The sequence below is a fragment of the Pseudomonas sp. NMS19W genome (assembly GCF_051554255.1).
GTDB lineage: Bacteria > Pseudomonadota > Gammaproteobacteria > Pseudomonadales > Pseudomonadaceae > Aquipseudomonas > Aquipseudomonas kribbensis.
This window is the reverse complement of record NZ_CP136718.1, coordinates 6,217,648-6,445,258: the sequence shown is the minus strand read 5'-3', so window position 1 is coordinate 6,445,258 and position 227,611 is coordinate 6,217,648. Positions and strand designations below refer to the sequence as shown.

Sequence of the window (227,611 nt, the reverse complement as noted above, 5' to 3'; positions counted from 1 at the left end):
AATGGCCAGCGGCTATGCCGGTCTGGACAACGAACTGTTCTACCTGGACAAGACCATGATGGTGTTCGGCGACGCGAAGAAAGTCATCGAAGACATGGTCAAAGCAGTCGAGTAAATCGCTCGCCGCTGCACCAAACGCCCCGACTTGTCGGGGCGTTTTTGTTTGCAAAAACCGTCGGACAATTTGCCGCGTTGTTGCAGATCCGGTAACGGTGTTTTACTTGAAACCCGCTAAATAGACGCCTCGTTTGCGACCTTGGTAGCGGGACAGGCGCCCGCGAAATTCACTAGACTGCGCATCCTGCTACTCGCTGCCCGAGAAAATAATCCATGTACCGTGACCGTATTCGCCTGCCTTCGTTGTTGGATAAAGTGATGAGCGCCGCCGACGCCGCTGCGCTGATTGAGGACGGCATGACCGTCGGCATGAGCGGCTTCACCCGCGCCGGCGAAGCCAAGGCCGTTCCCCATGCGCTGGCCGAGCGAGCCAAGGTCACGCCGCTGAAGATCAGCCTGATGACCGGTGCCAGCCTGGGCAACGACCTCGACAAGCAACTGACCGAGGCCGGCGTCCTGTCCCGGCGCATGCCGTTCCAGGTCGACAGCACCTTGCGCAAGGCGATCAACGCCGGCGAAGTGATGTTCATCGACCAGCACCTGTCGGAAACCGTCGAACAACTGCGCAACCAGCAACTGAAGCTGCCGGACATCGCAGTGATCGAAGCCGTGGCCATCACCGAACAGGGTCACATTGTGCCGACCACCTCGGTGGGCAACTCGGCGAGCTTCGCGATCTTCGCCAAACACGTAATCGTCGAGATCAACCTGGCGCACAACGCCAACCTCGAAGGTCTGCATGACATCTATATCCCGACCTATCGCCCGACCCGCACGCCAATTCCGCTGGTAAAGGTCGATGATCGCATCGGCAGCACCGCGATCCCGATTCCGCCGGAGAAGATCGTCGCCATCGTCATCACCCAGCAGTCGGATTCGCCGTCTACCGTGTCGTCGCCGGATGTCGACACCAAAGCCATCGCCGATCACCTGATCACCTTCCTCAAGCAGGAAGTCGATGCCGGACGCATGACCAACAAGCTCGGCCCGCTGCAGGCCGGGATCGGCAACATTGCCAACGCGGTGATGTGCGGACTGATCGATTCGCCCTTCGAAGACCTGACCATGTACTCCGAAGTGCTGCAGGACTCGACCTTCGACCTGATCGACGCCGGCAAGCTGAGCTTCGCCTCGGGCAGTTCGATCACCCTGTCGGAGCGGCGCAACAGCGACGTGTTCGGCAACCTGGAGAAGTACAAGGACAAACTGGTGCTGCGCCCGCAGGAGATCTCGAACCATCCGGAAGTGGTTCGGCGTCTGGGCATCATCGGCATCAACACGGCGCTCGAGTTCGACATCTACGGCAACGTCAACTCCACCCACGTCTGCGGCACGCGGATGATGAACGGCATTGGCGGTTCGGGCGACTTCGCGCGCAACGCGCACCTGGCGGTGTTCGTGACCAAGTCGATTGCCAAGGGTGGCGCGATTTCCAGCGTGGTGCCGATGGTCAGCCATGTCGACCACACCGAGCATGACGTCGACATCCTGGTAACCGAAGTGGGCCTGGCCGACCTGCGTGGCCTGGCGCCACGGGAACGCGCCCGGGTCATCATCGACAACTGTGTGCACCCGGACTACCGCCAGGCGCTGAATGATTACTTCGACAAAGCCTGCGCCATCGGCGGCCACACCCCGCACATCCTGCGCGATGCCCTGAGCTGGCACATCAATCTGGAAGAAACCGGACGCATGCTGAAGGCGTGATCCGCACAGATATTCCGCTGGCGCAAACACAGTTTCGCCAGCGGGATTTTGAAAACTCCCCACATCGTCAAAAACTGTACTGCTGTACCGGTCTTTTCCTACAGCTTTTACCTACTCGAATCATCGAATCGAGCAAAAATGCACCAAATAAGCGCAGACAGGTACAGTTTGCGCGATTTTGACCCGTACACCCCCTATAAACAGTTAACTGGTCACTCACAATACAAGTGAACTGTATCTAGAGAGTCTGGCCAAACGAGAGGATCATGGGCACCAGTTAAACCACTACCTGATCCCGCCACAAGCGGAAGGATGTCAACCATGGAACGTACACTCAGTTCCGAACTGTTCTTCGAAGACAAAGCTGCAAAAACCCAGGCTTCCCTGCCTCTGCGCGTTATCGCCAACCTGATGTTGTGGCAGCGCCGCATCTCCAGCCGCCACCAACTGGCTCGTCTGGATTCGCGTCTGCTGGCTGACGCCGGTATCAGCGAAGCACAACGCTACGAAGAGCTCAGCAAGCCGTTCTGGCGCTAAGTAGCGTCGCTGGCTCTGGTCACCAGACCCACCGCCAGCAACCCGAATTGAACACACAAGACCCGTTGCGGGAAACCGCGACGGGTCTTGTCGTTTTGGGGTCGGAAAACATGCGATACAGGTGCCTGTATCGCAGACAGGTACAGTTTCTAAAAATCTAAAACTGAACCAGTACAATTTTGCCACGGTGTATCTGCCGTGCTCACTGCATTGAGATCAACATGACCTTCCGCCTCCACAGGAAGACGTCATGAATCACTTACAGGATGTTTCAGCAGTTACGGTCGATCGCTCTCCCCGCTGCGGTCTTCTACGGCGGCTATTCAAAGGCTTCTGGCAAGGCCTGGAACGCGCCAGGACAAGGCGCCTGCTGGCTCAACTCGATGGGCGGGATCTCGCCGATATCGGTCTCAGCCACGCGGATCGACTGAACGAGCTGGAGAAACCCTTCTGGCGCTAGCATTTTGCCCTCTGTGCGAAACCTCCCACACAGGCCTAATATCCGGGCAGAACGTGGCGAATGCCGTGCGACTGGCGTCTGACTCCCCAGACACCAAGCCACCTCTCAATACGAAATTTCCAGAGGAGTTACACCATGTCCCGTCTTCGCCTGCTCAGCGCTGCCGCCCTGCTGGCCGTGGCTGCCAATGCCAGCGCCACCAGCTTCATCGTGACCACCGACGCCGTTGTTGGCGCGCTGAAGTCCTCTTCGGACGCGACTTCCGACGTCAGCTCTTCGCTGCGTGACAACAAAGTCGTGATCGCTGCCCGTGACGATGCTGCCAGCTTCGTTGCCAGCGAAGGCCAGATTCGCGGCGTGAAACTGGAAAGTGCCCTGGATCTCATCCGCCATCAGGCACCGCAACTGAATGCGACCGACGCACAACTGGCACAAGCCATCCTGGCGATCTGATTCGACGTTGCTGTAAGGGACACGCCAGCCGTGTCCCGATGTTTCGCCGCTGGCTCTGGGCCGGGCATTGCGCTAGCCTTGGGACTCGCTAACAGCTCCTGAGACCCATGCGTTTTTATCAAAATCTGCTTATCCCTTCTGTTCTGCTCACTGCCTGCTGGGCGACCTCGGTCGATGCCTTTGATGTCTCGACGCAAAACACCGTTGTCAGCGGTTACGCCACCAGCATGGTGTCTTCCGCGCCTTTCGACCGTAAACTAGTGCTCGCCGCCCACGATGATGCTGCGGCATTCGTTGCCAGTGACGGCCAATTACGAGGCGCCCAGCTGGAATCCGCGCTGCATTACCTGCGTAAATCCCGGCCAAAAATTCATGTAAGCGACCTTGAACTGGCACAGGCAATTCTCGTCCAATAGTTATTCTTGTCCCCTTCGGAGTCGTTCCATGCGTAGCCCGCTGATTGCTGCCGCCCTTGGCCTGCTGTTGTTGGCCGATATGGCCCAGGCGCACACCCTGGTAGCCACCAGTAACATCATCGTTCGTGCCTCCCAGCGCACCATCGATTTCACTTCCGACACCACCACGTCGATCCGCGATTCGAAAATCATCCGCGAAGCCCACGACGACGCCGCCAGCTTCGTTGCCAGCAACGGAGATATCCGTGGCGCGCACCTGGAAGCCGCCCTCAATACCTTGCGTACCCGCGTGCCGGAAGCCCGCGACGCCAGTGACCAGGTACTCGCCGAAGCCATCCTCGCATTGTGAAATCTCTCAGCGCCTGGCTGCTGGCCGGGGCGCTGCTGCTGATCGGCAGCAACGCCCACGCCAGCCTGCAACTGCGGCTCAAGACCGAGGGTCTGAGCCCCGCCCAACAACAGGCCAGCCAGGCGCTGCTCGATGAAGCGATGCAGAAACTGCCGCCCAGCTTCATCGAACGCCTGGATCGACGCATCGATGTCGGCTGGACCGACGAGATGCCCGACAATGCCTACGGTGAGGCGGCTCTTGTTTCCGAGCTGGACCTGAACCGCAAACTGCTCGCCAGTCTCACCGACGGCAGCGCAGCCAAACAAAAGACCAGTCGCCCCCACGGCACTGTCCGGCAGGAATTGCTGGCCACGGTACTGCACGAAATCACCCACATTTACGACCGCGCACGCCTGTGGCCAGCCGCCGAACGCACGCTGATCCAGCGCTGCACCCGCCGCAACAACAGTGCCGGACTGATCGGCCTGCCGGACGAGTGCCGTGGCCAGAACGACCGGCGCTTCACCCTCAGCGATGACCCGCGCCTGCTCGACCTCGCCGGCTGGCAGCAATACGTCGGTCGCCGTGGCGAGCGTGAACAGCACAACCGGCAGATCGCCCGCAGCCCGGACCTGTACGAAATCTCCAGTCCGAAGGAGTTCGTCGCGGTCAACATGGAGTACTTCCTCCTCGACCCGAGCTACGCCTGCCGCCGTCCGGCGCTGTATCGCTATTACAAGGAACACTTCGGCTGGGCGCCGTCGGAAAAGGACACCTGCGCCAAATCCTTCGCGTTCCTGAATGCCGGCAACGACTTTGCCAAGCAGCCGTTGGGGCAGGTCGATCCGGAACGGGTCTACGCCATCGATTACCTGCTGGCCGAAGCGAATCAGAACTGGGTCAGCCGCTGGGGACACAGCATGTTGCGCCTGGTGATCTGCGCCCCGGGCCGGCCACGTGGGCCGGACTGCCGACTGGACCTGGACCAGCATCTGGTGCTGTCCTACCGCGCATTCGTCGGCGATGTGCAGCTGTCGAGCTGGGACGGACTGGTTGGCAAATACCCGTCGCGCCTGTTTGTCCTGCCGTTGGCGCAAGTGATCGACGAATACACCAAGACCGAACTGCGCAGCCTCGCCTCGGTGCCGCTGAACCTGTCGCGCAGCGAGATCGAAGACGTGGTCGAACACGCCGCCGAAATGCACTGGAGCTACGACGGCAACTACTTCTTCCTGTCCAACAACTGCGCGGTAGAAAGCCTGAAACTGCTGCGCAGTGGCAGCAACAACTCGCAGCTTGTCGGCCTCGACAGCATCATGCCCAACGGCCTGCTGGAAGTGCTCAAGGGCCGGGGCCTGGCGGATACCAGCGTGCTGGACAACCCCAAAGAGGCATTGCGTCTCGGTTACCGCTTCGACTCGTTCCGCGATCGCTATCAGGCGATGTTCGAGGTGCTGAAGAAGCAATTGCCGATCAAGCAGACCAGCGTCGAGGAATGGCTGTCGCTGTCTGCCGAAGAGCGGCGGCCATGGTTCGAACGCGCCGACCTGCGTACCAGTGCTGCGTTGCTGTTGTTGGAGCAGGCAAGCTTCCGTCGCCAGTTGCTGCTGGCCCAGGATGAGGTCAAGCAACGCTACCTCGGCGCCCGGGAGCTGGAAAACGGCGGCATGGATAAAGCCAACGCGACGTTGCAGCAAATCCTCGCCAACAGCGGCTTCCTCAGCCGCCCGGCGGAACTGCTCGATTCTCGTGGTTACGGCCTGCCGCAACCCAGCGAGTTCAGCCGACTGGAAGCTGAAAGCAGTCAGCGCCAGAAACAGCTTTTGGTGCTGAGCGGTGATCTGGACAAGGAAGTGCGTGCACTGCTGGAGCCCAAGCGAGCAGCAGAAATTGCCGCCAACGAGGCCAACGTTAAGCAAATCGGCGAACACTTGCGCAAACTGCACAAAGCCTCGGGTGGCCTGGAACTGCCCTGAAAACAACGGCCCTGAAAAACAAAAGACCGCAGCCTAAGCATGGCTGCGGTCTTTTTTATTGCCTGCAAATCAGTACAGAACGCCATCCAGAATTTCGTAGACAATCCCGGTACCGACTGCGATCAACACGATATCGCCACCGGCCCGACGCCATTCATAGCCCGGATACACCGGCAAACGCCCCAACGCCCGAGCATCCAGCCGCTCGCCGTAATAACCGTGGGGCAACGGCCGACCGCGTTCCAGACGAATGCCTGGAGGCGGCGGTGCACCGCGAACGAAATACCCGTGGTTGTCACGGATCACCTGGCGCACCGGCCCGAAGTCACGCGGTGGCGGGCCGCCACGGTGGCTGCTTTGCCAATCATGATGGTCGCCACCGCGATCGTCGTAGTGGCCCTGTTGCGGGCCGCCGTGGTCGTGATCGTCGCGTGGGTCGGCGCTGGCCAGCAGCGGCGTGGCGCTGATCATCAGCACGCCCAGACTGGCAATCAGACGTTTCGGCATTTTCATGGGTTTTCCTCACTGCACTGACAGCAAAAAGGGATTCAGAACGTGGTCCTGAATCCCTCGGTCTTGCTCATTTAGTCTGTGCGGCGAAGCGCTAATTCCTCTGTATCAGGAACTTTACCTTCAGCTGACGCGGGCCTTACGCACGCCTTCGGACAGCGCCGAGCACAGGCTCAGTACGCCGTCGATGGCCTGAGCCGGCGTGGTTGCGTTGGCAATGTGATCGATCAGCGCCGAACCCACCACCACACCATCGGCCAGACGCGCGATGGACGCGGCTTGCTCCGGCGTACGGATACCGAAACCGATGCTGATCGGCAGGTCGGTATGACGACGCAGGCGCGCCACCGCTTCCTCGACGTGTTCCAGAGTCGCCGCACCGGCACCGGTCACACCGGCGACCGACACGTAGTAAACGAAGCCGGAGCTGCCGTTCAGCACTTTCGGCAGACGCACATCATCGGTGGTCGGCGTGGTCAGGCGGATAAAGTCGATGCCTGCAGCCTGGGCCGGGTCGCACAGCTCCGAGTTGTGCTCCGGCGGCATGTCGACCACGATCAGGCCATCAACGCCGGCCTCTTTGGCTTCGGCGATGAAACGCTCGACGCCGAACTTGTGGATCGGGTTGAAGTAGCCCATCAGCACCAGCGGCGTGTCGCTGTTGTCCTTGCGGAACTCGCGGACCATTTGCAGGGTTTTGATCAGGTTCTGCTTGGCGCCCAAGGCACGGATGTTCGCCAGTTGAATCGCCGGGCCGTCGGCCATCGGGTCGGTGAACGGCATGCCCAGTTCGATCACGTCGGCGCCGGCTTTCGGCAAGCCTTTGAGAATTGCCAGCGAAGTGTCGTAGTCCGGGTCACCGGCAGTGACGAAGGTCACCAGGGCGGCGCGGTTCTGTTGCTTGAGTTCGGCAAAGCGGGTTTGCAGGCGGCTCATCAGTGTTTCTCCTGCTTGGAAGTTTCCATGTGGTGCATGACGGTCTGCATGTCTTTGTCACCGCGGCCGGACAGGTTGACCACCATCAGGTGATCCTTCGGCAGCTTCGGTGCGCGTTTGAATACTTCGGCCAGGGCATGGGCGCTTTCCAGTGCCGGGATGATGCCTTCGAGGCGGCAGCACTGGTGGAACGCAGCCAGGGCTTCGTCGTCGGTCACCGAGGTGTACTGGACGCGGCCGATGTCATGCAACCAGGCGTGTTCAGGGCCGATGCCCGGATAGTCGAGGCCGGCGGAAATCGAGTGGGCGTCGATGATCTGGCCATCGTCGTCCTGCAGCAGGAAAGTACGGTTACCGTGCAACACGCCCGGTACGCCGCCGTTGAGGCTGGCCGCGTGTTTGCCGGTCTCGATGCCGTAACCGGCGGCTTCGACGCCGATGATTTCCACGCTCTTGTCGTCAAGGAACGGGTGGAACAGGCCCATGGCGTTGGAACCGCCGCCGATGCACGCCACCAGGCTGTCCGGCAGGCGACCTTCCTGGGCTTGCAGTTGCTCGCGGGTTTCCTTGCCGATCACGGCCTGGAAGTCGCGGACCATTGCAGGGTAAGGGTGCGGGCCGGCCACGGTGCCGATCAGGTAGAAGGTGCTGTCGACGTTGGTCACCCAGTCACGCAGCGCTTCGTTCATCGCGTCTTTCAGGGTGCCGGTGCCGGCGACCACCGGGATCACCTCGGCGCCCAGCAGCTTCATGCGGAACACGTTGGCCTGCTGGCGCTCGATGTCGGTGGTGCCCATGTAGATCACGCAGTCCAGACCGAAACGCGCAGCCACGGTGGCGGTGGCCACACCGTGCATGCCGGCGCCGGTCTCGGCGATGATGCGTTTCTTGCCCATGCGCCGCGCCAGCAGGATCTGGCCGATGCAGTTGTTGATCTTGTGCGCGCCGGTGTGGTTCAGCTCTTCACGCTTGAGGTAGATCTTGGCACCACCGCAGAACTCGGTCAGGCGCTCGGCGAAATACAGCGGGCTCGGACGTCCGACGTAGTCGCGCTGGAAGTAGGCCAGTTCCTCTTTGAACGCCGGATCTTCCTTGGCCGCTTCGTATTCGCGGGCCAGATCGAGGATCAACGGCATCAGGGTTTCGGCAACGTAACGGCCGCCGAACGAGCCAAACAGGCCGTTGGCGTCAGGGCCGTTACGCAGATCGGAGGTGTTCGAAGTCTGGGTCATGGTTCGCTCCAGCGGATTTCACGAGAAGACAATGGCGTTCACTCTACCCCTGACCTTCCAGACTGAAAACCGATAAGATCGCCACAACCTGTCAGGAAAACTCACAGATATCATGAGCCATGACCTTCCCCCGCTGAACGCCCTGCGCGCCTTCGAAGCCACTGCCCGGCTGAACAGCGTCAGCCAGGCTGCCGAGCAGCTGCACGTCACTCACGGTGCGGTCAGCCGCCAGCTCAAGGTGCTGGAAGAGCACCTTGGCGTCAGCCTGTTCGTCAAGGACGGTCGCGGCTTGAAACTCACAGATGCCGGCATCCGTCTGCGCGACGCCAGCGGCGAGGCGTTCGACCGCTTGCGCAGCGTCTGCGCCGAGCTGACCCAAAGCACCGCCGACGCGCCGTTCGTGCTCGGCTGCTCCGGCAGTCTACTGGCGCGCTGGTTCATTCCACGACTGGGAAGGCTGAATGCCGATCTGCCGGACTTGCGTCTGCACCTGTCGGCCGGTGAAGGTGATCTCGATCCGCGCCGCCCGGGGCTGGATGCACTGCTGCTGTTCGCCGAACCGCCGTGGCCGGCCGACATGCAGGTCTATGAGCTGGCCAGCGAACGCATCGGGCCGGTCATGAGCCCGCTGTTCAGCGGCTATCAACAACTGCAATCCGCACCGCCCGCGGCCTTGCTCGGCGAGCCCTTGTTGCACACGACCTCTCGCCCGCAAGCCTGGCCGAGCTGGGCGCAGCAAAGCGGCCTCGACGCCAAGGCGTTGAAGCTGGGGCAAGGTTTCGAGCATTTGTATTACTTGCTGGAAGCGGCCGTCGCCGGGTTGGGCGTGGCAATCGCACCGGAACCGCTGGTGACCGAAGACTTGAAGGCCGGTCGCCTGGTCGCGCCGTGGGGTTTCAGTGAAACCCCGGCGCAACTGGCGTTGTGGCTACCCAAGCGCGCCGCCGACGGGCGCGCCCGGCAATTGGCGCAGTGGCTCAGGAACGAGCTGCGCCAGGCGGATCACTCGCCGCGCTTGAACAGCAAGTAAGCGGCCAGCAGACCCAGCGCACCGACCGCCACACCGGCGGTCGTCCACGGATGTTCCTGTGCGTAATCGCGGGTGGCGATCCCGGTTTCGCGGGTTTTGACTTTGACTTCTTCGTAGGCATCGCTGAGCAGGCTGCGCGAATGCTTCAGCGCACTTTCAGCGTTGCCCTTGAGCGCCTTGAGGGTCTTGCGCGACTCGTCCGAAGCGTCGTCTTTCAGGCTTTCCAACGACTTGAGCAGACTCTCGATCTCCGCTTCCATGCTTTGCAACGAGGCTTTGCGTAACGAGGTGTTGGCCATGGTGGCTCTCCTGCATTGGTGATGAGTGGCGTGTGTTGTTTGGGACTTCACCGGTTCTGGAAAGTGCAGAAAATCTGAACTCGGCTTTCCCGAAACGACCGAAATCAACAGCGCAAATCGCTGCTAGGCTCAAATCCACACGTCAAGGAGATCGCCATGAGTGACCATCACACCTACAAGAAAGTCGAGCTGGTCGGTTCGTCCACCAGCAGCATCGAAGACGCCATCAACAACGCGCTGGCCGAGGCCAACAAGAGCATCAAGCATCTGGAATGGTTTGAAGTGGTCGATACCCGTGGCCACATCAAGGACGGCAAGGCTGCCCACTTTCAAGTGACCCTGAAAGTCGGGTTCCGGATTGCCAGTAGCTGAGTTTGGGCTACGCTTCTGAACTTGCGCGCTGGCCGAATGCCATAGGAATGGCAAAGCGCTACAGGGTGGACGCATCGAGTGAACTCGATGCCCGCCTCTTTTAATCCGACCAGGGAGTGCGACCGATGAAGAAGTTCATATTGGCAGTAGGTTTGTTGAGCCTTGCGGGTGGTGCGTTTGCTGCCGGCAAGCCTTGCGAAGAAGTGAAAGCCGAGATCGCGGCAAAACTGGATGCGAAACACGTCTCCGGTTATTCGCTGGAAATCGTCGATAAAAGTGCAGCAGCGGGCGGCAAAGTCGTCGGCAAGTGCGAGGGCGGCACCAAGGAAATCGTCTACAAACGCGGTTGATCGCGCCTGAAATGCAAAAGCCGACGCAATGCGTCGGCTTTTTTGTACCCGGCTATCTTTGTGCAGAACTATAAGACCTCAGCCCTTCATCACCTGCGCCAGCAATTCGTAGGAATGCAGGCGATCGGCGTGCTCGTACAGATCGCAGGTGAAGATCAGCTCATCGGCCTGGGTCTGTTCGACCAGCACTTCCAGTTTCGCGCGAATTTTCTGCGGACTGCCAACCATCGCCAGACCAAGGAAATCACCCACCGCCTCACGCTCATGAGGCAGCCACAGGCCGTCCATGGTTTTCACCGGCGGACGCTGCACCAGACTTTGCCCACGCATCAGCGCGAGAATTCGCTGGTACACCGAGGTCGCCAGGTAGTCGGCCTGTTCGTCGGTGTCGGCCGCTACCAGCGGTACGCCGAGCATCACGTACGGCTTGTCGAGCACCGCCGACGGCTTGAAGTGATTGCGGTAGACGCGAATCGCTTCATGCATGAAGCGTGGCGCGAAATGCGAGGCGAAGGCGTAGGGCAAACCGCGCTCGCCGGCCAGTTGCGCACTGAACAGACTGGAACCGAGCAGCCAGATCGGCACATTGGTACCAGTACCCGGCATCGCGATCACCCGCTGATCCGGCGTTCGCGGACCGAGGAAGCGCACCAGCTCGGCCACGTCTTCAGGGAAATCGTCGGCGCTACCGGAGCGCTCTCGGCGCAAGGCGCGGGCGGTCATCTGATCGGAACCTGGCGCACGGCCCAGGCCAAGGTCGATCCGTCCCGGATACAGGCTTTCAAGGGTGCCGAACTGCTCGGCAATCACCAGCGGCGCGTGGTTGGGCAGCATCACGCCACCGGAGCCGACACGGATGGTCGACGTACCGCCGGCCAGATAGCCCAGCAACACCGAAGTCGCAGAACTGGCGATGCCATCCATGTTGTGGTGCTCGGCGACCCAGAACCGGGTGTAGCCGAACTTCTCGACATGCTGCGCCAGATCCAGCGAGTTGCGCAGCGACTGCGCCGGGCTGCCGTTCTCGCGCACCGGCACCAGATCGAGGGTGGAAAACTTTACGTCGGACAGTTGCTTCATGAACCTGCATCTCCGATTGAGGGCGCCGGTTTGTTCCTGACGAACGCAAACCTGCCCAATTCATAAGCGTGTTCTCTGCAATAAGGGCATATACCCGAGTTTCAATAGCCGATCCGAAATTTCCTACTAAAAAAGTCAACGATTCAGCCGGGCTGAACTTTGTTCCGGCGTCTATCCTCAGAAGCCTTGCAGGCAAAAACCACGACGGCGCGGCGTTTCGCGCCCGAATTGAAGGAGGCACACATGGCTATCGTGAAGAAGGCATCCGCGCATTGGGAAGGTGACCTGAAAACCGGCATCGGCTCGATCTCCACCGAAACCGGCGTCCTGCGGGACGCGCCGTACGGCTTCAAGGCCCGCTTCGAGGGCGGCAAGGGCACCAACCCGGAAGAACTGATCGGCGCGGCCCATGCCGGCTGTTTCTCCATGGCATTCTCGATGATCCTCGGCGACGCCGGGCTGAAGGCCGAAAGTATCGACACCCAGGCCGAAGTCACCCTCGATCAGGTTGACGGCGGTTTCGCGATCACTGCAGTGAAGCTGATTCTCAAGGCGAAGATTCCGGGCGCCACCCAGGCGCAGTTCGAAGAACTGAGTAACAAGGCCAAGGAAGGTTGCCCGGTGTCGAAGGTATTGAATGCGAAGATCAGCCTGGATGCGTCGCTGGTCAGCTGATCGACTTGAGCAGAATCAGAACCCGCCAGGCAAAAATGTGGTCGAATAAATGACAGCAGCTTTCGCGCATCGTCGTGCGCACTGCTCCCAGGAGCTTCAACCATGAAACGTTTTGCTTTGGCGGTTATCTGTGGCGTGCTGGCAACTTCGGCCTTTGCGGCACCCAAAGATTGCGAAGAACTCAGGAAAGAGATCGAAATCAAGATTCAGGCGAATGCCGTGCCCTCCTACACGCTGGAGATAGTCTCCAAAGAGGAAGCCGAAAAGCACGACGTCGCCATGATCGTCGGCACTTGCGAGAACGGCACCAAGGCAATCATCTACCAGAAGAACGACAGCTGATTCACGCTAGATGGCGCAATAGGTGTCGCGATCCTCGGCGACGATTTCCCGCTTGGCGTTATACAGCCGGGCACTGGGCGTAAACATCAGGGAGCGCCCCTCCAAGACGTAACGCTGACCCGCTTCGAAATGGTCGAAGCGGATCGTCAGGTAGCACAGACGCTCCACAGGATCGTTCAACATCCCAGCTCCTCCACCGGGCGCCTCGAAATCGAAACGCACCAGCAACTCATGGCTGCCGGGCGCTACCTGGAAAAAACGTCCGTCAGTCAGGCGCTGCTTGTCGAGACGTTCGGCCATCAGCAGTTTTCCGCCCGGGGTCGGCGTCGAGAACTCGACCCAGGCCATGTTGGGGTCGACCGGGGGCATCGGCGTCTGACAACCGGCGAGCACACCGGCAACCAGCAACAGCATTGACTTGCGCATGATGAATGTCCGTGAATTCGGACATCCAGCATAACGCCGATCAGGTGCGCTGACAGCCTGCCGGTTTGCCCTGGCCGACTACATTTTTCTGCTGGTCATAGAGCTTGGCCCACGGCCGGAAACCGATGTAGCCCGCCTGGAGCTGATAGCGCTGGCCGGCGTTGAAGTCCGTGAATTTCAGGCTCAACTGGCAATCGCGCCACAGGGGCTCGGCGTCCGGGCCGATGTTGGTCGCCTCCACCGGAAACTGATAGCGCACCTTCAGTTCATGACTGCCGGGTTGTACCTCGAAGTAACGCTTGTCGACGGCGGCCTTCCTGTCGACTTCCAGCGCTTGCAGCGCCGTGTCCTGTTGCCGGGCGTCCAGATCGATCCAGGCTTGCGAGGGGTCAGGCGAAGGCATTCCGAATCCGGCACAACCGGCCAGCGTCAGCAGGCCTCCCGTCAGTATCAAGATGCGCATGGCGAAGCTCAATGGGCGGGATAGTCTTGCGATCAGACTTTCCAGGGATGTTCTTATTGTGATCAGGCCGTTTCCAAGCCTTGGGTTACTTGATCGCGTTTTGCGGGTTTTGTTTCCGGGTGTGTTGTGTTTGTTGCTCAACGGTTGTTCCAGCGTCAGCTATTACAGCCAGCTGGCCAGCGGTCAGCTGCAATTGCTGCGGGCGCGGGAGCCGGTGGCCAAGGTGATTGCCGACCCGAACCGCGACGCAACGCTGCGCGCCCACCTGGCCCAATCGCAAAAGGCTCGGGATTTCGCCAGCCAACATCTGCACCTGCCGGATAACCAGAGCTATCGCCTGTACGCCGACATCCACCGGCCGTACGTGGTGTGGAACGTGTTCGCCACCCCGGAGTTTTCCCTGAGCCCGCAAAACCACTGCTTCCCGATTGCCGGGTGCGTGGCCTATCGCGGTTACTACAGCCAGAGTGCGGCGCGGGGTGCGGCGGCAATCCAGCGCCTGCAAGGGATGGATGTGTCGATTGGCGGCGTCGAGGCCTATTCGACCCTGGGCTGGTTCAATGACCCGATCCTCAATTCGATGATGGGCTGGGGCGACGAACGCTTGGCCACGCTGATCTTCCATGAGCTGGGCCACCAACGTTTCTATGTGAAGGACGACACCGAGTTCAACGAGTCCTATGCCACGTTTGTCGAACAGGAAGGCACCCGGCAGTGGCGGGCGTTTCGTGGCTTGCCGCCAGAAGATGACGCTCAACTCAAACGCCGCGATCAGTTCATTCAACTGATCCTCGATACCCGTGCTCGGCTCGAAAAGCTGTACACACAACAGATGCCCGTCGAGCAGATGCGCGAACGCAAGGCTGCCGAGTTCGAACGGTTTCGCCGGGACTATCGGGAGATGCGCGACAGCCAGTGGGCCGGGGACAAGCGTTATGACGCCTGGGTCAATGCGCCGCTGAACAATGCGCGATTGTTGCCGTTCGGGCTGTATGACCAGTGGGTGCCGGCGTTTGCTGCCCTGTTCAGGCAAGTGGGCGGGGATTGGCAGAAGTTCTATGCACAGGTGGAGAAACTGGGCGGATTGCCGACTGATAAGCGAAAGGCGGCGCTGCGTGAGCTGGCCGCCCTTCGCTCCGATTGACGATCAGCGCTGCAAAAACGCCTGATGCAACTCGGCCAGGGTTTCGAAGTGATAAGCCGGCGCCTCGGCGCTCAGCTCTTCATGACTACCGAAGCCATAACCCACGGCTGCCGCATCCAGACCGTTGCTGCGGGCGCCGATCAGGTCGTGTTTACGGTCACCGATCATCAGCGTATTGGCCTGGTCCAGCCCTTCCTCGGCGATCAGGTGTGCAATCAGCTCGACCTTGTTGGTGCGGGTGCCGTCCAGTTCGCTGCCGTAGATCACCTTGAAGTGCTTGGCGAAATCGAAGTGCCGGGCGATTTCCCGGGCGAACACCCACGGCTTCGACGTCGCGATGTAAAGCTGCCGGCCCTGGCCATTCAGGGTTTCCAGCAACGGCGTGACGCCCTCGAACACCCGGTTCTCGTACAACCCGGTGACCTTGAAACGCTCGCGATAGAAATTCACCGCCTCCCAGGCCTTGGCTTCATCGAAACCATAAAACTGCATGAATGCCTGCAACAGCGGCGGGCCGATGAAGTGTTCGAGTTTGGTCAGGTCCGGCTCATCGATGCCGAGTTTGGCCAAGGCGAACTGGATGGAACGGGTGATGCCCTCACGCGGGTCGGTGAGGGTGCCATCGAGGTCGAACAGAACGGTCTGGTAATGCATGAAAAATCCCGGGCAATAGAGAGAAAAGTCAGAGCTGGTCGTAGCCTTCGGCCAGATGCAGGTCCTTGAGCTTCACGTAGTTCGCCGCGCTGTAGGTGAAAAAGGCGTTTTCCTTGTCGGTCAGCGGGCGAACCTGTTTCACCGGGCTGCCCACGTACAGGAACCCGCTTTCCAGGCGCTTGCCCGGTGGCACCAGGCTGCCGGCGCCGATGATCACGTCGTCCTCGACCACCGCGCCGTCCATGACAATGCTGCCCATGCCGATCAGCACGCGGCTGCCGACGGTGCAGCCATGCAGCATGACCTTGTGGGCGATGGTCACGTCATCGCCGATCAGCAGCGGGAAGCCGTCCGGGTTGAACGGGCCGGCGTGGGTGATGTGCAACACGCAGCCATCCTGCACACTGGTGCGCGCGCCGATGCGGATGCGGTGCATGTCGCCGCGGATCACCGTCAGTGGCCAAACGGAGCTGTCTTCGCCGATTTCGACGTCGCCGATCACCACCGCGGAGCCGTCGACAAAAGCGCCCTGGCTCAAGCGTGGGGTGTGATTCTGGTACTTGCGAAGGGACACGATTAGTTCTCTCTCTGTCGCCGATAGCTGCGGTGGGTGTCGATTGTAATTAAGATGGGCGCATGTTTCTTCCAGCCAAGGTGCAACCGTGAGCGTGAACAACCCTCTTCTGCAGTCCTACGACCTGCCGCCGTTCTCCGCCATCCGTGCCGAACACGTGCAGCCGGCCATCGACACCATCCTGGCCGACAACCGCGCCGCCATCGCCGAGATCCTCAAGACCCAGGGCCAGAACCCGACGTGGGCGGGGCTGGTGCTGGCGATGGACGAACTCAATGATCGCCTGGGCGCAGCCTGGAGCCCGGTCAGCCACCTCAATGCCGTGTGCAACAGCGCCGAACTGCGCGAAGCCTACGAGTCGTGCCTGCCGGCCCTAAGCGCCTATTCCACCGAAATGGGCCAGAACCGTGAACTGTTCCAGGCCTATGAAGCCCTGGCCAACAGCCCGGAAGCCGCCGGTTTCGACGTGGCGCAGAAAACCATTCTGGAACACGCCCTGCGCGATTTCCGCCTGTCGGGTATCGACCTGCCGGAAGCCGAGCAGAAACGCTACGCCGAAGTGCAGAGCAAGCTGTCCGAGCTGGGCAGCCGCTTCTCCAACCAGTTGCTCGACGCCACTCAGGCCTGGACCAAGCACCTGACCGACGAAGCCGCCCTCGCCGGCCTGACCGATTCGGCCAAGGCGCAAATGGCTGCCGCCGCACAGGCCAAAGGCCTCGACGGCTGGCTGATCACCCTGGAATTCCCGAGCTACTACGCGGTGATGACCTACGCCCAGGACCGTGCGCTGCGTGAAGAAGTCTACGCCGCCTACTGCACCCGTGCGTCGGACCAAGGCCCTAACGCCGGCCAGAACGACAACGGCCCGGTGATGGGCGAAATCCTCGACCTGCGTCAGGAGCTAGCCAAGCTGCTCGGCTTCTCCAGCTTCTCCGAACTGAGCCTGGCGACCAAAATGGCCGAGTCCAGCGATCAGGTGCTGAGCTTCCTGCGCGACCTGGCCAAACGCAGCAAACCGTTTGCCGCCCAGGACCTGCAACAGCTCAAGGCATATGCCGCCGAACAAGGCTGCGCCGACCTGCAAAGCTGGGACAGCGGTTTCTACGGGGAAAAACTCCGTGAACAACGCTACAGCGTCGCCCAGGAAACCCTGCGCGCCTACTTCCCGATCGACAAGGTACTGGGCGGCCTGTTCGCCATCGTTCAGCGCCTGTACGGCATCGAAATCGCCGAACTGAAAGGCTTCGATACCTGGCATCCGGACGTACGCCTGTTCGAGATCAAGGAAAACGGCCAGCACGTCGGCCGCTTCTTCTTCGACCTCTACGCCCGCGCCAACAAGCGCGGCGGTGCCTGGATGGACGGCGCCCGCGACCGTCGCCGCACCATTGACGGCGTGCTGCAAAGCCCGGTGGCCAACCTGGTGTGCAACTTCACCCCGGCCGACAGCGGCAAGCCTGCGCTGCTGACCCACGATGAAGTCACCACCCTGTTCCACGAATTCGGCCACGGCCTGCATCACCTGCTGACCCGTGTCGAGCATGCCGGCGTATCCGGCATCAACGGTGTGGCATGGGACGCGGTCGAGCTGCCGAGCCAGTTCATGGAAAACTGGTGCTGGGAGCCGGAAGGCCTGGCGTTGATTTCCGGCCACTACGAAACCGGCGAGCCATTGCCGCAGGATCTGCTGGAAAAAATGCTCGCGGCGAAGAACTTCCAGTCCGGCCTGATGATGGTCCGTCAGCTGGAATTCTCGCTGTTCGACTTCGAACTGCACGCCACCCACGGCGATGGCCGTAGTGTTGCGCAGGTGCTGGAAGGCGTGCGGGATGAAGTCTCGGTGATGCGTCCTCCGGCCTACAACCGCTTCCCGAACAGCTTCGCGCACATCTTCGCCGGCGGTTACGCAGCGGGTTACTACAGCTACAAGTGGGCGGAAGTGCTGTCGGCAGACGCCTTCTCCAAGTTCGAAGAAGACGGCGTGCTGAATGCCGACACCGGTCGCGCCTTCCGCGAAGCAATCCTGGCCCGTGGCGGCTCGCAGGAGCCGATGGTGCTGTTCGTCGACTTCCGTGGCCGTGAGCCATCGATTGACGCACTCTTGCGCCACAGCGGCCTGAGTGAGGACGCGGCAGCATGAGTGAGGCACCTGTGAAAACGAAAAAACGCTTTATCGCCGGGGCGGTCTGCCCGGCGTGCAGCGAGCCGGACAAGCTGATGATGTGGAGCGAGGACGACGTCCCGCACCGCGAATGCGTGGCGTGCGGCTACAGCGATACGCTCAATGCCCAAGGGTTGTCGGTTCCGAAGGAACTGGGCACGCGGGTCAACACCAGCGCGCTCAAGCCTGCACCGGACAAGACGGTTCAGGCCGTGCAGTTCTTCCCGAACCCGAAGCTGAAGAAAAAGCCCGACGAGCAACACTGATCCGGCACCACCTTCCACCGATTTCCGGTGGAAGGTGGTATTGGCTTAACACCTGTCCCCCGCACTTGCTTCGTAGGCTGGCCGTTTCCGCCATGCCTCGAAGGAAGTCGCCGTGCCCGACACCAATCCCCTCCTGCAACACTGGACCCTGCCGCCCTGGCCGGCAATTCGCGCCGAGCATTTGCTGCCGGCGATCAACAGCATCATCGACGACCACAGACGAATCATTGCGCAAGTGCTCGCCACTCAGCTGGAGCATCCCGGCTGGGACGATCTGGTACTGAGCATCGACGAAGCCGATGCCCGCCTCAGTGAATTTCGGTCGATTCTCGAAACGCTGTCCATGGTCGGGCCCGATGATGCCGACTGGCTCGTGGAAATCGCCAAAGCCCATCTCGCACTCAACCAGTATCGCTCCGAAAGAGCCCGCAATCGCCCGCTGTACGAGGCCTACCAGCGTCTGACGCAGAGCTCGATCGCGGCCAGTTTCGATGAGTCACGCAAGATCGTGCTGGCGCGGATACTGCGTAAATTCAGGCAGTCAGGTATCGACCTTCCCACCGCGCAACAACAGGAACTGGCCCGGCTGAACCTTGAGATCGGTGGCCTGGAATCGGTGTTTTTGACCCACCTCGAACGCTGGACCGAAACCTGGAGCAAACGGGTCGACGATATTGCACAGCTTGCGGGCCTGTCCCCGTCGATGAAGGATCACCTGGCGCGCGCCGCACACGAGGCCGGACATGAAGGCTGGCTGATTCGCCTGGACCAGAACACCTGCCAGCACATCCTTAAATACGCCGAGAATCGTGCGTTACGCGAGGAATGCTGTGTGGCCTACGCGACCCGCGCTTCCGATCAGGGGCCACTGGCCGGGCGCTTCGATAACGGCCCGGTGCTGACGAAGCTGCTTGCCTTGCGCCAGCAGAAAGCCCACTTGCTTGGCCACGAAAACGCCGCGCAACTGAGTCTGGCAAAAAACATGGCCGGAACAACGGCCTGGGTCAGGATTTTCTCCAGTGCCAGGTTGCGCAATTGACCCTGTCCTGGAGCAGGACGTAAAACAACTGGCCGCATTCGCCCGGCAACACGGAATCGACCGGGTCCAGCCATGGGATGAAGAATTTCTCGCCGAGCAATGGCGGCAGCAACAGTTTCCCGGAGCCCTGGATAACCTGCGCGACTACTTCGCGTTCGATGGCACCCTGCGCCGACTCTGTCTGTTCTGCAAACGCATGTTCGGGATCCGTATCGTTGAACAGGTCGGTGGGGACCACTGGCATGACGATGTGCGACTGCTGGAAATCAGCGAGCATGAACAGGTCATCGGTTATATCTACCTCGACCCGTTTCATCGCGATAACGCTGCTGATTTCGCCGGAACGTCCACACTGCGCAATCGTCGGATCAATGCCGAAGGCCGACCGGCGCTACCGATTGCCGTACTCTCCAGCAATTTCACGCCGGCCACCGACGGCCATCCTTGCCGCCTCGAACTCAGTGAGCTGCGGGTACTTTTTCACGAGTTCGGTCACTGTCTTCAGCACGTTCTGACGCGCTCGCCCCATTACACCCTTTCCGGCATCCAGCAGTTGGGCCATGAGGCGGCGGAGTTTTCCGGGCAATTGTTCGAGCAGTGGTGTCAGTCGCGGGAGTTCGTGCTGTGGCTCGGCGCGCATTTCCAGACGGGAGAACGCTTGAGCGCAGCACGAGTCGACGCCGCACTCTCGGCCAGTCAGGCTAACTCCGGTCGGCAACAGGCCTTGATACTGATGGGAGCGATCATCGATTTCGAGCTGCACGCCACCCACGGCGACGGGCGTTCTGTCGAAGAGGTTTGCGCCGACGTGCAGCGCAAAATGGCTCACCTGCAACTGCCCGAAAGTCACCGCTTCGCCAATGGTTTCGATTACATGGTGACCCAGTACGACGCTTCGGTTTACGCCTATGTCTGGTCGGGGGTGCTGGCTCAGGAAGCGTTCAAGCGCTTCAGTCGTGACTGGGTGTTCAACGCGCAGACCGGCCGGGCGTTCCGGGAAACGTTCTTTGCGCCCGGGGCCGGTCGCCCGTTGCTGGAAGCGGTGGAGGCATTCGTTGGCCGGCCGGTCAGTGAGGAACTGTGTGTCGGCCGGCCGATCAACCGGCGGGTTACTTCAGATTGACGGTCTGGAACCAGCTCTTCATCGAGCAGGTAGCGAACGCACTGGTGCTGCAATCGCCATTGGCCAGCGCGGTACGCAGCTTGTCGACGTCAGCCTGCATCACGTAACGCACGCCGTCCTTGAAGTGGCCGCTTTCACCGAAACCGCCCTGGGTCATTTCGTTCAGGGCGTCCTCCTTGCTCCAGCCCTGCACCACGATGCGGTACATCGCGGCCATCAGGCCGGTGCGGTCGGAGCCGTGCTTGCAATGCATCAGCACCGGGCCGTTGGCTTCGGCGGTCTGGATAGCACGCAGGGTCTTGAGGACGTCGGCGTCATCGACATGATTGGTGCGATACGGCAATTGCACCTGGTTGATGCCCGGGGTTTTCAACCAGCTCGAATCCGCCTCCGGCAGGAAGTTGATGACCGTGGCCACTTTCAGATTTTGCAGCAACGGCACGGCGCCAGCGTCAGGCAGCGCACTGCGATAGAGCGTGGGCGACATCTGGAAGAAGTTGTATTTCATTTCGACCGGTTGGGCCCATTCCGGAGGGCGAGAAACCGGCGCATCTGCGGCATGGGCCGAAATCGAGCCGAGCAGGGCAAACAGCGAGAAACAGATCGCGGAGGAAAAACGCTTCAAGGACATGCTGTGCGGTGACCGTATGGGATTCGTCAGTGAGGGCGGCAGCTTGCGGGTTGTCCAGTCAAATCCCTGTGAGGCGATTGTCAAAGAAACGTGAAGCCGGGGACTTCCTTCGTCGCATTTCTGGGCTTTTTTAGGCTGAATCGGTTCACCCGGTTGGTTAGGCTGCTACCATTTGTCACATCATGTTGCAGACGCGTCCCCCTTTTCCGGGTCATTTCCGGCCACGTCGCAACCGACCACTCAAAAAGCCGTCCCCAGAAACGGCTGATAACCATCAATGCCTGATGAGGTGCACCCCCATGTCTGATCAAGATCGAGACAACCCGCGGCGTGAGTTCTTGCGCAAATCCCTGACCCTGATCCCGGTGGTCACCCTCGCCGGCACCGGCCTGGGTAGCAGCATGCTGCAAGCGGCTCCCGAAAGCTCGCCAGCCCCGGCCCCCGCCAAATCGGTTGCAGCAGAGACAAGCGCCTACCAGCCGAGCTACTTCACCGCCGAAGAGTGGGCGTTCATCAATGCCGCCGTCGCGCAGTTGATCCCCAACGATGCCCAGGGCCCCGGCGCTCTCGAGGCCGGCGTGCCGGAATACATCGACCGTCAGATGAACACCCCGTACGCCGCTGGTGCTCTGTGGTACATGCAAGGCCCGTTCAACGCCGACGCTGCACCCGAGATGGGCTGGCAAAGCAAACTGGTGCCAAAAGAGATCTATCGCCTCGGCATCGCCGCCACGGATCAGTGGACAAAATCCCTCAACGGTAAAACATTTGCCGAGCAAGACAGCGCTACCCGAGACGATCTGCTCAAGCAGCTTGAAGCCGGAAAACCGCAATTCGACAGTGTTCCGGCGAAGATTTTCTTCAACCTTTTGCTGCAAAACACCAAGGAAGGGTTCTTCTGCGACCCGATCCACGGTGGCAATAAAGGCATGGTCGGCTGGACCATGATCGGCTTCCCCGGCGCCCGCGCCGATTTCATGGATTGGGTGGAACGCAACGAGCAATACCCCTTCCCGGCAGTTTCGATTCGCGGCGAGAGGGCGTGAGCATGGCAACGGTAATAAAGAAGGTCGACGCGGTGATCGTCGGTTTCGGCTGGACAGGCGCAATCATGGCCAAAGAGCTGACCGAGGCTGGCCTCAACGTGCTGGCGCTGGAGCGCGGGCCGATGCAGGACACCTACCCTGACGGCAACTATCCCCAGGTGATTGACGAACTCACCTACAGCGTGCGGAAAAAACTCTTTCAGGACATCTCCAAAGAGACCGTCACCATCCGCCACAGCGTCAACGACATCGCCCTGCCGAACCGCCAGTTGGGCGCGTTTCTGCCGGGCAACGGCGTCGGCGGCGCCGGCCTGCACTGGTCGGGCGTGCACTTTCGTGTCGATCCGATCGAGCTGCGGATGCGCAGCCACTACGAAGAACGCTACGGCAAAAGCTTCATTCCCAAGGACATGACCATCCAGGACTTCGGCGTCAGCTATGAAGAGCTGGAACCGTTCTTCGATTTTGCCGAAAAAGTCTTCGGCACCTCCGGCCAGGCCTGGACCGTGAAAGGCCAACTGGTCGGCCAGGGCAAGGGCGGCAACCCGTACGCGCCGGATCGCTCGAACCCGTTCCCGCTGGAAGCGCAGAAGAACACGGTTTCCGCACAGCTGTTCGGCAAAGCGGCCACAGAGGTCGGTTACAAACCCTACAACCTGCCTTCCGCGAATACGTCAGGGCCGTACACCAACCCTTACGGCGCGCAAATGGGCCCGTGCAACTTCTGCGGTTTTTGCAGCGGCTACGTTTGCTACATGTATTCCAAGGCCTCGCCGAACGTGAACATTCTGCCGGCGCTGAAACCGCTGCCGAATTTCGAACTGCGGCCCAACGCCCACGTGCTGCGGGTCAACCTCGACAGCACGAAAACCAAAGCCACCGGAGTCACTTACATCGACGGCCAGGGCCGCGAGATCGAGCAACCGGCGGATCTGGTGATTCTCGGTGCGTTCCAGTTGCACAACGTGCGCCTGATGCTGCTCTCCGGCATCGGCAAGCCGTATGACCCGATCAGCGGTGAAGGCGTGGTCGGGCGTAACTTCGCCTACCAGAACATGGCGACCATCAAGGCGTTCTTCGACAAGGACACCCACACCAACAACTTCATCGGCGCCGGCGGCAACGGCGTGGCGCTGGACGATTTCAACGCCGATAACTTCGATCACGGGCCACACGGTTTCGTCGGCGGCTCGCCGATGTGGGTCAACCAGGCGGGCAGCCGACCGATTGCCGGCACCTCCAACCCGCCGGGCACCCCGGCCTGGGGCAGTGCGTGGAAACGCGCGACCGCCGATTACTACACCCACCAGGTATCGATGGACGCCCACGGTGCGCATCAGTCCTACCGTGGCAACTACCTCGATCTGGACCCGGTGTACCGCGATGCCTACGGCCTGCCGTTGCTACGGATGACATTCGACTGGCAGGAAAACGACATCAAGATGAACCGCTTCATGGTCGAAAAAATGGGCAAGGTCGCGCAAGCAATGGGCCCGAAAGCCATTGCCGTGCTTGGCAAGAAAGTCGGCGAGCACTTCAACACGGCGTCCTACCAGACCACCCACCTCAACGGTGGCGCGATCATGGGTACTGATCCGAAGACCAGCGCGCTGAACCGCTACTTGCAGAGCTGGGACGTGCACAACGTGTTCGTCCCGGGTGCCTCGGCGTTCCCCCAGGGCCTGGGTTACAACCCGACCGGGCTGGTTGCCGCACTGACCTACTGGTCGGCGAAAGCGATCCGCGAGCAATACCTGAAAAACCCCGGCCCGCTGGTTCAGGCTTAAGGAGCGATGACCATGAAGACTCTCGTTATCGCGACCCTGGCGCTGCTTGGCAGCGTTGCCGCTCACAGTGCCGAAGTTGATCAATCCTTGATCAAGAAAGGCGAATACCTCGCACGTGCCGGGGACTGCGTGGCTTGCCACACGGCCAAGGACGGCAAGCCCTTCGCCGGCGGTCTGCCGATGGAGACGCCGATCGGCACGATCTACTCGACCAACATCACCCCGGACAACACCGGGCTGGGCGGCTACAGCTTCGAGGAGTTCGACCAAGCCGTACGTCATGGCGTCGCCAAAAACGGTAGTACGTTGTACCCGGCGATGCCCTACCCGTCCTACGCCCGCGTCAGTCAGGATGACATGCAGGCGCTGTACGCCTACTTCATGCACGGCGTTGAACCGGTGGCACAGGAAAACAAGGCCAGTGATATCCCGTGGCCATTGAGCATGCGCTGGCCGCTGATGGGTTGGCGCTGGCTGTTCGCGCCGAAGGTCGAGGACTACAAACCCGCGTCGGACGATGCCGTCGTCAGCCGTGGGGCCTATCTGGTGGAAGGCCTCGGACATTGCGGCGCCTGCCATACGCCACGGGCCCTGACCATGCAGGAAAAATCCCTGAGTGCGGCCGAAGGCAGCAGTTTTCTATCGGGCAGTGCGCCGCTGGAAGGCTGGATCGCCAAAAGCCTGCGCGGCGACCACAAGGACGGCCTCGGCAGCTGGAGCGAAGAGCAACTGGTGCAGTTCCTCAAGACCGGCCGCAGCGACCGCAGTGCGGTGTTCGGCGGCATGAGCGACGTGGTCACCCACAGCATGCAGTACATGACCGATGCCGACCTGACCGCGATTGCCCGCTACCTGAAATCGCTGCCGGCCAACGATCCTGCCGACCAGCCGCACCAGTATGACGAGAAAGCTGCCAAGGCCTTGTGGAACGGTGACGACAGCCAGCGCGGCGCCTCGGTGTACATCGACAACTGCGCGGCCTGCCACCGCACTGACGGCCATGGCTACACCCGGGTGTTCCCGGCGTTGGCGGGCAATCCGGTGCTGCAATCGGAAGATCCGACCTCGCTCATCCACATCGTGCTCAAGGGCGGCACCCTGCCTGCGACGCACACGGCACCGTCCACCTTCACCATGCCGGGTTTCGCCTGGCGTCTGTCGGATCAGGAAGTGGCGGATGTGGTGAGTTTTATTCGTGGAAGTTGGGGTAACAAGGGCTCCGCCGTCACTGCAAAAGACGTTGCCAAGTTACGTACCGACGATATGACTACAACATCGGCCGGTGACCTTGGGCAAGTAACAAGTCACAACTAAACGCAATTACCCCTGCATGATCAGTCATGCAGGGGTTATTCATTCAATAGTTGTTACGGATTGGTAATACTGGCATAGGCTTTGGCCAGGGCAACCAGTTTGGCCCGATCCTGCTCACCGATTTCACCGTCACGATCCACATCGTGCTCCAGACGGCCAATGCTGAAGGTATGGCCACCATCCCTGGAGGTTGCGGTAACAAAAATCGGGTCAACCAGCCTTTCAGTCTGCTCGCCAGCCTCGGCATCCCAGCCCAGTTCCTTACGTGCAAGTTGCATGGAAACCAGTGTATTGGGTTCCGATGGGCCGGGCTGCATCAGTTGCAGAAAAATACCGCGCGAATTAAAAAACGACATCATCAATTCCTTTTGTCTTTTATATATTCAAGTGCTGTGAAGCGGGGTGAATACTACGAATTTGAATAGCAAACGAACAGCCGACTTATGTTTCTTCAATTTGCACCATTACAACTTTACATCTAAACAAACTTACAACTAACCGTGCGTATTATTGATGGACGGCCGAACGGTAGTGGATCATCCGCGACCTTGCAGATACTGTATGCATATACAGATCAAGGGAACCCGTGATGACCAGCCTCTTGCCCCCACGCGGTCGCGGCACCGCCACCAATCCGCACAACCGCTTCGCGCCGAGCCGTTCGGTGGCCGAGGACGACGGCTGGTTTCAGGAAGTGCCACTGACCCAGGGCACCGAAGTCAGTTTCGAGACGGCAAAAACCATCATCACCCGCAACACCTCCCCGGACCTGCCCTTCGACCGCTCGATCAATCCCTATCGCGGCTGCGAGCATGGCTGCATTTATTGCTACGCACGACCGAGCCACGCCTATTGGGACATGTCGCCGGGGCTGGATTTCGAAACGAAGCTGATCGCCAAGACCAACGCTGCCCAGGTGCTGGAGGAACAGCTTGGCAAGAAGGGCTATCAGTGCGCGCCAATCAATCTGGGCTCCAACACCGACCCGTATCAACCGATCGAACGCGAACACAAAATCACGCGCCAGACCCTCGAAGTGCTGCTGCGCTACCGACACCCGGTAACCATCGTCACCAAGGGCTCGCTGATCCTGCGCGACCTCGACCTGCTCACCGAACTGGCGCAGCAACGGCTGGTGGCGGTGATGATCAGCCTGACCACCCTGGACGATGAGCTCAAACGCATCCTCGAACCCCGGGCCGCCGCGCCCAAGGCCCGGTTGCGGGCGATCCGGGTGATGCGCGAGGCGGGGATTCCGGTCGGCGTGCTGTGTTCGCCGATGATTCCGATGATCAACGACAGCGAAATCGAAAGCCTGCTGACCGAAGCCCACGCTGCCGGCGCCCAGAGCGCCGCGTACATGATGCTGCGCCTGCCGCTGGAGGTGGCGCCGCTGTTCGAGGAATGGCTCGAGGCGCATTACCCGCAGCGCGCCGCCCATGTGTTGAGCCTGATCCGCCAGAGCCGTGGCGGCGAACTGTACGACAGCCGTTTTGGTGCACGCATGCGCGGTGAAGGGCCGTTTGCCGACCTGCTCGCGCAACGCTTCGCCAAGGCATTGAAACGACTGGGACTCAATCACCGCGAAGGTTTCAATCTCGACTGCACAGCTTTTTGTCCGCCGGGTCGCCAGATGGCGCTGATTTAAGGAGGGAATGACTGACCAGATTCACGCCGGTCACGTTTTTTGTGACCTGGAACACACGTTCTAGAGCCTTTGATTCAGTTTGAGTTAAGTTTCAGCGGTTACCGTGTTCATCGAGTGACTGACGGGTCGGGATGGCCCGGATGTTTTAAACAGCCACTGGCTTCATACCGGAATACACGGGAATGACTCCCCGAATCCGCCAAAGAGGATGAATCATGAGTGACAAGGATAAACAGCCGTTGGCTGCGTCGGCGCAAGCCGTCCCCGGGGCGGATTCCGCCGATGCAGCACTGCGACATATCGTTGACGGCTTTTTGCATTTTCATCATGAGGTCTTCCCGCAGCAGGAAGAACTCTTCAAGAAACTCGCCACGGCCCAGTCGCCACGGGCGATGTTCATCACTTGCGCCGACTCGCGCATCGTTCCCGAACTGATCACCCAGAGCTCCCCGGCGATCTGTTCGTGACCCGTAACGTCGGTAACGTGGTTCCCCCCTACGGCCAGATGAACGGCGGCGTTTCCACCGCCATCGAATACGCGGTACTGGCCCTTGGCGTGCAACACATCATCATTTGCGGCCATTCCGATTGCGGCGCCATGCGCGCGGTACTCAACCCGGGCAGCCTGGAAAAGATGCCGACGGTCAAAGCCTGGCTGCGCCACGCCGAAGTCGCGAAAACCATGGTGCATGACAACTGCAACTGCACCGACGAAAAAGAGAGCATGCCGATCCTCACCGAGGAAAACGTCATCGCCCAACTGCAGCACTTGCGTACCCATCCTTCGGTAGCCTCGCGCATGGCGAACGGTCATCTGTTCATCCATGGCTGGGTCTACAACATCGAAACCAGTGAAATCAAAGCTTACGACGCGGATCAGGGACGCTTCCTGCCGCTCGACGGCAGCCATCCGATTCCGGTGGCGACGCCCAAAGCGCGCTTCTGAATCCTCCTAAAAATCCGTGTGGTCCGACGCCGGTCGCTGTTCAAGCGACCCGGCTTCGCCACGCCTGAAGAAAACTTCGGGAGAGTCATCATGCGTGCGGCTCAATTGAAAGCGGTGTTGCCACGGGAGCTGCTGGCTTCGGTGGTTGTGTTTCTGGTCGCCCTGCCACTGTGCATGGGCATTGCGATTGCTTCAGGGTTGCCGCCGGCCAAAGGCCTGATTACCGGGATCATCGGTGGTCTGGTGGTGGGCTGGCTGGCAGGGTCGCCGTTGCAGGTCAGCGGGCCGGCGGCGGGGCTGGCGGTACTGGTGTTCGAGCTGGTGCGCCAGCACGGGATCGAGATGCTCGGGCCGATCCTGCTGCTCGCCGGTTTTCTGCAACTGGTGGCCGGGCGTCTGAAGCTCGGTTGCTGGTTCCGGGTCACGGCGCCAGCGGTGGTCTACGGGATGCTCGCGGGGATCGGTGTGCTGATCGTGCTCTCACAGGTGCATGTGATGCTGGATGCCGCGCCGAAACCCTCCGGGCTGGACAACCTGACGGCGTTCCCCGGCGCAGTGGCGCAGGCTTTGCCGTCCTTTGGCTGGCAGGCCGGGTTGCTCGGGCTGTCGACCATCGCCGTGATGTGGCTGTGGGAGAAATTCCGTCCGCACTCGCTGCGTTTCATTCCCGGCGCGCTGCTCGGTGTCGGCCTGGCAACCGGCGCCAGTCTGCTGCTGGCATTGCAGATAAAGCGGGTTGAAGTACCGGCGAATCTGGCCGAAGCCATCGACTGGCTGAAGCCGACGGATCTGCTGAGCCTGGCCGACCCGACGCTGCTGATCGCCGCATTCGCCGTGGCCTTCATCGCCAGCGCCGAAACCCTGCTGTCCGCTGCTGCGGTGGATCGCATGCACAGCGGTCCGCGTTCGGACTTCGACCGTGAACTGTCGGCGCAAGGGGTCGGCAACATGCTCTGCGGGCTGGTGGGCGCACTGCCCATGACCGGGGTGATCGTACGCAGCTCGGCCAACGTCCAGGCTGGCGCGACCACGCGCTACTCGACGATTTTCCATGGTCTGTGGCTGCTGGCCTTCGTGCTGTTGCTGTCGAGTCTGCTGCAAAGCATTCCGGTGGCGAGCCTGGCCGGGGTGTTGGTCTACACCGGTTTCAAACTGGTGGACCTCAAGGCCTTTCGTGGCCTGGGGCGCTATGGCCGGATGCCGATGTTCACCTACGCGGCGACAGCGCTGGCGATCATCTTCACCGACCTGTTGACCGGCGTGTTGATCGGTTTCGGTCTGACCCTGGTGAAACTGGCGTTCAAGGCTTCGCGACTGAAAATAAGCCTGATCGATCTGCCGCAGGACGGGGAGATGGAGTTGCGTCTGGTGGGCGCGGCGACATTCCTCAAGGTACCGGCACTGACGCAGGTGCTGGGCAGCATTCCGCCGGGCACGACGGTGCATGTGCCGCTCAACAACCTGAGCTACATCGACCATTCCTGTCTGGAACTGCTGGAAGAGTGGGGCCGGGCCAATGCGACCAAGGGTTCGAAGCTGTTGATCGAGTCGCGCGGACTGAAACGCAGGCTTGAGGGGAGAATCCGTACCACCACCGGCATCGGTGCGGCAGGCTGAAAAAACCTGGGGGAACAGAGCAATCTGTTCCCCCAATCGTTTGCGCCGAGATCAAGCCGCAGGCTGATCCAGTTCCAGGCCCACGCCCAGACGGCGGCTCATGCACGGCCAGCGCTTCCACGCCGCACCGGTGTCCGGGCTGCTGAGTTTCTCGCGGTAGGCTTCCACCGACTCCAGCGCAAAGCTGTCGTCGTCGAGCATGCTGTCCACCGCGTGGTGCACCACTTCATCGAGTTGATTGGCAAATTCCTCACCGAGCAACTGGTGAGCAATCAGATTGGCGACCGTCATGTCCAGGGGGATCAGTGGCTGGCCGAAATGCTTGATGTACAGGTCGTTGACCTCTTCGACAAAGCGGTGGGCCAGATAGGCCTCGTCCAGCAGACTGTCCAGGCCGACCGGCGGCTGGAGAAAGTACTGTTCGGCGATTTTCAGCACCGGTTTGATCTGTGACTCGATTCCCGCTTCCCTGGCGACTTCATTGGCTGCATCCAGCAGGTCTGGCACTTCATCGATGTAGGCGGCGACAAAACGCGTCAGCACGCCGTTGGCGTCGGTTTCCGGCAACTGGATGGCCGGGTGCAGGTGTTGCAGTTGATTTTCGAGCTGACGGGTCAGCTTTCCGGTTTCGATCTCGTGTTGTCGGGCTATGTGGATCTGCTCGCGCAATGCGGCGGTGTTCATGAAAACTCCAGGAAACAAGGCAATGAAATAGGGAAGACATAACTTAGCTGGCTTACGAAAAATGCTAAGACGCATTTGTCATAATTATTTCATCCTTGATACACCTGCGTTATATCGGTTTGCCACCACTCGTCTGCATCCTTCTCCATTCGTGCCCTGGAACGCAAGTGCCAGCTGTTTCATTCGATTTACGTCCGCACATTGCATTTTTCCGCCGCTGTCTATACTCGCCATTGAATGGAGTTAGCTGATGACGCCCGACTGCACCCGCAGCAAGGCCCGGCGATTCAAGTTCGTAGTCTGATGCAGCCGCTCCCTTGCCGCAGGCGAAAGCCGGCGGGATAACAAGAACGATAAGGGGAACCCGCAATGATGCGACATCCACACGTCTGGATGGGCCTCCTGTTGTGGTCGATTTTCAGCCCGGTGCAAGCCGCCTGGACTGTGAATATGGCGCCTGGAGCGACTGAAATCAGTCACGCAGTATTCGACCTGCACATGACCATTTTCTGGATCTGTGTGGTGATCGGGATCATCGTCTTCGGCGCCATGTTCTGGTCGATGATGGTGCACCGCCGTTCTACCGGGCAGGTCGCCGCAAAATTCCACGAAAGCACCACCGTCGAGATTCTCTGGACCGTCGTCCCGCTGCTGATCCTGGTGGCGATGGCCGTTCCGGCGACCGCCACGCTGATCCGCATGTACGACACCAGTGAGCCGGATATCGATATCCAGATCACCGGCTATCAGTGGAAGTGGCATTACAAATACCTGGGCCAGGACGTCGAGTTCTTCAGCAACCTGGCCACCCCCGCCGAACAGATCCACAACAAGGAAGCCAAGGGCGAGCATTACCTGCTCGAGGTCGACAAGCCATTGGTGCTGCCGATCGGCGCCAAGGTGCGCTTCCTCGTGACTTCCGCCGACGTGATCCACTCCTGGTGGGTGCCGGCCTTCGCGGTCAAGCGCGATGCGATCCCCGGATTCGTCAACGAAGCCTGGACACGCATCGACAAGCCCGGCATCTACCGTGGCCAGTGCGCCGAGCTGTGCGGCAAGGATCACGGCTTCATGCCGATCGTGGTCGACGTCAAGGAAAAGGCCGACTACGAAAAATGGCTGGCCGACCGCAAGGCCGAGGCGGCGCAGCTCAAGGAGCTGACCAGCAAGGAATGGACCCTCGACGAGCTCAAGGAGCGCGGCGACAAGATCTACCACACCACCTGCGTGGCCTGTCACCAGGCCGAAGGCCAGGGTCTGCCGCCGATGTTCCCGGCGCTCAAGGGCTCGCCGATTGCCACCGGGCCGAAAGCCGATCACCTGCACCGCGTGTACTTCGGCAAACCGGGCACCGCCATGGCGGCGTTCGGCAAGCAACTCTCGGAAGTCGATATCGCAGCGGTCGTGACCTACGAACGTAACGCCTGGGGCAACAACAAGGGCGACATGGTCACGCCAAAAGAAGTGCTGGAGCTGAAACAGGCGGAAAGCAAATGAGCCGGTCTATTGCGTACTTCGTGAACCGGCCGGGGCAAGGCGCCCCGGCCTGCCAAGTCCACTCACTTGAAGGAGACCGGCCATGAGCGCTGTCATCGATGACCACGGTCATGCCGACCACGCCCACGGCCCCGCCAAAGGCCTGATGCGTTGGGTGCTGACCACCAACCACAAGGACATCGGCACGTTGTACCTGTGGTTCGCGTTCTGCATGTTCCTGCTCGGCGGCTCGTTCGCCATGGTGATCCGCGCCGAGCTGTTCCAGCCCGGCCTGCAGATCGTCGAACCGGCGTTCTTCAACCAGATGACCACCATGCACGGCCTGGTGATGGTCTTCGGTGCGGTGATGCCGGCGTTCGTCGGCCTCGCCAACTGGATGATCCCGTTGATGATCGGCGCGCCGGACATGGCCCTGCCACGGATGAACAACTTCAGCTTCTGGCTGCTGCCGGCGGCGTTCCTGTTGCTGGTGTCGACCCTGTTCACCCCCGGTGGCGGGCCGAACTTCGGCTGGACGTTCTATGCGCCGCTGTCCACCACCTATGCGCCGGAAAGCGTGACCTACTTCATCTTCGCCATCCACTTGATGGGGATCAGTTCGATCATGGGCGCGATCAACGTGATCGCCACCATCCTCAACCTGCGTGCCCCCGGCATGACGTTGATGAAAATGCCGCTGTTCGTCTGGACCTGGCTGATCACCGCGTTCCTGCTGATCGCGGTAATGCCGGTGCTGGCCGGGTGCGTGACGATGATGCTGATGGACATCCACTTCGGCACCAGTTTCTTCAGTGCCGCCGGTGGCGGTGACCCGGTGCTGTTCCAGCATGTGTTCTGGTTCTTCGGCCACCCCGAGGTGTACATCATGATCCTGCCGGCCTTCGGCGCCGTCAGCCAGATCATCCCGACCTTCTCGCGCAAGCCGCTGTTCGGCTACACCTCGATGGTCTACGCCACGGCGAGCATCGCGTTCCTGTCGTTCATCGTCTGGGCGCACCACATGTTCGTGGTGGGCATTCCGCTGGTGGGCGAGTTGTTCTTCATGTACGCGACGATGCTCATCGCGGTGCCGACCGGGGTGAAGGTGTTCAACTGGGCCAGCACCATGTGGCAAGGCTCGCTGACCTTCGAGACGCCGATGCTGTTTGCCGTGGCGTTCGTGATCCTGTTCTCCATCGGCGGTTTCTCCGGGCTGATGCTGGCCATCGCCCCGGCGGACTTCCAGTACCAGGACACCTACTTCGTGGTGGCGCACTTCCACTACGTGCTGGTGCCGGGTGCGATCTTCGGGATCTTCGCCTCGGCTTATTACTGGCTGCCGAAATGGACCGGCCACATGTACGACGAAACCCTGGGCAAGCTGCATTTCTGGCTGTCCTTCGTCGGCATGAACCTGACGTTCTTCCCGATGCACTTCGTGGGACTGGCGGGGATGCCACGAAGGATTCCGGACTACAACCTGCAGTTCGCCGACTTCAACATGGTCTCGTCGATCGGCGCGTTCATGTTCGGTGCCACGCAGATCTTCTTCCTGTTCATCGTGATCAAGACCATCCGCGGCGGCGAGCCGGCACCGGCCAAACCGTGGGATGGCGCCGAAGGTCTGGAGTGGAGCGTGCCGTCGCCGGCGCCGTATCACACCTTCACCACGCCGCCGGAAGTGAAATGAACCCTGTAGCCCTTGAGGGCCGCCGCCATGGCTGACTCGATTTCGCTGAAGAAACTGGTGACCCGACTGCTGGGCGTGGTGGTGGCGATGTTTGTTTTCGGTTTTGCTTTGGTGCCGATCTACGACGTGATGTGCAAGGCGTTCGGCATCAACGGCAAGACCGCCGGGCAGTACGAGGGCGAGCAGGTTGTGGATAACTCGCGACAGGTGCGGGTGCAGTTCCTGTCGATGAACAACGCCGACATGCCCTGGGAGTTCTATCCCAAGGGTGAGGAACTGGTCGCCCATCCGGGCGGGGTGAACGAGATGATCTTCATCGCCCGCAATCCCACCGACAAGCCGATGAGCGCCCAGGCCGTGCCGAGCATCGCCCCGAGCGAAGCGGCGGCGTATTTCCACAAGACCGAATGCTTTTGCTTTACCCAGCAGGTGCTGCAGCCCGGTCAGCAGATCGAGATGCCGGTACGCTTCATCGTTGACCGCGACATGCCCAAGGACGTGAAGCACCTGACGCTGTCCTACACGCTGTTCGATATCACCGCCCGACATCCTCCGGTGGCTGCAAACACTGGCGGTTAAGCGTGCCCGATAAGGAGAACAATAAATGGCAACTCATGAGCACTATTACGTCCCGGCCCAGAGCAAGTGGCCGATCATCGCCACCTTCGGCATGGTCATCACCGTCTACGGCCTGGCTACCTGGTTCAACGATCTGAAGGCTGCACGCCCGGAATCCCACGGGCCGTACATCTTTTTCGTCGGCGGGCTGTTGCTGGCGTACATGCTGTTCGGCTGGTTCGGCGCGGTGATCAAGGAAAGCCGCGCGGGGTTGTACAGCCCGCAGCTGGACCGCTCGTTCCGCTGGGGCATGAGCTGGTTCATCTTCTCCGAGGTGATGTTCTTCATCGCCTTCTTCGGCGCGCTGTTCTACGTGCGGCACATTTCCGGTCCGGCGCTGGGCGGCGAAGGCACCAAAGGCATTGCGCACATGCTCTGGCCGAACTTCCAGTTCACCTGGCCGCTGCTGCACACACCCGACCCGAAACTGTTCCCGCCGCCCAAGGAAGTCATCAGTCCCTGGGGCCTGCCGCTGGTCAACACGATTCTGCTGGTGAGTTCCAGCGTGACCATCACCATCGCCCACCATGCCCTGAAGAAAGGCCATCGCGGTGCGCTGAAAATCTGGCTGGCGATTACCGTGCTGCTGGGTTGCGGCTTCCTCGCCTTGCAGGCCGAGGAGTACATGCACGCCTATCACGAACTGGGCCTGACCCTCGGTTCGGGGATCTACGGCGCGACGTTCTTCATGCTCACCGGGTTCCACGGCGCCCACGTGACCATCGGCACGATCATCCTATTCGTGATGCTGATGCGCATCATGAAGGGCCACTTCGACAACGAGCACCAGTTCGGCTTCGAAGCCGCGAGCTGGTACTGGCACTTCGTCGATGTGGTGTGGATCGGCTTGTTCATCTTCGTTTATGTGCTTTAACAGCAGCTGCAAGCCGCGAGCTACAAGCTTCAAGTCAAAACGGTAAGGCTTGTAGCTTGTAGCTTGGCGCTTGCAGCTACCAGGGCGCGTGCGACACCAGTTGGCCGCTGTAGAAACCCCAGGCAATCAAGCCGACGGTGCAAGCGGCCAATGCCACCCGAACACTCAAGGCGATGACCAGGCGATTTGAACTGCTGTCGTCCTTGACCAGGAAAAACAGGCCGCTGAACAGGCTGATCACCGTGGCAATCAGCATCAGGACGATAGCTGTTTTGAGCATGGGAAGACTCCGGGGATACAGGCGATGCAATCAAGTATAGCGGTCGCATTCACTGCTTTTCTGGCGCGGCCATGAAGCGCTTCCGGCCGGGCGTCGTGCCGACGCTGGTGGTCGCCTTGCTGCTGCCGCTGCTGATTTCGCTGGGCTTCTGGCAACTGGGCCGGGGCGCGGAGAAAACCGCCCTGCTCGCCAGTTACGCCGAGCGCCGCGCCGCCGAGCCGATGGCAAGCACCGAGCTGCTGCACAGCGCCGATCCGGCCTTCCGCCGGGTGCATCTGCATGGCCAGTTCGATGCGGCGCACAGCCTGCTGCTGGACAACCGGCAGCGGGACGGCAAGGTCGGCGTCGAATTGCTGCAACCGTTTCAGGATCAGCGCACCGGCCTGTGGCTGCTGGTCAATCGCGGCTGGCTGCCGTGGCCGGACCGCCGCGTTACCCCGCAATTCAAGACACCGGCCGATGCCGTGAATGTCGATGCCTGGGTGTATGTCGCCCCCGGCGCGACCTTCCAGTTGCACGCCGACCCGGTCAGCAGCACCTGGCCACAAACCGTCACCGCCGTCGAGCCGGCCAAATTGTGGAAAACCCTCGAGCGCGACGGCTTCGCTTACGAGCTGCGCGCAGAACCTGGTCCCGCCAGCTATCAGGCCGACTGGCCGGTAGTCGCCATGGGCCCGGAAAAACACCTCGGCTACGCCGTGCAGTGGTTCGCCATGGCCACCGCCCTGTTCGGTCTCTACATCTACCTCGGATTGCACAACGCGAAGGAGAAACACCATGGGAGCGGCCATGAATCCACCCAGCATGTCTGAAGCCAAAGCCCCGGCCGGTCGCCGCCGCGGGCGCATTCAACTGCTGTTGATCCTGCTCGGCGTGATCGGCCCGATGATCCTCGCCACCGGCATGTACAAGCTGCAGTTCTGGGTCCCGGAAGGACGCAGCTATCACGGCGAACTGATCGGCAACGGCCAGAGCCGCGCCGACCTCGGCGTGACGGCTGGCGAAGAACGCTGGCAGATGCTGGTGACCGCGCCCAAAGACTGTGCGGTGGACTGCCAGCAACTGGTGTACCTGGCACGGCAGATCCAGATCGGCCTCGGCCGCGATGCCGGCCGCGCCAGCCACGCCCTCGCCGCCGCACAACCGCTGCCGGCCGACTACGAAGCCAAGCTGACTCGCGAATATCCGCAGCTGCAACGCTATCCGCTGGACGCCGCCGCATTCAGCAAGGCCACCGGCGACAAGGCCACGCCGCAGCTGTGGATCATCGACCCCCACGGCAATCTCGTGCTGCGCTACGACCCGAGTGTTAAGGGCAAGGATCTGCTCAACGACCTGCGCCACCTGCTGAAACTGTCGAACATCGGATAAGGGCATCGTCATGGCCAAACCTGGATTTCGCCTCGCGCTGTTTGCCACCCTGCTGGCACTGATCGTGGTGCTGCTCGGCGCCTACACCCGCCTGACCCACGCCGGCCTCGGCTGCCCTGACTGGCCGGGCTGCTACGGCTTCATCAGCGTGCCGAAAAGCGAAGCCCAACTGGCCCATGCCGAACTGCATTACCCGGACTCGCCGGTGGAGGCGCACAAAGGCTGGAACGAGATGATCCACCGCTACTTCGCCGGCACCCTCGGCATGTTGATTTCGATTCTGGCCGGGCGGGCGTGGGTCAATCGTCGTCATCCCGGGCAACCGTTGAAACTGCCGCTGTTTCTGCTGGCGGTGGTGTTTGCCCAGGCGGCGTTCGGCATGTGGACGGTGACGCTCAAGCTCTGGCCGCAAGTGGTGACCGGGCATTTGCTCGGTGGCTTCGCGACCTTAAGTCTGCTTTTTTTGCTGACCTTGCGACTGTCCGGCGTGCTGCCGGCGCTGACCGTGCCCAAGCGTCTGCAATATTGGGCCACCGCCGGGTTGTTGCTGGTGATCGGCCAGATCGCACTGGGTGGCTGGGTCAGTTCCAACTATGCGGCGGTGGCCTGCATCGACTTCCCAACCTGCCACGGCCAATGGCTGCCACCGGCGGATTTCGCCAACGGCTTTCACCTGACCCAGCACATCGGCCCCAACTACCTCGGCGGGCAACTCGACAGCGATGCACGCACGGCGATTCATCTGACCCATCGCATCGGCGCCCTGCTGGTGACGATTGTCCTGCTCGGTCTGGCGTGGCAACTGAAAGGGGTGGGCATGACGCGACTGGCCGGGCTGGTACTGGTTGCGCTCGGCGCGCAGATCACCCTCGGTATCAGCAACGTGCTGTTTCATCTGCCGCTGCCGGTGGCCGTGGCGCACAACGCCGGCGGCGCAGCGCTGCTGCTGACCATGGTGCTGGTCAACTATCACACGCGGACCAGTCTGGTCCGGGTCAAGCAACCGATGCTCGCGCGCTGGCGCCTGAGCCCGCGTAAACCCTCGGCGGCGCCCATCACCCTAAAAGGAGAGACGCCATGGCGATTCTGATCGGCGAGCGTCACGCACAGGCGTTGTGGCGTGATTACCTGGAGCTGACCAAACCGAAAGTCGTGGTGCTGATGCTGATCACCTCGCTGGTCGGCATGTTCCTCGCGACCCGCGCCGGCGTGCCGTGGACGGTGCTGGTGTTCGGCAACCTGGGGATCGCGTTGTGTGCCGGTGGTGCGGCGGCGGTCAATCATGTGGTGGACCGGCGCATCGATGCGGTCATGGCGCGCACCCACAAACGGCCGCTGGCCGAAGGCCGGGTTTCGCCCACTGCGGCACTGACCTTTGCGCTGATATTGGCGCTGCTCGGCCAGGCCTTGCTACTGACCTTCACCAATCCGCTGACCGCGTGGCTGACCCTGGCCTCGCTGCTCGGCTACGCGGTGATCTACACCGGTTTCCTCAAACGCGCGACGCCACAGAACATCGTCATCGGCGGCCTCGCCGGCGCCGCACCGCCGCTGCTCGGCTGGACCGCCGCCACCGGCCATATCGGTGCCGAACCGTTGCTGCTGGTGCTGATCATCTTCGCCTGGACTCCGCCGCACTTCTGGGCGCTGGCGATTCACCGCAAAGAGGAATACGCCAAGGCCGACATTCCGATGCTGCCGGTCACCCACGGCGAGCACTACACCAAGGTGCACATTCTGCTGTACACCTTCGCCCTGCTGGCGGTCAGCCTGTTGCCGTACGTGATCCACATGAGCGGCGCGCTGTACCTGATCTGCGCCCTCGGGCTGGGCGCGAGGTTTCTGCAATGGGCCGTGGTGCTGTACCGTGGCACTCGGCCGCACGCGGCGATCAACACCTTCAAGTACTCTATCTGGTACCTGTTTCTGCTGTTCATCGCCCTGCTCGTAGACCACTACTTACTGTTGAACCTATGACTCGAACCCAGAAAACCGTCTTCATCCTCGTGGCCGTGATCGCGCTGATCCTCGGCCTGACCGTCAACAAAGTGCTGAGCGGCAAGGGCCAGGGCGACCCGACCGCGCTGATCGACGCCGGCATCATCCTGCTGCCGCAGAGCCGCAACCTGCCGGACGTGACGATGACCAATCAGGACGGCCAACCGGTCACGGTCAACGAGCTCAAGGGCAAGTGGAGCCTGCTGTTCTTCGGCTACACCTTCTGCCCCGACATCTGCCCGACCACCCTCGCCCAACTGCGTCAGATCAAGAGCGAACTGCCGAAGGATGCTGTGGATAAATTGCAGATCGTGCTGATCAGCGTCGACCCGAACCGCGACAACCCTGCGCAGCTGAAGCAGTACCTGGGCTACTTCGATCCGCAGTTCATTGGTCTCACGCCGAAGTCGATCGAGGAGCTGCAGAAGGTGGCCAACGCGGTGAGCATTCCGTTCATTCCGGCGGATACCAGCAAGCCGAACTACACCGTTGATCACAGTGGGAATCTGGCGGTGATCGGGCCGGACGGGACGCAGCGTGGATTTATTCGGGCGCCGTTGAACAATGCCAAGCTGGTGGCGCAGTTGCCGGTGATGCTGAACCGCAAGTAAAAACCCGGACCAAAAAAAACCGCAGCCTGAGCTGCGGTTTTTTTATGCCTGTAAGCCGGGATCAGAACGCCGGCAACACCGCACCCTTGTACTTCTCGGTAATGAATTTCTTCACTTCCGGGCTGTGCAGGGCTTCAGCCAGTTTCTTCATGGCGTCGCTGTCCTTGTTGTCCGCACGGGACACCAGGATGTTCACGTAAGGCGAGTCGTTGCCTTCGATGACCAGCGCGTCCTTGGAAGGATCCAGCTTGGCTTCCAGCGCGTAGTTGGTGTTGATCAGCGCCAGGTCGACCTGGGTCAGCACGCGCGGGATGGTCGCGGCTTCCAGTTCACGGATCTTCAGGTCTTTCGGGTTTTCGGCGATGTCCTTGACGGTGGACAGGATGTTTTTCGAATCCTTCAGCTTGATCACGCCCGCCTTGTCCAGCAGCAACAGCGCACGGCCGCCGTTGGTGGCGTCGTTCGGGATCACCACGTTTGCGCCGCCTTGCAGGTCTTCGATTTTCTTGATCTTGCTCGAGTAGGCGCCCAGCGGCTCCAGGTGCACACCGGTCACGGCCACCAGGCTGGTGCCCTTGGCCTTGTTGAACTCATCGAGGTACGGCTGGTGCTGGAAGAAGTTGGCGTCCAGTCGCTTTTCGGCTACCTGCACGTTCGGCTGGATGTAGTCGGTGAAGACCTTGACCTTCAGATCCACACCTTCTTTGGCCAGTGCCGGCTTCACGAATTCGAGGATTTCCGCGTGCGGCACCGGAGTGGCGGCAACGGTCAGGGTTTCAGCGTGGGCCGAAAAAGCGGCTACGGCAGCGAAAGCAGCGATCAGTTTTTTCATTCAGCTAACTCCTTTTGAGGTGCCCGTGTGGCACCTGCCAGCGAATGGCCGGCTCATTTTTTGATTACCAAACCGGGTTATTTGCGCGAGAAATGCACGACCAGCCGGTCGCCGACCATTTGCAGCACTTGCACCAGAATCAGCAGCAACACCACGGTGACGATCATCACGTCGGTCTGGAAACGCTGGTAACCGAAACGGATAGCCAGGTCACCCAGACCACCGGCGCCGACCACACCGGCCATCGCCGTGTAGGAAACCAGTGTAATCGCCGTCACCGTAATCGCTGCGAAGATGCCCGGACGGGCCTCCGGCAGCAAGGCGTTCATGATGATCTGGCGAGTGGTCGCGCCCATGGACTGGGTCGCTTCGATGATCCCGCGATCCACTTCACGCAGGGCGGTTTCCACCAGACGCGCGAAGAACGGCGTCGCACCTACCACCAGCGGTGGAATCGCACCGGCCACACCCAGCGAGGTGCCGGTGATCAGCACGGTGAACGGGATCATCACGATCAACAGAATGATGAACGGCAACGAACGCAGGATGTTCACCACCAGCGACAGCAGCGCATATACGCCCTTGGCTTCGAGCAACTGACGCGGGCTGCAGAGGAACAACAGCACGCCCAGCGGCAGGCCGAGCAACACGGTGAACAGCAGCGAACCGCCGAGCATCATCATGGTGTCGCCGGTGGCCAGCCAGATTTCGTACCAGTCGATATTGGTGAAGAAACTCATCAGGTCTGCCATTAGCGCAACACCTCCATGTGAACGTCAGCGGCGGTGAAGCGGGCAAAGGCCGCTTCCATGTCGCCACCGGTGACGGCGAGGGTCAATTGCCCATAAGGAATGTCTTTGATGCGGTCGATGCGACCGGCCAGTATGCTGTAGTCCACGCCGGTTTCCCGGGCGACGGTACCCAGCAGCGGCGCGTAGGTCGCTTCGCCCTGGAAGGTCAGACGCACGATGCGGCCCGGCACGTGAGCGAAGTCATCGCGCTGCTCGCTTTCGTCGATCTGCTCGTCTTCCTGCACGAAACGCTTGGTGGTCGGGTGCTTCGGATGCAGGAACACCTCAGCCACCGAACCCTGTTCGACGATCACGCCGGCGTCCATCACCGCCACCTGATCGCAGACACGGCGGATCACGTCCATCTCGTGGGTGATCAGCACGATGGTCAGTTTCAGCTCGCGGTTGATCTCGGCCAGCAGTTGCAGGACCGAAGCGGTGGTCTGCGGGTCGAGAGCGCTGGTGGCTTCGTCGCACAGCAGGATTTTCGGCTTGGTCGCCAGGGCGCGGGCGATGCCGACGCGTTGCTTCTGGCCACCGGACAACTGCGCCGGGTACTTCTTCGCGTGATCGGACAGACCGACCCGCGCCAGCAATTCGGCCACACGCTGGTCGATCTCGGCGCGGGACAGTTCACCGGCCAGGGTCAGCGGCAGCGCAACGTTATCGGCCACGGTCTTGGATGCCAGCAGGTTGAAGTGCTGGAAGATCATCCCGACCTGCTGACGGAAACGACGCAGGCCGTTGGCGTCCAGCGCGGTGACTTCTTCGCCGTCGACGATGATCTTGCCGCCGCTGGAATCTTCCAGGCGATTGATCAGACGCAGCAGGGTACTTTTTCCCGCGCCGGAATGGCCAATCAGGCCGAACACCTGACCGTTCTCGATGGAGAGACTGGTCGGATGCAGCGCGGTGATGTCCTTACCGGCGACGCGGTAAGTCTTATGGACGTTTTGAAACTCGATCACGTAGCGAACCTTGTGGGGCGCGTTGGAAAAGGATCAGCGGTTAGCCGGGCGCGCATTTTAGCCTGTCCGTATAGAGGTTCTTAGCATTTATTTCGCAATTAACCTTCGATTTGGCAATAACAGGATCAAAGGTCATAAAAAAGGAACGCCCAAAACCCTCGTCAGTCACTAGGTAAGCGACTTGAAAACCCTGGGTGCCGTGCCCGGGAACCACTCAAGCGTCCCGGCGCAACGCCGGGGCAGACAGGAGTTCACGACTGATGAGTACGAAAAAACCTGCCACAGACAAAAGCCAACTGGCCGGCACCGACACCCCGGATCGCGCCAACACCAACGCCAAACTCGACAGCCTGGAAAAATTCCGTTCCGACGCCACCGGCCAGGCCCTGCGCACCAATCAGGGCGTGAAGGTCGCGGACAATCAGAACACCTTGAAGGCCGGGCCGCGCGGGCCGTCGCTGCTGGAAGACTTCATCATGCGTGAGAAAATCACGCACTTTGACCATGAGCGGATTCCCGAGCGCATCGTCCATGCCCGCGGTACCGGCGCCCATGGTTTCTTTCAGACTTACGAGAATCATTCAGCGCTGACCAAGGCCGGTTTCCTGCGGGATCCGGGGAAGAAAACACCGGTGTTCGTGCGTTTTTCCACGGTGCAAGGGCCACGGGGCTCCGGCGATACCGTGCGTGACGTGCGCGGTTTTGCCGTGAAATTCTTCACCGACGAAGGCAACTTCGATCTGGTCGGCAACAACATGCCGGTGTTCTTCATCCAGGACGCGATCAAGTTTCCCGACTTCGTCCACGCGGTAAAACCCGAACCGCACAACGAAATGCCTACCGGTGGCTCGGCCCACGACACCTTCTGGGACTTCGTGTCGCTGGTGCCGGAATCCGCGCACATGGTCATCTGGGCCATGTCCGACCGGGCCATCCCGAAAAGCCTGCGCAGCATGCAGGGTTTCGGCGTGCACACCTTCCGGCTGATCAACGCCGAGGGCAAATCGCGCTTCGTCAAATTCCACTGGCGCCCTACCGCCGGCACTTGTTCGTTGGTGTGGGACGAAGCGCAGAAGCTGGCCGGTAAAGACACCGACTACCATCGGCGCGATCTCTGGGAGGCCATCGAGACCGGGGACTACCCGGAATGGGAACTTGGCGTACAGGTCATCGAGGAGGAAAACGAGCACGACTTCGATTTCGACATCCTCGACCCGACCAAACTGATTCCCGAGGAAATCGTTCCGATCACGCCGCTGGGCAAGATGACCCTCAACCGCAACCCGGACAATTTCTTCGCCGAAACCGAGCAGGTCGCGTTCTGCCCCGGCCATATCGTGCCGGGCATCGACTTCTCCAATGACCCGCTGCTGCAAGGTCGGCTGTTTTCCTACACCGACACGCAGATCAGCCGACTCGGCGGGCCGAACTTTCATGAGCTGCCGATCAACCGCCCGGTGGCGCCCTTCCACAACGGCCAGCGCGATGCCCAGCACCGCACGGTGATCGACAAGGGCCGTGCGTCTTACGAGCCGAATTCCATCGATGGCGGCTGGCCGAAAGAAACCCCGCCAGCCGCCCAAGACGGCGGTTTCGAGAGCTATGCGGAGCGCATCGACGCCAACAAGATCCGTCAGCGCAGCGAGTCGTTCAGCGATCACTTCTCCCAGGCGCGTCTGTTCTTCAAGAGCATGAGCAAGCACGAGCAGGAACACATCATCTCGGCCTACAGCTTCGAACTGGGCAAGGTCGAGCGGGAACACATTCGGGCCCGGGAAGTGAACGAGATTCTGGCCAATATCGACCTGGAACTGGCCAAGCGCGTGGCTCAGAACCTCGGTTTGCCGGCGCCGGCCAACGGCACGGTCGAGGTGCGCAAGACATCCCTGGATCACTCGCCGGCACTGAGTCAGGCCAACCTGTTGCCGGAGAATATCAAGACGCGAAAAGTGGCGATTCTGGCAGCCAATGGCGTCGATGCTGCCGCGATCGATGCAATGAAGAAGGCTCTGGCGGCAGAAGGCGCGCACGCCAAACTGCTCGGCCCGACCTCGGCTCCAGTGAAGACCGCCGATGGCAAGAGCCTGGCGGTGGATGCGTCGATGGAAGGCTTGCCGTCGGTGGCGTTCGACGCGGTGTTCGTGCCGGGCGGCGCGGCGTCGGTCAAGGCGTTGAGCGGAGACGGCGTGGCGCTGCATTACCTGCTGGAGGCGTACAAGCACCTGAAGGCGATTGCGCTGCACGGTGACGCCAAGCAGTTGCTGGATGTGCTGAAGCTGGAGGCGGATGCCGGATTGATCGAAGGCAAGGATGTGAAAGCGCTGACCAAGCCGTTCTTTGCGGCGATCGGGCAGCATCGGGTCTGGGATAGGGAGGCGAAAGCCAAGGCCATTCCGGCCTGAAAAAAACCGCAGCCTGCGATCAGCAGGCTGCGGTTAATTCAAGGTTTGCGCGGGCTCAGAACCATCTGCGCCGGGACTGTGCGCAAAATCTGCTTCTCGATCCGCAGATCGAAATCCGGATCGAGTTTCTTCACGCGCTTGGTAATCAGCGTCGCCAGCCATGGGTAATCATTGGTACGCGGCGCCTGAATGCTCACGGCACAGTCATAATTCACCACATCGGCGGCGATCGCATCGAGTTGACGGCGAAGTTTGCGACTATCGTTGATATTCAGCGCAACCGTGGTGCTCTCGGCGGTCGGATCAATCACCTTGGCTTTCGGCTTGGCTTCGGCGGCCAGGAGCGCTGCTTCGGCTTTTTCCAGCTCAGCCTTGCGCGCTTCGGTGATGGCGCCATTGACTCCACCGGTCAGCGCAGGGGCCTTTGGCATCAGCGCGCGGGCCCGGGCCAGAGCGGTTGCAGCAGCATTCACATCGCCCTTCTGCAGGACGATCTGGCTGCGGCGGAGATAGGCTTCGGCCAACTGGCGCTGGTACTGCTCAAGGGACTGATCGTTGGGCGTTTCGGCCTGCAAGGCTGCCAACTGGTCTTCGGCAGTGGCCAGTTCGCTGCTGGCCAGGCTTTGCTCCAGCTGTGCGATGGCCGTGGCCCGCGCATCGGGGGCTTCGGCCACCGGCGGCGTGCTTTGGCAGGCGCCCAGCAGCACTGAAAATGCGACAAGGAGCAGATAACGGGAGGCGAACGGCTTCATTCCTGCGACTCTCTATTTGCGCAAAAAACGAGCAAGTCTACACCCCTCGACGGGGCAGAACAAAACTCAGCAGAAACAGTGCGGCCGCCGTCACAACGATTGACGGGCCGGCCGGGGTGTCCTTGAACCAGGACAATGCCAGCCCGCCACACACGGCGAGCATGCCCAGCAGGCTCGCGCCCAGTGCCATCTGCTCCGGCGAGCGGGCGTGACGTTGTGCCGCAGCTGCCGGGATGATCAACAGCGACGTAATCAGCAGCACACCGACGATTTTCATCGCCACGGCGATCACCACTGCGATCAGCAGCATCAGCGCCATGCGCAAACCGGCCACCGGCAGGCCTTCGACCCGGGCCAGTTCTTCGTGCACGGTGATCGCCAGCAGTGGCCGCCACAGCGTCACTAGCAGCACCAATACCGCCGCGCTGCCGCCGAGGATCCAGGCAAGGTCAGTCGGGCTGATCGCCAGCAGATCGCCGAACAGATAGGCCATCAGGTCGATCCGCACTTCATGCATGAAGCTTAGTACCACCAGGCCGAGAGAGAGTGTGCTCGGCGCAAGAATGCCCAGCAACGTGTCGGACGCCAGCGGCTGGCGCTGTTGCAGAGTCACCAGCAGCACCGCCAGCAGCAGGCAGCCCACGGTGACTGCGACCGTCGGGCTGACATCCAGCAGAAAGCCCAGCGCCACGCCGAGCAGTGCGGCGTGGGACAGGGTGTCGCCGAAATAGGCCATGCGTCGCCAGACCACGAACGAGCCCAGCGGCCCCGCGACCACCGCCAGCGCCAGACCTGCAAGCAGGGCGTAGAACAGAAAATCAGCCATGCTTGCAGCTATCTCCGTGAACGTGAGGTTGGCCCGTCAAAGGCCCTTTGACCACCGAGCCGTGCAGGTCGTGGGCGTGGTCGTGATGGTGGTGATAGACCGCGAGGCTCGGCGCGTGGTTGCCGAACAGCTCGACAAAGGCCGGATCGCCACTGACCTGCTCGGGATGCCCGGAGCAGCAGACGTGACGGTTGAGGCACACCACCTGATCCGTGGTGCTCATCACCAGATGCAGGTCGTGAGAGACCATCAGCACGCCGCAACCGTGGCGGTCGCGCAGCCGGGTGATCAGGCTGTACAGCTCGGCTTGCCCGGCGACATCGACGCCTTGCACCGGTTCGTCGAGCACCAGCAGTTCCGGCTCGCGCAACAGCGCTCGGGCCAGCAGTACGCGCTGCATTTCACCGCCGGACACGCTTTGCACCGGGCTGTCGATGACGTGTTCGGCGCCGACTTCCTTGAGTGCCGCCAGCGCACGGGGGCGGTCAACGCCCGGCACCAGCCGCAGGAAGCGCAGGACTGACAGCGGCAGGGTCGGATCGACGTGCAACTTTTGCGGCATGTAACCGACGCGCAGTTTCGGCTTGCGCCAGACGCTGCCGCTGTCGGGTTTCAGCAGCCCGAGCACGGCGCGCACCAGCGTGGTCTTGCCGGCGCCGTTGGGGCCGATCAGAGTGACGATCTGCCCCGGCTCGACGCTCAGGTGAATGTTGTCCAGCACGTTCTGCCCCGCAAACCGGACAGCCACCTGCTCCAGACGGATCAACGCATCGCTCATCAAGCCCCCGGCAACCGGAGCAGAGGCCGACCACTTCGACGGTCTGGGCCTCGACGATGAAGCCGACGTCCTTGGCGCTGTGGACGATGGCGTCGCTGATGGTTTTTTGCTCAAGCTCGATGGCGGCGTGGCACTCGCGGCAGATCAGGAACTGGCCCTGGTGCGAATGCTTCGGGTGAACACAGCCGACAAAGGCGTTCAGCGAGGAAATGCGGTGTACCAGACCGTTTTCCAGCAGGAAATCCAGCGCCCGGTACACGGTCGGCGGCGCAGCACGGCGGCCGTCCTGCTCGCTGAGCACGGCGAGGATGTCGTAGGCACCCAGCGGCTTGTGGCTCTGCCAGACCAGTTCCAGCACCCGCCGACGCAATGCGGTCAGGCGCAGGCCTTTCTGTGCACACAAGGCATCGGCCTCGGACAGGGCGCTGTGGACGCAATGAGAGTGGTCGTGGGGACGGCTGGCAATCGGGGTAATAGGCATGAGCGGCGACGAGTTTGGTTAGAGACGTTATTATGTTACCCGTTCTCGCCTCCTTGAGTGGTCATCGTGTCCCGACTTTTTTCTGTTTTTGTGGCCTTTGTCGCCAGTTTTCTGCTGATCGGTTCGGCTCAGGCCGAAGTCAGAGTCCTCACCAGCATCAAGCCGCTGCAATTGATTGCCGCTGCGGTGCAGGACGGCGTGGCGATTCCGGAAGTGCTGCTGCCGCCGGGGGCTTCGCCGCATAACTATGCGTTGCGCCCTTCCGACGTGCGCAAGGTGCAATCGGTGGACCTGCTGTACTGGATCGGCCCGGACATGGAAGGTTTCCTGCCTCGCGTGCTGAACGGTCGTACGCTGCCGAGCGTCGCCGTGCAGGACTTGCCGGGCATGAAGCTGCGCCGCTTCGCCGAAGACAGCCACTCCCATGCCGAAGATGCCGACGAGCATGATCACGATCACCGCCCAGGCACCCTCGATGCGCATTTGTGGCTATCGCCGGTGAACGCGCGGGTTATTGCCGACAAAATGGCCGCCGACCTTAGCACTGCCGATCCGGCCAATGCCGAACGCTACCAGAGCAACGCCAAGGCGTTTGACGAGCGCCTCGATGCGCTGGATCAGCGTTTGAAGAAGCGTCTGGCCAGTGTTGAAGGCAAACCCTACTTCGTCTTCCATGAAGCCTTCGACTACTTCGAAGATGCCTACGGCCTGAAACACACTGGTGTGTTCAGCGTGGCGGCGGAAGTGCAGCCGGGCGCTCAGCATGTCGCGGCAATGCGCGCGCGCTTGCAGGAAGTCGGCAAGACCTGCGTGTTCAGCGAGCCACCGCTGCGTCCACGACTGGCCGAAACCCTGGTGGCTGGCCTGCCGGTGAAACTGGCGGAACTGGACGCGTTGGGCGGCTACACGCCGGCGACGGCTCAAGGTTATGAGCAAGTGCTGGAGAAGCTGGGGAATGATCTGGCGGGTTGCCTGGAGTCGCTCTGACACAAAAAAACCGCAGCCTGCACAGGCTGCGGTTTTTTTCTTTTACAGGGCAAATGGCAGCGGTGTGTTGACCTGCTGACGCTGCGCCAGACGCTGCTCGAACTCCTTCGGATCGTGAATCAGCACGTCCTGCCCGGCGAACGATTCCGCCGCGATCAACCGCGACAGCCAGAACCGCACGCACGCCACGCGCAGCATGGTCGGCCACAACTCGGCCTCGGCTGCCGTAAACGGACGTAGTGCCGCGTAGGCACCCAGGAAGGCCCGCGCACGTGGGCCGTCAATCAGGCCATCATCGTCCGAACACCAGTCGTTCAAGGCAATCGCCACGTCGTAGAGCATCGGTCCCGAGCAGGCGTTGTAGAAGTCGATCAGCCCGGTCAGGTGCGTGCCTTCGAACATGGCGTTGTCGCGGAACAGGTCGGCGTGGATGTTCGCCCGCGGCAGCGCGAGAATTTTTTCTTTCTGTTGGGTGATTTCGTCCAACGCGGATTGCAGCAGTGCACGCGGCTCGTCGCTCAGGTGCGAGAGAAACTCGGTCCCCTCTTCCAGCATCCAGTCCAGACCACGATCGGTCTTGCGCTTGATCATGCTGTCGCCCTGGGTCGCCAGGTGCAGGTGCGCCTGCAAGTCACCGACCTGCGCGCAATGCTGGGCGTTGGCCTGCTTGATGTGCTTGCCGGCCAGGCGCGGCTGCAACAGCGCCGGTTTGCCTTTCAGCTCGCGCAGGGCGACGCCATCGGTGGTGCGCAGTGCGTAGGGCACCGGCAGGTCGGCTTCGTGGAGGACGTCGAGCAGGTCGATGAAGAACGGCATTTCCTGCACCGGGCCGCGCTCGACCAGGGTCAGGACGAACTCGCCCTTTTCCATGCTGATGAAGAAGTTGGTGTTTTCGCTGCCGGCGGCGATCCCCTGGAAATCGAGCAGACGGCCGAGCCCGTAAGGGGCGAGAAAGGTTTCCAGCTCGGGCCGAGCCAGGGGGGTGAACACAGACATGGTTAAAAACTGCTCAGTTCTGGCGCCGCTATCGAGCCGGCGCCGGTTGAAATTAAGAAACTACTTCCACTCGAAAATCTTCCACGCCGGGATCAGCATATCCGGCTGGTCCGAGCGGATGAAGTTTGCATCAGTACCGTCCGCACGCACCAGAAAATAGGGCGGGAAACCCTTCTTGGTCACCTTGATCGCGTACAGGAAACCGTTCTGCCGGTACTCCTGTATGGTTTTGTCACCCTCGGTGCGGATGGTGACTTCCGGCTCCGCTGACGGCGCATCATCCGCCGCAATCGCAGGCAACGGTGAGACAGCAATCAAACTGACCAGCAGCAAGCGATTTAACGTACGCATGATAACCTTGTCCCTTTGTCGTCAACGGTCCCGCTATTCTAGCGCCGGACCCGCCGAAAAGGTTGATCCTGCTCATGAGCCAAGCCCCCTCGTCCTGGTGGACGGTTCGTCTTACCTGTACCGCGCCTTTCACGCGCTGCCACCGCTGACCACGTCCAAAGGCCTGCCGACCGGCGCGGTCAAGGGCGTGCTGAACATGCTCAAGAGCCTGCGCAAGCAATATCCGGACAGCCCGTTCGCCGTGGTGTTCGACGCCAAGGGCGGGACATTTCGCGATGAGATGTACGCCGAATACAAGGCCAACCGCCCGAGCATGCCCGACGACATGCGCCTGCAGATCGAGCCGTTACACCAGAGCGTGAAAGCCCTCGGCTTCCCGCTGCTGTGCGTCGAAGGCGTCGAGGCCGATGACGTGATCGGCACCCTGGCCCGCAGCAGCGCGGCCGCCAATCGTCCGGTGATCATCTCCACCGGCGACAAGGACATGGCGCAACTGGTCGACGGCCACATTACCTTGGTCAACACCATGTCCGGTAGCTCGATGGACGTGGAGGGCGTGAAGGAGAAATTCGGCGTCGCTCCGGAGCAGATCATCGATTATCTGGCCCTGATGGGCGATTCTTCCGACAACATCCCCGGTGTTCCTGGCATCGGGCCGAAAACCGCGTCCGGCCTGCTGGTGGGCGTCAACGGCGGCTTGACCGAGCTGTATGCGCAGCTCGACATCGTGCCGACCCTGCCGATCCGCGGCGCCAAGACCCTGCCGGCGAAGCTCGAAGAGCACAAGGAGATGGCGTTCCTCTCCTATCAACTGGCGACCATCAAGGTCGACGTACCGCTGGACATCGGCCTCGATGACCTGCAAATGGGCCCGGAAGATCCGGCCAAGCTGCTTGAGCTTTACACCCTGCTGGAGTTCAAGAGCTGGATCAACGATCTGGAGCGCGATGCCAAACGTCTGGAACTGAGCAGCGCCGCCGCGCCTGAGCCGGCCATCGACCTGTTCAGCGCGCCTGCGGAAGAAGCGTCCGCCGCTCCGGCTGAAGCTGCGTACGAGACCATCCTCGATCAGGCCCGTTTCGATGCCTGGCTGGAAAAACTGAAGAACGCCAAGCTGTTCGCCTTCGACACCGAAACCACCGGCGTCGACGCGCAACAGGCGCAACTGGTCGGTCTGTCCTTCGCGGTGCAGGCGAACGAAGCGGCCTACATCCCGCTGACCCACTCCTATATCGGTGTGCCGGAGCAGCTGGATCGCGACACTGTGTTGCGCGCGCTGAAACCAATCCTCGAAGACCCGAACAAGCTCAAGGTCGGCCAGCACGCCAAGTTCGACATGAACATCCTGGCCAACTGCGCCATCGGTGGCGACCAGAACGAAGGCATCACCGTGCGCGGGATCGCCTTCGACACGATGCTTGAGTCCTACGTGCTCAACTCCACCGCCACCCGTCACGACATGGACAGCCTGGCGCAGAAGTACCTGGATCACACCACCGTGAGCTTCCAGGACATCGCCGGCAAAGGTGCCAAGCAACTGACCTTCGACCAGATCGCCTTGGAACAGGCCGGCCCATACGCCGCCGAAGATGCCGACGTGACCCTGCGCCTGCACCAGACGCTGTTCGAGAAGCTGAGCGCCATCCCGAGCCTGGCCAGCGTACTGACCGACATCGAGATCCCGCTGGTGCCGGTGCTGGCCCGCATCGAGCGCCAGGGTGCATTCGTCGATGCCGCGCTGCTGGGCGTTCAGAGCATCGAGCTGGGCGACAAGATGGTCGCACTGGAACGTGAGGCGTTCGAAATCGCCGGTGAAGAATTCAATCTGGGCTCGCCGAAACAACTGGGCGTGATCCTCTACGAAAAACTTGGCCTGCCGGTGCTGAAGAAGACCGCCAAGGGCCAGCCGTCCACTGCCGAAGAAGTCCTGGCAAAACTGGCCGAAGACGACCACCGCCTGCCGAAAGTGCTGATGGAACACCGTTCCATGAGCAAGCTGAAAAGCACCTACACCGATCGCCTGCCGGAGCAGATCAACCCGCGCACCGGGCGTATCCACACCTCGTACCATCAGGCTGTCGCGTCGACCGGCCGCTTGTCGTCGAGCGATCCGAACTTGCAGAACATCCCGGTGCGCACCGCCGAAGGCCGACGCATCCGTCAGGCGTTCGTCGCGCCGAAAGGCTACAAACTGCTGGCAGCGGACTACTCGCAGATCGAATTGCGGATCATGGCGCACTTGTCCCGCGACGAAGGCCTGATGAACGCCTTCCGCAATAATCTGGACGTGCACACCGCCACGGCTGCGGAAGTGTTCAAGGTCGAGCTGAACGAAGTGACGTCCGACCAGCGCCGTGGCGCCAAGGCGATCAACTTCGGTCTGATCTACGGCATGGGCGCGCAGAAGCTGGGCAAGGACATCGGCGTCGACACCAAGACCGCCAAGGCGTACATCGACACCTACTTCGCACGTTACCCGGGCGTTCGTGAATACATGGACCGCACCCGCGCCCAGGCAGCAGATCAAGGCTACGTGGAAACGATTTTCGGTCGTCGCCTGTATCTGCCGGACATCAACTCCAACAAGCCGCAGGAACGGGCTGCCGCTGAACGCACGGCGATCAACGCGCCGATGCAGGGCACCGCAGCTGACATCATCAAGAAAGCCATGGTGGCGGTGGACAACTGGCTGAGCGCTTCGGGGCTGGATGCCAAAGTCATCCTGCAGGTGCACGACGAACTGGTACTGGAGGTTCGTGAGGATCTGGTCGATCAAGTTCGCGACGAAATTCGCGTCCACATGAGCGAAGCGGCGAAGCTGGATGTGCCGTTGCTGGTGGAAGTGGGAGTCGGCAACAACTGGGACGAGGCACACTGAGACCGTCTGGGACGGGGTTTTGCCGTGACATGACGTCGCGGCAAAGGCATCGGAAGGGGCTTAGTTCTGATCGCTCTTGAGCTTATTCCAAAGTTTTTTGAAAAGAATCTGAACTAATCTTGCGACAGGCCACTCAGAGATACTGAATGGCTGGTGAAGCCCTTCGATGCTCCTATGTTGTGTTAAGTGTTGGCAGATATCTGAACCCCGCCCTAGCGGTTCGGAACTTGAACCCCGGAACTTCTCCCTCCCCATATGAAGTCCGGGGCTTTTTTTGCCTGCGATTTACTCAGCAGGCAATTCAGCGCCTTTATCCGCCAACTCCATCCAACCCGCCAGCTTGGTGTAGGCCTCTTCCAGGCCCATGCGTTTTGGTGCGGAGAACAGCTGGATTGTCACCAGATCGCCCCATCCCTTACGGATTTCCGACTGCACCTTGAGCAGCGTGTTCTTGGCTGCGCCGTAGGTCAGCTTGTCCGCTTTGGTCAGCAGAATGTGCATCGGCATGCCGGCCGCAACGGCCCAGTCGAGCATCAGCAGGTCGAAGTCGGTCATTGGATGACGGATGTCCATCATCAGAATCAGCCCCTTCAAACTCTCGCGGCCACCGAGGTAAGCCTCGAGGTGACGCTGCCAGTGTTGCTTGAGCGGGATCGGTACTTTTGCATAACCGTAGCCCGGCAGGTCGACCAGACGCCGTTCATCGTCTAGCTTGAAGAAGTTCAACAGCTGTGTGCGACCCGGGGTTTTCGAGGTGCGCGCCAGACTGGCGTGAGTCAGGGTGTTCAGCGCGCTGGATTTACCGGCGTTGGAACGACCGGCGAACGCCACTTCGAAGCCTTCGTCGTCGGGGCACTGATCGACTTTGGCGGCACTGAGCATGAACGTGGACTGTTGGCACAGGCCGAGGATGGGATTCTTGAGTTGCATGGGATTTCCGATGTGGGCGGCGCCGGGATTGGGCGCGGAACGCGGTGTCGCTTCCGTTTCAGTGACGCCAGTATATAATGCCGCAGATTTTGTGTGTGCTTTGTCCCAGCGAAGGATGAAGTTCACGAGAGCGACAGACTTTGATTGCGCAACAGAACGCAGATCGCTCTCAACCCTGAAAAGGTCGTTTTATGACGAAATGGCTGCTGGCTGCCGGAGTTCTGATGCCGCTTTACAGCGCACAGGCTACACAGGATCCGGAAGCCGTGTACAACCGTGTTTGTGGTGCCTGTCATTCCGGCCAACTACCCATGGCGCCCAGAAGAGGCGATCAGGAAGCTTGGACGCCGAGGTTGGCGAAAGGTATGGAGACGCTGGTGCAACACGTGACCCAGGGTTTCAAGGCGATGCCGCCGCGTGGTTTGTGCATGGACTGCAGTGCCGAGGATTACCAGGCCATCATCCTCTGGATGAGCGGAAGTAAACCCGGTCCATAACTCTTAACCCTTAGCCGTAGTTGGATTAGCTGATGAACAAACTGATCGTGAGTCTGCTGTTGACCGTGGGAATTTCAGGTTTCGCCCATGCTGCAGGCGATGCCGCCGCAGGCCAGGCGAAGGCTGCCGTATGCGGGGCCTGCCATGGCCCGGATGGCAACAGCATGGCGCCAAACTTTCCAAAACTGGCCGGCCAGGGTGAACGCTACCTGACCAAGCAACTGCACGACATCAAGTCGGGCAAGCGCACCGTTCTGGAAATGACCGGACTGCTGACCAACCTGAGCGATCAGGACCTCTCTGACATCGCCGCCTATTTCGCCAGCCAGAAAGGCAGCGTCGGCGCCGCCGATCCGAAGATCGTCGCTCGCGGTGAAGCCCTGTTCCGTGGCGGCAACCTGGAAAAAGGCCTGCCAGCCTGCACCGGTTGCCACTCGCCGAACGGCGCGGGCAATGCCGCCGCCGGCTTCCCGCACCTGGGTGGCCAGCACGCTCAATACATCGCCAAACAGCTGACCGATTTCCGCAAGGAAGAAGCCGGTCGCAACAACGACGGCGATGCCATGACCATGCGCACCATCGCTCGCAAGCTGAGCGACGAGGACATCGCGGCGGTCTCCAGCTACATTCAAGGCCTGCACTAAGGCAAGGCCTGCGATGGTGATTCGAGCGTTGCGCGCGAAGGGCAACGCCTGCCACGTTAACGCTCGATTAATCCGTTGCATGAAGTATAAAAAGGGTGGCTTTGGCCGCCCTTTTTTGTGGCCGCTGCCGTTACACTACAGAACTCATGCCCGCCAGGATCTGTCTGAAAACAGCTCGCGCGAGGCGAACAAAATTGTCCAGGAGTAAAGCATGCGTAATCTGATCATCAGCGCCGCTCTCGTCGCTGCCAGCCTGTTCGGCGTAACCGCCCAGGCTGCCGAAGCACCTGCTGCCCCGTACGTCGAGCTGAGCAATCCGGTACCGGTTGCCGTGCCTGGCAAGATCGAAGTGGTGGAGCTGTTCTGGTACGGCTGCCCGCACTGCTACGCCTTCGAGCCGGTGATCAATCCTTGGGTTGAAAAGCTGCCTTCCGACGTCAACTTCGTGCGCATCCCGGCCATGTTCGGCGGCCCTTGGGACGCACACGGTCAGATGTTCCTGACCCTGGAAGCCATGGGCGTCGAGCACAGCGTTCACGCTGCCGTGTTCAACGCGATCCAGAAAGAACACAAGAAGCTGACCGACAAGAACGACATGGCCGACTTCCTCGCCACCCAAGGCGTGGACAAGGACAAGTTCCTGGCCACCTTCGACTCCTTCGCCATCAAGGGCCAGATCGTCAAGGCTCGTGAACTGGCCAAGAAATATGAAATCTCCGGCGTTCCAACCATGATCGTCAACGGCAAATACCGCTTTGACATCGGCTCTGCCGGTGGTGCCGAAGAGGCTCTGAAACTGGCTGACCAATTGGTTGCCAAAGAGCGAGCGGCCAACAAGGCAGCCGCCAACTAAGCGCGGCAATCGCCATGCGCCGCTGGGGAACCGAACGTCTCGTGGGCCTGCATGATCCGCAGGTCAACGAGCATCACCTGGAGTCCACGGGCTTGCCCGCAGACAGCCGTTTGCGCTTGCTCAGCTTCAATATCCAGGTCGGCATCAGTACCGAGCGTTATCGGCACTACCTGACCCGCAGTTGGCAGCACCTGCTGCCGCACCCCGGCCGCTCGGGCAATCTGCAGAAAATCGGCAATCTGCTCGGCGACTTCGACCTGGTCGCCCTGCAGGAAGCCGATGGCGGCAGCCTGCGCTCAGGCTACGTCAATCAGGTCGAACACCTGGCCCACCTCGGCGCCTTTCCCTACTGGTATCAACAACTCAATCGCAACCTTGGCCGACTGGCCCAGCACAGCAACGGTGTGCTCAGTCGCCTGCGCCCGTGGGCGATCGAGGACCATCCGCTGCCGGGGCCGAAAGGTCGCGGGGCGATCCTGGTGCGCTTTGGCGAAGGTCCCGAGGCGCTGGTGGTGGTGATGATGCACCTGGCGCTCGGCGCCCGGGTACGCACCATGCAACTGGCCTATATCCGCGAGCTGATCGGCGGCTACAAGCATCAGGTGCTGATGGGGGACATGAACACCCACGCCAGCGACCTGCTGCAACACTCACCCCTGCGCGACCTAGGCCTGCTGGCCCCGCAACTCGAAGCGACATTCCCCAGCTGGCGCCCGCAGCGCTGCCTGGACCATATTCTGCTCAGCCCGACCCTGACGCTGGAAAAGGTCGAAGTGCTGGCCCAACCGATTTCCGATCACCTGCCCGTCGCGGTAGAGATTCGTCTGCCGGGTTCGCTCACGGCCGATGCATTGCCCGCGCTGAGTCCTGCCCCTCGCGGAACGCCTGAATGAGCGACGAAGCCCAGCGCTGGAAAGAGAAATACCTCAAAAGCATCGAACAACAGGAAAAGCTCGAACGTCGATGGGACGCCCGGCTCGACCTGCTGCGCCGCGGCCTGGTGCGTAGCACGCTCGCGGCTGAAGGCACCGATCGCGTGGTCGATCAGTGCATGAAGGAAATGCGCGATGTGGTGCGCACCGACGACATGGATGCCGGCCTCGCCGCCCTGTTGCCGCGCCTTGAAAAAGCCGTGCTCGACTCCGAGCAACGCCGTGAAACCCGGATCGAGCAGGTCAGCACCGCGCTGAATTCACTGGTGGCTCAGCTGCAAGCGCTGCCCCTGCCCCGAGACGTCGCCCAGCCACTGAAGAAATTCGCCAAGCAGCTCGACGGGCGAGTCAGTCAGGCCCGGGAAATGCCGTTATTGCTGAGCGAACTCAGCGGTTTGCAGGGCAAGGCGTTGAGCCAACTGGAGACACCGGCGGAGCCGGGACGTCCGGGGTTGTTGCAACGCCTGTTCGGCAGCCGCGACAGCGAGGAAACGCCTGCACCTGTGGCTCAGCCTGCCGTGATCACTCCGGCCGCTCAGCCAGAGCAACCGCCCGCCGCGCTTGAAAGTGCGCCAATGCCAGAAGCGCCTGCTGCAATCGCCGAACCGGCAGCCATTGCCGCCGTCAGTGAAGCACCGGTCGCCGCACCTCTGGTCACGCCACTTCAAGCTTCAGCACCAACACCAGTATCAACACCTGAGCTTGTGGCAAAGCCGGAAGTGGCTGCCTTCGAGCCTGCCCGGATCCTCAAAGAAGTCGTTACGACTCCCAACGAGCCGGAACTCTCCGGGCCAGAACCCGAGCCGCAAGCCTTCACGCCGCCTCCGGTCTTTGCGCCATCGACACCGATCGCCATCAACCCTGACGAACTGATCCACCCCGGCGACAACCCGCCGCCGGTCTTCCTCGACAGCCTGCCCCTGCCCGAGCCCATCGCGCAGGCCCTGGCGGCCATCGACCCGGAGCAACCCGAGCAAGACATTCTCTATGCCCTGCCGGATTCGCCCGAACCCTCCTACAGCTCGGTGGCCAAGCACATCGAAGACACGCTGATCGGCCTGCTGGACGACCTGACCCTGCCTGAACGCCACCGCCCGCAAGCCGAAGCCATGCGCGACCGGCTGAAAAATGGCCTGAACTGGTACGAACTGCTACCGATCCTCGACGATCTGGCGACCTTGATGCTGGCCATCACCGACAGCGGTCAGCACGAGTTCGAAGCCTATCTGCAGCAGCTCAACGAGCGCCTCGAAGCGTTCCAGAGCAACCTGCAGGCCGCCAGCGAAGGTCACGCCGACAACAGCTCGGCGTCGCGGGCGATGGACACGCAGATCCGTGAACAGGTCGATGGCCTGCAGAACAGCGTGCAGGAAGCGGCGGACCTGGACGACCTCAAGCAGGTTCTGGAAAACCACCTGGAAGGCCTGCTTGGCACGATGGACCAGCATCAGAAACAGCGAGACGCCCGTGAGCAGGAAGTGGCTGGGCGCCTGAAAAGCCTCGCCGAACGGGTGGCGCATATGGAGCAGGAAGCACTGGGCTACCGCGAACACCTTGAAGAGCAGCGCCAGAAAGCCCTGATCGATCCGCTCACCGGCCTGCCCAACCGCGCTGCCTGGAGCGAACGGCTCGACCACGAAATCGCCCAGTGGCAGCAGCATGGCAATACTTTGAGCCTGGCCATGCTCGACCTCGATCACTTCAAGCGGATCAACGACAACTACGGCCATCTGGCCGGCGACAAAGTGCTGAAGATCATCGCCACGGTGCTGCGCAAGCGTCTGCGCGGCAGCGATTTCATTGCCCGGTTCGGCGGCGAGGAGTTCGTCCTGCTGCTGCCGGCCACTCCGCCGGCCGTCGGCGCCAAACTGCTGGAAACCCTGCGCGCGTCCATCGAGGCCTGCCCGTTCCACTTCAAGGGTGAGCGCGTCACGATCACCATTTCCATGGGGCTGGCAGCGTTCAGACCGGGAGAACACAGCGATCTGGTGCTCAAAAGAGCCGATCAGGCGTTGTACCGAGCCAAAAACGCAGGTCGCAACCGGGTGGAGCTGGGCTGAAGACAATTGTTCCATTTCATTTAAATCAGCCCTTTTGCCGTTCGCACGCAGGTCAGTACGTTACACTGTTGCATTACTGACTTGCGTGTACTGCCATGAAATTCGTTGCCCTCATCACGTCGCTGCTCGTTCTGGCCGGTTGTGCCAACGGCCCCCGCTACGACACCAGCCATCCTTCTGCCAATCACGACAGCCGTGCGCAATTCGTGATCGTGCATTACACCTCCGCCTCCCTTGAGCGTTCGCTGCAACTGCTGACCCACGGTGAAGTCAGCAGCCACTACCTGATCGGCGACGACAAGAACGGCACGATCTACAAGCTGATGGACGAAAACCTGCGCGCCTGGCATGCCGGCGAGAGCGAATGGCAAGGCCGTACCTGGCTCAACTCAAGCTCCATCGGCATCGAAATCGTCAACCCGGGCTTCAAGGACACTCCGACCGGGCGCGTGTGGTTTCCGTACAGCGAAGCCCAGGTGCAATCGCTGATCGTCCTGCTCAAGGACATCAGCAAACGCAACGGCATCAGCCCGGACCACATCATCGGTCACAGCGACATCGCACCGCTGCGCAAGCTTGATCCGGGCCCATTGTTCCCGTGGAAGCGCCTGGCTGCCGAAGGCCTTGGCTTGTGGCCGGACGAACAAGCCGTCGCCCGCCAGCAAGTGCGGTTCGACGTTGAGCTGCCGAGCATCAGCTGGTTCCAGGCGCAACTGGCGCGCCTGGGCTACGCAACGCCGCAGAACGGCGAGCTGGACGTGGCGACCCGCCATGTCCTCGCAGCCTTCCAGATGCACTTCCGCCCTGCCCGCTTCGACGGCACGCCGGATGCGCAAACGGCAGCGTTGCTGCTGGTGCTGAATCAGACAAAATAATGACGCCCGCCCGACGGTCAGGGCGAAAACGCAATCAGCAGCTATAACTCATTGGTAATTCTTCGGATATCCATATGGTTGCTACCCGAGAGACGCTGCGTAGCTGGTTTTATCGTCCGTGGTTTCTGGCGATGCTGGCGGCTGTCTTCAGCGCGGGTCTGCTGATCACCGGTGGGCTGTTCGTGGCCATGCATCAGGTCGAACAGAACGAAAGCCAGGAAATGAACGCCCAGGGCGAGCGCTTCCTGGCTCGCCTGGAGCAGTTGTTCGGCCAGCTGCGTGAAAGCCTCGACGATCTCGAAGCCCAGCCATTGCGCAGTTGCGATGACGAAATGATCGCCACGCTGCAGCAAGTAACCTTCAACTACCGCTTCGTCTATGAAGCTGCCTACATGGATGCCTCGCGCATCTGCTCCAACCGCCCGCGCCAGGAAGGCCTGTCAGTCGTCCGCCCACCGGACATCAAGGGCCCGACCTACAGCTACTGGCTGAACACCACCACCGAACCCGACGAAAACCGCGCGGCGCTGATGCTCGGCCGCGGCAACTTTCGCGTGGCCACCTCACGCGGGCACCTGACCGACATGGTCGACCTGTCTCCCGACAGCAGCCTGCTGGTGGTGCTGGATCACGGGACCCGGGCGATTCCGGTGCTCGGCGTGCCACAGGCCTGGCCGCCCACTGAGCCGTGGCCGCCGAAATCCACCGACGCGTTGCAAGTCACCCAGACGCGTCTGATCTATCGCATGCCCACCGACAACCCGGAATACCAGTTGGTGCTGATCAGTCCGCGCACGGGCATGCACATTCCGGAGCTGTGGTGGTGGATGGTGCCGTTCTGTCTGGTACTCGGGGCGCTGGTGGGCGTTCTGGTGTTCTGGATCGTCCGCCAGCGTCAGTCGCTGGACGCCGAGCTTCACGGTGCAATCCGCCGTGGCGAGTTGCAGGTGCTGTATCAACCGATCTTCGATCTCGACAGCCGCAACTGCGTCGGCGCCGAAGCCTTGCTGCGCTGGCGCCGGCCGGACGGCACGCTGACCAGCCCCGACCTGTTTATTCCGATGGCGGAAAACACCGGGCAGATCCGCCAGATGACCGACTTCGTCCTCCAGCGCCTGCTCGAACAACTGGGCCAACTGCTCCGGGCCAATCCGCAGTTGTACATCTCGGTGAACCTGGCGGCATGCGATGTGATGGTGCCGCGCATCGGCCAGGTCATGGCGCGGCTACTGAGCCTGCACCGGGTGGCAGCGCGGCAGATTGCGTTCGAAGTGACCGAGCGCGGGCTGATCGATGTGGTGGTGGCCCGGGAAAACCTGCAGGCGCTGCGCGATGTCGGCCATCAAGTGCTGATCGACGACTTCGGCACCGGCTATTGCAGCCTCGCCTACCTGCAGACCCTGCCGGTGGACTGCCTGAAGATCGACAAGGCCTTTATCGACGCCCTCGGCCATGACGCGGCCAGCAGCGGTGTGGCGCCGCACATCATTCACATGGCCCAGGCACTGGATCTGAAAGTGATCGCTGAAGGTATCGAGCATGAATCCCAGGCGGCGCTGCTCAGCAGCGAAGGCGTGAAGTTCGGTCAGGGCTGGCTGTTCGCCCATGCCTTGAGCGCCGTGCAATTCATCGAGCTGATTACCCGAGGACGGCGACTCGCCGGCCGCCGGATGGACGACGAAGCCTAGACCGCCAGCGCCATGTAGAACTGCGTGCCCTGCCCCGGCCGCGAATAGACGCCCATCCGGCCGCCATGCAACTGGACGATTTCCTTGCACAGCGCCAGCCCGAGTCCGGCCCCACCCTTCTTGCGTCCGACCTGGACGAACGGCTCGAAAATTCGCCCTTGCTGACCGTAGGCGATGCCTTCGCCATTGTCTTCGACGCTGATGATCACCCGCTCGCCATGCCGGCGTGCCTGCAAACGGATCAGGCCGTCACGGGCCGTATGGCGCAAGGCGTTGTCGATCAGGTTGTCCAGCACCCGATCCAGCTGGGCCTGATCGGCCTGCAAGCGCGGTAACGGACTCTGTACCTCGACATTCAATGCCACGCCCTTCTGCGCCGCCGTGTCGGCAAAACGCGATTGCGCCTGAGCCAGCAAATCTTCGATGGAGCACGGCGCCAGCGTGAGTTTCTGCAACCCGCTCTGATAGCGTGAGAAATTCAGCAGGTCGTTGATCAACTGCATCAGGCGCTGCATTTCTTCATTGACCGTGTCGAGCAGATCCGACTCACGGGATTCCGCCGGAAACTTCGCCCGCTCGCGGAACAGCCCGAACGCCATGTGCATGCCGGTCACTGGCGTGCGCAGTTCGTGGGAGGCACGCAATACGAATTCGCTGCGCACCCGCTCGAAGGCCCGCTGCTCGGTGACGTCATGCAGCACCATCACCGCGCCGAGGATATGCCCTTGGGTATGGCTGACCGGGGTCAGGCTGTAGGTCAGCAGTCGCGACTCGCCGTCAACCTCGATGCTCAAATCTTCCGGCGCGCGCTCAAGGGTGCCGCCGCGCAGCACCAGTTGCAGCTGCGCATCCAGCTCCGGACGCTGGAGCGCGGTGCCCAGGCCTTCGCCAAAGCGGTCGCTGTCCCAACCCAATTGCCGCTGGGCCACCGGGTTCAAGTGCTCGAGATGGCCCTGACGATCGATCATCAGCAAACCGTCATCGATGCTGTCGAGCACGGCCTGCAAACGTTGCTGGCCTGCCAGCAATTCATCGACATTGGTCGCCTGATGCTCGCGAAGGGCTTCGGCCATCAGCCCGAAACGCCGGGTCAGCAGGTTGATTTCCATGGCCGAAGACACCGGCAAGGTCACTTCGAAATTACCTTGGCCGATGTTGTCCGCCGCTTTCGCCAGCGCCTCGATCGGCGAACCGAACCGGCGGGCAATCCCCTGGGCGGTAATGAAACCGATGATCAACACCGCCAGCCCCACCAGCCCGAGCAGGCCGGCAATCAGCAACGCCCGGTCGCGGGCGGCATGTTGTACGGAGTTGATGTTATCCAGTGCGTGCTTGTGCTCGGCGATCAAGCCGTTGCGCAGAGTATTGAAGCGTTCGCGCAGATCGCCGCTGCCGCTCAGGGCCGCAGCCGGGTCGCGGGACACATCGAACGCTTGAAGGAAATTCAGATAATCCGCTTTGGCCTGACTGAACCCGTACTGGCGTCCGTCGTCCTTCTGTTCCTGGGCGATGCCCTCGTCGAGCAGTTCGAAGTAATGCTGCTTGGACGCTTCGAAGGCCACCGGATCGGGCTTCTCGGCAAGCATCATGATCAGTTGATCGCCCAGGGTCTGGCGCAGTTTGAGGCCCAGGTCGAGGGTGACGAAGTTGTTGCGGATCAGCGCCTCCTGAGTACCGGCCATTTGCATCACGCTGACCAGCCCGAGCATCAGCCCGAGCAAGGCCACGGTGATCAGCGCGGAAATGCTCAGGAACAAGCGGGTCCGCAACTTCATCGCCAGTTTCATCGGCGGGCGCTCACAGGTTGTACTGCTTGCGCTTACGATACAGGGTCGAGGCGTCGATCCCGAGAGTCTTGGCCGCCTGGTCGAGGGTTCCGGCAGTCGCCAGCACAGCGCCGATATGAGCTTTCTCCAGCTCGTCGAGACTCAAGGCCGCACCGACGCGCGGCGCATTGTTGGCGGGTTGCTCGGCCATGCCGAGGTGGCTGATTTCCACACGCTCCTGCGGGCAAATGATGCTCGCCCGCTCGACCACGTTGCGCAGCTCGCGGATGTTGCCGGGCCAGCGGTAACCCAGCAGCGCTTCCCGGGCCTCGTCGCTGAAGCCACGGGCCGGACGGGCATATTCCTTCACGAAACGGGCGAGGAAGCGGTCGGCCAGGGTCAGGATGTCTTCGGCCCGCTCGCGCAGCGGTGGCAGATGCAGAGTGATGACGTTCAGGCGATACAGCAGGTCTTCGCGGAAACGACCGTCGCGCACCATGTCCTCAAGATTGAGGTTGGTGGCCGCGAGGATGCGCACGTCGGCGCGCCGGGTGACCGGATCCCCTACCCGCTCGTATTCCTTGTCCTGGATGAAACGCAGCAACTTTGGCTGCAATGTCAGTGGAAAATCGCCGATCTCGTCGAGAAACAGCGTGCCGCCATCCGCCTGATTGACCCGACCCAAGGTGCTTTCGCTGGCCCCGGTAAACGCGCCGCGACTGTGACCGAACAGCTCGCTTTCCATCAGCTCGGCGGTCAGCGACGGGCAATTGATGGTGACGCAGGATTTCTTCTCGCGCTTGCTCCAGCCGTGAATCGCCCGGGCCAGCTCACCTTTACCGGTGCCGGACTCGCCGAGAATCAGAATGTTGGCATCGGTGCTCGCCACTTGCCGCGCGGTTTCGAGTACGACTTTCATCGCCGGGCTGTGGGAATCGAGACCGTCCTTGGGTTTGCGGATCTCGCCTTCGAGGGCTTCCAGACGCGCCGAGAGCTGGCGGACTTCGAGCTGCTTGGCGGTCGCCAGGCGCAGCTGGTCAGGGCTGCACGGTTTGACCAGATAATCGGCGGCGCCCGCCTGAATCGCGTCCACCGCCGTATCGACAGCCGAATGGGCTGTGACGATCACCACCCGCATCCACGGCGCCTGGATGCGCATCTGCGCCAGCACGTCGAGACCATTGTCTTCGCCGAGGCGCAGATCGAGGAAGCACAGATCGAACACCTGACGCTGCAACAGCGCGTCAGCCTGGGCCGCGCTGTTGGCGGTGGCAACCGTATAGCCTTCATCTTCGAGGCAATAACGGAAGGTTCGCAGGATGGCGGATTCATCGTCCACCAGCAGAATGCGGCCTTGATGCTCAGTGGCTGATTCCATTTTTCCTACGCTCCATAAGTGAATGTCTTGGGTTAGTCCCGGAAAAATCGGGCAAGTTGCATGGTTGATTCTGATCGATTCCAGTCATAGCAGGGTAGCTCTCTCCTGCCCTCAAGGCTAATTCACTGATTTTGTTGATTTTTTAAACAACCGGCGTTTTTCAGGCATTTGCCTGCTTCCTTTTCTGACATCCGCACCCTGCTCTCAATTCAAAAAGAATGATTTCTCCTACGAAGCATTCGTGCATTTCGCACGACCTTGGATGACCCATCGTGCAGGATGCGTCGTCCTGATTTCTCATTACGTTTGTAACTATCTGATTTTATTGGTTTTTTTAAAACAAAAAAGCTGGCATGCAGGCTGCAATACCTCTCTCAGCCCGGGCAGATATGCACTGCCCTAACCGAATAAGAGTGAGGAACCCAGGATGACTCGCCAACGTGCCGCCCAAATGCGTATCTCGCCACTGCACCTGCAGCAGGCCCTGTTTGGCGCACTTGCGCTGCTGATTACTCTGATCGCCTGCCAGCAATACCTGCGCTGGGAACAGAGTCAGCAACCCGAGCCCCTGATTTCGATGCAGCACGCAACGCAGACGCACTTCAGCGCTGTCAGCAGCAGCCAGGCCGACAACGGTGCAATGCGCATGATGGATGTCGACCAGCCACAGCCGCTGGGCGACATGCCACGCGAAGAACGCTGGGTTTTCTGATCCACGAATCTGGGCGCCGCTGCGCCGAGACCGGCAACACCCCTAAATAGAAACAAGGAGAATCACCATGTTGAGCTGGGCAATCACATTCCTGATCATTGCCATCATCGCTGCAGTACTGGGCTTCGGTGGTATCGCGGGCACCGCCACGGGTATCGCCAAGATTCTCTTTGTCGTGTTCCTGGTGATGTTCATCGCCTCGTTCTTCTTTGGCCGTCGCGGCCGAGGTTGAACATGAGTGTTTTAAAGACACTGGCAGCCGCCCTGCTTCTGGGCGGTAGTGCCATGGCGATGGCGGCCAATGATGGCCAGACGCGGGTCAACGAGCTGCTGAGTTCCGACCCGCACTACAGGGAAACCTGGGAAGGCGTGGTGAAGAAGGAAGAACGCCTGCCGGAATGGGTGATGAACCTCTCCGGTACGCCGGACCAACAGATGAATGCCGTCACTGAAGACGGCGACAAGTATCTGGTCGGGCCGCTCTGCGAATCGCAGGACAAATGCCTCAACCACCGCTTGATCGTCGCGTTCAGCTTCGACAAGAAACACGCTTACGCCATGCTGGTCGATGTGCCCGAAGGACTGCCGGCCGACAAGTCGCCCACGCGACATGCCACCTACCGCTTCCTCGGCAAACCCGATCAGGGCATGCAGGATCTGTTGATGGAAACGTTGAAGAAAGATCCGAACTGGTATTGAACATGAAGGCAGCCGACAGCTGCCTTCCATTGCGCCCGCCCGAGGAAGGCCGGCGCATGACCAAGGGGCCGGGACGTTCTGACTGTTGCAGGGTCGGAGTGACCTACGGGTACAGGGAGTGCCTGCGATGAGGGCCGGGTCAGGGTAAAAGCTGCGACGCAAGTTCGCCAACCCGGAGCGGTTCGACGGACTTGCGCTGGGCTTTCAAAGTGACAAAACATTGATCCAGAGCGTTCTGCTCATCTTTTTATCGATCACACTGCGCGCGAAAAGCATTTCGCGGTGTTTCCTCGCGACCGTATATCGAGAAAGAGTCGATAAAGCCAGTCGGCGTTTTAGATTCCAAACGTAGGCTTTTTCGGAAAATTTTCGTCGAAATCACTCGTTCAAAAAATAACCAATCTACGCTGTAATGGCCGGTTCACGGCACTTATGCCTGCCGAAATGTCGTATTCGAACCGGTTGGGACGCCAGTTTCATTTAAAAAAGCTCATGCCGATTCGGCATAGGGTAGGCGTTTACGGCATTAGACGGCGCAACCCCGCATCGGAATAGTTGCGCCTTTTTTCGCCTGCCGGAGAGCCGTAAACACGCGCTTCGGGGCACCTTATACGGAGGCAGATGCACAGACTTTTCCGCCAAGAGCGTTCCAGTTCCTGCATGTGCCTTGAGTCAAACGCAAGTAAGGGTAAAGAATATGAAGAAGGCAAAGCTTAGCCTCGCCTGGCAGATCCTCATCGGTCTGGTATTGGGGATTGCAATCGGTGCGTTGCTCAACCATTTCAGTGCCGAAAAAGGCCTGGTGGATCAGCAACGTCCTGCAACCGGCAGGCGATATCTTTATCCGTCTGATCAAGATGATCGTGATCCCGATCGTCATTTCTTCCCTTATCGTCGGCATCGCCGGCGTGGGCGACGCCAAGAAGCTCGGGCGTATCGGCCTGAAGACCATCATCTACTTCGAAATCGTCACCACCATCGCCATCGTCGTCGGCCTGCTGCTGGCCAACCTGTTCCATCCGGGTGCCGGCATCGACATGAGCACCCTGGGCACCGTGGACATCTCCAAGTACCAGGCGACCGCCGCCGAAGTACAGCATGAACACGCGTTCATCGAGACCATCCTCAACCTGATCCCGTCGAACATCTTCGCGGCCATGGCCCGCGGCGAGATGCTGCCGATCATCTTCTTCTCCGTGCTGTTCGGCCTCGGTCTGTCGAGCCTGCAGTCGGACCTGCGCGAGCCGCTGGTGAAGATGTTCCAGGGCGTCTCGGAAAGCATGTTCAAAGTCACCCACATGATCATGAACTACGCCCCGATCGGCGTGTTCGCCCTGATCGCGGTGACCGTGGCCAACTTCGGTTTCGCATCGCTGCTGCCGCTGGCCAAACTGGTGATCCTGGTTTACGTCGCCATCGCCTTCTTCGCCTTCGTGGTGCTGGGCCTGATCGCCAAGATGTTCGGTTTTTCGGTGATCAAGCTGATGCGCATCTTCAAGGATGAGCTGGTGCTGGCTTATTCCACCGCCTCCTCGGAAACCGTGCTGCCGCGCGTGATCGAGAAGATGGAAGCCTACGGCGCACCGAAAGCCATCTGCAGCTTCGTGGTGCCGACCGGCTACTCGTTCAACCTCGACGGTTCGACCCTGTACCAGTCCATCGCGGCGATCTTCATTGCCCAGCTGTACGGCATCGACCTGTCGATCAGCCAGCAACTGCTGCTGGTCCTGACCCTGATGGTGACCTCCAAAGGTATCGCCGGCGTGCCGGGCGTGTCGTTCGTGGTACTGCTGGCCACACTGGGCAGCGTCGGCATTCCGCTGGAAGGTCTGGCGTTCATCGCCGGTGTCGACCGTGTGATGGACATGGCGCGTACCGCCCTGAACGTGATCGGCAACGCCCTCGCCGTACTGGTCATCGCCCGCTGGGAAGGCATGTACGACGACGCCAAGGGCCAGCGCTACTGGAACTCGCTGCCACACTGGCGCAGCAAGGAAAAACTGCCGGCCGGTGAGGTTTCGAAAAACTGATCCCCGCCTGCAAGGCACCCTGACAAACCCCGGAGAAATCCGGGGTTTGTCGTTTCTGGCGACCCCGCTATCATTCGCCGCATCTTCCGGGGGATTTGACTGATGCTTAATGGCCTGTGGCTTGGCTTCTTCATCGTGGCAGCCGTGTCGGCGCTGGTGCAGTGGCTGGTCGGCGGTAACGCCGGAATCTTTGCGGCGATGGTGGAAAGCATTTTTGCCATGGCCAAGCTATCGGTCGAGGTCATGGTGTTGCTGTTCGGCACCCTGACCCTGTGGCTGGGATTCCTGCGCATTGCCGAGAAAGCCGGGATTGTCGAATGGCTGGCCAAGGTACTCGGACCGCTGTTCCTGCGACTGATGCCGGAAGTGCCGGCCGGGCATCCGGCGCTGGGCCTGATCACCCTGAACTTCGCTGCCAACGGCCTGGGCCTGGACAACGCCGCCACACCGATCGGCCTCAAGGCCATGAAAGCGCTGCAGGAGCTCAACCCCAGCTCGACCATCGCCAGCAACGCGCAAATCCTGTTCCTGGTGCTCAACGCGTCGTCCCTGACCCTGCTGCCGGTGACGATCTTCATGTACCGCGCCCAGCAAGGCGCGCCGGACCCGACGCTGGTATTCCTGCCGATCCTGCTGGCCACCAGTTGCTCGACCATCGTCGGCTTCCTGTCGGTGGCGTTCATGCAGCGCCTGCGGGTCTGGGACCCGGTGGTGCTGGCCTACCTGATTCCCGGCGCGCTGATCCTCGGCGGCTTCATGGCGCTGCTGGCGACGATGTCGGCCACGGCGCTGGCGGGGCTGTCGTCGATCCTCGGCAACCTGACGCTGTTCGGCCTGATCATGTTGTTCCTGGTGATCGGTGCCTTGCGCAAGGTGAAGGTCTACGAAGCGTTCGTCGAAGGTGCGAAGGAAGGTTTCGACGTTGCCAAGAATCTGCTGCCGTATCTGGTGGCGATGCTTTGCGCCATCGGCGTATTGCGCGCATCGGGCGCACTGGATTTCGGCCTCGACGGTATTCGTCATCTGGTGCAGTGGGCAGGGTGGGACACCCGGTTCGTCGATGCGCTGCCGACCGCGATGGTCAAACCGTTCTCCGGCAGCGCCGCCCGGGCGATGCTGATCGAAACCATGAAGACCTCCGGCGTCGACAGCTTCCCGGCGCTGGTGGCGGCGACGATCCAGGGCAGCACCGAAACCACGTTCTACGTGCTGGCGGTGTATTTCGGCGCAGTGGGCATCCAGCGTGCGCGGCATGCCGTCGGTTGCGCGCTGCTGGCCGAATTTGCGGGCGTGCTTGGCGCTATCGGCGTCTGCTACTGGTTCTTCGGCTGATACTCAAGGCCGGGCGGTTGGCGCAACTTTCTGGCCTTGCTCCACCGCCCATGCCACGACTTTCGCGGAGAGCCGATCACTGGCCTGACCAAACCCGGCCACCACCGCCGGAACCTTCACATCACTCAACGGCTGGCGCTCTTCAAAGCGGCGGCTGGCGAGAATCTTCTGGTCATAGCCGCGCACCAGCAACGCATCCATCCGCACCACGACGCTGGCCTGATTGCCCTGATATTCCGTCTGGAACGCCTGCAAGCTGCCGCCCAGTTCCAGATCCGCAGCAAAATTGCTGTCATCGGTACTGAGCAACGTCACCCGGCCATCACGCGCAAAGCCATCGAGCAGCCGGTTACGCATCAGCACCGGCGCCGGATCGCTCCAGCGCGAAGCCTTGTAGGTGCTGATCACATCGCCCTGGGGAATCACGGCGATGCCCGGCCGGTTCAGCGCTTCGCTGGCTTGCAGTTTGTTCAAGCGCAGCGACCAGTGTTGAGCCGCCGAACTGGCCGCAGCGGGCGCCTGTGCGGCTGGCAAGCGGTAGACATCCAGCGGCTCGGACTTGGGCAGAATCGAGCAGGCACCGAGCAGCGTGAAGCCGGCGAGGAGGGCGAGGCGAGTCAGCTTCATGGCGTGAACTCCTTGTTCTTTTCACTGCCCAGCAGGTAACCGCTGGGGTTGGCCTCCAGACGTTGGGAAATGGCCCGCAGCGAGGTCAGGGTTTCACGCAGTTCGCGCACTGCCGGCGCGAGGCCGTTGAGGCCCTGCATGCCGCTGTCGAGGGAATTCTGATTCTTGCTCAGCAAGCCGTTGATGGTGGCGCTGCTCTGTTCCAGCGACTTCATCGCCTGCTCGGCACTGCCAAGCGCCTGCTTGCCCTGATCGTTGAGCAAACCGTTGGCGTTGCGCATCAGCGCCGAAGTCTGCTCGAGCATGCTGCCAGCCTGTTTGCCGACAGTTGCCAGTTGTTGCATGGCTTGGCGCAGATCGCCGCGCTGATCGTTGATCGAACCGGTGGTCTGTTCCAGGTGCTCGAGGGTTTTGCTCACGCGCTCGATGTTGTCGGCGGAGAACATCTGATTGGCGTTGTTCAGTAGCGTGCTGACCCCGCTCATCAGATCGTTGCTGTCGTTAAGCAACCGAGAGATAGGCGAGGGCGAGGCGACGATGGTCGGCAGTTCGCCGTCCTTGCCACGCAGTTTCGGACTCTCTGGCGTGCCGCCGCTGAGCTGGATGATCGAGGTGCCGGTGATCCCGGCCAGGGCCAGTTTGGCCAGGGTGTCTTCCTTGACCGGTGTATCGCCGCCGAGGCGAATCCGCGCCAGCACCCGGCGCGGGTCCTTCGGATCGAGCCGCAGGCTGACCACGTCGCCGACCTTGATCCCGCTGTACTGCACCGGGCTGCCCCGGGACAGGCCGCTGACCGCCTCGTTGAAGACGATTTCGTAATCCTTGAACTCGGTGTCGACGCTGGACTTGGCCAGCCACAGACCGAAGAGCAGGGCGCCGGCCACCACAATCACCGTGAACAGGCCGATCAACACATGATGGGCTCGGGTTTCCATGTCAGACCTCGTTGAGCAGTTTGGCGGCGTCCAGCGCCGAGCGGCCGCGAGGGCCGTGGAAATATTCGTGAATCCACGCGTCGTCGGTTTCCGAGACCACGTCGATGGGCCCGGCCACCAGCACTTTTTTCTGCGCCAGCACCGCCACCCGGTCGGTGATGGTGTAGAGCGTGTCGAGGTCGTGGGTCACCAGAAACACGCTCAGGCCCAAGGCATCGCGCAAGGTCAGGATCAACTGGTCGAACTGCGCCGCACCAATCGGATCGAGGCCGGCGGTAGGTTCGTCGAGAAACAGGATGTCCGGATCCAGCGCCAGCGCCCGGGCCAGCGCCGCCCGCTTGATCATGCCGCCGGACAGCGACGCCGGGTATTTGTCCGCCGCAGACAGCGGCAGCCCGGCCAGCGCCAGCTTCACCGCCGCCAGGTGCTCGGCGTCGTCACGGCTCAGGCCGGCGTGCTCGATGAGGGGCAGGGCGACGTTCTCGGTGACGGTCAGCGAGGAGAACAGTGCACCTTTCTGGAACAGCACGCCAAAGCGCCGCTCGATCAGCGAACGCTCATGCTCTGGCAGGCTCGGCAGATTCTGGCCGAACACCTTGACCATACCTTCGCTGGGCCGGCGCAAGCCGACGATGCTGCGCAGCAACACCGACTTACCGCTGCCGGAGCCGCCGACCACGGCGAGGATTTCGCCTTTGTACAAGTCCAGGTCGAGGTTCTCGTGCACGCTCTGGCTGCCGAAGCGATTGCACAGGCCACGGACTTCGATCACCGCCTCGGACGGCACGCGGGGTAGACGACTCACCAGCCCATCTCCATGAAGAACAGCGCGGCGACCGCATCGAGCACGATCACCACGAAGATCGATTGCACCACGCTCGAGGTGGTGTGGGCGCCGACCGATTCGGCGCTGCCACTGACCTTGAAGCCTTCCAGACAGCCGATGGCGGCAATCAGGAACGCGAAGATCGGGGCTTTGACCAGACCCACCAGGAAATGTTGAATCCCGATGTCGCTTTGCAGCAGCGACAGGAACATCGCCGGCGAAATATCCAGCGACACGGCGCAGACCACAGCGCCACCGATGATCCCGCAGATCATCGCGAGAAAGGTCAGCATCGGCAGGGCCACCAACAACGCCAGCACGCGGGGCACCACCAGCAATTCCATGGGGTCGAGGCCGAGGGTGCGGATGGCGTCGATTTCCTCGTTGGCCTTCATCGAGCCGATCTGCGCGGTAAAGGCACTGGCGGTGCGGCCGGCCATCAGGATCGCCGTGAGCAGCACACCGAACTCGCGCAGGAAGGCGAAGCCCACCAGATCCACGGTGAACACGCTGGCGCCGAAACTGGCCAGCACCGTCGCCCCGAGAAACGCCACCACGGCACCCACCAGAAAGGTCAACAACGCCACGATGGGCGCGGCGTCGAGGCCGGTCTGTTCGATGTGCGCGATCATCGGCGTGATCCGCCAGCGCTTGGGCCGGAACAGGCTGCGGGCGATGGTTTCGAGGATCAGGCCGACGAAGCCGAGCAGTTGCAGGGTGTCCTGCCAGACCGTATCGACGGCCCGGCCGATGCGGGTCAGCAGTTGCACGCTGACGCTGATTTCCGGTTCCTTGATCGGCACGCAGAAGTCGGTCAGCGAGCGATACACGGTTTGCAGCAACGCGCGGTCGGCCGTGGAAATCGTGCAGTCGGGGTGTTCGGCGGATTTGCCCAGGCGCTCGGAGCCAAGCAGTTCCACCAGCAGCGAGGCGCCGGCGGTATCGAGGGCGCCGAGGCCGTTGAGATCGATGGTGGTGCTGGCGTCGTACTGACCGCGGAGCGTTTCGCTCAGGTGCTTGAGTTCGGCGTAATGGGCGAGCGTCCAGTCCCCGGTGACCCGCAGACGGGCAGGGCTGATCGTGGTGTCCAGTCGGGCATTACCGGTCATCGAGCTGCTGGTCATAAGCTCCGTGCTTGTTCGGCTGAATTCGCGAACCTACGTAATAGCACGAACCGGATTACTTTTCTTTGGTCGGTGTGCTGTCCGTGATTTCGAAGCGCAGCACGCCGATCACCTGGTCGTCTTCGGTCAGCACCCGCACCTGCCAGTCACCGACCGGGTTGCCGGGGAAAACCTGCTTGTGGGTCCACGCCCGGTAGCCTTCCTTGCGCCCGCCATGGATGTCGAGGGCAATGCGGTCGACCTCTTTGCCGTTGAACTGCCACACGTGATAGATCCGCTCATCGAGCCCGCGCGGGGCGTTGATCGCGGTGTAGGCGTAGAGCCCGCCGTTGCGGATCTGCTCGGCGCTGACTTGCTCGAGGCTGGCGCCGGGGGTGCGATCCTGCAACTGAGTGCTGATCGCAACGTCAGTCATCCACAGCGTCGCCGGCGGCACCCACGAACGCAGGACCCAACCGACGCCGCCGATTCCGATGGTGATGCTGAGGATCGCCAGCGCGTTGCGCACGGTGCGGATCGGGAAGATCGACGCCAGACTCGGGAACGACAGCACCACGGCAGTCCCCAGCGCCCATTTGAAACTCTGCGACGTGGTCAGGTGCATGATCACCGGCAACGCGGTGAGCAGGGCGGCGAACAGCGTCAGGGTGTGCAACGCAAGGAACGCCCAGCGCCGCGGCGCCAGCCATTTGTAGTAGAGCGGATCGACAATCGAGATCAGCGCGGCGATGCACAGCAGACCGGTGAACACCAGTTGGCCGCTGTTCCAGGTGGTGGTGATAAAGAAGAACGGCAGGACGAAAAACAGGCTTTCCTGGTGAATCATCTGCGTCGCATAACGCAGCAGCGGCTGGGGGATTTCCCGTTTGAAGACCCGCGTGAACAGCTCGGTCAGGCTGTTTTCCAGCATCAGCCAGATCCAGCTCAGCAGCATGATCGTGGTGATCCAGCTCGCCAGCCCCTGTTGCCGGTCGACCAGGATGAAACTGCCGACGCCGGAGATGAAACCACCGAGCGCAATGACCCCGGGGTAGCGCTTCATCAGTTCGAGGATGCGCTGGATCAGGAGGGTCAATTTGGGCATTTGGGCGGTTCACGACAGTCGAAGAAAAAAACCTCGACAGAGTACCGCCCGCCGGGGGCTGTGGCGAGGCTGTCGATCAGTCTGAAGGCACGGATTTGCGCCGGCGCAGATGCCAGCCGAGCAGGACAAGCCCCAGAACACCAACCGCGCCGCCAATCAGCCACAGCACCTGATCGTCACTGAACAGCGGCTTCTCGATCCGCAGATAGCCCGGCTGCAACAGCAATTCGCGCATGGCCTTGTTCGCCGCCTCCAGCGTGACCCCTTGCAGTTCCCGGGCGGGATCGGCGAAGCGGCCATCCTCATAGTCGCCCAGCGCGCTCCAGTAATAATCGGCCATGCCGCTGTTGCCCTGCACGGCCCAGGCCTGGTGGGCGATGGCTGCCTGTTTGATGCGATTGAAGGTATCGGCATCGAGGCCGTTTTTCAGCAGGCTGGCCTTGAGATCTTCCAGCACCTGTTCGGCTTCGCTGATGTCACCACGATCCAGATCGGCGTTGAGGCTCATGAAGCCGACACCGCCGAACACCTCACGCTCGGCCCAGGGCCCGTAGGACAGCCCATGGTTCAAGCGCAGCTCGCGGTACAGCGCCCACTCCAGATATTCCTTGAGCAGGTCGAAAGTCTCGTCGTACTGATCGTCGAGCATCGGCTCCGGTACCAGCCAGTGCAGCTTGGCGCTGTTACCGATGAAACCGCGAGTGATCGTGCGTTCGTGAGCAGCGCTGGTGCGGATGTCCGGCAGCGATCGGTGCTCGCTCGGATCGACCGCCTCGAGCGCGCCCCACGCCCGTTCCAGATAGGCCGGCAGCAGCTTGTCGAGGTCACCGACCACAATCAGGGTCATGTTGTTCGGCGCGTACCAGGCCTTGCGCACCTTATCCAGTTGCTCGCGGGTCAGGCCTTCGACTTCGGCCCGTTGCGGACATTTCAGGCCCAGCTCGACCGCCAGTTGATTGCTCGCACTGTGGCCCAGATCCTGACGGTCGAGAAAACGCCGCAGCCGGGTGTAATGGCCGCCATCCTCGCGCTCGACCACCCGTTTGGCGGCGTTGATCGCGTTGTCGTCGAAACGGGTCTGGGTCAGCAGATCCAGCAGCAGGTCGAGCACCTTGCGCTGGTTTTTCGCCGGGGCTTCGATAACGAACGTGGTGTCGGCGTTGCTGGTGAAGGCGTTCCAATCGCCGCCCAAAGCCTGCATACGTTCTTCGAGGCCACCTTCGCCGGTGGCGTCGATGCCGCTGAACAGCAAGTGTTCGAGCAGGTGCGGCAGCTCCTTTTCATTGCAGTCGAAGTCGTCGAGGCCGACGCCCACCACCAGCCGGATCGCCACATGCCCGCGTTCGGTGCCGGGCTTGAGCAGCAATTGCAGGCCGTTGGGCAGCGCATAGCCTTCGACCTGGAAGCGATCCAGGGCGAAGGCGGGCAGGGAACCGAGCAGCAGACAAGCGAACAACAGGCAACGCATAACGAGCTTCCATACAGCTGAATTGGAGATCCGTGTCATCAGTCCGGCCGCGAGGCCGAACCTTGAGTTACTGACTGACCACAGTCCCAGACGTTCAAGGCGAATGCGTGATGTCGGCCATTTCGTCCGCCGCCAGCGCGCCGGTATCGGAAGTTTCCAGCACCACATAGGCGCTGCTGCAGAACAGCGAGTTCAAACGTTTCATGTCGGCAATCAACTCCAGGTGCAGCGAACTGGTCTCGATACTCTGCACAATCTTGCGTTGCAAACGGCTGACATGGGCGTGGGCCAGACGGCGTTCCTGGGCGCGGAAGCGACGTTTCTCGCGCAACAACTGACGGGCGCTTTCCTTGTCGCCACTGAGAAACACCGACAGCCCGAGCCGCAGGTTGGCGATCAATTGCTGGTGCAGCCCGGCCAGCTCTTCCAGCCCGTCTTCGGAAAACGAGCGGCGTTGCGAAGTCTTCTGCTGCTGGATTTTGCGCAGCATGCGTTCGATCAGGTCGCTGGCGAGCTTGAGGTTGATCGCCAGTTCGATGATTTCCGCCCAACGCCGACTGTCCTGCTCGCCGAGATCCTCCCGGGGCATCTGCGCCAGATACAGCTTGATCGCGCTGTACAGCGCCTCGACGTCATCGGTCAGTTTGCGCATTTCCTGGGTGACGGCAGTCTGTTTGCCGCGCAGCACATCGAGGGCGGCATCGAGCATGTTGTCGATCAGATCACCCATGCGCAGGGTTTCCCGGGCGGCGTTGGCCAGCGCCAGGCTTGGCGTGACCAGTGCCGTCGCGTCGAGATGACGCGGCTTGGCAGTGCCGTTGACCTCTGGACGCTCCGGCAGCAACCAGGCACACAACCGCGCCATCGGCGCGACCGTCGGCAGCAGGATCAGGCAGCGTGCGGTGTTGTAGAGCAGGTGGAAGCCGATGACCATTTCCTGCGGGCTGTAATCGAGGTTGTCGATCCAGTGCGCCAGCGGATCGAGCACCGGAATGATCAGCAGCAGCCCGATCAGTTTGTACAACAGGCTGCCCAGCGCCACTTGCCGGCCAGCGGCGTTCTGCATGCTGGTGCTCATGAAGGCCAGCACGCCGCTGCCGATGTTGGCGCCGATCACCAGACCGATCGCCACCGGCAGGCTGATGACATTGGCGCCGGCCAGGGTCGCGGTCAGCAGCACGGCAGCGAGACTTGAGTAGGAAATCATCGCGAACAATGCACCGACCAGAGCGTCGAGCAGGATGTCGCCGGTCAGCGAGGCAAAAATCACCTTCACGCCTTTTGCGTGGGTAATCGGCCCGGCAGCCTCGACAATCAGTTGCAGCGCCAGAATGATCAGCCCCAGCCCGATGGCCACACGGCCCATTTGCCCGAGCCGCGTCTGTTTGCGCGAGAGAAAGAAAATCACCCCGAGAAAAATCAGCAGCGGCGACAGCCACGACAGGTCGAACGTCAGCACCCGCGCCATCAACGCCGTACCGACGTCGGCGCCGAGCATGGTGGTCAGGGCCGGAGTCAGCGCCATCAGGCCCTGGCCGACGAAGGAGGTGACGAGCATGGCGGTGGCGTTACTGCTCTGCACCATGGCGGTCACGAGGATGCCGGCGATGAAGGCGAGCCAGCGCCTGGACATGTTCTGGCCGATCACATGCCGCAGATTGGTGCCGTACACCCGCAGGATGCCGGTTCGAACGATGTGCGTGCCCCAGATCAGCAAGGCCACGGCAGAAAGCAGATTGAGCAGGGTTAGCATGCAGACCCCCTGTAGTTGCAGCGCCCCAAAGGGGCAAGTTGACGATACCGCGCGGTTTCTACGTGTTGTTCTTAAGCTGTAGTTGGCTAACGGTCCGGGCGCCAGCATTGCACAGCTAAAGCGGGGATTGAAACAAAAGCGTCATGAAAACAGGTTCATGCAGCCATGAAAAAAGGGCCCGAAGGCCCTTTGATCATCAGCGCAGCGCTCCGGTTACTGACCCGGAACATCCTTGCGCAGTTTCACCGGATCCTGCTGTTTCTTCTTTTTTGCCATCGCGGTGCGCAGCTTGATGTTGATGGCCTCGACCGCCAGCGAGAAGCCCATGGCGAAGTAGACGTAGCCTTTCGGCACGTGCACGTCGAACGCTTCGGCGATCAGCACGGTGCCGACCACCAGCAGGAACGACAGCGCGAGCATTTTCAGCGACGGGTGCTTGTCGATGAACTCGCTGATCTTGCCCGAGGCCGCCATCATCACCAGTACCGCGACGATGATCGCCGCGACCATCACCGGCACATGGGAGACCATGCCGACGGCGGTGATGACCGAGTCCAGCGAGAACACGATGTCGATGATCGCGATCTGGATGATGGTGTAGAGGAAGTTGCCGCCCTTGCCGCCGGGCGTCTCGTCGCTTTCGTCTTCACCTTCCAGCGCGTGGTACATCTCCTGGGAGCTTTTCCACAGCAGGAACAGGCCACCGAAAAACAGGATCAGGTCACGCCCGGAAATGCCCTGGCCGAACACCACGAAGAGGTCGGCGGTGAGGCGCATGACCCAGGTGATCGACAGCAGCAACAGGATCCGCGTGATCATGGCCAGGCCAAGACCGAAGATCCGGGTGCGCTGTTGCATGTGTTTGGGCATGCGGCTGACCAGGATCGAAATCATGATGATGTTATCGATGCCCAGGACGATTTCCAGGGCGGTCAGGGTGAAGAAGGCAACCCAGATCTCAGGGTTGGTCAGCCATTCCATGTGTATTCCTTTGAGCGTGTGTTAAACCAGGACGCCAGCAAGCAGCTGGCGTTCTGGTGAGTTGATGCCGTTACAAAGTGCTGAACAGCGGGAAAGTCCCCAACAACAGTGCGGCGGCCAGTATGCACAGGCAGACCAGCACTGCCCACTTCAGGGTGAAACGCTGGTGATCGCCGAACTCGATCCCGGCCAGAGCCACCAGCAGATACGTCGACGGCACCAGAGGGCTCAGCAGGTGAACCGGCTGGCCGACGATCGAGGCGCGAGCCATTTCCACGGCGGTGATGCCGTAATGGCTGGCCGCTTCCGACAGCACCGGCAACACACCGTAGTAGAACGCGTCGTTCGACATGAAGAACGTGAACGGCATGCTCACCAGCGCGGTAATCACCGCCAGGTACGGGCCGAGGAAATCAGGGATCACCGCCAGCAGGCTTTTCGACATGGCATCGACCATGCCGGTGCCCGACAGGATACCGGTGAAGATGCCCGCCGCGAAGATCAGACTGACCACCGACAGTACGCTGCCGGCGTGCGCCGCGACGCGATCCTTCTGCATTTGCAGGCAAGGGTAGTTGACGATCATTGCAATACTGAACGCCACCATGAACAGCACCGGCAGCGGCAGCAGGCCGGCGATCAGGGTGCACATCAGCGCCAGGGTCAGCAGGCCGTTGAACCAGATCAGCTTCGGACGACGGGCATCCGGGAATTGCGAGACGCTGATTTCGCTGTGGTCGATTTCGTCGCCGATCAGGTGCAGCTCGCCCAGACGCGCACGTTCACGTTTGCCGTAGAAGTAGGCAATGATCAGGATCGCCACCACACCGGCAGCCATCGCCGGGATCATCGGCACGAAGATGTCCGACGGGTCCACGTGCAGCGCACTGGCGGCACGGGCGGTCGGGCCACCCCACGGGGTCATGTTCATCACGCCGCCGGCGAGGATGATCAGACCGGCCATGATCCGCGGGCTCATGCCGATGCGGCTGTACAGCGGCAGCATGGCGGCCACGCAGATCATGTAAGTGGTCGCGCCGTCACCATCGAGGGAAACGACGAGCGCCAGTACGGCGGTGCCGACCGAAACTTTCAGCGGGTCGCCCTTGACCAGTTTGAGGATCTTGCGCACGGCCGGGTCGAACAGGCCGGAGTCGATCATCAGGGCGAAATACAGAATGGCGAACATCAGCATCACGCCGGTCGGCGCAAGCTTGGTAATACCTTCGAGCATCATCGGGCCGATCTTCGGCGCGAAGCCACCGAACAGAGCGAACAGGATCGGGATGATGATCAGTGCGATCAGCGCGGACAGGCGCTTGGTCATGATCAGGAACATGAACGTGATGACCATGGCGAAGCCAAGGAAAGTCAGCATGGGAATACTCCAGGCGTAGCGCGGCTAGGTAAGTGAGCGGATCGGGCGGGATCAGCGCAGAACGGGAAGCACGAGACGTACGGGCGGAGTTGGAGCGAGGAGGCGGGCTACAGAGGACATCAGAATCACCATTGTTGTTGTTAATTGGGCCTGACGCGGGAGCAATCACACGCGTTGGCCAACCGGTCTGTTGCCGGTAGTGGCGGCGATCCTAATGGGGCAACCTTTCAGCCAGCTTTCGCAGGTGAAAGCTTCGATGCGAACGGCCAACCGACCGTCGGATGCGACTGGAGTCAATGAACACGGGAACGGGAGGGCAGGGTGATGAATGAATTGCACAGCGGCGGCTGCCATTGCGGACATATCCGCTATCAGTTCAGCGGAGCGTTACCCGACATTGCCCACTGTCATTGTTCGATCAGTAAAGAAACCATCTGATCAAAAAATAGACAGGTCCAGCGGCCGCATCGCGCCCATCCAGATCGCATGCTCGGTGTGGTCGAGCAAATCATCGCCAGTGTCCGGGTGCAGGAACACCACCAACCCCTTGCGATTGAGCGCCAGCCACGGCAGCACGTCGCCGATCAGCTCCGGACCGAAGGCCAGTTGGCAGCTCCAGTCCGGATGCGGGCCGACCGGGCGTTCGTGCACACGGCCCATCTTCAACGGGAATAATTGCGCGGCCTGCTCACACAGCGCACGTGCCTGAGCAATGGTGCTGGCGTCGTAATAAACGTGGGCGTGATAACCCTTGATCGTCTGCATCGCAAACCCTCTGAATCGGTTCGAACCCTCGGCGCTGGCCGTATGTCACACGCCATACAAGGGAAAACAAAAGGGAACTCAGCCATGAAAAATGCCGAAACCCCGGTGGTGAAAGTGGTGCTCTATGGTGCCATGAGTAGCCTGGGCAGTGCGTTGATGGCTGAACTGCTGCGCCGCCAGCACGAAGTCATCGCCATCCTCGACGACCTGACCGCCCTGGCGCCACGTCCTGGCCTGCGCACCAAAAGCGGCGATCTGTTCGATGCCGAACGGGTCAACCAGAGTGTGGCCGGCAGCTCGGCGGTGATTTGCCTGCTCGATGCGCCGGGCCTGCCGTTCAGCAGCGATCATGTGGAAAAGTCCGTGGTGCTGGGACCGGTGGAACAAGTGCTGGCGGTCGATGCGCTGATCGATGGCCTGCAAGCGGCCAATGTGTCGCGACTGTTTGTCGTCGGGGATTTCGCGCTGCTCGACGAGCCGGACCTGGATGATCGCCTGCAACGCCACGCCGCCGAGGAAATCCGCGAAGCCCTGCAAGGCAGCCCGTTGCGCTGGACGCTGGTCGATGCGCCGCGTGGAGTGGCGGGGCTGACCATCGAGCATTTCAGCCAGGTCAGCAGCAGTCTTGAGCCGGGCCTGGCCGAACCGTTGGAACGCCTGAACCGGGTGGCCATCGGGATGGCCGATGAGCTGCGGTTGAATCTGCATGTGGGCGAACACGTGAGTTTTGTCGCGGCGTCGGAAGGCTGATCACACCGCGATCGAAGGCAAATCCATTCCCGTCAGCGACTGCGCGCTGCTGGCCTGTTCGGCCATCAACCAATCGACAAACAGCTGGATCAACGCCCCACGCCGTTTGCGTTGCGGCAGCACCACGTAATAGCCGAGGCGGAGAGAGAGTGGTCTCCGCAATCGGCCGGCACAACAAACCTTGAGCGAGCAAGTTATCCACAAGGTGCCGCCAGCCAATCGCCACACCCTGACCGCCAATAGCCGCCTGAATCAGCAAGGTGTAGTTGTCGAAACGCAGCTGGCCTGGCGCGGGCGGCGTGTTAATACCGAGTTCGCGGAACAGGCCGCTCCAGTCGAACCAGTTGCTGCTGTGCTCGCCGCGCAAGTGCAGCAGCGGAAACTCCAGCAACGCCTGGGGAGGCAAGGGCCGGGCGCGATCCTTGAGCAATTGCGGGCTGCACACCGGGAAGACTTCTTCGCTGAACAGCCAATGACTTTCGCCCTGTTTGAAGCGACCGTCGCCGAACAGCACGGCAACGTCGATATCCGGCCGGAGCATGTTGTGATTGCGCTCGCTGGTGACCAGGCTGACATCCACCTGTGGATTGGCTTCGTGAAAACGATGCAGACGTGGCATCAGCCAGTACGCAGCGAAGGCGAAATCGGTGGCGACCTGCAACACTTCATGTTGCTGTTGTGCGCTGATCGCGCTCAATCCTGCGTCGATATTCTGCAAACCGAGGGTGACTTGCTCGAAAAGGATCGAACCGACCTCGGTCAGTTCGATACCTCGGTAGATCCGGTCGAACAGCCGTGTTCCGAGCTGCTCCTCCAGCCTTTTGATTTGCTGACTGATGGCCGGTTGAGTGGTGCCGAGTTCCACCGCAGCGGCAGTAAAACTGCGATGACGGGCTGCCGCCTCGAAGGCGCGCACCAGGTCCAGCGACAAATCACCGAGGGCTTCATACATAAGCTGTGCTTATCCTAGTCATTGTCCGGCGCGGGCTTTACCGGAGATTGCGTGGAATCCATGCTCGATCGCAGCAATGTCGCATAAATATTCACTATGGAATGCCGCGATCACATGAAGCGCAAGAACATTCTCTTCATCATGGCCGATCAAATGGCCGCGCCAATGTTGCCGTTCTACGGCCCGTCGCCGATCAAACTGCCGAATCTCAGCCGCCTCGCCGAACAGGGCGTGGTGTTCGATGCCGCGTATTGCAACAGCCCGCTGTGCGCGCCGTCGCGTTTCACCCTGGTCAGCGGCCAGTTGCCGAGCAAGATCGGCGCCTACGACAACGCCGCGGATTTCCCCGCCGACATTCCCACCTACGCCCATTACCTGCGGCGCCTCGGCTACCGCACTGCGCTGTCGGGCAAGATGCATTTCTGCGGGCCGGATCAACTGCACGGCTATGAAGAACGCCTGACCAGCGACATCTACCCGGCCGACTACGGCTGGGCGGTGAACTGGGACGAGCCCGATGTGCGGCCGAGCTGGTACCACAACATGTCTTCGGTATTGCAGGCCGGGCCGTGCGTGCGCACCAACCAGCTCGACTTCGACGAAGAGGTGGTGTTCAAGGCGCAGCAATACCTGTTCGACCACATTCGCGAGGACGGCGACCAGCCGTTCTGCCTGACCGTGTCGATGACTCACCCACACGATCCGTACACGATTCCCAAGGCGTTCTGGGATTTGTACGACGATGCGGATATCCCGCTTCCCACAACACCGGACCAGCATTCGCTCGATCCGCATTCCCAGCGTTTGCTCAAGGTTTACGACCTGTGGGACAAGCCATTGCCTGTGGATAAGATCCGCGATGCGCGCAGGGCGTATTTCGGCGCGTGCAGCTATATCGACGCCAACGTCGGCAAACTCCTGCAAACCCTCGAAGATTGCGGGCTTACGGACGACACCATCATCGTGTTCTCCGGTGACCATGGCGACATGCTTGGGGAAAAAGGCCTCTGGTACAAAATGCACTGGTTCGAGATGGCCTCGCGGGTGCCCCTGTTGATAAGTGCACCCGGTCAGTTCAAATCCGGCCGCGTCAGTGCTGCTGTGTCTACAGCCGACCTGCTGCCGACCTTCGTCGAACTGGCCGGCGGCAGTCTGGAACCGAACCTGCCGCTGGACGGCCGCTCGCTGGTGTCGCACCTGCAAGGGCAGGGCGGTCACGACGAAGTGTTCGGCGAATACATGGCCGAAGGCACCGTCAGCCCGCTGATGATGATCCGGCGTGGCGCCTACAAATTTATCTACAGCGAAACCGACCCTTGCCTACTCTTCGATGTGGATAACGATCCACGGGAGCAGGAAGAACTCAGCCAGTCACCGCAACATCGCCAGCTGTTCGACGATTTTCTCGCCGAAGCACGGGCCAAATGGGACATTCCGGCGATTCACCGCGAGGTGCTCGAAAGCCAGCGACGCCGGCGCTTCGTTGCCGAAGCGCTGACCATCGGCAAGCTGAAGAGCTGGGATCACCAGCCGCTGGTGGACGCCAGTCAGCAGTACATGCGCAACCACATCGACCTCGATGACCTGGAGCGCAAAGCCCGTTATCCACAACCCTGCCAAAACCAATAACGTTAAGGGGAAGTCCATGGTCAAGTTATCCACAGTCGTGACGGTCAGTCTGCTGGCACTGGGCAGCGCATCCGCGTTCGCCGAGAGCTGCGACACGGTGAAGATGGCCGATCCCGGCTGGAGCGACATTGCCGCGACCAACGCCATCACCGGTTTTCTACTGGATGGCATGGGCTACAAGGCCAAGGTCGACACCCTCGCAGTGCCGATCACCTTCGGCGGCTTGAAGGATGGCCAGGTCGACGTGTTCCTTGGCAACTGGATGCCGGCGCAGCAGGGTTTCTACGACAAGTTCGTGGCCACTGGTGACGTCACGCAACTGGCGAAGAACCTCGACGGCACCGAATTCACCCTGGCCGTGCCGGACTACGTGTGGGACGCGGGTGTGCATAACTTTTCCGACCTGAACAAATTCGCCGACAAGTTCGACCGCAAGATCTACGGCATCGGCTCCGGCGCGCCGGCGAACATCTCGCTGCAAGAGATCATCAAGAAGAACGACTTCGACATGGGTCAGTGGAAGCTGATCGAGTCCAGCGAACAGGCGATGCTTGCCGAAGTCTCGCGGGCAGTGAAGAAACAGAAATTCGTCACCTTCCTCGGCTGGACCCCGCACCCGATGAACGTGCAGCTGAAAATGCATTACCTCAAGGGTGGCGAGAAATACTTCGGCGACACGGGCAGCGTCTACACCCTGACCCGCAAGGGCTACGCCGAGGCCTGTCCGAATGTGGGTAAATTGCTGACCAATCTTTCGTTCACTCAGGAGATGGAGAACAGCATCATGGCCGAGGTAGTGAACAAGAAGGTCAGCAATGCCGATGCGGTGAAGGCGTGGATCAAGGCGAATCCGGCGGTGCTGGATAAGTGGCTTGATGGGGTGAAGACCGTGGATGGGAAAGAAGCTTTGCCGGCTGTAAAAGCCAAACTGTAACTGCGCAGGCCGATCGTTCCCACGCTCTGCGTGGGAATGCCGCCATGGACGCTCTGCGTCCCGGGCTGCGTACAATGCGCAAAATTTCACCCGAGAGGACCCATGGCCTTTCCCAGCCGCCGCTCACTGTTCCCCTTCCTGACCTGGCTGCCCCGGCAGACCCGCGCCAGCGTCGGGCGGGACCTGGTCGTCGGCCTTAGCGGTGCGATTCTCGCGTTGCCGCAGTCGATAGCCTACGCCCTGATCGCCGGGCTTCCGCCCGAGTACGGCCTGTATGCCGCGATTATTCCGGTGCTGATCGCCTGTCTGTGGGGCTCGTCGTGGCATCTGATCTGCGGCCCGACCGCTGCCATTTCGATTGTGCTCTACGCCAGTGTCAGCCCACTGGCCGTGCCGGCATCGCAGGACTACATCACCCTGATTCTGCTGCTGACGTTCCTGGCGGGGATTTTCCAGTGGCTGCTCGGCCTGTTGCGGTTTGGCGCACTGGTGAATTTCGTCTCGCACTCGGTGGTGCTGGGGTTCACCCTCGGCGCGGCGGTGGTCATTGCCATCGGCCAGTTGCCGAACCTGCTGGGGCTGGATCTGCCGGCCAAGGCCACGGCACTGGCCAGCCTGATGGACTTGCTGCGCCATCTCGGGGCTGTGGATAAACCCTCGCTCGTCCTCGGCGTCGCTACGGTGCTGGTTGGCGTATTGCTCAAACAACTGCTGCCACGCTGGCCGACGCTGTTGATGACTCTGGTGCTCGGCAGCCTGGTGGTGTGGATGTGGCCGGCGATGTTTGGCCATGTTCAATTAGTGAGTGCCTTTGTCGGGCGCCTGCCGCCGTTCAGTGGGTTGCCGCTGGACATGGATCTGGTCCTGCGCCTGCTGCCGAGCGCCGTGGCGGTGGGCATGCTCGGGCTGGTCACCAGTCTGTCGATTGCCCGTTCGATTGCCGCGCGCTCCCAGCAACTGCTCGATGCCAACCAGGAAGTTCGCGCCCAGGGGCTTTCCAACATCATCGGGGCGTTCTTTTCGGGATCCTTGTCCGCCGGTTCGTTCACCCGCTCCGGACTGAGTTATGAGGCCGGGGCCTGTTCGCCGCTGGCAGGGGTGTTTTCGGCGTTGTGGGTGGCGCTGTTCGCGATTTTCGGCGCCGGGCTGATTGCCCATATTCCGATCTCGGCCATGGCCGGCAGCATTCTGTTGATCGCCTGGGGACTGGTGGATCATCGCGGCATTCGCGCGCTGTTGCGGGTCAGCCGGGCGGAATTTGTGGTGATGAGCCTGACCTGCGTCGCCACGTTGCTGCTGGAACTGCAGACGGCGATTTATGCCGGTGTGCTGGCGTCGCTGTTTTTCTACCTCAAGCGCACTTCGCAGCCGCGAGTGCAGCATTGGCGCGACGGCGAGGACGATGTGCTGCGGGTCGGCGGGTCGATCTTTTTCGGCGCCAGCCACTACCTGCAAGTGCGCCTGCAACGGATGCACGGCGCGCGGGTGGTGATCGAGGCGCAGCAGATCAACTTCATCGACTATTCCGGCGTGGAAATGCTCCATCAGGAAGCCCGGCGCCTGCTGCGCCAGGATCGCAGCCTGACCTTGCGTCAGGCGCGACCACAGGTGGTGGAGGAGTTGCGCAAACTCGAAGGGGCGGAAAAATGCCCGATCCGCTTCGAGGACTGAAGACGCCTTACAGCGCCAGTTGTCGACGCAATTCCGCCAAAACCGGCGCCGTGTCGGGACGCACACCGCGCCATAGGAAAAAGGCTTCCGCCGCCTGTTCCGCCAGCATGCCCAAGCCATCCATCACCACACCCGCGCCGTGCTCACTGGCCCAGCGGCAGAACGCGGTCGGCTCCTTGCCGTACATCATGTCGTAGCACAGGGTCTTGCCAGCCTCGATCAGGCTTGTGGCAATCGGCGGAACGTCGCCGGTAAGGCTGGCGGAAGTGGCGTTGATGATCACGTCCACCGGCTCGCGCAGCCAGTCGTAACCGCTGGCCGACACTGGCCCGAGGTCGCAGAACAGTTCGGCCAGCAGCTCGGCCTTGTCCACCGTGCGGTTGGCGATGATCACCGACGCCGGTTTCTCCGCCAGCAACGGCTCCAGCGCACCCCGTACCGCGCCACCGGCGCCAAGCAGCAGAATGCGTTTGCCGGTGAGGCTGAACCCGGCGTTGACCGTCAGATCGCGCACCAGCCCGGCGCCGTCGGTGTTATCGCCGAGCAGGCTGCCATCGGCCAGCTTGCTCAAGGTGTTCACCGCGCCGGCGCGTTGGGCACGGTCTGTCAGACTGTTGGCCAGGCGGTAGGCGTCTTCCTTGAAAGGAACGGTCACGTTGGCGCCGCGACCTGCCTGGAAAAACGCCGTGGCGCAGCCGGAAAAATCATCGAGCGGTGCCAGCAGGGTGCTGTAGTCGAGGCTTTGCCCGGTCTGCTCGGCGAACAGCTTGTGAATCATCGGCGACTTGCTGTGGCCAATCGGGTTACCGAAAACGACGTAACGATCCATCAGAAATCCTCAGGCCTGAGCCAGCCAATCGCGGTCTTGCAGGAAGTATTCGGTCAGGCGCGCTTCTTCACTGCCCGGCTCGGCTTTCCAGTCGTAGGCCCAGCGCACTTGTGGCGGCAGCGACATCAGGATCGACTCGGTGCGCCCGCCCGATTGCAGGCCGAACAGGGTGCCACGGTCGTAAACCAGGTTGAACTCGACGTAGCGGCCGCGACGGAATTCCTGGAACTCACGCTGCTTGGCGGTGAACGCGTCGTTCTTGCGCCGTTGCACGATCGGCAGGTAAGCGTCGATGTACGCATCGCCGATGGCGCGCATGAAGGCGAAACTGGTGTCGAAGTCCCACTCGTTCAGGTCATCGAAGAACAGGCCGCCGATGCCGCGTGGTTCGTGACGATGCTTGATGTGGAAATAGGTGTCGCACCAGGCCTTGTAGCGCGGATAGACATCCGGGCCGAACGGCGCGCAGGCTTGTTCGGCAACGCGGTGCCAGTGGATGCAATCTTCTTCATTGCCGTAGTACGGCGTCAGGTCGAAACCGCCGCCGAACCACCAGACTGGCTCTTCACCTTCCTTTTCGGCGATGAAAAAGCGCACGTTGGCGTGGGACGTCGGCACATGCGGGTTGTGCGGGTGGATCACCAGCGACACGCCGAGGGCTTCGAAACCACGCCCGGCCAGTTCCGGCCGATGGGCACTGGCGGACGGTGGCAGGCCGCTGCCGAAGACGTGGGAAAAGTTCACGCCGCCCTTTTCGATCACCGCGCCGTTCTCGATCACCCGGGTGCGACCGCCACCGCCGGCCGCACGGGTCCAGGCGTCTTCGACGAAGCGCGTGCCGCCGTCTTCGGATTCCAGGGCCGCGCAGATGCGGTCTTGCAGGTCGAGCAGATAGGCCTTTACGGCTTCGGTGCGGGTCGTCATGGCTTCACCTTGGATCGGGCATCGCCCCGTGGGCGAGGGGGTGGCGCAAATGGGCGCGTAGCATACCATCGCAGGCCGGCACGCCGCAGTTGACGAAGATCAAGCAGGGGAGTTCGATAGGGGCCTTCCGAATCGTCCCAAGGAGTAGGCAGATGGCCAAGCGAATCCAGTTCCGCGCCCATGGCGGCCCCGAAGTGCTCGAATACGTTGACTACCAGCCCGCCGAACCCGGCCCGCAGCAGGTTCGCGTGAGCAACAAGGCCATCGGCCTGAACTTCATCGACACCTACTACCGCAGCGGCCTCTACGCGCCACCGGCATTGCCGTCGGGTGTGGGGGCGGAAGGTGCGGGCATCGTCGAGGCAGTGGGCAGCGCCGTCACCCGGTTCAAGGTCGGTGACCGCGTGGCCTATGGCAGCGGCCCGCTGGGCGCGTACAGCGACGTGCACGTCCTGCCGGAGGCAAATCTGGTGCACCTGCCGGACGCCATCAGCTTCGAAACCGCCGCCGGCGTGATGCTCAAGGGCCTGACAGTGCAGTACCTGCTGCGCCAGACCTATGAACTCAAGGGTGGCGAAACCATTCTGTTCCACGCGGCGGCCGGCGGCGTCGGTCTGCTCGCCTGCCAATGGGCGAAAGCGCTGGGAGTGAAGCTGATCGGCACTGTCAGCTCGCCAGCGAAAGCCGAACTGGCCAAGGCCCACGGCGCCTGGGAAACCATCAATTACAGCCACGAAAACGTCGCCCAGCGGGTGCTGGAATTGACCGACGGGAAAAAAGTCCCGGTGGTCTACGACGGCGTCGGCAAGGACACCTGGCCGGCCTCGCTGGACAGTGTGGCGCCTCGCGGTCTGCTGGTGAGCTTCGGCAACGCCTCGGGCGCGGTGGACGGGGTGAACCTGGGGATTCTGGCGGCGAAAGGTTCGCTGTACGTGACCCGGCCAACGCTCGCGACCTACGCCAACAATGCCGAAAACCTGCAACGCATGGCGGATGAGCTGTTCGGGATGATCACCAGCGGCAAGCTGAAAGTGGATATCAGCCAGCGTTACGCACTGGCTGATGCGGCGAAGGCGCAGACTGAATTGTCGGCGCGACGCACCACCGGCTCCACCGTTCTGCTGCCCTGACGGCAGATCTCTCCGGCCAATCGTCATGTCTTGGTCGGAGTCTGCGGCAACTCGGCAAAAAACGGTGTCTTGCCGGTCAAGGTCGTTTCAAATGCCTGACGGGCAAGACGCTTCACCTCCAGTCCCAATACACCGGGCAGACTGAGCAATGCGCTCGCCTGCCCTTCAACCTGCAAAGCACCTTCGATGAGGGTTTGCGCGACGGTAGTCAGCCTGTCCTCGGCGATAACCAGACGCATGTGCGCACCACCGGGCCGTCGCTCGATCTGCACCTGGACATCTGCTCTGTCCAATTCAGGCAAGAGTTGCCGAAGTACATGCAACACCTGCGACTGAGTGACGATCGCCCCACCCAGTTTGATCGATGTTTCGACCCGTCCCTCAAGGGCCAGAACCGGCATGGAGCTGCCACAGGCACAATTCGTCACCGTGCGCAGGATTCGCCCACGATCCCCGATCCTGTAGCGAAACAGCGGCGCATGATCGGGCAGCAGGGGCGTCAGCAGAAACTCGCCTGTCTTCTCTTCTGCCACGGCCTGCAGGGTCAGGGGATCAACCACTTCGACCAGCATCGCGTCGGCATGCAAATGATAAAAACCGTGTTCAAGGTGTGCACACTGAAAGCCGATGGGACCCGTTTCCATCGAGCTGTAGCCCAACGAGCGAATTTTCAGCTTCGGCCAGTCTCGGGCCAGTTGATCGCGCAGCGTTTTACTGCAGGGTTCTCCAATGTAGTAAAGCCACCTCAGACTGCCCAACTGTTCTGAACCGACGTTTTCATGATTGAACAACGCAGCGGCGAAGGAGGGGGTGCACATCAGCGCATCGGCCGCGTGCGACTGAATCAGCTCGGCAATGCGCTGAACACCCATCTGAGAGCCGGCGGGCAACAAGCGTGCGCCAACGTGCTGAACAATGGCTGTCGCGTAATGAAACGCACCCTGCATTTCACCGGCCGTCAGGCAGTTGATGACCACCTCCGGATGTTCGTCCGCCACATCAAACATCCTTGCCCCCAGAGGCACGATCGCGGCGTTGAACGCCCAGGAATGAGTGATCTGTTTGCGATTGCCGGTGCTCCCTCCCGAGGTCAGGGTCAGGCCGCCACCTGGCGCTCGGTGCGACGCATCGCCGAGTGCGGAAAACAGCTCACCGCCGAACTCGTCTTCCACTGCCAGAACCGGCAGTCGATGCAGATCAGCCAATGTCTGCACCTCCAGGATCCGGGGATACAGCGCGCGGAACCACGGCAGAGCGCGCGCGTGAGCCAATTTTTGTGCAAGCGCCTCGGCCGATAAATCCATCAGAGGATCATTGCTCATTGCCCCATCCTCCCTGACGAATGCCCAACTCGTCGAATCCGCTACGGACGGCACTCGCCAGAGACTCCAACTGGTGCTGGCTGTGGCTCGCGCTGATGGCCAGACGCAAAATCGCCTCGCCCTTGGCCACTACCGGAAACAGTGCGGTAGTGACCGCCATGCCCCGCCGACGCAAATGCTGCGCCAGACAGATCGCATCTCTCTCGGCTCCGACGCGGACAAAACGAATGGGGGACTCGACCTGATGATTGCCCAGCACCGGCCCAAGCAGACCGTCGATCACGGCGATATTTCGCCACAGGGCGGCCTGCAATTGACCCAGCTCCGGCGACAGGTGGATATTCCCGGAGACAACTGCCGCGCCCACTCCAGCCATGGAAAGGGGGCCGCCAAACGTATAGGTCGAGGCGTGGCTGCGTATCAGCTCGGCATCGGCTGCCGTACGCACGGTGATCGCGCCACCGGTTGCACCGAATGCCTTGGACAGCGACGACAGAAGGATCAGCCGACCGCGCAGCCGTTCTTCCGCAGCGGCCAATGCATACCCACCCCCTGCCACTCCGTGGATCGAAGTGCCGTGGGCATCATCCGCATAGAGATAACCGTCAAAACGCTCCGCAAACTGCAACAGGCGGTTGACCGGATACAAACCGCGCATCGAGCCAATGCTGTCGGTCAAAATGATCGGCGTATTATCCGCTGCGACCGCCGCCAGACACGCCTCCTCCACTTGTTCCACATCGCTGCAATCGCAGCGCTGTACCGGACCGAATTGCCAGAGAATGCCCTGCAGCACCTGCATCGAGGCATGAGCCGCGCGGTCAATAATCCAGCAGGGACCACGACGCATGGGGTAGGAGGGCATCTCACCGGAGCCGAGCAGCGGCAGGCAGCCAAGATGCGCACTGCCTACCGAGTTGAAGGTAACCGTATGCCCCTGAAATATCCGGCTCAGTTGTTCATCCAGCTCACGCATGGGAGGCAACAGTACTCGGGTTCGCGCGGCAGCGAACTGCACGCCGAAGGCTTCGGCGGCGCTCACGGCTCCGTGAATCAAGCGTGGATCACACTCCAGCCCCAGGTAAGAACATGAGAGAAACTCCGTCAGCCGTTCGCCGCTGTCGAGTTCGATCTCCTTGCCTTCACGCTTGACCAGTTTCAGACCGTTCAGCCCGGCCTCAAATAACTGCTGTTGATCATCACGAGATTGCCGGACACGGTTTTTGACCCAATTGACGGTCGGTTGAAAGGTGTTCATCGGGATACCTGCATAGCGGCTGTCCGGCGATAGACCTGCACACGCCAGAGCTGGGTTTTTTCTCGTGCGATTTCTGCCTGGTACTGATGGGTGATATCGGAGAAGCCTGCACAATCGGGTTGAACCACATGTAAATGGCCACGCATGACTACCCGCGAGTTTTCCGCCAGCGCCGGTGCCAGACGCTGCAGAACATGGGTACCGGCCGTTTTCGGCATGAAGGAAGGCACGTCGGACAGAGATACGAAATCGATGCCCGTTTCCCCGGCAACACAGTCGAGGATGTCAGCCTGCACAATGCGTAATTCACATTGCTTAAGCCCCTCACGGGCACGCAGGAAAGTCTCCGGATCGCACTCCAGCGGGAAACCTTGCGGATAGCGCAGCTCTCCGAAAAACAGCATTTGCAGGAAAAAGCTCTCCCGGACCACCTGAGAGGTGAACAGCGTGTGGAAAATTTCCAGGTAGGCCGCGCGAGAACTGATACCGAGGTTGTTGGGGGGAAACGAGCCCTTGTACAGCAGCGAATTGAGCACTGCTGCGTTGCCCAGCAAAGCGATCACGGCCTTCCAGCGCTTGAGCGGAAAGCGCTTTCGGTAATATTTCGTTTGTTCTTCAAGGCAGCTGTACTGAAAAATGCCCCGGCCCGCCTTGCCGGTGAACAGTCCGGTGATCTTCGCCAGCCGCTTCAGAGTCTGCTCGAATGCGCCCATGTAAATCGGCGCGTCCCATTGCCTGGATTGGAATAACCCGAACAACCAGCGACGATCCGCGGGCGGCAAGATCAATTGCTGAAAAATGGATCGGCGCCGTGCCCTCGGACTTTCCATCCGATAGCCCATGAACTCCATGAACGACTCGTGATCGGTCTGTTCCAGCAACGCCAGTCGCAACCGGGTAAACGCCAGTTGCGGTGCACTGATATCGGTACAGGTCATGCGTGAAGGGGTCGCGGCCAGCAGCGGCAACAGGCGCCCGCCGCATCCGGCAATACCCAGTACGTGTCTGGCGTGCCTGGGCAGGATCGCATACTCAAGCGCGGTGTCTTCATCCCCCAGCGTGTAGTTGAGCTGGTCGAAATAGTCAGCCATGTCTGCCTCCAGCCACCTGATGTGAACATGGGCGTGAGGTCTTCATTGGCTGTCCAGGGCGTGGAGGAAGTCATAGCGGGGCGCATGCCCGTTTTGCCAAGCCTCGTATTGCTGATAAACGGCCTCAAGCATGTTGCCGGTCAGGCGCAGGCTGGTTTCCATGACGGTGGCAACGGCATCCCAATCGTCCTGACGCTTGCAGGTACGCTGCAGCATGAGTTTGATTTCGTTGAAGTGCTCGATATCGATGTCAGAATGTGCAACGAAGAACGTCAGCTGAGCCGGTTTCAGCTCCAGTGTTTCACTCAGACGGTTGATAAGTGGCGTAATGAACTGGTAGGCATTTTCTGCCCAGTAGCTATAACCCAATCGCTGTAGCGGATTACCGGTAAAGGAAATCCAGTACAAATAGGCAATCAGTACTTCAGTCTCTGGAAGTGCAGATGGAATATCGAACACTTCATGCTTCAGACCAAGGCTCATGACATCGTGTAATGCCATCTTTTCATGACCGACTTCCTGTGCCGCATGTTCAAAACAGAACTTTGCATACACCGGATTATCTGCATGCCGCACCCCCACCAATCCTTGATTTCGCGCATTGTGTGCCGTGTAGTGAAAGGTTTCGATCATGTAGATCGCATATAGCGCTCTGGAAACACCACCTTCGCGAATGGCTTTTACCAGCCGCGAATTCTCCAGAATATCGGCCCATGACTTTTCGATTCGCTCATCGAGCAGGCTCAACTGTTGGTTAAAACTGAGGGGCGCATTCATCAAGGTGCTTCTCCGATGGGTTGGCGAGCAGGTGGATGGGTTGTTGAAGTGCGGCGAAAATCTGCTGCCATTGAGCTGAAAGCAGCCAGTAATCACCACGCTTGCGGTGTTCGATGTGTAGAGCGTCGGTAGTGATCGGCGTCAGGCCGAAGCGCTGGAAGAATCGCCGTTGCGGTGATCGGCAGAGGGCGGTAACGCCTTCATGACCGTGCCTGATCGCCCATTCCGTGGCGGCCGCCAGCAAGCCGTTGACCGACATCGGGAACTGATTTTGCGAGTGGCTGATCAAGCGGCTGAACTCGACATGGCGCGACAGCGCCACGGTAGGAGAAAGCTGCTGTTGCGCCAGTGATGCCCATTCAAATGGCGCAGGCGTGACTCTCAATACAGCCATGGGTCTGTCGTGCAGATACAGCAAAAAGTGGGTACTGCGCGAGGCAATTTCCAGGCGTGTTTCAAACAATCTGGCTTTGGGCGTCAACATGTAGTGCTGCAATCGCAGTCGAAAATGACGAACAACAAACTGTTCAAACTCTCGCGTATCCGAGCCTGCCTCAAGAATAACGATACGATAGCTTTCATAACGACTTTTCAAGGTCGCCTGTAATGCCTGCAGACAGTCCGTTAATTGCAAATACGTGATATCCATTTCTTCTCCGCAGCCGTTAACTTTTCGAAGTTTTCTGAGCGCATTGAAATAATGAATGTTTTTAGAAAAACCGCCACCGTGCGGCTTCTGAGAATAACGTCGGAAAAATTACAACAAATGAATACTTACCGATTCATCTGACATAGAAAGGAAAAATTCAAACCGAAAAACCGGTCAGTATTTTCAGTTACATGAAGGAAAAATCGCAGGCATGCGTAGTACTCCTCGCTATAAAAGCTGAGGAGTACTCACAGAATTAACCAAGGGTAATATCAGGCCGGACGCACAATCTTGCCGGTCGCCAGATCGCGGATCAGGCTCGGGTTCTTGCGCCCGCCGAGCATTCCGCCCAGCACCAGATCGACCTGACCACGGAAATACTGCTCGACCCGCAAGCGAGTCTTCGCCGCTGGCCGGCCTTGCGGGTTGGCCGAGGTCGAGATCAGCGGCCCGACCAGCGAACACAGATCACGTACCTGCGGATGATCGCTGACCCGCAGCGCCACGGTGTCATGCACCCCGGTCACCCACTCCGGCAACAGGTTCTGATGCGGCACCAGCCAGGTGTTCGGGCCCGGCCAGGTGCTGGCCATGCGATCGATCCAGTCCTGGGGGAAATCCTCGAACAGGAAGTCGAACTGACGAATGTTGTCGGCGACCAGGATCAACCCCTTGTCCACCGAACGGTTCTTGATCGCCAATAGGCGATCCACCGCTTCTTCATTCCATGGATCGCACCCCAGCCCCCAGACGGCTTCGGTTGGATAGGCAATCACCGCCCCGGCGCGAATCTCTCGTGCGGCTTGTTGCACACGCCAACTGTTGACCATGAAAAACTCTCCGCAAACAGGTTTCGCGCAGTTTACCGATCTTCAATGTAAAACCTAGCTTACCCGCGCAAACCAGCGACCGTTTTCGCATACGGCACGGCCCTCCATCTCCAGTTCGGTCAGTGCTGCCAGTACTTTGGGCAACGCCCAGCCACTGCTGTCGGCCAACCCCTCGCTGGTATGGGGTGCGGCGTGCAACAGCCGCAACAACGGGTTTTCGGTATTCGGTGCGATTGCGGACACCGACAGGTGCTGCCAGCCGCGCAAGGCTTCGAGAATATGTTCGATGGTTTCCACCAGCACCGCGCCATCGCGGATCAGTTGATGGCAACCGCGCGCGCCGGGGTGGTGGATCGAGCCCGGAATCGCGTACACCTCGCGCCCCTGTTCCGCCGCCAGTCGAGCGGTGATCAACGAGCCGCTGGCCAAGCTGGCCTCGACCACCAGTACGCCAAGGGACAAACCGCTGATGATCCGATTGCGCCTGGGGAAGTTGCTCGCCGTCGGCCCGGCGTCCAGTGGAAACTCCGAAATCACCGCACTGCCCGAGGCAATCATCGTGTCCGCCAGCCGCCGGTTGCGCTGTGGATAAAATTTTTCCAGACCGGTGCCCAGCACGCCGACCGTTTGCCCGCCGACGTCGAGCGCAGCTTGATGCACAGCAGCATCGATACCCAGCGCCAGGCCACTGGTGACGACGAAACCGGCCCCGGCCAGGCTGCGGGCAAACGCCGTGGCGGTATCCATGCCCGGGCGAGAGGCACGGCGACTGCCGACCATCGCCAGCTGCGGTTTTTCCAGGATCAGCGGGTCACCGGCAACAAACAGCAGCGGTGGCGGGTCGGCAATCTGCGCCAGCAAGGCCGGGTAATCCGGCTGATCCCACATCAGCAAATGCTGGCCCGGGCGCTCTAGCCAGGCCAATGCGCGGCTCGCGCCGTCGCGTACTTCAGGACAACGGCGCGCTTCGGCGCTCGCCACCGGCAAACCCAACGAACGCCAGGCACTGGCGGGCGCGCTGATGGCCTTGGAGGCGGAGCCGAACGCTTCGAGCAATCGGGCAAAACGTTTCGGGCCGATATCCGGCAGGCGGTGCAGGCGCAAGCGCGCTTCCAGTTCCGCAGGGGAAACTGGCGTACAGGCAGGCATCATCATGGATCATCCTTGATCGTTATAAGCCCCGAACCTTTCGGAACAAGCTGTGGATAACTCTGTTGGTAACTTGTGAAGCCAGCTAAGGATTTCGCACCTTGTCCAGCACCGCCAGCGAGCGCGATGCGTTCAGCACCAGGCCGTAGCTGAGCTTGTCGTAGGTGCGGAACACCATCAGTAATCCGGCGCGTTCATCAGGGATCTTCAGTGGTTTTCCGGTGATCCGGTCGCGCACGGTTTCCCCGGTTTTCATCACCACCAGCACGTTGCCTTCGACCAGACCGTCGCGTTTGCCTTTGTTCAGGGTCACCACGTCCATTGCGCCGATCTGCGTGACACCACGCGGCACATCAATGATCAGACCGTTGATGTCGGTGGTGGGCGCACTGGGCATGAAGGTCGAGTTGATGGAACGCTCTTCGCCGCTGAACAGACGGTCGCCGAGGCGCACTTCCTGGGTCGTGCGTTGCAGGGCGAGGGTGGCGACGTCGCCCTCGGTGGCGACAATTTCACCACCGCCGATGTCATCGGCGTTGATCCCCAGAAACTCCTTGCTCTGCGGATCGGTGTAAACCTTGCCCTGACGGAAGATGCCGTAAACCGGCTGGTTCGGATCGAAATGGCCTCGGGCGAAGATCCGGTCGCCGGTGCCGCTGAGCACCCGTTCGGCATCACCGGCTACGATGTACGGCGCCTTGTCGAAGTCCTCGACCTTGTCGACGATGCGGTTGCTCAGCAGAAAGCTGTTGATGGATTTCAGCGGAATGCTCGGGATCGCCTCGGCGACCGGGCTGCTGCGGATCCGTGGCGACAGCTTGATCGTGCCGCGCGATTCCCCGCGATTGAGGGTCAGGCGTGGCTGGCCGTTGACGTAGCTGAGGGTCAGCGTGTCGCCCGGATAGATCAGGTTGGGGTTTTCGATCTGCGGATTGGCCCGCCACAACTGTGGCCACTGCCAGGGTTCGCGCAGATACTTTCCGGAGATGTCCCAGAGTGTGTCCCCCGAAACCACCGTGTATTGCTGTGGAAAACCTTCCTTGAGTTGCACTTGCCCGTGCGCGGTACCGGCCGAGGCCAGAAACAGCAGGGCGAGTAGTGATTTCCTCATGCGGTGAATCCCTTTATCATGTGCGTTCGCGTGAAACGCCAGAGCCCCCGTGGCTCGCTCCCTGCTCTATGCTGAAAAGCAAGGAGCTACGTTTCACAACGGTAGCCTGCATCTTCGGACCCGCCAGGCCATCGCCCGACTTTACCTCACACGTGCAGCAATCAAGCTTATGGCCATTTTGAACATCCTCGAATTTCCGGACCCGCGTCTGCGCACTATCGCCAAACCTGTGGCTGTAGTGGACGACGAAGTGCGTCAGCTGGTCGATGACATGTTTGAAACAATGTATGAAGCGCCGGGCATCGGCCTCGCCGCGACCCAGGTCAACGTGCACAAACGTATCGTCGTGATGGACCTTTCCGAAGACCGCACCGAACCCCGGGTGTTCATCAACCCCGAGTTCGAACCGCTGACCGACGAAATGGAGCAATACCAGGAAGGCTGCCTCTCGGTGCCGGGTTTCTACGAAAACGTCGACCGCCCGCAGAAGGTCAAGATCAAGGCTCTGGACCGTGACGGCCAGCCTTACGAACTGATCGCCGAAGGCCTGCTCGCGGTGTGCATCCAGCACGAATGCGACCACCTCAACGGCAAGTTGTTCGTCGATTACCTGTCCACGCTCAAACGCGACCGGATCAAGAAGAAACTGGAAAAGCAGCACCGCCAGAACGCTTGATGCCCCTCTCCAAAGGCTTGCTGCGGCAAGCCTTTTTCTTTTTATGAGATTCCCCCCATGACTGAGCCACTGCGCATCGTTTTTGCCGGTACCCCGGAATTCGCCGCCGAACACCTCAAGGCCCTGCTGGACAGCCCTTACGAGATCGTCGCGGTCTACACCCAACCGGATCGTCCGGCCGGTCGTGGGCAAAAACTGATGCCGAGCCCGGTCAAACAGCTCGCCCTGGAAAATAATATCCAGGTGTTGCAGCCGCCGACCCTGCGCAACGCTGACGCTCAAGCCGAGCTCGCTGCGCTCAAGCCGGACTTGATGGTGGTGGTCGCCTACGGCCTGATCCTGCCGCAAGCGGTGCTGGATATTCCGCGCCTGGGCTGCATCAACAGCCACGCCTCGCTGCTGCCACGCTGGCGCGGGGCGGCGCCGATCCAGCGCGCCGTCGAAGCGGGCGACGCCGAAAGCGGTGTGACCGTGATGCGCATGGAAGCGGGCCTGGACACCGGGCCGATGCTGCTCAAGGTCGTCACCCCGATCAGCGCCGACGACACCGGCGGCAGCCTCCACGACCGCCTCGCCGAAATGGGCCCGCCAGCCGTCGTGCAAGCGATTGCCGGTCTGGCCGCCGGCACTCTGGAAGGCGAAGTGCAGAACGACGACCTCGCCACCTATGCCCACAAACTGAACAAGGACGAGGCGCGCATCGACTGGAGCCGTCCGGCCGTCGAGCTGGAACGTCTGGTCCGCGCCTTCAACCCATGGCCGATCACCCACAGCACGCTCAACGGCGAAGCGCTGAAAGTGCTGGCGGCAACACTGGCCGAAGGCAAAGGCGCACCGGGCACGATTCTCGGCGCCAGCAAGGACGGCCTGCTTGTCGCCTGTGGCGAACAGGCGCTGTGCCTGACCCGTCTGCAATTGCCTGGCGGCAAGGCGCTGAACTTCAGCGATCTGTTCAACAGCCGTCGTGAGAAATTCGCCACCGGCACGGTGCTTGGCGCAGCGGTGGACGCGCAATGAACCCGCGTCTGGCTGCCGCCAAGGCACTTGCCGCCGTCCTCAGCGGCAAGGCTTCGCTCAACAGCTCCCTGCCGACGCAACTGGACAAGGTCGAGGATCGCGATCGCGGTTTCACCCAGGATCTGGCGTTCGGCACCGCCCGTTGGCAGCCGCGTTTGTCGGCGCTGGCGGAAAAACTGCTGCAGAAGCCGTTCAAGGCTGCCGACGCCGATGTCGAGGCGTTGCTGCTGGTCGGTCTCTATCAGTTGCTCTACACCCGCGTCCCGGCTCACGCCGCCATCGGCGAAACCGTCGGTTGCGCCGACAAGCTGAAAAAGCCGTGGGCTAAAGGTCTGCTCAACGCCGTGCTGCGCAATGCCCAACGTGAACATGAGGCGATCTTCGCCGAACTGGAACGTGACCCGGTAGTGCGCACCGCCCACCCGCGCTGGCTGCAAAAATCACTGAAGGCCTTCTGGCCTGAGCAATGGGAAGCCATCTGCGAGGCCAACAACGCGCATCCGCCGATGATTCTGCGGGTCAACCGCCGTCATCACAGTCGCGACGCCTACCTTGGTCTGCTGACTGAAGCGGGCATCGCCGCGAAGGCGTGCACCTTCAGCCGCGACGGCATCGTCCTCGACGCTGCCGCCGACGTGCGCAGCCTGCCGGGCTTCACCGAAGGCTGGATCAGCGTGCAGGACGAAGCCGCGCAACTGGCCGCCGACCTGCTCGATCTCGCGCCGGGCCAGCGAGTGCTGGATGCCTGCTGCGCCCCTGGCGGCAAGACCTGCCACATCCTCGAAGCCGAACCGGCGCTGGCCGGCGTGGTGGCGGTGGATCTGGAAGCCAAGCGCCTGGTGCGGGTGAAGGAAAACCTCGAACGCCTCGGTCTGAACGCCGAACTGATCGCCGCCGACGGTCGCGACACGGCCGCGTGGTGGGACGGCAAACCGTTCCAGCGCATCCTGCTCGACGCACCGTGCTCGGCCACCGGGGTGATCCGTCGCCATCCGGACATCAAGCTGACCCGTCAGGCCGACGACATCGCCGCCCTCGCGCAGCTGCAAGGCGAACTGCTCGACGCGATGTGGAAAACCCTCGAAGTGGGCGGCATCCTGCTGTACGCCACCTGCTCGACCTTGCCGACCGAGAACACCGAAGTCATCGCCGCGTTCCTTGAACGCACGCCGGGCGCCCGGGAACTGGATCTGGCCACACAGGCCGGGATCAAACAGCCCCACGGTCGCCAGTTGCTGGCCCAGCAGGGCGGGCACGACGGGTTCTACTACGCCAAGCTGATCAAGATCGCTGCCGCGCGCGGCTAAACGGATTCAATGGAGTGACGGGTTGAAAATCATCATCCTCGGTGCAGGGCAGGTCGGCGGTTCGCTGGCTGAACATCTGGCCAGCGAAGCCAACGACATCACCGTGGTCGACACCGATGGCGACCGTCTGCGCGACCTTGGCGACCGTCTCGATATCCGCACCGTGCAGGGCCGTGGCTCGCTGCCGACCGTGCTGCGTCAGGCCGGTGCCGACGACGCCGACATGCTGGTGGCGGTGACCAACAGCGACGAAACCAACATGGTCGCCTGCCAGGTCGCCCACACCCTGTTCCACACCCCGACCAAGATCGCCCGGGTACGCGAAGCCTCGTACCTGACCCGCGAGGAGCAACTGTTCCAGAACGAAGCGATTCCGGTCGACGTGCTGATCAGCCCCGAACAAGTGGTCACCAACTACATCAAGCGCCTGATCCAGCATCCCGGCGCCTTGCAGGTGATCGACTTCGCCGAAGGCCAGGCGCAACTGGTGGCGGTGCGTGCCTATTACGGCGGGCCGCTGGTGGGGCAGCAACTGCGTCAGTTGCGCGAACACATGCCGAATGTGGAAACCCGCGTCGCCGCCATTTTCCGCCGTGACCGTCCGATTCTTCCTCAGGGCGACACGGTGATCGAAGCGGACGACGAAGTCTTCTTCATCGCTGCCCGTGAGAACATTCGCGCCGTAATGAGCGAAATGCGCCGTCTCGACGAAACCTACAAACGCATCGTCATCGCCGGCGGCGGGCAGATCGGCGAACGCCTGGCCGAGGCCATCGAAAGCCGTTACCAGGTGAAGATCATCGAGATGAACCCGGCGCGTTGCCGCTACCTCTCCGATACCCTCGACAGCACCGTGGTATTGCAGGGCAGCGCGTCGGATCGCGACCTGCTGCTGGAAGAGAACATTGCCGACGCGGACATCTTCCTCGCCCTGACCAACGATGACGAAGCCAACATCATGTCGTCGCTGCTGGCCAAGCGTCTGGGCGCGAAGAAGGTGATGACGATCATCAACAACCCGGCCTACGTCGACCTGATCCAGGGCGGCGACATCGACATCGCCATCAGTCCGCAACTGGCGACCATCGGCACCTTGCTGGCCCACGTGCGGCGGGGCGATATCGTCAGCGTGCACTCGTTGCGCCGTGGCGCGGCGGAAGCCATCGAAGCCGTGGCCCATGGTGATTCGAAGTCGAGCAAGGTCATCGGCAAGGCCATCGAAAACATCGCCCTGCCGCCCGGCACCACCATCGGCGCGATCATCCGCGATGAAGAAGTGATCATCGCCCACGACGACACGGTGATCGCTGCCGGCGATCATGTGATCCTGTTCCTTGTGGATAAAAAGCATATTCGCGATGTGGAGAAGCTGTTCCACGTGGGCCTGAGTTTCTTCTGATCGACCAAGAGGCGAGACCGATGATCGAATCCCTGGAAAAAATGCTCGCCAAGGGTGTGGATAACTCATTGCTGCGCTTCGGTTTGGGCAAGGGCTATCTGGATTTAGGGGAGAACGCGCAGGCGGCCGAGCATTTCCAGCGTTGTGTAGGCTTCGATCCGAAGTATTCAGCGGCGTGGAAACTGTTGGGCAAGGCGCAGCTGGCGCTGGGTGATCTGGCGGCTGCACGGCAGGCGTGGGAGCAGGGGCTGGAAGCGGCCCGGGCCCAGGGCGACAAGCAGGCCGAGAAAGAAATGATGGTGTTTCTGAAGAAGCTGGACCGGCAGAAGCCGTGACGACTGTGGATAACCTTTTTCGATCAGGTTATCCACAGTTGAAATCGCGGATCAGTACCAGCGCGCCTCACCCGGCGGACGCTTCTTGAAGCGCTTCATGCTCCACATGTACTGGCTCGGATAAGCCGCCACATAACGCTCGACCACCTGACTCATCGCTGCGCAGGACGTTTCGGTGTCTGTGCTGTACATCGCTTCCGGCGCGGCTTCCAGGATCACCTTGTAGCCGGAACCGTCCGGCAGACGCAGGGCATGCAGAAAAACGCCGACAGCCTTGCCGCCAGCGAGCATGTTCGGCACGAACTTGCTGGTCAGGGCCTGGGTGGCGAAGAACGGCACGAAGATCCCGGCGGATTCGGCCGGCTCCGGGTCCGCCGGAATCCCCACCTGACCGCCCTTGCGCACTTCCTTGATGACGCTGAGGATGCCTTCCTTGGTCGACGCCGCCACGCGGTTGCCCAACTGCACCCGCTGTTTGCGCAGCAATTCATCCACAGCCTTGAGCTTCGGCGGACGGTAGAAAATGATCGGTTTGCACTGGCTGCAATAGAAGTGGTTGAGCACTTCCCAGTTGCCGAGGTGGCTGGTGATGCCGACCACGCCTTTGCCCGACGCCAGCGCATCCTTGAGGATGTCGAGGCCTTCGACTTCGCGCACCAGATCGATGGAACGCTGGGCCGGCCAGATCCAGGCGCAAGCGCTTTCGGTCAGGGACTTGCCGATGTCTTTCAGGCTCTGGCCCACCAGACGCTCACGTTCGGCCGGGTCCATCTGTGGAAAACATTTGGCGAGGTTGATCCGCACCACGTCGCGGGAACGGTTGGGGGTTTTCCACATGATCCAGCCGATCGCCGAACCCACGGCCTGCACGGCCCGCCACGGAAGCAGGGCAAACAGCCGCAGAGCGCCAACCAACATGGCGCCTTTAAACTTTTCCACAGGTCACTCCTGATCTTGTGCTGTGCGCGAGGCGGCCATTCTAACCGCCGTTGACGAGCTGCGCGTAGCGGTCGCAGTCCTGAGTGTGATCCATGACCATGCCCGAGGCCTGCATGAGCGCATAGCAAATGGTCGGACCGACGAAAGTGAAACCGGCCTTTTTCAGGCCTTTGCTCATGGCCACGGCTTGCGGGGTGATGGCCGGGACTTCGCTGCGATCCTTGAAATGATTGATCACCGGCCGGTTATCCACAAACGACCAGAGGAAGGCCACCGGATCTTCCAGCGCCAGCCACGCCTGGGCGTTGCGGCGGGCGGCGTTGAGCTTGAGGCGGTTGCGGATGATCCCCGGATCGAGCATCAAGTCGTCGATTTCCGCGTCGCTCATCTGCGCCACGCGTTGTACGTCGAAGCCGTACAACACCTCGCGATATCGCTCGCGCTTGCGCAGCACGGTGATCCACGAAAGCCCGGCCTGGAACCCTTCGAGCAAAAGCAACTCGAACAATCCCTGCGCATCGCGTAGCGGCGTGCCCCACTCCTGATCGTGGTAAGCCATGTACAGCGGATCTTCGTTGCACCAAAAGCAGCGTGGCATAAGGCTCCAGGGGGTGGAGGTGCGACTGAATCGGGTATACTCCCGCTCTTTAAATCGCAGCCCAAGAAACAGGTGAATTTCGTGAGCCAGCCTACGCCAGCCGTGCGTACCTTCCAAGACTTGATCCTCGCGCTCCAGCAATACTGGGCCGAGCAAGGTTGTGTGGTACTTCAGCCCTACGATATGGAAGTAGGCGCCGGCACTTTCCACACCGCGACATTCCTGCGTGCCATCGGCCCGGAAACCTGGAACGCCGCTTACGTACAGCCAAGCCGCCGTCCGACTGACGGCCGTTACGGCGAAAACCCGAACCGTCTGCAGCACTACTACCAGTTCCAGGTAGTCCTGAAGCCGAACCCGGACAACTTCCAGGAACTGTACCTGGGCTCCCTCAAGCATGTCGGCCTGGACCCGCTGGTCCACGACATCCGCTTCGTCGAAGACAACTGGGAATCGCCGACCCTCGGTGCCTGGGGTCTGGGCTGGGAAGTCTGGCTGAACGGTATGGAAGTGACCCAGTTCACTTACTTCCAGCAGGCGGGCGGCATCGAGTGCTACCCGGTGACCGGCGAGATCACCTACGGTCTCGAGCGTCTGGCCATGTACCTGCAGGGCGTGGACTCGGTCTACGACCTGGTCTGGGCTGACGGTCCGTTCGGCAAGGTGACCTACGGCGACGTGTTCCACCAGAACGAAGTGGAGCAGTCCACCTACAACTTCGAACACGCCAACGTCGACAAGCTGTTCGAACTGTTCGACTTCTATGAAAGCGAAGCCAAGCGCCTGATCGAACTCGACCAGCCGCTGCCGTTGCCGAGCTATGAAATGGTCCTGAAGGCGTCGCACACCTTCAACCTGCTGGATGCGCGCCGGGCGATCTCGGTGACTGCGCGTCAGCAATACATTCTGCGCGTTCGCACCCTGGCGCGTTCCGTCGCCCAAGCCTACCTGTTGGCCCGCGCCAAGCTGGGCTTCCCGATGGCAACCCCGGACCTGCGTGACGAAGTACTGGCCAAGCTGGAGGCTGCACAATGAGTGCTCAAGATTTTCTGGTTGAACTGGGCACCGAAGAACTGCCACCCAAAGCCCTGAACACCCTGGCCGAAGCGTTCCTCGCCGGTATCGACAAGGGCCTGCAGGCTGCCGGTCTGAACTACGAGACCAAAACCGTCTACGCCGCACCGCGTCGTCTGGCCGTACTGATCACCGCGCTGGCCACCCAGCAGCCGGATCGCAGCATCAACCTCGACGGCCCGCCACGTCAGGCTGCGTTCGATGCCGAAGGCAATCCGACTCAAGCGGCACTGGGCTTCGCCAAGAAGTGCGGCGTCGAGCTGAGCGAAATCGACCAGAGCGGTCCGAAACTGCGCTACAGCCAGAACATCGCCGGCAAGCCGACCGCCAGCCTGCTGCCGACCATCGTCGAAGACTCGCTGAACGACCTGCCGATCCCGAAACGCATGCGTTGGGGTGCACGCAAGGAAGAGTTCGTGCGTCCGACCCAGTGGCTGGTGATGCTGCTCGGCGACCAGGTCATCGACTGCACGATCCTCGCGCAGAAGGCCGGCCGTGATTCCCGTGGCCACCGCTTCCACCACCCGGAAAGCGTGCGCATCGGTTCGCCGTCGAGCTACCTGGCCGACCTGCGTGCCGCTTATGTACTGGCCGACGCCAACGAGCGTCGCGAGATCATCAGCAAGCGCACCGAAGAGCTGGCGACCCGTCAGGAAGGCACCGCGATCGTACCACCGGCGCTGCTCGACGAAGTGACTGCGCTGGTCGAGTGGCCGGTGCCGCTGGTGTGCTCGTTCGAGGAACGTTTCCTCGATGTGCCGCAGGAAGCGCTGATCACCACCATGCAGGACAACCAGAAATACTTCTGCCTGCTGGATGCCGACGGCAAGTTGCTGCCACGTTTCATCACCGTGGCCAACATCGAATCCAAAGACCCGCAGCAGATCATCGCCGGTAACGAGAAGGTGGTTCGCCCACGTCTGACCGACGCCGAGTTCTTCTTCAAGCAGGACAAGAAGCAGAAGCTCGAAGCCTTCAACGATCGCCTGCAGAACGTGGTGTTCCAGGAAAAACTCGGCAGCGTCTACGACAAGGCCGAGCGCGTGTCGAAACTGGCGGCTTACATCGCCGCACGCATCGGCGGCAACGCTTCATGGGCTGCCCGTGCAGGTTTGCTGTCCAAATGCGACCTGGCCACCGAAATGGTCGGCGAGTTCCCGGAGATGCAAGGTGTCGCCGGCTACTACTACGCCCTCAATGACGGCGAGCCGGAAGACGTCGCCCTGGCGCTGAACGAGCAGTACATGCCGCGCGGTGCCGGCGCTGAACTGCCGGCCACCCTGACCGGTGCGGCCGTGGCCATCGCTGACAAGCTCGACACCCTGGTCGGCATCTTCGGCATCGGCATGCTGCCGACCGGCAGCAAGGACCCGTATGCCCTACGCCGTGCGGCACTGGGCGTGCTGCGGATCCTAATCGAAAAACAACTGGATCTGGACCTGAACGACGCCGTGGCTTTTGCCGTGAACTCCTTCGGTGCCAAGGTCAAGGCTGCCGGCCTGAACGACGCGGTGCTGGAATTCATCTTCGACCGTCTGCGTGCGCGTTACGAAGACGAAGGCGTGGATGTCGCCACCTACCTGTCGGTACGTGCCCTGAAGCCGGGTTCGGCGCTGGACTTCGACCAGCGTGTGCAAGCGGTTCAAGCCTTCCGCAAACTGCCGGAAGCGGCAGCGCTGGCGGCGGTGAACAAGCGTGTATCGAACCTGCTGAGCAAAGTCGAAGGCTCCGTGCCGACCGACGTCCAGGCCAAGTACTTCGACAACGCCAACGAGTTCTCGCTGTACTCGGCGATCCAGCAAGCGGACCAGGCTGTACAGCCAATGGCCGCAGCGCGTCAGTACAACGAATCGCTGGCACGCCTGGCCGCCCTGCGCGAGCCGGTCGACGCGTTCTTCGACGCAGTTATGGTCAATGCCGAAGACGCCAATGTGCGGGCCAACCGCTACGCGCTGCTGGCGCGTCTGCGTGGCCTGTTCCTGGGCGTTGCCGACATTTCGCTGCTGGGGTGAGGGGTTGCTGTTGAAACTGCTGATTCTCGATCGGGACGGAGTGATCAATTACGACTCCGACGCTTATATCAAGTCGGTGGAGGAGTGGATTCCGCTGCCCGGCTCGATCGAAGCGATTGCGCAGTTGAGCAAGGCCGGCTGGACGGTGGCAGTCGCTACCAACCAGTCGGGCATTGCTCGCGGCTACTACGACCTCGCCACCCTCGATGCCATGCACGCGCGCCTGCGCGAACTGGTGGCGGAGCAGGGTGGTGAAGTCGGGCTGATCGTGTATTGCCCGCATGGGCCGGACGAGGGTTGCGACTGCCGCAAGCCGAAACCCGGTATGCTGAAAACCATCGCGCAGCATTACAACGTGGCGCTGACGAATGTCTGGTTCGTCGGCGACAGCCTTGGTGACCTGGAGGCCGCCAAAGCCGTCGATTCACAGCCCGTTTTGGTAAAGACCGGGAAAGGCGAAAAGACTCTGGGCAAGACCCTTCCGGTCGGCACCCTGATTTTTGACGATCTGGCGGCGATTGCCGCAGAACTTATCCACAACTAGAGTACTTCTGAAGTTCCTGACCAGGGATTGATCGGGAGTGCGCTTGAACAGTCGGGCATCGCCCGTAACGGTAAACGTCGCCATGTCGATACTGCAGGCCATCAGAATTTTCCTCTTTTACCTGCTGCTGGGCACCACCGCTCTGCTGTGGTGCAGCCTGAGCTTTTTTATCGCGCCCTTTCTGCCGTTCAAGGCGCGCTATCGCTTCATCAATGTGTACTGGTGCCGCTGCGCCTTGTGGTTGACCAAGGTGTTCCTCGGTATCCGTTACGAAGTCAAAGGCGCGGAAAACGTGCCTGACCGGCCCTGCGTGATTCAATCGAACCACCAGAGCACCTGGGAGACGTTCTTTCTCTCCGCTTATTTCTCGCCCTTGAGCCAGGTGCTCAAGCGCGAATTGCTGTACGTGCCGTTCTTCGGCTGGGCCATGGCCATGCTGCGGCCGATCGCGATTGATCGCGACAACCCGAAAGCTGCGCTCAAGCAAGTTGCGGCAAAGGGTGACGAGCTGCTCAAGGACAATGTCTGGGTGCTGATCTTCCCTGAAGGCACTCGCGTTCCCCACGGCACCATCGGCAAGTTCTCCCGCAGTGGCAGCGCATTGGCCGTGAATGCGGCGCTTCCAGTGCTGCCGATTGCGCACAATGCCGGCAAGTTCTGGCCGAAAATCGGCTGGGGCAAAAAGCAGGGTGTGATCACCGTGGTCATCGGTGAACCGATGTATGCCGAAGGATCAGGCCCTCGCGCCATCGCCGATCTGAACGACCGGGTGCAGGCATGGAACGAGCAGGCTCAACGGGAAATGGGTTCATTGCCACCGGCACCACAAGCCCCGGCAGCCAGCGATCAGCTGACTGTCTGATTTTTGTGGATAACCTGTGTACGGTTTGTTGGCAATATTCCGAAAATAGCAATTAACTTACTGATTTTTATATATATTTCTGAAGCTGATAAAACACTGTAAAAGGTGCATAAGTTTTTTTCGGAAGTAAGAAAACCGGCTGATATAGCCGGTTTTTTTATGCCTGCTCTTCAGCGATCAGCGGCAGCTCAAGGCGGAATGTGGTGCCCTCATCGATGACGCTGATGCATTCGATCCGCCCACCGTGGTGATCCACCACGGCCTTGACCATCGACAGCCCCAGCCCCACGCCATCGATGCCTTTGGCCGAAGAAAAACGCCGGTATTGAGTGAACAGATCAGGCAGTTCTTCAGCCGCAATGCCTTTGCCCTGATCGGTGAGTTCGCAGTGCAGCCAGTCATCGTGGCAGCGAACGCGCAACCGGACCGTGGAGCCGACAGGACTGTACTTGATCGCGTTTTCCAGCAGATTGAACAGCGCCCGGGTCAGCAAGCCCTGGTCTGCCAGCACCAGACGTTCCTGGGATTGTTCGTCCATATCGTTCAGCAGTTCGATGCGCTTCTGCTGGGCAATGGGCAGCGCCTGATCCAGGACGTCCATTACCAGCATCGCAAACAGACTCGGCTGGAACTGATAGGCCTTGGATTCGGCCCGGGCCAGCAATACGAAACCATCCGTCAGCTCCAGCGCTCGACGCACCTGGCGTTCAATCTGCTCGAACAAAGGCGAATCAGTCCCGGCCTGATGCCGGTGGACATCGAGCAGAGCGAGAATCGCCGAATGCGGTGCACGCAGGTCGTGGGACAAAAAGCGCAGCAACACGCCGCGCTGTTCCTCGGCGGCACGTTCGGCGCTCAGATCGGTAAGGCTCAGCAGCCAGCCAATCGGCGTGTCGCCGTCCACCGGCAACAACGCTGCGCGTTCCAGGCGCAGGCTGCGCTCCTTGTGATCACGGAACTCCACCAGAGGCAGGTCGGACAACAGTGGATGCGAGGCTGTGGATAAATCCGGATAGCCAAGACTCGCCAATCGATCGAGGACTTCATCTCCGACCAGATCACAGCCAAACAAGTCACGCGCCTTGCGGTTGCCCAACAGGATCTGACCTTTGGGATCACTGATCAGAGTCGCGACCGGCAGATACTCGAGGCCATCGGCGATGAAGCGCCGGGTGTCACGTGTGCGGCTCATGGCCTGTTCAAGCGCCATGATCTGGCCTTGCAGCCGGTCGCCACTGGCAAATTGTGTGCGGCGACGTTCGGGGAATACCTTCGGTTCATCGTCCAGCCGGGACAACTCCCAGCCGAAGTAGGTCAGCACGACACTCAGACGTCGCCAGTTCCAGATCAGATAACCGAACAGCATGCCCAGCACTGCCGGCGTCGGGGACCACCAACGCTGAACTTCCGCCAGGCCGGCGCTGGTCAGCAGCACGCCGACCATGCCGATCAGCGTGAGCCAGAGCGCCAGGCGCGGTCGCCACAGCAATAACCCCAGCACGATGGCCACCAGCACGGTAGACAGCACTGCGCCGCTGACTGGCGCCGGATCATGCAGATTGATCTGCGCACGCCAGGACAACAATGCAGTCAGCGGCAACAGCACTAGACTTATCCACACCCACTCGCGCACCAGTTGCCGAAACAGGCGTTGAACCTGACTTTGCACACGGCTTTCGTGGCGACGTCGGTTAATCATGGAAAACAGGGCGGGGCGGGTTGAATGGTTTCATAGGCAACAGGTCTGAGGACGTAGACCCGAAGAATCATAGCGGCTCGCCCCACGGCGTGCCGCTTACTTTCACTGCTTTGGTCGAACCGCCGGTGTCGACCACCCATTACCCAAGCGACAAGGAATCCCGCGTATGCGCGTTGCGATACTGGACGATGAACCCGCCGAACTGCGCCGGGTCGAGCAGACCCTGCAACAAATGGCCGAGGCCGGCGAACAGCCCTGGTCGCTGCACAGTTTCGAACGCGGGGAAGACCTGCTGCGGCAATTGCGTCGGGAAACCTTCGACCTGCTGATTCTCGACTGGCAATTGCCCGACCTTACCGGCCTGGCGCTGCTGCGCTGGACCCGCGAGCACATGGAAGCGCCGCCAGCGGCAATCATGTTGACCAGTCGCGACGGCGAGAGCGATATCGTCCAGGCCCTGAACGCCGGTGCCGACGACTATGTCAGCAAACCGTTTCGTCCCAACGAGTTGAAGGCTCGTGTCACCGCCGTATTGCGCCGGCATAGCCATCAGCGCCCGACGGTGGCCAATGTCCTGCGTTTCAATGATCTGGTATTTGATGACGCCGAGTTGACCGTCACTCGCGAAGGGAAGCCGATCATGATGACCGAGCGCGAGTATCGCCTCGCGCATTGCCTGTTCAGCAACCTCGGCCGGCCGTTGTCGCGGGACTATCTATACGAAAGGTTCTGGCCCCATGAAGAGATGGCCTCGTCACGACCGCTGGATACCCACATCTATCGGTTGCGTAACAAGCTGGGGCTGACGGCGGATCGAGGTTGGCAGTTGCTGACGATTTATGGGTATGGGTATCGGTTGGAGAGTGTGGCGGCTGGAGAGTGAATCGCAGGCAATAAAAAAGGCCAACGCTTGTGCGTTAGCCTTTTCGTTGGCGCCGACCGGGATCAGAAATCCAGGTTGGAAACCGCCAGAGCGTTGCTCTCGATGAAGTCACGGCGAGGTTCGACCGCATCACCCATCAGGGTGTTGAAGATCTGGTCTGCGCCAATGGCGTCTTCGATGGTGACCTTCAGCATGCGGCGCACGCTTGGGTCCATGGTGGTTTCCCACAGCTGATCCGGGTTCATCTCGCCCAGACCTTTGTATCGCTGAATGGTGTGGCGCTTGGTGCTTTCGGCCATCAGCCAGTCCAGGGCTTCCTTGAACTCGGTGACCGCTTTCTTGCGCTCGCCACGCTGGATGTACGCGCCTTCGTCGAGCAGGGTGCTCAGTTGAGCGCCGAGGGTAACGACGGTCTTGTAGTCGTTGCTGCCGAAGAAGTCGCGGTTGAAGGTGACGTAGTTCGACAGGCCGTGGGAGATCAGCTCGACCTCCGGCAGCCACACACCACGTTCGCGGTCTTCACGCAGGCTGGCCTTGTAGACCAGGCCCGACTTCTCGACGGTGCGCAGACGGACTTCGTACTGGGCCAGCCAGTCTTGCATCTTGGCGTGATCGCCGAGCATTTCCAGGCTGACGGCCGGCAGGTAGATGAAGTGCTCGGTCAGCTCCTGCGGGTACAGGCGCGACAGACGCTTGAGGGTCTTCATGACCATGCGGAAGTCATTCACCAGACGTTCCAGCGCTTCGCCGGAAATGCCCGGGGCGTCTTCGTTCAGGTGCAGGCTCGCATCTTCCAGAGCCGACTGCGTCATGTACTCTTCCATGGCGTCGTCGTCTTTGATGTATTGCTCTTGCTTGCCTTTCTTGACCTTGTACAGCGGCGGCTGGGCGATGTAGATGTAGCCGCGCTCGATCAGCTCCGGCAACTGACGGAAGAAGAAGGTCAGCAGCAGGGTACGGATGTGCGAACCGTCGACGTCAGCATCGGTCATGATGATGATGTTGTGATAGCGCAGCTTGTCGATGTTGTACTCTTCGCGACCGATGCCGCAGCCCAGCGCGGTGATCAGGGTGCCCACTTCCTGGGACGAGATCATCTTGTCAAAACGGGCTTTCTCGACGTTGAGGATCTTGCCCTTCAGCGGCAGGATGGCCTGGGTCTTGCGGTTACGTCCCTGCTTGGCAGAGCCGCCCGCGGAGTCACCTTCCACGAGGTACAGTTCGGACAGCGCCGGGTCTTTTTCCTGGCAGTCAGCGAGCTTGCCCGGCAGGCCGGCGATGTCCAGCGCGCCTTTGCGGCGGGTCATCTCACGGGCCTTGCGCGCCGCTTCACGGGCACGGGCGGCGTCGATCATCTTGCCGACGACCAGCTTCGCTTCATTCGGGTTTTCCAGCAGGAAGTCGGAGAAGTACTTGCCCATTTCCTGTTCGACCGCGGTCTTCACTTCGGAAGACACCAGCTTGTCTTTGGTCTGGGAGCTGAACTTCGGATCCGGCACCTTCACCGAGATGATCGCGGTCAGGCCTTCACGGGCGTCGTCACCGGTGGTGGCGACTTTGTGTTTCTTCGCCAGACCTTCCTGCTCGATGTAGTTGTTCAGGTTACGTGTCAGTGCGGAACGGAAGCCCACCAGGTGGGTACCGCCGTCGCGCTGCGGAATGTTGTTGGTGAAGCACAACAGGTTCTCGTTGAAGCTGTCGTTCCACTGCAGGGCGATTTCTACGCCGATGCCGTCTTCACGCTGGATATTGAAGTGGAACACCTGGTTGACCGCAGTCTTGTTGGTGTTCAGGTATTCAACGAACGCACGCAGGCCACCTTCGTACTTGAACAGTTCTTCCTTGCCGCTGCGCTCATCCTTGAGGACGATACCGACACCGGAGTTGAGGAAGGACAGTTCACGAATGCGCTTGGCCAGGATGTCCCAGCTGAAGTGAATGTTCTTGAAGGTTTCCTTGGAAGCCTTGAAGTGAATCTGGGTGCCGGTGGTTTCGCTGTCGCCAACGATCGCCATCGGTGCCTGAGGTACGCCGTGGACGTAGGTCTGTTCCCAGATTTTGCCGCTGCGGCGAACAGTCAGGACCAGTTCTTCGGACAGCGCGTTCACCACCGAAACACCTACACCGTGCAGACCGCCGGATACCTTGTAGGAGTTGTCGTCGAACTTACCGCCGGCGTGGAGGACGGTCATGATGACCTCGGCGGCGGAAACGCCTTCCTCTTTGTGCACGTCTACCGGGATGCCACGGCCGTTGTCTTTGACGGTGATGGACTCATCCGGGTGGATGATGATGCTGATGTCGTCGCAATGGCCGGCGAGGGCTTCGTCGATCGAGTTGTCGACCACCTCGAACACCATGTGGTGCAGACCGCTGCCATCGTCGGTGTCACCAATGTACATACCGGGACGTTTGCGCACGGCATCCAGGCCTTTCAGCACTTTAATGCTCGATGAGTCGTACGTATTTTCTTCGCTCAATGCCTTCACTCCCGATGGTCGTGGGTCTGGGTGATACGGCCCTGTTCCACGTGGAACAGAGCGACTGGCGTTTCCGTCTGCCAGCCTTCCCTCAATAATTCGTGATCTACACAGGTGATAAAGACCTGGCAGCGTAAGTCTTCCAGCAAGCGGCACAGCGCGCGACGGTGGCTCTCGTCCAGCTCGGACGGCAAGTCATCCACCAGATAAATACACTGGCCGCGTCGGGCCTGGCTCACCAGATGCCCCTGGGCAATACGCAACGCACAGACCACCAGTTTTTGCTGACCCCGGGACAAGATGTCCGCGGCATTGTGCGCGCCCAATCTAAGACGCAAGTCAGCGCGTTGCGGTCCGGCCTGGGTATGACCCATCTGCTGGTCCCGCTGCAGGGATCCGGCAAGTACGGCACTCAATTCCCGATCCTTGTCCCAGCCTCGGTAATAGCTGAGCGTCAAACCTTCGAGCTCAACCAGTTCGCTCAAGGTTTGTTCAAAGACTGGTTTCAAGGCTTTGATGTAAGCGCGGCGGTATTCATCGATTTCAGCGCTGGCTTGGCACAGTTCCCTGTCCCAAACCGCTTGCGAAACGGCGTCAAGTGTACCATGCCGCAGCCAGGAGTTTCTCTGGCGCAAGGCCTTCTGCAAACGCTGCCAAGTGGCCATGAACCGCGGTTCGACGTGAAACACGCCCCAGTCCAGGAACTGCCGGCGGATCTTCGGCGCACCTTCCAGCAGACGGAAGCTGTCGGGGTTGATCAACTGCAGCGGCAGAATTTCCGCCAGTTGCGCGGCGCTGCGGGCGTTCTGACCGTCGATGCGAATCTGGAATTCGCCCTGACGGTCGCGAGAGATCCCCAATGCGCTGTGGCCACCTTCGGCGAGCTCCACCTGACCGAATACGGTACAGGCAAGTTGTTCGTACTGAATGACCGGCAACAGCCGCGTGCTACGAAACGAACGGGCAAGCCCCAGCAGATGAATGGCTTCCAGAACACTGGTTTTGCCGCTGCCGTTGGCGCCGTAAAGAATGTTGATTCGGGAGGAGGGGGAGAAGGTCACCGGGTGCAGATTGCGCACCGCGGTGACCGAGACGCGACTTAGCGACATCCAGAGTCAGCTGATTACAGACGCATCGGCATGACAACGTAAGCCGAATCGTCGTTATCGGACTCCTGCACCAGCGCACTGCTGTTGGAGTCGGACAGGATCAGGCGAACCTGCTCGGTGGTCATCACGCCCAGCACGTCGAGCAGATAGCTCACGTTGAAGCCGATTTCCAGGGAGCCGCCGTTGTATTCCACGCCTACTTCTTCTTCCGCTTCTTCCTGCTCCGGGTTGTTGGCCTGGATTTTCAGCTGACCACTGGCCAGTTGCAGACGGATGCCGCGGTACTTCTCGTTGGACAGAATCGCGGTACGGCTGAACGCTTCGCGCAGTGCCTGACGGTCGCCCAGTACTAGCTTGTCGCCGCCCTTCGGCAGAACGCGCTCGTAGTCAGGGAACTTGCCGTCGACCAGTTTCGAGGTGAAGGTGAATTCGCCGGTGGTCGCGCGGATGTGGTGCTGACCCAGGACGATGCTGACGTTGCCGTCCGGTTCGGTGAGCAGGCGTGCCAGTTCGAGAATACCTTTGCGCGGCACGATCACCTGGTGACGCTCCTGCTGACCGATGTCGGCCTGCATCGAGCACATCGCCAGACGGTGGCCGTCGGTGGCCACGGCACGAATCACACCGGTCGACACTTCCAGCAACATGCCGTTGAGGTAGTAACGCACGTCCTGCTGGGCCATGGCGAAACTGGTGCGTTCGATCAGGCGACGCAGCTTGCTCTGATCCAGGCTGGTGGTCAGCGAACCCGGGCCTTCTTCCACAGTCGGAAAGTCATTGGCCGGCAGGGTCGACAGGGTGAAGCGGCTACGGCCGGCCTTCACCACCAGCTTCTGCTCGTCGACCTTGATGTCGATCAGCGCATCGTTCGGCAGGCTCTTGCAAATATCCATCAGCTTGCGCGCAGGCACGGTGATGGAACCTGTTTCAGCCGGTTCTTCGAGCTGCACGCGACCGACCAGCTCGACTTCCAGGTCGGTACCGGTCAGCGACAGCTGCTGGCCATCGACAACCAGCAGCACGTTGGACAGTACCGGCAAGGTCTGTCGGCGCTCGACGACGCCTGCGACCAGTTGCAGGGGTTTCAACAGGGCTTCGCGTTGAATGGTGAAATGCATGGTCTAGTCCCTTGCCTTAATAAGCTGCGCTGGTGTTCATCAAGTGGTCAGAGTACGCAGCAGGTTCTTGTAGTCCTCGCGGATGTCCGCGTCGGATTCCTTAAGTTCGTTGATCTTGCGGCAGGCGTGCAACACCGTCGTATGGTCGCGACCGCCAAACACATCGCCGATTTCCGGCAGGCTGTGGTTGGTCAGTTCCTTGGACAGAGCCATGGCGACCTGACGCGGGCGAGCGACCGAGCGCGAACGGCGCTTGGACAGCAAGTCGGAGATCTTGATCTTGTAGTACTCGGCGACGGTGCGCTGAATGTTATCCACAGAGACCAGTTTGTCCTGCAATGCCAACAGGTCTTTCAGGGATTCGCGAATCAGCTCGATGGTGATGTCGCGGCCCATGAAGTGCGAGTGGGCGATCACGCGTTTCAGCGCGCCTTCCAGCTCACGGACGTTGGAGCGAATGCGCTGGGCAATGAAGAACGCCGCATCGTGTGGCAACTCGACTTTGGCCTGGTCGGCCTTCTTCATCAAGATGGCCACGCGGGTTTCCAGCTCAGGCGGCTCGACGGCAACCGTCAGGCCCCAGCCGAAGCGGGATTTGAGGCGCTCTTCAAGGCCTTCGATTTCTTTCGGGTAGCGGTCACTGGTGAGAATGACCTGCTGGCCACCTTCAAGCAGGGCGTTGAAGGTGTGGAAAAACTCTTCCTGGGAACGTTCCTTGCGGGCGAAGAACTGAATGTCGTCGATCAGCAGGGCGTCCACCGAACGGTAGAACCGCTTGAACTCGTTGATTGCGTTCAGTTGCAGCGCCTTGACCATGTCGGCCACGAAACGCTCGGAATGCAGGTACACGACCTTGGCATTCGGATTCTTCTTTAATAGGTGGTTACCCACCGCATGCATCAAGTGCGTTTTACCCAGACCGACACCGCCATAAAGGAAGAGCGGGTTGTAGCCGTGCTTGGGGTTGTCTGCCACTTGCCAGGCCGCCGCACGGGCGAGCTGGTTGGATTTACCTTCGACGAAGTTTTCGAAGGTGAAGGTGCGGTTCAGGTAGCTGGTGTGCTTGAGCGCACCTTCGACCTGCACGGTGCGCTGCTCGGCACGCACTGGCGCTTGCTGGGAAGCAGCGCCGGCCATCGGGTCGAAGCTGTCGCGGGACGGCTCCTCGCTGACTTCCTCGGTTTTCTGCGTCGCACGCTTGGCCGGGGCTGGAGCCGGCGCGGGTGCCGGAGCGCTGACCTGGGCGGCATTGGCCTGAGCCAGGGATGCAGCAGCGGCGGCCAACGGTGCGTTCGGCGCAGCACGCGGCGCAGAACTGCGTTTGCTGCCTATCAATAAGGAGAGCGACGGCGCCAGGCCGTTGCCATGCTCATCCAGCAGTTCAAGGACGCGCCCCAGGTACTTTTCGTTGACCCAGTCCAGAACAAAACGGTTCGGTGCGTAGACACGCAACTCGTCGCCTTCGGCTTCGACCTGTAATGGACGGATCCAGGTGTTGAATTGTTGGGCTGGCAGCTCTTCGCGCAAAAGCTCCACGCACTGCTGCCAAAGTTCCACTGACACGGAAATCCCCTAAGTTGAAAGCCGGTGAGGCAAAAACAAGCGGCCATTGTAGCGGCGGGACGTTCACTTATCCACATGCAGGTTGCCCGGTGGACATGATTTATCAATGCCTTAACCGTTGAAAAAGCGACCGACGGTGTGTGAATAAGCTCTGTGGATAACCGCAGCTGAGGGCACTGGACAACTGGGGGCGAAACTCAGTGGACAAGTCGCCTGTGGATAACAGTGCTTTCCACACACAGGTTATCCGATAGCGCAGCACAGGCTGAACACGGTTTTCCACTGTAGTTGTCATTCTCTGTACACCAGACAATATAAGGCTTCAGAGTAGTTATCCACAGAAGGTGGCCGTCTTAGCTTTTACAAGCTTTACAGAAAAGCTTTAAATAATTCCCTTCTTTATTTTTATGTCTGGCAGTCAAGGTTCAGGGACTGGAAGCATCAGAGATCTATTTATAGGGAAACGTTGGTTGGAAATTGACCTATGGACTTGCTTTCTCTAGAATCCCCGGTCTCTTAAAACGGGGGCCATTCCGGCCCGTTGTGGACGAACCAGGTAACACGACATGAAACGTACTTTCCAACCAAGCACTATCAAACGCGCTCGTACCCACGGTTTCCGTGCTCGCATGGCTACCAAGAACGGTCGTGCCGTACTGTCGCGTCGTCGCGCCAAAGGCCGCGCACGTCTGGCAGTTTGATAATCCGGCACTGGAGGTGAGTCAGGACTTCAGTCGGGAAAAGCGTCTGCTTACTCCCCGACACTTCAAGGCAGTCTTTGACTCCCCTACCGGCAAGGTTCCGGGGAAAAATCTCCTGCTCCTTGCGCGCAACAACGATCTCGATCACCCCCGTCTGGGGCTGGTTATCGGGAAAAAGAGTGTAAAACTCTCCGTCGAGCGCAATCGCCTCAAACGTCTGATGCGCGAATCGTTTCGCCTGCACCAGGATTCACTGGTCGGCTGGGACATCGTTATCGTCGCGCGCAAAGGTTTGGGCGATGTAGAAAACCCCGAATTGATTCAGCATTTCGGCAAACTCTGGAAACGTCTGGCGCGCAACAAGCCGGTACCAGCAGTCAAAACCGAAACTGTAGGGGTAGACAGTCCAGATGCGTAAACTGGCACTCGTTCCGATCCAGTTTTACCGCTACGCCATTAGTCCTCTGATGGCTGATCACTGTCGTTTCTACCCCAGTTGTTCCTGCTACGCGTTGGAAGCCATCGAAAATCATGGCCTTCTGCGCGGTGGCTGGCTGACCTTTCGTCGTTTAGGTCGCTGTCATCCGTGGAATCCCGGTGGTTATGACCCGGTTCCACCTATCCCTACCTCCCGTTCTTCTTCGATGGCCGAGTAATCATGGATATCAAACGCACGATCCTGATCGTCGCCCTGGCAATCGTGTCCTACGTCATGGTTCTTAAATGGAACCAGGACTATGGCCAGGCTGCCCTGCCGACTCAGAATGTTGCTTCCAGTACGACTGCATCCGGTTTGCCGGACACCGTTCCTGGCAATAACACTTCCGCCAGTGACGATATTCCGCATGCCGCAAGCGATACCAGCGCACCTGCAGAAGCGCCGGTCGCTGCCAGCAAAGATCTGATTCAGGTCAAAACCGATGTGCTCGATCTGGCGATCGATCCACAGGGCGGTGACGTTGCGCAACTGACCTTGCCGCTGTATCCGCGTCGTCAGGACCGTCCGGATGTTCCGTTCCAGCTGTTCGACAACGGCGGTGAGCGTACTTATCTGGCCCAAAGCGGTCTGATCGGCACCAACGGTCCGGACGCCAGCCCGACCGGTCGTCCGGTTTACTCGTCGGAGAAGAAAAGTTATCAACTGGCTGACGGTCAGGACCAATTGGTCGTCGACCTGAAATTCAGCAAGGACGGCGTCAACTACATCAAGCGTTTCACTCTGAAGCGCGGACTGTATGACGTAACCGTGACCTACCTTGTGGATAACCAGAGTGCTCAGCCCTGGTCCGGTTCGATGTTTGCGCAGTTGAAGCGCGACAACAGCGCCGATCCTTCGTCGACCACTGCTACCGGTACCGCGACTTACCTGGGCGCCGCCCTGTGGACAAGTTCCGAGCCGTACAAGAAAGTGTCCATGAAGGACATGGACAAAGGTCAACTCAAGGAAACCGTTACCGGTGGTTGGGTAGCCTGGCTGCAACACTACTTCGTGACGGCATGGGTTGCTCCGAAGGGCGAAAACAATATCGTCCAGACCCGTAAAGACAGCAAAGGCAACTACATCATCGGTTACACCGGTCCTTCGCTGACCGCTGCACCGGGTGCAAAAGTTGAAACCAGCGCCATTCTGTATGCCGGCCCGAAAAGCCAGGCGGTGCTGAAAGAGTTATCCCCAGGTCTGGAACTGACCGTCGACTACGGCATTCTGTGGTTTATTGCCCAGCCAATCTTCTGGCTGCTGCAACATATCCACGCGATCGTAGGCAACTGGGGCTGGTCGATCATCTTCCTGACCATGCTGATCAAAGGGATTTTCTTCCCGCTGTCAGCTGCCAGCTACAAGTCGATGGCCCGCATGCGCGCCGTGGCTCCGAAACTGGCTGCACTGAAAGAGCAACATGGCGATGACCGGCAGAAAATGTCGCAAGCCATGATGGAGCTGTACAAGAAAGAGAAGATCAATCCGCTGGGTGGCTGCTTGCCTATCCTCGTGCAGATGCCGGTTTTCCTTTCCCTGTACTGGGTTCTGCTGGAAAGCGTGGAAATGCGCCAGGCGCCGTTCATGCTGTGGATTACCGACCTGTCGATCAAGGATCCGTTCTTCATCCTGCCGATCATCATGGGCGCGACCATGTTCATCCAGCAGCGTCTGAACCCGACTCCTCCGGATCCGATGCAGGCGAAGGTCATGAAAATGATGCCAATCATCTTCACCTTCTTCTTCCTGTGGTTCCCGGCTGGTCTGGTGCTGTACTGGGTTGTGAACAACTGCCTGTCGATTGCCCAACAGTGGTACATCACGCGTAAGATCGAAGCGGCGACGAAAAAAGCCGAGGCGTAACTTACTCTGTGGATAACACCACTCAAAACGCCCCCTAGTGGGGCGTTTTGCTATCTGCCATTTTTGTCTGGATACCGGTTTATGAGCGCACCTCGTGAAACCATCGCAGCCGTCGCTACTGCCCAGGGCCGTGGCGGTGTGGGCATCGTTCGAATTTCCGGGCCGCTGGCCAGCGTTGCGGCCAAAGCCATCAGCGGCCGTGAACTGAAACCGCGTTTTGCCCACTACGGGCCCTTCTTCAGTGACGATCAACAGGTGCTGGATGAAGGTCTGGCGCTGTATTTCCCCGGGCCGAACTCGTTCACCGGTGAAGATGTGCTGGAACTGCAGGGCCACGGTGGCCCGATCGTTCTGGACATGTTGCTCAAGCGTTGCCTGGAACTGGGTTGCCGTCTGGCCCGGCCGGGTGAGTTCAGCGAGCGCGCCTTCCTCAATGACAAACTCGACCTGGCTCAGGCCGAGGCCATTGCCGACCTGATCGAAGCCAGTTCTGCACAGGCAGCACGCAACGCTTTGCGTTCCTTGCAGGGCGCGTTTTCCCAGCGTGTGCATAACCTCACCGAACAACTGATCGGTCTGAGGATTTACGTCGAGGCAGCCATCGATTTCCCGGAAGAAGAAATCGATTTTCTCGCCGATGGCCATGTATTGAGCATGCTCGACAAAGTACGCGACGAGTTATCCACCGTACTGCGTGAAGCCGGGCAGGGTGCGCTGCTGCGTGATGGCATGACGGTGGTGATTGCTGGACGTCCAAATGCCGGCAAGTCGAGTCTGCTCAACGCATTGGCCGGTCGAGAAGCCGCCATCGTGACGGAAATCGCCGGCACGACCCGGGATATCTTGCGCGAACATATCCACATCGACGGCATGCCGCTGCATGTCGTAGACACCGCCGGATTGCGCGATACCGACGACCATGTGGAAAAAATCGGTGTCGAACGTGCGTTGAAAGCCATTGGCGAAGCCGATCGGGTGCTGTTGGTGGTCGATGCCACGGCGCCGGAAGCAGCCGACCCGTTCGCGTTATGGCCTGAATTCCTTGAAACCCGACCAGATCCGGCAAAGGTCACCCTGATTCGCAATAAAGCGGATCTCACCGGTGAAGCGATTGCCCTGGAAGTCAGCGACGATGGCCATGTAACCATCAGCTTGAGCGCCAAGGCTGCCGGCGAAGGCCTGGATCTGCTGCGCGATCACCTCAAGGCCTGCATGGGTTACGAGCAGACCTCGGAAAGCAGCTTCAGCGCACGCCGCCGTCACCTGGAAGCACTGCGTCATGCCAGCGCGGCCCTGGAACACGGTCGTGCACAACTGACTCTGGCGGGTGCCGGTGAACTGTTGGCGGAAGATCTGCGTCAGGCTCAGCAGTCCCTTGGGGAAATTACCGGTGCATTCAGCTCCGATGATCTGCTCGGGCGGATCTTTTCCAGTTTCTGCATCGGTAAATAACCCTTCCGTTGTCCACAGGCAGGTCCATTCCCGACCTGTCTGTTTCTCCTTTTCGCATTCCTTCCTTTCCAGTGCCGGGCAGATTCCTTCTCCCTGAGCGGATTTCCCCTGTCCGCTGCATGCTCATTCATCCGATTTCTGTGGATTAAGCCCTGTGAATAACTGCCGCTGAGGGCAGTTGATAACAGGGCCTGAAAACTGAACATAACTGCATCTGTGGATAACAGCCCCATTCATCCACAGGCTTACACCGGTTATCCAAGGGCCTCATGGGCACATGGGCACAGGGTTTTGAATCTCTGTACATGTTGAAAATAAAGGCCTATGGCAATCTATCCACAGAAATCACGGGCAGTAAGAATAAGCTTTAAAACAAAGGTTTTATAAATTTCTCTCTTTTTTATTCTTTTAACCGCGAGTTCTCCACAGCTGGTTAAATTTTGTGCAAAGGGTTCTTTAGGCAGGGCGAAGTCCCTATACTTGTCGACCAGGTCCAGAAACCTGATCTCAAACTATTCCTGAATTACCTACTTAAGCAGGCACGAGGTGCGTGGTGGATTTCCCTTCCCGTTTTGAAGTGATCGTCATCGGCGGCGGTCATGCCGGTACCGAGGCAGCACTGGCCTCAGCACGCATGGGCGCAAAAACCCTTCTGCTGACGCACAACGTGGAAACCCTCGGTGCCATGAGTTGCAACCCGGCCATCGGCGGCATCGGCAAAAGCCATCTGGTCAAGGAAATCGACGCCCTCGGCGGCGCGATGGCCATGGCCACCGATCTGGGCGGCATCCAGTTTCGCGTGTTGAACAGCCGTAAAGGCCCGGCCGTACGTGCAACCCGTGCACAAGCCGACCGGATTCTTTACAAAGCGGCTATCCGCGAAATCCTGGAAAACCAGCCGAACCTGTGGATATTTCAACAGGCCGCCGACGACCTGATCGTCGAGCAGGAGCAAGTACGCGGTGTTGTCACGCAAATGGGTCTGCGTTTCTTCGCCGATTCCGTTGTGTTGACCACCGGTACCTTCCTGGGCGGACTTATCCACATCGGTTTGCAGAATTTTTCCGGTGGTCGTGCCGGTGATCCACCGTCGATCGCCCTGGCGCATCGTCTGCGTGAACTGCCGCTGCGTGTCGGTCGCCTGAAAACCGGTACGCCACCGCGTATCGACGGCAAGTCTGTGGATTTCTCGGTGATGACCGAGCAGCCAGGTGATACGCCGATCCCGGTGATGTCGTTCATGGGCAACAAGGAACAACATCCACGTCAGGTCAGCTGCTGGATTACTCACACCAACGCCCGTACCCACGAAATCATCGCCGCGAACCTCGATCGTTCGCCGATGTATTCCGCTGCCGGCGAGATCGAAGGCATCGGCCCGCGTTATTGCCCGTCTATCGAAGACAAGATCCACCGCTTTGCCGACAAGGAAAGCCATCAGGTGTTCATCGAGCCGGAAGGCCTGACCACCCATGAGCTGTATCCGAACGGGATATCCACAAGCCTGCCGTTCGACGTGCAATTGCAGATCGTGCAATCGATTCGCGGCATGGAAAACGCGCACATCGTGCGTCCGGGTTATGCGATCGAGTACGACTACTTCGATCCGCGCGACCTGAAGTACAGCCTGGAAACCAAAGTGATCGGCGGTCTGTTCTTCGCTGGCCAGATCAACGGCACCACCGGTTACGAAGAAGCCGGCGCCCAGGGTCTGCTCGCCGGCGCGAACGCTGCGTTACGTGCGAAAGGCAAAGAAGCCTGGTGCCCGCGTCGCGATGAAGCGTACATCGGGGTATTGGTCGACGACCTGATCACCCTCGGCACCCAAGAGCCGTATCGCATGTTCACTTCTCGTGCCGAGTACCGTCTGATCCTGCGTGAGGACAACGCCGACCTGCGTCTGACCGAAAAAGGTCGCGAACTGGGTCTGGTCGATGATGCGCGCTGGGCGGCGTTCTGCAAGAAGCGCGAAAACATCGAGCTGGAAGAGCAGCGTCTGAAAAGCACCTGGGTTCGCCCGGGCACTCCGCAGGGCGATGCGATTGCGGAAAAATTCGGCACGCCGCTGACTCATGAATACAACCTGCTCAATCTCTTGAGCCGTCCGGAAATCGACTACGCTGGTCTGGTCGAAGTGACCGGGCAGGGCGCCGAAGACCCACAGGTCGCCGAACAGGTCGAGATCAAGACCAAATACGCCGGTTACATCGACCGTCAACAGGACGAAATCGCCCGTCTGCGTGCAAGCGAAGACACGAAACTGCCTGTGGATATCGATTACACCAACATTTCCGGTCTCTCCAAGGAGATCCAGAGCAAGCTGGGTGCCACGCGTCCCGAGACGCTGGGCCAGGCTTCGCGGATCCCGGGTGTGACCCCGGCAGCGATTTCGCTGTTGATGATTCATTTGAAAAAACGCGGCGCGGGCCGTCAGTTGGAGCAAAGCGCTTGAGTTCTAAGGTCACTTCGCAACACGCCGAAGAGTTATCCACAGGAGCCCGCGAGCTCGGTGTCAATCTCACTGAAACCCAGCACGAACTGCTGCTGGGTTATCTGGCCCTGTTGATCAAATGGAACCAGGCCTACAACCTGACCGCCGTTCGTGATCCGGACGAAATGGTTTCCCGTCACTTGCTCGATAGTCTCAGCGTGATGTCTTTCATCGAAAACGGCCGCTGGCTGGATGTCGGCAGCGGTGGCGGCATGCCGGGGATCCCTCTGGCGATCCTGTATCCGGACTCGCAAGTGACTTGCCTGGACAGCAACGGCAAGAAAACCCGCTTCCTGACCCAGGTCAAACTCGAACTCAAACTGGACAACCTGCAAGTTATCCACAGTCGCGTCGAAGCGTTCCAGCCTGCGCAGCCATTCAACGGGATCATTTCCCGGGCATTCAGCAGCATGGAGAACTTCACCAACTGGACTCGCCACCTCGGCGATGCCGATACGCGCTGGCTGGCAATGAAGGGCGTTCATCCGGCCGATGAGCTGGTAGCATTGCCGGCAGACTTCAAACTCGATAGCGAACACGCCCTGGCCGTACCCGGTTGCCAAGGCCAACGCCATCTGCTGATACTGCGCCGCACGGCATGATTGGGAACACAAGCAAGAATGGCTAAGGTATTCGCGATAGCGAACCAGAAGGGTGGTGGTGTGGGCAAGACCACCACCTGCATCAACCTCGCAGCATCCCTGGTCGCGACCAAGCGCCGGGTGCTGTTGATCGATCTCGATCCACAGGGCAACGCCACCATGGGTAGCGGTGTGGATAAACATGGCCTGGAAAATTCGGTCTACGACCTGCTGATCGGCGAATGCGATCTGGCCCAGGCCATGCACTACTCCGAACACGGCGGTTATCAACTGCTGCCGGCCAACCGCGACCTGACGGCGGCCGAAGTGGTGCTGCTGGAAATGCAGATGAAGGAAAGTCGTCTGCGCAGTGCGCTGGCGCCGATCCGGGAAAACTACGATTACATCCTGATCGACTGCCCGCCGTCGCTGTCGATGCTCACGCTGAACGCACTGGTCGCGGCTGACGGGGTCATTATCCCCATGCAGTGCGAGTACTTCGCGCTCGAAGGTCTGAGCGACCTTGTGGATAACATCAAACGCATCGCCGAACTGCTGAACCCGAACCTGAAAGTCGAAGGCCTGCTGCGGACCATGTATGACCCGCGCCTGAGCCTGATGAACGATGTATCGGCCCAGCTCAAGGAACACTTCGGCGATCAGCTGTACGACACCGTCATTCCGCGCAACATCCGTCTGGCCGAAGCCCCGAGCTACGGCATGCCGGCGCTGGCCTACGACAAGCAATCGCGTGGCGCGCTGGCCTATCTGGCCCTGGCGGGCGAGATGGTTCGCCGTCAGCGCAAAAATTCACGCATCGCCGCTGCCCAGCCAACTTAAGGAATCCCCATGGCCGTCAAGAAACGAGGTCTCGGACGAGGACTGGATGCACTGCTGAGCGGTCCGACTGTCAGCTCGCTGGAAGAACAAGCGGCGCAGGCTGACAGCCGTGAGTTGCAGCACCTGCCGCTGGACCTGCTGCAACGCGGCAAGTACCAGCCACGCCGGGACATGGATCCGCAGGCGCTGGAAGAGCTGGCGCAGTCGATCAAGACTCAAGGCGTGATGCAGCCGATCGTGGTTCGCCCGATTGGTGGCGGTCGCTTTGAAATCATCGCCGGTGAGCGCCGCTGGCGCGCAAGCCAGCAGGCCGGGCAGGAAACCATTCCGGCCATGGTCCGTGATGTGCCGGATGAAACCGCGATCGCCATTGCGCTGATCGAGAACATCCAGCGCGAAGACCTGAACCCGATCGAAGAGGCGGTGGCCCTGCAGCGCCTGCAGCAGGAATTCCAGCTTACCCAGCAGCAGGTGGCCGAGGCTGTGGGTAAGTCCCGCGTCACGGTGGCCAACCTGTTGCGCCTGATTGCATTGCCGGAAGTCATCAAGACCATGTTGTCCCACGGCGACCTGGAAATGGGCCACGCCCGTGCATTGCTCGGTCTGCCGGACAATCAGCAGGTGGAAGGGGCGCGACATGTTGTCGCACGCGGCCTCACCGTGCGCCAAACCGAGGCACTGGTTCGTCAGTGGCTGAGTGGCAAACCCGAGCCTGTGGAACCTGCCAAACCTGACCCGGATATCGCCCGCCTCGAGCAGCGTCTGGCCGAGCGCCTAGGCTCTGCGGTGCAGATCCGCCACGGCAAGAAGGGAAAGGGTCAGTTGGTGATCGGTTACAACTCCCTCGATGAGCTTCAGGGTGTGCTTGCACACATCCGCTGAAACAATTCCTCTTGTAGCGCGCAGTCGGAAATCACTACCTGACAGTTGAATAGGGGCAGAACCGCCCCTATACTCTGCGCGCATTTTGTCGGCACAAATTATGCCAAGTTATTGAATTTCGGCAGCCGACCATTGGAGAGCAATAGTGATGGAAACCCGCAAGCCAAACCGCCTGCCGTTCCATCGCCTGGCGGTTTTTCCGGTGTTGATGGCTCAATTTGTCATTTTGCTCATTGCCGCTTTGGCGCTCTGGCAATGGCACGGAGTCGTTGCCGGATACTCGGGACTTTGCGGAGGCCTGATAGCCTTGCTGCCCAATGTTTATTTCGCTCACAAGGCATTTCGGTTTTCCGGCGCCCGAGCAGCCCAGTCCATCGTCCGGTCTTTCTATGCCGGCGAGGCAGGCAAACTGATTTTGACGGCAGTGCTGTTTGCACTGGTGTTTGCAGGTGTGAAGCCACTGGCGCCGATCGCTGTATTCGGCGCCTTCGTGCTGACTCAGTCGGTCAGCTGGTTCGCTCCCCTGCTGATGAGAACAAGACTTTCGAGACCTTAGGGCGTTTGAGGCAACCATGGCAGAAACAACCGCTTCGGGCTATATCCAGCACCACTTGCAGAACCTGACCTTCGGTCAGCTACCCAACGGCGGCTGGGGCTTTGCCCACACCGCAGCAGAAGCCAAAGAAATGGGCTTCTGGGCTTTCCACGTCGATACCCTCGGCTGGTCGGTCGCACTGGGTCTGATTTTCGTCATTCTTTTCCGCATGGCGGCCAAGAAGGCGACTTCCGGTCAGCCAGGTGCACTGCAGAACTTCGTTGAAGTCCTGGTCGAATTCGTCGATGGCAGCGTGAAAGACAGCTTCCATGGTCGTAGCCCGGTGATCGCACCGCTGGCACTGACCATCTTCGTCTGGGTGTTCCTGATGAACGCCGTCGACCTGGTACCGGTCGACTGGATTCCTCAGCTGGCCATTCTGATCTCCGGCGACCACCACATCCCGTTCCGTGCCGTGTCGACCACCGACCCGAACGCGACCCTGGGCATGGCGTTCTCGGTTTTCGCACTGATCATTTTCTATAGCATCAAGGTCAAGGGCCTCGGCGGCTTCATCGGCGAGCTGACCCTGCACCCGTTCGGCAGCAAGAACATCTTCGTTCAGGCTCTGCTGATCCCGGTGAACTTCCTGCTGGAATTCGTGACCCTGATCGCCAAACCGATCTCTCTGGCTCTGCGTCTGTTCGGCAACATGTATGCCGGCGAGCTGGTGTTCATCCTGATCGCTGTGATGTTCGGCAGCGGCCTGCTCTGGCTGAGCGGCCTGGGCGTTGTCCTGCAGTGGGCGTGGGCTGTGTTCCACATCCTGATCATCACCCTGCAGGCGTTCATCTTCATGATGCTGACCATCGTCTACCTGTCGATGGCGCACGAAGAAAACCATTAAGACCGGTCTCGACCAGTCTGATGTCCTTCCCGGTAAAACGGGAAGGGGCTCCTCACGGGGCACCATGAAACGATTTGTTTTACCGCTTTAATCTAAAAAACCTAAACCATACGACGTAAAAGTCGGGAGGAAAGATGGAAACTGTAGTTGGTCTAACCGCTATCGCTGTTGCACTGTTGATCGGCCTGGGCGCACTGGGTACCGCAATTGGTTTCGGCCTGCTGGGCGGCAAGTTCCTGGAAGGCGCAGCGCGTCAGCCAGAAATGGTTCCAATGCTGCAAGTTAAAATGTTCATCGTTGCCGGTCTGCTCGACGCCGTAACCATGATCGGTGTTGGTATCGCTCTGTTCTTCACCTTTGCGAACCCGTTCGTTGGTCAAATCGCTGGCTAATCATTCGGACTTTCCGAGTGATTTGGTGTGATGGACAACGTAACTGCGAGGTGTTGGCGTGAACATTAATGCGACCCTGATTGGCCAGTCCGTTGCGTTCCTGATTTTTGTACTGTTCTGCATGAAGTTCGTATGGCCTCCGGTCATCGCCGCTCTGCACGAACGTCAAAAGAAGATCGCTGATGGTCTGGACGCTGCCAGCCGTGCAGCTCGCGACCTGGAGTTGGCCCAAGAGAAAGCGGGTCAGCAACTGCGCGAAGCGAAAGCTCAGGCAGCTGAAATCATCGAGCAAGCCAAGAAACGCGGTAACCAGATTGTCGAAGAGGCCGTTGAAAAGGCCCGTGTCGACGCTGACCGTGTGAAGGTTCAGGCTCAAGCCGAGATCGAACAGGAACTGAACAGTGTCAAAGACAAGCTGCGCGCCCAAGTGGGCTTGCTGGCTGTCGGCGGCGCCGAGAAGATCCTGGGTGCCACAATCGATCAAAACGCGCACGCAGAGCTGGTTAACCAACTGGCTGCTGAAATCTAAGCGAGGGCGATCATGGCAGAACTGACCACGTTGGCCCGACCTTACGCTAAGGCGGCCTTCGAGCACGCTCAGGCCCACCAGCAACTGGCCAATTGGTCAGCCATGCTCGGCCTGGCTGCAGCGGTGTCGCAAGACGACACCATGCAGCGCGTGCTCAAGGCCCCGCGACTGACGAGCGCAGAAAAGGCCGCCACGTTCATTGACGTGTGCGGCGACAAGTTTGATGCCAAGGCACAGAACTTCATCAATGTCGTTGCCGAAAACGACCGTCTCCCGCTTCTGCCGGAGATCGCTGCTCTTTTCGACCTGTACAAGGCTGAACAAGAGAAATCGGTAGACGTTGAAGTGACCAGTGCTTTTGCATTGAACCAAGAACAGCAAGACAAACTCGCCAAGGTTCTCAGTGCACGACTCAACCGGGAAGTGCGCCTGCAAGTTGCGGAGGATGCTGCCCTCATAGGTGGTGTCGTTATCCGCGCCGGCGACCTGGTTATCGATGGCTCGATTCGCGGCAAAATCGCGAAACTTGCCGAAGCATTGAAATCTTGAGTTTGAAGGGGCAGCAGAGCAATGCAGCAACTCAATCCTTCCGAAATAAGTGAAATTATCAAGGGCCGCATCGAAAAACTCGATGTGACCTCCCAAGCCCGTAACGAAGGCACTGTCGTCAGCGTATCTGACGGTATCGTGCGGATTCACGGTCTGGCCGACGTCATGTACGGCGAGATGATCGAGTTTCCGGGCGGCGTCTACGGTATGGCCCTCAACCTGGAGCAAGACTCCGTAGGTGCCGTTGTACTGGGCGCATACACGACTCTGGCTGAAGGCATGAGCGCCAAGTGCACCGGCCGCATCCTCGAAGTTCCGGTTGGTAAGGAACTGCTGGGTCGCGTTGTCGACGCACTGGGTAACCCTGTTGACGGCAAAGGTCCACTGGGCAACACCGAGACCGACGCGGTCGAGAAAGTTGCTCCGGGCGTGATCTGGCGTAAGTCGGTAGACCAGCCTGTACAGACTGGCTACAAGGCTGTCGATGCCATGATCCCTGTCGGCCGTGGCCAGCGTGAGCTGATCATCGGTGACCGTCAGATCGGTAAAACCGCTCTGGCGATTGACGCGATCATCAATCAGAAAGACAGCGGCATTTTCTGCGTCTACGTGGCAATCGGTCAGAAGCAATCGACCATCGCCAACGTGGTTCGCAAGCTGGAAGAAAACGGTGCACTGGCTAACACCATCATCGTTGCAGCGAGCGCTTCGGAATCTGCAGCACTGCAATTCCTGGCTCCGTACTCCGGTTGCACCATGGGTGAATTCTTCCGCGACCGCGGTGAAGACGCGCTGATCGTTTATGACGATCTGTCCAAGCAAGCAGTGGCTTACCGCCAGATTTCCCTGCTGCTGCGCCGTCCACCAGGCCGTGAAGCTTACCCAGGCGACGTGTTCTATCTCCACTCCCGTCTGCTGGAGCGCGCATCCCGCGTTTCGGAAGAGTACGTAGAGAAGTTCACCAACGGCGCAGTGACCGGCAAAACCGGTTCCCTGACCGCACTGCCGATCATCGAAACCCAGGCTGGCGACGTTTCCGCGTTCGTTCCGACCAACGTGATTTCCATCACCGACGGTCAGATCTTCCTGGAATCGGCCATGTTCAACTCGGGCATCCGCCCTGCAGTGAACGCCGGTGTTTCGGTATCCCGTGTGGGTGGTGCCGCTCAGACCAAGATCATCAAGAAGCTGTCCGGTGGTATCCGTACCGCTCTGGCTCAGTACCGTGAACTGGCGGCATTCGCCCAGTTCGCTTCTGACCTGGACGAAGCGACCCGCAAGCAACTTGAGCATGGTCAGCGCGTTACCGAGCTGATGAAGCAGAAGCAATACGCACCTATGTCGATCGCTGACATGGCGCTGTCGCTGTATGCCGCTGAGCGTGGGTTCCTGACTGACATTGAAATCGCCAAGATCGGCAGCTTCGAACAAGCGCTGATTGCTTTCTTCAACCGCGATCACGCCGACTTGATGGCGAAGATCAACGTTAAAGGTGACTTCAATGACGAAATCGACGCTGGCCTGAAAGCCGGTATCGAGAAGTTCAAGGCCACCCAAACCTGGTAAGCCGCAGCGGGAGCCGCAAGGCTCCCGCTTGCTAACCTGATAGGTGTTACATGGCAGGCGCAAAAGAGATTCGCAGTAAGATTGCGAGCATCAAAAGCACGCAAAAAATTACCAGCGCCATGGAAAAAGTGGCGGTCAGCAAAATGCGCAAGGCACAAATGCGCATGGCTGCTAGCCGTCCTTATGCGGAGCGTATCCGCCAGGTAATTGGGCATCTGGCCAACGCCAACCCGGAATACCGCCATCCGTTCATGATCGACCGCGCCATCAAGCGCGTTGGTTATGTCGTGGTGAGCAGTGACCGTGGTCTGTGCGGCGGCTTGAACACCAACCTGTTCAAGGCCCTGGTCAAGGACATGGCGGTAAACCGCGAAAACGGCGTCGAGATTGATCTGTGTGTCGTTGGTAGCAAGGGTGCGGCCTTTTTCCGCAACTTCGGCGGTAACGTCGTTGCAGCTATCAGCCACCTGGGTGAAGAGCCGTCGATCAATGATCTGATCGGCAGCGTCAAGGTGATGCTGGATGCCTATCTGGACGGCCGTATTGACCGCCTGTCCGTGGTATCCAACAAGTTCATCAACACCATGACGCAACAGCCTACCGTGGAGCAGTTGATTCCACTGGTAGCGACCCCGGATCAGGATCTCAAGCACCACTGGGACTACCTCTACGAACCAGACGCCAAAGAGCTGCTTGACGGCTTGATGGTGCGTTACGTGGAGTCGCAGGTGTACCAGGCGGTGGTCGAGAACAACGCGGCCGAACAAGCTGCGCGGATGATCGCGATGAAGAACGCTACCGACAACGCCGGTGATTTGATCAGCGATTTGCAGCTGATCTACAACAAGGCGCGTCAGGCTGCGATCACCCAAGAGATCTCGGAAATCGTCGGCGGCGCTGCCGCGGTTTAACGGTTCAAATATTCAGAGGATCCAGCTATGAGTAGCGGACGTATCGTTCAAATCATCGGCGCCGTTATCGACGTGGAATTTCCACGCGACAGCGTACCGAGCATCTACGACGCCTTGAAGGTTCAAGGCGCCGAAACCACTCTGGAAGTTCAGCAGCAGCTGGGCGACGGCGTGGTTCGTACCATTGCGATGGGCTCCACCGAAGGCTTGAAGCGCGGTCTGGACGTCAACAACACTGGCGCAGCCATCTCCGTACCGGTCGGTAAAGCGACTCTGGGCCGGATCATGGACGTACTGGGCAACCCTATCGACGAAGCTGGCCCGATCGGCGAAGAAGAGCGCTGGGGTATCCACCGCGCCGCTCCTTCCTTCGCGGAACAAGCTGGCGGCAACGAGCTGCTGGAAACCGGCATCAAGGTTATCGACCTGGTTTGCCCGTTCGCCAAGGGCGGTAAAGTCGGTCTGTTCGGTGGTGCCGGTGTAGGCAAGACCGTAAACATGATGGAACTGATCCGTAACATCGCCATCGAGCACAGCGGTTATTCCGTGTTCGCCGGTGTGGGTGAGCGTACTCGTGAGGGTAACGACTTCTACCACGAGATGAAGGACTCCAACGTTCTCGACAAGGTAGCGCTGGTCTACGGTCAGATGAACGAGCCACCAGGAAACCGTCTGCGCGTAGCGCTGACCGGCCTGACCATGGCCGAGAAGTTCCGTGACGAAGGTAACGACGTTCTGCTGTTCGTCGACAACATCTACCGTTACACCCTGGCCGGTACCGAAGTATCCGCACTGCTGGGCCGTATGCCTTCGGCAGTAGGTTACCAGCCGACCCTGGCTGAAGAGATGGGCGTGCTGCAAGAGCGCATCACTTCGACCAAGCAAGGTTCGATTACTTCGATCCAGGCCGTATACGTACCAGCGGACGACTTGACTGACCCGTCGCCAGCGACCACGTTTGCTCACCTGGACGCCACCGTCGTTCTGTCCCGTGACATCGCTTCCCTGGGTATCTACCCGGCGGTAGACCCACTGGACTCGACTTCGCGTCAGCTGGACCCGAACGTGATCGGCAACGATCACTACGAGACCGCTCGCGGCGTTCAGTACGTGCTGCAGCGTTACAAAGAGCTGAAGGACATCATCGCGATCCTGGGTATGGACGAGCTGTCGGAAGCCGACAAGCAGTTGGTAAACCGTGCTCGTAAGATCCAGCGCTTCTTGTCGCAGCCGTTCTTCGTGGCTGAAGTCTTCACCGGTGCTTCGGGTAAATACGTTTCCCTGAAAGACACCATTGCTGGCTTCAAAGGCATCCTCAACGGTGACTACGACCACCTGCCAGAACAAGCGTTCTACATGGTCGGCGGCATCGAAGAAGCGATCGAGAAAGCCAAGAAACTGTAATCCCGGCGCCCGGCAACGGGCGCTCATTTAGGTTGAGGCAATCAGATGGCTATGACAGTCCATTGCGATATCGTCAGCGCGGAAGGAGAAATCTTTTCCGGCCTGGTCGAGATGGTGATTGCGCACGGTGCTCTGGGTGATCTTGGTATCGCTCTGGGTCACGCGCCGCTGATCACGAATCTCAAGCCGGGTCCGATCCGCCTGATCAAGCAAGGCGGGGAAGCCGAGGTGTTCTACATCTCCGGTGGTTTCCTCGAGGTTCAGCCGAACATGGTCAAGGTGCTTGCCGATACCGTGCAACGTGCCGCCGACCTGGATGAAGCTCAGGCTCAGGCAGCGCTCAAGGCTGCCGAAGCTGCTCTGCATGAGAAGAGCGCAGATTTCGACTACGGAGCTGCGTCCGCACGTCTGGCCGAGGCTGCAGCTCAGCTGCGCACCGTCCAGCAGATCCGCAAGAAGTTTGGCGGTTAATCCGTCAGCCACTTGTTGTGCGATTGATAAAAAAGGGTAGCCTCGGCTACCCTTTTTTCTTTTCAGAATTCTACAAACCCGGTCGCAGTTGCTGACCACCCAGGATTGGTAGCCAGTCATGTCTCTTGAAATCGTAATCCTCGCGGCCGGTCAAGGCACACGCATGCGTTCGGCTCTGCCGAAAGTGCTGCACCCGATTGCCGGCGATTCCATGCTCGGTCATGTTATCCACAGCGCCCGTCAGCTCGATCCGCAGCGCATCCATGTTGTCATCGGCCATGGCGCCGATGTGGTGCGCGAGCGCCTGGCTGCCGATGACCTCAATTTCGTCCTGCAGGACAAGCAATTGGGTACCGGCCACGCGACTGCCCAGGCCGTACCGTTCATCACGTCCGATACCGTTCTGATTCTCTACGGTGACGTGCCGCTGATCGAAGTTGAAACCCTGCAGCGTCTGCTCAAGCACGTCGTTCCCGGCCAGATGGGGTTGCTGACCGTCGAACTGGACGATCCGACCGGTTATGGTCGCATCGTGCGTGATGCCAGCGGCAAGGTCGCGGCCATTGTCGAGCACAAGGACGCCACTGAAGCGCAACGCGCGATCACCGAAGGCAATACCGGCATTCTTGCGGTACCTGCCAGCCATCTGGCGGACTGGATGGGGCGCCTGTCGAACAACAACGCCCAGGGCGAGTACTACCTGACCGACGTGATTGAAATGGCGGTCGGTGATGGCCTGGTGGTTGCGACCGAGCAACCCCATGATCCGATGGAAGTGCAGGGCGCCAACGATCGCAAGCAACTGTCGGAACTGGAGCGTCACTATCAGTTGCGTGCCGGCCGTCGCCTGATGGCGCAGGGCGTGACTCTGCGTGACCCGGCCCGGTTCGACGTGCGTGGTGAAGTGACCGTCGGTCGCGATGTGTTGATCGACATCAACGTCATTCTCGAAGGCAAGGTCGTCATCGAAGACGACGTGGTGATCGGCCCGAACTGCGTGATCAAGGACAGCACACTGCGCAAAGGCGTGGTGATCAAGGCCAACAGCCATATCGAAGGCGCGGTTCTGGGTGAAAACAGCGACGCCGGCCCGTTTGCCCGACTGCGTCCAGGCACCGTGCTCGAAGCCCGTGCCCATGTGGGTAACTTCGTCGAACTGAAAAACGCCCGCATGGGCGAAGGTGCCAAGGCCGGGCACCTGACTTATCTGGGTGATGCCGAGATCGGTGCCCGTACCAACATCGGCGCCGGCACCATCACTTGCAACTACGATGGCGCCAACAAGTGGAAAACCGTTTTGGGTGAAGACGTATTCATCGGTTCCAATAATTCGTTGGTGGCGCCTGTGGATATCTCTGCCGGTGCGACCACGGCGGCTGGTTCGACCATCACTCAGAATGTGGATAACGCTCAGTTGGCAGTAGGCCGTGCAAGGCAGAGGAACATCGAAGGCTGGAAACGACCGGAAAAAATCAAGAAGAGCTGAGTTATCCACAGCGCTTCAATTTGAAAGATCGCTGCCTACGGGCAGCGATTTTTTTTCATCGCCGGCTTGACGGTTTTGCTTCGATAGGTTTTGATTGCTTTCATTATCTTTCGAATCGAAACTTAGCGCGCCATGTCGAAACGCAATACACCCCAACGTCGTCACAACATCCTGGCCTTGCTCACCGAGCAGGGTGAAGTGAGTGTCGACGAACTCGCCAAGCGTTTCGAAACCTCCGAAGTTACGATTCGCAAGGATCTCGCAGCGCTGGAGAGCCATGGCTTATTGCTGCGTCGGTATGGCGGGGCGATCACCATGCCTCAGGAACTGGTGGCCGACGTCAGTCAGAACGTTTCCAAATACAAACAGGCGATTGCCCGCGCTGCGGTTACACGCATCCGCGAACACGCCCGCATCATCATCGACAGCGGCAGCACCACGGCCGCGATGATTCCCGAGCTCGGCCAGCAGCCGGGTCTGGTGGTGATGACCAATTCCCTGCACGTCGCCAACGCCCTGAGCGAACTCGAGCATGAACCGGTCCTGTTGATGACCGGCGGCACCTGGGATCCCCATTCGGAATCCTTTCAGGGCCAGGTCGCCGAGCAGGTACTACGCTCTTACGACTTCGATCAATTGTTCATCGGTGCCGACGGCATCGATCTGGTGCGTGGCACCACCACCTTCAATGAGTTGCTCGGCCTGAGCCGGGTGATGGCGGAAGTGGCGCGGGAAGTGATCGTGATGGTCGAGGCCGACAAGATCGGCCGCAAGATTCCAAACCTGGAGCTGCCGTGGAGCAGTGTCCATACCCTAATCACCGATGATCGCCTGCCGCAGGAGGCACGGGATCAGATTCAGGCTCGCGGTATCAATTTGATTTGCGCGACGGTCAGTCAGGAGAAATAAGCATGTGTGGAATTGTCGGCGCGGTAGCTGAACGTAATATCACCGCCATCCTGGTCGAAGGCCTCAAGCGCCTCGAATACCGGGGTTATGACAGTGCCGGTGTGGCGGTGTACACCAATGACGGCACGCTGGAACGCACCCGTCGTGTGGGCAAGGTCAGCGAACTCGACGCGGCCCTGGCGGAACACCCGCTGGTAGGCCGTCTCGGCATTGCCCATACCCGTTGGGCAACCCACGGTGCGCCGAGCGAACGCAATGCTCACCCGCATTTCTCCGGCAACGTTGCGGTGGTGCACAACGGCATCATCGAAAACCATGAGGCGCTGCGCGAGCAACTGAAGGCGCAGGGTTACGTGTTCTCTTCCGACACTGACACCGAAGTCATCGCCCACCTGCTGACCGAAAAACTCAAGGCGCTGCCGGACTTGACCGACGCGCTGAAGGCAACGGTCAAGGAGCTGCATGGCGCCTACGGTCTGGCGGTCATCCACGCACTGCAACCGGATCGTCTGGTCGCGGCTCGCAGCGGCAGCCCGCTGGTGATCGGTCTGGGCCTGGGCGAAAACTTCCTCGCGTCCGACCAACTGGCCCTGCGTCAGGTCACCGACCGTTTCATGTACCTGGAAGAGGGCGATATCGCCGAAATCCAGCGTGACAAGGTGCAGATCTGGGACGTGACCGGCAAAGCCGTCGAGCGCCAGACCGTGCAGTACACCGACGGTGCCGAAGCCGCCGACAAAGGCGAGTTCCGCCACTACATGCTCAAGGAAATCCACGAGCAGCCATCCGTGGTGCAACGCACGCTGGAAGGTCGTCTGAGTGCCAACCAGGTGCTGGTGCAGGCGTTCGGCCCGCAAGCCGCCGAACTGTTCGCCAAAGTGCGCAACGTGCAGATCGTCGCCTGCGGCACCAGTTACCACGCCGGCATGGTTGCCCGTTACTGGCTTGAAGAGCTGGCCGGGATTCCGTGCCAGGTCGAAGTGGCCAGTGAGTTCCGCTACCGCAAGGTGGTGGTGCAGCCGGACACGCTGTTCGTCACCATTTCCCAGTCCGGCGAAACCGCCGACACCCTGGCCGCACTGCGCAACGCCAAGGAGCTGGGTTTCCTCGGCAGCCTGGCGATCTGCAACGTCGGCATCAGTTCGCTGGTGCGCGAATCCGACCTGACTCTGCTGACCCAGGCCGGCCGCGAAATCGGCGTGGCCTCGACCAAAGCGTTCACCACGCAACTGGTCGGCCTGTTGCTGCTGACCCTGTCCCTGGGCCAGGTCCGCGGCACCCTGGAAAAAGGCGTTGAAGCCCGACTGGTCGAAGAACTGCGCCGCCTGCCAACCCGTCTGGGCGAAGCGCTGGCCATGGACAGCACCGTGGAAAAGATCGCCGAACTGTTCGCCGACAAGAACCACACCCTGTTCCTCGGTCGTGGCGCGCAATACCCGGTCGCGATGGAAGGGGCCCTGAAACTCAAGGAAATCTCGTACATCCACGCCGAAGCCTATCCTGCTGGCGAACTGAAGCATGGCCCGCTGGCGCTTGTGGATAACGACATGCCGGTGGTCACCGTTGCGCCGAACAACGAACTGCTCGAGAAGCTCAAGTCCAACCTGCAGGAAGTCCGTGCCCGTGGCGGCGAACTGATCGTGTTCGCTGACGAGAAGGCCGGGATGACCAACGGCGAGGGCACCCACGTGGTGCAGATGCCGCACATCCACGACATCCTGTCGCCGATCCTTTACACCATTCCGCTGCAACTGCTGTCGTATTACGTCGCTGTGCTCAAGGGCACTGACGTGGACCAGCCGCGCAATCTGGCGAAGTCGGTGACGGTGGAATAAGTTATCCACATGCCGCAATAGACGATCACAGCCTGGAGACTCACTCAGTCTCCAGGCTGTGGGATGTTTCCCACTTTTTGTTACCGAACACCCCAGCGCGGTGCAATGCCACGCTTCTGTAACAGCTTCTCTGCTTTCAAAAAGCGTCCCTTCGAAAAAAATTCAATCACTCGATGCCCCGTGATTTCGGTGTTCTCGCCGATGTCCGCCGGGTTTGTCGGACAGCTTTTCCATAAGTTGGCCGTTCAATTGCATATGCTTGTATGTACAAGTAAAGACGTATGCATACGAGTCGAACAAAACTCCGCATAACGTCCACTGATTCGCTTGTCGCGCATTGAAGCGCACAAGCCGCTTGCCCATCGCCAGGGTTGGTTTGAATTGATCGCTGAGGAGTCTTTTTCGTGACTGACGCAAAAACTACTAAATTCCGTGACGTTGAAATTCGTGCATCGCGCGGCAACAAGCTGACCGCCAAGAGCTGGCTGACCGAAGCGCCGCTGCGCATGCTGATGAACAACCTCGATCCGGAAGTGGCCGAAAACCCGAAAGAGCTGGTGGTCTACGGTGGCATCGGTCGCGCCGCGCGTAACTGGGAGTGCTACGACAAGATCGTCGAAAGCCTGACCAACCTGAATGACGACGAAACCCTGCTGGTGCAATCGGGCAAACCGGTCGGCGTGTTCAAGACCCACAGCAATGCGCCGCGCGTGCTGATCGCCAACTCCAACCTGGTGCCGCACTGGGCGACCTGGGAACACTTCAACGAACTCGACGCCAAAGGCCTGGCCATGTACGGCCAGATGACCGCCGGCAGCTGGATCTACATCGGCAGCCAGGGCATCGTCCAGGGCACCTACGAAACCTTCGTCGAAGCCGGTCGCCAGCATTACGATTCCAACCTGAAGGGCCGCTGGGTCCTGACCGCCGGCCTCGGTGGCATGGGCGGCGCCCAGCCGCTGGCCGCGACTCTGGCCGGTGCGTGCTCGCTGAACATCGAATGCCAGCAGGTGAGCATCGATTTCCGCCTGAAAAGCCGTTACGTCGACGAGCAGGCCAAAGACCTCGACGACGCCCTGGCGCGCATCGAGAAATACACCAAGGAAGGCAAGGCGATCTCCATCGCGCTGCTGGGCAACGCCGCCGAAATTCTCCCGGAACTGGTCCGTCGTGGTGTGCGTCCGGACATGGTCACCGACCAGACCAGCGCCCACGACCCGCTCAACGGTTACCTGCCGGCCGGCTGGACCTGGGACGAATACCGCGCCCGCGCCAAGACCGAGCCGGCCGCTGTGATCAAGGCCGCCAAGCAGTCGATGGCGGTGCACGTCAAAGCCATGCTGGATTTCCAGAAGCAAGGCATCCCGACCTTCGACTACGGCAACAACATCCGCCAGATGGCGCAGGAAGAGGGCGTGGAAAACGCCTTCGACTTCCCGGGCTTCGTACCGGCCTACATCCGTCCGCTGTTCTGCCGTGGCATCGGCCCGTTCCGCTGGGCGGCGCTGTCGGGTGATCCGCAGGACATCTACAAGACCGACGCCAAGGTCAAAGAGCTGATCCCGGACGACGCGCACCTGCACAACTGGCTGGACATGGCCCGCGAGCGCATCAGCTTCCAGGGTCTGCCGGCGCGGATCTGCTGGGTCGGACTGGGGCAACGCGCCAAGCTCGGCCTGGCGTTCAACGAAATGGTCCGTCGCGGCGAGCTGTCGGCGCCGATCGTCATTGGCCGCGACCACCTCGACTCCGGCTCGGTCTCCAGCCCGAACCGTGAAACCGAATCGATGCAGGATGGCTCGGATGCAGTCTCCGACTGGCCACTGCTCAACGCTTTGCTGAACACCGCCAGCGGCGCGACCTGGGTTTCGCTGCACCACGGTGGCGGCGTCGGCATGGGCTTCTCGCAACACTCGGGCATGGTGATCGTCTGCGACGGGACTGACGAAGCAGCCGAGCGTATTGCTCGCGTGCTGCACAACGACCCGGGCACCGGCGTCATGCGTCACGCCGATGCCGGTTACCAGATCGCCATTGACTGCGCCAAGGAGCAGGGCTTGAACCTGCCAATGATTACTTCGGTTAAAGGAGCCTGAACATGACTGCACTGAACCTGATCCCTGGCCAACTGAGCCTGTCCCAACTGCGTGCTGTCTACCAGAACCCGGTCAAACTGACCCTCGACTACAGCGCTGCTGCACAGATCGAAGCCAGCGTCGCCTGCGTCGAGCAGATCCTCGCCGAGAACCGCACCGCCTACGGCATCAACACCGGTTTCGGCCTGCTGGCCTCGACCCGCATCGCCAGCGAAGACCTGGAAAACCTGCAGCGCTCGCTGGTGCTGTCCCACGCCGCCGGCGTCGGCCAGCCGATCAGCGATGAGCTGGTGCGCCTGATCATGGTGCTCAAGGTCAACAGCCTCAGCCGTGGTTTCTCCGGTATCCGCCGCGTGGTGATCGACGCGCTGATCGCCCTGATCAACGCCGAGGTTTACCCGCACATTCCGTTGAAAGGTTCGGTCGGTGCGTCCGGTGACCTGGCACCGCTGGCGCACATGTCGCTGGTGCTGCTGGGCGAGGGCAAGGCGCGCTACAAGGGCGAGTGGATGGAAGCGACCGAGGCCCTGAAGGTCGCCGGTCTGACCCCGCTGACTTTGGCGGCGAAGGAAGGTCTGGCGCTGCTCAACGGCACTCAGGTGTCTACCGCATTCGCCCTGCGCGGTCTGTTCGAAGGCGAAGACCTGTTCGCCGGCGCACTGGCGCTGGGTGGTCTTACAGTTGAAGCGGTGCTCGGTTCGCGCTCGCCGTTCGACGCCCGTATCCACGCCGCCCGTGGCCAGAAAGGCCAGATCGACACCGCCGCCGCTTACCGCGATCTGCTCGGCGAGCGCAGTGAAGTCTCCGACTCGCACCAGAACTGCGAAAAGGTCCAGGACCCATACTCGCTGCGTTGCCAGCCGCAAGTCATGGGCGCGTGCCTGACCCAGTTCCGTCAGGCTGCCGAAGTGCTGGTGATCGAAGCCAACGCAGTCTCCGACAATCCACTGGTGTTTGCGGCCGAAGGCGACGTGATTTCCGGCGGCAACTTCCACGCCGAGCCAGTGGCCATGGCTGCTGACAACATGGCATTGGCCATCGCCGAAATCGGCTCGCTGAGTGAGCGCCGCATCTCGCTGATGATGGACAAGCACATGTCGCAACTGCCGCCGTTCCTGGTGGCCAATGGTGGTGTGAACTCCGGTTTCATGATTGCCCAAGTGACGGCAGCGGCCCTTGCCAGCGAGAACAAGGCCTTGGCCCATCCGCATTCGGTGGACAGCCTGCCGACCTCCGCCAACCAGGAAGACCACGTGTCGATGGCCCCGGCTGCCGGCAAGCGCCTGTGGGAAATGGCCGAAAACACCCGCGGGATTCTCGCGGTGGAATGGCTGGCGGCGGTGCAGGGCCTGGATCTGCGCAACGGCCTGAAGACCTCGACCAAACTGGAAAAGGCCCGGGGCATTTTGCGTCGCGAAGTGCCGTTCTACGAGAAGGACCGCTTCTTTGCGCCGGACATCGATGCGGCGACCGAACTGCTGGCTTCGCGCACGCTGAATGACCTGGTTCCGGCGAACCTGCTGCCGAGTCTGTAAGTGCCTCATCGCCAACAGGCTGTCTTCCACTTTGTGTGGAGGCCGGCCTGTTGGCGTTTCGATTTTTGCGTCGAATAAAAATAAATAAGGACGAAAAATGCAGCAGTCAGCAAAAGGTTTGAAACGCGGGCTCTCGGCCCGACACATTCGCTTCATGGCCCTGGGATCGGCGATCGGTACCGGGCTGTTCTACGGTTCTGCGTCAGCCATTCAGATGGCCGGTCCTGCGGTTCTGCTCGCTTACCTGATCGGTGGCGCGGCGGTGTTCATGGTCATGCGCGCCCTCGGCGAGATGGCGGTGCACAACCCGGTCGCCGGCTCGTTCGGGCAGTACGCCAGCACCTACCTCGGCCCCATGGCGGGCTTCATTCTCGGTTGGACCTACGCGTTCGAAATGGTCATCGTCGGCATGGCCGATGTGACGGCGTTCGGCATCTACATGGGCTTCTGGTTTCCGGAAGTCTCGCGCTGGATCTGGGTGCTGGGCATCGTTTCGGTGGTTGGCGGGCTGAACCTGTGCAACGTCAAAGTCTTCGGTGAAATGGAGTTCTGGCTGTCGTTGCTCAAGGTCGCAGCCATCGTCGCGATGATCCTCGGCGGCTTCGGCATCATGCTGTTCGGCATCAGTACCGCCCCCGGTCAGGCCACCGATATCAGCAACCTTTGGACTCAGGGCGGCTTCATGCCCAACGGCGTGGGCGGTCTGATCGCCTCGTTTGCGGTGGTGATGTTTGCCTTCGGCGGCATCGAAATCATCGGCGTGACTGCCGGTGAAGCCAAGGACCCGCACCGTGTATTGCCCAAAGCGATCAACGCCGTGCCGATGCGCATCCTGCTGTTCTACGTGCTGACGATGCTGGTGTTGATGTCGATCTTCCCGTGGCAGCAGATCGGCAGCCAGGGCAGCCCGTTCGTGCAAATCTTCGACCACTTGGGCATCAGCTCGGCGGCCACCATTCTGAACATCGTGGTGATTTCGGCGGCGGTGTCTGCGATCAACAGCGACATCTTCGGTGCAGGCCGGATGATGTACGGCCTGGCCCAGCAAGGGCATGCGCCGAAAGGCTTCGCGCGCCTGTCGCGCAATGGCGTGCCATGGCTGACGGTGATCGTGATGAGCTGCGCGCTGCTGCTGGGTGTGTTGCTGAACTACCTGATTCCGGAAAACGTGTTCCTGCTGATCGCGTCCATCGCGACCTTCGCCACGGTGTGGGTGTGGCTGATGATTCTGTTCACCCAGGTGGCCATGCGTCGTTCCATGACAGCCGAGCAGGTGGCGCAATTGAAATTCCCGGTACCGTTCTGGCCGTATGCACCGATGGCGGCGATTGCTTTCATGTTGTTCGTCTTCGGTGTGCTGGGTTACTTTCCGGATACTCAGGCAGCACTGATTGTCGGCGTGGTCTGGATCGGATTGCTGGTGCTGGCGTATCTGACATGGGTCAAACCGGCGGCCGGACAGGCTGCGCGGGTGACTGGCGATCAGCCGGTTTCTCAGTCCTGACCTGATCGGGAAACATTCCGGGTCTGCATCGCGTTGTCGGGATGCAGGCACCCGGAATCGAATCACAGATGAATCGCAGCAGTTGCTGCGATTTTTTTATCCACTCCGAGGACACCATGGATCGCTTCCAGGAAATGCAGGTTTTCGCGACCGTTGCTCAGGAGCAGGGTTTTTCCGCGGCGGCGCGGCGCTTGGGGCTGTCGGCGGCCAGCATCACCCGGGCGGTGGCGGCGCTGGAGCAGCGGATCGGTACGCAGTTGCTGATTCGCACCACCCGCAGCGTGCATCTGAGCGAGGCGGGCCAGCGTTACCTGGAAGACTGTCGGAGGATTCTTGCCGAGGTGCAGGAAGCGGAAGACTCCGCCGCCGGCAGCCACACTCAGCCCCGTGGGCAATTGACGGTGACGGCGCCGGTGCTGTTCGGCGAGCTGTTTGTCACACCGGTGATGGCGGGTTATCTGACGCAATACCCGGACGTTTCCATCAACGCGTTGCTGCTGGACCGCGTGGTGAGCATGGTCGAGGAGGGCGTCGATGTGGCGATCCGCATCGGTGAGTTGCCGGACAGCAATCAGCATGCGATCCGGGTTGGTGAGGTGCGGCGGGTGATCTGCGGCTCGCCGGGGTATTTTGCCGTTCACGGTCGGCCAACCCATCCCCAGGCACTGGCCGGCGCGCCTGTGGTGGCGACCTCGTCCATCGGTCAACTGCGCAACTGGCCGTTTCTGGAGGACGGTGAGCCCTTGGCCGTGCGCCCCGAGCCGCGACTGGTGGTCACCGGCAATCAGGCGGCAATCACCGCCGCTTGTCTGGGGCTCGGGTTGACCCGGGTGCTGTCTTATCAGGTCGCCGGCAAGATCGCTTCCGGGGAGCTGGAAATCGTCCTCGCCGAGTACGAGTTGCCGCCGTTACCAATCCATGTCGTGTATCAGGGCGGGCGCAAGGCACCGACCCGGGTGCGCAGTTTTGTCGACTACGCCGTGAACGCCTTGCGCGGGCATCCGGCCCTGAAAAACGCGGCGTTATTTCATCCAGAGAAATAATGGATTGCATTTGCTGGTGATTCTGTTGTTTTCGCGATAGGCGGAAGATGGCTGCCACGGTTGTCGTCCATTCCGGGCGACGCAAAAGTCCAGCGGAGTCGACCATGCAAGCGATCAAACTCTACAACTTCCCGCGTTCCGGCCACGCCCACCGGGTCGAGCTGATGCTGTCACTGCTGCAATTGCCGACCGAACTGATCTTCGTCGATCTGGCCAAGGGCGAGCACAAACAGCCCGAGTACCTGGCGATCAACAGCTTCGGGCAAGTACCGGCCATTGATGACAACGGCGTGGTGCTGGCCGATTCCAACGCGATTCTGGTGTATCTGGCGCAGAAGTACGGCAACGGTCGCTGGCTGCCAAGCGATCCGGTCGGCGCGGCGCGCGTCCAGCGCTGGCTGTCGGCGGCGGCCGGGCCGATTGCCTTTGGTCCGGCGGCGGCGCGGCTGGTCACTGTGTTCGGGGCAAAACTCAATGCCGATGAAGCGATCACCCGTGCGCACAACCTGCTCAAGGTGATGGACCTGGAACTGGGCAAGACTCCGTTCCTGGTCGGCAGCGAGCCGACCATCGCCGACGTCTCGGCCTACAGCTACATCGCCCATGCCCCGGAAGGCAATGTGTCGCTGGACGACTACGCCAATGTGCGCGCCTGGCTGGCGCGGATTGAAGCATTGCCCGGTTTCGTCGCGATGCCACGTACCGTTGCCGGTCTGCAAGCCACGGCTTGAGTCTCGTCATCCAGACTGCGCCGCTGGCGTGGGGGAGAGGTCGTCATGGAACGTTCACCCTGGCACGCCGGCGAGCGGCAACTGCAAGCGCAGGTCGGTGTTGCCGAGCGCATGGAGGAATTCGGTCGCAAGGTGATTCGCACCTGGATGCCGGATCAGCACCGTCAGTTCTATCAGCAATTGCCCTTCATGCTGTTCGGCGCGGTGGATGCCGATGGCCATCCGTGGGCCAGCGTATTGGAGGGCGAGCCGGGTTTCGCTCACTCTCCCGAGCCGACGCAGTTGCACTTCGACAGCCTGCCTGCTGCCGATGACCCGGCGCAGTTGCAGGCCGGTGCGGCGATCGGTCTGCTCGGCATCGAGTTGCACACTCGTCGGCGCAATCGCCTCAATGGCCACATCGGCAATCTTGGCGCTGGCGGTTTCGATTTGACGGTGGATCAGTCCTTCGGCAACTGCCCGCAGTACATTCAGTTGCGCCAGTTCCAGCGGGTGCCGTTGACGGATCCGCAGACCCGGCGCGCAGAGCACTTCGACGGGCTTGATGACGCGGCGGTCGCGCTGATCGAAACGGCCGACACCTTCTTCGTCGCCAGTTATGTCGATGTCGATGGCGAGCGCTCGGTGGATGTTTCCCACCGTGGCGGCCAGGCCGGTTTCGTGCGGGTGGAGGGCAATCGCCTGACCATCCCGGACTTTGCCGGCAACCTGCACTTCAACACTCTCGGCAACCTGCTGCTCAATCCCCGGGCCGGCTTGCTGTTCATCGACTTTTCCACAGGTGACGTGCTGCAGCTCAGCGGCCGCACCGAGGTCATTCTTGAAGGACCGCAAATCGCAGCCTTCCAGGGCGCCGAGCGGTTGTGGACGTTCGAGGTGGAAAAAGCGGTGCGGCGTCCGGGGGCGTTAGCCCTGCGTTGGCGCTTCGACGGCATGTCGCCGACCAGCCTGCTGACCGGCACCTGGGCCCAGGCCGATGCACGTTTGCAGGCGCAGGCGCTGGGTAACAGCTGGCGGCCGCTGCGGGTGGCGCGGATTGAAGCGCAAAGCCGGCACATCCGTTCGTTCTACCTCGAACCCGTGGACGGTGCCGGTCTGCCGGTGTTTCAGGCCGGGCAGCATCTGCCGCTGCGTTTCACCCTCGATGGCGAAGTGTTCATTCGCACTTACAGCCTGTCGGGTGCGCCGTCGGACGACTTCTTCAGGATCAGCGTGAAGCGTGAAGGGCGGATATCGACGCACCTGCACGATCAGGTGCGCGTCGGCGATGTACTGGAGGCGCGTTCGCCCCAAGGGCATTTCACCGTGGCGCCGCTGGAGCGCAGGCCATTGGTGTTGCTGGCGGCCGGGGTCGGGATCACGCCGTTGCTGTCGATGCTCCGCGAGGTGGTGTATCAGGGCCTGCGCACCCGGCGGATTCGTCCGACCTGGCTGATCCAGAGTTCTCGCAGCCTTGCCGACCAACCGTTTCGCGCGGAGCTGGACCGGTTATTGGAGGATGCTGGCGAGGCGGTGCGGGTGTTGCGCCTGCTCAGTCAGCCGGAGCCCGATCTGGTGGAAGGCGAGGATTACGACCTGCACGGGCGCATCGACGGTGCCCTGTTGAGGAACCTTATCGACGAATTTGATCAGATCGACTTTGTGCTCTGCGGCCCCGGCGCTTTTACCCAGGGTCTTTACGACAGCCTGCGTGAACTGGACGTGCGTGACGACCAGATCCACGCCGAAACCTTCGGCCCTTCGACCCTCAAGCGTCAGGCCGATCCGGATGCCGTCGTGATCGAACAATTGCCGGCTGCCACCACTTCGGTGCCGGTGGTCTTCGAACGTTCGGCCAAGGAAGCGCGGTGGCAACCCGATGGCGGCAGTCTGCTGGAACTGGCGGAAAGCCGTGGCCTGCGCCCCGAGTTCAGCTGTCGCGGAGGATCATGCGGCACCTGCAAGACGCGGTTGATCAGCGGCGCAGTGAATTATCCACAGCCCCCGGCCGAAGTGCCGGAGGAAGGACAAGTGCTGATCTGCTGTGCGGTGCCGGCGCAAAGTGCCCAGCCGCTGGTGCTGGATCTTTAGCGGCCAAAGCGTACGACAGCACCGGGTCTGTGGGCCTCGGGGGGAGGGGCCAATGCCAGTGACTTCGTTGGAGTCGCAGGCGTTTGCAGTACGTGGCGTGCAGTACGTTCAGCCAATTGCAGACTCGCTTCGCGCCAGCCGATCCATTGCCAGTCGGTCACATCCCGGTCGGCGGGGAATCGGCCGCTGCACTCGAAGGCGGTCACCAGATCGGCGAGGCGTTGCGGATCCTGCAAATCGAAATAGGCCATGAACTCCCCACCGATCTCGCGGAACACTGCAATGTCGCTACCCATTGCAGGCAACCCGCGTTGCATGGCCTCAACCAAAGGCAAGCCGAAGCCTTCGACATACGAGGGGAATACCAATGCACTGGCATGAGCGTATGCGTATTCAAGACTGGTGTCGTTCAGGTCATTGAACATGAACAGTCGCCGGTTGTACTCAGGATGATTGCGCACCCGGGCGAGCAGGGCGTCGCACTTCCAGCCGATGTTTCCGGCTATGCACAGTCGTGCGTTCGAGCCAGTGGCCCATGCCCGGTCAAAAGCATCCATCAGGTATTCGTGGTTCTTGCGTGGTTCGATGGTGCTGACCATCAGAAACACCGGCTCTTGTGTTGTAAACAAGTGTTCCAGGCGAGGGTCGACGACGGCGTTGACACTCTGCAGATCCAGCTCGGATCCAAGGTGGAAATAGTCGAACCAGCACTTTTCGGCCTTTGTCGAACCGATGCGGTGTTTTATCTCTTCGCGCAACTGATCGCGCACTGTGGCGGAAATCGCCACATAGCCGTCGGCAGTACGGGTGATCCAGTCAAACCATTCACTGAAAACCTGCACCAGTCGCGTTTCGTAAAAATGCGGGTGGGTCAACGGAATCAGATCGTAGATCACCGCAATGATGCCCACGCCTTCGCGTTTGAGCTTTTCGGCATGCGGGAAAAAATCCGAATGCCAGGACGAGTCCAGCAGCACCAGTTGATCGCCCGGCCGGTGTTGCAGCGGTTCACAACGCTGGGGCAGCTGGTAGCGGTTAACCCTCTGGACGAGCCGCGGTGGAATACCGAACAGTGCGAATGCGGACAGCCTATAGGCTACGTACAGTGCGCGTCGCGTCAGTTTTGTCCGGCAGCGACGGTCAATCCGGTGATACAACTGCCCGAAACGGTGTGCCAGTCTCCCAACGCGTTCGCCAAACCTGACGATGGCGTTCGACAACGGCGAGTCCAGCGGTGCAAGGCGTGTTACGCGGTAGAGTTTGCCATTGAGCAGGATCACCGGCATGCATTCGACACCTTCAGCGCTCGGCGGTAGTTGGTTGATGACATTGCGGACTACCCGCTGAATCCCCGAATTGACTCTTGGGTTCTTGAATACATGGGTGCATTCGACCAGAAGACGGGTCATGGCGTGGGCTCCACCAGGGCGGCAGTGCCCCGGGTGATTGAAGTGCTGGCTCCCAGCCACGAGCAGCCAACGAAATCTTCCTGACGGTTGTTGGTCACGTGGAAACCCAGCCCGTAATCGCGCCATTCGAAATTGCGATCCAGATGCGAGTCCAGCCGGGAAAGGCTCAGGGCCACGGAACAAATGAAGACGCCGGGCAATTGCCGCCGGAGATCGATAAGGCTTGGTGGATACTTAAGGTCAACGGGCAAGGCTGCAGGTAGCACTTCCCGCGACGAGGCATCGAGCATCAAGCGCAATTGAATTTGTTGTCCCACGAATCCGCTGTGATCGGTGACGAACAGACTTCTTTTCAAACAGCGACCCCTTGGTCTTCAACTCTCACCTCTCCCCACAGGCTTGATGGGGATGTCTATCAGATCGAGAAAAAGTCCCGATAGAAAAGACAGGTGCAGTCGTTGTTGTAGTTGTTTGGTTACCAATCTGTGCCAATTGCGCAGCAATTTCAACTGACCAAACCGTGACCGGTCAGTTCTCGTCAGCTTAGTCCGGTTTTTTCTTGCCGGGCGGTTCACGAACCTTGAACGGATGTGTTTAGAATGCCCCTCGTAGCGGTTGGCCGAGCGTTGCCTGAGTGCTCGCGCAACACGGCGCAACCGACCCATAAAACAAGAACGAAGACGTGCTCCAGCACACGGGACGAATGCCGGCCATGCCGACCCGATCCGATGCCTGGCCGTCATAGCGTGAGGCTGCCGGGATGGTGGTCGCAGCGTGGGATGCCATGAATTTCATTCTCTACTCGGACGTCAACGACCGCTCCATCAGCCAGAGTCTCGGGCGTCCCGAATACAGCTATTACTTCGTGCTCAAGGCCTATCGCCCGGTACTCGAAAGCCTGGGACGGGTGCATGTGGTGTCCACCAGCGCCGAGGTCGACCCGCTCTATCGACAATTGCTCGCCGCCGGGGAAAGCAGCGTTTTCCTGTCCTTCACTCCGCCACAAAATACGCCGGCCGATCTGGAGTGCCCGACGATCTGCGTGATTGCCTGGGAGTTCGACTCCATCCCCGATGAGTCGTGGGACGGCGATCAGCGTCAGGACTGGACGCAGATGCTCGCACGGCAAGGACAGGTCATCACGCTGTCGAGCCACACCGCCCGGGCGATCCGCCGGGCCATGGGCGAAGATTTTCCGGTTCTGGTATTGCCGACACCGCTATGGGAAAACTTCGCGGCCATTCGTGAGCAGCATGTCAGTGCGCCGATCAATTGCGGTGCAAGCCTGGCGATCAAGGGCTGTATCTTCGATAGCCGCACGTTGGGATTGTCCGCCGATGATCTGTTGCCCAAACCGCTGACCGCCGAGCAACTGGCCGAGATCGAGGCGCACCGCCCGCCACCCCTGACCTTCAAGCGTCGCCTGGTGATTGCCCGTCACTATCTGCGTCTGTGGGTGTTGAATCCGGGCGACCAACCCGAGCCAATGCCCCGCGTTAAGTATTTGCATCACGGATACTGGGAAGGCTTTCGCGATCTGATGCCGGACCCGGTCCATGCCTGGCTCGAACGGCGCCTGCCGAACATTGCCGGGCCCCACGAAGTGGCAATAGTCGAACCACCGCCACTGGAGTTGCCGGACACGACCGCAGTGGTTGAAACCACGGTCGAGGGCGTGATCTACGTCACCGTGTTCAACCCCAGGGATGGCCGCAAGAACTGGCATCAACTGATCACGGCGTTCTGCTGGGCCTTTCGCGAAACACCTGACGCGACGCTGGTGCTGAAGATCACCCAGAACGATCTGGCGTCCTACTACAGCGAACTGATGACCCTGCTCGCGCAACTGACACCGTTCGCCTGCCGGGTGCTGGTGCTGCACGGCTATCTGGACGATCCGCAATATGCGCGGCTCTACCAGGCCGCCAGTTTTTACGTCAACGCGTCACGTTGCGAAGGCCTGTGCCTGCCGCTGATGGAGTTCATGTCCAGCGGCAAACCGGTGATCGCTCCGGATCACACGGCCATGGAGGACTACATCGACGACTCGGTGGCCTTCGTCGTCAAGTCCAGCGAAGAACTGACGATCTGGCCCCAGGACACACGCATCCTCTATCGCACCCTGCGCTATCGACCGGACTGGGGCTCGCTCAAAAGTGCCTACGAAAACAGTTACCGGATGGCCAGGACGCAACCGCAGGACTATCGCCGAATGTCGGTTGCCGCCGTCGAGCGCATGCACGACTACTGTGCCTTCGCCCCGGTGCAACAGCGCCTGGCGGACTTCTTCGGCCTGGTGCCAGCGGTTGTCGATACCGCACCCGTGACGGACAACGCCTCATGCTGATCATCATTCATTCGGAAACCAACCAGCACACCATCGCGCAGAACCTCGGCCGTTCCGAGTACAGCTATTACTTCGTGCTCAAGGAATACCGACCGGTGCTCGAGCGCCTCGGGCGGGTGGTGGAAGTGACGGACCCGGCCCGCGAAGTCGATGCGCTGTACCTGGAATGTCTGGCCCGAGGCGAACCGTGTGTGTTCCTGTCGTTCTCGCCGCCGCATCGCACGCCGATCCATCTGGCGTGCCCGACATTGCCGGTGTTCGCCTGGGAGTTCAGCACCATCCCCAACGAGCCTTTCGACGGCGAACCACGCAACGACTGGCGCACGGTGCTGAGCACCTGCGGGGCGGCAATCACTCACTCCAGCTACACGGTCCACGCTGTGCGCGAAGCCATGGGCGCCGACTACCCGATTGTCGCGGTGCCGGCACCGGTGTGGGACCGCTTCGCAGCCCGCGGTGTGCAACTGCAAGGTCAGTCCCAGACAGGGCCGGTACGCCTGAAAATCAAAGGGCTGGTGGCCGACAGTCGTGAACTCGATCTCGACGCTTTCGCCCCGAAGCCTCTGCGCCGTGGCCAGGGCATCGACTTTGAGGCGCCGGTTCGTGAGCAGGAGTTGCTGCTGGATGGCGTGGTGTACACCTCGGTGTTCAACCCCGGCGACGGGCGCAAGAACTGGGAAGACATGCTCAGTGCGTTCTGCGTGACTTTCCGTGATGTTGAAGACGCCACCCTGGTGCTCAAACTCACTTACCACGATGCCGAGGAAGCCCTCAGCGACATTCTTCATCACTTGTACAAAAACCAGTCGTATCGCTGCCGTATCGTACTGATCTACGGCTACCTCGCGGATGTGGACTACGAGCGTCTGGTTCAGGCCACTCGCTACGTGGTGAATACGTCCTACGGCGAAGGCCAATGCCTGCCGCTGATGGAGTTCATGTCCTGCGGCAAACCGGCGGTGGCACCGCGCACCACGGCGATGATCGATTACCTGAGCGAAGACAACGCGTTCCTGGTCGAGTCCACGGACGAACTCACCGCATGGCCTCACGATCCGCGCAAGGCGTTCCGCACATTGCGCTACATGACCAACTGGGCGTCGGTCTGCGTCGCCTATCGCAACAGTTATGAGGTCGCGAAACACGATCCGCAGCGATATGCGCAAATGGCCGCCGGGGCGGTCAGCAGCCTGCAGGGATTCTGCAGCCAGGCGGTGGCCGAGCAGCGTTTGCAGGTCTTTCTGGCGCAGTTGTTCGAGCACCGGGCCGCTGCAGACACAACGGTGTCCCGGGCATGAGCGGCAAACGAATCCTGGACATCGAAGTACTGCGAGCGATCGCAGTGCTGGGTGTGCTGATTCATCATATGCAGGGCAGCCTGTTCACCGACCCGGTGCCATTGCTGGAAAAAATCCACGCCTGGGCCCAGCCCTGGTGGGGCGTCGACCTGTTTTTCGCGATCTCCGGATTTGTCATCGCCCGCAGCCTGATCCCGGCGCTGCAAGGTTGTTCGACCCGTCAGGAATACTGGGAGCAGACGCGCAACTTCTGGCTGCGACGGGCCTTCCGCCTGTTGCCGTCGGCCTGGCTATGGCTGGCCCTGATGTTGCTCGCATGCGTGTTTCTCAATCGCTCCGGGGCTTTCGGCACGTTGCACGCCAACCTGCAAGCGACGCTGGCCGGCGTGTTGCAGTACGCCAACTTTCGCTTTGCCGACAGCTTTTTTCATTACGAGTACGGCAGCAGTTTCGTGTACTGGAGCCTGTCGCTGGAAGAGCAGTTCTATCTGCTGTTCCCGCTGCTGATTCTGGTGTTTCGCAAGCGTCTTGTCTGGGCGTTGCTGGCGCTGGTCGCGGTGCAATTGTTTACCCTGCGCACGCCGATACTGATGGTGATTCGTACCGATGCGCTGGCTCTCGGCGTGTTGCTGGCGATGTGGAGCCTGCAGCCGTCCTGGCGGCGGTGGGAGCCGACCTTCCTGCGCCGCCCGTGGGCCGGAGTGTCTGCACTGGTCGTGCTGGCGTTGCTGTTGAGCTACATGGCCACCGACCGCTTTACCTTCGTTTCCTGGCGCATCGGCGCAATAGCCGTGCTCGGCGCTTTGCTGGTATGGATCGCTTCGTACAACCGCGACTACCTGCTGCCGGCCGGTCGATTGCAGCGGTTGATGGCATGGATCGGCAGCCGTTCCTACGGCATGTATCTGATCCACATCCCGGCCTATCAACTGGTGCGTGAACTGATCTTCCGATTGCAGAGTGCCGGTCTGCCGAGCCCGGCGGGGCATCCGGTCGTGACGCTGCTGATTGCCGGTGGCCTGATCGTGCTGCTCAGCGAGCTGAATTATCGTTTCATCGAAATGCCGATGCGCAATCGCGGCGCCGCCCTGGTGCGGCGTCTCGGTACATCGCGCAACGCCGTCCCATCCTCTGGAGCCACCTCATGCTGAGCCTTTTGAAGAAACTCACGGCGCCGACGTCCGTCCCGGTAGCCGCGCAGCCTGCTGCCGACAAAGTCGATCCGTATATGCTCGGCCTGCACGATGCAATGCTCAGCGGCTGGTTCAACCAGGAGACCGGCGAGCTGTTCAAAGGCTTCCCGGTGACCGCCGATGACACCTTGCTCGACGTCGGTTGTGGCGACGGTGGCAACGTCCATTTCTGCGGCATGCGCGGGGCGAAAATCATCATCGCCGACATCGACGGCGCCAAGGTCGAAGCCACCCGCCAGCGCTTGAGCGATACACCGGCCCGCGGCGTCGAGTGCCACGTCACCGACTGCAACCCGCTGCCGATCGCCGATGGCACCGCCACGCGCGTGGTCTCCACCGAAGTCATCGAACACGTTGATGACCCGGCACAGTTCCTTGCCGAACTGGTACGTGTCGGCCAATCGGGTGCGCTGTACCTGCTGAGCGTGCCGCACCCCAGTTCCGAAGATCTGCAGAAAGACATCGCGGCGCCGGAGTATTTCCAGAAGCCCAACCACATTCGCATCATCAGTGAAGAGCAATTCAAGGCGATGGTCAGCGAGGCAGGGCTGGAGATCATCAGCCACAGCCAGTACGGGTTTTACTGGTCGATGTGGATGATGCTGTTCTGGGAAGCCAAGGTCGAATTCAGCAACCCGGATCATCCGCTGCTCAACCATTGGGCCGAGACCTGGCAAGCGGTGCTCGATTCGCCGCGCGGCGCGCAGATCAAGCAGGCACTGGATGCGGTGGTGGCGAAAAGTCAGGTGATCATCGCCCGCAAGCCCTGAGTGCTTTTGTGTAACCTTGCAGCCTGATGTCTCAGGGATCTGCAAGGTATGCGCTTTTTTATCGGGTGGTCAGCCGTGGTGGCGGTGTTGCTGCTGTGTGGTTGTGAACGCCAGGATGCCGCGCCACTCGATCAGCAACTCTACGTCTGGCAAAGGCAATGGACGTCGGCCCATGAACTCGCCCTGAAGGACAGTCATGGCGCCTTCTCGACGCTTCGGGTGCTGGCGCTGCAAGCCTTCCCGAATGCCGGATGGAATCGGGCACGCGTCGATTCCGCGCTGCTGAAGCAGGATGCCCGACCGTTGATTGCGGTGATTCGCCTCGACGGCCAGCTCAAGGCGCTCGACCAGCAAGCCGTCACGGCGCAGATCCTGCAGGTGCTCGCCGACTGGCAAGGGCAGGGACTGACCTTGAGCGGCGTCGAGATCGACCATGACGCCGGCAATGCCCGATTGCCGGCTTACACCGAATTCCTTACTCACTTGCGCGGCGCATTGCCGGCCAACCTGCCACTGAGCATTACTGCGTTACCCGCCTGGCTCGACAGCCCGCAATTGCCGACGCTGCTGGCGACCGTCGACAGCAGTGTGTTGCAGGTGCACGCCGTCAGCGATCCCCGTCGAGGTCTGTTCGACCCCGAGCAGGCCCGGCGCTGGGCCAACGCCTGGGGGAGGGTGACCGACAGACCGTTCTACCTGGCGCTGCCGGCCTATGGCGTGGCGCTGTTGCCGGACGCCGGTGGCGCTCCGGTGGTGGAGAGTGAAGTCACACTGGAACGCAGCGGCGAGCGACGCGAGTTGCTTGCCGATCCGCAGCAACTGAGCCGGCTGGCCAGTGAATTACGCGAGGATCGCCCGGCGCATCTGGCCGGTCTGATCTGGTTTCGCCTGCCGCTGGCCAACGACCGCCGGGCCTGGAGTCTGAGCACGCTGCGGGCGGTCGCCCGAGGCGATGCGTTGAGCAGCCAGCTCGGCCTGACGTTCACTGAACACAACGGCCTGCAAGACATCGCCCTGCGTAACGTCGGCAACCTGGACAGCGCCTGGCCCGCGCGCATCACCGTCAAGGCACGGGACTGCGACGGCGCCGATGCGCTGGCCGGTTATGCATTGCAACAGACTGCGGATCTGCTTACCTTCACCCGCTTGCGCGACGGCCGATTGCCGGCGGGCGGGCAGCGTGCGATCGGTTGGGCACGTTGCGCAAATATTGATCAAGGAGGTTCGCATGTTGACCCGTAACTGGCCCCGCCACCTGCTTTGCCTGAGCCTCAGCCTGCCGCTGGGCTCGGCGCTGGCCTGCGGCCCGGATTTCCCGATGCGTCTGCTCGACGATCGCGGACAATCCCTGACGGAACTGCCGGAGGGCAACTTCAGGTTCGAGATCAGTCGCCTCGGCAAAGCCATTCCCGGGCTGAAGAACGTCACGGCGGTCACCTACAACCCGGACGACATCTATGGCGAACCGAAGGAGCCCGCTGAGTTGCGCGAGAAGGCCGAGCAGCTTGGCCTGAGCGCGGAGCAGCAGGCGCTGGTCAAACAACTGCGCAGCCTCACCGATGCGCGTCAGGTCGAGGAGCAGGGCGCGAGCCTGCCGGCGGAACTGCGTCTGTATGTGGCGGGCGCCGTGGCGTTCGGTGCCGGTGATCATCAACTGGCGGTCGAGTATTTCCGCCAGTTGCTGGCGCTGCCGGCCGATCAACGCGCGCTGCGCAGCACCTGGGCCGCTTACTCGCTGGGCCGGGCGTTCTTCGCCATGAGCAGCGAAGCGGGTGATGCGCTCGAGGCGTTGGAAAACGCCATCGAAGCCTTCCGCCAGACGCGGCAACTGAGCATCGACGGTTTCAGCGATCCGCTGGAGCTGGGCGTGGCCAGCCTCGGCGAAGAAGCACGAGCGCTACGCACGGCGGGCAGTTGGGACAAGGCCATCGAACTCTATGCCACGCAAAACCTGCACGGTTCGAACGTTGGCTACAGCTCGTTGAAGCTGTTGATGAACGATCTGGCCGAAGAACCCGAAGATCGGCTGGAAAAGTTGCTGCGTGGCAAAGCGGTGCAGCAATTGGTGACTGCGTCGCTGATCAGCCGGATCGGCTGGTCGTTCGGCGATGAACCACCGAATCAGAAAAAGCTGATCAAGGCCTTGCAGGAAAGTACCCGTGGCAGCCTCGATAACGCGGATCGTCTGGCGGCCATGAATTATCAACAGGGTGATTACGCCAGCGCCAAGGCATTCCTCGAACACGCCGGTGACAGTGGCCTGGCGTGGTGGCTGCGGGCGAAACTGGCGGTACGCGACGGTGATAAAAACGCCGCTGCAGCGGCTTATGCCAAAGCCGCGCAAGCCTTCCCGCAGGACGAGTCCTGGGGTGAACGGCGTACCGCCGACTGGAATCTGGAATCCCTTCAGCCCAAATGCCGGGTCGAAGGTGAAAGCGCGATTCTGGCGCTGCAACGTGGCGAGTATCTGCAGGCGTTCGATCAGTTGTATCGCAGCCAGAGCATTTACTGGTTCGACGCCGCGACCGTGGCCGAGCGGGTCCTGACGCTTGATGAGCTCAAGCAGTATGTCGATGCCAAGGTTCCGGCGCCGCCCGCGCTTAGCCAGAAGGATCGCGACAATTACGTGCCGCTGCCGGTGGCCGCGAGCCTGCGTAATCTGCTGGGTCGACGCTTGTTGCGTGAGGGTCACTACGAAGAGGCGGTCGGCTATTTCGACAATCCCGATCTGCAGCACAAGGCCCGACTCTACGGCCAGCAACGCCTGAAAGCCGATTCGGCGTGGTGGCCGACCAAGCGTGCCAGTGCGCTGTTCAATGCCGCGTGGACGGCCCGCGAGTGGGGCATGGATATTCTGGGCTACGAAATGGCCCCGGATTACGCGACCTTCGGCGGCAACTACAGCCTGGAAACCCCCGAGCTGAAAGTCGGGCCGCTGGTGAGCGAAGCCGAGGTGCAACGGCAGAAGGCCAGTGAAGCGCAGCCGGATGAGCGCTATCACTACCGGTTCGTTGCCACGGCGCTGGCCAGTCGTGCGGCGGATAACCTGCCGCACACCAGCCAGGCATTCGCCGCCGTGCTGTGTTCGGCCGCCGGATGGAACAGCAGCCTGGAAGAGCAAAGTGCGTTGTACAAGCGCTATGTCGATGAAGGGCCTTACGTTCCATGGGCCGTGGATTTCGGTCATCAGTGCCCGTATCCGGACTTCGAAAATGCCGACAAGCGCTATGTCACCCAGGTGACCGACTCGGTGCGTTCGACTCTGCGGCCCTACAAGTGGCCGGTGATCGGTGCGATTGTCGCGTTCACGGCCGTTGCGTTGTTGCTGGTTACCCGCCGTCAGCGCAAGGCCCGCAAAGCCTAAGCCTGCTGCACGAACGTCAGGCGCACGGCAAAGCCGATCAACAGGCTGCCGAATAACCACTGCTGCACCCGTTGGGCCGTCGGGCTGTGTTTCAGCCAGCGGCCCAACGCCGTGCCGAGCAAGGCATAGGCGCTGTCGAACAGCAATCCTGCGGCCACCAGCATCGCGCCGAGCACCGCAAACTGCGTCAGCACCGGTGCGCCATCCGCCACGATGAATTGCGGCAGAAGCACCGAGCAAAACAGCAAGGCTTTCGGGTTGAGCAGGTTGGTCAGCAGGCCGCGACGGATCGCTGCGCGCCACTGACCCTGGCAGTCCGTTACGGTGCCGGCGTTCAGATCCGGCAGCAGCGTGGTGCGCAGGCATTGAATGCCGATCCACAGCAAGTACGCCGCCCCGGCCATCCGCACCGCATCGAACGTCCACGGCGCAGCCTTGAACAGCGCCGCCAGCCCCAACGCCGCGAGCGCAACATGACAACCTCGGGCAACCGCCAGACCCACCGCCGTGGCCAGCGCTGCGCCGCGACCCTGGCGGGCACCGGTCTGCAACAGCAGGATCATGTCCGGGCCGGGCAGTAGATAGACCACCGCCAAAGCCAGGAAAAACAGCCAGAGACTCGCCATGTCGCACCCCTTTCGTTGTCGATTCGGTGCAATCAGTCTATGACCGAGGGGCAGGGCAGGTGCTTGCGTAGTTCGCTTCTATAACCTCGTGGATTGGCATAACCTGCTTTCTTTTAGCGGTTACACCATCAGGATCTGCCAACCATGAAACTCGACGCTTTCGATCGCAAGATTCTCGCCGCGCTGCAACGGGACGGGCGCCTGAGCAACGTGCAACTGGCGGACGAAATCGGTTTGTCCGCGTCGCCGTGCCTGCGCCGGGTGCGGATGCTGGAGGAGGCCGGGGTGATTCGCGGGTATCAGGCGAACCTGGATCGCGATGAAGTGGGGCTGGGGCTGACGGTGTTCGTCGGAGTCAAAGTCGAGCGGCACAACGATGAACAGGCCGAGGCGTTTCACCGGGCGGTGACGGCGTTGCCGGAGGTTATTTCGGCGTTTCTGGTGTCCGGGGAATCGGACTTTCTGCTGCAAGTGGTGGTGCCGGATCTACGCGCCTACGACCGTTTTTTAACCGGTTGTCTGCTGAAGTTGCCAGGCGTCAGCGATATTCGCAGCAATTTTGCGATTCATACGGTGAAGACCCCAGGAGCGTTGCCCCTGGGGCATTTGCCGTCCTGATACTTGCTTACATCTGCGTCGCCAGGCCCTCGACATTCATGGCCGCCTGACGCAGCGCCTCGGAACGGGTCGGGTGAGGGTGGCAGGTCAGGGCGATGTCTTCGGCCGACGCGCTGAATTCCATGGCCACGCAATACTCGCCGATCATCTCGCTGACACTCGGGCCGACCAGATGCACGCCGAGGACTTCGTCGGTGTGCGCGTCGGCGAGGACTTTGGCAAAGCCTTCGGTTTCGTGATTGATCTTCGCCCGGCTGTTGGCGGTGAACGGGAATTTGCCGACCTTGTACGCCCGGCCTTCAGCCTTGAGCTGCTCCTCGGTCTTGCCGACGCTGGCCAGCTCCGGTCGGGTGTAGATCACGTTCGGGATCAGGTCGTAGTTGACCTCGCCCGCCTTGCCGACGATCTGCTCGATGCAGGCCATGGCTTCGTCTTCGGCCTTGTGCGCCAGCATCGGCCCTGACGTGACATCGCCGATCACCCAGACGCCCGGTGCTTCGGTGCGATGGTGTTTGTTGGCGAGCATGCCGCGCTTGTCGGTGCTGAGGCCGACGTTTTCCAGCCCCAGGCCTTGGGTGTAGGGGCGACGACCGATGGCGACCAGCACGTAATCGGCTTCAAGCAGTTCGGCGGTGCCGCCGGCTGCCGGTTCGATGCTCAGTTGCACGCCGTTGGCGGAGGACGTTGCGCTGGTGACTTTTGAACTCAGCTTAAAGCTGATGCCTTGTTTGCTCAGCGAACGTTGCAGGGTCTTGCCCGCCTCGCTATCCACGCCCGGGCAGATGCGGTCGAGGTATTCCACCACCGTCACCTGCGCCCCGAGCCGCCGCCAGACCGAGCCGAGTTCGAGGCCGATCACGCCGGCACCGATTACCACCAGATGTCTGGGCACTTCGCTCAAGGACAACGCGCCGGTGGAGTCGAGAATGCGCTGGTTGTCGATCGCCACGCCGGGCAGGGAGTGGGCTCGGAACCGGTGGCGATGATGATGTCGGTGGCGGTCAGTTCGATGCGACTGCCCTGATCGCCGGTCACGCTGACTTTTCCGGGACCGTCGATATGGCCCCAGCCCTTGATCCAGTCGACCTTGTTCTTGCGGAACAGAAACTCGATGCCTTTGGTCAGGCCAGCGACGCTTTCGTCCTTCTGCTTCATCATTTGCGCGAGGTTGAGCGTCGGTTTGACCTCGATGCCGAGGTTGGCGAATTCCGCGCCCATTGCCGCATCGTACAGTTCGGACGCGTGCAACAACGCCTTGGACGGCATGCAACCGACGTTGAGGCAGGTGCCGCCCAGCGTGGCGCGGCCTTCTACGCAAGCGGCCTTGAGGCCCAACTGGCCGGCGCGGATCGCTGCGTTATAACCGCCGGGCCCACCGCCCAGAATCACTACGTCATAGTTGCTCATGCGCTTACTCCTGGCTGAAGAATGCGGATCGCTAAAAATTACGTACGTAATATGTGCGTTTCCGGACATTTCGGTCAAGGCTTCAGGTACGCGACAGGTTGGGCATCCTTGAATGTGAAATTGAGTACAAATATTTCACTGCTTTCGTTATATCGTAACGAGTTAAGCAGTGAGCCAAGGGTTTTGGGGGGATATGCAAGTCGATCTGGACGTTGATGGCACGCAAGTGACCGGTTTGCCGCGCTTTCAGCAGGCGGCGGCCCAGGGTCGCCGATTGCGCCGGTTGGCCATGGGGCTCGGCGGGTTGGCCGTGGCCGGAGTGGTGCTGGCGTTTTTTGTTGGCCTGTTCGCCTCGCAATCGTTGTGGCCGGCGCTGTTGGTCAATCTGAGCGCGGCGTTGCTGCTGCTGGTCGCCGGGTTGCAATCGGCGTGGTGGGTGACCGATTGGCGAGCGCGGGTGATCAACCCGGTGGTCCCGGTGCCTGCTGTCGACGAGACGCCCGAGCCGGACGGCTGGTACGAGCGGCTGCTGGATCGGCTGAGCCGCCGCAGCCTGCATGTACTGGGGCAGATCGGTGCCGCGACATTATGGCTGGGCGGTCTGGCGCTGCTGGCGTTGCTTGGCATCGAGCAGGTGTGGAATCTCACGCTGCAACCGACTGCCGTGGGGTTGTCCGCTTCTGTCTGCGCGGCGATTGCGCTGCTGCTGGCGTTCGGTCTGCTGGTGCTGGAGCGGCAACTGGCTCAGGAAAACCCGGCGCAATGGCCCGAGGCCGGTGCGCTGGCGCAATTGACGCGCGTGACCATCATCAGCCTGGTGCTGGGCGCGTTGTGCTTGTTGTTCGCCAGCGAGAATTCGGTCTGGCCCGTGCGACTGGCGGTGCTGATCGGCATCCTGCCGGGGCTGGTCGCGGTGGAGTTGCTGCTGCGTGCGGTGCTGTCGTTGTTCAGTCCACGTCGCGAACAGCTCGAACCGGTGCTGCTGGCCCGCAGTTTCGTCGCCGATCTGCTGCGTTGGCCACCACAACCGCTGCTCGCGTTGCAGCACGAATTGCACAATCGCTTCGGTATCGACCTGCGGCAGATCTGGGCTTTCAGCTATATGCGTCGCGCGTTTTTGCCGGTGTTGGTGCTGGTGGCGGCAGTCGGCTGGTTGCTCACCGGCATTCATGAGATTCCACTACAAAGCCGTGGCATCTACGAGCGCTTCGGCAAACCGGTGCAGGTCTTCGGCCCCGGTTTGCATGCCGGTCTGCCGTGGCCATTGGGCCGGGTGTTGAGCGTAGAGAATGGCGTGGTGCATGAACTGGCGACCAGCGTCGGCGAGAACCCCGCGCCGGTTCAGCTGGATCCGGCAGAAGGTCCGGCCCCGATCACCGCCAATCGCTTGTGGGATGCCAGCCACGTCAACGACAAATCCCAGGTCATCGCCAGCAGTCGTGGCGAGCAACAGAGCTTCCAGATCGTCAACATGGACGTGCGTTTCGTCTACCGCATCGGCCTCAGCGATCAAGCGGCATTGGCCGCGACTTACAACAGCGCGGATGTACCGACGCTGATCCGCAGCACCGCAAGCCGGATTCTGGTCCACGATTTTGCGTCGCGCACCCTCGACGGTTTACTCGGGCAGGACAGGGTAGGGCTGGCTGACGAGATCGGCCGAGCCGTGCAAAGCGATCTGCAGAAACTCGACAGCGGTGTAGAGATTCTCGCCACCGTGGTCGAAGCAATTCATCCACCGGCCGGCGCGGCCAACGCTTATCACAGCGTGCAAGCAGCGCAGATCGGTGCCCAGGCGTTGATCTCTCGCGAGCGTGGGTCGGCGGCCGAAGCGAGCAATCAGGCACAGTTGCAGGCGAGCCTTGCTCGCGACCAAGCCACCGCCAATGCCCACGAAACCAGCTCGACCGCCCGCGCGGCGGACCTGAAATTCAGCGCCGAGCAAAAAGCCTACGCCAGCGCCGGCGAGGCCTTCGTGCTGGAGCAATACCTCAGCCAGCTCAGTCAGGGACTGGGAAAAGCCAAACTGTTGGTGCTCGACCATCGTCTGGGCGGCAGCAGCAATGCGCCGACCATTGACCTGCGTACGTTCACGCTGCCGGCTGACCCGTCGCCGGCGCGTACCACCGCTCAACCAGGAGCCACCCATTGAGCCAGTCGCATACTCACGATCACCATGACCACAGCGGTCACGACCATGCTCATGGCGGCCACCACCATCACGGGCATCATCACCACCATCATGGCGCACCGGAAGAGGCGGGGCCTTTTCCGTGGCGACGCATGGGCTGGGCGGTGTTGCTGGTGGCGTTTGCCATCGCAGCGGCCAGTCTGGTGCAGGTGCGTTCCGGCGAAGCTACGGTGATAACCCGTTTTGGCAATCCGTCTCGGGTGTTGCTGGATCCGGGTCTGAGCTGGCGCTGGCCGGCGCCGTTTGAAGCGGCGATTCCGGTGGATCTGCGCCTGCGCACCACTTCCAGCGGTTTGCAGGACGTCGGTACCCGCGACGGTTTGCGCATCATCGTGCAAGCGTATGTCGCGTGGCAGGTGCAGGGCGATGCGGAAAACGTCCAGCGTTTCATGCGTGCAGTGCAGAACCAGCCGGACGAAGCGGCGCGGCAGATTCGCACTTTTGTCGGCTCGGCACTGGAGACCACCGCCAGCAGTTTCGATCTGGCCAATCTGGTGAATACCGATGCCAGTCAGGTGCACATCGCCGATTTCGAAGCGCAGTTGCGTCAGCAGATCGATCAGCAATTGCTCGCTACTTACGGCGTGCGCGTGGTGCAAGTGGGCATCGAGCGATTGACCTTGCCGTCGGTGACGCTCACCGCAACGGTTGACCGGATGCGCGCCGAGCGTGAAACCATCGCCACTGAACGCACTGCCATCGGCAAGCGTGAAGCGGCGCAGATTCGTTCTGGCGCCGAGCGTGATGCGCGAATCGTCCAGGCTGACGCGACCGTGAAAGCGGCTGAAATCGAAGCGCAATCGCGAGTCGAAGCCGCGCAGATTTATGGCCGCGCTTATGCCGGATCGCCGCAGCTGTACAACCTGCTGCGCTCACTGGACACCCTCGGCACCATCGTGACGCCGGACACCAAGTTGATCCTGCGCACCGACGCCGCGCCATTCCGTGTGCTGGTGGACGGCCCGCCGACTCTGGAAAGCAAGAGCGGAACGCAGCCATGAGTGAAGTTCCACGTGGAACAAATTCGTTGAACAGTCCGTGGATTCAGGCGGGGCGTCTGGCATTTTTCGCCCTGTACGCGGTGACGGTGCTGGCGGCGTTGGCCTGGGCGTTTTCCAATGTGCGGCAGATCGATCCGCAGAATCGCGCGGTGGTCATGCATTTCGGCGCACTGGATCGCATCCAGAATGCCGGGTTGTTATTGGCCTGGCCGCAGCCGTTCGAACAGGTCGTTTTGTTGCCAGCGGCAGATCGGGTCATCGAGCGTCGCGTGGAAAATCTGCTGCGCAGTCCCGCTGCAATACAGGCAGATCGCGTCGCGACATTCGCCACGCCAATCAGCGATGCACTGGCCGGTTCCGGCTATTTGCTCACCGGTGATGCCGGGGTGGTGCAGCTGGATGTGCGGGCGTTCTACAAGGTCACCGATCCCTATGATTTCGTGCTGCAAGGCGACCATGTGCTGCCGGCACTGGATCGGCTGGTGACCCGCAGCGCGGTGGCCCTGACAGCGGCGCGAGATCTGGACACCATTCTGGTAGCGCGACCGGAACTGATCGGCGCTGACAATCAAGCCGCCGAACGACGTGAACGGCTGCGCGGCGATCTGGTGCAAGGCATCAATCACCGCTTGGCTGAATTGAAGGCAAGCGGGCAGGGCATCGGTGTCGAAGTGGCCCGGGTCGATGTGCAATCGAGTCTGCCCGAGCCTGCCGTCGGTGCTTTCAACGCCGTGCTGACCGCCAGCCAACAGGCTGACAAAGCGGTGGCCAATGCCCGCACCGACGCTGAAAAAATCACCCAGACCGCCAACGAACTGGCCGACCGTACCTTGCAGGTGGCCCACGCCCAGGCCGGTGAGCGTCTGGCGAAAGCCTCCGCGGATACCGCCACTGTTCTGAGTCTGGCTCAGGCCCGACAGCAGGGCACCGACCCGCAAATGCTGCTGCGTCTGTACCGCGAACGGATACCGAAAATTCTCGGCCAGGCCGGTTCGGTCACTACGGTCGATCCGAAAGACGATTCCCGCCTGATCATTCAGGGAGCCAGTAAATGACTGCCACTACCGCCGCCCCGAGCCTGTTGTCCTCGGCCGAGCAACGCCGCGCTGCACGTCAGTTGACCCTGGCGATGCTCGCCCTCGGCCTGCTCGGGCTCGGTCTGATCTGGCGCTGGTTGATGCCGGAACAAACCGGGGTCAGTCAGTTGCTGCTCGGTTTTGCTTCTTTATTGGTCGCGGTGCCGGTGATGCGTTCGGCGTGGTTCAGCCTGCGCTATCCGAGCCTGCACGGCATCACCGACCAGTTGATCGCATTGGCGATGCTTGGTGCCTGGGCCACGGGGGATCTGCTGACCGCCGCGCTGTTGCCGATCATCATGATCTTCGGCCATGTGCTGGAGGAGCGCAGTGTGATCGGCTCGCAGGAGGCGATTCATGCGCTGGGCCAACTCACTCGCAGCCATGCACGAAAAATCCAGGCGGACGGCACAGTCATCGAAGTCGATAACGGCACGCTCAAGGCTGGTGACATCGTTGAAGTCCGCGCCGGCGATCGGGTGCCAGCGGATGGTCGTGTATTGTCTGGCCAGGCGAGTCTCGACACAGCCTCGATCACCGGTGAGTCGGTGCCCGTGGAGGCGGTCGTCGGAATGACCGTGTTCGGCGGGGCGATCAACCTCGATGGCCTGCTGCGTATCGAGGTCACCCGCACCGGTGATGAGTCGACCCTCGGCAAGGTCATCGCCCTGATGCAGAACGCCGAGCGCTCCAAGCCACCGATCACCCGGCTGCTGGAACGTTATGCCGGCAGCTACATGGTGCTGGTGTTGCTGCTGGCGGCGGTGACCTGGTTTGTCACCAACGATGCGCAGGCAATGTTGGCGGTGCTGGTCGCAGCTTGTCCTTGTGCGCTGGTGTTGTCGGCACCGGCCACGGCGATTGCCGGTGTGGCGGTTGCGGCGCGGCACGGGATTCTGATCCGCAGTTCGGCGTTCCTCGAAGAACTGGCCGACCTCACATCGTTGGTGGTGGACAAGACCGGCACTCTGACTTACGGCACATTGCGTTTGCAGTCGATCAACAGCGCGCAGGTGGATCACGATTCGGTGATGGCACTGGCCGCCAGTCTTGGCGCTGCCAGCAGTCACCCGGTCAGTCGTGCGCTGGCAGGCCTGGTCCACGCGGACAACGTGCTGGTGCTGACCGACATTCACGAACGCCAAGGTATGGGTGTGGTCGCCAGAACCGAGCAGGGCGAAGCAGCGCTGGGTCGTCCGGAGCTGTTTGCGCAGCTGGGGATCCCGACCACAACGATTCCCGATCACGACGGCCCGATTGCCGGCCTGGCGTTGAACGGTGAATTCCTCGCCTGGCTGTTGCTGGCCGACAGTGTCAAACCGGAAGCGCGCTTCGCCTTGAGCGAACTGCGCGAGTTGGGCCTCGGTCGGCAACTGCTGCTGACCGGCGACCGTCAGAGTGTGGCGCAGACTCTGGCCCGTGATGTCGGCCTGCATGAAGTCGAAGCCCAGGCGTTGCCCGAAGACAAACTCAATCGCGTGTTGAAAGAAATCGACAACGGTTTCCGGCCGATGGTGGTCGGCGACGGCATCAATGATTCGCTGGCACTCAAGGCCGGTGTGGTGGGTGTTGCGATGGGGGCGGGCGGTGCGGACATTGCGCTGGCGTCCGCCGACATCGTGCTGATCGGCAGCGACCTGCGCCGGCTCGGCACCTGTGTGCGCCTCAGCCGTCAGTGTCGGCGCACGCTGCAGGTGAACGTGATCATCGGTCTGGGCTGGACGCTGGCCATCGTGGTGTTCGCCGCCTTCGGCTGGTTGGGCGCGGCCGGGGCAATGATCGCTGCGCTCCTGCACAACCTCAGCACATTGCTGGTGTTGGGCAATGCCGGTCGTTTGTTGCGATTCCAGGAACCGCTGTTGAAGTTGAACGAGCAGAACTGATCATTTTTCGAACTGTGCGCCGGACTTGAAGTCTTCTGAGAAGGCGCACTGAAGCATGGAGATCGGTGCCGTTACGGCCGTTTTGGCTGATAGGTGGCGACTATCGAAACGATAGCCTGCTAATTTTCAAGGATGGTCTACCCTCAGATCAGACGTCTGAAACCAGGGGATATTCCATGCTCGCGCAACTTCCACCGGCCTTACAGAATCTGCAGCTTCCGCTTCGCCTGCGACTCTGGGACGGCCATGAATTCAATCTGGGCCCGACGCCCAGCGTCACCATCGTGGTCAAGGACCCGTTGATGGTGTCCCAGTTGACCCATCCAAGTCTCGACGCGCTGGGGGCGGCGTTCGTCGAGGGCAAACTCGAGCTCGAGGGCTCGATCAGCGAGGTCATCCGGGTTTGCGACGAATTGAGTACGGCGCTGCTCGATGAAGATGAAGACAGTCAGCCGGTGCGAACCGTGCACGACAAGGAAACCGACGCCAAAGCCATTTCCTATCACTACGACCTGTCCAACGCGTTCTATCAGCTGTGGCTGGACAGCGACATGGCGTATTCCTGCGCCTATTTCGAAACCGGCAGTGAAACCCTGGAGCAGGCGCAACAGGCCAAGTTCCGGCACCTGTGTCGCAAGCTGCGTCTGCAGCCGGGCGACTACCTGCTGGACGTCGGCTGCGGTTGGGGCGGTCTGGCGCGTTACGCTGCCCGTGAGTTCGGTGCCAAGGTGTTCGGTATCACCCTGAGCAAGGAACAACTGGCGCTGGCTCGGGAGCGGGTCAAAGCCGAAGGTCTGGAAGACCAGGTCGAACTGCAACTGCTCGACTACCGTGATCTGCCGCAGGACGGGCGGTTCGACAAAGTGGTGAGCGTCGGTATGTTCGAGCACGTGGGTCACGCCAATCTGGCCGAGTACTGCAAGACCTTGTTCGGTGCGGTGAAAGAGGGCGGTCTGGTGATGAACCACGGCATCACCGCCAAGCACACCGATGGCCGTCCGGTGGGGCGCGGTGCCGGCGACTTCATCGAAAAATACGTGTTCCCCAATGGCGAGCTGCCGCACCTGGCGATGATCTCGGCCGAGATCAGCGAGGCCGGTCTGGAGATCGTCGATGTCGAGAGCCTGCGTCTGCATTACGCGCGCACCCTGGACCACTGGAGCGAACGACTGGAAGACAACCTCGAAGCCGCCGGCAAACTGGTGCCGGATCAAGCGCTGCGTATCTGGCGCCTGTACCTGGCCGGTTGCGCCTACGCGTTTGCCCGGGGCTGGATCAATCTGCACCAGATTCTCGCGGTGAAGGCCCACGCCGATGGCAGCCATGAACTGCCGTGGACCCGCGACGACATCTACAACCCTTGAGCTAGAGAATCGGTGAAATGAGCCGGGCGATCCGCATGCCGAGCTGTTGCAGGCGGTGGATCTCCCGGCCTTCTTCCTTGGCGATTTCGTAGGCTTGGGCAAAGTCGTCGTTGAGCATCTGTTCCACGTGGCCGGCGAATTCGCTGTCGACCGTCAGCAACATCACCTCGAAATTAAGCCGGAACGAACGGTTGTCCAGATTGGCGCTGCCGATGGCGCTGATTTCGCTATCGACCAAAACCACTTTCTGATGCAGGAAACCCGGTTCGTAGCGGAACACCCGCACCCCGGCGCGCACCGCTTCGAACGCGTAAAGGCTTGATGCTGCGTAAACGATACGGTGATCGGGGCGCGACGGCAGCAGCAGTCGTACATCCACACCGCGAAGAACGGCGAGGCGCAGTGCCGCGAAAACGGCTTCGTCTGGGATGAAGTAAGGGCTGGTGATCCATACGCGTTCGGTCGCGGCATGGATGGCTTCGACGAAGAACAGCGAACAGGTTTCGTAGGCATCTGCCGGGCCGCTGGCCAGCAATTGGCAGAGCACGCCGTCTTCCGGGTAAACCTCCGGCAGGATCAGCGGAGGCAGCGTACGGGCGGCCCAGAACCAGTCTTCGGCAAATGACTCCTGCATGCAGGCGACCACCGGGCCGCGCACCTGCACGTGGGTGTCGCGCCATGGCGCCAAGGGTGGTTTTTCGCCCATGTATTCGTCGCCGACGTTGTGTCCGCCAACAAAGCCGATCAACCCGTCGACCACGACGATTTTGCGGTGGTTGCGGAAATTCACCTGGAAGCGATTGAGCCAGCCGCTGCGGGTGGCAAATGCCTTGACCTCGACTCCGCCATCGCGAAGTGCCTGCACGTAGCTGTGGGGCAGGGCGTGGCTGCCGATGCGGTCGTACAGCAGATGAATCGCGACACCTTCGGCGGCTTTCTTCAGCAGCAGTTCGCGCAGGCGCTGGCCGAGGCGATCGTCGTGAATGATGAAAAACTGGATCAGCACGGCTTCCCGTGCTTGGCTGATTGCGTGGAAAATCGCTTCGAAGGTGGCGGTGCCGTTGATCAGCAATTGCACTTCATTGTTGGCCAAGCACGGCATGCGGCCTAATTTCGGCATCGCCCGCAATGAGTCGTAGGCATTCGAGGCGCGGGCGGTCAGGGCTTCTTCTACCCAGGGCCGCCAGTTCAGTTCGGAAACGGCCTGGCGCATTTGTTCATTGGCCTGACGTCGGGCCTTGATATAACCGTCGAAGGTGCTGCGACCGAACACCAGATAGGGGATGAGGGTGAGATAGGGAATGAAAATCAGCGACAGCGCCCAGGCGATCGCGCCTTGCGCCGTGCGGACGGTCAGCACCGCATGGATGGCGGCAATTGTGCCCAGGCTATGTATCAGCGCGATCAGATAACCGAAGATGTGCGGTCCAAAATAATCCATGGGGCAACCTTGCTCCTGAAGATTCAATGCTTAACAGACCATGTTCCTCTGCGGTTGTCGCTATTTTCTTTTTAGCCATGAAAGCAGGCCATGAACCGAAACAAGCGGCCGGCGTCTAACGGCCACTACTGATCAGGAGTTTTGCAATGAACGTTCGTCTGCTGGGTTTGGCGCTGGGTCTGGGGTTGGCCTTGCCGTTGGTGGCTCAGGCGCAAATGCTGCAGCCGGGGTTGTGGGAAATGACATCGAGCAATGTGAAGGTCGATGATCAGGCCATGGACGTGCAATCGATCCTCGGCCAGATACAGGGCCAGATCACCCCGCAACAGCGGGCGGAACTGGAGAAGCAGGGGATCAACATTGGCGGCAAGGGCATTCGTGCCTGCCTGACACCGCAGCAAGTGGCGACCAACGATATTCCGCTGGCGGACCCGCAGTCGGGCTGCAAACAGCAGATCACCGAGCGTAACGGCAACCAGTGGAAATTCCGCTTCAGCTGCCCGCGAGCCTCGGGCACCGGTGTGGCGACGTTCGTCAGCGATCGTGAATTCACCACCATCGCCAACGGTACGTTCAATGCCATCGGGATCAACCAGAAGGGCAGTCTGGAAACCCGCGCGGTGTGGCTGGGTCAGGACTGCGGCACCGTCAAACCAAGAGCCTGAAAATCGAAACCGCCCCACAACATTGTGGGGCGGTTTTTTTCTAGCGCATGAAGCGCAACGGCAATCCCTGACACCCGTCATGCAGGCGATTGCCGTGCCACGCGACCTGTCCCGACACAATCGTCGTACTCACCCGATGGCGAAAGCTGTGACGGGCAAACGGGGTCCATCCGCACTGCGACAGGATCGGTTGTCGTGATACCGCGACGCCTTCGGGCTCCGGTTGAATCAATACCAGATCCGCCCAATAACCTTCCCTCAGATAACCGCGATCCGGAATGGCAAACAGATCCGCCACCCGGTGACTGGTCTTCGCTACCAGCGTGGTGATCGGCAGCACGCCATCCGCCACCAGTTCCAGCAACGCCGGCAACGCATGTTGCACCAGCGGCAGCCCGGACGGCGCCTGGGCATACGACAGCTGTTTCTCCGCCCAGGTATGCGGGGCGTGATCGCTGCCGATTACGTCCAGTCGATTGCTCGACAAGGCCAGGCGCAGGGCACCGCGATCAGCCTGGGTTTTGATCGCCGGGTTGCATTTGATCTGGTTGCCGAAGTCCGGGTAGTCGCGGTCATCGAACAGCAGATGATGCAGGCAGACTTCCGCCGTGATGCGTTTGTGCGCCAGCGGTTTGTCCTCGAACAGTTCCAGCTCTCGAGCCGTGGTCAGGTGCAGCACGTGCAGGCGAGTGCCATGGCGTTTGGCGAGATCCACCGCCAGCGAAGAAGAGCGATAGCAGGCCTCGGCATTGCGGATCAATGCATGAGCATCGGGCGGCAGATGTTCGCCGAACTGCTCGCGCAACCTGGCGGTGTTGGCCTCGATGCTCGGCGTGTGTTCGCAATGGGCCAGCAGGATCGTTGGCACCTCGGCGAACAATCGCTCCAACGTTTTGGGGTCATCCACCAGCATGTTGCCGGTCGACGCGCCCATGAACACTTTGACCCCGGCCACCTCACTGGGATTGAGTGCCGCGACGGTGTCCAGGTTGTCGTGACTGACGCCGAAGTGAAAGCCGTAGTTGGCCACCGAGTTGATCGCCGCCCGACGCTTCTTGTCGGCCAGCGCTTCGAGGGTGAGGGTTGCCGGGTTGGTGTTGGGCATGTCCATGAAACTGGTGATGCCACCGGCCACTGCTGCGCGGGATTCGGTGTAGATGCTGCCCTTGGTTGGCGAACCCGGTTCACGGAAATGCACTTGGTCGTCAATCATTCCCGGCAGCAGCCATTGGCCGTTGGCGTCGATTTCCAGCGTGGCGTTTTCACCTTCGATGCTGAGGCCGATCTTGACGATGCGACCGTGGCTGACCAGCAGATCGGCATCGAACTCTCGCCCTTCGTTCACCAGCCGCGCATTGCGAATCAGCACACTGTTCATGGTTCAGAACTCGTTCTGCAGGGCTTTGTAGCCGCGCACCAGATCGACGTTGGTGCGCGCCACGTCTTCGGAAAACTCCGAGGCGCTGACGCTCACCGGCGGGAATTGCGACAGATCGGTGTTCGGCCCGATGCGGGTGGTGGAGGGCACGTAGAACGCGTCCGGCAGATCCCGGCCATCGACCACCGAGTTGTGCCGCACCACGCAACCGTTGCCCACTACGCAGTTGAACAACACGCTGTTGAAACCGATGAACACCCGGTCGCCGACTTTGCAGGGGCCATGCACGATCGAGCGGTGGGCGATCGAGCTGAACTCGCCGATGGTCACCGCCGCGCCGGACTTGGAGTGGATCACCACGCCATCCTGGATGTTCGAGTTGGCGCCGATGGTGATCGGCTCCATCTCGCCCGAGGCGTCCACTTCATCGGCGCGAATGACCGCATAGGGGCCGACGAACACGTTTTCACCGATCACCACTTTGCCGCAGATGATCGCGGTTTTATCGACGTAGGCAGACTCGGCAATTTGCGGCAGATCGCCGGAAGGATTTTTGCGGATCATGGTTGGCTCAGGGCGTCGTAAAGGGTGTTGAGGTTGTATTCGAACAGGCCGGTGAAGGTGCTGGCCGGACCCGAAGCGGCGAGGGCGTCGGAGTACAGCGTTCCGCCGATGTGCGCGCCGCTTTCGTCGGCGATCTGTTTGAGCAGGCGTGCGTCCTTGATGTTTTCCATGAACACCGCTTTGACCTTGGCCTGACGGATCTGGGTGATCAGTGCAGCGACTTCGGCGGCGGAAGGCTCGCGCTCGGTGGACAGACCTTGCGGAGCCATGAAGTCGATTCCGTAGGCTTGGCCGAGATAACCGAAGGCATCGTGGCTGGTAACGATCTTGCGATTGCCCGGCGGCAGGGAACCGAGCTTGGCCTTGGCTTCGGCGAGGAGGGCGTAGATCTGTTTCAGGTAGGCCTTGCTGTTGCGTTCGTAGTCGGCTTTGTTCGCCGGGTCGGCGGCGATCAGAGCCTTGGTGATGTTGGCGACATACAACTCGGTGTTGGCCAGGTTGTGCCAGGCGTGAGGGTCGGGCACGGTCTCGCCGTCTTCATCCAGAGAGCGGGGGATCACGCCATGGCTGGCACTGATCACCGTAGCTTTGGTGTCGGTGCTGATCACCAGTCGATCCAGCCATGGCTCGAAACCCAGTCCGTTTTTCACGATCAGTTTTGCTTTCAGAAGTGCCTTGGCATCGTCCGGCGTTGGTTCGTAGGTGTGGGCGTCAGCGTCGGGACCGACCATGTTGGTGATCTGGATATGCTCGCCGCCGACCTGATGCACCATGTCGGCGAGGATGCTGAAACTGGTGACCACCGGCAGTTTCTCCGCCGCCGACAATGACATCGACAGCATCAGGCTGAACAACACAAGTAGAGCGCGCATCGGGAAACACCTCATTGGGATGTGAGCAAAGGCGGGCGGCGCAGCAGGCCGTGAACCGGCCCGAACACGACGGACAACAGGTAACCGATGCCTGCGACCAGCACGATGGCCGGACCGCTGGGCAGCGAGTAGTAGAACGACAGCAACAGACCGAGCCATACCGACAGGCAACCGATAACGGCGGCGATGGCGATCAGGATTGGCAGGCGCCGGCTCCAGAAACGTGAAGCGGCGGCGGGCAGCATCATCAGTCCGACCACCATCAGTGCGCCGATGGCCTGGAATCCGATGACCAGATTCAGCACCACCAGCGTCAGGAACACGCCGTGGGCGATCGGGCCGAGTCGGCTGACGGTGCGCAGGAACAGTGGATCGAGGGTGTCCAGCAGCAGCGGGCGGTAGATCAGCGCCATGGCCATCAGACTCAACAACGAAACGCCCAACATGCCGTTGAGGGTCGGCCCGTCGACGGCCAGTGCGGACCCGAACAGCAAGTGCAGCAGGTCGAGACGTTTGCCGGCGATGCCCAGAATCAGCACGCCACTGGCCAGGGAGATCGGGTAGATCGCGGCGAGACTGGCGTCCTCGCGCAAACCGGTTCGGCGGGTGATCCATGCGGCGAGTCCGGCCATGCCCAGGCCGGCGCCGAGGCCGCCGAGGGTCAGCGCCGGAAGACTCAGGCCGGCAAACCAGAAGCCGAGTGCGGCACCGGGAAGAATGCCGTGGGCGACGGCGTCGCCGATCAGGCTCATACGCCGCAGGATCAGGAACACGCCCAATGGTGCGGTGCTGCACGCCAGCAGGAGACCGCCGAGCAGTGCCCGGCGCATGAACACGAACTCAAGGAACGGTTGCCAGAAATGCGTGGCGCTGAGCATCAGGCCACCTGCACGTTGGGTATCTGCTGGATCAGTTCGACACTGGGGCCGAACACACAGCCGCTGCTTTTGATAAGCAGTGTTTGTGGAATGTGTTGGCGGACGGCGGCGAGGTCGTGGCAAACCATCACCAAAGTCCGTCCTTGCGCATGCCAGGTGTGCAGGTGTTGCCAGAGCAATGCCTGACCCAGTTCATCGAGGGCGGCATGGGGTTCGTCGAGCAGCAACAAAGGCGTGTCCGCCAGACTCAGTCGAGCGAGCAGGGCGCGTTGCAGTTCACCGCCGGAGAGGGCCATCAATGGGCGCTGTTCCAGACCGCTCAAGTGCCAGTCTTCAAGAGCTTGAGTCAGCCGTTGTGTGCGCAGTTGGGTTGATAGTCGGCGTCCCCAGAAACCGGCGGCAACCAGTTCCTGGAGGCTGATCGGGAATTGGCGGTCCAGGTGCTGTTGTTGGGGGAGGAATGACAGACCGCTTTGGCGAGGGACGCCTAATGCGACAGCGCCGGCCAGAGGCCTCTGTAGTCCGGCGATGACTTTCAGCAGGCTGCTTTTGCCGCTGCCGTTCACGCCGATGATGGCGGTCAGGCTGCCGCGTTCCAGTTGAAGACTCAGCGGTGGCGTGAGCGGTTGGCCGGGTGCGCCCCAACTGACGGACTGGAAGCGAATCATGCGGTCTCCCGGCGCCAGCGACTTTCAGCGACTGCATCGTGGGCGTGGAGGCTTTCGGCATGGACCACGCGCATGTGGAATTCACGGATGCCGGGTGAGCGACGCAACGCCAGATTCAGACGGCGGGCGGCGTCTTCGCAGAACATCAGGTTCTGGCCATTGGCGAGGGCGAAGGCTTGTTCGTCCGCGCGTTTCACGGCGGTTTGTACGGCGGTGCCGAGGGCCGCTTCGGCGTCGTTGATGGTCGAGGTCAGTGGTAAGCCATCGACGAATTCATCCAGGTGCAGATGCAGTTGTGCAGCGCTGCGCTGGCTGTGGGGCGTTGCGATGATCCCTTGAGTCGAGCCCAGCCAGGCCAGAACCTCTGCATGCTGCAACGGCTTGTTGGCGAAATCGTCGACGAATTGCTGCTGGATCAATTGCCTCGCCAGAGCGGCAGAGCAGGGGCAAGTCGAGGAATAGGCCACCTCGATTTTGAGTTCCACGTGGAACACTGTGTTTTTCAGAGTGGCTGAAATCGTCACCGGATAGGTTTTCCATCCTGCCAATGGGCTGACCAATGCGGGTCGTCTGAGCAGCAAATCGGTATGGATATTCAGATAGGCCGAGTTAGCCAGGCCTTCGTGGCTGTCGAGAAAACGCTGCAAAACCTGCTGCAGAAGTGCGGGAGTGAGGTTTTGCTGTTCCAGCACTTCCAGCGCCAGATACAACCGTGACATGTGAATGCCACGGGCTTCGCCGTCATCCAGGCTGACACCCGCATCGGCTTTTGCAGCCAGGAGTTGGCCCTCGATAAAGACAGGAAGAGCGATGCCACGCATCCCCACCCAATCAAGCGGCAAGGCTTGGCGGGCGGCTTGCGCGGCGATATCCGGCAGCGTCAGCGCATTCATGTTCAGTACCATCGTGTTGATTGAATTTGATGTTACATTATAACAATTCAAATCACGATGCCTTTTTCATGAACGGGCTTTCATATGCACAGACGCCATTTGCTTAACCTGATGTTGGCCAGCGCTGCTTTGGCTTTTCCTTTCAGTGTCAGCGCCACACAAATTCGCAATGCACGCCTTTGGCGGTCGGATGACAAGCTTCGGCTGGTCTTCGATTTGAGCGGGCCGGTGAGCTACAAAACGTTCACGTTGAGTGCGCCGGATCGTCTGATTATTGATCTGAGCGGTGCCAGCTTGAGTGGCGATTTCAGTCAATTGGCGCTAAGCGAAACGGTTATTCGCAGCATCCGTTCCGGGCATTTTGGGAAAGGTGATACCCGAATCGTGCTGGATTTGAATCGCCCGGTTCAGCTCAATACCTTCCTGCTGGCGCCTCAGGATGGACAAGGACATCGCCTGGTTCTGGACCTTTTGAGCGACTCAAAAGTGGCAAAGCCAAGCGTTCCACGTGAAACACCGGGGAAAACCAATCATCCAAAACGAGACATTATTGTTGTGGTCGACCCTGGTCATGGCGGCAAAGATCCGGGCGCAGTGGGTGCAAAAGGCGAGCGTGAGAAAGACGTGGTGCTCTCCATTTCACAGCTGCTCGCACGTCGCTTGAAGCGGGAAAAAGGCTTCGATGTGAAGCTTGTACGCAATGACGATTTCTTCGTGCCGCTCCGCAAGCGGGTTGATATTGCCCGCCAGCACAAGGCCGACATGTTCATTTCGGTGCACGCAGATGCTGCGCCGCGTCTGACCGCTTCAGGCGCTTCGGTGTATTGCCTGTCTGAAGGTGGCGCGACTTCAGCTACCGCACGCTTTATGGCGCAGCGGGAAAACGGTGCGGATCTGCTCGGTGCAACCAGCCTGCTGAATCTGAAGGACAAGGACCCAATGCTCGCCGGGGTCATCCTCGATATGTCGATGAATGCCACCATCGCCGCCAGTTTGCAGCTGGGCAGCACGGTACTGGGAAGTCTGGCGGGCATCACCACGCTGCATCAAAAGCGTGTGGAGCAAGCGGGATTTGCGGTGCTGAAGTCACCCGATGTGCCTTCGATTCTGGTGGAAACCGGGTTCATCTCCAACGCGCGGGACAGTCAGCGGCTGGTCACGGCACGCCATCAGCAAGCGGTTGCTGACGGATTGTTTGAAGGATTGCAGCGCTATTTCCAGAAAAATCCACCGGCCGACAGCTACATCGCCTGGCAGCAGGAGCAACAGCAAGCGCGCGTTTAGCAGCCTGTGAGTCGGCTGCAGGTGAACTTCCCGGTGCTTCCGCCGGAGCTGGAGAAGCGGTTGATTGTCGTCCAGCCTACCCGGCGGTTGTAGCCGACCCACGCTTCGCCGTCGGAGGCGATTCCTGTGAAGAACGTCAGTTGCCCGTAAATGCTGTTGGTTTGCGCCCAATAACGTTGGCCGATCTTCTCGAAGCCCCGCAGGTAAATCGTCTTGCCGGCGGTGTTGACGCTGTAGGCGTTGCCATTGGCATCGATACACGCCAGCAGGTTGGCGCTGCGCGTGCAGGTGGCGAGCCCCGGGACTTGTGCCCATGCATCGAAGGTCAGCAAGGCGAGTCCAAAGAGTGAGCATTTCAGCGCAGTTTTCATGAGATCACTCGACGGTGAAGTGTTTCCAGCTTCCGGCCCTTTGTCATTTCCGGCAAGAAGAAAGTGGATCTTCAGTATTGTTATACTATAACATAAATTCGATCGGGCTTTCCGTGGCTCCTGTTTTCAAGCGTCTGCTTCTCTGACTGTCTCGTAGAAGCCCAAGAACGCCTGCCGCCGAGAGCGTTTCATGCGTTTAGCTACCGTTTGATGAGGTTTACCCCATGTCTTCCCCGCTTCCCGTGACCGTTTTATCCGGCTTTCTCGGCGCCGGAAAAAGTACACTTTTGAATTACGTACTACGTAACAGAGACGATTTGCGTGTGGCAGTAATCGTCAATGATATGAGCGAAATCAATATTGATGGCAGCGAAGTTCAGCGTGATGTCGACCTGAACCGCGCAGAAGAAAAACTCGTGGAAATGAGCAACGGCTGTATCTGCTGTACGTTACGCGAGGACCTTCTGGAGGAGGTCGCCAAACTGGCCCGGGAAGGCCGATTCGATTATCTGCTTATCGAATCCACCGGCATTTCCGAGCCGCTGCCGGTTGCCGAGACCTTCACCTTCCGTGACGAGCAGGGCCAAAGCCTCGCGGACATCGCTCGCCTTGACACCATGGTCACTGTAGTCGACGGCCTGAATTTCCTGCCTGATTTCCAGGCCGCCGAAAGCCTGGCCTCCCGTGGCGAAATCCTTGGTGAAGAAGATGAGCGCTCGATCACCGATCTGTTGGTTGAACAGATCGAGTTCGCCGACGTTCTGTTGATCAGCAAGATCGATCTGATCAGCAGCAGCGAGCGGGAAGAGCTGATGGCGATCCTCAAGCGGCTCAACGCTAACGCCGAGATCATCCCGATGGTGATGGGCGAAGTGCCGCTGGAGAAGATCCTCAATACCCACCGCTTCGACTTCGAAAGGGCTGCGACAGCCCCGGGCTGGCTTCAGGAGCTGCGTGGCGAACATGTGCCGGAAACCGAGGAATACGGCATCGCGTCCACGGCTTACCGCGCGCGCCGACCGTTTCACCCTCAGCGTTTTTTCGACTTCATCGAGCGGCCCTGGCTGAACGGCAAACTGCTGCGTTCCAAAGGTTTCTTCTGGCTCGCAAGCAAACCCACCGATGCCGGTAGCTGGTCCCAGGCGGGCGGTTTGATGCGCCATGGTTTTGCTGGGCGCTGGTGGCGTTTTGTGCCGAAAAATCAGTGGCCACAGGATCAGGAAAGCACCGCCGCAATCATGGAAAACTGGACCGCGAGCGTAGGAGACTGTCGCCAGGAGCTGGTGTTTATCGGCCAGAACATCGATTTCGCACAGCTCAAGTCAGCCCTCGACGACTGCCTGCTCACCGATGCCGAGATGGCGCTCGGTGTCGAAGGCTGGCGATTGCTGGCTGATCCGTTCGGCCCCTGGCATGACGAGGCCGCGTGATGCTTGCCCTCAAACCGCTGCAAAGCAAAACACGTCATCAAGTGCTCGGCCCGACCCCGCAGGCGCTGGCGAGCATCCTGGAAGATGAAATAAACCTCGCTGTCTGGCAGCGGCAACTACCGCTGCATGTCGCCGATTTTGCGAAGTTGTTGGTGTCACTCAACGAGCCTTATGCCGAAGCGCTGAGCCTCGAATTGCACGACGAAGACGCAGAACCAGACCTGACCGGCCTGGCCAGCGGATTCCGCGACCTGGAAGGCTACGAAGGTTTTATCGCCGACCTGAAATGGCTGGTCAGCGCCTTCGCCTGCCTGCTTGGTGCACGGCGGATCGGCCTGCGTTTGCGGGTGCTGGACAAGGCGATGTGCCCGCGTTTTCACGTCGATCATGTGCCCGTACGACTAATCACCACCTACGCCGGCATTGGCAGCGAGTGGCTGAAGGAAGGGGAAATGGATCGCCAGCAACTGGGAAAACCACTGGCCGAGCCGCGGGAAAAATCGCGGATTCAGCAACTGGTCAGCGGTGAAGTGGCGCTGCTCAAAGGAGAGAAGTGGCATGGCAACGAAGGTTTCGGGCTGATCCATCGCTCTCCACAACCGGCGCCGGGCGAACGGCGTCTGATGCTGACCCTCGACTGGCTCGGCTGACGCCTCAAGGCTTGAGCCAGTTGCCCTGGCTCTGGCTCTCGCAGTACGGCTTCAAATACGCCGCATCGGTGGCTACGCCGTAATAGTGGATATCCTGACGATAAGGCATATTGGCGACTTGCGCGTTGCTGCACACGCCAAAAGCCCCGGCCGGGCATTGATCGACGTACTGCACGTCGACTTTTTGCCCCGCCAGCGTGGGCTGGCAGAAGCCGTCGTTGAACAGTTTTTCCGGGATGTTGCGGTTCTGCTGGCAGACCTTCACGTCGAGGCGTTCTGCCTGGCTGTGCACCACACAAGCCTGGGCCAGCGCTTCGCCCGATACCAGCGCCAACAGCAACGACCATCCCATCCACCGCATTCCCGACCTCCAGAAAACCTTGATCATGTTGCAGAACATTCCTACCCACGTCATCGCAGGCCCCTTGGGCGCCGGCAAGACCAGCCTGATCCGCCAGCTCATGGCGCAACGACCGGCCGGTGAGCGCTGGGCAGTGCTGATCAACGAATTCGGCCAGATCGGCCTCGACGCTGCACTGTTGACCCGGGACGCCGATGGTATCGCACTGGGCGAAGTGGCCGGGGGCTGTTTGTGTTGTGTGAACGGTGCGCCGTTTCAGATCGGGCTGGGACGTTTATTGCGCAAGGCCCAGCCGGATCGCCTGTTCATCGAGCCTTCCGGATTAGGGCATCCAGCGCAGTTGCTGCAACAACTGTGCGAAGCGCCATGGCAAGGTGTTCTCGCCGTTCAACCCTGTGTTCTGGTGCTGGACGCCCAGGCACTGGCGGCGGGCAAGACACTACCGCCAGCGCAGCGGGAGGCGCTCCCGAATGCCGGTTTGCTGGTATTGAACAAGGCGGAAAACCTCGATGAATCCCTGCGAGAGCAGATTGCCCGCCAGTTGCCGTCCGTGAGGCTGATCTGGACGCAGCAGGCGTCGCTGTCCTTAAGCGAGTTGCCGGGTGTGGCGGCTCAAGCGCAAGCGGGTGTGGATAAGTTGAACTTGCCCAAAGGGCTGGCGCAGATGCCGGCCGTCTGGAGCGATCCGGCTTCGCCGATTTGCCTGAGTCAGGCGCAAGAGGGCGGCTGGAGCATCGGCTGGCGCTGGCACCCAAGCCAGAAGTTTGATGTGACTCGCATCTCTCAGTGGCTGGAATCCCTGAACTGGCGCCGGGCGAAGCTGGTTATCCACAGTCAGACTGGCTGGGAATCAGCCAATGCCCTGGATAGCGCCAAGCTGGACTGGCAGCCCAGCGAATGGCGCAAGGATTCGCGTATCGAACTGATTTTCGACCAATCGCAAGTAATCGATGAATTGCAGGCAGGATTGGCCGGCTGTCGGATTCAAGCGAACTGACTCAAGGCTTCCACTTGGTGTGTTCCTGGCGCCACTGGCTCAGTTCGATGACTTGCGCGCTCGGCCTGGCCACTTCCACCACCGGCGGGGTGTCGTCGAACGGTGCCGGGTAGGGCGCCAGTTCGATCTGCGCGCTATGGGGGCCGAACTGGGTGATGGTGCCGTTGTGACGGGTTTCGCCGGTCACGGTGAATTCGAAGTTGTAGACCCGGGCCAGACGTCGACGCCCGCTGGCATCCTTGATAAGACCGATCTTCTTTAGTGCCACGTTGCCGTCGAGCAGCTCGACGCCGACATTCACGCAATGCTGCTTGACCCGTTCCAGTGCCCGCTCGCGCAGGCCATGGTTGTGCCACAGCCATGCACCGGCAACGGCGAACAGCATCAGCACGAAAATGTTTTCCAGGGTCAGCATCAACAAGAAACTCCAAAAGTTGGCATCAGCTTAACTGCGTCGCCGGTCTGTCGTACAGACTGTGTTTCGTCGCATACTGCGCGGCTTGAATTTCAATCGTTTTACGGAAAAACCCGAATGAAACGTACACCTCATCTGCTCGCTATCCAGTCCCATGTGGTGTTCGGCCATGCCGGCAACAGCGCTGCGGTTTTTCCGATGCAGCGGGTCGGGGTCAATGTCTGGCCGCTCAACACCGTGCAGTTCTCCAACCACACTCAGTACGGCCAGTGGGCCGGAGAAGTGCTGGCACCGCAGCGGATCCCGGAGCTGGTTGAAGGTATTGCCGCCATTGGGGAATTGGGCAATTGCGACGCAGTGCTGTCCGGCTATCTCGGCAGTGCGGCCCAGGGCCGGGCGATTCTCAGTGGCATCGAGCGGATCAAGGCGGTCAATCCGAAAGCCCTGTACCTGTGCGATCCAGTGATGGGTCATCCGGAGAAGGGTTGCAGCGTGCCGGCTGAAGTCAGCGATTTCCTGCTCGACGAAGCCGCAGCGGTGGCCGACTTCATGTGCCCGAACCAGCTGGAACTGGACAGCTTCTCCGGGCGCAAGCCGCAGTCGCTGTTCGATTGCCTGGCGATGGCGCGGGCGCTGCTGGCACGCGGGCCGAAAGCGGTGCTGGTCAAGCATCTGGATTACCCGGGGAAACCGGCGGATGGCTTCGAGATGCTGCTGGTGACTGCCGAGGGCAGTTGGCATTTGCGTCGTCCGTTGTTGGCGTTTCCGCGTCAGCCGGTCGGTGTGGGCGATCTGACGTCCGGCCTGTTCCTGGCTAGGGTGCTGCTCGGCGACAGTCTGGTGGCGGCGTTTGAATTCACCGCAGCGGCGGTGCATGAGGTGCTGCTGGAAACCCAGGCCTGTGCCAGTTATGAGCTGCAACTGGTGCGGGCTCAGGACCGGATTGCGCATCCGCGGGTGAAGTTCGAGGCCACGCCGATCAGTCTTTAAGACCGCGTTGCCCTCATTCGCGAGCAAGCCCGCTCCCACATTTGGAATGCGTTCCTCCTGTGGGAGCGGGCTTGCTCGCGAAAGCTATCTACAGAGCGCCGTAGATCGAAGGACTGATCAGGCGTCGCCCTTGATTTCCTGATAGCGCTTTTCCAGCTCCTGACGAATTTGCCGGCGCTGCTGGGCTTGCATGTAGCGGCGTTTGTCTTCGCTGTTCTGCGGTTGTAGCGGCGGTACGGCGGCCGGTTTGCGCTGATCGTCCACGGCAACCATGGTGAAGAAGCAGCTGTTGGTGTGGCGCACCGAGCGCTCGCGGATGTTCTCGGTCACCACTTTGATGCCGACTTCCATCGAGGTGTTGCCGGTGTAGTTGACCGACGCCAGGAAGGTCACCAGTTCGCCGACGTGGATCGGCTCGCGGAAAATCACCTGATCCACCGACAGGGTCACCACGTAGCGGCCGGCGTAGCGGCTGGCGCAGGCGTAGGCCACTTCGTCGAGGTATTTGAGCAGGGTGCCGCCGTGGACATTGCCAGAGAAGTTGGCCATGTCGGGGGTCATCAGTACCGTCATCGACAGCTGGGCGTTTCCGGGTTCCATAACGTTCTCACGGGTCAAGGCAGGGTTGCTGGAAGAAGCACCTCTGCGGGTGCCTGGTCGCTTTTCAAAACCACCGTTATCGGGACGCCGGGCAACTGGCCGCCGTCACGCCCTGATCGATCTGTTTCCATATATTGCACCGCCTTTCAGCCGGAAGTCGCGGTGTTACCCTGCAAAAGCCCACCCCAAGGGCGATTCCTACACCTAAAGCGGATTTTTACTCAGCTCGCCCAGACGTTTTCAGACGCCTGCCGCGAGCATCGTCATTCAAGGAGCCCACGCCATGCATGCCATCAGCTTTATTCAGGATCTGGCAGTGATCATGTTGGTCGCAGGCGTGGTGACCGTGCTGTTCCACCGTTTCAAGCAGCCGGTTGTGCTGGGATACATCGTTGCCGGCTTCATCATCGGCCCGCACACGCCGCCGTTCGGCCTGATCCACGACGAAGAAACCATCAAGACCCTCGCCGAGCTGGGGGTGATTTTCCTGATGTTCTGCCTGGGCCTGGAGTTCAGCCTGCGCAAACTGTTCAAGGTCGGAGCCACGGCGTTTATCGCGGCGTTCCTGGAAATCATCCTGATGATCTGGATCGGCTACGAAATCGGCCGCTGGTTCGACTGGAACACCATGGATTCGCTGTTCCTCGGCGCGATCCTGGCGATTTCCTCGACCACCATCATCGTCAAGGCGCTCAACGACCTGAAGATGAAGAACGAGCGCTTCGCCCAGCTGATCTTCGGCGTGTTGATCGTCGAGGACATTCTCGGCATCGGCATCATTGCGCTGCTTTCAAGCATCGCCGTCAGCGGCACGGTCAGCTCCGGCGAAGTGTTTTCCACGGTCGGCAAGCTTTCGCTGTTCATGATCGTCGCGCTGGTGGTCGGCATTCTGCTGGTGCCGCGACTGTTGGCCTACGTGGCTAAATTCGAAAGCAACGAGATGCTGCTGATCACCGTGCTCGGGCTGTGCTTCGGCTTCTGCCTGCTGGTGGTCAAGCTTGAGTACAGCATGGTGCTCGGCGCGTTCCTGATCGGCGCGATCATGGCCGAGTCGCGGCAATTGCTGAAGATCGAGCGCCTGATCGAGCCGGTTCGCGACCTGTTCAGTGCAATCTTCTTCGTTGCCATCGGCCTGATGCTCGATCCGATGATCCTTCTGCAATACGCGTGGCCGATTGCGGTGATTACCGTCGCCGTGGTGCTGGGCAAGATGTTGTCCTGCGGCCTCGGTGCCTTTATCGCCGGCAATGACGGACGTACCTCACTGCGGGTCGGGATGGGTCTTTCGCAGATTGGCGAATTCTCCTTCATCATCGCCGCGCTGGGCATGACGCTGCAGGTGACCAGCAACTTTCTCTATCCGGTGGCCGTGGCGGTCTCGGTCATCACCACGTTGCTGACGCCTTACCTGATCCGCGCGGCAGATCCGCTGTCGATCAAGTTGTCCGCCGCCATGCCGCAGCGTCTCGGGCGGGTGTTCGGGATGTATGGCGAATGGCTGCGCAGCATTCAGCCGCAGGGCGAGGGCGCGATGCTGGCATCGATGATCCGGCGGATTCTGCTGCAGGTCGGGGTCAATCTGGCGCTGGTGATTGCGATCTTCTTTGCCGGCGCTTTCTTTGCCGGGCGCCTCTCGACGTGGCTGCAGGACTGGATCAGCGATCCGAGCTGGCAGAAGGCGTTGATCTGGGGCGGGGCGTTGCTGTTGTCGCTGCCGTTCCTGATTGCGGCCTATCGCAAGCTCAAGGCGCTGTCGATGCTGCTGGCGGAGATGGGCGTGAAGCCTGAAATGGCGGGGCGTCACACACAGCGAGTGCGCCGGGTGATCGCCGAAGTGATCCCGATCCTCTCGCTGCTGGTGATTTTCCTGCTGCTGGCAGCCTTGTCGGCCAGTATCCTGCCGACCAACAAGTTGCTGGTGCTGGTAGCCGTGGTCGCGGCCGCCGTGGCGGCGCTGCTCTGGCGCTGGTTCATCCGGGTGCACACGCGGATGCAGGTGGCCCTGCTGGAAACCCTCGACAACCACAAGGAATCGTCGGGGCATTGACCGGTGGGGCGCTGGCCGATCAGCTTTCCAGCCAGACGTCCCGTGCCCAGTGCCAGACCGACTCCCAGGACTCTTCGGTGATCAGCTCTTCTTCGCCGGACCACAGCACTACGGTGCCGTCTTCTTCGACGCAGTAGTAGTTGTCGCCGTCCTGGCAGATCGGGATCAGGTCGCGCGGCACGCCGGCGTCCCAGGCATTGGCGGCTACATCCGGCAGGTAGGTGTGGGACTGCGGGTCGGTGACGGTCACCGGCTCCAGGCTGCCGTAAACCACGTCGCTGACGGTCAGCAGAAATTCTTTGAAGACGAACGGGATGTTGATGAAGAGTTCTTCTTCGACTTCCACCAACTGATCTTCGTCGGGCAACTCCAGGGGAACCGGTACGGGTTCGTTGGCTTCGCGCAGTTGTTCGATGATTTCTTCCACGTCCGGGATCCTCTTGCTTGAATGGCGCGGTTTATATGGGCCGGTTTATACAGTAGCTCGCTATAGATGCAACCGCGAAATAGAAAACCCCGGCCGAGGCCGGGGTTTTTATTGCAGCAGGTAAAACGTCGGAGGTGATCAGCCGTTCTGGCGGATACCGGCGACCAGCCAAGGCTGGTTGTCGCCCTGTGGACGTTCCATGTTCCAGCTTTCGCTGAACACTTCGCCCTGGTCGAAACGCGAGGTTTTCGACACGCCGCTGAAGGTCAGGGTGGCAATGGTCTTGTCCGCACGATCATCCACGCCATCCAGTTGTACCTGAAGGTTGTCGATGTAGGTGGACTGGAAGCCGTCGCCCAGATCCGCACGCTCACGCTTGAGGAAGTCGAGCATTTGCGGGGTCACGAACTCGGCGATCTTGTCCATTTCGTTGGCGTCCCAGTGCTGCTGCAGCGACTGGAAGTGGCTGCGGGCGGCTTCGAGGAAGCGCTGCTCGTTGAACCAGGCCGGTGCGTTGATTACCGGACGGGCGGCAGCCGGAGCCGCCGAACCACCGAAGATCGAACCCATGGCGGCAGGTTTCTGTTCGAACACTTCACGCTGCATCGGCGCGCCGGCCGGAGCGAACTGCTCCTGCTGCTTGCGACGACGAGCGGCGATGAAGCGGAAGATCACGAACGCGATCACGGCCATGATCAGGATGTCGAAGATCTGCATGCCCTGGAAGCCGCCGCCCATGAACATGGACGCCAGCAGGCCGCCGGCAGCGATACCGGCCAGAGGGCCGAGCCATTTCGAAGCGCCGCCAGCCTTGGCAGCAGCGCCCGCGGCACCGGCAGCACCAGCGGTCGCAGCCGCGCCGCCCATGCCTGGGGAAGAAGGAGCCATCTGGCTGGTCTGGTGCGTCGGCGCAGCGCCGGCGCTTTTGCCACCACCGAAGCGCTTGGCGTTGGCGTCGAGGCTCATCGTCAGGCCGATGCACAACGCCATGGCGATGCTAAGAAAACGTTTCATAAAGGGAATTCCCGTTTGTGGAGACACGCGCGCCATGTTGCACAGCTGAAGTGTCACTGGCTAGCGAGAGAGTGTTTCGGGCTTTTGCCTGACAGGTTACGTTCAGCTCGGTCGAGGCAATAAGGCAATGTACTTTTGTCTGTAGGAAAAGGAGGTAGGTTCAGTGGGAAATGGATCAGCGTCGAAATGCCAACATCACCACGCCCGCGGTGATCAGACCGATGCCGCCCCATTGGCGCAGGTCGAGTTTCTCGCCCAGCAGGATCACACCGAGCACCGCCACCAGCACCACGCTGAGCTTGTCCACCGGAGCGACCAGCGAGGCTGGCCCGACTTTCAAGGCGCGGAAATAGCACAGCCACGAAGCCCCGGTACCCAACCCCGACAACAGCAGGAACAGATAGCTTTTGGCAGAGATCGATCCCAGGGACTGATATTGGCCCGTGGCGTACAAAATCAAGGCGAGGCTGACGAGTACCACGATGGTGCGCAGCAGGGTGGCGAAGTCGGAGTTGACGTTTTCGATGCCGACCTTGGCGAAGATCGCCGTCAATGCGGCGAAGGTGGCCGAGAGCAGGGCCCAGAATGTCCAGGAGGAAAAGAAGCCAGAGCCCATGTCTCGTACCTTTCAGGATGTTTGATCGTTCCCCGGCAGAGCGAGGGAACGATGAGCAACAGCTGGCTGCCTTAAATGGCTTCCAGCTTCGCGTAACCCAGCATCAGCCACTTGCTGCCTTCGCTGAAGTTCACTTGCACCCGGGCCTGAGCCCCGGCGCCCTCGAAGTTGAGGATCACGCCGTCGCCAAAGATCGAGTGCCGCACAGCCTGGCCAAGGCTCAGGCCGGTATCCGGGATCTCGCTGCCGCTGAACAGGTTGCTGCCGCTCATCGACTGATTGCCGCCGAACGGTCGGCTGACGCTGTTCGACAGCCGCACTTCCTGAATCAGGCCTTTCGGTACTTCCCGTACGAATCGCGACACCTTGTTGTAGGTTTCGCTGCCGTACAGGCGTCGGGTTTCAGCGTAGGTCATCACCAGGTTCTGCATGGCCCGGGTGATGCCGACGTAAGCCAGACGGCGCTCCTCTTCAAGACGCCCCGGTTCTTCCAGGCTCATCTTGTGCGGGAACAAGCCTTCTTCCATGCCCACCAGGAACACGTAAGGGAATTCCAGGCCCTTGGCGCTGTGCAGGGTCATCAGCTGAATGCTGTCTTCATGCTCGTCGGCCTGAGTGTCACCGGCTTCCAGCGACGCGTGGCCGAGGAACGCCGCCAGCGGCGTCAGGTCTTCGTCTCCTTCGGTGTTCTCGAAGTTGCGCGCGGCGCTGACCAGTTCCTCAAGGTTTTCCACCCGGGCCTGGCCTTTCTCGCCTTTTTCCGCTTCGTGGTAGGCGATCAGGCCGGATTGCTCGATGACGGTCTGGGTCATCAGGTGCAACGGCATCTCGGCGCACTTGGCGGCGAGGTTCTCGATCAGCTCGATAAACGCGCCGAGGGCGCCGGCCGCACGACCGGTCAGGCCTTTGTTGGCCACCAGTTGGCGCATGGCTTCCCACATCGACACATCGCTGTGGCGCGCATGTTCACGAATGGCTTCGACGGTCTTCTCGCCGATACCGCGAGCCGGAACGTTGATGACCCGTTCCAGCGCCGCATCGTTACCCCGGCCTTCCAGCAAACGCAGGTAAGCCATGGCGTTCTTGATTTCCGCGCGCTCGAAGAAGCGCTGGCCGCCATAGATGCGGTACGGAATGCGCTCGCGCAGCAAGGCTTCTTCCAGAACGCGGGATTGGGCGTTGGAGCGGTAGAGAATCGCGATATCGCTGCGGGCCAGGCCGGTTTTCAGCGCGCTTTCGATGGTTTCGACAACGTAGCGTGCTTCATCGTGTTCGTTGAACGCGGCGTACAGGTTGATTGCTTCGCCGTCGCCGCCGTCGGTCCATAGCTCTTTGCCCAGACGCCCGGTGTTGTTGGCAATCAGGGCGTTGGCCGCTTTCAGGATGCCGGCGGTGGAGCGGTAGTTCTGCTCCAGACGGATGGTCTCGGAATCCGGGAAGTCGGAAGAGTACTGATGAATGTTCTCGATTTTCGCGCCGCGCCAGCCGTAGATCGACTGGTCGTCGTCGCCGACCACCATCAGGCTGTCGCCACCCTTGCCCAGCAAACGCAGCCAGGCGTACTGCACGGCGTTGGTGTCCTGGAACTCATCTACCAGAATGTGCCGGAAACGCTTTTGGTAGTGGGCCAGCAGGCCCGGATGGTCGCGCCACAGATCGAGGGCACGCAGCAGCAGTTCGGAGAAGTCGATGACGCCGGCGCGCTGGCAGGCTGCCTCGTAGGCCTCATAGATGCCGCGCATGGTGGCCAGATACAGATCGCCGCTGGCCTGAATGTGCTGTGGACGCAGACCTTCGTCTTTCTGCCCGTTGATGAACCACTGGGCCTGACGGGCCGGCCAGCGCTGTTCGTCCAGCCCCAGCTCGCGGATCACCCGCTTGACCAGGCGTTGTTGGTCATCGCTGTCGAGGATCTGGAAGGTCTGGCTCAAGCCAGCTTCCTGCCAGTGCGCCCGCAACAGGCGGTGCGCCAGGCCGTGGAAGGTGCCGACCCACATGCCGGCCGGGTTGATCCCCAGCAATTGCTCGATGCGGTGACGCATCTCGGCAGCGGCCTTGTTGGTGAAGGTCACCGACAGGATCGAGTGGGGCGAGGCGTTTTCGACCTGGATCAACCAGGCGATACGGTGCACCAGCACTCGGGTCTTGCCTGAGCCGGCACCGGCCAGGACCAATTGACGACCAACGGGAGCCGCTACGGCCTGGCGTTGGGCATCGTTGAGGGAGTTCAGCAGAAGGGAGAGATCATCGCGCATCGGGGCATTCTAGGGTGCGCCGCAGGCCCGGGCAAACCGAGCTTTGCATTAGCCGATGAAAGTGCTGCCGATGACGACCGGTCGGTCACCGGCTACAGGCGTTGGCCCGCCTGGCGTCGGGGCTTTTGCGGGTGCCGGGAGGTCGAAAAGTTTCGGCGAAATTATGATCTGGAGCAGTTTGGCAAGTGGTTGGGCTTGTGTATGCTCCGTCCACGTTTCCGGGCGCATGCTCACACTTATAAGAACAAGAACGTTGCCTATGACCCTCAGCTTCGACCTGTCGGGCCCCTCTGTGGAACCCCGGGTGATCCGCAAGCATTACGCCACCCAGATGGCGGTCGAGCGCACGCGCCTTCTTTATCAGGGTTCGCTGTTGCCCACCCTGTTCATGTTGATCAATGGTCTGGTCTGCGCCGGTCTGCTCTGGAGTCCGCAGCGTTACTTCGTGGTCAGCGTCTGGCTGGTGTGGCTGCTGTCGCTGGTGGCGTTGCGGGTGATTCAGGTTGCGGCATTCGATTCGGCGATTCCCGACCGCCAGGCCCAGCCGATCTGGGGCCGGATGTTCCTGCTCGGTTCGACCATGACCGGCCTGACCCTGGCCGGCGCCGGCATCGCCCTGGTCCCGGCGGACAACTTCATGCAACAAGCCTGGGTGTTCGGTCTGATCGGCGCCGCAACCCTGTCGGCCAGCGTGGCCTACGCCGTGAGCATTCCGGCGTTTCTTTCCTTTACCTTGCCGTGCCTGCTGCCGGCCATCGGCTATTTGTTCTGGGGTGGTGACGAACTGGCGCGGGGCTGGGGCTGGCTCGGACTGATCCTGCTCGGTTCCCTGAGCGTGGTGGCGTGGCAGGTCAACCGGTTGATCGACCGTGGTTTGCTGCGGCGCTTTCAGAACCAGCACCTGATCGAACACTTGCAACAAGCCCAATCTCGCAGCGAACTGCTCAATCAGGCGTTGGCGAAGGAAATCGAACAACGCCGCTGTGCCGAAGCGAAGTTACGCGAAGCCCAGGTCGAACTGGAGGACCGGGTGGCCCAGCGCAGCCGCGAACTGGATGCCGCCAACCAGGCCCTGAGCAAAAGCGAGGCGCGCCTGGCCCTGGCGTTGAAGGCCAGTGAACTGGGGCTGTGGGACTGGAACCTGCAGACCGACGAAGTTCACCACACGCAGATTCAGGAACTGTTCGGCCTTGATCCGGAATACGTCACCGGGCTGCTCAGGCATCTGCGGCCCCGGCTGCACCCGGAAGATGTCCCACCGCTTAAACGGGCGTTGATCGAGCACTTGAAGGGGCGCACCGAGGATTATCAGATCGAATACCGCGTGCGCCATGGCGACGGCCACTGGGTCTGGATCGAGGACCGTGGCCGTGCGGTGGAGCGCGACGACAGCGGGCGGGTCATCCGCATGGTGGGCACCCGGCGCGACATCAGTGTCAGCAAAAGCCTGGAGGCCCAGCAGCAATTGGCGGCCACGGTGTTCGAGGCGGCCAGCGAAGGCATCGTGATCCTCGACCCGAATTATTCGCTGATCGCCATCAATCAGGCCTTCAGCCGGGTTACCGGGTATGACATCGATGACATGCTCGGGCGTAATGTCGTCGAATTGCCGTGCAGCCGTGACGCTCGCAGGCATTACGTCGCCATCCGCCACGCGCTGGAGCAGCACGGCAGTTGGCAGGGCGAACTGGTGGAGACCCGCAAGAACGGCGAGCTCTATCCACAGTGGCTGCAATTGAATGCGGTACGCGACAGTCGGGGAAATGTAAGTCATATCGTGGGCTTCTTCGCCGATCTGTCGGCAAGACGCGAATCCGAAGAGCGTATGCGTTATTTGACGCACTATGACGAACTTACCGGTCTGGCCAACCGTTCGCTGTTCCGAGAACGCCTGCACGAAGCCCATCAGCGTGTACGGCAGGGCGGGCGGCGGAGTCTGGCGCTGCTGCACATCAATCTGGATCGCTTCAAGCTGCTCAACGACAGTCTGGGTCATGAGATAGCCGACCAGTTGCTGCAGAAAATGTCGCGGCGTCTGGTCAGTGCCTTGCCGGAAGCCGACACCATCGCCCGGTTATCCGGCGACGAGTTCGCGGTGCTGTTCGATGCCTATGGCAACCTGTCTAGTCTGGCGCGGGTTGCCACGCGGCTGTCGGCCAAGCTGCGCCTGCCGCTGACGGTGGAAGGGCATGAACTGGTGGTCAGCGCCTCGATGGGCATCAGCATGTTGCCGGACAACGCCCGGGAGGTTGCCGCGCTGGTCAGCCAGTCGAACATGGCGATGCAACATGCCAAACACCTTGGCGGCAACAATTTCCAGTTCTACACCGACAGCCTGCAAGCCAGCACGCTGGAGCGTCTGCAACTGGAAAACCAGCTGCGCAAAGCCATCGAGGACAAGCAACTCAACGTCTTCTATCAACCGAAACTGTGCCTGGCGACTGGCCGTCTCAATGCCGCCGAAGCGCTCGTGCGCTGGGATCACCCGACCATGGGCCGGGTGCCTCCGGGGACTTCATCGGTCTGGCAGAGGAGACGGGACTGATCGGGCCGATCGGCGAGTTCGTGCTGCGCCAGGCCTGTTGGCAGGCCTGCGAATGGCAGCGTCAGGGGCTGGAGCCGATCCGGGTTTCGGTAAACCTGTCGGTGCATCAGTTGCGTCAGGGCAAACTGGTCAGTCTGGTGCGCCAGGTGCTGGAGGAAACCGGGCTGGCGCCGCACTACCTCGAACTGGAACTAACCGAAAGCCAGCTGCTCGACAGCGTCGAACACATTATCGCCACCTTCCAGCAACTGCGGGATTTGGGCGTGAAGCTGGCGATCGACGATTTCGGCACCGGCTATTCGTCGCTGAGCTATCTGAAACGGATCCCCGTGGATTACGTGAAGATCGATCAGGCATTTATTCGCGGGTTGGGCGAGGGCAGTGAGGACGCGGCGATCACCCGGGCGATCATTGCCATGGCTCATGGGTTGTCGCTGAAAGTAGTGGCGGAAGGCGTCGAGCGGCCGGAGCAGCTTGAGTTCTTGAAGGCCGAGGGCTGTGACGAGGTGCAGGGATATCTGATCAGCCGTCCGGTGGAGGCGGCCGGACTGGCCGGGTTGTTGCGCGAGCAGGAAAATCCCCGGTAAAGGGCTACATGCAGTGCATGTCGCCTGATCCGGGGCGATCCAGTTACGCATTGAGCAGGCAAAAAGCCAATTCATGTAGTATAACTACAAGCTTGCTACATCCCCGGCTTCTGGCCAAAGCACATCTTTCCATAACAAGAGTCCAGCCCCTTGAATCTGCTGCAACACATCGCCCAGTCACGTCACCTGTTACGCAAGTCGGAGCTCAAGGTCGCCGACCACGTGCTGCTTGACCCTGCGGCAGTGATGCACAGTTCCATGGCCGATCTGGCCCACAGCGTCGGTATCAGCGAGCCGACCATCGTGCGCTTCTGCCGTGCCATCGGCTGTTCCGGTTTTCAGGATCTGAAACTCAAGCTCGCGCAAAGCCTCGCGGCCGGCGCCAGTTTCGGTCAGTTCGCGATCCATGAAGACGACTCGGTCGCCGATTACAGCCTGAAGATTTTCGACACCACGTTGCACACGCTGATGGAGGTTCGCGAGAAGCTCGATCCGCTGGAGCTGCAACGGGCGGTGACGCTGATGTCCCAGGCCCAACGCGTCGAGTTCTATGGTTTTGGTGCGTCGGGCGCGGTGGCGGCGGATGCGCAGCACAAGTTCTTCCGTCTGCTGCTGACGGCGGCGGCCTATTCCGACCCGCACATGCAGGCGATGTCGGCGGTGACCCTGAAGCCGACCGACGTGGCGATCTGCATTTCCCAGTCCGGTCGTTCCAAGGACTTGCTGATCACCGCTAACCTCGTTCGCGAGAGCGGTGCGTCGCTGATCACCTTGTGCCCGAGCCAGACGCCTTTGGCCGAGCTGTCGACCGTCAACCTGGCGATCGACGTGCACGAAGACACCGAAATCTACACGCCGCTGACCTCGCGTATCGCCCACCTGGTGGTGATCGACGTACTGGCCATGGGCGTGGCCATGGCGCGCGGGCCGAGCCTGGTCAACCACCTCAAGAGCGTCAAGCGCAGTCTGCGCAGCTTGCGGTTGTCGCCAAAATCGGTGAAAGCGCTGGATGACTGAAAGTCATGGGGTGAAGGCAATCTTCATCTGCCTGTAACCCCGACGAAGCCAAACCGTCATCCCTCGCGCCTATCGTGAAACTCCCGTACTCGCCTTGGGAGACTCGAAATGGCTCAGCCTTACGAAGAACGCAACAGCGCCGCGAAAACCCGTCGTCAGCAGGAAGACCAGCGCCGCATGGAATTCCGCCGCGCCATCGAAGATCGCTTCGAACTTCGTCAGCTTCAGACCGAAATCAGCGATTTTCCCGAGGACATCGAACTCAACTACTGGCAGGCAGCTCCCGTAGCTTCCCGTCGAAGCGCTCAACCAGCGCGCTGATCTGCACCCGTTCGCTGCGGATAAACGCCAGGAAGGCGTGCGCCACCGGTGACAGGCGTTTGGCCTTGGCCTGAACAAGGCACCAGCTGCGAAACAGCGGCAACTCTTCGACCGGCAGTTCCACCAGGCCGCCGGTCGCCAGCTCCAGGTTCAGGGCGTGGCGTGTCAACAGCGCCACGCCCAGACCCGCCAAAACGCACTCTCGCTGAGCTTCAGCCGACGCCACTTCTTGAGTCTGGGTGAAGTGCACGCGTTTCTCTTTGAAATACTCTTCACAGGCCAGCCGTGTTCCCGAGCCGGGTTCGCGAATCAGCAGGGTGTAGGGCTCAAGGTCCTGCAGGCGCAGCGGTCCCATGTGTGCCAGCGGATGGTCCGGTCGGGCGGTTGCCACGATCGGGTTGTTGAGGAAGGGCAGGAACTCCAGGCCCATGTCCTGCGGCACCATCGACATGATCACCAGGTCGTCGCGGTTGTCCGAGAGCCGGCGAATCACCTGGCCGCGGTTGACCACCGTCAGTTGCAGGTTCACCTCAGGATGCTGGCGCTTGAAGGCCGCGAACAGGTGCGGCACGAAGTATTTGGCGCTGGATTCCACCGCCAGTTTCAACTGGCCCTGTAGCGAGCCCTGCATGTCCGACAGCTGCATGTCGAGGTTTTCCAGGCGGCCAAAGATGTCGCGGCTGGCGCGCTGGAGTGCTTCGGCGGCCTCGGTCATGTAGAGTTTTTTGCCGACGTAATCGAACAGCGGCTGCCCGATCAGCTCTTCAAGCTGACGAATCTGTAGGCTGACGGCCGGTTGTGTGAGAGACATTTCCTCGGCTGCGCGGCTGTAGGAACGTAAATCACACACTTCGTTGAAGATCTGCAATTGACGCAATGTCATACGCATCAAGGACTTACGCATTTTCTACCGACTCTGGCCGCTGGCTGGTGCAATGACTATAAGTCTTTACTTATGCCTGACCCAATTTTTATTCATTTTTGTTAATCCCTTGTGAGCGCTAGTGTGAAGCCGCGACCAGATTGAAACATTTGGTCACGCGTCGACCTGGGTCTAGCAGGTCGTGGGTACCACCGGCTCAAGGGAACCTCCAAGTGATAACAAAGATCCTGATCGCCAACCGTGGTGAGATTGCCGTACGAATCGTGCGTGCGTGCGCCGAGATGGGCATTCGCTCGGTTGCGATTTTTTCCGACGCCGACCGCCATGCCTTGCATGTGAAGCGTGCGGACGAGGCCCACAGCATTGGTGCCGAGCCGCTGGCCGGTTACCTGAACCCGCGCAAGCTGGTGAACCTGGCGGTGGAAACCGGTTGCGATGCACTGCACCCCGGCTACGGTTTCCTTTCGGAAAACGCCGAACTGGCAGAGATCTGCGCCGAACGCGGGATCAAATTCATCGGCCCGTCGGCGGAAGTCATCCGCCGCATGGGCGACAAGACCGAGGCGCGCCGCAGCATGATCAAGGCCGGTGTGCCGGTCACGCCGGGCACCGAAGGCAACGTCTCGGGTATTGAAGAAGCGTTGAGCGAGGGCGACCGCATCGGCTACCCGGTGATGCTCAAGGCCACCTCCGGTGGTGGCGGTCGCGGTATCCGTCGCTGCAACAGCCGAGAAGAACTCGAACAGAATTTCCCCCGGGTCATTTCCGAAGCCACCAAGGCTTTCGGTTCGGCGGAAGTGTTCCTGGAAAAATGCATCGTCAATCCGAAGCACATCGAAGCGCAGATCCTCGGCGACAGCTTCGGCAATGTGGTGCATCTGTTCGAGCGTGACTGCTCGATCCAGCGCCGCAACCAGAAGCTGATCGAAATCGCCCCGAGCCCGCAGCTGACCCCGGAACAGCGCGCCTACATCGGCGACCTGTCGGTGCGCGCGGCCAAGGCCGTGGGTTACGAGAATGCTGGCACCGTGGAGTTCCTGCTCGCCGAGGGCGAGGTGTACTTCATGGAGATGAACACCCGGGTGCAGGTGGAACACACCATCACCGAAGAAATCACCGGGATCGACATCGTCCGCGAACAGATCCGCATCGCCTCCGGCCTGCCGCTGTCGGTGAAACAGGAAGACATTCAGCATCGCGGTTTTGCCCTGCAATTCCGGATCAACGCCGAAGACCCGAAAAACAACTTCCTGCCGAGCTTCGGCAAGATCACCCGTTACTACGCCCCCGGCGGCCCGGGTGTACGGACCGACACGGCGATCTACACCGGCTACACCATTCCGCCGTTCTACGACTCGATGTGCCTGAAACTGGTTGTGTGGGCACTGACCTGGGAAGAGGCGATGGACCGTGGTCTGCGCGCCCTCGACGACATGCGTCTGCAAGGCGTGAAGACCACCGCCGCGTATTACCAGGAAATCCTGCGCAACCCGGAATTCCGTAGCGGCCAGTTCAACACCAGCTTCGTCGAAAGCCACCCTGAACTGACCAACTACTCGATCAAGCGCAAACCCGAAGAGCTGGCCCTGGCCATCGCCGCCGCCATTGCCGCCCACGCAGGCCTATAAATGCAGCTGCGAGCTGGCAGTTGCAAGCGACAAGTAAGAGCGACTCGGCTTTTTCTTGCAGCTTGTAACTTGAAGCTTGCCGCTATGAGGAGATACCAATGACAAAGAAGATCTTCGTTACTGACACCATCCTGCGCGACGCCCACCAATCGCTGCTCGCCACCCGCATGCGCACCGAAGACATGCTGCCGATCTGCGACAAGCTGGACAAGGTCGGCTACTGGTCGCTGGAAGTCTGGGGCGGCGCGACGTTCGACGCCTGCGTGCGCTTCCTGAAAGAAGATCCGTGGGAGCGCCTGCGCCAACTGCGCGCCGCGCTGCCCAACACCCGTCTGCAAATGCTCCTGCGCGGCCAGAACCTGCTGGGCTACCGTCACTACAGCGATGACGTGGTCAAGGCGTTCGTCGCCAAGGCTGCGGTCAACGGCATCGACGTGTTCCGCATCTTCGACGCGATGAACGACGTGCGTAACCTGCGTGTGGCCATCGAAGCGGTGAAGGCTGCCGGCAAGCACGCCCAGGGCACTATCGCCTACACCACCAGCCCGGTGCATACCATTGATGCGTTCGTGGCCCAGGCCAAGCAGATGGAAGCCATGGGTTGCGATTCCGTGGCGATCAAGGACATGGCCGGCCTGCTGACCCCGTATGCGACGGGCGAGCTGGTCAAAGCATTGAAAGCCGAGCAATCGCTGCCGGTGTTCATCCACTCCCACGACACCGCCGGTCTGGCTGCAATGTGCCAGTTGAAGGCCATCGAAAACGGTGCCGACCACATCGATACCGCCATCTCCAGCTTCGCCTGGGGCACCAGCCACCCGGGCACCGAGTCGATGGTCGCGGCCCTCAAGGGCAGCGAGTTCGACACCGGTCTGAACCTGGAGCTGTTGCAGGAAATCGGTCTGTACTTCTACGCCGTGCGCAAGAAGTACCACCAGTTCGAAAGCGAATTCACCGCTGTCGACACCCGTGTTCAAGTCAATCAGGTACCGGGCGGGATGATTTCCAACCTGGCCAACCAGTTGAAAGAGCAGGGCGCTCTCAACCGCATGAACGAAGTGCTGGCGGAGATCCCGCGCGTACGTGAAGACCTTGGGTTCCCGCCACTGGTGACCCCGACCTCGCAGATCGTCGGCACCCAGGCGTTCTTCAACGTGCTGGCCGGTGAGCGTTACAAGACCATCACCAACGAAGTGAAACTCTACCTGCAGGGCGGCTACGGCAAGGCGCCGGGCACCGTGAACGAGAAGCTGCGTCGCCAGGCCATCGGTAGCGAAGAAGTCATCGATGTCCGCCCGGCCGACCTGCTCAAGCCGGAAATGACCAAGCTGCGTGCCGACATCGGCGCCTTGGCCAAGTCCGAAGAAGACGTGCTGACTTTCGCCATGTTCCCGGACATCGGTCGCAAGTTCCTCGAAGAGCGTGCCGCCGGCACCCTCACCCCGGAAGTGCTGCTGCCGATTCCGGAAGCAGGCAAGGTGGCTTCGGCCGGCGGCGAAGGCGTACCGACCGAGTTCGTCATCGACGTCCACGGCGAAACCTACCGCGTGGACATCACCGGTGTCGGCGTCAAGGCCGAAGGCAAGCGTCACTTCTACCTGTCCATCGATGGCATGCCGGAAGAAGTGGTGTTCGAGCCGCTCAACGAATTCGTCGGCGGTGGCAGCAGCAAGCGCAAGCAGGCTTCGGCTCCGGGCCACGTCAGCACCACCATGCCGGGCAACATCGTCGATGTCCTGGTCAAGGAGGGCGACACCGTCAAGGCCGGCCAGGCGGTGCTGATCACCGAAGCGATGAAGATGGAAACCGAAGTCCAGGCTGCCGTTGCCGGCAAGGTCACCGCCATCCACGTTGCCAAGGGCGACCGGGTGAACCCGGGCGAAATCCTGATCGAGATCGAAGGCTGAGATAACGGCCTCGATACAACGCTTTAAACCTCGGGGGGCATGTGCTCCCCTTTTTTTGCTTTCAAAGTGCTGCCGCAACATGCGGCAGCAACCCGTCCGGACTCAGAACGCCATTCGCCACTGACCCGATACGCCATGGTTGCGGCTGTCCGAGCCGATCTCCCCGGCCAGACCGACACCCAATGTGTGGCTGTTCGAGATAGCCAGATCCAGCCCAGTGTCGAGTTTCAGGCTGTTTCGATCCAGTTCGGCGCCGTAAACGGTGTAGTCGTGGCCGCCCTTGGCCAGCCGTTGGCGGGTGCTGGTGTAGGTTTCGCCAGAGACATGTTTCAAGGCAACACTGAATCGTGGGGTGAGGCGCATGCCGTTATCCAGCGTGCTGACTTTCGCCATGCGCAGGCCGACAGTGGTGTTGAAGTTGCCCTGGGATTGAGCATGAACCTTGAGCGCTGCATCCCCGCCTTTCTCGGTGTAGCCGTCACGCTGGTAGCGCTCGTAGCCTATTCCGACAAATGGCTCGATGCTGACCTTGCCCTGGCCCAGGTTGTACCCCGATTCGATGAACGCTTGCTGGGTGCTGGCGTGGTAGCTGCCCTTGAGGCGGTCATGGAAGCGACCGAACGCGACTTCGCGGCGGGTACTGCCTTCATGGTTGCTCCAGGCTGCGCCTAACCGAAGTGACAGCGGGCCGGTCTGGCGCAAGGCGTAGGCGCCGATGTGCCAACTGTCGAGATCGCCGTCCAGCTCCTTGCTGTCCATGCGTGTGTCGGAGGTGCCGCCCATCAAGCCAAGTCGCCATTCTTCGTCGAGACGCCAGTCCGCACCGAGTAGCAATCCCTTGGTGGAGTGCTGCATGGGTTCCACATCGCGATCCAGTTTGCCGCCATGGCCGAGGGCTTGCAGCCAGACCCTGCCGCTGTCTGCGTTTCCGGCCGCATGACGTGGAGCGTTTCCCTGAGCATCATGGGTGTCATCGAGTTGATGCATGGCCGACAGCAGGCTGGCGCCGACCGGCGTGACACTGCTCAAGGTTGCCTTGGCGAGGTTGGCGTTACTGCCGCCGGCGAGTTGATCGTAGGCGAGGGCGGCGGTGGTTTCGTCGGCAGCGAGCACGGCTTCAATGGCTGCATTGCCGGCGGATGGAGAGGCATTCGTTGACGGTGGCTCAATCACTTGGGTTTGTTGAGCTGCGGGCGTTTCGGCCAGAACCGGTTCCGGTAAGGACATTGGTTTTTCGATGCTTTCTTCGAGCGCGCGGCCGCTCTCTGTCGTGGCGGCTGTCTTGGGTTGAATGTCATCGGGTGTGTGAGCAGGTTCTGCCGGGGCTTCAGTAATGACGAGGTCTGTTTCCGGTGTCGGAGCGCTCCTTTCCTCACGTGGTATTTCCTCAGTGAGAGTGAGCGGAGCAGGTTTCTCCCTGGGTTTGCGCGGATTCTTGGGTTTCACATCTTTCACAACGGGTGCCTCGGGCTCCGACTGTTCCGCCAGTGAAAACCCTGCGTAACCGACTGCCAGCGCAACCGCCAGAACGAGATGTTGGAGCTTGTATTTGCATTGAATGGGCATTCAGTTCGGCCTCTTGAAGGGTGAGGCCAAACTGTAAAAGTCGATGCCTGTGCACCGATGCCGGGCAATTCCGAACCGGGCGCAGGTGATGCCGCCTGCTTTTGTAGCTCGATCAATGGCGAGTCATGAACCCGCCACGATTACTCAATCGATCAGACGCCTTTGCCTACAACACCCGCTGAAGTATCGATTGGCGAAACCTCAGAAACTCATCTGCCACTGCCCGATCAGCCCGTGATTGCGACTGTTGTTGCCAATCTCGCCGCTGTAACCCAGCCCCAGGGTGTGCCGCGCCGAAACACCCAGATCCAGGCCGGCTTCCAGCACCAGGCTGTCGCGATCCAGCGAGCTGCCATCGACGCTGAACGCCGTGCCGCCGACCACAAACGCCTGACGGGTCGAGCTGCTGACATCGCCATACGTGTGTTTCCAGCCGGCTGCCATGCGCGGGGTCAGGCTCATGCCGTTTTCCAGCGCGTTCAGGTGCGCCAGGCGCAGACCGACGGTGCTGCTGAAGTTGTCCTGGGTCTGGCTGTCGACCTGCAAGGCCGCCGCGCCACCCTTTTCCTGATAGCGGTCGCGGTGATAACGCTGGTAACCGAGGCTGGCGTAAGGTTCGGCGCTTAAACGGCCGCTGCCCATGGCGTAGCCGAGTTCGGCAAAGGCCTGCTGGCTGTTGGCGTCGTAGTCGCCTTTGGGGCGGTCACTGAAACCGTTGAACGCGACCGTGCGTTTGCTCTCGCCTTGATGACCGCTGTAAGCCGCGCCCAGGCGCAGGGCGATCGGGCCGTTCTGGTGTTGGGCGTAGACCCCGGCATGCCAGCTCTCGACATTGCCATCGACACCGGTGGCGTCCAGATCGGTCTTCGAATAACCGCCAAGCACGCCCAGTCGCCATTGTGGATTCAGCGCCCAATCGGCACCGAGCACGCTGCCCTTGGTGCGCTGTTCCAGACTGCTGTTGCCGTGTTCGCCATCGAGCTTGCCGTAGCCGCCGATGGCTTGCAGCCAGAGTCGGCCTTGAGCGTTTGGATCATTCAGGTTTCGCGCTTCGGAGGGTACGCCGTTGGCGGCGAGGATCGGTGTGTCACGCTGATCGAGGCCGACCATCAGACCGGGACTGCCGCCCATCTGCTGCATCGCCGAGAGCATGCTGCTGCCGACCTGGCTGCTGGCACCGAGGGTGGCGCTGGTCAGGTTGGCGTTGCTGGCGCCGGCCAGTTGCTCGATGGCTGCGCCTGCACTGCTTTGAGTGGTGTTGAGCAAGGCGTTGTACAGCGCGTTGTTCTTGCCCATCGAGGCCAGGCTGTTGGCGGCGTTGCTGCCGTTGCCGGTGACGGCGAAATCATTGAACGCCACGTCATTGCGGGTGTAGGTCAGATCGACCTGAGTCGGCGTGTAAGCCAGGGTCGGGGTGAGAAAGGCGTAGTCGCTGGTGACCGCGCCGAACGTGCCGTTGACCCGTGCAGCCTGCAGCACCGTGTAGTGGCTCTGCCACGGATACGTGCCGCTGCCGGGATTGACCGCCAGCGTTGCGCCATTGAGGTTGGCCGTGCCGCCGACTTGCACGGGAGCGCTGCTGCCGTCGGCGTTGACACCGTAGGCGAGGGTGGCTGCGCTGCCCATGTTCAAGTCGTGCACGATGGTTGCGGTGCCGAGGCGGGTGTCGGTGCGTAAAGTGCCGTTGACGTTGAGGTTGCCCACCGACCCACCGCCGGCATACACGCCGCCGGCGTCCACGGTCAGATTGCCGGTGATACCGCCCTGGTTGATCAGGGTCGCGCCGTTGCGCACGGCACCGCCGTCGCTGAAATCGCCGCTGCCGGTGAGCGTCCAGGCGCCTTGCTTGACCTCCAGCCATTCGAAATTGCGGCTGTTACCGAAGCTGCCGCCCGCCGCGTCATCCATCACCACCCGGTCATAACCGCTGCCGCCATCGACCACGCCGATAAACCGGCTGCCGCTGCGCAGGGTCAGGCTGTCGTTGCCGCCGCCCAGATCCAGCGCCAGGCCGTTGCTGCCGCTGATGGTGCCGCCGTTGATCACGTTGTCGGCGAACTCGCCGACGAACTTCACGCCAAAACCGTCGAGCCCTTGAATGGTGCCGTAGTTCTCCAGTGTGGTGGCCGCCAGCCCCGAACCGCCGCTGCCGTCGTCCACCAGAATCGCGCTGTTGGCGCCGCTGATCAGCGCGCCTTTGGCGTTGAGGATGTAACCGCCGCCCAAGGCAATGCCTTCACTGCCGTTGGCGAAACCGCCCTTGTCCACGCCGCCCGCGCCGACGCCCTGAATGGTGCCGTAGTTTTCGATGTGGGCGATTTTGTCGATGTCCACGCCGTCACCGTCGCCGTTGGGCTGCAACCCGGAATACGCGCCGGTGATGGTGCCGTGGTTGATCACCGTGCCGTCGCCATCGGAGCCGAAACCGGAGCCGTTGCGCCCGGTGATCTGTCCGTAGTTCACCAGCGTCGCCCCGAGGTCGGTGGTGATGCCGTGGCGTCCGCCGGAAATCACGCCGTAGTTGGTCACGCTGACGCCGGTTGCACTGTCGATATCGATGCCGTCGAACTTCTGGTCGGCGTTGTGCGAGTCACCGGTTGAGATCTCGCCATAGTTGCTGATGGTCGCGTTGGCGCCGGTCTTCATGCCGTCGCTGGCGTCGCCGCGAATCAGCCCGCCCGCGCGGTTGATGATGGTGGTTTTGACTCCGTCGCTGCGCAACGCATCCAGATCCAGCCCTTGGCCTGTGGTCGAGCGAATGGTGCCGCTGTTGTCGATCAACAGGCTACCGCTGACGAAGTTGCTGTCGATGCGAATCGCATCGTTGGAACCAAGAATCTGCCCGCCGCTGCGGTTGTAGATCGCGTAATTGCGTGCCTGGGTCAGGTCGCCGCTGCTGTCGATGGCCCGTCCGCCAGTGGAGATGATCTTGCCGGCGTTATCGATGATCACGCCGACCCCGCTGGTCTTGTCCTTCAGGCTTACAGCCTTGCCGCTGTTGGTGATGCTGCCCGGTGCCGAAATCATCAGGGTGTCGCTGCCGCCCAATGTCTGCGACGCGGTGGTGGCGGTGTCGATCACGACATTCTTGCCGTGGGCGGCACTGGTGGCGATCAACAGGGCGGTGGCGAGCGACAGGCGCTGAGGCGGGAGTGGCATGGGGGGAACGTCCTTTTAGTTATTAGCGAGGGCGTTCTGTATAGCGAAGGGGGTTTACAAAATGATGTCTGGGTTATGTGCATTCTTTTGCAGATATGTCTGCGAGTTGGGTGCTTCATCTGCAATTTGTTGCAGATGAAGCAAAAACAGACAGGAAGCCCCCTCCAACTGTGCAGGCGCTGTCGGGGGCTACCTCTTTGCGTTTACATACTCAACCGCGGCACTCAACCAACCCCTTCACCTGCCCCTCAGCCGTCTGATTCTCGTCGCTCAACCAGCGTTCGAACCCCACCGCAATCGCCGGCCATTCCGAGTCCAGGATCGAGTACCACGCGGTATCGCGGTTCTGGCCTTTCACAACCATGTGCTGGCGGAACACGCCTTCGAAGCTGAAGCCCAGCCGCTCGGCCGCGTATTTGGAGCGGGCGTTGCCGTTGTTGCATTTCCATTCCAGACGACGGTAGCCAAGGGCGAAGGATTCCTTGGCCAGCAGGTAGACCGCTTCGGTGCTTTTCGGCGAGCGCTGCATTGGCGCGCCGAAGGTGACGTGGCCGATTTCGATGCGGCCCTGGGCCGGGACGATCGACATCAGGCTGAGGATGCCTTGCACCTGGCCGCTGGCGCGGTCGATGACGCTGAAGAAATACGGATCGCTGTGGGCGGCGTGGTTGTTCAGCCAGTCATTGAAGGCGCTGCGCTCCGGAAACGGGCCGTAGGGCAAGTAATCCCAGAGTTTCGGGTCGGCACCCGGGCCTTGCAGGGCGTTGAACAGATCGTCGCCATGGCGCGCCGGGTCGAGTTTTTCCAGGCGGATGAAGCGGCCTTCAATCAGGGTGGCGGAGGGCGGCGGTACGCCTTTCCAGTTGGCGAGAGAAATCGTCATGCGCGTGGCTCCTTAAATGGCTTTGCGAAACTGGATGAAACCCGGGCGTTCGGCGATGCGCTCGTAAAGCTGGATCGCCGTGGCATTGGTTTCGTGGGTCAGCCAGTGCACCTTGCAGCAACCGTCGGCCTTGGCGGTGGCATAGACGTGTTCGATCAGCAAGCGGCCGACGCCGGTGCCACGGGTTTGCGGCTCCACCAGCAGGTCTTGCAGGTAGCAGGAGTTCTCGATGCTCCAGTTCGAACGATGGTAGATGAAGTGCACCATGCCCACCGCTTTGTCGTCGGCCCAGGCGAGGGCGGCGTGGGTCGGTTCGTTCGGGTCGAGAAAACGCTGCCAGGTGCTTTGGCTGACGGCCTCCGGCAATTCGGTGTTGTAGAAACGCAGGTAGGCCTGCCACAGCGGCAGCCAGGCCGCGTGATCGGCGGCGCTGACCGGACGGATGTCGATCTGACTCATGGTGATTTCCTTAACGCATCAAGTGAGCGAGGGTTTGATCGTTGATGTCGGGGCTGGCGGCCAGGCCTTCGCGCACACCGGCGATATCTTCGGCGCTGCGGTTCTGGCTGAGCTTGCGCTTGCCTTCGAGGCGGTCGATCGGAATGGCGAACCCGACGATGGCCTTGAGCATGCCGTCGATGTAGTCGGCCGGGGCATCGTCGACCGACCAGGGCTGGGCGCGGCCTGCTTCATGGCGATCGGTAAGGGTGCTGACGATGTCCAGCAGCCGACCGCCATCGCTGAAGGTTTCGGCGTGACCGTAGGCGTGCACGGCGACGTAGTTCCAGGTCGGCACGACTTTGCCGTGCTCGGCCTTGCTCGGGTAGAAGCCCGGGCTGACGTAGGCGTCGGGCCCCGGGAAAATCAGCATGGCCTCGGCACCGTCACGCAGGTCCTTCCACTGCGGATTGGCCTTGGCCAGATGCCCGTACAACGTGCCGTTCGGACCTTGTTCGCGATGCAGCAGCACCGGCACGTGGCTGGCCTGCAAGCCTTGTTCACCGTGAGTCACCAGAATGGCGAGGCGGGTGGCGAGGATCAGTTCGTGCAGTTGGGGCAGGTCTTCGATGGCAAAGGCGCGTGGCGTGTACATGGAGAGATTTTCCTTGGCGAATGCCTGCATCCTAGGCAGGCTATTGGTCTGTTGTAAGAGCCATTGATGACCAATTTCATAGGTCCATTGCCATGCCCGATTCGACTACGCTGTCGCTGCCGTTCAACCCTGCCGGTATCGAACTCGATCGCCGCAAAGGCCTGAGCCGCCAGCTCTATCAGGCCTTGCGCCTGCGGGTGCTCGACGGGCGCCTGGCCAGCGGCACGCGGCTGCCGGCCAGCCGCGATCTGGCGGCAGCGCTGGCGATCTCCCGCAACAGCGTGGTGCGCGCCTACGATCAGCTGTATGCCGAAGGCTTTATCGAAGGGCGGGTCGGGGACGGCACTTATGTGGCGCAGTTGCCACAATCGACGAGACCGGCGAAAAAACTATCCACAAAAGTATCCACAGGCTTTTCAACAGGCTTACCCACAGCCTTATCCACAAAATCAGCCGATTCCACTGGGGATTTATCCAGCAAAGTTATCCACAGTGGTGCGATGCAGCGGCTTGAACAGAACCATTTGCCGACGCCGCCAAGTGGTCCGCCAAGGGCTTTCAGGGTGGGGGTTCCGGCGTTCGACCTGTTCCCGTTCGACGTCTGGGCCAAGCTGAATGCGGCGTTCTGGCGTAAGCCCGACTTGCAGCAACTGTGTTACGGCGACCCGGCGGGCGATGTGCGCCTGCGTGGTCTGATCGCCGCTTATTTGCGCAGTTCGCGCGGCATGCAGTGCTCGGCTGAACAAATTGTGATCACCAGTGGCGCGCAACAGGGAATCAGCCTTTGTGCACAGTTGCTGGTAGAGCCTGGCGCCGGGGTGGGCATCGAGAATCCCGGCTACCGCGCAGCGGGTCATGCCTTCGCGCTGGCCGGCGGGCGATTGCACGGCATTGCTGTGGACGACGAAGGTATCGACTGCGCTGCACTGGCGGCCGCCGAAGATTGTCGGGTGGCGTACGTCACGCCGTCTCATCAGTATCCGACCGGGGTAGTGATGAGCCTGGCCCGGCGCCTGGAATTGCTGGCCTGGGCCGAGCGCACCGGCGGCTGGATCGTCGAGGACGACTACGACGGCGAGTATCGCTACACCGGCGCACCACTGGCTCCGTTGGCTGCGCTCGATCGACAGGGCCGTGTGCTCTACGTCGGCACTTTCGGCAAAGTCGCGTTTCCGGCGTTGCGACTGGGGTATCTGGTGCTCCCGCCGGGACTGGTGGAAGCCTTTGCGCAACGACGCGCGGTGGATGTGCGGCATTCCGAAGTGAGCACTCAGGCGGTGATGGCCGAGTTCATGGCGGCCGGGCATTTCCAGCGGCACATCCGGCGGATGCGTCGGGCAGCCCTGAGCCGGCGCAACACCCTGATCAATGGTTGGCCACAAGGCCTGGCGGGTGTGGGTGAACTGCCGGCCGTGTCCGCCGGACTGCATCTGACGGTGGCGGTCGACAGCGTGGCTCGCGAACAACAACTGATCGAGCAGGCGGCGAGCGTGGAGGTGGAAGTCCACGGCTTGAGCAAATACTGGCTGCGGGAATCGACGACGCCGATGGATCAGCGCGCCGGCCTGGTGCTGGGATTTGCCGCAGTACCGGAGCCGGCGATCGAGTCGGCTCTGGCCCGCTTGCGTCAGGTCTGGCTCGGTTAGTCGCGACAGGTCACAGTCTGTCGCGACCTGTGGACATCAGCTGAAGAACATCGACGAAGCCAGTGCGTGGCTGATCTCACTGCGATAGATGGCGATCAGTTCCTGACTTGAACTGTCGCGCTCGATGGCGCCTCCCAGCCGCCTTTGTGCAACGGTCTTCAAATGCGCGGCGGTGAACGAACCGACGGGATCCGCCGGACTGGCGTAGTGGAAATGGGCGTACCAAAGTACCTCGCGGGTTCTGCGATCGAGCACCTCGTATTCGTCCAGATAGTCTTTTCCGGGCCCTTTGAGTCGACGTCGGGTGGTGACCTTGGTGATGTCCACTTCGCCCTCGCTTTTTAGCCACTCCACCCGTGCGGCCGTGGGAGGTTGTTCCTTGACCATCCGGATGCGGGTTGTGCGGCCTGTCTCATGAAGCGTGCTGACTGCGCTCTCGAGAGCATTGCGCAGGGTGACGGCCGCGTCGTTGCGTTCCTCGCTGCGGTTGCTGGCGAGCAGTGACTGATCGATGTGTTTGATGACCTCCCGCAGACGTCCCGCATGCTGCTGGTAGAGGTCCTGGATTTCGGCCGGAATTCTGGGTGCGCGTCTGATCTGAGCCTGTATGCGTCGGTCAAATTCCGCGAGCCCGTCGAGTAACGACTGGCCGCTGGCAAGACTGTCCGCCAGTTTGGGCGCAGACTTTTCGGGCGCGGGGCGAGCGGTGACTCTGCGCAGCCACACCCCCGGCGTTTTTTCATGGAAAGTGGCAATGATCTTGCCGGTCAAGGGGGCCTTGACGTCAACCAGCCCCGTGTCCCTGCCATCTGCGCCTTTGCGCGGCTCACCGACCAGTGTGCCTTTGAAGCGGGTCTTGATGATTTTTTTCGTGGGCGTCGTTACGGGTCTGGACGGACCTGGCACCGGTTCGATGAGGCGCCGCTCCCGCAGAAGGCGGGTCAGGTGGGTCAGCGTGTCCTGGCCGAATTCGGCCACGCGCGTACGTACATGCTCCAGGCGATCGGCAATGATGTGCTCGGGATACTCGGCAACCAGGTCGATAAAGCGCTGGTCGATGGCGGAAAACTGCTGCGCCAGCATGTCCATGGCCTCGATCCGCTCTCCGAGATTGAGCAGGCTTTCATCGCCGCTCAGATCCAGAGCGCTGCGGATGTTGAGGCTGGCGTCGTCTATCAGGCGATCGACTGCCATCTGTGCATCCAGGCTCGGGACGGGCTCTTCTTTCAGGCACAGGTGTTCCGCCAGCGTGATCTGCAACAGTTTGAGATCACTGAGCGTGAAGATCGGCAGTTTGGCCTTGTAGACACGGGTGACCTCACAGGCTTCCCTGCCCAGCAGGCTGAGCTCCTGGAAGCGCGAGTTGGCGAGCTCGATTTTTTCGATCATGCCCTGAGTCATGTCGGTCATGCGGGTAAAGGATGCCGAGCGTTCAGGGCCCGGTGTGGGTGATTCTTCGTCCAGCAGCGTCAGCGTGGTGCGCAAGCCGTCGCGAAAATCCCGGGTGTGCTCGTCGAGCCACGACTGCATCAGAAACAACTGCAACGACAGACGCTCGACCATCGCGGAGCGGTAGTTGGGAACCGGTTCCAGCGCATTCAGGGCCTTGAGATCCTGGGAATGGGCGGCGTATGCCCGGATCTGGGTATCCAGGGTGTCGAGAAAGTGCTGGCGTGCCGCCGCAGCTGCCTGCGGTGTGGCGCCCAGCATCGCCTTGCGTACGCTGATCAATTCTTGCTGTTTGTCCTCCAGAGTGGCTTCGAAGGCGGCCAGCGCGGCTTTTTTCTGGTTCAGTCGTTGCTTGTTCTCCTGTTGCATTTTTTTCCGCCGGCTGCCCAGTCCGCCTCCCCGCAGACGCAATCGCAGGTCGATGAACCACTGGCCCTGTGCGTTGTGGGTCAGCAATGGCCCTGTGCGAATGAGCTGTTGGCGCGAGTCGATGATCTGTATCTGATCATCGTCGTTGATGGACACCTCGAACCAGCGCTCACCCACAGGCGCATACCACTTCTGTCCATGGCTGTAGAGGTGTTGGTGCGGGCCTGCGCTCGCGGGCCCGGTGAGCGTCGCCGGCTTCTCGATCTTCAGGGTATCGAGGAGCATGCCGAGGGTCGGCTTTGACCGACTCAGGGCGCCTACGGTGACCAGTGAGGTTTCATGGGTGGATGGAAAAGTCGCTCCACCAATGTCCGCAAGGCGCGAGACTTCGGGCTTGAGCAGCTCGGGTTTCATTTCTGGCGCGATGACCGTGCGCTGTCGGGTCTGTCGGTTGGAGGCGGCCCGGTGGGCGAGGATCATGCCCAGCGTAAGCAACACATCGGTCAGGGCCGACCACTCGACGGTCCCCGGTGTTTCGTTTTGCGCATCGATCAGGGATTGCAGGTCATCCATGATTTGCCAGACCCACGCGGCGCTACCGATACTGCGGCCCAGGAATGGCAAGGCTGCGTTGAACAGCATCCAGCCACCGTGCCTGAGCGTTGCCCAGCGTGCTTCGGCATTGGACACGGACTGGCGGTCGGCCTGGGCGACAAAGGCTTGAGCATTGGCATTGAACAGCGCCATCGCCACATCCGCTTCGAGGGCATTGTCGTGTGCCAGTGAGACCGGCCCGGTCATGTCCAGTGCGACGGTTGGGTCGACCAGCAATTGCGGGAGGGTCCACACCGACATCAGCGCACCCGGGAACACGTACTGGGAATAATTGAAGCGTACGTTGTCGGGCAGCCACGCCAATACCGATTGCCGGAGCGTCCGCGAGTGCTGGATCGCATACAACAGATTGGTCTGGCCCGGATACTGGATCAGCGGCGGGTCGAGCAGCGGTCGATAGAGCAGGCACGACCCCTTTTCGGCTTCCTCCGGACCGATGATGAACATGTTGGCCACGGTATCGGTGCTGCCGTTTGTGCGATGGGCCCGAAACGCCAGCGGACGGACCACGATCCTTTGCCCGTTCACCAGCCGGTCACCGGGGGCCGTGGCGAGGGCTGCGACGACATAGCGATAACCTTGTTCATCCAGGCCTCTTTCGCCACGGATTTTGCATTGCAGCGCCAGCAACGCCAGCTCGATCGGTAACTGATCGGTGTACAGCTTGCGCAGGGCAGGTGCCTCGACCGGATCTTCGATCAACCGGCGCTTGAGCATGGCGGGGTAGACATTGCCGATGTCCACCGTGGTCACCAGGGTTTCCAGGTACTGCGGGGTCATCCAGTCCGGAGTCGGCGAGCCGTCCACATGGCGAACGGTTTTGATGCCCATCGGCAAACCGGCCAGGTTTTGCAGCGCCAGTTCGATGAGCGTCAGCGTCAGGGTTTCTGTCTGTCCCGGCACGACGAACGTACCCCACACGACCAGGCTGGTGATGGTGAGCTCGATGTTCTCGACCCGGATGTCGGATACCGCCGGGTGATCCTTGCGAATCTGCGCGACCAGTAGCGCCACGGTGTAGGCGTGGAGCGTGGGAATCTCGTGTTGAAAGGATTTGCCGCGGGTGCGGTTCTGCAGGATCGCCAGATCCAGCAGGTGCCGGCTGAAGCAGGTCTGGTCGGCGGTGGAAGCGCTGTCCAGCCAGTCTGGCAGCAGCGGCCGCAGTTGTTCGTAGTCAGACGCTGTGCGTTTGTTTGCTGTCAGGCTTTCGCCGACGGGGAGGACTGAGGTATCGCTTGCGTGCAGTGACTGGCCGAATGCGCCGATGACGTCCGCATCCAGTGCCAGCAGTGTGCAGGCCTGATGATCGAAGAAGTTGCCATCGGGTTCGAACAGTCGCCACTTCAGGCGGCTCGCGCGGGTCAACGGAGTCAGCAGCGTAGTCATTGCATTGCCAAGGGCATCGAATGAGGCGAAATGGCGAAACCCCTGGGTGACGGAACAGGTGGTGATGATCGTGCGCTGACCCGAAGTGCCCGTCAGAACAGCGATCGGCAATACAGTCACATGACGGTCTTCAGTGTTGTCATTGCGGTCGATATCAATCAGACACATGCGTGTCTTGTAAGGGTCGTTGTGCAGCCGCTGTCGCTTGTCGGGAAACCGGTACACCGCTCTGGCCATGGCCAGTCGTTCGGCGTCCCATCCTTGTGTATCGACGACGTTCCACTGCTCCCGCAAGGCATCCGACAACTGATACCAGCGTGGCTCATGCGTTGCGGTGGCGGTGTTCCAGTAGGCGAGTTGCTGCTCCTGGTACGCCACGAACAGCAGTGCTGCGAGTTCGTTGACTAGGCGGCCCACTGCTTCGATCTTCACCGGTAGATGAATGATCGGTTCGCTCCCAGGTTGGCGCGTCAGAAAGTGCTCGCCATCAAGCCAGGTCACCGTGGTGCCATGGACGCCCAGGCGCACCAGGACGTCGGTGAGTGATTCAAACTGTTCGGGTCCGGCGACGACGTAATCCTCTTCGATGCTCCAGGTGGGGGTCACCACGATTGCCAGTTGCGGGTCGATGTCGAGATCCGGGTACAGGACCTTCAGCGCCGGGCGCAAGGCATTCGATGCGGCGTCCCTGAGTGACGGTCCGGACAGCAGCCGGGTTTGCAGATCGGCGATGTCGGGGCGGTGAGTTTCAGGCATGTCCGTGTCCTTGTTTGTCGGTAGCGGCGCTCTCCTGCAACGCCGGGATCGGGACACGTTAAAGGCTTGTCGGGGACAGGGTGCGGTACATGGATACCGCAAAAAAAGACCCGCGAAGGCGGGTCTTTTCAGTGGCTGGCGTCAGGTGCCGGACTTGATCTTGGTCCACGCCCGGGTGCGTGCCCGCTCCGCATCGCGCGGCAGCGGTTGCAGGGTGTACAGCGTATTCATCGCCGCATCGGTCGGGTACAGATTCGGGTTATTGCGGATCGCCGGATCAACCTGCGCGGTGGCGTCCTTGTTCGGGTTCGGATAGCCGACAAAATCGCTGACCGGCGCAATCACCTGCGGTTGCAGCAGGTAGTTGATGAAGGTGTAGGCGTCCTGCGGGTTCTTCGCGCCTTTCGGGATGGCGAGCATGTCGAACCAGATCGGCGCCCCTTCCTTGGGCAGGCGCATGTCGACCACCACACCGTTCTTCGCCTCTTTTGCACGGTTGGCGGCTTGCGAGAAGCTGCCGGAATAACCGACCGCGACGCAGATGTCACCGTTGGCGATATCGGCCATGTACTTGGACGAATGGAAGTAGGTCACGTACGGACGTATTTTCATCAACAGCGCTTCAGCCTTGGCGTAGTCCGCCGGGTTCTTGCTGTTGGGATCCAGGCCGAGGTGTTGCAGGGCCAGCGGCAGGATCTCCGACGGCGAGTCGAGCAGGGCGACGCCGCACTGCTTGAGCTTGCTGATGTTCTCTTCCTTGAAGATCAGGTCCCAGCTGTCCACCGGTGCGTTGTCACCCAGCGCCGCCTTGACCTTGGCCGGGTTGAAGCCGATCAGGATGGTGCCGTACATGTACGGCACGGCGAACTTGTTGCCCGGATCGTTGGCTTCGATCAGCTTCATCAGTTTCGGGTCGAGGTGATTCCAGTTCGGCAACTGGCTGCGATCCAGCGGCTGGAACACTCCGGCCTCGATCTGCTTGGCGAGGAACACGTTGGACGGCACCACCACGTCATAGCCGGAGTTGCCGGTCAGCAGCTTGGCTTCCAGCGCTTCGTTGGTATCGAAGATGTCGTAGACCAGTTTGGTCTGGCTGTTCTGCGCCTTGAAATCTTCCAGGGCCTTGGGGGTGATGTAGTCGAACCAGTTGTAGACGCGAAGGGTGCGTTCTTCGGCGTGTGCGGCGCCGCTCAGCAGCGCTGCGCACAGCGCGGGAGCGATGAAGTGCTTGAGACTTTTCATGATTCGAAACCTTCCAGCACGTTCACCGCGTTGATGCCGATTTCCTCCACCGCGTAACCACCTTCCATGACGAACAGGGTCGGTTTGCCGAGGGCGGCGATGCGTTTGCCCATGGCCAGGTAGTCCGGGCTGTCGAGTTTGAACTGCGAGATCGGATCGTCCTTGAAGGTGTCGACGCCCAGCGACACGACGATGATGTCGGCGCCGTAGTTTTCGATCTCCGCGCAGGCCTGGTCCAGCGCCGCGCTCCAGACATCCCAGCCGGAACCGGCCGGCAGCGGATAGTTGAAGTTGAAGCCTTCGCCGGCCCCTTCGCCGCGCTCGTCTTCGTAGCCGAGGAAGAACGGAAATTCCGCTTCCGGGTGGCCGTGGATCGAGGTGAACAGCACATCGCTGCGCTCATAGAAAATCGATTGGGTGCCGTTGCCGTGGTGATAGTCGACGTCGAGGATCGCGACCTTTTTGTGGCCCTGATCGAGGAACGCTTGCGCTGCGATGGCGGCGTTGTTGAGGTAGCAATAACCGCCCATCAAATCGCCGGCGGCGTGGTGTCCCGGTGGACGGCACAGGGCGAAAGCCCCACGGGCGCCGCGCTGGATTTCCGCTTGGGCGGTCAACGCCACTTGGGCTGCGCTGTAGGCGGCTTGCCAGGTGCCGGCAGTGATCGGTGCGCCGCCGTCGAAGCTGTAGTAACCGAGCTGGCCGTGCAGGCTGGTGGGTTTGACCTGACGCAAGGTGCGCGCCGGCCAGGTGTAAGGCAGCAAGTCGCCGTCGGTGTTGAATTCGGTCCAGCGCGCCCAGGCGCCTTTGAAGAAGTCGAGGTAGTCGCGGCTGTGGATGCGCTCGATCGGCCCGAGGCCGAAATCCTTCGGCGCCTCGACCGGGCCGAGGTTTTGATTTTTTACCCGTTGCAGCACGTGGTCGGCGCGAGACGGCATCTCGAAGCAAGGCTTGAGTTGGCCGTCGATCAATTCGCAGCGGCCATGGTGCAGGTGGTGATCGTCAGAGTAGATCGTCAGCATTTGTTGTTCTCCGCAGGGGCTGATTCGGTTGGCTCCAGTGTTGCGGCGCGGGGCGAATCGGAGAACGGCCAGAGAGGCCAAAAGGGGATCGATGTGGCCAAAAATACTGACCTGATATCGCCCCTCGACGGTTTAACCGTGTGGGCGGAACTGACTCGGTGCCACGCCGCTCCAGCGCACGAACGCATGGCGGAAGCTCGCGGTCTCGCTGAATCCCAGGGTCTCGGCGATGCGGTAGATCGGCAGTTGATCTTCGCAAAGCATCTGCTTGGCCCGCTCGAAGCGCAGCTCGTCGAGCAGTTCCTGATAGCTGCAACCCATGTCCTTCAGATGTCGGCGGAGGGTGCGCGGCGAGCAGTTCATCTGCTGCGCCAGACCTTCCAGCCCCGGCGCGGCGTTGAGTTGTGCGGTCAGCAACTGACGGATGCGCCCCAGCCACGCCTGGCGGCCGGTGAACTCGGTGTTCTGTTTGCGGCAGCGCTCGGCCATGGCCTGATGGGTAATGATGTCGGCCAGCGGCAGCGGCTGGTCGAGCCAGCGTCGGTCGAAGGCGAAGGCGTTGTCCTTGGCGCCGAAGTGCAGGGGCGCCTTGAAGTGTTCGGCGTAGCTGTCGCGGTAATCCGGTGCGGCGTGTTCGAAGCGGGCGGCCAGCAGAGGAAGCGGATGACCGAGCAGGTCGTCGCAGATGACTTTCAGCGATACCAGACAGAACTCGGCATTGAACACTGCCATCGACGGACTTTCGCGGTAATCGGCGGCAACGAACCAGACACGCTCGCCGTCGTCTTCCAGGCTCAGCTCGAAAAGTGTTCCCAGCAGCGCCGGATAACGGATCGCCAGCCGCAAAGCGTCACCGAAGGTGGCACAGGTCAGCAGCGCGTAACCGAGGATGCCGTAGCAGGAAACATGCATGCGCCGGCCCAGTTCCAGGCCAATGTCATGCTTGAGCGCGACGGCGTTGGCACAGACCTGCATCTCCTGATTGGTGGTGATGCGGGTGTCGGCCCGGCTCAGATCCGCCGCGCTGATGCCACTGCCGGCCAACAGTGCTTCGCTGGAGAGGCCTTCGGTCTTGAACGTGTTGAGGATCAACGAGACCGCATTGAGTGTGGTGAGGTGGGAGTGGAGCATGGGATCTTCCAGCCTTGGGATGCTGGAAAGGGCAGCAAGTTGCATGCCGGGCCGAGGGAGCGGCGAAGCTCCCACGGCCGGCTGTGATCAGCTGAGCTCGCCGCACAGATCGAGTTCGACCAGACGCCGGACTTCAGCCGTCTCAAGGCCTGCGCCGAGTAAAGCATTCAACTTGCCGAACGCCGCCTCACGGGTCATGCCGCCACCGGACAACACACCAACGCCACGCAAGCGGCTGCCCGCTTCGTAGATATCCAGTTCCACACCGCCTTCATGGCACTGCGTGACTGCAACCACCACCACACCCTTATCCCGCGCACGGCCGAGGCTGGCGAGGAACTCAGGATTGTCGCTCGGCCCGGTGCCGCTGCCGTAGCACTCCAGCACCAGACCCTGAATGCCGCTGTCGAGCAGGCCGTCGATGATCTCGGCGCCGATGCCCGGGAACAACGGCAGCACGGCAACCCTGGCCAGTTGCTTCGGCTGGTTGTAGCTCAGCGCTGTTGGCAGGGAAGTGGCTTTCACACCGCCGCCCTGACGCTCCAGGCGCTTGAACGGGTGACGGCCGAAGCTGCGCACTTTCGCGCAACGGGTCGGCGCCAGCAGCTCGCCGTGGAAATACAGATGCACGCCCGGCGCCAGGCCGTGGCCGAGGGCGACCAGTGCGCCACTGAGGTTTTCCCAGGCGTCGCTGTCGGTGACGCCGGCCGGCAGCATCGAGCCGGTGAAGCACACGCGGGCATGCAGGCCGAGCAACTGGAAGCTCATGGCGGCGGCGCTGTAGGCCAGGGTGTCGGTGCCGTGGAGGATCAGCACGCTGTCGCAGCCTTGCACATCGACGGCGTCGACGACGGCTTCGCGCAGTTGCTGCCAGTAGGCCGGGGTCATGTTGGCGCTGTCGATCAGCGGCGACATCTCGCGAAAGCGCCACTGCGGTACGACCAGTTCAGGCTGACTGTGCAGGTAGTCGCGCATCCGCGCTTCGAAACCGGAGGCCGGGGCCAGACCGTTGGCGCTGGCCTGCATGCCGATGGTGCCACCGGTGTACAGCACCATGACGTGCTGTGCGGCAGGGTAAGTCGAGGAATTCATGGGGAGTTCTCCTGAACGAAGACAGCAGGCGGTCGAGCATGACGCTGACCGCCGCTTGTGTCACGCCGGGCGCAGGACCTGCGCCCGGTTTTTTCCCGATCAGCGTTGCGCTGCAGGGATGCCTTGCGCCTGAGTGTCAGCCTTGGCAGCCGCCGACGGGCTGGTTGGCCAGGCTTTCAGGTCCAGGTCCAGATCGGCAAACTTGCTGGAGTCGAACACAGGCTGGTCGACGCCGGCGCGGCGCTGTTCGTCGTAGTCGCGCATCACACGCATGCCGACCTTGAACAGCAGGGCCAGGGCTACCAGGTTGACGAAGGCCAGGCAGGTCATGGTGATGTCGGCAAAGGCGAACACGGTCGACAGGTCCTGCATCGAACCCCAGACCACCAGCGCCAGCACCAGACCACGGAACGTCATCAGCGCAACGCGGTTGCGGGTGAGGAACTGCAGGCTGTTCTCGCCCAGGTAGTAGTTGTAGAGGATGCAGGTGAAGACGAACAGCGACAGCGCGACGCTGACGAACATGCGGCCCCAGTCACCGACCACGGCGGCCAGCGAGTTCTGGGTCAGGACGATGCCGTCACCTTCGAAGCCCGGGGTGTAGAAGCCCGACAGCAGGATCAGCAGCGCGGTGCAGGTGCAGATCACGAAGGTGTCGAGGAACACGCTGAACGCTTGAACCACGCCCTGAGCGCCAGGGTGCTTCACGGCCGCCACGGCGGCGACGTTCGGCGCACTGCCCAGGCCCGCTTCGTTGGCGAACACGCCGCGCTTCACGCCCATGACGATGGCGCTGCCGAGCAGGCCACCGAAGGCCGGGTCGAGACCGAAGGCGCTTTTGAAGATGGTGACCAGCATGGCCGGTACGTGTTCGATCTGGGTGCCGATCACGTACAGGGTCACGGCGATATAGGCCAGGGTCTTGACCGGAACCAGCAGGTCGGACACCGAGGCGATGCGCTTGATGCCGCCGATGAAAGTGATGGCCAGCAGCACAGCCAGGACGATGCCGGTGTGTTGCGGGTCAAAGGCAAAGGCGTTTTGCAGCGAGTGGGTCACGGTGTAGGACTGCAGGCCGATGAAGGCGAAGCCGTAAGTGACCAGCAGCAGGATCGAGAACACCACCGCCATGCCCTTGAGCTTCAGGCCGTGCTGGATGTAGTAGGCCGGACCGCCACGGTACAGGCCATCGCCATCGGCGCGCTTGTAGACCTGGGCCAGGGTACATTCGAAGAAGCTGCTGGACATGCCGACCAGTGCGGTCACCCACATCCAGAACACCGCACCCGGACCACCCAGGGTCACGGCGATGCCGACACCGGCGATGTTGCCTGCACCGACGCGGCCGGCGAGGCTGAGCATCAGGGCCTGGAACGAGCTGAGTTGACCGGCGCTGCCTTTGAGGCTGTCGCGGAACACCGCGAACATGTGGAAGAAGTGGCGCAATTGAACGAAACGCGAGCGAATCGTGAAGTAGCTACCGAGCCCGACAATGAGCACGATCAGTACTTTCCCTGAGAGGAAGTCGTTGATGACTTCGAGCATGGATTTTTCCTCGCTGTTTATTGTGTAAGCAAATGCTGGATGGTTGGAAACATCGCGTTACACCGGTGTGCGCGCGGCACAACGGGCGAGGCGAGGGTTTCGTCCCGGATCCATATCGCGGGTTTGTTATTAGTTCGGGTTTCGCATGGGTTATGGCCTCGTTACCGACGACCGCTCACGCGAAGAGGGGCGGCACTATACCGATCAGTGCGGCGCCCGTCTGCACGGTTGTGGTGCAAGCGACGAAACGAAGCTTTGAAACACCCGACGTTACCGGCGTCGGGGCTTTTGCGGGATGACTCCCACAGAAGACGATTGTCCTTTCAAATAGTTAAAAAAAGGGCTTGGGGAATGATCCCCAAGCCCTCAAAAGGTGAGAGGTGTCTAGTCCCTCGACCTGGTGAGCGGTGCTACAAGTAACGCGTCGGATCAGGCCTTCAGAGGCACCAAACGCGGAGCAATCATGTTTTCCGGGCGCAGGATGTCGGCGAGCATGGCGTCGTCGAGCAGGCCTTCTTCGCGCACCAGTTCCAGCACGCCACGGCCGCTTTCAAGAGCGATACGGGCGATGCGGGTGGCGTTTTTGTAGCCGATGTACGGGTTCAGTGCGGTGACCAGGCCGATCGAGTGCTCGACCAGCTCGCGGCAGCGCGCTTCGTTGGCGGTGATGCCGACGATGCAGTGCTCGCGCAGCATGTCCATGGCGCGTTGCAGCAGGCGGATCGAGTCGAGGATCTTGAAAGCGATCAGCGGCTCCATCACGTTCAGTTGCAGTTGGCCGCCTTCGGCCGCCATGGTCAGCGCCAGATCGTTACCGATAACCTGGAACGCAACCTGGTTCACGGCTTCCGGGATTACCGGGTTGACCTTGCCTGGCATGATCGAGCTGCCTGGCTGACGCGCCGGCAGGTTGATTTCGTTGATGCCGGTGCGTGGGCCGCTGGACAGCAGGCGCAGGTCGTTGCAGATCTTCGACAGCTTGACTGCGGTGCGCTTGAGCATGCCGGAGAACAGCACGAAGGCGCCCATGTCGGAGGTGGCTTCGATCAGGTCGGCAGCTGGAACCAGCGGTTGACCGCTGATCAGCGCCAGACGCTGTACGGCCAGGGCCTGGTAGCGTGGGTCGGCGTTGATGCCGGTACCGATCGCGGTGCCGCCCAGGTTCACTTCGGTCAGGACTTCCGGGGCCAGCGTCTTCAGACGGGCCAGGTCTTCGCCCATGGTGGTGGCGAATGCGCGGAACTCTTGACCCAGGGTCATCGGTACGGCGTCTTGCAGTTGGGTACGACCCATCTTCAGGACGTGGTTGAATTCTTCACCCTTGGCCGCGAACGCCTGAATCAGGCTGTCGAGGCTGGCCAGCAGCGCGTCGTGACCCAGCAGCAGACCCAGGCGGATCGCGGTCGGGTAGGCGTCGTTGGTCGACTGCGCCATGTTCACGTCGTCGTTCGGGTGCAGGTACTGGTACTCGCCTTTCTGGTGACCCATCGCTTCCAGCGCGATGTTGGCGATCACTTCGTTGGCGTTCATGTTGGTGGAGGTACCGGCGCCACCTTGAATCATGTCGACCACGAACTCTTCGTGGAAATCACCGCGGATCAGACGGGCACAGGCTTCGCTGATGGCAGCGTGCTTGGCTTCGCTCAGGTGGCCCAGCTCACGGTTGGCGTCAGCGGCGGCCTGTTTGACCATCGCCAGACCGACAACCAGCTTCGGGTAGTGCGAAATCGGAACGCCCGAGAGGCGGAAGTTGTTCACCGCTCGCAGGGTCTGGATGCCGTAATACGCTTGAGCAGGGACTTCCAGGGAGCCAAGCAGGTCGTTTTCTGTGCGGAATGATGCAGCGGAGGACATGATAGAAATCATCTCGATATGGACCCGGTCTGTGCCGGAACGCTGCGAATGCTAGGCTTGTGGGAATTTTTGGGCCAATGCTGTTAAACACTGCCCTATGCACATTCGGCATAATGCCCGTGTGACGCCGCGTGCGCGGCAGACGTGTGACCTGTTTTGGTGCGTGTCCGGGAGGACGTGATGAATCTGGAAAGCAAATGGCTCGAGGACTTCAGTGCCTTGGCCGCCACCCGCAGCTTCTCGCAGGCAGCCGAACGGCGCTTCGTGACCCAGCCGGCCTTCAGTCGGCGGATCCGCAGCCTGGAAGCGGCGCTGGGCCTGACGCTGGTCAACCGCTCGCGCACACCGGTCGAGCTGACGGCAGCGGGACAACTGTTTCTGGTGACTGCGCGTACCGTGGTCGAACAGCTTGGTGAAGTGTTGCGCCATTTGCATCACCTGGAAGGCGGGCAGGGCGAAGTGATCCAGGTGGCGGCGGCGCATTCGCTGGCGCTGGGGTTCTTCCCGCGCTGGATCGCGCAACTGCGCAACGAAGGCCTGAACATCGCCACGCGGCTGGTGGCGACCAACGTTGGCGACGCGGTGCATGCGTTGCGTGAGGGCGGCTGCGATCTGATGCTGGCGTTCTACGATCCGGACGCAGCGATGCAGATGGACCCGGAGATTTTTCCGTCGCTGCACCTGGGCCAGACCGAAATGCTTCCGGTGTGCTCGGCGGACGCCAACGGCAAGCCGTTGTTCGATCTGGAAGGCGAGGCCAGCGTGCCGCTATTGGCCTACAGCGCCGGGGCTTTTCTCGGGCGTTCGGTGAACGGCTTGCTGCGCCAGCGTCAGCTGCGCTTCACCACGATTTATGAAACTGCCATGGCCGACAGCCTTAAAAGCATGGCCCTGGAAGGCCTCGGCATTGCCTGGGTTCCGCAATTGAGCGTGCGGGCCGAGCTGGCTCGTGGCGAACTGGTTGTCTGCGGCGGCCCGCAATGGCATGTGCCGCTGGAGATTCGCCTGTACCGCTGCGCGCTGGTGCGCAAGGCCAATGTGCGGCTGTTATGGCGAAAGTTGGAGGGTGGTGCAGCGAGTGGCAATAATTGATTGAAGGCAGAGGCGAATTTTTTCGCCTCTGCCAGACTACCGGGTGAGCGCTCAGTTTTTGCTGGCCAGGTGGTTCTTTATGTTTTCCCGGTTTTTCTGGCTGAAACTGTAACAAATGGATCTAAGTGGGTTGGGTTGCGGGGTCATATACGTTTCACACCACCAGCCGTTGTATTGAATTTCCGAATGTTCATGGCGGGCGCCCAGCAAATGACCGACTTCGTGGCCAACATTAAGCCGGCTGGTCAGTGAGGCAATTGCAAAGTTGCCGGTGTTGAGTGGGGGCCACAGCAGTGCAGCACCCGCGGTCTTCTCATTCAGGTTTTCTCTGGTCAGCAAAACGACCTGATCCAGCGGGCCCGTTTCAAAGCCTTCGCTGTTGGCTGACCTCAGGTACTGAAGCCCCAGTGTTTCCCAGCTTCTCAAGGTGCGTAGCGTGTCATCACCTTTATAGTTGAACTGGCTGTAGGGCGCGCCCCTGCCAAAGACAACATGGAATTTTCGATCAATAAAACTTTCCAGTTCTTTTACGAAAGGCTGGAAATGGTCGGCGTAAATACTCGTGGTTATCGTCGCGGGAATGTCATCGTGAACGAAGACGAAGATATTGATGTCTCGTTTGCTATTGGTTGCAGCCATTTGTCAGTCCTTTTTAATATGATTCCTATATACATGTGGCCTGCTTCGTGAGCAGGGGGCATGTTGCTTCTTGTCGAAGAGATACCTGCGTAGCCTTGAATTGGGCAATTCCCGTTGTGCGACGGTTTATATTGTCGAGAGTCAGCAATAAATACTTGTTGAATCTTGTATGAGAGTCCTTCAGTAGCTCGGGGTCGAAATGGCTTCTGGATTCTTCTGCCCAAGCGTTCAAAGAATTGTCAGCAGATACTTTTTTATAATCAAAGTCACTCAGGTTTTTTGCTTCTGACGGGGTGAACATACTGCTGGCTGATATCTTGCGGCCGGAGAGGTTCTGGATTTCATCGGAAAACCAGGAAAAATGAGTTTTTGTACAAAACAAGTCTGTCGTGACCCGACAAGTCTTCATGGATGAAGACATTTAGTGTTAGAGGTTGTTTGGTCATATATAAATCCTTTTGTATAAATGTGTTGCTTTGTAACATAAGTGTTTTAGGTTATTTGATAGGTTCGCTGTTTTTAAGCGTGTGGTTAGTTGTATATCATTTATGTTTTATTGTGGCTCTGAGGGATGTTTTGAAATTTATTGCGTGAAGTCATTCGGAAGTTTAAATACGTTCTCGATTCAAACTGTTGACCATGCTTCCTGCATGAAAAATCGAAGAAATATTCTTGAACCTCGAGTCAGTAAAATGCCGGGACCCGGACAGATGACAGATGGTCGCCACGGGGGCTGTTTATTGCTTTCTTTGCGGTATACTGCGCGGCCTTCGGCCGGTTCGTCCGGCCATTTTTCCTACAACAAGCCACGCAATCTGCGTGGCTTGTTGTTTTTGACGCGCCTGCGGGCGCCCAGAGAGAAGAGGCGCGACGATGAGTGCACTGGTTGGCGTGATCATGGGCTCCAAGTCCGATTGGTCCACCCTTAGCCACACCGCCGATATGCTGGAAAAGCTCGGCATCCCGTACGAGGTCAAGGTGGTTTCTGCCCACCGCACCCCGGATCTGCTGTTCCAGTACGCTGAAGAGGCTGAAGGCCGCGGCATCGAGGTGATCATCGCCGGTGCCGGTGGCGCAGCCCACCTGCCAGGCATGTGTGCGGCCAAGACCCACCTGCCGGTGCTGGGCGTTCCGGTGCAGTCGGCCATGCTTTCGGGCGTCGATTCGCTGCTGTCGATCGTGCAGATGCCGGCCGGCATCCCGGTTGCCACCCTGGCCATCGGCAAGGCCGGTGCGATCAACGCCGCGCTGCTGTCGGCGAGCATCCTGGGTGCCAAGCATCCACAATTCCACGCGGTACTGAAGACCTTCCGTGCCGAGCAGACGGACAGCGTCCTGGACAATCCAGACCCACGTATTGCCTGAGGTTGTTGAGATGAAGATCGGTGTAATCGGTGGCGGCCAGTTGGGTCGCATGTTGGCCCTGGCGGGCACCCCGCTGGGCATGAACTTCGCTTTCCTCGACCCTGCGCCGGACGCTTGCGCCGCTGCGTTGGGCGAACACCTGCGGGCCGATTACGGCGATCAGGATCATCTGCGTCAGCTGGCCGATGAAGTCGATCTGGTGACCTTCGAGTTTGAAAGCGTCCCGGCCGAGACCGTGGCCTTCCTCTCGCAATTCGTGCCGGTCTACCCGAGCGCCGAAGCCCTGCGCATCGCCCGCGACCGCTGGTTCGAGAAAAGCATGTTCAAGGACCTGGGGATTCCAACCCCGGCGTTCGCCGACATTCAGTCGCAAGCCGACCTGGACGCCGCTGTCGCCTCGATCGGTCTGCCGGCCGTGTTGAAAACCCGCACCCTGGGTTACGACGGCAAGGGCCAGAAAGTCCTGCGCAAGCCGGAAGACGTGGTCGATACCTTCGCCGAACTGGGCAGCGTGCCTTGCCTGCTGGAAGGCTTCGTGCCGTTCACCGGCGAAGTGTCGCTGATCGCCGTGCGTGCCCGCGATGGCGAGACGAAGTTCTATCCGCTGGTGCACAACACCCACGACAGCGGCATCCTCAAGCTGTCGGTCGCCAGTTCCGATCACCCGCTGCAGGCCCTGGCTGAAGACTACTCTAGCCGCGTCCTCAAGCAGCTGGACTATGTCGGCGTGATGGCGTTCGAGTTCTTTGAAGTCGACGGTGGCCTCAAGGCCAACGAAATCGCCCCGCGTGTGCACAACTCCGGGCACTGGACCACCGAAGGCGCCGAGTGCAGCCAGTTCGAAAACCACCTGCGGGCCGTTGCCGGTCTGCCGCTGGGTTCGACGGCCAAGGTCGGCGAGAGCGCAATGCTCAACTTCATCGGCGTTGTGCCGCCGGTCGAGAAGGTCATCGCCATCGACGATTGCCATCTGCATCACTACGGCAAGGCCTTCAAGGCCGGGCGCAAGGTCGGTCACGCCAACCTGCGTTGCAAGGACAAGGCGACCCTTGAACAGCAGATCCTCAAGGTCGAGGCGCTGATCGCCGAGTAACGAGAGTTTCATCTGGCAGCGGCGGAACCATTAAGGGCCGCCGTTCTCTGATGGCAGGATGCCAAAGTCTGACTAGGCTTTCGCATATCGACCAATTCAGAGGGAAATGCCATGGGAATTATCGGAACCATCTTTATCGGCCTGATCGTCGGCCTGCTGGCACGGTTCCTCAAGCCGGGCGATGACAGCATGGGCTGGATCATGACCATCCTGCTGGGTATCGGCGGTTCGCTGGCAGCCACCTACGGCGGCCAGGCCCTGGGCATTTATCAGGCAGGTCAGGGCGCCGGCTTCTTCGGTGCGCTGGTGGGCGCGATCATCCTGCTGGTGATCTACGGCCTGATCAAAAAGAACTGATCCAAAGCGACAAAGCCCTCTCTGCCAAACCGGTGGAGAGGGCTAGAATGCTCGGCGATTTACTGTTTCCTTTTTCCTACGAGCATCTTCATGCGCCGTCTTCTGTTGACTCTCCTTTTGCTGGGCAGCGGTCTGGCCCACGCCGGCGAACTGCCGGAAACCGACTGGCTGGAACTGATGCCCAAGTCGGATCAGAAAGCCCTCGAGGCCATGCCTGAAATCGACCACAACTCTCCGGAAGCCACCGGTACCTTCACCCAGAAAGGCGGGATGAAGCAGGCCAAGGGTTTGCCGGCGGTGATGTATTCGACCAAGACCGTGGCGTCGATGAACGACAAGCACATTCGCATCGGTGGTTATCCGGTGCCGCTGGAGTCGGACGCCAAGGGTCGCAGCACGCTGTTTTTCCTTGTGCCGTACCCGGGCGCCTGCATCCACGTGCCGCCACCGCCACCGAATCAACTGGTGCTGGTGCGCTACCCCAAGGGTTTGAAGCTGGACGACATCTACACGCCGCTTTGGGTGACCGGCACGCTGAAGATCGAAAAGGTCAGCAATGACCTGGCCGATGCGGCGTATGCGTTGGAAGCGGACAAGGTGCGGGTGGTGCAGGAAAAGGATCTGTAATCCCGAGCAGCAAAAAAAATCGCAGCCCAAGGGCTGCGATTTTTGTTTTCAGAGTGGCTTGCCGCCGACGCTGACGCCCATGGTGTGGCTGGCACCCGGCGCGAGGGTCACGATGTCATCCATCACATTCGCCGTTTCGATGCACAGCATCCGCTGCCAGCCGTCGTTGTCCATGTCGCTGAAGGCGGCGGCGCGGTCGATCCACGGGTTCCAGATCACCGCCGTGCGTGAGCCGGTAGCGGTCAGCACGATGCGCCGCTCCCAGGCCGGATCGACGATGCTCAATTGCGGCGGAGCTTCGAGGTAGATGCGGTCGGTTTCCCCGGCAAAACGCAGGTCGCCTTGCTGGGTGTGCGTCTTCCAGTCATCCAGGGTCTCGATGTAGTCCAGGCCATCCACGCCTTCGACGCGTACGTTGCGCACATCGCTGACGGCGAAATAGCTGTGCAGCGCCTGGCTGATGCTGACGGTGTCGGTGCCACGGTTGTGGCTGGTCAGGCTGATGTGCAGCTGATCGTCGAGGTGCAGGGTCAGGGTCAGGTCAACCTCATGCGGCCAGTCCGCAAAGCCGCCTTCAGGGTAGGGCAGGGTGAACTCGACCTTCAGGCTTTCGCCCTCGGTTTCGATACCGCCCAGCTCCCAATCCATCGCCCGGACAAACCCGTGAGCGGCGGCCGGCTCTTCGCTGACGCGCATGGCCTGCACGCTCTGCGGGTTGCGGGCGAAGACGCCGAACCAAGGCCAGCACACCGGCACGCCGGCGCGGATGCTCTTGCCGGTCTTGAACACGGCCTTGTCGTTCAGCCAGATCAGCGGCGGCTGGCCGTCCACCTGATAACTGAGGATGTGCGCGCCTTGCTGGGCCACCAGCACTTCGGCCTGACCGTGGCGGATGCGCCAGCAGTTCAGTTCATCCAGTTTCACGGCTTCAACGTTGGGCGTGTTCATGGGACAACTCTCGAATCAGCAACTTGGGACGACTATCGACCTTGAAACGGCCGCGAGGTTTAACGTGCGCGCGGCGGCACCGAACGAGTGCGGCCGCTGCCATCGATGGCCACGAACACGAACACCGCTTCGGTCACTTTACGCCACTCACTGGACAGCGGGTCGTCGCTCCACACCTCGACCATCATCTGGATCGAGCTGCGGCCGATTTCCAGGGTCTGGGTATAAAAGGACAATTGCGCGCCGACAGCTACCGGCACCAGGAACGCCATGCGGTCGATGGCAACGGTCGCGACACGGCCACCGGCGACGCGGCTGGCCATTGCGGTGCCGGCCAGGTCCATCTGCGCCACCAGCCAGCCGCCGAAAATATCGCCGAAGCCGTTGGTTTCGCGGGGAAGCGCGGTGATTTGCAGGGCCAGGTCGCCTTGCGGGATCGGATCTTCTTGTTCGAGCTCTATCATGCCGGGGGTGCCTCTGACCCGTGACTCTTCGTTGGGTATTGCTGGTGGTAGCCGTCTTCAGGAAAAACGATTCAGCACCGAACATACTACGTTCGTCACGTTTTCCATAAGGCAACTAAAGGGGAAACTCTGCGAAACCGACTGGTTCGACGCGCCAAGGCGACCAGCAACGTTTTCGCACAGCAACCCCCTACAAACCGGAGCAGGATTGCGAGTATATCGGTCGGTAGACTCCGCGACGACCATCCGGTTCTCATTTCGACCGTCAAATACGCGCCTCTATGTGCTTTTTCGAACAATTTGCTATGGTGCCGAACCTGCCCGAGCCACAGCCAGCGTTGTTGTGGCGGCAGATCCGACTATAAGAGAAGACCTTGCCATGACCACAGCGCCCTCGAGCATCGCGCAGCCAGACCAACCCGCACGACCCTTGACCCGCAATGACTACAAGACTCTGTCGCTATCGGCCCTGGGCGGTGCGCTGGAGTTCTACGATTTCATCATTTTCGTGTTCTTTGCCACCGTGGTCGGCAAATTGTTCTTCCCGGCCGACATGCCCGAGTGGCTGCGCCTGATGCAGACCTTCGGCATCTTCGCTGCCGGTTACCTTGCGCGGCCGCTGGGCGGGATTGTGATGGCGCACTTCGGCGATCTGCTGGGGCGCAAGAAGATGTTCACCCTGAGCATCTTCATGATGGCCGTGCCGACCCTGATCATGGGCCTGCTGCCGACCTACGCGCAGATCGGCATGTGGGCGCCGATCCTGCTGTTGTTGATGCGCGTGATCCAGGGCGCGGCGATTGGCGGTGAGGTGCCGGGGGCGTGGGTCTTCGTTTCCGAACACGTGCCCGGAAAGCATATTGGTTATGCCTGCGGCACCCTGACCAGCGGCCTGACGGCGGGCATCCTGCTGGGTTCGCTGGTCGCCACCGCGATCAACAGCGTTTATACGCCGGTGGAAGTCTCGGATTACGCCTGGCGGATTCCGTTCCTGCTCGGCGGCGTGTTCGGCCTGTTCTCGGTCTATCTGCGCCGCTGGCTGCACGAAACCCCGGTGTTCGCCGAACTGCAACAGCGCAAGGCCCTGGCCGAAGAAGTGCCGCTGCGCGCGGTGCTGCGTGACCATCGCGGGGCCATCGCAGTCTCGATGCTGCTGACCTGGTTGCTCTCCGCCGGCATCGTCGTGGTGATCCTGATGACCCCGACCGTGCTGCAGACGGTCTATCACTTCTCGCCGACGATGGCGCTGCAATCCAACAGCCTGGCCATCGTCTTCCTGAGCCTGGGCTGCATCATTTCCGGCGCGCTGGCGGATCGATTCGGCGCCGGTCGCGTGTTCGTGTTCGGCTGCCTGGGCTTGCTGGCCAGCTCCTGGACGTTCTATCACAGCCTCGCCGATCACCCGGACTGGTTGTTCCCGCTGTATGCACTGACCGGTTTCCTGGTCGGCACCATCGGTGCGGTGCCGTACGTGATGGTCAAGGCGTTCCCGCCGGTGGTGCGCTTCAGCGGTCTGTCCTTCTCTTATAACGTCGCTTACGCGATCTTCGGCGGTTTGACCCCGATGGTGGTCAGCCTCTTGCTGAAAGAAAGTGCGATGGGGCCTGCCTATTACGTGGCGGTGCTGTGCGGGATGGGGATCCTGGTCGGCGCGTGGCTGTGGAGCAAGGGCCGCTGATTCATCCCACATGTCCGGTTACATCTGAAAGGCCAGCCTTCCGACAGGGGATGCTGGCCTTTCATCCAATTGTCATATTTCAGCCATAGAGTGTTCACACGGCCTGCTGATACTTGGCCCCGACTTAACACCCCCTATCTGCTAGGAGTAAGGCATGAAACTGAAGCGTTTGATGGCGGCAATGACTTTTGTCGCTGCTGGCGTTGCGACCGCCAACGCGTTCGCCGCTGTTGACCCGTCGATCCCGAGCTACACCAAGACCACTGGTGTGTCGGGCAACCTGTCCAGCGTCGGCTCCGATACCCTGGCCAACCTCATGACCTTGTGGGCCGAGAACTACAAAAAAGAATACCCGAACGTAAACATCCAGATTCAGGCCGCTGGCTCCGCCACCGCGCCACCTGCGCTGACCGAAGGCACCTCCAACCTGGGCCCGATGAGCCGCAAGATGAAGGACACCGAACTGGCGGCCTTCGAACAGAAATACGGCTACAAGCCAACCGCTATCCCGGTTGCCGTGGACGCCCTGGCTGTCTTCGTACACAAGGACAACCCGATCCAGCACCTGACCATGGAACAGGTTGACGCGATCTTCTCGTCCACTCGTCTGTGCGGCGCCAAAGCCGACGTTAAAACCTGGGGCGACCTGGGCGTGACCGGTGACCTGGCCAACAAGCCGGTTCAACTGTTCGGCCGTAACTCGGTATCCGGCACCTACGGCTACTTCAAGGAAGAAGCCCTGTGCAAAGGCGACTACAAGCCTAACGTCAACGAACAACCAGGTTCGGCTTCGGTCGTGCAGTCGATCAGCTCCTCGCTGAACGGCATCGGTTACTCGGGCATCGGCTACAAGACCGCCAGCGTGAAAACCGTTGCTCTGTCGAAGAAAGGCAGCACCGAGTTCATCGAAGACAGCGAAGAAAACGCCCTGAACGGCAAGTACCCACTGTCCCGCTTCCTGTACGTGTACGTGAACAAGGCCCCGAACAAGCCTCTGGCCCCGCTGGAAGCCGAGTTCGTGAAGCTGGTTCTGTCGAAACAGGGCCAGGAAGTAGTAGTGAAAGACGGCTACATCCCACTGCCGGCCAAGGTTGCTGCAAAAGCACTGGCTGACCTGGGTCTGCAGGAAGGCGGCGCTGAAGTCGCAAAAAAGTAACAAACTGAGTCAGGGGTGAACCCCGCCTGACTCCCGTGTGGGGCCCGGCCCGCAAGCGGCCCGGCCCCCACACTCCCCGAATTCTTTTATCCACTGCCAGTGCCCTGCTGGCGGCGGATTTGGTGCGTCACTGCATTGTCATCTTTCTGTCATACAGGATCGCTAGGGTGTGCGCATGAATGATCTGGCCAATTCCAAAATGACTACGAACCCTCCCAAGCGCATTGATTTCAATACGCCTGAGTTGCAACGCAAGCGCCGCATTCGCGCGCTCAAGGATCGCTTCACCCGTTGGTACGTCCTCGTCGGCGGTCTGGCGGTGCTGGCAGCCATCACCCTGATCTTCTTCTTCCTCGCCTACGTCGTCGCGCCCCTGTTCAAGGGTGCCGAACTGACTGCGAAAGACGCCATTACCCCGGCCTGGATGCAGGACGCCGGCAAGCCACTGATGATTTCGCTCGAAGAGCAGAATCAGGTGGCCATGCGCGTTTCCGACAAGGGCCAGGCGCTGTTCTTCGATATCGACAGTGGCGCTGAATTGAAGCGCGTCGATCTGCCGTTGCCGGCAGGCGCCAGTGTGACCTCCATCGGTGAAGACCAGCCGGGCCATCCGCTGGTGGCCGTGGGCCTGTCCAACGGTCAGGCGCTGGTGTTCCGTCACACCTATAAAGTCAGCTACCCGGAAGGCAAGAAAACCATCACCCCGGCGATCGAGTTCCCGTACGGCGAGGCGCCGATTGCGCTGAACGAGAGCGGCGGTGCGCTGGAGCACGTCAGCCTCAACGCCACCGACTCGACCCTGATGCTGGTCGGCTCCACCGGTTCGCAACTCAATGTGCTGTCGCTGACCAGCGAAGAAAACATGATGACCGGCGAAGTCACCAACGAGCAGAAGCGTATCGATCTGCCGCAGATGACCGAGCCGGTGAAAAACATCTTCGTCGACCCGCGCCAGCAATGGCTGTACGTGGTTAACGGTCGTGCTCAGGCCGATGTGTTCAGCCTGCGCGACAAGAGCCTCAACGGTCGTTACAAACTGCTGGAAAACGCTGACGCGCAAGTCACTGCCGCCACTCAACTGGTAGGCGGTATCTCGCTGATCGTCGGT

204 protein-coding genes and 8 pseudogenes (2 of these 212 running past the window's edge) are annotated in these 227,611 nt (G+C 60.8%); 124 read left to right on the top strand and 88 right to left on the bottom strand.

Annotated features, from left to right (window positions below):
• From R1A29_RS29710 to R1A29_RS29675, 8 genes are all read left to right on the top strand, one after another.
• On the top strand, positions 1 to 115 hold the 3' portion of the coding sequence (locus R1A29_RS29710) for an NAD(P)(+) transhydrogenase (Re/Si-specific) subunit beta (RefSeq protein WP_432218203.1). 1,319 nt of this gene lie to the left of the window's left edge; only the last 115 of its 1,434 coding nucleotides appear in the window; the start codon falls outside the window, past its left edge; the stop codon is at positions 113 to 115.
• A 215-nt stretch (positions 116 to 330) separates the two neighbouring features.
• Entirely contained in the window at positions 331 to 1,824 is a 1,494-nt protein-coding gene (locus tag R1A29_RS29705) for an acetyl-CoA hydrolase/transferase family protein (protein ID WP_438300295.1), read from the top strand.
• Positions 1,825 to 2,145: 321 nt separating this feature from the next.
• A complete protein-coding gene (locus tag R1A29_RS29700) occupies positions 2,146 to 2,361 on the top strand; it encodes a DUF1127 domain-containing protein (RefSeq protein WP_003220409.1) in 216 nt (71 codons plus the stop codon).
• 250 nt (positions 2,362 to 2,611) lie between these two features.
• Positions 2,612 to 2,821, top strand: a complete 210-nt coding sequence (locus tag R1A29_RS29695; RefSeq protein WP_438300294.1) for a DUF1127 domain-containing protein — start codon at positions 2,612 to 2,614, stop codon at positions 2,819 to 2,821.
• A gap of 135 nt (positions 2,822 to 2,956) precedes the next feature.
• On the top strand, positions 2,957 to 3,274 hold the full coding sequence (locus R1A29_RS29690; protein ID WP_085713004.1) for a DUF2388 domain-containing protein: 318 nt from the start codon (positions 2,957 to 2,959) through the stop codon (positions 3,272 to 3,274).
• A gap of 107 nt (positions 3,275 to 3,381) precedes the next feature.
• Entirely contained in the window at positions 3,382 to 3,690 is a 309-nt protein-coding gene (locus R1A29_RS29685; RefSeq protein WP_438300293.1) for a DUF2388 domain-containing protein, read from the top strand.
• A gap of 28 nt (positions 3,691 to 3,718) precedes the next feature.
• On the top strand, positions 3,719 to 4,039 hold the full coding sequence (locus tag R1A29_RS29680; RefSeq protein ID WP_065260625.1) for a DUF2388 domain-containing protein: 321 nt from the start codon (positions 3,719 to 3,721) through the stop codon (positions 4,037 to 4,039).
• The gene (locus R1A29_RS29675; RefSeq protein ID WP_438300292.1) at positions 4,036 to 5,997 is read left to right on the top strand and encodes a DUF7844 domain-containing protein; all 1,962 of its coding nucleotides are present in this window, start codon (positions 4,036 to 4,038) and stop codon (positions 5,995 to 5,997) included. Before R1A29_RS29680 ends, R1A29_RS29675 begins: the two co-directional genes overlap by 4 nt.
• Before the next feature lie 69 nt (positions 5,998 to 6,066).
• Here the strand turns inward: R1A29_RS29675 and R1A29_RS29670 are convergent, their stop codons facing one another.
• The 3 genes from R1A29_RS29670 to trpB all read right to left on the bottom strand — a co-directional run bounded on the left by R1A29_RS29670 (position 6,067) and on the right by trpB (position 8,675).
• Positions 6,067 to 6,510, bottom strand: coding sequence for an anti-virulence regulator CigR family protein (locus tag R1A29_RS29670; RefSeq protein WP_114880913.1), 444 nt, complete (start codon positions 6,508 to 6,510; stop codon positions 6,067 to 6,069).
• Positions 6,511 to 6,630: 120 nt separating this feature from the next.
• A complete protein-coding gene (gene trpA / locus R1A29_RS29665) occupies positions 6,631 to 7,443 on the bottom strand; it encodes a tryptophan synthase subunit alpha (protein WP_438300291.1) in 813 nt (270 codons plus the stop codon).
• Positions 7,443 to 8,675: a tryptophan synthase subunit beta gene (trpB, locus tag R1A29_RS29660; protein WP_085713009.1), complete on the bottom strand. Its 1,233-nt coding sequence runs from the start codon at positions 8,673 to 8,675 to the stop codon at positions 7,443 to 7,445. The genes trpA and trpB overlap by 1 nt, the downstream gene beginning before the upstream one ends.
• 112 nt (positions 8,676 to 8,787) lie before the next feature.
• Between trpB and R1A29_RS29655 the strand changes: the two genes are divergently transcribed.
• Complete coding sequence (locus R1A29_RS29655; RefSeq protein ID WP_179693110.1) at positions 8,788 to 9,705, top strand: LysR family transcriptional regulator; 918 nt, start codon at positions 8,788 to 8,790, stop codon at positions 9,703 to 9,705.
• On the opposite strand, the gene R1A29_RS29650 is transcribed toward R1A29_RS29655, so the two are convergent.
• Positions 9,678 to 10,004 (bottom strand): DUF883 family protein, encoded by a 327-nt coding sequence (locus R1A29_RS29650; RefSeq protein ID WP_007953918.1) that lies wholly within the window; start codon positions 10,002 to 10,004, stop codon positions 9,678 to 9,680. The two genes, R1A29_RS29655 and R1A29_RS29650, sit on opposite strands and share 28 nt — an antisense overlap.
• A 156-nt stretch (positions 10,005 to 10,160) precedes the next feature.
• Here R1A29_RS29650 and R1A29_RS29645 point away from each other — a divergent pair, with 156 nt between their 5' ends.
• Both R1A29_RS29645 and R1A29_RS29640 read left to right on the top strand, forming a co-directional pair.
• Complete coding sequence (locus R1A29_RS29645; RefSeq protein WP_003220389.1) at positions 10,161 to 10,376, top strand: dodecin; 216 nt, start codon at positions 10,161 to 10,163, stop codon at positions 10,374 to 10,376.
• 125 nt (positions 10,377 to 10,501) lie between these two features.
• Positions 10,502 to 10,726, top strand: a complete 225-nt coding sequence (locus R1A29_RS29640; RefSeq protein WP_438300290.1) for a DUF1161 domain-containing protein — start codon at positions 10,502 to 10,504, stop codon at positions 10,724 to 10,726.
• A 78-nt stretch (positions 10,727 to 10,804) separates the two neighbouring features.
• On the opposite strand, the gene R1A29_RS29635 is transcribed toward R1A29_RS29640, so the two are convergent.
• Positions 10,805 to 11,806, bottom strand: coding sequence for an LLM class flavin-dependent oxidoreductase (locus R1A29_RS29635; protein WP_134828656.1), 1,002 nt, complete (start codon positions 11,804 to 11,806; stop codon positions 10,805 to 10,807).
• A gap of 243 nt (positions 11,807 to 12,049) precedes the next feature.
• Here R1A29_RS29635 and R1A29_RS29630 point away from each other — a divergent pair, with 243 nt between their 5' ends.
• Both R1A29_RS29630 and R1A29_RS29625 read left to right on the top strand, forming a co-directional pair.
• On the top strand, positions 12,050 to 12,481 hold the full coding sequence (locus R1A29_RS29630; protein ID WP_438300289.1) for an OsmC family protein: 432 nt from the start codon (positions 12,050 to 12,052) through the stop codon (positions 12,479 to 12,481).
• A 102-nt stretch (positions 12,482 to 12,583) separates the two neighbouring features.
• The gene (locus tag R1A29_RS29625; RefSeq protein ID WP_085713012.1) at positions 12,584 to 12,823 is read left to right on the top strand and encodes a DUF1161 domain-containing protein; all 240 of its coding nucleotides are present in this window, start codon (positions 12,584 to 12,586) and stop codon (positions 12,821 to 12,823) included.
• Between the two features lie 6 nt (positions 12,824 to 12,829).
• Here R1A29_RS29625 and R1A29_RS29620 read toward each other — a convergent pair whose 3' ends face one another.
• Together R1A29_RS29620 and R1A29_RS29615 are read right to left on the bottom strand one after the other, a co-directional pair.
• On the bottom strand, positions 12,830 to 13,249 hold the full coding sequence (locus R1A29_RS29620) for a hypothetical protein (protein WP_438300288.1): 420 nt from the start codon (positions 13,247 to 13,249) through the stop codon (positions 12,830 to 12,832).
• Between the two features lie 40 nt (positions 13,250 to 13,289).
• Entirely contained in the window at positions 13,290 to 13,712 is a 423-nt protein-coding gene (locus R1A29_RS29615; RefSeq protein WP_432218196.1) for a hypothetical protein, read from the bottom strand.
• Between the two features lie 58 nt (positions 13,713 to 13,770).
• On the opposite strand from R1A29_RS29615, the gene R1A29_RS29610 reads away from it, so the two are divergent.
• The gene (locus R1A29_RS29610; RefSeq protein ID WP_438300287.1) at positions 13,771 to 14,856 is read left to right on the top strand and encodes an aminopeptidase; all 1,086 of its coding nucleotides are present in this window, start codon (positions 13,771 to 13,773) and stop codon (positions 14,854 to 14,856) included.
• Positions 14,857 to 14,859: 3 nt separating this feature from the next.
• Here the strand turns inward: R1A29_RS29610 and R1A29_RS29605 are convergent, their stop codons facing one another.
• Positions 14,860 to 15,510, bottom strand: a complete 651-nt coding sequence (locus R1A29_RS29605; RefSeq protein ID WP_438300286.1) for an HAD family hydrolase — start codon at positions 15,508 to 15,510, stop codon at positions 14,860 to 14,862.
• Between the two features lie 28 nt (positions 15,511 to 15,538).
• The gene (locus R1A29_RS29600) at positions 15,539 to 16,084 is read right to left on the bottom strand and encodes a gamma carbonic anhydrase family protein (RefSeq protein WP_064379538.1); all 546 of its coding nucleotides are present in this window, start codon (positions 16,082 to 16,084) and stop codon (positions 15,539 to 15,541) included.
• 88 nt (positions 16,085 to 16,172) lie between these two features.
• Between R1A29_RS29600 and prlC the strand changes: the two genes are divergently transcribed.
• The 4 genes from prlC (at position 16,173) to R1A29_RS29580 (ending at position 20,673) form a co-directional block, all read left to right on the top strand.
• Positions 16,173 to 18,224, top strand: a complete 2,052-nt coding sequence (prlC, locus tag R1A29_RS29595; RefSeq protein ID WP_114880906.1) for an oligopeptidase A — start codon at positions 16,173 to 16,175, stop codon at positions 18,222 to 18,224.
• Positions 18,221 to 18,511 (top strand): YheV family putative zinc ribbon protein, encoded by a 291-nt coding sequence (locus R1A29_RS29590; RefSeq protein ID WP_007953955.1) that lies wholly within the window; start codon positions 18,221 to 18,223, stop codon positions 18,509 to 18,511. Before prlC ends, R1A29_RS29590 begins: the two co-directional genes overlap by 4 nt.
• A 112-nt stretch (positions 18,512 to 18,623) precedes the next feature.
• Positions 18,624 to 19,550 (top strand): M3 family metallopeptidase, encoded by a 927-nt coding sequence (locus tag R1A29_RS29585; RefSeq protein WP_438300285.1) that lies wholly within the window; start codon positions 18,624 to 18,626, stop codon positions 19,548 to 19,550.
• Positions 19,531 to 20,673, top strand: a complete 1,143-nt coding sequence (locus R1A29_RS29580) for a M3 family metallopeptidase (RefSeq protein ID WP_438300284.1) — start codon at positions 19,531 to 19,533, stop codon at positions 20,671 to 20,673. The genes R1A29_RS29585 and R1A29_RS29580 overlap by 20 nt, the downstream gene beginning before the upstream one ends.
• Here R1A29_RS29580 and R1A29_RS29575 read toward each other — a convergent pair.
• Positions 20,660 to 21,304 (bottom strand): dual specificity protein phosphatase family protein, encoded by a 645-nt coding sequence (locus R1A29_RS29575; protein WP_085713019.1) that lies wholly within the window; start codon positions 21,302 to 21,304, stop codon positions 20,660 to 20,662. The two genes, R1A29_RS29580 and R1A29_RS29575, sit on opposite strands and share 14 nt — an antisense overlap.
• A 299-nt stretch (positions 21,305 to 21,603) precedes the next feature.
• Here R1A29_RS29575 and R1A29_RS29570 point away from each other — a divergent pair, with 299 nt between their 5' ends.
• From R1A29_RS29570 to R1A29_RS29560, 3 genes are read left to right on the top strand one after another with little or no spacing between them, the layout of a single operon-like run.
• Entirely contained in the window at positions 21,604 to 22,350 is a 747-nt protein-coding gene (locus R1A29_RS29570) for a gluconate 2-dehydrogenase subunit 3 family protein (RefSeq protein WP_438300283.1), read from the top strand.
• Positions 22,351 to 22,352: 2 nt separating this feature from the next.
• Positions 22,353 to 24,137 (top strand): GMC family oxidoreductase, encoded by a 1,785-nt coding sequence (locus R1A29_RS29565; protein ID WP_438300282.1) that lies wholly within the window; start codon positions 22,353 to 22,355, stop codon positions 24,135 to 24,137.
• Positions 24,138 to 24,149: 12 nt separating this feature from the next.
• The gene (locus R1A29_RS29560; protein WP_438300281.1) at positions 24,150 to 25,451 is read left to right on the top strand and encodes a c-type cytochrome; all 1,302 of its coding nucleotides are present in this window, start codon (positions 24,150 to 24,152) and stop codon (positions 25,449 to 25,451) included.
• A gap of 53 nt (positions 25,452 to 25,504) precedes the next feature.
• Here R1A29_RS29560 and R1A29_RS29555 read toward each other — a convergent pair whose 3' ends face one another.
• Positions 25,505 to 25,807, bottom strand: coding sequence for a hypothetical protein (locus R1A29_RS29555; RefSeq protein ID WP_085713023.1), 303 nt, complete (start codon positions 25,805 to 25,807; stop codon positions 25,505 to 25,507).
• Positions 25,808 to 26,040: 233 nt separating this feature from the next.
• Between R1A29_RS29555 and R1A29_RS29550 the strand changes: the two genes are divergently transcribed.
• The 3 genes and pseudogenes from R1A29_RS29550 (at position 26,041) to R1A29_RS29540 (ending at position 29,662) form a co-directional block, all read left to right on the top strand.
• The gene (locus tag R1A29_RS29550) at positions 26,041 to 27,099 is read left to right on the top strand and encodes a PA0069 family radical SAM protein (protein ID WP_408987655.1); all 1,059 of its coding nucleotides are present in this window, start codon (positions 26,041 to 26,043) and stop codon (positions 27,097 to 27,099) included.
• Positions 27,100 to 27,314: 215 nt separating this feature from the next.
• A pseudogene (locus R1A29_RS29545) lies at positions 27,315 to 28,045 on the top strand (carbonic anhydrase).
• Between the two features lie 90 nt (positions 28,046 to 28,135).
• Complete coding sequence (locus tag R1A29_RS29540) at positions 28,136 to 29,662, top strand: SulP family inorganic anion transporter (protein ID WP_438300280.1); 1,527 nt, start codon at positions 28,136 to 28,138, stop codon at positions 29,660 to 29,662.
• A gap of 51 nt (positions 29,663 to 29,713) precedes the next feature.
• Here R1A29_RS29540 and R1A29_RS29535 read toward each other — a convergent pair whose 3' ends face one another.
• A complete protein-coding gene (locus tag R1A29_RS29535; RefSeq protein WP_065260651.1) occupies positions 29,714 to 30,346 on the bottom strand; it encodes a hypothetical protein in 633 nt (210 codons plus the stop codon).
• Positions 30,347 to 30,715: 369 nt separating this feature from the next.
• On the opposite strand from R1A29_RS29535, the gene coxB reads away from it, so the two are divergent.
• The 4 genes from coxB to R1A29_RS29515 all read left to right on the top strand — a co-directional run bounded on the left by coxB (position 30,716) and on the right by R1A29_RS29515 (position 35,004).
• Positions 30,716 to 31,843 (top strand): cytochrome c oxidase subunit II, encoded by a 1,128-nt coding sequence (gene coxB / locus R1A29_RS29530; RefSeq protein ID WP_248740282.1) that lies wholly within the window; start codon positions 30,716 to 30,718, stop codon positions 31,841 to 31,843.
• Positions 31,844 to 31,925: 82 nt separating this feature from the next.
• Positions 31,926 to 33,512 (top strand): cytochrome c oxidase subunit I, encoded by a 1,587-nt coding sequence (gene ctaD / locus R1A29_RS29525; protein WP_114880897.1) that lies wholly within the window; start codon positions 31,926 to 31,928, stop codon positions 33,510 to 33,512.
• 27 nt (positions 33,513 to 33,539) lie between these two features.
• A complete protein-coding gene (locus tag R1A29_RS29520; RefSeq protein WP_085713029.1) occupies positions 33,540 to 34,091 on the top strand; it encodes a cytochrome c oxidase assembly protein in 552 nt (183 codons plus the stop codon).
• 25 nt (positions 34,092 to 34,116) lie between these two features.
• Positions 34,117 to 35,004 (top strand): cytochrome c oxidase subunit 3, encoded by an 888-nt coding sequence (locus R1A29_RS29515; protein ID WP_085713030.1) that lies wholly within the window; start codon positions 34,117 to 34,119, stop codon positions 35,002 to 35,004.
• 76 nt (positions 35,005 to 35,080) lie between these two features.
• Here the strand turns inward: R1A29_RS29515 and R1A29_RS29510 are convergent, their stop codons facing one another.
• Complete coding sequence (locus R1A29_RS29510; protein ID WP_158832290.1) at positions 35,081 to 35,284, bottom strand: twin transmembrane helix small protein; 204 nt, start codon at positions 35,282 to 35,284, stop codon at positions 35,081 to 35,083.
• A 71-nt stretch (positions 35,285 to 35,355) separates the two neighbouring features.
• On the opposite strand from R1A29_RS29510, the gene R1A29_RS29505 reads away from it, so the two are divergent.
• The 5 genes from R1A29_RS29505 to R1A29_RS29485 are packed head-to-tail and all read left to right on the top strand — an operon-like array spanning position 35,356 to position 39,264.
• Complete coding sequence (locus R1A29_RS29505) at positions 35,356 to 36,096, top strand: SURF1 family protein (RefSeq protein ID WP_248744377.1); 741 nt, start codon at positions 35,356 to 35,358, stop codon at positions 36,094 to 36,096.
• Complete coding sequence (locus R1A29_RS29500; RefSeq protein WP_438300279.1) at positions 36,062 to 36,655, top strand: hypothetical protein; 594 nt, start codon at positions 36,062 to 36,064, stop codon at positions 36,653 to 36,655. The genes R1A29_RS29505 and R1A29_RS29500 overlap by 35 nt, the downstream gene beginning before the upstream one ends.
• 10 nt (positions 36,656 to 36,665) lie before the next feature.
• Positions 36,666 to 37,745, top strand: coding sequence for a COX15/CtaA family protein (locus tag R1A29_RS29495; protein ID WP_438300278.1), 1,080 nt, complete (start codon positions 36,666 to 36,668; stop codon positions 37,743 to 37,745).
• Positions 37,733 to 38,632, top strand: coding sequence for a heme o synthase (gene cyoE, locus R1A29_RS29490; protein WP_438300277.1), 900 nt, complete (start codon positions 37,733 to 37,735; stop codon positions 38,630 to 38,632). The genes R1A29_RS29495 and cyoE overlap by 13 nt, the downstream gene beginning before the upstream one ends.
• Positions 38,629 to 39,264 (top strand): SCO family protein, encoded by a 636-nt coding sequence (locus R1A29_RS29485; protein WP_438300276.1) that lies wholly within the window; start codon positions 38,629 to 38,631, stop codon positions 39,262 to 39,264. Before cyoE ends, R1A29_RS29485 begins: the two co-directional genes overlap by 4 nt.
• Before the next feature lie 61 nt (positions 39,265 to 39,325).
• On the opposite strand, the gene R1A29_RS29480 is transcribed toward R1A29_RS29485, so the two are convergent.
• The 3 genes from R1A29_RS29480 to R1A29_RS29470 form a co-directional block, all read right to left on the bottom strand.
• On the bottom strand, positions 39,326 to 40,096 hold the full coding sequence (locus R1A29_RS29480) for a MetQ/NlpA family ABC transporter substrate-binding protein (RefSeq protein WP_438300275.1): 771 nt from the start codon (positions 40,094 to 40,096) through the stop codon (positions 39,326 to 39,328).
• A gap of 77 nt (positions 40,097 to 40,173) precedes the next feature.
• A complete protein-coding gene (locus R1A29_RS29475; protein ID WP_065260662.1) occupies positions 40,174 to 40,848 on the bottom strand; it encodes a methionine ABC transporter permease in 675 nt (224 codons plus the stop codon).
• Entirely contained in the window at positions 40,848 to 41,855 is a 1,008-nt protein-coding gene (locus R1A29_RS29470; RefSeq protein ID WP_085713036.1) for a methionine ABC transporter ATP-binding protein, read from the bottom strand. Before R1A29_RS29470 ends, R1A29_RS29475 begins: the two co-directional genes overlap by 1 nt.
• A gap of 194 nt (positions 41,856 to 42,049) precedes the next feature.
• Between R1A29_RS29470 and katE the strand changes: the two genes are divergently transcribed.
• Positions 42,050 to 44,257: a catalase HPII gene (katE, locus tag R1A29_RS29465; protein ID WP_438300274.1), complete on the top strand. Its 2,208-nt coding sequence runs from the start codon at positions 42,050 to 42,052 to the stop codon at positions 44,255 to 44,257.
• 38 nt (positions 44,258 to 44,295) lie between these two features.
• Here katE and R1A29_RS29460 read toward each other — a convergent pair whose 3' ends face one another.
• From R1A29_RS29460 to R1A29_RS29445, 4 genes and pseudogenes are all read right to left on the bottom strand, one after another.
• Positions 44,296 to 45,009, bottom strand: coding sequence for a PA5502 family lipoprotein (locus tag R1A29_RS29460; RefSeq protein WP_438300273.1), 714 nt, complete (start codon positions 45,007 to 45,009; stop codon positions 44,296 to 44,298).
• Between the two features lie 37 nt (positions 45,010 to 45,046).
• Positions 45,047 to 45,835, bottom strand: coding sequence for a zinc ABC transporter permease subunit ZnuB (gene znuB, locus R1A29_RS29455; RefSeq protein ID WP_065260666.1), 789 nt, complete (start codon positions 45,833 to 45,835; stop codon positions 45,047 to 45,049).
• Positions 45,828 to 46,613: a zinc ABC transporter ATP-binding protein ZnuC gene (gene znuC, locus R1A29_RS29450; RefSeq protein WP_169428258.1), complete on the bottom strand. Its 786-nt coding sequence runs from the start codon at positions 46,611 to 46,613 to the stop codon at positions 45,828 to 45,830. The genes znuB and znuC overlap by 8 nt, the downstream gene beginning before the upstream one ends.
• 7 nt (positions 46,614 to 46,620) lie before the next feature.
• Positions 46,621 to 47,094: pseudogene (locus tag R1A29_RS29445) on the bottom strand (Fur family transcriptional regulator); the annotation flags it as partial.
• 57 nt (positions 47,095 to 47,151) lie between these two features.
• Here R1A29_RS29445 and R1A29_RS29440 point away from each other — a divergent pair.
• Complete coding sequence (locus R1A29_RS29440) at positions 47,152 to 48,081, top strand: zinc ABC transporter substrate-binding protein (RefSeq protein WP_438300272.1); 930 nt, start codon at positions 47,152 to 47,154, stop codon at positions 48,079 to 48,081.
• A gap of 42 nt (positions 48,082 to 48,123) precedes the next feature.
• Here the strand turns inward: R1A29_RS29440 and R1A29_RS29435 are convergent, their stop codons facing one another.
• Both R1A29_RS29435 and R1A29_RS29430 read right to left on the bottom strand, forming a co-directional pair.
• Positions 48,124 to 49,077 carry a homoserine kinase gene (locus tag R1A29_RS29435; RefSeq protein WP_438300271.1) on the bottom strand — a complete coding sequence of 318 codons (954 nt, stop codon included), beginning with the start codon at positions 49,075 to 49,077 and terminating at the stop codon, positions 48,124 to 48,126.
• Positions 49,078 to 49,137: 60 nt separating this feature from the next.
• Positions 49,138 to 49,428, bottom strand: a complete 291-nt coding sequence (locus tag R1A29_RS29430; protein WP_114880887.1) for a DUF2782 domain-containing protein — start codon at positions 49,426 to 49,428, stop codon at positions 49,138 to 49,140.
• Between the two features lie 94 nt (positions 49,429 to 49,522).
• On the opposite strand from R1A29_RS29430, the gene polA reads away from it, so the two are divergent.
• Positions 49,523 to 52,306: a DNA polymerase I gene (polA, locus tag R1A29_RS29425; RefSeq protein ID WP_438302105.1), complete on the top strand. Its 2,784-nt coding sequence runs from the start codon at positions 49,523 to 49,525 to the stop codon at positions 52,304 to 52,306.
• A gap of 285 nt (positions 52,307 to 52,591) precedes the next feature.
• Here the strand turns inward: polA and yihA are convergent, their stop codons facing one another.
• Positions 52,592 to 53,236 (bottom strand): ribosome biogenesis GTP-binding protein YihA/YsxC, encoded by a 645-nt coding sequence (gene yihA / locus R1A29_RS29420; protein ID WP_305834569.1) that lies wholly within the window; start codon positions 53,234 to 53,236, stop codon positions 52,592 to 52,594.
• A gap of 191 nt (positions 53,237 to 53,427) precedes the next feature.
• Between yihA and R1A29_RS29415 the strand changes: the two genes are divergently transcribed.
• From R1A29_RS29415 to R1A29_RS29385, 7 genes are all read left to right on the top strand, one after another.
• A complete protein-coding gene (locus R1A29_RS29415; RefSeq protein ID WP_085713044.1) occupies positions 53,428 to 53,733 on the top strand; it encodes a c-type cytochrome in 306 nt (101 codons plus the stop codon).
• A gap of 32 nt (positions 53,734 to 53,765) precedes the next feature.
• Positions 53,766 to 54,377: a c-type cytochrome gene (locus R1A29_RS29410; RefSeq protein WP_065260178.1), complete on the top strand. Its 612-nt coding sequence runs from the start codon at positions 53,766 to 53,768 to the stop codon at positions 54,375 to 54,377.
• Positions 54,378 to 54,588: 211 nt separating this feature from the next.
• On the top strand, positions 54,589 to 55,230 hold the full coding sequence (locus tag R1A29_RS29405; protein ID WP_085713046.1) for a thiol:disulfide interchange protein DsbA/DsbL: 642 nt from the start codon (positions 54,589 to 54,591) through the stop codon (positions 55,228 to 55,230).
• 14 nt (positions 55,231 to 55,244) lie between these two features.
• On the top strand, positions 55,245 to 56,123 hold the full coding sequence (locus tag R1A29_RS29400) for an endonuclease/exonuclease/phosphatase family protein (protein WP_085713047.1): 879 nt from the start codon (positions 55,245 to 55,247) through the stop codon (positions 56,121 to 56,123).
• On the top strand, positions 56,120 to 58,222 hold the full coding sequence (locus R1A29_RS29395; protein ID WP_438300270.1) for a diguanylate cyclase: 2,103 nt from the start codon (positions 56,120 to 56,122) through the stop codon (positions 58,220 to 58,222). Before R1A29_RS29400 ends, R1A29_RS29395 begins: the two co-directional genes overlap by 4 nt.
• 95 nt (positions 58,223 to 58,317) lie before the next feature.
• Positions 58,318 to 59,097: an N-acetylmuramoyl-L-alanine amidase gene (locus R1A29_RS29390; protein ID WP_438300269.1), complete on the top strand. Its 780-nt coding sequence runs from the start codon at positions 58,318 to 58,320 to the stop codon at positions 59,095 to 59,097.
• 74 nt (positions 59,098 to 59,171) lie between these two features.
• A complete protein-coding gene (locus R1A29_RS29385; protein WP_438300268.1) occupies positions 59,172 to 60,785 on the top strand; it encodes an EAL domain-containing protein in 1,614 nt (537 codons plus the stop codon).
• Here the strand turns inward: R1A29_RS29385 and R1A29_RS29380 are convergent.
• Complete coding sequence (locus tag R1A29_RS29380) at positions 60,782 to 62,572, bottom strand: KinB sensor domain-containing domain (protein WP_305834566.1); 1,791 nt, start codon at positions 62,570 to 62,572, stop codon at positions 60,782 to 60,784. The two genes, R1A29_RS29385 and R1A29_RS29380, sit on opposite strands and share 4 nt — an antisense overlap.
• A 10-nt stretch (positions 62,573 to 62,582) precedes the next feature.
• The gene (algB, locus tag R1A29_RS29375; RefSeq protein WP_025112294.1) at positions 62,583 to 63,929 is read right to left on the bottom strand and encodes a sigma-54-dependent response regulator transcription factor AlgB; all 1,347 of its coding nucleotides are present in this window, start codon (positions 63,927 to 63,929) and stop codon (positions 62,583 to 62,585) included.
• Positions 63,930 to 64,356: 427 nt separating this feature from the next.
• On the opposite strand from algB, the gene R1A29_RS29370 reads away from it, so the two are divergent.
• The 5 genes and pseudogenes from R1A29_RS29370 to R1A29_RS29350 all read left to right on the top strand — a co-directional run bounded on the left by R1A29_RS29370 (position 64,357) and on the right by R1A29_RS29350 (position 68,702).
• The gene (locus R1A29_RS29370) at positions 64,357 to 64,641 is read left to right on the top strand and encodes a hypothetical protein (RefSeq protein ID WP_039764878.1); all 285 of its coding nucleotides are present in this window, start codon (positions 64,357 to 64,359) and stop codon (positions 64,639 to 64,641) included.
• A gap of 67 nt (positions 64,642 to 64,708) precedes the next feature.
• Positions 64,709 to 64,873 carry a DUF1328 domain-containing protein gene (locus tag R1A29_RS29365; RefSeq protein ID WP_003177151.1) on the top strand — a complete coding sequence of 55 codons (165 nt, stop codon included), beginning with the start codon at positions 64,709 to 64,711 and terminating at the stop codon, positions 64,871 to 64,873.
• A gap of 2 nt (positions 64,874 to 64,875) precedes the next feature.
• Positions 64,876 to 65,340: an inhibitor of vertebrate lysozyme family protein gene (locus R1A29_RS29360; protein ID WP_438300267.1), complete on the top strand. Its 465-nt coding sequence runs from the start codon at positions 64,876 to 64,878 to the stop codon at positions 65,338 to 65,340.
• A gap of 697 nt (positions 65,341 to 66,037) precedes the next feature.
• A pseudogene (gltP, locus tag R1A29_RS29355) lies at positions 66,038 to 67,370 on the top strand (glutamate/aspartate:proton symporter GltP).
• Between the two features lie 102 nt (positions 67,371 to 67,472).
• Positions 67,473 to 68,702, top strand: coding sequence for a nucleoside recognition domain-containing protein (locus R1A29_RS29350; RefSeq protein ID WP_305834564.1), 1,230 nt, complete (start codon positions 67,473 to 67,475; stop codon positions 68,700 to 68,702).
• Positions 68,703 to 68,705: 3 nt separating this feature from the next.
• On the opposite strand, the gene R1A29_RS29345 is transcribed toward R1A29_RS29350, so the two are convergent.
• The 9 genes from R1A29_RS29345 to R1A29_RS29305 form a co-directional block, all read right to left on the bottom strand.
• Positions 68,706 to 69,329: an ABC-type transport auxiliary lipoprotein family protein gene (locus R1A29_RS29345; protein WP_438300266.1), complete on the bottom strand. Its 624-nt coding sequence runs from the start codon at positions 69,327 to 69,329 to the stop codon at positions 68,706 to 68,708.
• Positions 69,326 to 70,264, bottom strand: coding sequence for an MlaD family protein (locus R1A29_RS29340; RefSeq protein WP_085713056.1), 939 nt, complete (start codon positions 70,262 to 70,264; stop codon positions 69,326 to 69,328). The genes R1A29_RS29345 and R1A29_RS29340 overlap by 4 nt, the downstream gene beginning before the upstream one ends.
• Before the next feature lies 1 nt (position 70,265).
• The gene (locus R1A29_RS29335; protein ID WP_438300265.1) at positions 70,266 to 71,069 is read right to left on the bottom strand and encodes an ABC transporter ATP-binding protein; all 804 of its coding nucleotides are present in this window, start codon (positions 71,067 to 71,069) and stop codon (positions 70,266 to 70,268) included.
• Complete coding sequence (locus tag R1A29_RS29330) at positions 71,066 to 72,214, bottom strand: ABC transporter permease (RefSeq protein WP_085713058.1); 1,149 nt, start codon at positions 72,212 to 72,214, stop codon at positions 71,066 to 71,068. Before R1A29_RS29330 ends, R1A29_RS29335 begins: the two co-directional genes overlap by 4 nt.
• Before the next feature lie 55 nt (positions 72,215 to 72,269).
• Complete coding sequence (locus tag R1A29_RS29325; protein WP_438300264.1) at positions 72,270 to 73,298, bottom strand: DUF5924 family protein; 1,029 nt, start codon at positions 73,296 to 73,298, stop codon at positions 72,270 to 72,272.
• A gap of 76 nt (positions 73,299 to 73,374) precedes the next feature.
• Entirely contained in the window at positions 73,375 to 74,766 is a 1,392-nt protein-coding gene (locus tag R1A29_RS29320; RefSeq protein WP_438300263.1) for a M16 family metallopeptidase, read from the bottom strand.
• A gap of 94 nt (positions 74,767 to 74,860) precedes the next feature.
• A complete protein-coding gene (locus tag R1A29_RS29315) occupies positions 74,861 to 76,519 on the bottom strand; it encodes a Na/Pi cotransporter family protein (RefSeq protein ID WP_134828627.1) in 1,659 nt (552 codons plus the stop codon).
• Positions 76,520 to 76,732: 213 nt separating this feature from the next.
• Complete coding sequence (locus R1A29_RS29310) at positions 76,733 to 77,500, bottom strand: TerC family protein (protein WP_114880872.1); 768 nt, start codon at positions 77,498 to 77,500, stop codon at positions 76,733 to 76,735.
• Positions 77,501 to 77,570: 70 nt separating this feature from the next.
• Positions 77,571 to 78,878 carry a CitMHS family transporter gene (locus tag R1A29_RS29305; protein WP_438300262.1) on the bottom strand — a complete coding sequence of 436 codons (1,308 nt, stop codon included), beginning with the start codon at positions 78,876 to 78,878 and terminating at the stop codon, positions 77,571 to 77,573.
• A 324-nt stretch (positions 78,879 to 79,202) separates the two neighbouring features.
• Here R1A29_RS29305 and R1A29_RS29300 point away from each other — a divergent pair.
• Positions 79,203 to 79,304, top strand: a pseudogene (locus R1A29_RS29300) (GFA family protein); the annotation flags it as partial.
• 12 nt (positions 79,305 to 79,316) lie between these two features.
• On the opposite strand, the gene R1A29_RS29295 reads toward R1A29_RS29300, so the two are convergent.
• The gene (locus R1A29_RS29295; RefSeq protein WP_438300261.1) at positions 79,317 to 79,643 is read right to left on the bottom strand and encodes a DOPA 4,5-dioxygenase family protein; all 327 of its coding nucleotides are present in this window, start codon (positions 79,641 to 79,643) and stop codon (positions 79,317 to 79,319) included.
• 84 nt (positions 79,644 to 79,727) lie between these two features.
• Here R1A29_RS29295 and R1A29_RS29290 point away from each other — a divergent pair, with 84 nt between their 5' ends.
• Positions 79,728 to 80,393, top strand: coding sequence for an NAD(P)-dependent oxidoreductase (locus R1A29_RS29290; RefSeq protein WP_438300260.1), 666 nt, complete (start codon positions 79,728 to 79,730; stop codon positions 80,391 to 80,393).
• On the opposite strand, the pseudogene R1A29_RS29285 reads toward R1A29_RS29290, so the two are convergent.
• Positions 80,394 to 81,345: pseudogene (locus R1A29_RS29285) on the bottom strand (choline sulfate utilization transcriptional regulator). It lies immediately after the preceding gene.
• Between the two features lie 114 nt (positions 81,346 to 81,459).
• Here R1A29_RS29285 and betC point away from each other — a divergent pair.
• The 3 genes from betC to R1A29_RS29270 all read left to right on the top strand — a co-directional run bounded on the left by betC (position 81,460) and on the right by R1A29_RS29270 (position 85,579).
• Positions 81,460 to 82,974, top strand: coding sequence for a choline-sulfatase (gene betC, locus R1A29_RS29280; RefSeq protein ID WP_438300259.1), 1,515 nt, complete (start codon positions 81,460 to 81,462; stop codon positions 82,972 to 82,974).
• A gap of 16 nt (positions 82,975 to 82,990) precedes the next feature.
• Entirely contained in the window at positions 82,991 to 83,908 is a 918-nt protein-coding gene (choX, locus tag R1A29_RS29275; protein ID WP_438300258.1) for a choline ABC transporter substrate-binding protein, read from the top strand.
• Positions 83,909 to 84,010: 102 nt separating this feature from the next.
• The gene (locus R1A29_RS29270) at positions 84,011 to 85,579 is read left to right on the top strand and encodes a SulP family inorganic anion transporter (RefSeq protein WP_438300257.1); all 1,569 of its coding nucleotides are present in this window, start codon (positions 84,011 to 84,013) and stop codon (positions 85,577 to 85,579) included.
• Positions 85,580 to 85,586: 7 nt separating this feature from the next.
• Here the strand turns inward: R1A29_RS29270 and aroE are convergent, their stop codons facing one another.
• Positions 85,587 to 86,408: a shikimate dehydrogenase gene (gene aroE / locus R1A29_RS29265; protein WP_438300256.1), complete on the bottom strand. Its 822-nt coding sequence runs from the start codon at positions 86,406 to 86,408 to the stop codon at positions 85,587 to 85,589.
• 9 nt (positions 86,409 to 86,417) lie between these two features.
• Positions 86,418 to 87,332, bottom strand: coding sequence for an oxygen-dependent coproporphyrinogen oxidase (hemF, locus tag R1A29_RS29260; protein WP_438300255.1), 915 nt, complete (start codon positions 87,330 to 87,332; stop codon positions 86,418 to 86,420).
• A gap of 152 nt (positions 87,333 to 87,484) precedes the next feature.
• On the opposite strand from hemF, the gene R1A29_RS29255 reads away from it, so the two are divergent.
• Entirely contained in the window at positions 87,485 to 88,462 is a 978-nt protein-coding gene (locus R1A29_RS29255; RefSeq protein WP_438300254.1) for an NADPH:quinone reductase, read from the top strand.
• Positions 88,463 to 88,485: 23 nt separating this feature from the next.
• Here the strand turns inward: R1A29_RS29255 and R1A29_RS29250 are convergent, their stop codons facing one another.
• The 8 genes from R1A29_RS29250 to R1A29_RS29215 all read right to left on the bottom strand — a co-directional run bounded on the left by R1A29_RS29250 (position 88,486) and on the right by R1A29_RS29215 (position 96,649).
• Positions 88,486 to 89,784: a phenylacetate--CoA ligase family protein gene (locus R1A29_RS29250; protein WP_438300253.1), complete on the bottom strand. Its 1,299-nt coding sequence runs from the start codon at positions 89,782 to 89,784 to the stop codon at positions 88,486 to 88,488.
• Positions 89,774 to 91,042 (bottom strand): aminotransferase class I/II-fold pyridoxal phosphate-dependent enzyme, encoded by a 1,269-nt coding sequence (locus R1A29_RS29245; protein WP_438300252.1) that lies wholly within the window; start codon positions 91,040 to 91,042, stop codon positions 89,774 to 89,776. Before R1A29_RS29245 ends, R1A29_RS29250 begins: the two co-directional genes overlap by 11 nt.
• Positions 91,039 to 92,133, bottom strand: coding sequence for a DUF3419 family protein (locus R1A29_RS29240; protein WP_438300251.1), 1,095 nt, complete (start codon positions 92,131 to 92,133; stop codon positions 91,039 to 91,041). Before R1A29_RS29240 ends, R1A29_RS29245 begins: the two co-directional genes overlap by 4 nt.
• A gap of 42 nt (positions 92,134 to 92,175) precedes the next feature.
• The gene (locus R1A29_RS29235; protein ID WP_438300250.1) at positions 92,176 to 92,910 is read right to left on the bottom strand and encodes an iron-containing redox enzyme family protein; all 735 of its coding nucleotides are present in this window, start codon (positions 92,908 to 92,910) and stop codon (positions 92,176 to 92,178) included.
• Complete coding sequence (locus tag R1A29_RS29230; RefSeq protein WP_438300249.1) at positions 92,888 to 93,559, bottom strand: hypothetical protein; 672 nt, start codon at positions 93,557 to 93,559, stop codon at positions 92,888 to 92,890. The genes R1A29_RS29235 and R1A29_RS29230 overlap by 23 nt, the downstream gene beginning before the upstream one ends.
• A 272-nt stretch (positions 93,560 to 93,831) precedes the next feature.
• On the bottom strand, positions 93,832 to 94,389 hold the full coding sequence (locus R1A29_RS29225) for an L-threonylcarbamoyladenylate synthase (RefSeq protein WP_265812788.1): 558 nt from the start codon (positions 94,387 to 94,389) through the stop codon (positions 93,832 to 93,834).
• Positions 94,390 to 94,443: 54 nt separating this feature from the next.
• Positions 94,444 to 95,544, bottom strand: coding sequence for a DNA-processing protein DprA (gene dprA / locus R1A29_RS29220; protein WP_438300248.1), 1,101 nt, complete (start codon positions 95,542 to 95,544; stop codon positions 94,444 to 94,446).
• A gap of 79 nt (positions 95,545 to 95,623) precedes the next feature.
• On the bottom strand, positions 95,624 to 96,649 hold the full coding sequence (locus R1A29_RS29215; protein WP_438300247.1) for a LysM peptidoglycan-binding domain-containing protein: 1,026 nt from the start codon (positions 96,647 to 96,649) through the stop codon (positions 95,624 to 95,626).
• 169 nt (positions 96,650 to 96,818) lie between these two features.
• Here R1A29_RS29215 and def point away from each other — a divergent pair, with 169 nt between their 5' ends.
• Genes def through R1A29_RS29190 form a run of 5 tightly spaced genes read left to right on the top strand, consistent with a single transcriptional unit; the run spans position 96,819 to position 101,383 of the window.
• Positions 96,819 to 97,325 carry a peptide deformylase gene (def, locus tag R1A29_RS29210; RefSeq protein WP_085713083.1) on the top strand — a complete coding sequence of 169 codons (507 nt, stop codon included), beginning with the start codon at positions 96,819 to 96,821 and terminating at the stop codon, positions 97,323 to 97,325.
• 57 nt (positions 97,326 to 97,382) lie between these two features.
• Positions 97,383 to 98,342: a methionyl-tRNA formyltransferase gene (gene fmt, locus R1A29_RS29205; RefSeq protein ID WP_438300246.1), complete on the top strand. Its 960-nt coding sequence runs from the start codon at positions 97,383 to 97,385 to the stop codon at positions 98,340 to 98,342.
• Complete coding sequence (gene rsmB / locus R1A29_RS29200; protein ID WP_438300245.1) at positions 98,339 to 99,649, top strand: 16S rRNA (cytosine(967)-C(5))-methyltransferase RsmB; 1,311 nt, start codon at positions 98,339 to 98,341, stop codon at positions 99,647 to 99,649. Before fmt ends, rsmB begins: the two co-directional genes overlap by 4 nt.
• Before the next feature lie 22 nt (positions 99,650 to 99,671).
• A complete protein-coding gene (gene trkA / locus R1A29_RS29195; protein ID WP_085713086.1) occupies positions 99,672 to 101,048 on the top strand; it encodes a Trk system potassium transporter TrkA in 1,377 nt (458 codons plus the stop codon).
• A gap of 20 nt (positions 101,049 to 101,068) precedes the next feature.
• Positions 101,069 to 101,383 (top strand): tetratricopeptide repeat protein, encoded by a 315-nt coding sequence (locus R1A29_RS29190; protein WP_438300244.1) that lies wholly within the window; start codon positions 101,069 to 101,071, stop codon positions 101,381 to 101,383.
• Between the two features lie 51 nt (positions 101,384 to 101,434).
• On the opposite strand, the gene R1A29_RS29185 is transcribed toward R1A29_RS29190, so the two are convergent.
• Positions 101,435 to 102,322, bottom strand: coding sequence for a lysophospholipid acyltransferase (locus tag R1A29_RS29185; protein ID WP_085713088.1), 888 nt, complete (start codon positions 102,320 to 102,322; stop codon positions 101,435 to 101,437).
• A gap of 40 nt (positions 102,323 to 102,362) precedes the next feature.
• Positions 102,363 to 102,920 carry a DNA-3-methyladenine glycosylase I gene (tag, locus tag R1A29_RS29180; protein ID WP_408987698.1) on the bottom strand — a complete coding sequence of 186 codons (558 nt, stop codon included), beginning with the start codon at positions 102,918 to 102,920 and terminating at the stop codon, positions 102,363 to 102,365.
• Positions 102,921 to 103,001: 81 nt separating this feature from the next.
• Between tag and glyQ the strand changes: the two genes are divergently transcribed.
• The 4 genes from glyQ (at position 103,002) to R1A29_RS29160 (ending at position 107,412) form a co-directional block, all read left to right on the top strand.
• Complete coding sequence (glyQ, locus tag R1A29_RS29175) at positions 103,002 to 103,955, top strand: glycine--tRNA ligase subunit alpha (protein ID WP_003187265.1); 954 nt, start codon at positions 103,002 to 103,004, stop codon at positions 103,953 to 103,955.
• Complete coding sequence (gene glyS / locus R1A29_RS29170; protein WP_438300243.1) at positions 103,952 to 106,006, top strand: glycine--tRNA ligase subunit beta; 2,055 nt, start codon at positions 103,952 to 103,954, stop codon at positions 106,004 to 106,006. Before glyQ ends, glyS begins: the two co-directional genes overlap by 4 nt.
• A 4-nt stretch (positions 106,007 to 106,010) precedes the next feature.
• A complete protein-coding gene (gmhB, locus tag R1A29_RS29165) occupies positions 106,011 to 106,550 on the top strand; it encodes a D-glycero-beta-D-manno-heptose 1,7-bisphosphate 7-phosphatase (protein ID WP_178083500.1) in 540 nt (179 codons plus the stop codon).
• An 82-nt stretch (positions 106,551 to 106,632) separates the two neighbouring features.
• Positions 106,633 to 107,412, top strand: coding sequence for a lysophospholipid acyltransferase family protein (locus R1A29_RS29160; protein ID WP_438300242.1), 780 nt, complete (start codon positions 106,633 to 106,635; stop codon positions 107,410 to 107,412).
• A gap of 157 nt (positions 107,413 to 107,569) precedes the next feature.
• Here the strand turns inward: R1A29_RS29160 and R1A29_RS29155 are convergent, their stop codons facing one another.
• Positions 107,570 to 109,111 carry a sensor histidine kinase gene (locus R1A29_RS29155; protein WP_438300241.1) on the bottom strand — a complete coding sequence of 514 codons (1,542 nt, stop codon included), beginning with the start codon at positions 109,109 to 109,111 and terminating at the stop codon, positions 107,570 to 107,572.
• A gap of 166 nt (positions 109,112 to 109,277) precedes the next feature.
• On the opposite strand from R1A29_RS29155, the gene R1A29_RS29150 reads away from it, so the two are divergent.
• A complete protein-coding gene (locus tag R1A29_RS29150; RefSeq protein ID WP_085713094.1) occupies positions 109,278 to 109,994 on the top strand; it encodes a response regulator transcription factor in 717 nt (238 codons plus the stop codon).
• Positions 109,995 to 110,056: 62 nt separating this feature from the next.
• On the opposite strand, the gene gyrB is transcribed toward R1A29_RS29150, so the two are convergent.
• Genes gyrB through dnaA form a run of 4 tightly spaced genes read right to left on the bottom strand, consistent with a single transcriptional unit; the run spans position 110,057 to position 116,264 of the window.
• Entirely contained in the window at positions 110,057 to 112,474 is a 2,418-nt protein-coding gene (gene gyrB, locus R1A29_RS29145; RefSeq protein WP_085686140.1) for a DNA topoisomerase (ATP-hydrolyzing) subunit B, read from the bottom strand.
• A 5-nt stretch (positions 112,475 to 112,479) separates the two neighbouring features.
• Positions 112,480 to 113,583, bottom strand: coding sequence for a DNA replication/repair protein RecF (gene recF, locus R1A29_RS29140; RefSeq protein WP_248740316.1), 1,104 nt, complete (start codon positions 113,581 to 113,583; stop codon positions 112,480 to 112,482).
• A 14-nt stretch (positions 113,584 to 113,597) separates the two neighbouring features.
• Complete coding sequence (gene dnaN / locus R1A29_RS29135; protein ID WP_085713095.1) at positions 113,598 to 114,701, bottom strand: DNA polymerase III subunit beta; 1,104 nt, start codon at positions 114,699 to 114,701, stop codon at positions 113,598 to 113,600.
• Positions 114,702 to 114,740: 39 nt separating this feature from the next.
• Positions 114,741 to 116,264 (bottom strand): chromosomal replication initiator protein DnaA, encoded by a 1,524-nt coding sequence (dnaA, locus tag R1A29_RS29130; protein ID WP_438300240.1) that lies wholly within the window; start codon positions 116,262 to 116,264, stop codon positions 114,741 to 114,743.
• Between the two features lie 566 nt (positions 116,265 to 116,830).
• Between dnaA and rpmH the strand changes: the two genes are divergently transcribed.
• The 27 genes from rpmH (at position 116,831) to R1A29_RS28995 (ending at position 146,025) form a co-directional block, all read left to right on the top strand.
• Entirely contained in the window at positions 116,831 to 116,965 is a 135-nt protein-coding gene (gene rpmH / locus R1A29_RS29125; protein ID WP_003213577.1) for a 50S ribosomal protein L34, read from the top strand.
• 16 nt (positions 116,966 to 116,981) lie between these two features.
• Complete coding sequence (gene rnpA, locus R1A29_RS29120; RefSeq protein WP_011336726.1) at positions 116,982 to 117,383, top strand: ribonuclease P protein component; 402 nt, start codon at positions 116,982 to 116,984, stop codon at positions 117,381 to 117,383.
• The gene (yidD, locus tag R1A29_RS29115; RefSeq protein WP_010565858.1) at positions 117,376 to 117,621 is read left to right on the top strand and encodes a membrane protein insertion efficiency factor YidD; all 246 of its coding nucleotides are present in this window, start codon (positions 117,376 to 117,378) and stop codon (positions 117,619 to 117,621) included. Before rnpA ends, yidD begins: the two co-directional genes overlap by 8 nt.
• A 2-nt stretch (positions 117,622 to 117,623) precedes the next feature.
• A complete protein-coding gene (gene yidC, locus R1A29_RS29110; protein WP_438300239.1) occupies positions 117,624 to 119,306 on the top strand; it encodes a membrane protein insertase YidC in 1,683 nt (560 codons plus the stop codon).
• Positions 119,307 to 119,387: 81 nt separating this feature from the next.
• A complete protein-coding gene (mnmE, locus tag R1A29_RS29105) occupies positions 119,388 to 120,758 on the top strand; it encodes a tRNA uridine-5-carboxymethylaminomethyl(34) synthesis GTPase MnmE (protein WP_114886525.1) in 1,371 nt (456 codons plus the stop codon).
• Between the two features lie 553 nt (positions 120,759 to 121,311).
• Positions 121,312 to 123,210, top strand: coding sequence for a tRNA uridine-5-carboxymethylaminomethyl(34) synthesis enzyme MnmG (gene mnmG, locus R1A29_RS29100; protein WP_438300238.1), 1,899 nt, complete (start codon positions 121,312 to 121,314; stop codon positions 123,208 to 123,210).
• The gene (rsmG, locus tag R1A29_RS29095) at positions 123,207 to 123,851 is read left to right on the top strand and encodes a 16S rRNA (guanine(527)-N(7))-methyltransferase RsmG (protein ID WP_007911906.1); all 645 of its coding nucleotides are present in this window, start codon (positions 123,207 to 123,209) and stop codon (positions 123,849 to 123,851) included. The genes mnmG and rsmG overlap by 4 nt, the downstream gene beginning before the upstream one ends.
• Before the next feature lie 18 nt (positions 123,852 to 123,869).
• Positions 123,870 to 124,670 carry a ParA family protein gene (locus R1A29_RS29090; protein ID WP_438300237.1) on the top strand — a complete coding sequence of 267 codons (801 nt, stop codon included), beginning with the start codon at positions 123,870 to 123,872 and terminating at the stop codon, positions 124,668 to 124,670.
• A gap of 9 nt (positions 124,671 to 124,679) precedes the next feature.
• The gene (locus tag R1A29_RS29085; RefSeq protein ID WP_085713100.1) at positions 124,680 to 125,552 is read left to right on the top strand and encodes a ParB/RepB/Spo0J family partition protein; all 873 of its coding nucleotides are present in this window, start codon (positions 124,680 to 124,682) and stop codon (positions 125,550 to 125,552) included.
• A gap of 148 nt (positions 125,553 to 125,700) precedes the next feature.
• Positions 125,701 to 126,108, top strand: a complete 408-nt coding sequence (locus R1A29_RS29080) for a F0F1 ATP synthase subunit I (RefSeq protein WP_003229783.1) — start codon at positions 125,701 to 125,703, stop codon at positions 126,106 to 126,108.
• A gap of 16 nt (positions 126,109 to 126,124) precedes the next feature.
• Positions 126,125 to 126,994, top strand: a complete 870-nt coding sequence (gene atpB / locus R1A29_RS29075) for a F0F1 ATP synthase subunit A (RefSeq protein ID WP_085686128.1) — start codon at positions 126,125 to 126,127, stop codon at positions 126,992 to 126,994.
• A gap of 134 nt (positions 126,995 to 127,128) precedes the next feature.
• Positions 127,129 to 127,386 carry a F0F1 ATP synthase subunit C gene (gene atpE, locus R1A29_RS29070; RefSeq protein WP_003097235.1) on the top strand — a complete coding sequence of 86 codons (258 nt, stop codon included), beginning with the start codon at positions 127,129 to 127,131 and terminating at the stop codon, positions 127,384 to 127,386.
• 58 nt (positions 127,387 to 127,444) lie between these two features.
• Positions 127,445 to 127,915, top strand: a complete 471-nt coding sequence (locus R1A29_RS29065; protein WP_007954149.1) for a F0F1 ATP synthase subunit B — start codon at positions 127,445 to 127,447, stop codon at positions 127,913 to 127,915.
• Positions 127,916 to 127,927: 12 nt separating this feature from the next.
• On the top strand, positions 127,928 to 128,464 hold the full coding sequence (locus tag R1A29_RS29060; RefSeq protein WP_007911956.1) for a F0F1 ATP synthase subunit delta: 537 nt from the start codon (positions 127,928 to 127,930) through the stop codon (positions 128,462 to 128,464).
• Between the two features lie 21 nt (positions 128,465 to 128,485).
• Positions 128,486 to 130,030 (top strand): F0F1 ATP synthase subunit alpha, encoded by a 1,545-nt coding sequence (atpA, locus tag R1A29_RS29055; RefSeq protein ID WP_085606310.1) that lies wholly within the window; start codon positions 128,486 to 128,488, stop codon positions 130,028 to 130,030.
• Positions 130,031 to 130,080: 50 nt separating this feature from the next.
• Complete coding sequence (gene atpG, locus R1A29_RS29050; RefSeq protein ID WP_008084419.1) at positions 130,081 to 130,941, top strand: F0F1 ATP synthase subunit gamma; 861 nt, start codon at positions 130,081 to 130,083, stop codon at positions 130,939 to 130,941.
• 27 nt (positions 130,942 to 130,968) lie between these two features.
• The gene (gene atpD / locus R1A29_RS29045) at positions 130,969 to 132,345 is read left to right on the top strand and encodes a F0F1 ATP synthase subunit beta (RefSeq protein WP_007954162.1); all 1,377 of its coding nucleotides are present in this window, start codon (positions 130,969 to 130,971) and stop codon (positions 132,343 to 132,345) included.
• Positions 132,346 to 132,390: 45 nt separating this feature from the next.
• Positions 132,391 to 132,816, top strand: coding sequence for a F0F1 ATP synthase subunit epsilon (locus R1A29_RS29040; protein ID WP_007954164.1), 426 nt, complete (start codon positions 132,391 to 132,393; stop codon positions 132,814 to 132,816).
• Positions 132,817 to 132,934: 118 nt separating this feature from the next.
• Positions 132,935 to 134,302 carry a bifunctional UDP-N-acetylglucosamine diphosphorylase/glucosamine-1-phosphate N-acetyltransferase GlmU gene (glmU, locus tag R1A29_RS29035; protein WP_438300236.1) on the top strand — a complete coding sequence of 456 codons (1,368 nt, stop codon included), beginning with the start codon at positions 132,935 to 132,937 and terminating at the stop codon, positions 134,300 to 134,302.
• Positions 134,303 to 134,434: 132 nt separating this feature from the next.
• Entirely contained in the window at positions 134,435 to 135,211 is a 777-nt protein-coding gene (locus tag R1A29_RS29030; RefSeq protein WP_438300235.1) for a DeoR/GlpR family DNA-binding transcription regulator, read from the top strand.
• 2 nt (positions 135,212 to 135,213) lie between these two features.
• Positions 135,214 to 137,046: a glutamine--fructose-6-phosphate transaminase (isomerizing) gene (glmS, locus tag R1A29_RS29025; protein ID WP_438300234.1), complete on the top strand. Its 1,833-nt coding sequence runs from the start codon at positions 135,214 to 135,216 to the stop codon at positions 137,044 to 137,046.
• Between the two features lie 404 nt (positions 137,047 to 137,450).
• Positions 137,451 to 139,142 carry a urocanate hydratase gene (gene hutU / locus R1A29_RS29020; protein WP_114886513.1) on the top strand — a complete coding sequence of 564 codons (1,692 nt, stop codon included), beginning with the start codon at positions 137,451 to 137,453 and terminating at the stop codon, positions 139,140 to 139,142.
• A gap of 2 nt (positions 139,143 to 139,144) precedes the next feature.
• Positions 139,145 to 140,677, top strand: a complete 1,533-nt coding sequence (gene hutH, locus R1A29_RS29015; protein WP_438300233.1) for a histidine ammonia-lyase — start codon at positions 139,145 to 139,147, stop codon at positions 140,675 to 140,677.
• A gap of 97 nt (positions 140,678 to 140,774) precedes the next feature.
• A complete protein-coding gene (locus tag R1A29_RS29010) occupies positions 140,775 to 142,181 on the top strand; it encodes an amino acid permease (protein WP_085731279.1) in 1,407 nt (468 codons plus the stop codon).
• Between the two features lie 116 nt (positions 142,182 to 142,297).
• A complete protein-coding gene (locus R1A29_RS29005; RefSeq protein ID WP_438302104.1) occupies positions 142,298 to 143,224 on the top strand; it encodes a LysR family transcriptional regulator in 927 nt (308 codons plus the stop codon).
• Positions 143,225 to 143,328: 104 nt separating this feature from the next.
• A complete protein-coding gene (locus R1A29_RS29000; protein ID WP_438300232.1) occupies positions 143,329 to 143,955 on the top strand; it encodes a glutathione S-transferase family protein in 627 nt (208 codons plus the stop codon).
• A 45-nt stretch (positions 143,956 to 144,000) separates the two neighbouring features.
• The gene (locus tag R1A29_RS28995; RefSeq protein WP_438300231.1) at positions 144,001 to 146,025 is read left to right on the top strand and encodes a 2Fe-2S iron-sulfur cluster-binding protein; all 2,025 of its coding nucleotides are present in this window, start codon (positions 144,001 to 144,003) and stop codon (positions 146,023 to 146,025) included.
• Here the strand turns inward: R1A29_RS28995 and R1A29_RS28990 are convergent.
• Together R1A29_RS28990 and R1A29_RS28985 are read right to left on the bottom strand one after the other, a co-directional pair.
• Entirely contained in the window at positions 146,022 to 147,434 is a 1,413-nt protein-coding gene (locus R1A29_RS28990) for a glycosyltransferase family 4 protein (protein ID WP_438300230.1), read from the bottom strand. The genes R1A29_RS28995 and R1A29_RS28990 overlap by 4 nt on opposite strands.
• Positions 147,431 to 147,613: pseudogene (locus R1A29_RS28985) on the bottom strand (ABC transporter ATP-binding protein); the annotation flags it as partial. The pseudogene R1A29_RS28985 and the gene R1A29_RS28990, both read right to left, overlap by 4 nt.
• A gap of 605 nt (positions 147,614 to 148,218) precedes the next feature.
• Here R1A29_RS28985 and R1A29_RS28980 point away from each other — a divergent pair.
• The 6 genes from R1A29_RS28980 to R1A29_RS28955 are packed head-to-tail and all read left to right on the top strand — an operon-like array spanning position 148,219 to position 156,406.
• Positions 148,219 to 149,781, top strand: coding sequence for a glycosyltransferase (locus tag R1A29_RS28980; RefSeq protein WP_438300229.1), 1,563 nt, complete (start codon positions 148,219 to 148,221; stop codon positions 149,779 to 149,781).
• A complete protein-coding gene (locus R1A29_RS28975; protein ID WP_438300228.1) occupies positions 149,775 to 151,079 on the top strand; it encodes a glycosyltransferase in 1,305 nt (434 codons plus the stop codon). Before R1A29_RS28980 ends, R1A29_RS28975 begins: the two co-directional genes overlap by 7 nt.
• On the top strand, positions 151,076 to 152,230 hold the full coding sequence (locus R1A29_RS28970) for an acyltransferase family protein (protein ID WP_438300227.1): 1,155 nt from the start codon (positions 151,076 to 151,078) through the stop codon (positions 152,228 to 152,230). The genes R1A29_RS28975 and R1A29_RS28970 overlap by 4 nt, the downstream gene beginning before the upstream one ends.
• The gene (locus tag R1A29_RS28965; RefSeq protein ID WP_367255368.1) at positions 152,224 to 153,042 is read left to right on the top strand and encodes a class I SAM-dependent methyltransferase; all 819 of its coding nucleotides are present in this window, start codon (positions 152,224 to 152,226) and stop codon (positions 153,040 to 153,042) included. The genes R1A29_RS28970 and R1A29_RS28965 overlap by 7 nt, the downstream gene beginning before the upstream one ends.
• Before the next feature lie 48 nt (positions 153,043 to 153,090).
• A complete protein-coding gene (locus R1A29_RS28960; protein WP_438300226.1) occupies positions 153,091 to 154,284 on the top strand; it encodes a DUF3142 domain-containing protein in 1,194 nt (397 codons plus the stop codon).
• Positions 154,271 to 156,406, top strand: a complete 2,136-nt coding sequence (locus R1A29_RS28955; RefSeq protein WP_438300225.1) for a hypothetical protein — start codon at positions 154,271 to 154,273, stop codon at positions 156,404 to 156,406. Before R1A29_RS28960 ends, R1A29_RS28955 begins: the two co-directional genes overlap by 14 nt.
• Here the strand turns inward: R1A29_RS28955 and R1A29_RS28950 are convergent.
• Positions 156,403 to 157,032 (bottom strand): LysE family translocator, encoded by a 630-nt coding sequence (locus tag R1A29_RS28950; protein WP_438300224.1) that lies wholly within the window; start codon positions 157,030 to 157,032, stop codon positions 156,403 to 156,405. The two genes, R1A29_RS28955 and R1A29_RS28950, sit on opposite strands and share 4 nt — an antisense overlap.
• A 144-nt stretch (positions 157,033 to 157,176) precedes the next feature.
• Between R1A29_RS28950 and R1A29_RS28945 the strand changes: the two genes are divergently transcribed.
• On the top strand, positions 157,177 to 157,650 hold the full coding sequence (locus R1A29_RS28945; RefSeq protein ID WP_007954205.1) for an Lrp/AsnC family transcriptional regulator: 474 nt from the start codon (positions 157,177 to 157,179) through the stop codon (positions 157,648 to 157,650).
• A gap of 7 nt (positions 157,651 to 157,657) precedes the next feature.
• On the opposite strand, the pseudogene lpdA reads toward R1A29_RS28945, so the two are convergent.
• Positions 157,658 to 159,057 (bottom strand): annotated as a pseudogene (lpdA, locus tag R1A29_RS28940) (dihydrolipoyl dehydrogenase).
• 193 nt (positions 159,058 to 159,250) lie between these two features.
• Here lpdA and hflK (R1A29_RS28935) point away from each other — a divergent pair.
• The 5 genes from hflK (R1A29_RS28935) (at position 159,251) to cfaB (ending at position 166,572) form a co-directional block, all read left to right on the top strand.
• Positions 159,251 to 161,209 carry a protease modulator HflK gene (hflK, locus tag R1A29_RS28935; protein WP_438302103.1) on the top strand — a complete coding sequence of 653 codons (1,959 nt, stop codon included), beginning with the start codon at positions 159,251 to 159,253 and terminating at the stop codon, positions 161,207 to 161,209.
• Positions 161,206 to 162,249 (top strand): protease modulator HflC, encoded by a 1,044-nt coding sequence (gene hflC, locus R1A29_RS28930; RefSeq protein ID WP_438300223.1) that lies wholly within the window; start codon positions 161,206 to 161,208, stop codon positions 162,247 to 162,249. Before hflK (R1A29_RS28935) ends, hflC begins: the two co-directional genes overlap by 4 nt.
• On the top strand, positions 162,246 to 163,304 hold the full coding sequence (hflK, locus tag R1A29_RS28925; RefSeq protein WP_438300222.1) for a protease modulator HflK: 1,059 nt from the start codon (positions 162,246 to 162,248) through the stop codon (positions 163,302 to 163,304). Before hflC ends, hflK (R1A29_RS28925) begins: the two co-directional genes overlap by 4 nt.
• Positions 163,301 to 165,208 (top strand): heavy metal translocating P-type ATPase, encoded by a 1,908-nt coding sequence (locus tag R1A29_RS28920; protein ID WP_438300221.1) that lies wholly within the window; start codon positions 163,301 to 163,303, stop codon positions 165,206 to 165,208. Before hflK (R1A29_RS28925) ends, R1A29_RS28920 begins: the two co-directional genes overlap by 4 nt.
• 176 nt (positions 165,209 to 165,384) lie before the next feature.
• Positions 165,385 to 166,572: a C17 cyclopropane fatty acid synthase CfaB gene (cfaB, locus tag R1A29_RS28915; RefSeq protein ID WP_085708771.1), complete on the top strand. Its 1,188-nt coding sequence runs from the start codon at positions 165,385 to 165,387 to the stop codon at positions 166,570 to 166,572.
• A 1-nt stretch (position 166,573) separates the two neighbouring features.
• Here the strand turns inward: cfaB and cls are convergent, their stop codons facing one another.
• Complete coding sequence (cls, locus tag R1A29_RS28910; RefSeq protein WP_114886468.1) at positions 166,574 to 168,013, bottom strand: cardiolipin synthase; 1,440 nt, start codon at positions 168,011 to 168,013, stop codon at positions 166,574 to 166,576.
• A 146-nt stretch (positions 168,014 to 168,159) separates the two neighbouring features.
• On the opposite strand from cls, the gene R1A29_RS28905 reads away from it, so the two are divergent.
• A complete protein-coding gene (locus R1A29_RS28905; protein ID WP_085708773.1) occupies positions 168,160 to 168,678 on the top strand; it encodes a DUF3617 domain-containing protein in 519 nt (172 codons plus the stop codon).
• Between the two features lie 40 nt (positions 168,679 to 168,718).
• Here R1A29_RS28905 and R1A29_RS28900 read toward each other — a convergent pair whose 3' ends face one another.
• Genes R1A29_RS28900 through folE2 form a run of 6 tightly spaced genes read right to left on the bottom strand, consistent with a single transcriptional unit; the run spans position 168,719 to position 173,931 of the window.
• The gene (locus tag R1A29_RS28900) at positions 168,719 to 170,056 is read right to left on the bottom strand and encodes a dihydroorotase (protein ID WP_438300220.1); all 1,338 of its coding nucleotides are present in this window, start codon (positions 170,054 to 170,056) and stop codon (positions 168,719 to 168,721) included.
• 3 nt (positions 170,057 to 170,059) lie between these two features.
• On the bottom strand, positions 170,060 to 170,620 hold the full coding sequence (locus R1A29_RS28895) for a gamma carbonic anhydrase family protein (RefSeq protein WP_096817088.1): 561 nt from the start codon (positions 170,618 to 170,620) through the stop codon (positions 170,060 to 170,062).
• Positions 170,617 to 171,492: a metal ABC transporter substrate-binding protein gene (locus R1A29_RS28890; protein WP_438300219.1), complete on the bottom strand. Its 876-nt coding sequence runs from the start codon at positions 171,490 to 171,492 to the stop codon at positions 170,617 to 170,619. The genes R1A29_RS28895 and R1A29_RS28890 overlap by 4 nt, the downstream gene beginning before the upstream one ends.
• Positions 171,493 to 171,503: 11 nt before the next feature.
• On the bottom strand, positions 171,504 to 172,370 hold the full coding sequence (locus R1A29_RS28885) for a metal ABC transporter permease (RefSeq protein ID WP_438300218.1): 867 nt from the start codon (positions 172,368 to 172,370) through the stop codon (positions 171,504 to 171,506).
• The gene (locus tag R1A29_RS28880; RefSeq protein WP_438300217.1) at positions 172,370 to 173,038 is read right to left on the bottom strand and encodes a metal ABC transporter ATP-binding protein; all 669 of its coding nucleotides are present in this window, start codon (positions 173,036 to 173,038) and stop codon (positions 172,370 to 172,372) included. The genes R1A29_RS28885 and R1A29_RS28880 overlap by 1 nt, the downstream gene beginning before the upstream one ends.
• Complete coding sequence (gene folE2 / locus R1A29_RS28875) at positions 173,035 to 173,931, bottom strand: GTP cyclohydrolase FolE2 (RefSeq protein WP_438300216.1); 897 nt, start codon at positions 173,929 to 173,931, stop codon at positions 173,035 to 173,037. The genes R1A29_RS28880 and folE2 overlap by 4 nt, the downstream gene beginning before the upstream one ends.
• An 84-nt stretch (positions 173,932 to 174,015) precedes the next feature.
• Between folE2 and R1A29_RS28870 the strand changes: the two genes are divergently transcribed.
• Positions 174,016 to 175,215, top strand: coding sequence for an N-acetylmuramoyl-L-alanine amidase (locus tag R1A29_RS28870; protein ID WP_438300215.1), 1,200 nt, complete (start codon positions 174,016 to 174,018; stop codon positions 175,213 to 175,215).
• On the opposite strand, the gene R1A29_RS28865 is transcribed toward R1A29_RS28870, so the two are convergent.
• Positions 175,212 to 175,586, bottom strand: a complete 375-nt coding sequence (locus R1A29_RS28865; protein ID WP_438300214.1) for a glutamine synthetase — start codon at positions 175,584 to 175,586, stop codon at positions 175,212 to 175,214. The genes R1A29_RS28870 and R1A29_RS28865 overlap by 4 nt on opposite strands.
• 224 nt (positions 175,587 to 175,810) lie before the next feature.
• Between R1A29_RS28865 and zigA the strand changes: the two genes are divergently transcribed.
• Both zigA and R1A29_RS28855 read left to right on the top strand, forming a co-directional pair.
• Complete coding sequence (zigA, locus tag R1A29_RS28860; protein ID WP_438300213.1) at positions 175,811 to 177,016, top strand: zinc metallochaperone GTPase ZigA; 1,206 nt, start codon at positions 175,811 to 175,813, stop codon at positions 177,014 to 177,016.
• On the top strand, positions 177,016 to 177,666 hold the full coding sequence (locus tag R1A29_RS28855; RefSeq protein WP_438300212.1) for a DUF1826 domain-containing protein: 651 nt from the start codon (positions 177,016 to 177,018) through the stop codon (positions 177,664 to 177,666). The genes zigA and R1A29_RS28855 overlap by 1 nt, the downstream gene beginning before the upstream one ends.
• A gap of 4 nt (positions 177,667 to 177,670) precedes the next feature.
• Here R1A29_RS28855 and R1A29_RS28850 read toward each other — a convergent pair whose 3' ends face one another.
• The gene (locus R1A29_RS28850) at positions 177,671 to 178,027 is read right to left on the bottom strand and encodes an NADH:ubiquinone oxidoreductase (protein WP_085708784.1); all 357 of its coding nucleotides are present in this window, start codon (positions 178,025 to 178,027) and stop codon (positions 177,671 to 177,673) included.
• A 25-nt stretch (positions 178,028 to 178,052) separates the two neighbouring features.
• Between R1A29_RS28850 and R1A29_RS28845 the strand changes: the two genes are divergently transcribed.
• The gene (locus tag R1A29_RS28845; RefSeq protein WP_438300211.1) at positions 178,053 to 179,024 is read left to right on the top strand and encodes a CobW family GTP-binding protein; all 972 of its coding nucleotides are present in this window, start codon (positions 178,053 to 178,055) and stop codon (positions 179,022 to 179,024) included.
• Between the two features lies 1 nt (position 179,025).
• Here R1A29_RS28845 and R1A29_RS28840 read toward each other — a convergent pair whose 3' ends face one another.
• Positions 179,026 to 179,439, bottom strand: coding sequence for a DUF3301 domain-containing protein (locus tag R1A29_RS28840; RefSeq protein ID WP_085708786.1), 414 nt, complete (start codon positions 179,437 to 179,439; stop codon positions 179,026 to 179,028).
• A gap of 117 nt (positions 179,440 to 179,556) precedes the next feature.
• Here R1A29_RS28840 and pdxY point away from each other — a divergent pair, with 117 nt between their 5' ends.
• A complete protein-coding gene (gene pdxY, locus R1A29_RS28835) occupies positions 179,557 to 180,429 on the top strand; it encodes a pyridoxal kinase PdxY (RefSeq protein WP_114886444.1) in 873 nt (290 codons plus the stop codon).
• A gap of 117 nt (positions 180,430 to 180,546) precedes the next feature.
• On the opposite strand, the gene R1A29_RS28830 is transcribed toward pdxY, so the two are convergent.
• Positions 180,547 to 181,029: an acyl-CoA thioesterase gene (locus R1A29_RS28830; protein ID WP_003229693.1), complete on the bottom strand. Its 483-nt coding sequence runs from the start codon at positions 181,027 to 181,029 to the stop codon at positions 180,547 to 180,549.
• A gap of 283 nt (positions 181,030 to 181,312) precedes the next feature.
• Here R1A29_RS28830 and R1A29_RS28825 point away from each other — a divergent pair, with 283 nt between their 5' ends.
• The gene (locus R1A29_RS28825) at positions 181,313 to 183,076 is read left to right on the top strand and encodes a cation:proton antiporter (protein WP_248740358.1); all 1,764 of its coding nucleotides are present in this window, start codon (positions 181,313 to 181,315) and stop codon (positions 183,074 to 183,076) included.
• A 19-nt stretch (positions 183,077 to 183,095) separates the two neighbouring features.
• Here R1A29_RS28825 and R1A29_RS28820 read toward each other — a convergent pair whose 3' ends face one another.
• From R1A29_RS28820 to uvrD, 4 genes are all read right to left on the bottom strand, one after another.
• Entirely contained in the window at positions 183,096 to 183,503 is a 408-nt protein-coding gene (locus R1A29_RS28820; RefSeq protein ID WP_007995855.1) for an SMI1/KNR4 family protein, read from the bottom strand.
• Between the two features lie 138 nt (positions 183,504 to 183,641).
• On the bottom strand, positions 183,642 to 184,517 hold the full coding sequence (locus R1A29_RS28815; protein ID WP_169432528.1) for a Tim44 domain-containing protein: 876 nt from the start codon (positions 184,515 to 184,517) through the stop codon (positions 183,642 to 183,644).
• Between the two features lie 175 nt (positions 184,518 to 184,692).
• On the bottom strand, positions 184,693 to 185,133 hold the full coding sequence (locus R1A29_RS28810) for an EamA family transporter (protein WP_016984014.1): 441 nt from the start codon (positions 185,131 to 185,133) through the stop codon (positions 184,693 to 184,695).
• 71 nt (positions 185,134 to 185,204) lie between these two features.
• Positions 185,205 to 187,388 carry a DNA helicase II gene (gene uvrD / locus R1A29_RS28805; protein WP_438300210.1) on the bottom strand — a complete coding sequence of 728 codons (2,184 nt, stop codon included), beginning with the start codon at positions 187,386 to 187,388 and terminating at the stop codon, positions 185,205 to 185,207.
• Positions 187,389 to 187,647: 259 nt separating this feature from the next.
• Here uvrD and R1A29_RS28800 point away from each other — a divergent pair.
• From R1A29_RS28800 to R1A29_RS28790, 3 genes and pseudogenes are all read left to right on the top strand, one after another.
• Positions 187,648 to 190,520, top strand: a pseudogene (locus R1A29_RS28800) (EAL domain-containing protein).
• A gap of 150 nt (positions 190,521 to 190,670) precedes the next feature.
• Entirely contained in the window at positions 190,671 to 191,537 is an 867-nt protein-coding gene (hexR, locus tag R1A29_RS28795; protein ID WP_007954250.1) for a transcriptional regulator HexR, read from the top strand.
• Between the two features lie 108 nt (positions 191,538 to 191,645).
• Positions 191,646 to 191,858, top strand: coding sequence for a PA3496 family putative envelope integrity protein (locus R1A29_RS28790; protein ID WP_248740361.1), 213 nt, complete (start codon positions 191,646 to 191,648; stop codon positions 191,856 to 191,858).
• On the opposite strand, the gene R1A29_RS28785 is transcribed toward R1A29_RS28790, so the two are convergent.
• Entirely contained in the window at positions 191,800 to 192,762 is a 963-nt protein-coding gene (locus R1A29_RS28785) for a LysR family transcriptional regulator (RefSeq protein WP_085708793.1), read from the bottom strand. The two genes, R1A29_RS28790 and R1A29_RS28785, sit on opposite strands and share 59 nt — an antisense overlap.
• A 191-nt stretch (positions 192,763 to 192,953) precedes the next feature.
• Here R1A29_RS28785 and R1A29_RS28780 point away from each other — a divergent pair, with 191 nt between their 5' ends.
• Entirely contained in the window at positions 192,954 to 194,369 is a 1,416-nt protein-coding gene (locus tag R1A29_RS28780; protein ID WP_085708794.1) for an acetyl-CoA carboxylase biotin carboxylase subunit, read from the top strand.
• 98 nt (positions 194,370 to 194,467) lie between these two features.
• On the top strand, positions 194,468 to 196,276 hold the full coding sequence (oadA, locus tag R1A29_RS28775; protein WP_085708795.1) for a sodium-extruding oxaloacetate decarboxylase subunit alpha: 1,809 nt from the start codon (positions 194,468 to 194,470) through the stop codon (positions 196,274 to 196,276).
• A gap of 102 nt (positions 196,277 to 196,378) precedes the next feature.
• On the opposite strand, the gene R1A29_RS28770 is transcribed toward oadA, so the two are convergent.
• The 5 genes from R1A29_RS28770 to R1A29_RS28750 form a co-directional block, all read right to left on the bottom strand.
• The gene (locus R1A29_RS28770; RefSeq protein ID WP_438300209.1) at positions 196,379 to 197,503 is read right to left on the bottom strand and encodes an autotransporter outer membrane beta-barrel domain-containing protein; all 1,125 of its coding nucleotides are present in this window, start codon (positions 197,501 to 197,503) and stop codon (positions 196,379 to 196,381) included.
• A gap of 540 nt (positions 197,504 to 198,043) precedes the next feature.
• Positions 198,044 to 201,001: an autotransporter outer membrane beta-barrel domain-containing protein gene (locus R1A29_RS28765; RefSeq protein WP_438300208.1), complete on the bottom strand. Its 2,958-nt coding sequence runs from the start codon at positions 200,999 to 201,001 to the stop codon at positions 198,044 to 198,046.
• Between the two features lie 211 nt (positions 201,002 to 201,212).
• Positions 201,213 to 201,884 (bottom strand): GNAT family N-acetyltransferase, encoded by a 672-nt coding sequence (locus R1A29_RS28760; RefSeq protein WP_438300207.1) that lies wholly within the window; start codon positions 201,882 to 201,884, stop codon positions 201,213 to 201,215.
• A 12-nt stretch (positions 201,885 to 201,896) separates the two neighbouring features.
• Positions 201,897 to 202,343, bottom strand: a complete 447-nt coding sequence (locus R1A29_RS28755; RefSeq protein ID WP_438300206.1) for an N-acetyltransferase family protein — start codon at positions 202,341 to 202,343, stop codon at positions 201,897 to 201,899.
• Between the two features lie 10 nt (positions 202,344 to 202,353).
• A complete protein-coding gene (locus R1A29_RS28750; RefSeq protein ID WP_438300205.1) occupies positions 202,354 to 202,977 on the bottom strand; it encodes an FMN-binding negative transcriptional regulator in 624 nt (207 codons plus the stop codon).
• Between the two features lie 92 nt (positions 202,978 to 203,069).
• Between R1A29_RS28750 and R1A29_RS28745 the strand changes: the two genes are divergently transcribed.
• Complete coding sequence (locus tag R1A29_RS28745) at positions 203,070 to 204,623, top strand: PLP-dependent aminotransferase family protein (RefSeq protein WP_438300204.1); 1,554 nt, start codon at positions 203,070 to 203,072, stop codon at positions 204,621 to 204,623.
• 36 nt (positions 204,624 to 204,659) lie between these two features.
• On the opposite strand, the gene R1A29_RS28740 is transcribed toward R1A29_RS28745, so the two are convergent.
• The 7 genes from R1A29_RS28740 to aspA all read right to left on the bottom strand — a co-directional run bounded on the left by R1A29_RS28740 (position 204,660) and on the right by aspA (position 217,084).
• Positions 204,660 to 209,198, bottom strand: a complete 4,539-nt coding sequence (locus R1A29_RS28740; RefSeq protein WP_438300203.1) for a dermonecrotic toxin domain-containing protein — start codon at positions 209,196 to 209,198, stop codon at positions 204,660 to 204,662.
• Between the two features lie 141 nt (positions 209,199 to 209,339).
• Complete coding sequence (locus R1A29_RS28735; protein WP_085708803.1) at positions 209,340 to 210,440, bottom strand: polyamine ABC transporter substrate-binding protein; 1,101 nt, start codon at positions 210,438 to 210,440, stop codon at positions 209,340 to 209,342.
• The gene (locus tag R1A29_RS28730; protein WP_115079742.1) at positions 210,437 to 211,462 is read right to left on the bottom strand and encodes a histone deacetylase family protein; all 1,026 of its coding nucleotides are present in this window, start codon (positions 211,460 to 211,462) and stop codon (positions 210,437 to 210,439) included. Before R1A29_RS28730 ends, R1A29_RS28735 begins: the two co-directional genes overlap by 4 nt.
• Before the next feature lie 132 nt (positions 211,463 to 211,594).
• Positions 211,595 to 212,593, bottom strand: a complete 999-nt coding sequence (locus tag R1A29_RS28725) for an AraC family transcriptional regulator (protein WP_085708805.1) — start codon at positions 212,591 to 212,593, stop codon at positions 211,595 to 211,597.
• Positions 212,594 to 212,680: 87 nt separating this feature from the next.
• A complete protein-coding gene (locus R1A29_RS28720; protein WP_438300202.1) occupies positions 212,681 to 213,685 on the bottom strand; it encodes an asparaginase in 1,005 nt (334 codons plus the stop codon).
• 99 nt (positions 213,686 to 213,784) lie between these two features.
• Positions 213,785 to 215,230: an alanine/glycine:cation symporter family protein gene (locus R1A29_RS28715; protein WP_408985608.1), complete on the bottom strand. Its 1,446-nt coding sequence runs from the start codon at positions 215,228 to 215,230 to the stop codon at positions 213,785 to 213,787.
• A gap of 429 nt (positions 215,231 to 215,659) precedes the next feature.
• The gene (gene aspA, locus R1A29_RS28710; RefSeq protein ID WP_085708808.1) at positions 215,660 to 217,084 is read right to left on the bottom strand and encodes an aspartate ammonia-lyase; all 1,425 of its coding nucleotides are present in this window, start codon (positions 217,082 to 217,084) and stop codon (positions 215,660 to 215,662) included.
• Positions 217,085 to 217,264: 180 nt separating this feature from the next.
• On the opposite strand from aspA, the gene R1A29_RS28705 reads away from it, so the two are divergent.
• A complete protein-coding gene (locus R1A29_RS28705) occupies positions 217,265 to 218,176 on the top strand; it encodes a LysR substrate-binding domain-containing protein (RefSeq protein WP_438300201.1) in 912 nt (303 codons plus the stop codon).
• Positions 218,177 to 218,227: 51 nt separating this feature from the next.
• On the opposite strand, the gene R1A29_RS28700 is transcribed toward R1A29_RS28705, so the two are convergent.
• Positions 218,228 to 218,815, bottom strand: a complete 588-nt coding sequence (locus R1A29_RS28700) for a hypothetical protein (RefSeq protein WP_438300200.1) — start codon at positions 218,813 to 218,815, stop codon at positions 218,228 to 218,230.
• Positions 218,816 to 219,688: 873 nt separating this feature from the next.
• On the opposite strand from R1A29_RS28700, the gene purE reads away from it, so the two are divergent.
• From purE to R1A29_RS28680, 4 genes are all read left to right on the top strand, one after another.
• Positions 219,689 to 220,180 carry a 5-(carboxyamino)imidazole ribonucleotide mutase gene (purE, locus tag R1A29_RS28695; RefSeq protein ID WP_007954291.1) on the top strand — a complete coding sequence of 164 codons (492 nt, stop codon included), beginning with the start codon at positions 219,689 to 219,691 and terminating at the stop codon, positions 220,178 to 220,180.
• A gap of 10 nt (positions 220,181 to 220,190) precedes the next feature.
• On the top strand, positions 220,191 to 221,273 hold the full coding sequence (locus R1A29_RS28690; RefSeq protein ID WP_114886417.1) for a 5-(carboxyamino)imidazole ribonucleotide synthase: 1,083 nt from the start codon (positions 220,191 to 220,193) through the stop codon (positions 221,271 to 221,273).
• A 111-nt stretch (positions 221,274 to 221,384) separates the two neighbouring features.
• Positions 221,385 to 221,630: a GlsB/YeaQ/YmgE family stress response membrane protein gene (locus R1A29_RS28685; RefSeq protein WP_065260866.1), complete on the top strand. Its 246-nt coding sequence runs from the start codon at positions 221,385 to 221,387 to the stop codon at positions 221,628 to 221,630.
• Positions 221,631 to 221,720: 90 nt separating this feature from the next.
• Positions 221,721 to 222,257: a DUF3299 domain-containing protein gene (locus tag R1A29_RS28680; protein ID WP_085708811.1), complete on the top strand. Its 537-nt coding sequence runs from the start codon at positions 221,721 to 221,723 to the stop codon at positions 222,255 to 222,257.
• Positions 222,258 to 222,305: 48 nt separating this feature from the next.
• Here R1A29_RS28680 and R1A29_RS28675 read toward each other — a convergent pair whose 3' ends face one another.
• Positions 222,306 to 223,205 (bottom strand): D-hexose-6-phosphate mutarotase, encoded by a 900-nt coding sequence (locus R1A29_RS28675; RefSeq protein ID WP_438300199.1) that lies wholly within the window; start codon positions 223,203 to 223,205, stop codon positions 222,306 to 222,308.
• Positions 223,206 to 223,264: 59 nt separating this feature from the next.
• A complete protein-coding gene (locus R1A29_RS28670) occupies positions 223,265 to 223,669 on the bottom strand; it encodes an acyl-CoA thioesterase (protein ID WP_003229628.1) in 405 nt (134 codons plus the stop codon).
• 379 nt (positions 223,670 to 224,048) lie between these two features.
• Between R1A29_RS28670 and R1A29_RS28665 the strand changes: the two genes are divergently transcribed.
• From R1A29_RS28665 to R1A29_RS28655, 3 genes are all read left to right on the top strand, one after another.
• Positions 224,049 to 225,347, top strand: coding sequence for an MFS transporter (locus tag R1A29_RS28665; RefSeq protein ID WP_438300198.1), 1,299 nt, complete (start codon positions 224,049 to 224,051; stop codon positions 225,345 to 225,347).
• Positions 225,348 to 225,501: 154 nt separating this feature from the next.
• Complete coding sequence (locus R1A29_RS28660; RefSeq protein WP_085708814.1) at positions 225,502 to 226,503, top strand: phosphate ABC transporter substrate-binding protein PstS; 1,002 nt, start codon at positions 225,502 to 225,504, stop codon at positions 226,501 to 226,503.
• A 424-nt stretch (positions 226,504 to 226,927) separates the two neighbouring features.
• Positions 226,928 to 227,611, top strand: partial view of an ABC transporter permease subunit gene (locus tag R1A29_RS28655; RefSeq protein ID WP_170931577.1) — the 5' end (the start) only. The gene runs 1,350 nt beyond the window's last position; only the first 684 of its 2,034 coding nucleotides appear in the window; the start codon lies at positions 226,928 to 226,930; the stop codon falls past the right edge of the window.

Excerpts from the sequence above, each read along its gene's own strand:
- R1A29_RS29705 (WP_438300295.1), top strand. The coding sequence starts at position 331 with ATGTACCGTGACCGTATTCGCCTGCCTTCGTTGTTGGATAAAGTGATG.
- R1A29_RS29700 (WP_003220409.1), top strand. The coding sequence starts at position 2,146 with ATGGAACGTACACTCAGTTCCGAACTGTTCTTCGAAGACAAAGCTGCA.
- R1A29_RS29695 (WP_438300294.1), top strand. The coding sequence starts at position 2,612 with ATGAATCACTTACAGGATGTTTCAGCAGTTACGGTCGATCGCTCTCCC.
- R1A29_RS29690 (WP_085713004.1), top strand. The coding sequence starts at position 2,957 with ATGTCCCGTCTTCGCCTGCTCAGCGCTGCCGCCCTGCTGGCCGTGGCT.
- R1A29_RS29685 (WP_438300293.1), top strand. The coding sequence starts at position 3,382 with ATGCGTTTTTATCAAAATCTGCTTATCCCTTCTGTTCTGCTCACTGCC.
- R1A29_RS29680 (WP_065260625.1), top strand. The coding sequence starts at position 3,719 with ATGCGTAGCCCGCTGATTGCTGCCGCCCTTGGCCTGCTGTTGTTGGCC.
- R1A29_RS29670 (WP_114880913.1), bottom strand. The coding sequence starts at position 6,510 with ATGAAAATGCCGAAACGTCTGATTGCCAGTCTGGGCGTGCTGATGATC.
- trpA (WP_438300291.1), bottom strand. The coding sequence starts at position 7,443 with ATGAGCCGCCTGCAAACCCGCTTTGCCGAACTCAAGCAACAGAACCGC.
- trpB (WP_085713009.1), bottom strand. The coding sequence starts at position 8,675 with ATGACCCAGACTTCGAACACCTCCGATCTGCGTAACGGCCCTGACGCC.
- R1A29_RS29655 (WP_179693110.1), top strand. The coding sequence starts at position 8,788 with ATGAGCCATGACCTTCCCCCGCTGAACGCCCTGCGCGCCTTCGAAGCC.
- R1A29_RS29650 (WP_007953918.1), bottom strand. The coding sequence starts at position 10,004 with ATGGCCAACACCTCGTTACGCAAAGCCTCGTTGCAAAGCATGGAAGCG.
- R1A29_RS29645 (WP_003220389.1), top strand. The coding sequence starts at position 10,161 with ATGAGTGACCATCACACCTACAAGAAAGTCGAGCTGGTCGGTTCGTCC.
- R1A29_RS29640 (WP_438300290.1), top strand. The coding sequence starts at position 10,502 with ATGAAGAAGTTCATATTGGCAGTAGGTTTGTTGAGCCTTGCGGGTGGT.
- R1A29_RS29635 (WP_134828656.1), bottom strand. The coding sequence starts at position 11,806 with ATGAAGCAACTGTCCGACGTAAAGTTTTCCACCCTCGATCTGGTGCCG.
- R1A29_RS29630 (WP_438300289.1), top strand. The coding sequence starts at position 12,050 with ATGGCTATCGTGAAGAAGGCATCCGCGCATTGGGAAGGTGACCTGAAA.
- R1A29_RS29625 (WP_085713012.1), top strand. The coding sequence starts at position 12,584 with ATGAAACGTTTTGCTTTGGCGGTTATCTGTGGCGTGCTGGCAACTTCG.
- R1A29_RS29620 (WP_438300288.1), bottom strand. The coding sequence starts at position 13,249 with ATGCGCAAGTCAATGCTGTTGCTGGTTGCCGGTGTGCTCGCCGGTTGT.
- R1A29_RS29615 (WP_432218196.1), bottom strand. The coding sequence starts at position 13,712 with ATGCGCATCTTGATACTGACGGGAGGCCTGCTGACGCTGGCCGGTTGT.
- R1A29_RS29605 (WP_438300286.1), bottom strand. The coding sequence starts at position 15,510 with ATGCATTACCAGACCGTTCTGTTCGACCTCGATGGCACCCTCACCGAC.
- R1A29_RS29590 (WP_007953955.1), top strand. The coding sequence starts at position 18,221 with ATGAGTGAGGCACCTGTGAAAACGAAAAAACGCTTTATCGCCGGGGCG.
- R1A29_RS29575 (WP_085713019.1), bottom strand. The coding sequence starts at position 21,304 with ATGTCCTTGAAGCGTTTTTCCTCCGCGATCTGTTTCTCGCTGTTTGCC.
- R1A29_RS29570 (WP_438300283.1), top strand. The coding sequence starts at position 21,604 with ATGTCTGATCAAGATCGAGACAACCCGCGGCGTGAGTTCTTGCGCAAA.
- R1A29_RS29565 (WP_438300282.1), top strand. The coding sequence starts at position 22,353 with ATGGCAACGGTAATAAAGAAGGTCGACGCGGTGATCGTCGGTTTCGGC.
- R1A29_RS29560 (WP_438300281.1), top strand. The coding sequence starts at position 24,150 with ATGAAGACTCTCGTTATCGCGACCCTGGCGCTGCTTGGCAGCGTTGCC.
- R1A29_RS29555 (WP_085713023.1), bottom strand. The coding sequence starts at position 25,807 with ATGTCGTTTTTTAATTCGCGCGGTATTTTTCTGCAACTGATGCAGCCC.
- R1A29_RS29550 (WP_408987655.1), top strand. The coding sequence starts at position 26,041 with ATGACCAGCCTCTTGCCCCCACGCGGTCGCGGCACCGCCACCAATCCG.
- R1A29_RS29540 (WP_438300280.1), top strand. The coding sequence starts at position 28,136 with ATGCGTGCGGCTCAATTGAAAGCGGTGTTGCCACGGGAGCTGCTGGCT.
- R1A29_RS29535 (WP_065260651.1), bottom strand. The coding sequence starts at position 30,346 with ATGAACACCGCCGCATTGCGCGAGCAGATCCACATAGCCCGACAACAC.
- coxB (WP_248740282.1), top strand. The coding sequence starts at position 30,716 with ATGATGCGACATCCACACGTCTGGATGGGCCTCCTGTTGTGGTCGATT.
- ctaD (WP_114880897.1), top strand. The coding sequence starts at position 31,926 with ATGAGCGCTGTCATCGATGACCACGGTCATGCCGACCACGCCCACGGC.
- R1A29_RS29520 (WP_085713029.1), top strand. The coding sequence starts at position 33,540 with ATGGCTGACTCGATTTCGCTGAAGAAACTGGTGACCCGACTGCTGGGC.
- R1A29_RS29515 (WP_085713030.1), top strand. The coding sequence starts at position 34,117 with ATGGCAACTCATGAGCACTATTACGTCCCGGCCCAGAGCAAGTGGCCG.
- R1A29_RS29510 (WP_158832290.1), bottom strand. The coding sequence starts at position 35,284 with ATGCTCAAAACAGCTATCGTCCTGATGCTGATTGCCACGGTGATCAGC.
- R1A29_RS29505 (WP_248744377.1), top strand. The coding sequence starts at position 35,356 with ATGAAGCGCTTCCGGCCGGGCGTCGTGCCGACGCTGGTGGTCGCCTTG.
- R1A29_RS29500 (WP_438300279.1), top strand. The coding sequence starts at position 36,062 with ATGGGAGCGGCCATGAATCCACCCAGCATGTCTGAAGCCAAAGCCCCG.
- R1A29_RS29495 (WP_438300278.1), top strand. The coding sequence starts at position 36,666 with ATGGCCAAACCTGGATTTCGCCTCGCGCTGTTTGCCACCCTGCTGGCA.
- cyoE (WP_438300277.1), top strand. The coding sequence starts at position 37,733 with ATGGCGATTCTGATCGGCGAGCGTCACGCACAGGCGTTGTGGCGTGAT.
- R1A29_RS29485 (WP_438300276.1), top strand. The coding sequence starts at position 38,629 with ATGACTCGAACCCAGAAAACCGTCTTCATCCTCGTGGCCGTGATCGCG.
- R1A29_RS29480 (WP_438300275.1), bottom strand. The coding sequence starts at position 40,096 with ATGAAAAAACTGATCGCTGCTTTCGCTGCCGTAGCCGCTTTTTCGGCC.
- R1A29_RS29475 (WP_065260662.1), bottom strand. The coding sequence starts at position 40,848 with ATGGCAGACCTGATGAGTTTCTTCACCAATATCGACTGGTACGAAATC.
- R1A29_RS29460 (WP_438300273.1), bottom strand. The coding sequence starts at position 45,009 with ATGAAGCCGTTCGCCTCCCGTTATCTGCTCCTTGTCGCATTTTCAGTG.
- znuB (WP_065260666.1), bottom strand. The coding sequence starts at position 45,835 with ATGGCTGATTTTCTGTTCTACGCCCTGCTTGCAGGTCTGGCGCTGGCG.
- znuC (WP_169428258.1), bottom strand. The coding sequence starts at position 46,613 with ATGAGCGATGCGTTGATCCGTCTGGAGCAGGTGGCTGTCCGGTTTGCG.
- R1A29_RS29435 (WP_438300271.1), bottom strand. The coding sequence starts at position 49,077 with ATGTCTGTGTTCACCCCCCTGGCTCGGCCCGAGCTGGAAACCTTTCTC.
- R1A29_RS29430 (WP_114880887.1), bottom strand. The coding sequence starts at position 49,428 with ATGCGTACGTTAAATCGCTTGCTGCTGGTCAGTTTGATTGCTGTCTCA.
- yihA (WP_305834569.1), bottom strand. The coding sequence starts at position 53,236 with ATGCAACTCAAGAATCCCATCCTCGGCCTGTGCCAACAGTCCACGTTC.
- R1A29_RS29415 (WP_085713044.1), top strand. The coding sequence starts at position 53,428 with ATGACGAAATGGCTGCTGGCTGCCGGAGTTCTGATGCCGCTTTACAGC.
- R1A29_RS29410 (WP_065260178.1), top strand. The coding sequence starts at position 53,766 with ATGAACAAACTGATCGTGAGTCTGCTGTTGACCGTGGGAATTTCAGGT.
- R1A29_RS29405 (WP_085713046.1), top strand. The coding sequence starts at position 54,589 with ATGCGTAATCTGATCATCAGCGCCGCTCTCGTCGCTGCCAGCCTGTTC.
- R1A29_RS29400 (WP_085713047.1), top strand. The coding sequence starts at position 55,245 with ATGCGCCGCTGGGGAACCGAACGTCTCGTGGGCCTGCATGATCCGCAG.
- R1A29_RS29395 (WP_438300270.1), top strand. The coding sequence starts at position 56,120 with ATGAGCGACGAAGCCCAGCGCTGGAAAGAGAAATACCTCAAAAGCATC.
- R1A29_RS29390 (WP_438300269.1), top strand. The coding sequence starts at position 58,318 with ATGAAATTCGTTGCCCTCATCACGTCGCTGCTCGTTCTGGCCGGTTGT.
- R1A29_RS29385 (WP_438300268.1), top strand. The coding sequence starts at position 59,172 with ATGGTTGCTACCCGAGAGACGCTGCGTAGCTGGTTTTATCGTCCGTGG.
- R1A29_RS29380 (WP_305834566.1), bottom strand. The coding sequence starts at position 62,572 with ATGAAACTGGCGATGAAGTTGCGGACCCGCTTGTTCCTGAGCATTTCC.
- algB (WP_025112294.1), bottom strand. The coding sequence starts at position 63,929 with ATGGAATCAGCCACTGAGCATCAAGGCCGCATTCTGCTGGTGGACGAT.
- R1A29_RS29370 (WP_039764878.1), top strand. The coding sequence starts at position 64,357 with ATGACTCGCCAACGTGCCGCCCAAATGCGTATCTCGCCACTGCACCTG.
- R1A29_RS29365 (WP_003177151.1), top strand. The coding sequence starts at position 64,709 with ATGTTGAGCTGGGCAATCACATTCCTGATCATTGCCATCATCGCTGCA.
- R1A29_RS29360 (WP_438300267.1), top strand. The coding sequence starts at position 64,876 with ATGAGTGTTTTAAAGACACTGGCAGCCGCCCTGCTTCTGGGCGGTAGT.
- R1A29_RS29350 (WP_305834564.1), top strand. The coding sequence starts at position 67,473 with ATGCTTAATGGCCTGTGGCTTGGCTTCTTCATCGTGGCAGCCGTGTCG.
- R1A29_RS29345 (WP_438300266.1), bottom strand. The coding sequence starts at position 69,329 with ATGAAGCTGACTCGCCTCGCCCTCCTCGCCGGCTTCACGCTGCTCGGT.
- R1A29_RS29340 (WP_085713056.1), bottom strand. The coding sequence starts at position 70,264 with ATGGAAACCCGAGCCCATCATGTGTTGATCGGCCTGTTCACGGTGATT.
- R1A29_RS29330 (WP_085713058.1), bottom strand. The coding sequence starts at position 72,214 with ATGACCAGCAGCTCGATGACCGGTAATGCCCGACTGGACACCACGATC.
- R1A29_RS29325 (WP_438300264.1), bottom strand. The coding sequence starts at position 73,298 with ATGCCCAAATTGACCCTCCTGATCCAGCGCATCCTCGAACTGATGAAG.
- R1A29_RS29320 (WP_438300263.1), bottom strand. The coding sequence starts at position 74,766 with ATGCGTTGCCTGTTGTTCGCTTGTCTGCTGCTCGGTTCCCTGCCCGCC.
- R1A29_RS29315 (WP_134828627.1), bottom strand. The coding sequence starts at position 76,519 with ATGCTAACCCTGCTCAATCTGCTTTCTGCCGTGGCCTTGCTGATCTGG.
- R1A29_RS29310 (WP_114880872.1), bottom strand. The coding sequence starts at position 77,500 with ATGGAATGGCTGACCAACCCTGAGATCTGGGTTGCCTTCTTCACCCTG.
- R1A29_RS29305 (WP_438300262.1), bottom strand. The coding sequence starts at position 78,878 with ATGCTGACTTTCCTTGGCTTCGCCATGGTCATCACGTTCATGTTCCTG.
- R1A29_RS29295 (WP_438300261.1), bottom strand. The coding sequence starts at position 79,643 with ATGCAGACGATCAAGGGTTATCACGCCCACGTTTATTACGACGCCAGC.
- R1A29_RS29290 (WP_438300260.1), top strand. The coding sequence starts at position 79,728 with ATGAAAAATGCCGAAACCCCGGTGGTGAAAGTGGTGCTCTATGGTGCC.
- betC (WP_438300259.1), top strand. The coding sequence starts at position 81,460 with ATGAAGCGCAAGAACATTCTCTTCATCATGGCCGATCAAATGGCCGCG.
- choX (WP_438300258.1), top strand. The coding sequence starts at position 82,991 with ATGGTCAAGTTATCCACAGTCGTGACGGTCAGTCTGCTGGCACTGGGC.
- R1A29_RS29270 (WP_438300257.1), top strand. The coding sequence starts at position 84,011 with ATGGCCTTTCCCAGCCGCCGCTCACTGTTCCCCTTCCTGACCTGGCTG.
- aroE (WP_438300256.1), bottom strand. The coding sequence starts at position 86,408 with ATGGATCGTTACGTCGTTTTCGGTAACCCGATTGGCCACAGCAAGTCG.
- hemF (WP_438300255.1), bottom strand. The coding sequence starts at position 87,332 with ATGACGACCCGCACCGAAGCCGTAAAGGCCTATCTGCTCGACCTGCAA.
- R1A29_RS29255 (WP_438300254.1), top strand. The coding sequence starts at position 87,485 with ATGGCCAAGCGAATCCAGTTCCGCGCCCATGGCGGCCCCGAAGTGCTC.
- R1A29_RS29250 (WP_438300253.1), bottom strand. The coding sequence starts at position 89,784 with ATGAGCAATGATCCTCTGATGGATTTATCGGCCGAGGCGCTTGCACAA.
- R1A29_RS29245 (WP_438300252.1), bottom strand. The coding sequence starts at position 91,042 with ATGAACACCTTTCAACCGACCGTCAATTGGGTCAAAAACCGTGTCCGG.
- R1A29_RS29240 (WP_438300251.1), bottom strand. The coding sequence starts at position 92,133 with ATGGCTGACTATTTCGACCAGCTCAACTACACGCTGGGGGATGAAGAC.
- R1A29_RS29235 (WP_438300250.1), bottom strand. The coding sequence starts at position 92,910 with ATGAATGCGCCCCTCAGTTTTAACCAACAGTTGAGCCTGCTCGATGAG.
- R1A29_RS29230 (WP_438300249.1), bottom strand. The coding sequence starts at position 93,559 with ATGGATATCACGTATTTGCAATTAACGGACTGTCTGCAGGCATTACAG.
- R1A29_RS29225 (WP_265812788.1), bottom strand. The coding sequence starts at position 94,389 with ATGGTCAACAGTTGGCGTGTGCAACAAGCCGCACGAGAGATTCGCGCC.
- dprA (WP_438300248.1), bottom strand. The coding sequence starts at position 95,544 with ATGATGATGCCTGCCTGTACGCCAGTTTCCCCTGCGGAACTGGAAGCG.
- R1A29_RS29215 (WP_438300247.1), bottom strand. The coding sequence starts at position 96,649 with ATGAGGAAATCACTACTCGCCCTGCTGTTTCTGGCCTCGGCCGGTACC.
- def (WP_085713083.1), top strand. The coding sequence starts at position 96,819 with ATGGCCATTTTGAACATCCTCGAATTTCCGGACCCGCGTCTGCGCACT.
- fmt (WP_438300246.1), top strand. The coding sequence starts at position 97,383 with ATGACTGAGCCACTGCGCATCGTTTTTGCCGGTACCCCGGAATTCGCC.
- rsmB (WP_438300245.1), top strand. The coding sequence starts at position 98,339 with ATGAACCCGCGTCTGGCTGCCGCCAAGGCACTTGCCGCCGTCCTCAGC.
- R1A29_RS29190 (WP_438300244.1), top strand. The coding sequence starts at position 101,069 with ATGATCGAATCCCTGGAAAAAATGCTCGCCAAGGGTGTGGATAACTCA.
- tag (WP_408987698.1), bottom strand. The coding sequence starts at position 102,920 with ATGCCACGCTGCTTTTGGTGCAACGAAGATCCGCTGTACATGGCTTAC.
- glyS (WP_438300243.1), top strand. The coding sequence starts at position 103,952 with ATGAGTGCTCAAGATTTTCTGGTTGAACTGGGCACCGAAGAACTGCCA.
- R1A29_RS29160 (WP_438300242.1), top strand. The coding sequence starts at position 106,633 with ATGTCGATACTGCAGGCCATCAGAATTTTCCTCTTTTACCTGCTGCTG.
- R1A29_RS29155 (WP_438300241.1), bottom strand. The coding sequence starts at position 109,111 with ATGATTAACCGACGTCGCCACGAAAGCCGTGTGCAAAGTCAGGTTCAA.
- R1A29_RS29150 (WP_085713094.1), top strand. The coding sequence starts at position 109,278 with ATGCGCGTTGCGATACTGGACGATGAACCCGCCGAACTGCGCCGGGTC.
- recF (WP_248740316.1), bottom strand. The coding sequence starts at position 113,583 with ATGTCGCTAAGTCGCGTCTCGGTCACCGCGGTGCGCAATCTGCACCCG.
- dnaN (WP_085713095.1), bottom strand. The coding sequence starts at position 114,701 with ATGCATTTCACCATTCAACGCGAAGCCCTGTTGAAACCCCTGCAACTG.
- rpmH (WP_003213577.1), top strand. The coding sequence starts at position 116,831 with ATGAAACGTACTTTCCAACCAAGCACTATCAAACGCGCTCGTACCCAC.
- yidD (WP_010565858.1), top strand. The coding sequence starts at position 117,376 with ATGCGTAAACTGGCACTCGTTCCGATCCAGTTTTACCGCTACGCCATT.
- yidC (WP_438300239.1), top strand. The coding sequence starts at position 117,624 with ATGGATATCAAACGCACGATCCTGATCGTCGCCCTGGCAATCGTGTCC.
- mnmE (WP_114886525.1), top strand. The coding sequence starts at position 119,388 with ATGAGCGCACCTCGTGAAACCATCGCAGCCGTCGCTACTGCCCAGGGC.
- R1A29_RS29090 (WP_438300237.1), top strand. The coding sequence starts at position 123,870 with ATGGCTAAGGTATTCGCGATAGCGAACCAGAAGGGTGGTGGTGTGGGC.
- R1A29_RS29085 (WP_085713100.1), top strand. The coding sequence starts at position 124,680 with ATGGCCGTCAAGAAACGAGGTCTCGGACGAGGACTGGATGCACTGCTG.
- R1A29_RS29080 (WP_003229783.1), top strand. The coding sequence starts at position 125,701 with ATGGAAACCCGCAAGCCAAACCGCCTGCCGTTCCATCGCCTGGCGGTT.
- atpB (WP_085686128.1), top strand. The coding sequence starts at position 126,125 with ATGGCAGAAACAACCGCTTCGGGCTATATCCAGCACCACTTGCAGAAC.
- atpE (WP_003097235.1), top strand. The coding sequence starts at position 127,129 with ATGGAAACTGTAGTTGGTCTAACCGCTATCGCTGTTGCACTGTTGATC.
- R1A29_RS29060 (WP_007911956.1), top strand. The coding sequence starts at position 127,928 with ATGGCAGAACTGACCACGTTGGCCCGACCTTACGCTAAGGCGGCCTTC.
- atpA (WP_085606310.1), top strand. The coding sequence starts at position 128,486 with ATGCAGCAACTCAATCCTTCCGAAATAAGTGAAATTATCAAGGGCCGC.
- atpG (WP_008084419.1), top strand. The coding sequence starts at position 130,081 with ATGGCAGGCGCAAAAGAGATTCGCAGTAAGATTGCGAGCATCAAAAGC.
- atpD (WP_007954162.1), top strand. The coding sequence starts at position 130,969 with ATGAGTAGCGGACGTATCGTTCAAATCATCGGCGCCGTTATCGACGTG.
- R1A29_RS29040 (WP_007954164.1), top strand. The coding sequence starts at position 132,391 with ATGGCTATGACAGTCCATTGCGATATCGTCAGCGCGGAAGGAGAAATC.
- glmU (WP_438300236.1), top strand. The coding sequence starts at position 132,935 with ATGTCTCTTGAAATCGTAATCCTCGCGGCCGGTCAAGGCACACGCATG.
- R1A29_RS29030 (WP_438300235.1), top strand. The coding sequence starts at position 134,435 with ATGTCGAAACGCAATACACCCCAACGTCGTCACAACATCCTGGCCTTG.
- glmS (WP_438300234.1), top strand. The coding sequence starts at position 135,214 with ATGTGTGGAATTGTCGGCGCGGTAGCTGAACGTAATATCACCGCCATC.
- hutH (WP_438300233.1), top strand. The coding sequence starts at position 139,145 with ATGACTGCACTGAACCTGATCCCTGGCCAACTGAGCCTGTCCCAACTG.
- R1A29_RS29010 (WP_085731279.1), top strand. The coding sequence starts at position 140,775 with ATGCAGCAGTCAGCAAAAGGTTTGAAACGCGGGCTCTCGGCCCGACAC.
- R1A29_RS29005 (WP_438302104.1), top strand. The coding sequence starts at position 142,298 with ATGGATCGCTTCCAGGAAATGCAGGTTTTCGCGACCGTTGCTCAGGAG.
- R1A29_RS29000 (WP_438300232.1), top strand. The coding sequence starts at position 143,329 with ATGCAAGCGATCAAACTCTACAACTTCCCGCGTTCCGGCCACGCCCAC.
- R1A29_RS28995 (WP_438300231.1), top strand. The coding sequence starts at position 144,001 with ATGGAACGTTCACCCTGGCACGCCGGCGAGCGGCAACTGCAAGCGCAG.
- R1A29_RS28990 (WP_438300230.1), bottom strand. The coding sequence starts at position 147,434 with ATGACCCGTCTTCTGGTCGAATGCACCCATGTATTCAAGAACCCAAGA.
- R1A29_RS28980 (WP_438300229.1), top strand. The coding sequence starts at position 148,219 with ATGAATTTCATTCTCTACTCGGACGTCAACGACCGCTCCATCAGCCAG.
- R1A29_RS28975 (WP_438300228.1), top strand. The coding sequence starts at position 149,775 with ATGCTGATCATCATTCATTCGGAAACCAACCAGCACACCATCGCGCAG.
- R1A29_RS28970 (WP_438300227.1), top strand. The coding sequence starts at position 151,076 with ATGAGCGGCAAACGAATCCTGGACATCGAAGTACTGCGAGCGATCGCA.
- R1A29_RS28965 (WP_367255368.1), top strand. The coding sequence starts at position 152,224 with ATGCTGAGCCTTTTGAAGAAACTCACGGCGCCGACGTCCGTCCCGGTA.
- R1A29_RS28960 (WP_438300226.1), top strand. The coding sequence starts at position 153,091 with ATGCGCTTTTTTATCGGGTGGTCAGCCGTGGTGGCGGTGTTGCTGCTG.
- R1A29_RS28955 (WP_438300225.1), top strand. The coding sequence starts at position 154,271 with ATGTTGACCCGTAACTGGCCCCGCCACCTGCTTTGCCTGAGCCTCAGC.
- R1A29_RS28950 (WP_438300224.1), bottom strand. The coding sequence starts at position 157,032 with ATGGCGAGTCTCTGGCTGTTTTTCCTGGCTTTGGCGGTGGTCTATCTA.
- R1A29_RS28945 (WP_007954205.1), top strand. The coding sequence starts at position 157,177 with ATGAAACTCGACGCTTTCGATCGCAAGATTCTCGCCGCGCTGCAACGG.
- hflK (WP_438302103.1), top strand. The coding sequence starts at position 159,251 with ATGCAAGTCGATCTGGACGTTGATGGCACGCAAGTGACCGGTTTGCCG.
- hflK (WP_438300222.1), top strand. The coding sequence starts at position 162,246 with ATGAGTGAAGTTCCACGTGGAACAAATTCGTTGAACAGTCCGTGGATT.
- R1A29_RS28920 (WP_438300221.1), top strand. The coding sequence starts at position 163,301 with ATGACTGCCACTACCGCCGCCCCGAGCCTGTTGTCCTCGGCCGAGCAA.
- cfaB (WP_085708771.1), top strand. The coding sequence starts at position 165,385 with ATGCTCGCGCAACTTCCACCGGCCTTACAGAATCTGCAGCTTCCGCTT.
- cls (WP_114886468.1), bottom strand. The coding sequence starts at position 168,013 with ATGGATTATTTTGGACCGCACATCTTCGGTTATCTGATCGCGCTGATA.
- R1A29_RS28905 (WP_085708773.1), top strand. The coding sequence starts at position 168,160 with ATGAACGTTCGTCTGCTGGGTTTGGCGCTGGGTCTGGGGTTGGCCTTG.
- R1A29_RS28900 (WP_438300220.1), bottom strand. The coding sequence starts at position 170,056 with ATGAACAGTGTGCTGATTCGCAATGCGCGGCTGGTGAACGAAGGGCGA.
- R1A29_RS28895 (WP_096817088.1), bottom strand. The coding sequence starts at position 170,620 with ATGATCCGCAAAAATCCTTCCGGCGATCTGCCGCAAATTGCCGAGTCT.
- R1A29_RS28890 (WP_438300219.1), bottom strand. The coding sequence starts at position 171,492 with ATGCGCGCTCTACTTGTGTTGTTCAGCCTGATGCTGTCGATGTCATTG.
- R1A29_RS28885 (WP_438300218.1), bottom strand. The coding sequence starts at position 172,370 with ATGCTCAGCGCCACGCATTTCTGGCAACCGTTCCTTGAGTTCGTGTTC.
- R1A29_RS28880 (WP_438300217.1), bottom strand. The coding sequence starts at position 173,038 with ATGATTCGCTTCCAGTCCGTCAGTTGGGGCGCACCCGGCCAACCGCTC.
- folE2 (WP_438300216.1), bottom strand. The coding sequence starts at position 173,931 with ATGAATGCGCTGACGCTGCCGGATATCGCCGCGCAAGCCGCCCGCCAA.
- R1A29_RS28870 (WP_438300215.1), top strand. The coding sequence starts at position 174,016 with ATGCACAGACGCCATTTGCTTAACCTGATGTTGGCCAGCGCTGCTTTG.
- R1A29_RS28865 (WP_438300214.1), bottom strand. The coding sequence starts at position 175,586 with ATGAAAACTGCGCTGAAATGCTCACTCTTTGGACTCGCCTTGCTGACC.
- zigA (WP_438300213.1), top strand. The coding sequence starts at position 175,811 with ATGTCTTCCCCGCTTCCCGTGACCGTTTTATCCGGCTTTCTCGGCGCC.
- R1A29_RS28855 (WP_438300212.1), top strand. The coding sequence starts at position 177,016 with ATGCTTGCCCTCAAACCGCTGCAAAGCAAAACACGTCATCAAGTGCTC.
- R1A29_RS28850 (WP_085708784.1), bottom strand. The coding sequence starts at position 178,027 with ATGCGGTGGATGGGATGGTCGTTGCTGTTGGCGCTGGTATCGGGCGAA.
- R1A29_RS28845 (WP_438300211.1), top strand. The coding sequence starts at position 178,053 with ATGTTGCAGAACATTCCTACCCACGTCATCGCAGGCCCCTTGGGCGCC.
- R1A29_RS28840 (WP_085708786.1), bottom strand. The coding sequence starts at position 179,439 with ATGCTGACCCTGGAAAACATTTTCGTGCTGATGCTGTTCGCCGTTGCC.
- pdxY (WP_114886444.1), top strand. The coding sequence starts at position 179,557 with ATGAAACGTACACCTCATCTGCTCGCTATCCAGTCCCATGTGGTGTTC.
- R1A29_RS28830 (WP_003229693.1), bottom strand. The coding sequence starts at position 181,029 with ATGGAACCCGGAAACGCCCAGCTGTCGATGACGGTACTGATGACCCCC.
- R1A29_RS28825 (WP_248740358.1), top strand. The coding sequence starts at position 181,313 with ATGCATGCCATCAGCTTTATTCAGGATCTGGCAGTGATCATGTTGGTC.
- R1A29_RS28815 (WP_169432528.1), bottom strand. The coding sequence starts at position 184,517 with ATGAAACGTTTTCTTAGCATCGCCATGGCGTTGTGCATCGGCCTGACG.
- R1A29_RS28810 (WP_016984014.1), bottom strand. The coding sequence starts at position 185,133 with ATGGGCTCTGGCTTCTTTTCCTCCTGGACATTCTGGGCCCTGCTCTCG.
- uvrD (WP_438300210.1), bottom strand. The coding sequence starts at position 187,388 with ATGCGCGATGATCTCTCCCTTCTGCTGAACTCCCTCAACGATGCCCAA.
- R1A29_RS28790 (WP_248740361.1), top strand. The coding sequence starts at position 191,646 with ATGGCTCAGCCTTACGAAGAACGCAACAGCGCCGCGAAAACCCGTCGT.
- R1A29_RS28785 (WP_085708793.1), bottom strand. The coding sequence starts at position 192,762 with ATGCGTAAGTCCTTGATGCGTATGACATTGCGTCAATTGCAGATCTTC.
- oadA (WP_085708795.1), top strand. The coding sequence starts at position 194,468 with ATGACAAAGAAGATCTTCGTTACTGACACCATCCTGCGCGACGCCCAC.
- R1A29_RS28770 (WP_438300209.1), bottom strand. The coding sequence starts at position 197,503 with ATGTCCTTACCGGAACCGGTTCTGGCCGAAACGCCCGCAGCTCAACAA.
- R1A29_RS28765 (WP_438300208.1), bottom strand. The coding sequence starts at position 201,001 with ATGCCACTCCCGCCTCAGCGCCTGTCGCTCGCCACCGCCCTGTTGATC.
- R1A29_RS28760 (WP_438300207.1), bottom strand. The coding sequence starts at position 201,884 with ATGACGATTTCTCTCGCCAACTGGAAAGGCGTACCGCCGCCCTCCGCC.
- R1A29_RS28755 (WP_438300206.1), bottom strand. The coding sequence starts at position 202,343 with ATGAGTCAGATCGACATCCGTCCGGTCAGCGCCGCCGATCACGCGGCC.
- R1A29_RS28750 (WP_438300205.1), bottom strand. The coding sequence starts at position 202,977 with ATGTACACGCCACGCGCCTTTGCCATCGAAGACCTGCCCCAACTGCAC.
- R1A29_RS28745 (WP_438300204.1), top strand. The coding sequence starts at position 203,070 with ATGCCCGATTCGACTACGCTGTCGCTGCCGTTCAACCCTGCCGGTATC.
- R1A29_RS28740 (WP_438300203.1), bottom strand. The coding sequence starts at position 209,198 with ATGCCTGAAACTCACCGCCCCGACATCGCCGATCTGCAAACCCGGCTG.
- R1A29_RS28735 (WP_085708803.1), bottom strand. The coding sequence starts at position 210,440 with ATGAAAAGTCTCAAGCACTTCATCGCTCCCGCGCTGTGCGCAGCGCTG.
- R1A29_RS28730 (WP_115079742.1), bottom strand. The coding sequence starts at position 211,462 with ATGCTGACGATCTACTCTGACGATCACCACCTGCACCATGGCCGCTGC.
- R1A29_RS28725 (WP_085708805.1), bottom strand. The coding sequence starts at position 212,593 with ATGCTCCACTCCCACCTCACCACACTCAATGCGGTCTCGTTGATCCTC.
- R1A29_RS28720 (WP_438300202.1), bottom strand. The coding sequence starts at position 213,685 with ATGAATTCCTCGACTTACCCTGCCGCACAGCACGTCATGGTGCTGTAC.
- R1A29_RS28715 (WP_408985608.1), bottom strand. The coding sequence starts at position 215,230 with ATGCTCGAAGTCATCAACGACTTCCTCTCAGGGAAAGTACTGATCGTG.
- aspA (WP_085708808.1), bottom strand. The coding sequence starts at position 217,084 with ATGTCCTCCGCTGCATCATTCCGCACAGAAAACGACCTGCTTGGCTCC.
- R1A29_RS28705 (WP_438300201.1), top strand. The coding sequence starts at position 217,265 with ATGAATCTGGAAAGCAAATGGCTCGAGGACTTCAGTGCCTTGGCCGCC.
- R1A29_RS28700 (WP_438300200.1), bottom strand. The coding sequence starts at position 218,815 with ATGGCTGCAACCAATAGCAAACGAGACATCAATATCTTCGTCTTCGTT.
- purE (WP_007954291.1), top strand. The coding sequence starts at position 219,689 with ATGAGTGCACTGGTTGGCGTGATCATGGGCTCCAAGTCCGATTGGTCC.
- R1A29_RS28690 (WP_114886417.1), top strand. The coding sequence starts at position 220,191 with ATGAAGATCGGTGTAATCGGTGGCGGCCAGTTGGGTCGCATGTTGGCC.
- R1A29_RS28685 (WP_065260866.1), top strand. The coding sequence starts at position 221,385 with ATGGGAATTATCGGAACCATCTTTATCGGCCTGATCGTCGGCCTGCTG.
- R1A29_RS28680 (WP_085708811.1), top strand. The coding sequence starts at position 221,721 with ATGCGCCGTCTTCTGTTGACTCTCCTTTTGCTGGGCAGCGGTCTGGCC.
- R1A29_RS28675 (WP_438300199.1), bottom strand. The coding sequence starts at position 223,205 with ATGAACACGCCCAACGTTGAAGCCGTGAAACTGGATGAACTGAACTGC.
- R1A29_RS28670 (WP_003229628.1), bottom strand. The coding sequence starts at position 223,669 with ATGATAGAGCTCGAACAAGAAGATCCGATCCCGCAAGGCGACCTGGCC.
- R1A29_RS28665 (WP_438300198.1), top strand. The coding sequence starts at position 224,049 with ATGACCACAGCGCCCTCGAGCATCGCGCAGCCAGACCAACCCGCACGA.
- R1A29_RS28660 (WP_085708814.1), top strand. The coding sequence starts at position 225,502 with ATGAAACTGAAGCGTTTGATGGCGGCAATGACTTTTGTCGCTGCTGGC.